Annotated in this window: 184 protein-coding genes, 2 pseudogenes and 1 riboswitch (1 of these 187 only partly in view); of the genes and pseudogenes, 83 read left to right on the top strand and 103 right to left on the bottom strand. The window is 70.7% G+C overall.

Annotation, left to right across the window (positions count from 1 at the left end):
* Window positions 1–341: 341 nt before the first annotated feature.
* Entirely contained in the window at window positions 342–992 is a 651-nt protein-coding gene (locus ACZ7L5_RS09920; protein ID WP_471515799.1) for a DNA-3-methyladenine glycosylase, read from the bottom strand.
* A gap of 141 nt (window positions 993–1,133) precedes the next feature.
* Here ACZ7L5_RS09920 and ACZ7L5_RS09915 point away from each other — a divergent pair, with 141 nt between their 5' ends.
* The 3 genes from ACZ7L5_RS09915 (at window position 1,134) to ACZ7L5_RS09905 (ending at window position 3,152) form a co-directional block, all read left to right on the top strand.
* Window positions 1,134–1,916, top strand: coding sequence for a sporulation protein (locus ACZ7L5_RS09915; RefSeq protein ID WP_471515797.1), 783 nt, complete (start codon window positions 1,134–1,136; stop codon window positions 1,914–1,916).
* A gap of 43 nt (window positions 1,917–1,959) precedes the next feature.
* Window positions 1,960–2,499, top strand: a complete 540-nt coding sequence (locus tag ACZ7L5_RS09910; protein WP_363034184.1) for a YbhB/YbcL family Raf kinase inhibitor-like protein — start codon at window positions 1,960–1,962, stop codon at window positions 2,497–2,499.
* Window positions 2,500–2,645: 146 nt separating this feature from the next.
* Window positions 2,646–3,152: an HNH endonuclease gene (locus ACZ7L5_RS09905; RefSeq protein WP_328882572.1), complete on the top strand. Its 507-nt coding sequence runs from the start codon at window positions 2,646–2,648 to the stop codon at window positions 3,150–3,152.
* 143 nt (window positions 3,153–3,295) lie between these two features.
* On the opposite strand, the gene ACZ7L5_RS09900 is transcribed toward ACZ7L5_RS09905, so the two are convergent.
* The 3 genes from ACZ7L5_RS09900 to ACZ7L5_RS09890 all read right to left on the bottom strand — a co-directional run bounded on the left by ACZ7L5_RS09900 (window position 3,296) and on the right by ACZ7L5_RS09890 (window position 5,696).
* On the bottom strand, window positions 3,296–4,240 hold the full coding sequence (locus ACZ7L5_RS09900; protein ID WP_328882571.1) for an SPFH domain-containing protein: 945 nt from the start codon (window positions 4,238–4,240) through the stop codon (window positions 3,296–3,298).
* A gap of 132 nt (window positions 4,241–4,372) precedes the next feature.
* The gene (locus ACZ7L5_RS09895; protein ID WP_362378670.1) at window positions 4,373–4,804 is read right to left on the bottom strand and encodes an NfeD family protein; all 432 of its coding nucleotides are present in this window, start codon (window positions 4,802–4,804) and stop codon (window positions 4,373–4,375) included.
* 94 nt (window positions 4,805–4,898) lie between these two features.
* Window positions 4,899–5,696, bottom strand: a complete 798-nt coding sequence (locus tag ACZ7L5_RS09890) for an ABC transporter ATP-binding protein (RefSeq protein ID WP_328428683.1) — start codon at window positions 5,694–5,696, stop codon at window positions 4,899–4,901.
* A gap of 146 nt (window positions 5,697–5,842) precedes the next feature.
* On the opposite strand from ACZ7L5_RS09890, the gene ACZ7L5_RS09885 reads away from it, so the two are divergent.
* On the top strand, window positions 5,843–6,631 hold the full coding sequence (locus ACZ7L5_RS09885; RefSeq protein ID WP_471515795.1) for a hypothetical protein: 789 nt from the start codon (window positions 5,843–5,845) through the stop codon (window positions 6,629–6,631).
* Between the two features lie 209 nt (window positions 6,632–6,840).
* On the opposite strand, the gene chpE is transcribed toward ACZ7L5_RS09885, so the two are convergent.
* The 3 genes from chpE to ACZ7L5_RS09870 all read right to left on the bottom strand — a co-directional run bounded on the left by chpE (window position 6,841) and on the right by ACZ7L5_RS09870 (window position 9,034).
* Window positions 6,841–7,086 carry a chaplin ChpE gene (chpE, locus tag ACZ7L5_RS09880; RefSeq protein ID WP_328428681.1) on the bottom strand — a complete coding sequence of 82 codons (246 nt, stop codon included), beginning with the start codon at window positions 7,084–7,086 and terminating at the stop codon, window positions 6,841–6,843.
* Window positions 7,087–7,254: 168 nt separating this feature from the next.
* Window positions 7,255–7,896: a response regulator transcription factor gene (locus ACZ7L5_RS09875; RefSeq protein WP_362378665.1), complete on the bottom strand. Its 642-nt coding sequence runs from the start codon at window positions 7,894–7,896 to the stop codon at window positions 7,255–7,257.
* Window positions 7,889–9,034, bottom strand: coding sequence for a GAF domain-containing sensor histidine kinase (locus ACZ7L5_RS09870; RefSeq protein WP_471515793.1), 1,146 nt, complete (start codon window positions 9,032–9,034; stop codon window positions 7,889–7,891). The genes ACZ7L5_RS09875 and ACZ7L5_RS09870 overlap by 8 nt, the downstream gene beginning before the upstream one ends.
* Before the next feature lie 239 nt (window positions 9,035–9,273).
* On the opposite strand from ACZ7L5_RS09870, the gene ACZ7L5_RS09865 reads away from it, so the two are divergent.
* The 3 genes from ACZ7L5_RS09865 to ACZ7L5_RS09855 all read left to right on the top strand — a co-directional run bounded on the left by ACZ7L5_RS09865 (window position 9,274) and on the right by ACZ7L5_RS09855 (window position 12,223).
* Complete coding sequence (locus ACZ7L5_RS09865) at window positions 9,274–9,972, top strand: SDR family NAD(P)-dependent oxidoreductase (protein ID WP_471515791.1); 699 nt, start codon at window positions 9,274–9,276, stop codon at window positions 9,970–9,972.
* Complete coding sequence (locus tag ACZ7L5_RS09860) at window positions 9,969–11,162, top strand: S-adenosylmethionine:tRNA ribosyltransferase-isomerase (RefSeq protein ID WP_471515789.1); 1,194 nt, start codon at window positions 9,969–9,971, stop codon at window positions 11,160–11,162. The genes ACZ7L5_RS09865 and ACZ7L5_RS09860 overlap by 4 nt, the downstream gene beginning before the upstream one ends.
* 299 nt (window positions 11,163–11,461) lie before the next feature.
* The gene (locus ACZ7L5_RS09855; protein ID WP_471515787.1) at window positions 11,462–12,223 is read left to right on the top strand and encodes a transglycosylase SLT domain-containing protein; all 762 of its coding nucleotides are present in this window, start codon (window positions 11,462–11,464) and stop codon (window positions 12,221–12,223) included.
* A gap of 87 nt (window positions 12,224–12,310) precedes the next feature.
* Here the strand turns inward: ACZ7L5_RS09855 and ACZ7L5_RS09850 are convergent, their stop codons facing one another.
* Window positions 12,311–14,854 (bottom strand): ABC transporter ATP-binding protein/permease, encoded by a 2,544-nt coding sequence (locus tag ACZ7L5_RS09850; protein WP_471515785.1) that lies wholly within the window; start codon window positions 14,852–14,854, stop codon window positions 12,311–12,313.
* 241 nt (window positions 14,855–15,095) lie between these two features.
* On the opposite strand from ACZ7L5_RS09850, the gene ACZ7L5_RS09845 reads away from it, so the two are divergent.
* Both ACZ7L5_RS09845 and serB read left to right on the top strand, forming a co-directional pair.
* Window positions 15,096–17,057, top strand: a complete 1,962-nt coding sequence (locus tag ACZ7L5_RS09845; RefSeq protein WP_471515783.1) for a streptophobe family protein — start codon at window positions 15,096–15,098, stop codon at window positions 17,055–17,057.
* Between the two features lie 273 nt (window positions 17,058–17,330).
* Entirely contained in the window at window positions 17,331–18,542 is a 1,212-nt protein-coding gene (gene serB / locus ACZ7L5_RS09840; RefSeq protein WP_362378657.1) for a phosphoserine phosphatase SerB, read from the top strand.
* Between the two features lie 81 nt (window positions 18,543–18,623).
* On the opposite strand, the gene ACZ7L5_RS09835 is transcribed toward serB, so the two are convergent.
* The 4 genes from ACZ7L5_RS09835 to ACZ7L5_RS09820 form a co-directional block, all read right to left on the bottom strand.
* Window positions 18,624–19,142, bottom strand: coding sequence for a SixA phosphatase family protein (locus ACZ7L5_RS09835; RefSeq protein WP_471515781.1), 519 nt, complete (start codon window positions 19,140–19,142; stop codon window positions 18,624–18,626).
* Between the two features lie 65 nt (window positions 19,143–19,207).
* Window positions 19,208–19,414 (bottom strand): hypothetical protein, encoded by a 207-nt coding sequence (locus ACZ7L5_RS09830; RefSeq protein WP_328882558.1) that lies wholly within the window; start codon window positions 19,412–19,414, stop codon window positions 19,208–19,210.
* A 195-nt stretch (window positions 19,415–19,609) separates the two neighbouring features.
* The gene (locus ACZ7L5_RS09825; RefSeq protein WP_467483885.1) at window positions 19,610–19,726 is read right to left on the bottom strand and encodes an SGM_5486 family transporter-associated protein; all 117 of its coding nucleotides are present in this window, start codon (window positions 19,724–19,726) and stop codon (window positions 19,610–19,612) included.
* A gap of 49 nt (window positions 19,727–19,775) precedes the next feature.
* Window positions 19,776–21,074: a CynX/NimT family MFS transporter gene (locus tag ACZ7L5_RS09820; protein WP_471515779.1), complete on the bottom strand. Its 1,299-nt coding sequence runs from the start codon at window positions 21,072–21,074 to the stop codon at window positions 19,776–19,778.
* 70 nt (window positions 21,075–21,144) lie between these two features.
* Between ACZ7L5_RS09820 and ACZ7L5_RS09815 the strand changes: the two genes are divergently transcribed.
* The gene (locus ACZ7L5_RS09815; RefSeq protein ID WP_328882555.1) at window positions 21,145–21,837 is read left to right on the top strand and encodes a FadR/GntR family transcriptional regulator; all 693 of its coding nucleotides are present in this window, start codon (window positions 21,145–21,147) and stop codon (window positions 21,835–21,837) included.
* Here the strand turns inward: ACZ7L5_RS09815 and ACZ7L5_RS09810 are convergent.
* The 3 genes from ACZ7L5_RS09810 to fabG form a co-directional block, all read right to left on the bottom strand.
* Entirely contained in the window at window positions 21,815–22,177 is a 363-nt protein-coding gene (locus tag ACZ7L5_RS09810; RefSeq protein ID WP_363034162.1) for a hypothetical protein, read from the bottom strand. The genes ACZ7L5_RS09815 and ACZ7L5_RS09810 overlap by 23 nt on opposite strands.
* 163 nt (window positions 22,178–22,340) lie before the next feature.
* The gene (gene fabI, locus ACZ7L5_RS09805) at window positions 22,341–23,117 is read right to left on the bottom strand and encodes an enoyl-ACP reductase FabI (protein ID WP_365062310.1); all 777 of its coding nucleotides are present in this window, start codon (window positions 23,115–23,117) and stop codon (window positions 22,341–22,343) included.
* Between the two features lie 5 nt (window positions 23,118–23,122).
* The gene (gene fabG, locus ACZ7L5_RS09800) at window positions 23,123–23,827 is read right to left on the bottom strand and encodes a 3-oxoacyl-[acyl-carrier-protein] reductase (RefSeq protein ID WP_471515777.1); all 705 of its coding nucleotides are present in this window, start codon (window positions 23,825–23,827) and stop codon (window positions 23,123–23,125) included.
* A gap of 240 nt (window positions 23,828–24,067) precedes the next feature.
* On the opposite strand from fabG, the gene ACZ7L5_RS09795 reads away from it, so the two are divergent.
* From ACZ7L5_RS09795 to tyrS, 3 genes are read left to right on the top strand one after another with little or no spacing between them, the layout of a single operon-like run.
* A complete protein-coding gene (locus ACZ7L5_RS09795; protein ID WP_471515775.1) occupies window positions 24,068–25,591 on the top strand; it encodes a TldD/PmbA family protein in 1,524 nt (507 codons plus the stop codon).
* Window positions 25,588–26,982 (top strand): metallopeptidase TldD-related protein, encoded by a 1,395-nt coding sequence (locus ACZ7L5_RS09790; protein ID WP_365062307.1) that lies wholly within the window; start codon window positions 25,588–25,590, stop codon window positions 26,980–26,982. Before ACZ7L5_RS09795 ends, ACZ7L5_RS09790 begins: the two co-directional genes overlap by 4 nt.
* Window positions 26,983–27,037: 55 nt before the next feature.
* A complete protein-coding gene (gene tyrS, locus ACZ7L5_RS09785; RefSeq protein ID WP_362378644.1) occupies window positions 27,038–28,306 on the top strand; it encodes a tyrosine--tRNA ligase in 1,269 nt (422 codons plus the stop codon).
* Window positions 28,307–28,386: 80 nt separating this feature from the next.
* On the opposite strand, the gene ACZ7L5_RS09780 is transcribed toward tyrS, so the two are convergent.
* Window positions 28,387–28,671 carry a GlsB/YeaQ/YmgE family stress response membrane protein gene (locus tag ACZ7L5_RS09780; RefSeq protein WP_471515773.1) on the bottom strand — a complete coding sequence of 95 codons (285 nt, stop codon included), beginning with the start codon at window positions 28,669–28,671 and terminating at the stop codon, window positions 28,387–28,389.
* Between the two features lie 247 nt (window positions 28,672–28,918).
* Between ACZ7L5_RS09780 and ACZ7L5_RS09775 the strand changes: the two genes are divergently transcribed.
* Window positions 28,919–29,317: a DUF3099 domain-containing protein gene (locus ACZ7L5_RS09775; RefSeq protein ID WP_471515771.1), complete on the top strand. Its 399-nt coding sequence runs from the start codon at window positions 28,919–28,921 to the stop codon at window positions 29,315–29,317.
* Window positions 29,318–29,530: 213 nt separating this feature from the next.
* On the top strand, window positions 29,531–29,758 hold the full coding sequence (locus ACZ7L5_RS09770) for a hypothetical protein (RefSeq protein WP_328428660.1): 228 nt from the start codon (window positions 29,531–29,533) through the stop codon (window positions 29,756–29,758).
* Here the strand turns inward: ACZ7L5_RS09770 and moaA are convergent.
* The 3 genes from moaA to ACZ7L5_RS09755 all read right to left on the bottom strand — a co-directional run bounded on the left by moaA (window position 29,741) and on the right by ACZ7L5_RS09755 (window position 32,862).
* The gene (gene moaA / locus ACZ7L5_RS09765; RefSeq protein ID WP_328884521.1) at window positions 29,741–30,730 is read right to left on the bottom strand and encodes a GTP 3',8-cyclase MoaA; all 990 of its coding nucleotides are present in this window, start codon (window positions 30,728–30,730) and stop codon (window positions 29,741–29,743) included. The two genes, ACZ7L5_RS09770 and moaA, sit on opposite strands and share 18 nt — an antisense overlap.
* A 159-nt stretch (window positions 30,731–30,889) precedes the next feature.
* Window positions 30,890–32,509 carry a solute symporter family protein gene (locus tag ACZ7L5_RS09760; protein ID WP_471515769.1) on the bottom strand — a complete coding sequence of 540 codons (1,620 nt, stop codon included), beginning with the start codon at window positions 32,507–32,509 and terminating at the stop codon, window positions 30,890–30,892.
* Window positions 32,506–32,862, bottom strand: coding sequence for a DUF485 domain-containing protein (locus ACZ7L5_RS09755; protein ID WP_328882545.1), 357 nt, complete (start codon window positions 32,860–32,862; stop codon window positions 32,506–32,508). Before ACZ7L5_RS09755 ends, ACZ7L5_RS09760 begins: the two co-directional genes overlap by 4 nt.
* A gap of 386 nt (window positions 32,863–33,248) precedes the next feature.
* Between ACZ7L5_RS09755 and ACZ7L5_RS09750 the strand changes: the two genes are divergently transcribed.
* The 3 genes from ACZ7L5_RS09750 to ACZ7L5_RS09740 all read left to right on the top strand — a co-directional run bounded on the left by ACZ7L5_RS09750 (window position 33,249) and on the right by ACZ7L5_RS09740 (window position 37,342).
* Window positions 33,249–34,775 carry a S8 family peptidase gene (locus tag ACZ7L5_RS09750; protein WP_467483896.1) on the top strand — a complete coding sequence of 509 codons (1,527 nt, stop codon included), beginning with the start codon at window positions 33,249–33,251 and terminating at the stop codon, window positions 34,773–34,775.
* A gap of 46 nt (window positions 34,776–34,821) precedes the next feature.
* The gene (locus ACZ7L5_RS09745) at window positions 34,822–36,234 is read left to right on the top strand and encodes a CoA transferase (RefSeq protein WP_471515767.1); all 1,413 of its coding nucleotides are present in this window, start codon (window positions 34,822–34,824) and stop codon (window positions 36,232–36,234) included.
* 127 nt (window positions 36,235–36,361) lie between these two features.
* Window positions 36,362–37,342 (top strand): CopD family protein, encoded by a 981-nt coding sequence (locus tag ACZ7L5_RS09740; RefSeq protein ID WP_471515765.1) that lies wholly within the window; start codon window positions 36,362–36,364, stop codon window positions 37,340–37,342.
* A gap of 4 nt (window positions 37,343–37,346) precedes the next feature.
* Here ACZ7L5_RS09740 and ACZ7L5_RS09735 read toward each other — a convergent pair whose 3' ends face one another.
* Window positions 37,347–38,057, bottom strand: a complete 711-nt coding sequence (locus ACZ7L5_RS09735; protein ID WP_471515763.1) for a VIT1/CCC1 transporter family protein — start codon at window positions 38,055–38,057, stop codon at window positions 37,347–37,349.
* A gap of 218 nt (window positions 38,058–38,275) precedes the next feature.
* On the opposite strand from ACZ7L5_RS09735, the gene ACZ7L5_RS09730 reads away from it, so the two are divergent.
* The 6 genes from ACZ7L5_RS09730 to ACZ7L5_RS09705 all read left to right on the top strand — a co-directional run bounded on the left by ACZ7L5_RS09730 (window position 38,276) and on the right by ACZ7L5_RS09705 (window position 43,453).
* Window positions 38,276–39,310: a DEDDh family exonuclease gene (locus tag ACZ7L5_RS09730; RefSeq protein WP_363034143.1), complete on the top strand. Its 1,035-nt coding sequence runs from the start codon at window positions 38,276–38,278 to the stop codon at window positions 39,308–39,310.
* Window positions 39,311–39,389: 79 nt separating this feature from the next.
* The gene (locus ACZ7L5_RS09725) at window positions 39,390–39,623 is read left to right on the top strand and encodes a hypothetical protein (RefSeq protein ID WP_037873332.1); all 234 of its coding nucleotides are present in this window, start codon (window positions 39,390–39,392) and stop codon (window positions 39,621–39,623) included.
* 49 nt (window positions 39,624–39,672) lie between these two features.
* Window positions 39,673–40,467: an SURF1 family cytochrome oxidase biogenesis protein gene (locus ACZ7L5_RS09720; protein ID WP_471515760.1), complete on the top strand. Its 795-nt coding sequence runs from the start codon at window positions 39,673–39,675 to the stop codon at window positions 40,465–40,467.
* Between the two features lie 91 nt (window positions 40,468–40,558).
* Window positions 40,559–40,870 carry a hypothetical protein gene (locus ACZ7L5_RS09715; RefSeq protein ID WP_471515758.1) on the top strand — a complete coding sequence of 104 codons (312 nt, stop codon included), beginning with the start codon at window positions 40,559–40,561 and terminating at the stop codon, window positions 40,868–40,870.
* 34 nt (window positions 40,871–40,904) lie between these two features.
* On the top strand, window positions 40,905–42,692 hold the full coding sequence (locus ACZ7L5_RS09710; protein ID WP_471515756.1) for a glycoside hydrolase family 15 protein: 1,788 nt from the start codon (window positions 40,905–40,907) through the stop codon (window positions 42,690–42,692).
* Between the two features lie 5 nt (window positions 42,693–42,697).
* Window positions 42,698–43,453, top strand: a complete 756-nt coding sequence (locus ACZ7L5_RS09705) for an SDR family oxidoreductase (protein WP_471515754.1) — start codon at window positions 42,698–42,700, stop codon at window positions 43,451–43,453.
* Here the strand turns inward: ACZ7L5_RS09705 and amaP are convergent.
* From amaP to ACZ7L5_RS09680, 5 genes are read right to left on the bottom strand one after another with little or no spacing between them, the layout of a single operon-like run.
* Window positions 43,450–44,037 (bottom strand): alkaline shock response membrane anchor protein AmaP, encoded by a 588-nt coding sequence (gene amaP / locus ACZ7L5_RS09700; RefSeq protein ID WP_471515752.1) that lies wholly within the window; start codon window positions 44,035–44,037, stop codon window positions 43,450–43,452. The two genes, ACZ7L5_RS09705 and amaP, sit on opposite strands and share 4 nt — an antisense overlap.
* On the bottom strand, window positions 44,034–44,714 hold the full coding sequence (locus tag ACZ7L5_RS09695) for a DUF6286 domain-containing protein (RefSeq protein ID WP_471515750.1): 681 nt from the start codon (window positions 44,712–44,714) through the stop codon (window positions 44,034–44,036). Before ACZ7L5_RS09695 ends, amaP begins: the two co-directional genes overlap by 4 nt.
* Window positions 44,711–45,094, bottom strand: a complete 384-nt coding sequence (locus ACZ7L5_RS09690) for an Asp23/Gls24 family envelope stress response protein (RefSeq protein ID WP_365062286.1) — start codon at window positions 45,092–45,094, stop codon at window positions 44,711–44,713. Before ACZ7L5_RS09690 ends, ACZ7L5_RS09695 begins: the two co-directional genes overlap by 4 nt.
* The gene (locus tag ACZ7L5_RS09685; protein ID WP_362378616.1) at window positions 45,091–45,276 is read right to left on the bottom strand and encodes a hypothetical protein; all 186 of its coding nucleotides are present in this window, start codon (window positions 45,274–45,276) and stop codon (window positions 45,091–45,093) included. Before ACZ7L5_RS09685 ends, ACZ7L5_RS09690 begins: the two co-directional genes overlap by 4 nt.
* Window positions 45,277–45,336: 60 nt before the next feature.
* The gene (locus ACZ7L5_RS09680; RefSeq protein ID WP_328882532.1) at window positions 45,337–45,816 is read right to left on the bottom strand and encodes an Asp23/Gls24 family envelope stress response protein; all 480 of its coding nucleotides are present in this window, start codon (window positions 45,814–45,816) and stop codon (window positions 45,337–45,339) included.
* 87 nt (window positions 45,817–45,903) lie between these two features.
* Between ACZ7L5_RS09680 and ACZ7L5_RS09675 the strand changes: the two genes are divergently transcribed.
* Window positions 45,904–46,626 (top strand): nucleopolyhedrovirus P10 family protein, encoded by a 723-nt coding sequence (locus ACZ7L5_RS09675; protein ID WP_471515748.1) that lies wholly within the window; start codon window positions 45,904–45,906, stop codon window positions 46,624–46,626.
* 28 nt (window positions 46,627–46,654) lie between these two features.
* On the opposite strand, the gene ACZ7L5_RS09670 is transcribed toward ACZ7L5_RS09675, so the two are convergent.
* The 4 genes from ACZ7L5_RS09670 to ACZ7L5_RS09655 all read right to left on the bottom strand — a co-directional run bounded on the left by ACZ7L5_RS09670 (window position 46,655) and on the right by ACZ7L5_RS09655 (window position 50,671).
* A complete protein-coding gene (locus ACZ7L5_RS09670) occupies window positions 46,655–47,458 on the bottom strand; it encodes an enoyl-CoA hydratase/isomerase family protein (protein ID WP_471515746.1) in 804 nt (267 codons plus the stop codon).
* Between the two features lie 132 nt (window positions 47,459–47,590).
* On the bottom strand, window positions 47,591–47,809 hold the full coding sequence (locus ACZ7L5_RS09665; protein ID WP_328428641.1) for a helix-turn-helix domain-containing protein: 219 nt from the start codon (window positions 47,807–47,809) through the stop codon (window positions 47,591–47,593).
* A gap of 335 nt (window positions 47,810–48,144) precedes the next feature.
* On the bottom strand, window positions 48,145–49,743 hold the full coding sequence (locus tag ACZ7L5_RS09660) for an ABC-F family ATP-binding cassette domain-containing protein (protein ID WP_328882529.1): 1,599 nt from the start codon (window positions 49,741–49,743) through the stop codon (window positions 48,145–48,147).
* A gap of 91 nt (window positions 49,744–49,834) precedes the next feature.
* Window positions 49,835–50,671 (bottom strand): hypothetical protein, encoded by an 837-nt coding sequence (locus ACZ7L5_RS09655; RefSeq protein ID WP_471515745.1) that lies wholly within the window; start codon window positions 50,669–50,671, stop codon window positions 49,835–49,837.
* 270 nt (window positions 50,672–50,941) lie between these two features.
* On the opposite strand from ACZ7L5_RS09655, the gene ACZ7L5_RS09650 reads away from it, so the two are divergent.
* Complete coding sequence (locus ACZ7L5_RS09650; protein ID WP_471515743.1) at window positions 50,942–51,355, top strand: VOC family protein; 414 nt, start codon at window positions 50,942–50,944, stop codon at window positions 51,353–51,355.
* Window positions 51,356–51,368: 13 nt separating this feature from the next.
* On the opposite strand, the gene ACZ7L5_RS09645 is transcribed toward ACZ7L5_RS09650, so the two are convergent.
* From ACZ7L5_RS09645 to ACZ7L5_RS09635, 3 genes are all read right to left on the bottom strand, one after another.
* Complete coding sequence (locus tag ACZ7L5_RS09645) at window positions 51,369–52,637, bottom strand: hypothetical protein (RefSeq protein WP_471515741.1); 1,269 nt, start codon at window positions 52,635–52,637, stop codon at window positions 51,369–51,371.
* A gap of 331 nt (window positions 52,638–52,968) precedes the next feature.
* Window positions 52,969–54,096 carry an alpha/beta hydrolase gene (locus ACZ7L5_RS09640; RefSeq protein WP_471515739.1) on the bottom strand — a complete coding sequence of 376 codons (1,128 nt, stop codon included), beginning with the start codon at window positions 54,094–54,096 and terminating at the stop codon, window positions 52,969–52,971.
* 251 nt (window positions 54,097–54,347) lie between these two features.
* Window positions 54,348–55,079, bottom strand: a complete 732-nt coding sequence (locus ACZ7L5_RS09635) for a class II aldolase/adducin family protein (protein WP_471515737.1) — start codon at window positions 55,077–55,079, stop codon at window positions 54,348–54,350.
* Between the two features lie 208 nt (window positions 55,080–55,287).
* On the opposite strand from ACZ7L5_RS09635, the gene ACZ7L5_RS09630 reads away from it, so the two are divergent.
* From ACZ7L5_RS09630 to cobC, 16 genes are all read left to right on the top strand, one after another.
* Window positions 55,288–56,037, top strand: coding sequence for a lysozyme (locus ACZ7L5_RS09630; protein ID WP_467483921.1), 750 nt, complete (start codon window positions 55,288–55,290; stop codon window positions 56,035–56,037).
* Between the two features lie 164 nt (window positions 56,038–56,201).
* The gene (locus ACZ7L5_RS09625; RefSeq protein ID WP_471515735.1) at window positions 56,202–57,434 is read left to right on the top strand and encodes an inorganic phosphate transporter; all 1,233 of its coding nucleotides are present in this window, start codon (window positions 56,202–56,204) and stop codon (window positions 57,432–57,434) included.
* Window positions 57,435–57,486: 52 nt separating this feature from the next.
* Window positions 57,487–57,708: a hypothetical protein gene (locus ACZ7L5_RS09620; RefSeq protein ID WP_328428633.1), complete on the top strand. Its 222-nt coding sequence runs from the start codon at window positions 57,487–57,489 to the stop codon at window positions 57,706–57,708.
* 115 nt (window positions 57,709–57,823) lie between these two features.
* Window positions 57,824–57,963, top strand: a riboswitch (cobalamin riboswitch).
* Window positions 57,964–58,065: 102 nt separating this feature from the next.
* A complete protein-coding gene (locus tag ACZ7L5_RS09615) occupies window positions 58,066–59,007 on the top strand; it encodes a cobalamin biosynthesis protein (protein WP_471515733.1) in 942 nt (313 codons plus the stop codon).
* Window positions 59,004–60,554, top strand: coding sequence for a cobyric acid synthase (locus tag ACZ7L5_RS09610; protein WP_471515731.1), 1,551 nt, complete (start codon window positions 59,004–59,006; stop codon window positions 60,552–60,554). Before ACZ7L5_RS09615 ends, ACZ7L5_RS09610 begins: the two co-directional genes overlap by 4 nt.
* Window positions 60,551–64,207, top strand: a complete 3,657-nt coding sequence (gene cobN / locus ACZ7L5_RS09605; protein ID WP_471515729.1) for a cobaltochelatase subunit CobN — start codon at window positions 60,551–60,553, stop codon at window positions 64,205–64,207. The genes ACZ7L5_RS09610 and cobN overlap by 4 nt, the downstream gene beginning before the upstream one ends.
* On the top strand, window positions 64,204–66,195 hold the full coding sequence (locus tag ACZ7L5_RS09600; protein ID WP_471515727.1) for a putative cobaltochelatase: 1,992 nt from the start codon (window positions 64,204–64,206) through the stop codon (window positions 66,193–66,195). Before cobN ends, ACZ7L5_RS09600 begins: the two co-directional genes overlap by 4 nt.
* Window positions 66,195–66,794 carry a cob(I)yrinic acid a,c-diamide adenosyltransferase gene (cobO, locus tag ACZ7L5_RS09595; protein WP_328882517.1) on the top strand — a complete coding sequence of 200 codons (600 nt, stop codon included), beginning with the start codon at window positions 66,195–66,197 and terminating at the stop codon, window positions 66,792–66,794. Before ACZ7L5_RS09600 ends, cobO begins: the two co-directional genes overlap by 1 nt.
* A gap of 7 nt (window positions 66,795–66,801) precedes the next feature.
* Window positions 66,802–68,298, top strand: coding sequence for a cobyrinate a,c-diamide synthase (locus tag ACZ7L5_RS09590; RefSeq protein WP_471515725.1), 1,497 nt, complete (start codon window positions 66,802–66,804; stop codon window positions 68,296–68,298).
* Window positions 68,283–69,029 carry a precorrin-2 C(20)-methyltransferase gene (cobI, locus tag ACZ7L5_RS09585; protein WP_471515724.1) on the top strand — a complete coding sequence of 249 codons (747 nt, stop codon included), beginning with the start codon at window positions 68,283–68,285 and terminating at the stop codon, window positions 69,027–69,029. The genes ACZ7L5_RS09590 and cobI overlap by 16 nt, the downstream gene beginning before the upstream one ends.
* Before the next feature lie 60 nt (window positions 69,030–69,089).
* Entirely contained in the window at window positions 69,090–69,908 is an 819-nt protein-coding gene (cobM, locus tag ACZ7L5_RS09580; protein ID WP_471515722.1) for a precorrin-4 C(11)-methyltransferase, read from the top strand.
* On the top strand, window positions 69,905–71,140 hold the full coding sequence (cbiE, locus tag ACZ7L5_RS09575; RefSeq protein WP_471515720.1) for a precorrin-6y C5,15-methyltransferase (decarboxylating) subunit CbiE: 1,236 nt from the start codon (window positions 69,905–69,907) through the stop codon (window positions 71,138–71,140). The genes cobM and cbiE overlap by 4 nt, the downstream gene beginning before the upstream one ends.
* Complete coding sequence (gene cobJ, locus ACZ7L5_RS09570; RefSeq protein ID WP_471515718.1) at window positions 71,137–72,840, top strand: precorrin-3B C(17)-methyltransferase; 1,704 nt, start codon at window positions 71,137–71,139, stop codon at window positions 72,838–72,840. The genes cbiE and cobJ overlap by 4 nt, the downstream gene beginning before the upstream one ends.
* The gene (locus tag ACZ7L5_RS09565) at window positions 72,837–73,487 is read left to right on the top strand and encodes a precorrin-8X methylmutase (RefSeq protein WP_471515716.1); all 651 of its coding nucleotides are present in this window, start codon (window positions 72,837–72,839) and stop codon (window positions 73,485–73,487) included. The genes cobJ and ACZ7L5_RS09565 overlap by 4 nt, the downstream gene beginning before the upstream one ends.
* Complete coding sequence (locus ACZ7L5_RS09560; RefSeq protein WP_471515714.1) at window positions 73,484–74,422, top strand: sirohydrochlorin chelatase; 939 nt, start codon at window positions 73,484–73,486, stop codon at window positions 74,420–74,422. Before ACZ7L5_RS09565 ends, ACZ7L5_RS09560 begins: the two co-directional genes overlap by 4 nt.
* Window positions 74,412–75,485 carry an Rv2231c family pyridoxal phosphate-dependent protein CobC gene (gene cobC, locus ACZ7L5_RS09555; protein WP_471515886.1) on the top strand — a complete coding sequence of 358 codons (1,074 nt, stop codon included), beginning with the start codon at window positions 74,412–74,414 and terminating at the stop codon, window positions 75,483–75,485. Before ACZ7L5_RS09560 ends, cobC begins: the two co-directional genes overlap by 11 nt.
* Before the next feature lie 36 nt (window positions 75,486–75,521).
* Here the strand turns inward: cobC and ACZ7L5_RS09550 are convergent, their stop codons facing one another.
* A complete protein-coding gene (locus tag ACZ7L5_RS09550; RefSeq protein ID WP_471515712.1) occupies window positions 75,522–76,439 on the bottom strand; it encodes an SCO1860 family LAETG-anchored protein in 918 nt (305 codons plus the stop codon).
* Window positions 76,440–76,716: 277 nt separating this feature from the next.
* On the opposite strand from ACZ7L5_RS09550, the gene ACZ7L5_RS09545 reads away from it, so the two are divergent.
* Window positions 76,717–77,118, top strand: coding sequence for a carboxymuconolactone decarboxylase family protein (locus ACZ7L5_RS09545; protein ID WP_384183739.1), 402 nt, complete (start codon window positions 76,717–76,719; stop codon window positions 77,116–77,118).
* Here ACZ7L5_RS09545 and ACZ7L5_RS09540 read toward each other — a convergent pair.
* From ACZ7L5_RS09540 to ACZ7L5_RS09525, 4 genes are read right to left on the bottom strand one after another with little or no spacing between them, the layout of a single operon-like run.
* Window positions 77,115–78,209 carry an amidohydrolase family protein gene (locus ACZ7L5_RS09540; protein ID WP_471515709.1) on the bottom strand — a complete coding sequence of 365 codons (1,095 nt, stop codon included), beginning with the start codon at window positions 78,207–78,209 and terminating at the stop codon, window positions 77,115–77,117. The two genes, ACZ7L5_RS09545 and ACZ7L5_RS09540, sit on opposite strands and share 4 nt — an antisense overlap.
* 21 nt (window positions 78,210–78,230) lie before the next feature.
* Entirely contained in the window at window positions 78,231–79,040 is an 810-nt protein-coding gene (locus ACZ7L5_RS09535) for an amino acid ABC transporter ATP-binding protein (RefSeq protein WP_365062255.1), read from the bottom strand.
* Window positions 79,037–79,879: an amino acid ABC transporter permease gene (locus ACZ7L5_RS09530; RefSeq protein WP_362378573.1), complete on the bottom strand. Its 843-nt coding sequence runs from the start codon at window positions 79,877–79,879 to the stop codon at window positions 79,037–79,039. The genes ACZ7L5_RS09535 and ACZ7L5_RS09530 overlap by 4 nt, the downstream gene beginning before the upstream one ends.
* Before the next feature lie 4 nt (window positions 79,880–79,883).
* Window positions 79,884–80,732 (bottom strand): transporter substrate-binding domain-containing protein, encoded by an 849-nt coding sequence (locus tag ACZ7L5_RS09525; RefSeq protein WP_471515706.1) that lies wholly within the window; start codon window positions 80,730–80,732, stop codon window positions 79,884–79,886.
* 193 nt (window positions 80,733–80,925) lie between these two features.
* Here ACZ7L5_RS09525 and ACZ7L5_RS09520 point away from each other — a divergent pair, with 193 nt between their 5' ends.
* From ACZ7L5_RS09520 to thpD, 6 genes are all read left to right on the top strand, one after another.
* On the top strand, window positions 80,926–82,026 hold the full coding sequence (locus tag ACZ7L5_RS09520; protein ID WP_471515884.1) for a pyridoxal-phosphate-dependent aminotransferase family protein: 1,101 nt from the start codon (window positions 80,926–80,928) through the stop codon (window positions 82,024–82,026).
* Window positions 82,027–82,149: 123 nt separating this feature from the next.
* Window positions 82,150–82,551: a DinB family protein gene (locus ACZ7L5_RS09515; RefSeq protein WP_471515704.1), complete on the top strand. Its 402-nt coding sequence runs from the start codon at window positions 82,150–82,152 to the stop codon at window positions 82,549–82,551.
* A 306-nt stretch (window positions 82,552–82,857) separates the two neighbouring features.
* Window positions 82,858–83,364: a diaminobutyrate acetyltransferase gene (ectA, locus tag ACZ7L5_RS09510; protein ID WP_363034078.1), complete on the top strand. Its 507-nt coding sequence runs from the start codon at window positions 82,858–82,860 to the stop codon at window positions 83,362–83,364.
* Between the two features lie 31 nt (window positions 83,365–83,395).
* Window positions 83,396–84,667 carry a diaminobutyrate--2-oxoglutarate transaminase gene (ectB, locus tag ACZ7L5_RS09505; RefSeq protein ID WP_328882500.1) on the top strand — a complete coding sequence of 424 codons (1,272 nt, stop codon included), beginning with the start codon at window positions 83,396–83,398 and terminating at the stop codon, window positions 84,665–84,667.
* A gap of 28 nt (window positions 84,668–84,695) precedes the next feature.
* A complete protein-coding gene (locus ACZ7L5_RS09500) occupies window positions 84,696–85,100 on the top strand; it encodes an ectoine synthase (protein ID WP_328882499.1) in 405 nt (134 codons plus the stop codon).
* A 7-nt stretch (window positions 85,101–85,107) separates the two neighbouring features.
* Entirely contained in the window at window positions 85,108–85,995 is an 888-nt protein-coding gene (gene thpD / locus ACZ7L5_RS09495) for an ectoine hydroxylase (protein ID WP_365062250.1), read from the top strand.
* Window positions 85,996–86,194: 199 nt separating this feature from the next.
* Here thpD and ACZ7L5_RS09490 read toward each other — a convergent pair whose 3' ends face one another.
* From ACZ7L5_RS09490 to ACZ7L5_RS09470, 5 genes are all read right to left on the bottom strand, one after another.
* A complete protein-coding gene (locus tag ACZ7L5_RS09490) occupies window positions 86,195–87,211 on the bottom strand; it encodes a maleylpyruvate isomerase family mycothiol-dependent enzyme (RefSeq protein WP_471515702.1) in 1,017 nt (338 codons plus the stop codon).
* A 348-nt stretch (window positions 87,212–87,559) separates the two neighbouring features.
* Complete coding sequence (locus ACZ7L5_RS09485; protein ID WP_471515700.1) at window positions 87,560–88,612, bottom strand: aminotransferase class V-fold PLP-dependent enzyme; 1,053 nt, start codon at window positions 88,610–88,612, stop codon at window positions 87,560–87,562.
* 99 nt (window positions 88,613–88,711) lie between these two features.
* The gene (locus tag ACZ7L5_RS09480) at window positions 88,712–89,428 is read right to left on the bottom strand and encodes a DsbA family oxidoreductase (protein WP_471515699.1); all 717 of its coding nucleotides are present in this window, start codon (window positions 89,426–89,428) and stop codon (window positions 88,712–88,714) included.
* A gap of 75 nt (window positions 89,429–89,503) precedes the next feature.
* Window positions 89,504–90,007, bottom strand: coding sequence for a GNAT family N-acetyltransferase (locus ACZ7L5_RS09475; protein ID WP_471515697.1), 504 nt, complete (start codon window positions 90,005–90,007; stop codon window positions 89,504–89,506).
* Window positions 90,004–91,017: a GlxA family transcriptional regulator gene (locus ACZ7L5_RS09470; RefSeq protein ID WP_471515695.1), complete on the bottom strand. Its 1,014-nt coding sequence runs from the start codon at window positions 91,015–91,017 to the stop codon at window positions 90,004–90,006. Before ACZ7L5_RS09470 ends, ACZ7L5_RS09475 begins: the two co-directional genes overlap by 4 nt.
* A gap of 71 nt (window positions 91,018–91,088) precedes the next feature.
* On the opposite strand from ACZ7L5_RS09470, the gene ACZ7L5_RS09465 reads away from it, so the two are divergent.
* Window positions 91,089–92,477 (top strand): MFS transporter, encoded by a 1,389-nt coding sequence (locus ACZ7L5_RS09465; RefSeq protein ID WP_471515693.1) that lies wholly within the window; start codon window positions 91,089–91,091, stop codon window positions 92,475–92,477.
* On the opposite strand, the gene ACZ7L5_RS09460 is transcribed toward ACZ7L5_RS09465, so the two are convergent.
* Window positions 92,437–93,045 (bottom strand): DUF1349 domain-containing protein, encoded by a 609-nt coding sequence (locus ACZ7L5_RS09460; protein WP_471515691.1) that lies wholly within the window; start codon window positions 93,043–93,045, stop codon window positions 92,437–92,439. The two genes, ACZ7L5_RS09465 and ACZ7L5_RS09460, sit on opposite strands and share 41 nt — an antisense overlap.
* A gap of 53 nt (window positions 93,046–93,098) precedes the next feature.
* Window positions 93,099–93,695: an LURP-one-related family protein gene (locus ACZ7L5_RS09455; RefSeq protein WP_365062241.1), complete on the bottom strand. Its 597-nt coding sequence runs from the start codon at window positions 93,693–93,695 to the stop codon at window positions 93,099–93,101.
* Between the two features lie 180 nt (window positions 93,696–93,875).
* On the opposite strand from ACZ7L5_RS09455, the gene ACZ7L5_RS09450 reads away from it, so the two are divergent.
* On the top strand, window positions 93,876–95,636 hold the full coding sequence (locus ACZ7L5_RS09450) for a sensor histidine kinase (RefSeq protein ID WP_471515688.1): 1,761 nt from the start codon (window positions 93,876–93,878) through the stop codon (window positions 95,634–95,636).
* Between the two features lie 93 nt (window positions 95,637–95,729).
* Window positions 95,730–96,392, top strand: a complete 663-nt coding sequence (locus tag ACZ7L5_RS09445; protein ID WP_471515686.1) for a response regulator transcription factor — start codon at window positions 95,730–95,732, stop codon at window positions 96,390–96,392.
* A gap of 116 nt (window positions 96,393–96,508) precedes the next feature.
* Here the strand turns inward: ACZ7L5_RS09445 and ACZ7L5_RS09440 are convergent, their stop codons facing one another.
* The gene (locus ACZ7L5_RS09440; RefSeq protein ID WP_471515684.1) at window positions 96,509–98,038 is read right to left on the bottom strand and encodes an aldehyde dehydrogenase (NADP(+)); all 1,530 of its coding nucleotides are present in this window, start codon (window positions 98,036–98,038) and stop codon (window positions 96,509–96,511) included.
* A 130-nt stretch (window positions 98,039–98,168) separates the two neighbouring features.
* Between ACZ7L5_RS09440 and ACZ7L5_RS09435 the strand changes: the two genes are divergently transcribed.
* From ACZ7L5_RS09435 to ACZ7L5_RS09410, 6 genes are all read left to right on the top strand, one after another.
* Window positions 98,169–98,942, top strand: a complete 774-nt coding sequence (locus tag ACZ7L5_RS09435) for an IclR family transcriptional regulator (RefSeq protein WP_328882487.1) — start codon at window positions 98,169–98,171, stop codon at window positions 98,940–98,942.
* A gap of 4 nt (window positions 98,943–98,946) precedes the next feature.
* Window positions 98,947–99,417 carry a GNAT family N-acetyltransferase gene (locus ACZ7L5_RS09430; RefSeq protein WP_471515681.1) on the top strand — a complete coding sequence of 157 codons (471 nt, stop codon included), beginning with the start codon at window positions 98,947–98,949 and terminating at the stop codon, window positions 99,415–99,417.
* 80 nt (window positions 99,418–99,497) lie between these two features.
* Entirely contained in the window at window positions 99,498–100,499 is a 1,002-nt protein-coding gene (locus ACZ7L5_RS09425) for a hypothetical protein (RefSeq protein WP_471515679.1), read from the top strand.
* Entirely contained in the window at window positions 100,496–101,785 is a 1,290-nt protein-coding gene (locus ACZ7L5_RS09420; RefSeq protein WP_471515677.1) for a sensor histidine kinase, read from the top strand. Before ACZ7L5_RS09425 ends, ACZ7L5_RS09420 begins: the two co-directional genes overlap by 4 nt.
* Window positions 101,782–102,444, top strand: a complete 663-nt coding sequence (locus ACZ7L5_RS09415; protein WP_471515675.1) for a response regulator transcription factor — start codon at window positions 101,782–101,784, stop codon at window positions 102,442–102,444. Before ACZ7L5_RS09420 ends, ACZ7L5_RS09415 begins: the two co-directional genes overlap by 4 nt.
* 55 nt (window positions 102,445–102,499) lie before the next feature.
* On the top strand, window positions 102,500–103,945 hold the full coding sequence (locus ACZ7L5_RS09410; protein WP_471515673.1) for a peptidoglycan D,D-transpeptidase FtsI family protein: 1,446 nt from the start codon (window positions 102,500–102,502) through the stop codon (window positions 103,943–103,945).
* 4 nt (window positions 103,946–103,949) lie between these two features.
* On the opposite strand, the gene ACZ7L5_RS09405 is transcribed toward ACZ7L5_RS09410, so the two are convergent.
* A complete protein-coding gene (locus tag ACZ7L5_RS09405) occupies window positions 103,950–105,401 on the bottom strand; it encodes an NCS2 family permease (protein ID WP_471515671.1) in 1,452 nt (483 codons plus the stop codon).
* A 258-nt stretch (window positions 105,402–105,659) separates the two neighbouring features.
* Here ACZ7L5_RS09405 and ACZ7L5_RS09400 point away from each other — a divergent pair, with 258 nt between their 5' ends.
* Together ACZ7L5_RS09400 and ACZ7L5_RS09395 are read left to right on the top strand one after the other, a co-directional pair.
* Window positions 105,660–106,229, top strand: a complete 570-nt coding sequence (locus ACZ7L5_RS09400; RefSeq protein WP_471515669.1) for a SigE family RNA polymerase sigma factor — start codon at window positions 105,660–105,662, stop codon at window positions 106,227–106,229.
* Window positions 106,226–107,089: a hypothetical protein gene (locus ACZ7L5_RS09395; protein WP_471515667.1), complete on the top strand. Its 864-nt coding sequence runs from the start codon at window positions 106,226–106,228 to the stop codon at window positions 107,087–107,089. Before ACZ7L5_RS09400 ends, ACZ7L5_RS09395 begins: the two co-directional genes overlap by 4 nt.
* Window positions 107,090–107,406: 317 nt before the next feature.
* Here ACZ7L5_RS09395 and ACZ7L5_RS09390 read toward each other — a convergent pair whose 3' ends face one another.
* The 15 genes and pseudogenes from ACZ7L5_RS09390 to ACZ7L5_RS09320 all read right to left on the bottom strand — a co-directional run bounded on the left by ACZ7L5_RS09390 (window position 107,407) and on the right by ACZ7L5_RS09320 (window position 124,828).
* Complete coding sequence (locus tag ACZ7L5_RS09390) at window positions 107,407–108,519, bottom strand: right-handed parallel beta-helix repeat-containing protein (RefSeq protein ID WP_471515665.1); 1,113 nt, start codon at window positions 108,517–108,519, stop codon at window positions 107,407–107,409.
* 89 nt (window positions 108,520–108,608) lie between these two features.
* Entirely contained in the window at window positions 108,609–109,769 is a 1,161-nt protein-coding gene (locus tag ACZ7L5_RS09385; RefSeq protein ID WP_471515663.1) for a pectinesterase family protein, read from the bottom strand.
* 110 nt (window positions 109,770–109,879) lie between these two features.
* A complete protein-coding gene (locus tag ACZ7L5_RS09380; protein WP_471515661.1) occupies window positions 109,880–111,190 on the bottom strand; it encodes a pectate lyase family protein in 1,311 nt (436 codons plus the stop codon).
* Between the two features lie 30 nt (window positions 111,191–111,220).
* Window positions 111,221–112,018, bottom strand: coding sequence for a rhamnogalacturonan acetylesterase (locus ACZ7L5_RS09375; RefSeq protein ID WP_471515659.1), 798 nt, complete (start codon window positions 112,016–112,018; stop codon window positions 111,221–111,223).
* Window positions 112,019–112,125: 107 nt separating this feature from the next.
* On the bottom strand, window positions 112,126–113,475 hold the full coding sequence (locus tag ACZ7L5_RS09370; RefSeq protein WP_471515657.1) for an ABC transporter substrate-binding protein: 1,350 nt from the start codon (window positions 113,473–113,475) through the stop codon (window positions 112,126–112,128).
* Between the two features lie 131 nt (window positions 113,476–113,606).
* A pseudogene (locus ACZ7L5_RS09365) lies at window positions 113,607–114,665 on the bottom strand (pectate lyase family protein); the annotation flags it as partial.
* 43 nt (window positions 114,666–114,708) lie between these two features.
* Window positions 114,709–116,217 carry a glycoside hydrolase family 43 protein gene (locus ACZ7L5_RS09360; protein WP_471515655.1) on the bottom strand — a complete coding sequence of 503 codons (1,509 nt, stop codon included), beginning with the start codon at window positions 116,215–116,217 and terminating at the stop codon, window positions 114,709–114,711.
* Complete coding sequence (locus ACZ7L5_RS09355; protein WP_471515653.1) at window positions 116,214–117,059, bottom strand: DUF6807 domain-containing protein; 846 nt, start codon at window positions 117,057–117,059, stop codon at window positions 116,214–116,216. Before ACZ7L5_RS09355 ends, ACZ7L5_RS09360 begins: the two co-directional genes overlap by 4 nt.
* Window positions 117,059–118,228 carry a Gfo/Idh/MocA family protein gene (locus ACZ7L5_RS09350; protein WP_471515651.1) on the bottom strand — a complete coding sequence of 390 codons (1,170 nt, stop codon included), beginning with the start codon at window positions 118,226–118,228 and terminating at the stop codon, window positions 117,059–117,061. Before ACZ7L5_RS09350 ends, ACZ7L5_RS09355 begins: the two co-directional genes overlap by 1 nt.
* Window positions 118,225–119,595, bottom strand: coding sequence for a pectate lyase family protein (locus ACZ7L5_RS09345; RefSeq protein WP_471515649.1), 1,371 nt, complete (start codon window positions 119,593–119,595; stop codon window positions 118,225–118,227). Before ACZ7L5_RS09345 ends, ACZ7L5_RS09350 begins: the two co-directional genes overlap by 4 nt.
* On the bottom strand, window positions 119,592–120,488 hold the full coding sequence (locus tag ACZ7L5_RS09340) for a carbohydrate ABC transporter permease (RefSeq protein WP_471515647.1): 897 nt from the start codon (window positions 120,486–120,488) through the stop codon (window positions 119,592–119,594). Before ACZ7L5_RS09340 ends, ACZ7L5_RS09345 begins: the two co-directional genes overlap by 4 nt.
* Window positions 120,485–121,420 (bottom strand): carbohydrate ABC transporter permease, encoded by a 936-nt coding sequence (locus tag ACZ7L5_RS09335; protein ID WP_362378514.1) that lies wholly within the window; start codon window positions 121,418–121,420, stop codon window positions 120,485–120,487. Before ACZ7L5_RS09335 ends, ACZ7L5_RS09340 begins: the two co-directional genes overlap by 4 nt.
* A 107-nt stretch (window positions 121,421–121,527) precedes the next feature.
* A complete protein-coding gene (araD, locus tag ACZ7L5_RS09330; RefSeq protein WP_471515644.1) occupies window positions 121,528–123,258 on the bottom strand; it encodes an L-arabinonate dehydratase in 1,731 nt (576 codons plus the stop codon).
* Complete coding sequence (locus ACZ7L5_RS09325; protein ID WP_471515642.1) at window positions 123,255–124,163, bottom strand: dihydrodipicolinate synthase family protein; 909 nt, start codon at window positions 124,161–124,163, stop codon at window positions 123,255–123,257. Before ACZ7L5_RS09325 ends, araD begins: the two co-directional genes overlap by 4 nt.
* Window positions 124,160–124,828 carry a GntR family transcriptional regulator gene (locus tag ACZ7L5_RS09320; protein WP_471515640.1) on the bottom strand — a complete coding sequence of 223 codons (669 nt, stop codon included), beginning with the start codon at window positions 124,826–124,828 and terminating at the stop codon, window positions 124,160–124,162. The genes ACZ7L5_RS09325 and ACZ7L5_RS09320 overlap by 4 nt, the downstream gene beginning before the upstream one ends.
* 199 nt (window positions 124,829–125,027) lie before the next feature.
* Between ACZ7L5_RS09320 and ACZ7L5_RS09315 the strand changes: the two genes are divergently transcribed.
* Window positions 125,028–125,684 (top strand): hypothetical protein, encoded by a 657-nt coding sequence (locus ACZ7L5_RS09315; RefSeq protein ID WP_471515638.1) that lies wholly within the window; start codon window positions 125,028–125,030, stop codon window positions 125,682–125,684.
* Window positions 125,685–125,699: 15 nt separating this feature from the next.
* Here ACZ7L5_RS09315 and ACZ7L5_RS09310 read toward each other — a convergent pair whose 3' ends face one another.
* Both ACZ7L5_RS09310 and ACZ7L5_RS09305 read right to left on the bottom strand, forming a co-directional pair.
* Entirely contained in the window at window positions 125,700–126,290 is a 591-nt protein-coding gene (locus ACZ7L5_RS09310; RefSeq protein ID WP_471515636.1) for a TIGR03086 family metal-binding protein, read from the bottom strand.
* A gap of 105 nt (window positions 126,291–126,395) precedes the next feature.
* Window positions 126,396–126,854 (bottom strand): DUF6010 family protein, encoded by a 459-nt coding sequence (locus ACZ7L5_RS09305; protein WP_471515634.1) that lies wholly within the window; start codon window positions 126,852–126,854, stop codon window positions 126,396–126,398.
* A 226-nt stretch (window positions 126,855–127,080) separates the two neighbouring features.
* On the opposite strand from ACZ7L5_RS09305, the gene ACZ7L5_RS09300 reads away from it, so the two are divergent.
* Together ACZ7L5_RS09300 and ACZ7L5_RS09295 are read left to right on the top strand one after the other, a co-directional pair.
* The gene (locus ACZ7L5_RS09300; RefSeq protein WP_471515632.1) at window positions 127,081–127,806 is read left to right on the top strand and encodes a DUF4328 domain-containing protein; all 726 of its coding nucleotides are present in this window, start codon (window positions 127,081–127,083) and stop codon (window positions 127,804–127,806) included.
* Between the two features lie 80 nt (window positions 127,807–127,886).
* A complete protein-coding gene (locus tag ACZ7L5_RS09295; RefSeq protein ID WP_471515630.1) occupies window positions 127,887–129,122 on the top strand; it encodes an MFS transporter in 1,236 nt (411 codons plus the stop codon).
* On the opposite strand, the gene ACZ7L5_RS09290 is transcribed toward ACZ7L5_RS09295, so the two are convergent.
* Together ACZ7L5_RS09290 and ACZ7L5_RS09285 are read right to left on the bottom strand one after the other, a co-directional pair.
* Window positions 129,059–130,222 carry a hypothetical protein gene (locus tag ACZ7L5_RS09290; protein WP_471515628.1) on the bottom strand — a complete coding sequence of 388 codons (1,164 nt, stop codon included), beginning with the start codon at window positions 130,220–130,222 and terminating at the stop codon, window positions 129,059–129,061. The two genes, ACZ7L5_RS09295 and ACZ7L5_RS09290, sit on opposite strands and share 64 nt — an antisense overlap.
* Complete coding sequence (locus tag ACZ7L5_RS09285) at window positions 130,219–131,172, bottom strand: 5-dehydro-4-deoxyglucarate dehydratase (RefSeq protein WP_471515626.1); 954 nt, start codon at window positions 131,170–131,172, stop codon at window positions 130,219–130,221. The genes ACZ7L5_RS09290 and ACZ7L5_RS09285 overlap by 4 nt, the downstream gene beginning before the upstream one ends.
* A gap of 210 nt (window positions 131,173–131,382) precedes the next feature.
* Here ACZ7L5_RS09285 and ACZ7L5_RS09280 point away from each other — a divergent pair, with 210 nt between their 5' ends.
* From ACZ7L5_RS09280 to ACZ7L5_RS09250, 7 genes are all read left to right on the top strand, one after another.
* Window positions 131,383–132,207 (top strand): NAD-dependent epimerase/dehydratase family protein, encoded by an 825-nt coding sequence (locus ACZ7L5_RS09280; RefSeq protein WP_471515624.1) that lies wholly within the window; start codon window positions 131,383–131,385, stop codon window positions 132,205–132,207.
* A 309-nt stretch (window positions 132,208–132,516) separates the two neighbouring features.
* Entirely contained in the window at window positions 132,517–133,287 is a 771-nt protein-coding gene (locus tag ACZ7L5_RS09275; RefSeq protein ID WP_471515622.1) for a DeoR/GlpR family DNA-binding transcription regulator, read from the top strand.
* 130 nt (window positions 133,288–133,417) lie between these two features.
* Window positions 133,418–134,788, top strand: a complete 1,371-nt coding sequence (locus ACZ7L5_RS09270) for an ABC transporter substrate-binding protein (protein WP_471515620.1) — start codon at window positions 133,418–133,420, stop codon at window positions 134,786–134,788.
* Window positions 134,785–135,723: a carbohydrate ABC transporter permease gene (locus tag ACZ7L5_RS09265; protein ID WP_471515618.1), complete on the top strand. Its 939-nt coding sequence runs from the start codon at window positions 134,785–134,787 to the stop codon at window positions 135,721–135,723. Before ACZ7L5_RS09270 ends, ACZ7L5_RS09265 begins: the two co-directional genes overlap by 4 nt.
* Complete coding sequence (locus ACZ7L5_RS09260) at window positions 135,720–136,568, top strand: carbohydrate ABC transporter permease (RefSeq protein ID WP_471515616.1); 849 nt, start codon at window positions 135,720–135,722, stop codon at window positions 136,566–136,568. Before ACZ7L5_RS09265 ends, ACZ7L5_RS09260 begins: the two co-directional genes overlap by 4 nt.
* Window positions 136,565–137,554, top strand: coding sequence for a zinc-dependent alcohol dehydrogenase family protein (locus ACZ7L5_RS09255; RefSeq protein ID WP_471515614.1), 990 nt, complete (start codon window positions 136,565–136,567; stop codon window positions 137,552–137,554). The genes ACZ7L5_RS09260 and ACZ7L5_RS09255 overlap by 4 nt, the downstream gene beginning before the upstream one ends.
* Before the next feature lie 200 nt (window positions 137,555–137,754).
* Window positions 137,755–138,984: a TerD family protein gene (locus ACZ7L5_RS09250; protein WP_471515612.1), complete on the top strand. Its 1,230-nt coding sequence runs from the start codon at window positions 137,755–137,757 to the stop codon at window positions 138,982–138,984.
* Between the two features lie 137 nt (window positions 138,985–139,121).
* Here ACZ7L5_RS09250 and ACZ7L5_RS09245 read toward each other — a convergent pair whose 3' ends face one another.
* The 6 genes from ACZ7L5_RS09245 to ACZ7L5_RS09220 form a co-directional block, all read right to left on the bottom strand.
* Complete coding sequence (locus tag ACZ7L5_RS09245; protein ID WP_471515610.1) at window positions 139,122–140,159, bottom strand: LacI family DNA-binding transcriptional regulator; 1,038 nt, start codon at window positions 140,157–140,159, stop codon at window positions 139,122–139,124.
* 89 nt (window positions 140,160–140,248) lie between these two features.
* Entirely contained in the window at window positions 140,249–141,265 is a 1,017-nt protein-coding gene (locus tag ACZ7L5_RS09240) for a 1-aminocyclopropane-1-carboxylate deaminase (protein ID WP_471515608.1), read from the bottom strand.
* 19 nt (window positions 141,266–141,284) lie between these two features.
* Window positions 141,285–141,932 (bottom strand): GntR family transcriptional regulator, encoded by a 648-nt coding sequence (locus ACZ7L5_RS09235; RefSeq protein ID WP_471515606.1) that lies wholly within the window; start codon window positions 141,930–141,932, stop codon window positions 141,285–141,287.
* A 115-nt stretch (window positions 141,933–142,047) separates the two neighbouring features.
* A complete protein-coding gene (locus ACZ7L5_RS09230; protein ID WP_471515604.1) occupies window positions 142,048–143,640 on the bottom strand; it encodes a TROVE domain-containing protein in 1,593 nt (530 codons plus the stop codon).
* Between the two features lie 339 nt (window positions 143,641–143,979).
* Window positions 143,980–145,428, bottom strand: a complete 1,449-nt coding sequence (locus ACZ7L5_RS09225; RefSeq protein ID WP_471515602.1) for an alkaline phosphatase PhoX — start codon at window positions 145,426–145,428, stop codon at window positions 143,980–143,982.
* A 232-nt stretch (window positions 145,429–145,660) separates the two neighbouring features.
* Window positions 145,661–147,094, bottom strand: a complete 1,434-nt coding sequence (locus tag ACZ7L5_RS09220) for a hypothetical protein (protein ID WP_471515600.1) — start codon at window positions 147,092–147,094, stop codon at window positions 145,661–145,663.
* 318 nt (window positions 147,095–147,412) lie between these two features.
* On the opposite strand from ACZ7L5_RS09220, the gene ACZ7L5_RS09215 reads away from it, so the two are divergent.
* A complete protein-coding gene (locus ACZ7L5_RS09215) occupies window positions 147,413–149,239 on the top strand; it encodes an endonuclease/exonuclease/phosphatase family protein (protein WP_471515599.1) in 1,827 nt (608 codons plus the stop codon).
* A gap of 13 nt (window positions 149,240–149,252) precedes the next feature.
* Here ACZ7L5_RS09215 and ACZ7L5_RS09210 read toward each other — a convergent pair whose 3' ends face one another.
* From ACZ7L5_RS09210 to ACZ7L5_RS09185, 6 genes and pseudogenes are all read right to left on the bottom strand, one after another.
* On the bottom strand, window positions 149,253–149,996 hold the full coding sequence (locus ACZ7L5_RS09210; protein WP_471515597.1) for an SRPBCC family protein: 744 nt from the start codon (window positions 149,994–149,996) through the stop codon (window positions 149,253–149,255).
* Window positions 149,997–150,012: 16 nt separating this feature from the next.
* The gene (locus tag ACZ7L5_RS09205) at window positions 150,013–150,621 is read right to left on the bottom strand and encodes an ArsR/SmtB family transcription factor (RefSeq protein ID WP_471515595.1); all 609 of its coding nucleotides are present in this window, start codon (window positions 150,619–150,621) and stop codon (window positions 150,013–150,015) included.
* 71 nt (window positions 150,622–150,692) lie between these two features.
* A complete protein-coding gene (locus ACZ7L5_RS09200) occupies window positions 150,693–151,394 on the bottom strand; it encodes an antibiotic biosynthesis monooxygenase (RefSeq protein WP_471515593.1) in 702 nt (233 codons plus the stop codon).
* A 201-nt stretch (window positions 151,395–151,595) separates the two neighbouring features.
* Window positions 151,596–152,201, bottom strand: coding sequence for a DUF3618 domain-containing protein (locus tag ACZ7L5_RS09195; protein WP_471515592.1), 606 nt, complete (start codon window positions 152,199–152,201; stop codon window positions 151,596–151,598).
* A complete protein-coding gene (locus ACZ7L5_RS09190) occupies window positions 152,198–152,617 on the bottom strand; it encodes a phage holin family protein (RefSeq protein ID WP_471515590.1) in 420 nt (139 codons plus the stop codon). The genes ACZ7L5_RS09195 and ACZ7L5_RS09190 overlap by 4 nt, the downstream gene beginning before the upstream one ends.
* A 53-nt stretch (window positions 152,618–152,670) precedes the next feature.
* Window positions 152,671–153,119 (bottom strand): annotated as a pseudogene (locus ACZ7L5_RS09185) (hypothetical protein); the annotation flags it as partial.
* A gap of 71 nt (window positions 153,120–153,190) precedes the next feature.
* Between ACZ7L5_RS09185 and dapA the strand changes: the two are divergent.
* Window positions 153,191–154,093, top strand: coding sequence for a 4-hydroxy-tetrahydrodipicolinate synthase (gene dapA / locus ACZ7L5_RS09180; RefSeq protein WP_467483132.1), 903 nt, complete (start codon window positions 153,191–153,193; stop codon window positions 154,091–154,093).
* Here dapA and ACZ7L5_RS09175 read toward each other — a convergent pair whose 3' ends face one another.
* The 8 genes from ACZ7L5_RS09175 to ACZ7L5_RS09140 form a co-directional block, all read right to left on the bottom strand.
* Window positions 154,094–155,332, bottom strand: coding sequence for a YncE family protein (locus ACZ7L5_RS09175; protein WP_471515588.1), 1,239 nt, complete (start codon window positions 155,330–155,332; stop codon window positions 154,094–154,096).
* Complete coding sequence (locus ACZ7L5_RS09170; protein WP_471515586.1) at window positions 155,329–155,886, bottom strand: SigE family RNA polymerase sigma factor; 558 nt, start codon at window positions 155,884–155,886, stop codon at window positions 155,329–155,331. The genes ACZ7L5_RS09175 and ACZ7L5_RS09170 overlap by 4 nt, the downstream gene beginning before the upstream one ends.
* A 178-nt stretch (window positions 155,887–156,064) precedes the next feature.
* Window positions 156,065–156,292 (bottom strand): hypothetical protein, encoded by a 228-nt coding sequence (locus ACZ7L5_RS09165; RefSeq protein WP_471515584.1) that lies wholly within the window; start codon window positions 156,290–156,292, stop codon window positions 156,065–156,067.
* 209 nt (window positions 156,293–156,501) lie between these two features.
* Window positions 156,502–157,491, bottom strand: coding sequence for a 2,3,4,5-tetrahydropyridine-2,6-dicarboxylate N-succinyltransferase (gene dapD, locus ACZ7L5_RS09160; protein ID WP_362378473.1), 990 nt, complete (start codon window positions 157,489–157,491; stop codon window positions 156,502–156,504).
* Window positions 157,492–157,643: 152 nt separating this feature from the next.
* Complete coding sequence (locus ACZ7L5_RS09155; protein WP_471515582.1) at window positions 157,644–158,192, bottom strand: TetR/AcrR family transcriptional regulator; 549 nt, start codon at window positions 158,190–158,192, stop codon at window positions 157,644–157,646.
* Window positions 158,192–158,512, bottom strand: coding sequence for a DMT family transporter (locus ACZ7L5_RS09150; RefSeq protein WP_328428545.1), 321 nt, complete (start codon window positions 158,510–158,512; stop codon window positions 158,192–158,194). The genes ACZ7L5_RS09155 and ACZ7L5_RS09150 overlap by 1 nt, the downstream gene beginning before the upstream one ends.
* A gap of 339 nt (window positions 158,513–158,851) precedes the next feature.
* Window positions 158,852–159,292 carry a GNAT family N-acetyltransferase gene (locus tag ACZ7L5_RS09145; protein WP_471515581.1) on the bottom strand — a complete coding sequence of 147 codons (441 nt, stop codon included), beginning with the start codon at window positions 159,290–159,292 and terminating at the stop codon, window positions 158,852–158,854.
* Between the two features lie 99 nt (window positions 159,293–159,391).
* Window positions 159,392–159,781 (bottom strand): winged helix-turn-helix transcriptional regulator, encoded by a 390-nt coding sequence (locus ACZ7L5_RS09140; RefSeq protein WP_471515580.1) that lies wholly within the window; start codon window positions 159,779–159,781, stop codon window positions 159,392–159,394.
* Between the two features lie 104 nt (window positions 159,782–159,885).
* Between ACZ7L5_RS09140 and ACZ7L5_RS09135 the strand changes: the two genes are divergently transcribed.
* Complete coding sequence (locus tag ACZ7L5_RS09135; RefSeq protein ID WP_471515578.1) at window positions 159,886–160,293, top strand: RidA family protein; 408 nt, start codon at window positions 159,886–159,888, stop codon at window positions 160,291–160,293.
* A 54-nt stretch (window positions 160,294–160,347) separates the two neighbouring features.
* Here ACZ7L5_RS09135 and ACZ7L5_RS09130 read toward each other — a convergent pair whose 3' ends face one another.
* Window positions 160,348–161,232, bottom strand: coding sequence for an endo alpha-1,4 polygalactosaminidase (locus tag ACZ7L5_RS09130; RefSeq protein WP_471515576.1), 885 nt, complete (start codon window positions 161,230–161,232; stop codon window positions 160,348–160,350).
* 330 nt (window positions 161,233–161,562) lie between these two features.
* Here ACZ7L5_RS09130 and ACZ7L5_RS09125 point away from each other — a divergent pair, with 330 nt between their 5' ends.
* Entirely contained in the window at window positions 161,563–162,384 is an 822-nt protein-coding gene (locus ACZ7L5_RS09125) for an AbfB domain-containing protein (protein WP_471515574.1), read from the top strand.
* 86 nt (window positions 162,385–162,470) lie between these two features.
* Here the strand turns inward: ACZ7L5_RS09125 and ACZ7L5_RS09120 are convergent, their stop codons facing one another.
* The 8 genes from ACZ7L5_RS09120 to ACZ7L5_RS09085 form a co-directional block, all read right to left on the bottom strand.
* Window positions 162,471–162,803 (bottom strand): metal-sulfur cluster assembly factor, encoded by a 333-nt coding sequence (locus ACZ7L5_RS09120; protein WP_328428541.1) that lies wholly within the window; start codon window positions 162,801–162,803, stop codon window positions 162,471–162,473.
* Complete coding sequence (gene sufU / locus ACZ7L5_RS09115) at window positions 162,800–163,267, bottom strand: Fe-S cluster assembly sulfur transfer protein SufU (protein ID WP_471515572.1); 468 nt, start codon at window positions 163,265–163,267, stop codon at window positions 162,800–162,802. Before sufU ends, ACZ7L5_RS09120 begins: the two co-directional genes overlap by 4 nt.
* Window positions 163,268–163,283: 16 nt before the next feature.
* Window positions 163,284–164,540 (bottom strand): cysteine desulfurase, encoded by a 1,257-nt coding sequence (locus ACZ7L5_RS09110; protein ID WP_328882425.1) that lies wholly within the window; start codon window positions 164,538–164,540, stop codon window positions 163,284–163,286.
* The gene (gene sufC, locus ACZ7L5_RS09105) at window positions 164,537–165,301 is read right to left on the bottom strand and encodes a Fe-S cluster assembly ATPase SufC (RefSeq protein WP_362378465.1); all 765 of its coding nucleotides are present in this window, start codon (window positions 165,299–165,301) and stop codon (window positions 164,537–164,539) included. Before sufC ends, ACZ7L5_RS09110 begins: the two co-directional genes overlap by 4 nt.
* Before the next feature lie 7 nt (window positions 165,302–165,308).
* Entirely contained in the window at window positions 165,309–165,626 is a 318-nt protein-coding gene (locus ACZ7L5_RS09100) for a non-heme iron oxygenase ferredoxin subunit (RefSeq protein ID WP_031057580.1), read from the bottom strand.
* Window positions 165,626–166,807, bottom strand: coding sequence for a Fe-S cluster assembly protein SufD (sufD, locus tag ACZ7L5_RS09095; protein WP_471515570.1), 1,182 nt, complete (start codon window positions 166,805–166,807; stop codon window positions 165,626–165,628). The genes ACZ7L5_RS09100 and sufD overlap by 1 nt, the downstream gene beginning before the upstream one ends.
* Before the next feature lie 62 nt (window positions 166,808–166,869).
* On the bottom strand, window positions 166,870–168,294 hold the full coding sequence (gene sufB / locus ACZ7L5_RS09090; protein ID WP_328882422.1) for a Fe-S cluster assembly protein SufB: 1,425 nt from the start codon (window positions 168,292–168,294) through the stop codon (window positions 166,870–166,872).
* A complete protein-coding gene (locus ACZ7L5_RS09085; protein WP_365066678.1) occupies window positions 168,291–169,043 on the bottom strand; it encodes a helix-turn-helix transcriptional regulator in 753 nt (250 codons plus the stop codon). Before ACZ7L5_RS09085 ends, sufB begins: the two co-directional genes overlap by 4 nt.
* 161 nt (window positions 169,044–169,204) lie before the next feature.
* On the opposite strand from ACZ7L5_RS09085, the gene ACZ7L5_RS09080 reads away from it, so the two are divergent.
* The 4 genes from ACZ7L5_RS09080 (at window position 169,205) to ACZ7L5_RS09065 (ending at window position 172,812) form a co-directional block, all read left to right on the top strand.
* Window positions 169,205–170,002, top strand: coding sequence for an AAC(3) family N-acetyltransferase (locus tag ACZ7L5_RS09080; protein ID WP_471515567.1), 798 nt, complete (start codon window positions 169,205–169,207; stop codon window positions 170,000–170,002).
* A gap of 45 nt (window positions 170,003–170,047) precedes the next feature.
* Complete coding sequence (locus ACZ7L5_RS09075; RefSeq protein WP_471515565.1) at window positions 170,048–170,971, top strand: ABC transporter ATP-binding protein; 924 nt, start codon at window positions 170,048–170,050, stop codon at window positions 170,969–170,971.
* A 56-nt stretch (window positions 170,972–171,027) separates the two neighbouring features.
* Window positions 171,028–171,744: an ABC transporter permease gene (locus ACZ7L5_RS09070; protein WP_471515882.1), complete on the top strand. Its 717-nt coding sequence runs from the start codon at window positions 171,028–171,030 to the stop codon at window positions 171,742–171,744.
* A 75-nt stretch (window positions 171,745–171,819) separates the two neighbouring features.
* Complete coding sequence (locus tag ACZ7L5_RS09065; RefSeq protein ID WP_471515880.1) at window positions 171,820–172,812, top strand: COX15/CtaA family protein; 993 nt, start codon at window positions 171,820–171,822, stop codon at window positions 172,810–172,812.
* 1 nt (window position 172,813) lies between these two features.
* On the opposite strand, the gene ACZ7L5_RS09060 is transcribed toward ACZ7L5_RS09065, so the two are convergent.
* The 4 genes from ACZ7L5_RS09060 to ACZ7L5_RS09045 form a co-directional block, all read right to left on the bottom strand.
* Entirely contained in the window at window positions 172,814–173,566 is a 753-nt protein-coding gene (locus ACZ7L5_RS09060; protein WP_471515563.1) for a nucleotidyltransferase domain-containing protein, read from the bottom strand.
* A gap of 18 nt (window positions 173,567–173,584) precedes the next feature.
* Window positions 173,585–174,691 (bottom strand): amidohydrolase family protein, encoded by a 1,107-nt coding sequence (locus ACZ7L5_RS09055; protein ID WP_328882417.1) that lies wholly within the window; start codon window positions 174,689–174,691, stop codon window positions 173,585–173,587.
* A 93-nt stretch (window positions 174,692–174,784) separates the two neighbouring features.
* Window positions 174,785–175,105 carry a hypothetical protein gene (locus tag ACZ7L5_RS09050; protein ID WP_363033949.1) on the bottom strand — a complete coding sequence of 107 codons (321 nt, stop codon included), beginning with the start codon at window positions 175,103–175,105 and terminating at the stop codon, window positions 174,785–174,787.
* Window positions 175,106–175,163: 58 nt separating this feature from the next.
* The gene (locus ACZ7L5_RS09045) at window positions 175,164–176,132 is read right to left on the bottom strand and encodes a heme o synthase (protein ID WP_406204616.1); all 969 of its coding nucleotides are present in this window, start codon (window positions 176,130–176,132) and stop codon (window positions 175,164–175,166) included.
* 362 nt (window positions 176,133–176,494) lie between these two features.
* Between ACZ7L5_RS09045 and tkt the strand changes: the two genes are divergently transcribed.
* From tkt to pgl, 5 genes are read left to right on the top strand one after another with little or no spacing between them, the layout of a single operon-like run.
* Complete coding sequence (tkt, locus tag ACZ7L5_RS09040; protein WP_471515561.1) at window positions 176,495–178,582, top strand: transketolase; 2,088 nt, start codon at window positions 176,495–176,497, stop codon at window positions 178,580–178,582.
* 34 nt (window positions 178,583–178,616) lie between these two features.
* A complete protein-coding gene (gene tal, locus ACZ7L5_RS09035; RefSeq protein WP_471515559.1) occupies window positions 178,617–179,735 on the top strand; it encodes a transaldolase in 1,119 nt (372 codons plus the stop codon).
* Entirely contained in the window at window positions 179,623–181,278 is a 1,656-nt protein-coding gene (zwf, locus tag ACZ7L5_RS09030) for a glucose-6-phosphate dehydrogenase (protein ID WP_391403921.1), read from the top strand. The genes tal and zwf overlap by 113 nt, the downstream gene beginning before the upstream one ends.
* Complete coding sequence (gene opcA / locus ACZ7L5_RS09025; RefSeq protein ID WP_467483110.1) at window positions 181,275–182,498, top strand: glucose-6-phosphate dehydrogenase assembly protein OpcA; 1,224 nt, start codon at window positions 181,275–181,277, stop codon at window positions 182,496–182,498. Before zwf ends, opcA begins: the two co-directional genes overlap by 4 nt.
* Window positions 182,495–183,277, top strand: coding sequence for a 6-phosphogluconolactonase (gene pgl, locus ACZ7L5_RS09020; RefSeq protein WP_328882411.1), 783 nt, complete (start codon window positions 182,495–182,497; stop codon window positions 183,275–183,277). The genes opcA and pgl overlap by 4 nt, the downstream gene beginning before the upstream one ends.
* 65 nt (window positions 183,278–183,342) lie before the next feature.
* Here pgl and ACZ7L5_RS09015 read toward each other — a convergent pair whose 3' ends face one another.
* From ACZ7L5_RS09015 to ACZ7L5_RS08995, 5 genes are all read right to left on the bottom strand, one after another.
* Window positions 183,343–184,182: a carbohydrate ABC transporter permease gene (locus tag ACZ7L5_RS09015; protein WP_363033937.1), complete on the bottom strand. Its 840-nt coding sequence runs from the start codon at window positions 184,180–184,182 to the stop codon at window positions 183,343–183,345.
* The gene (locus ACZ7L5_RS09010) at window positions 184,179–185,543 is read right to left on the bottom strand and encodes a carbohydrate ABC transporter permease (RefSeq protein ID WP_471515556.1); all 1,365 of its coding nucleotides are present in this window, start codon (window positions 185,541–185,543) and stop codon (window positions 184,179–184,181) included. Before ACZ7L5_RS09010 ends, ACZ7L5_RS09015 begins: the two co-directional genes overlap by 4 nt.
* Before the next feature lie 38 nt (window positions 185,544–185,581).
* Window positions 185,582–186,913: an ABC transporter substrate-binding protein gene (locus ACZ7L5_RS09005; protein ID WP_471515555.1), complete on the bottom strand. Its 1,332-nt coding sequence runs from the start codon at window positions 186,911–186,913 to the stop codon at window positions 185,582–185,584.
* A 40-nt stretch (window positions 186,914–186,953) separates the two neighbouring features.
* Complete coding sequence (locus ACZ7L5_RS09000) at window positions 186,954–188,597, bottom strand: glycoside hydrolase family 13 protein (RefSeq protein WP_471515553.1); 1,644 nt, start codon at window positions 188,595–188,597, stop codon at window positions 186,954–186,956.
* Between the two features lie 139 nt (window positions 188,598–188,736).
* Window positions 188,737–189,064 carry the final stretch of an ABC transporter substrate-binding protein gene (locus ACZ7L5_RS08995; RefSeq protein WP_471515551.1) on the bottom strand. Its footprint extends 941 nt past the window's final position, so only the last 328 of its 1,269 coding nucleotides appear in the window; the start codon falls outside the window, past its right edge; it ends in the stop codon at window positions 188,737–188,739.

Here is a 189,064-nt window from a genome sequence, read left to right as displayed (position 1 = left end):
ACGCTTCCTTTGTACTCACCCTCTCGGGCTTTCCTCCGGGCGCTTCCCTTCGGTCTTGCGTTTCCGACTCTATCAGACCTTTTCTCGATCCGATTCCCTGTCGGCGGGTTGTCTTGAGGCTTTGGGCTTTCGCCCGTCGGCCTTTCGACATTCACTACGTTAGCCGATTCCGCCGCCCGATTCATAATCGGGCTCTGCGCAATCGAATTCGGGCATGCGGGCACGCCGGAATCGACCCCGCTTAGGGGTTCTCCTAGGTAGTGGGTTGGCCGCTCCGGCTGCTGACTTCGCAGTACCCGGTTCAGCGGCTCGGGCTACGTTACGCGCCTCGTCAGGGCGCGTCAACTTCGGCGACGCCTCGGGACGTGGGCCCGATAAGGGCTCACCGTGGGGTCGTTGGCGATCCAGTAGCGCCAGGGGTGGACGTCCCCGTTTCCACCGTCGCCCGCCACGCCGGTGCGCGGGCCGTTGCGTACCTGGTCGGACGGGGTCGGGGTGCCGGCAAGGATCCTCAGCGGGGTCTCGCCGGAGGCGCAGGCGTCCGTGCCGTCCAGTGCTCGGTCCACGTCCAGGGCGGTTGCCAGGCGGGCCGGGCCTTTGGCCAGTTCCTTGTCGTTGCGGGCCGAGAGTCGACGTGTGCGGGCGAGCTCGGCGCCCTCGACGATCTCGCCGGCGCGCAGCAGGACCGCGCTCGCCTCTCCGTCGGGGCCGCACACCAGGTTCATGCAGTGCCACATGCCGTAGGTGAAGTAGACGTATACGTGGCCGGCCGGACCGAACATCACGTCATTGCGGGGCGTGCGGCCGCGATAGGCGTGGGAGCCGGGGTCGTTCGGGCCGTCGTAGGCCTCGACCTCTGTGAGGCGGAGGGTGATCGGACCGTCCGGGGTGCTGCGTACGAGGATGCGGCCCAGGAGGTCAGGGGCGACTTCAAGGACGGGCCGGTCGAAGAAGGCCCGGGGCAGGGGCGTACGGTCGGGGGTCGCGATCATGCCGTCCGAGGGTAGTGCAGACGGATGGTTGCGACGGGGTGGTCAGGGGGCCTGCGACTTGCCAGGGTGGGAGCGCGGAACCGGCCACGGCCGGATCGCGTTTGTAGGGATCAAGGGATCCACTCTGAAAAGAGGAGAGTCATGGCGTTCAAGAAGCTGCTCGCGAGCCTGGGGGCCGGCGGGGCTTCGGTCGAGACGGTGCTGACGGAGGTCAACGTCGTCCCGGGCGGTGTCGTCCAGGGTGAGGTGCGGATTCAGGGCGGGTCCGTGAACCAGAACATCGAGGGCCTGTCCGTGGGCCTTCAGGCGCGTGTCGAGGTCGAGGGCCAGGACTCGGAGTACAAGCAGGACATCGAGTTCACGAAGATGCAGCTCGGTGGTGCCTTCGAGCTGCAGGCCGGGGGCGTGCACGCGGTGCCCTTCGGGCTGGAGATCCCGTGGGAGACGCCGGTCACGACGATCGACGGTCAGACGCTGCGCGGCATGAACATCGGTGTGACGACGGAGCTGGCGATCGCGCGGGCCGTGGACTCCACCGACCTGGACCCGATCAACGTGCACCCGCTGCCCGCGCAGAAGGCGATCCTCGACGCCTTCATCCAGCTGGGCTTCCGCTTCAAGAACGCGGACATGGAGCGCGGCCACATCCGCGGTACGCGGCAGAAGCTGCCGTTCTACCAGGAGATCGAGTTCTTCCCGCCGCAGCAGTACCGCGGGATCAACCAGGTCGAGCTGAGCTTCGTCGCGGACGAGCACACGATGGACGTCGTCCTCGAAATGGACAAGAAGCCGGGGCTGTTCAGCGAGGGCAGCGACACCTTCCGGTCGTTCCAGGTGGGCCTGAACGACTTCCATGGGACCGACTGGGCGGCGTACCTCAACCAGTGGCTGTCCGAGGTCGGCAGCAAGCGCAACTGGTTCTAGGCTCGGAACTGCTGATTCCACCGGTTCATCAGGAGGTATCGAAGTGACCGAGCTCAAGCGGCGGCCGCTGCCCCACGACTTCCATCCGCCCGTGCCGTCCTTCACGGTCACGAGCGAGGACGTCGAGCAGGGCGGGACCCTCAAGGACGCTCAGGTCCACGCGGCGGGCAACACCTCGCCGCAGCTGCGCTGGGAAGGCTTCCCGGCCGAGACCAAGAGCTTCGCCGTGACCTGCTACGACCCCGACGCCCCTACGGGCAGCGGGTTCTGGCACTGGGTCGTCTTCGACATCCCGGCCTCGGTGACGGAGCTGCCGGCCGGTGCGGGCAGCGGCAAGTTCGAGGGGCTGCCGGAGGGTGCCGTACAGGCGCGGAACGACTATGGGTCGAAGGAGTTCGGCGGTGCCGCGCCGCCGCCCGGGGACGGGTCGCATCGCTATGTGTTCACGGTGTACGCCGTGGACCAGGAGAAGCTCGGTCCGGACTCGGACGCCAGTCCGGCCGTCGTCGGATTCAACCTGCGGTTCCACGCGATCGCGCGCGCCCATGTGATCGGTGAGTACGAGGTACCCGCCGAAGCCTGACGTTCACGGAACGTTTGCCCGCCCCTGGTCATGGAAGTGATCGGGGGCGGGCATTTTTTATTTCGTTGTCCATCTCGGCGTGCCCGGCCAGAGTTGATCCCAGCCCGCCACGGGGTGGGCGGCTGCATACGGGAGGTGGGCTGGTCATGCGGGACACGCTGGTACTGAACGCGAGCTTCGAGCCGCTGTCGACGGTGACGTTGAACCGAGCCGTCGTTCTGGTGCTTCAGGACAAGGCCGTCGTTGAGCAGGCCCACCCCGAACTGCGCATGCGCGGAGCCGCGGTCGACATACCCGCGCCCCGGGTGATCAGGCTCTGCAGGTACGTACGGGTGCCGTTCCGAAGACAAGCGCCGTGGTCGAGGCGGGGTGTTCTGGTGCGGGACCGGCACCGGTGCGCGTACTGCGGGCGGAGGGCCACGACCGTGGACCACGTGGTGCCGCGGTCGCACGGTGGGCAGGACTCGTGGCTGAATACGGTCGCCTCGTGCGCCGAGGACAATCATCGGAAGGCCGACCGGACGCCTGAGCAGGCGGGGATGCCGTTGCTTCGGGAGCCGTTCGAGCCGACGCCTGCCGATGCGATGCTGCTGACGCTGGGGGCCGACGAGTTCGCTGCGCTGCCGGACTGGTTGGCGATGGACGCGGCCTGACCACTCGCCGTAGACCCGTTGGTGGTTCGTAGGCTGCCGCTTCGTTGTTGTGGCTTGTCGCGCAGTTCCCCCGCGCCCCTGAAGCCTGTGGGGCCCGTCTTCCTTGGAAGGCGGGCCCCGTTGCCGTATTGGCCGTGTGCGTCTCAGTCGATCGACGGCTTCTCTCGGCGTTCCGTTCCTGTGCCGGAGCCGCCGTTGCCTGAACCTCCGCCCAGGCCGCCGAGGTTGCCCATCGCGCCCGACAGGCCCTTGAGGGCGTCGCCGATTTCGCTGGGGACGATCCAGAGCTTGTTGGCGTCGCCTTCGGCGATCTTGGGGAGCATCTGGAGGTACTGGTAGCTGAGGAGCTTCTGGTCGGGGTCGCCGGCGTGGATGGCCTCGAAGACCGTGCGGACGGCCTGGGCCTCGCCCTCGGCGCGCAGGGCGGCGGCCTTGGCCTCACCTTCGGCGCGCAGGATCTGGGACTGCTTCTCGCCCTCGGCGGTGAGGATCGCGGCCTGGCGCGTACCTTCCGCGGTGAGGATGGCGGCGCGCTTGTCACGGTCGGCGCGCATCTGCTTCTCCATCGAGTCCTGGATGGAGGTGGGTGGCTCAATTGCCTTGAGTTCGACGCGGTTTACGCGGATGCCCCACTTGCCCGTCGCCTCGTCGAGGACGCCGCGCAGGGCCGCGTTGATCTCCTCGCGGGAGGTCAGGGTGCGCTCCAGGTCCATGCCGCCGATGATGTTGCGGAGCGTGGTGACGGTGAGCTGCTCGATCGCCTGGATGTAGCTGGCGACCTCGTAGGTCGCGGCGCGGGCGTCGGTGACCTGGTAGTAGATGACGGTGTCGATGTTCACGACCAGGTTGTCCTGGGTGATCACCGGCTGGGGCGGGAACGGCACGACCTGTTCGCGCAGGTCGATGCGGTTGCGGATGGTGTCGATGAACGGGACCACGATGTTGAGGCCCGCGTTGAGTGTCCGCGTGTAGCGGCCGAAGCGCTCGACGATGGCCGCGCTGGCCTGCGGGATGACCTGGATCGTCTTGATCAGGGCGATGAAGACCAACACCACCAGAATGATCAAGACGATGATGACCGGTTCCATGGTCTTTCCCCGTACCCCTTCTCCGCCGCGGCTTCTTCCGCAGATCTTATGGTTGTTGAAGATCTTGCTGGTCGAGTCTGACAGACCGTCGCGGAACTCGCGGCGGGTTCGCGCCAGTTACGTCGTGCGAGGTCACATGACGATCGCCGTGGCCCCCTCGATGTCCACGACGTCCACTTCCTGGCCTACTTCGTAGGCGCGGTCGGTGTCGAGGGCGCGTGCCGACCAGACCTCCCCGGCGAGCTTGATCCGGCCGCCGGAGGCGTCGACGCGCTCCAGAACGACGGCCTGTCTGCCCTTCAAGGCCTCGATGCCGGTGGCGAGTTGGGGTCGCTGTGCGCGATGTCTGTTCGCGATGGGCCGTACGACGGCGATGAGTGCGGTCGAGACGACGACGAAGGACACGACCTGGACGACGGCGTCACCGCCGAAGATGCCGGCGACGACCGCGGCCGCCACGGCGCCCACCGCCAGCATGGCGAGTTCGGGCATCGCGGTGATCACGAGCCCGATGCCGAGCGCTGCCGCGCCGATCAACCACCATACCCACGCGTCGATTTCCACATGGTCATGGTAGGACCGCGGGCCCGGTCGCCGACAGGGCGCCGATCGTTTGAAAAGCCCTTCTTACCGGGGTTTTGCGGGGTGAAGGAGCGGGTCAGGAGAGCGGGAGGCCCTGTGCCGTCCAGCGCTCGCCAACCTGTTCGACGACGAGCGGGAGGCCGAAGCAGAGGGAGAGGTTGCGGGAGGTGAGTTCGAGCTCCAGCGGGCCCGCGGCGAGGACCTTGCCCTGACGGATCATCAGGACGTGGGTGAAGCCGGGGGCGATCTCCTCGACGTGGTGCGTGACCATGATCATGGAGGGGGCGATCGGATCGCGGGCGAGGCGGCCGAGGCGGCGTACGAGGTCCTCGCGGCCGCCGAGGTCGAGGCCGGCGGCGGGCTCGTCGAGGAGAAGCAGCTCGGGGTCGGTCATCAGGGCACGGGCGATGAGGGTGCGCTTGCGCTCGCCCTCGGAGAGGGTGCCGAACTTGCGGTCCACGTAGTCGCTCATGCCGAGACGGTCGAGGAAGGCGCGGGCACGCTGCTCGTCGATCTCGTCGTAGTCCTCGTGCCAGCCGGCGGTCATGCCGTACGCGGCGGTCAGCACGGTCTGCAGGACCGTCTGCTTCTTGGGCAGCTTGTCGATCATGGCGACGCCGGCCGTTCCGATGCGCGGACGCAGTTCGAAGACATCGGTGCCGGGCTTGCCGAGGGTCTCGTCGAGGATGGAGACGGTGCCCTTGCTGGGGAAGAGGTAGCTGGAGGCGAGGTTCAGGAGGGTGGTCTTGCCGGCGCCGTTCGGGCCGAGGATGACCCAGCGCTCGCCCTCCTTGACCGACCAGGAGACCTGGTCCACCAGAGCCCGGCCCTCGCGGACCACGGATACGTCCTGAAGCTCCAGAACATCGCTCATGAGCGCGTTGTCTCCCCTTGCAGTGTGACCGGTCTCGGCGTCTCGGCGTCTCGGTGGTCGCGTGCGCCTGTGGGCGCAGCCCTCAACGAAATCTACGCCACCGGTCGGGCGCTTCATTCCATCGGTCCGGTCCTTAGGGTGGGGGCATGCTCTCGGAACCGCGTTCAGGACGCCTTGCGGCTTGGGGAAATGCCCTTTTGGCCGGACTTGTCTCGCCGGATGATGCTGTGCTGGAGATCGTCGGGGACGATGCCGTGCACCGGGTGGAGGGGCTGCCGGGTGAGTCGGCGCCCGTCGGGCTCACGCTGGCGCTGGGCCGGCTGCGGGCGCTCGGGGTGAGCGGGCTGCGGGTCGCGCTGCCCGCGCCGGGGCACCCGCTGGGGCTGAGCGGTCCGCCGGATTTCAATGCGCGGGCGATGGATGCCGAGGAAGCGGTGATCTGTCACGGCGCCGCGATCGGTCTGGTGCCGGAGGTGTACGAGGCCGGGCCCGAGGGTGATGTGCATGTCGAGGTCGTCTGGCATGTGCTGCCGGTGCGGGAGGCGCCTCCTGCGGATGTGCCGTCTCTGGGCGAGGCCGAGCGGGAGCTGGCGGAGGCCCTGCGGGATGCGACCGAGGTGTTGTCCCGGCTGGACGTGGCCGGGTCGGGGCCGGTGGCCGAGGCGGCGATCGATGCGTACCGGGCTCGGGCCGAGCGGGGGCGGGAGGTTTTGGCGCCGGGGTATCCGCCGCGGGCGGTGCGGGTGCTGGAGCTGGCGCAGCGGGTGGGGTTGTTGATTTCGCTGGCCTGTACGAACGGGCACGGGGGTGCGGTGAGCTCCGCTGAGATGAGGGCTCGGGCTGAGGCGTTGCGTCCGGTGGAGCGGGTGGCTCGGCGGGCGCAGGTTGCTTCGTACAACGCCTATGTGGAGGAGCGGGAGCGAGGCGTGCGGTGAGCGTCCGCTGTTTGTGGCCGGCTTTGGTGTGACCGTCCCCTGGGGGCTCCGCCCTCAGGCCCGCGTTTCGGCCTGGACGGCCTCGTCCTCAAGCGCCGGACGGGCTGGAATGTGCCGGCCTGCGTTAAAGAGCCCCCTCGCCGACAAACAGACCGGCCTCCCGGGGTGGGGCCGGGAGGCCGGAGGTCACTGCTCGCTTCGGGTGGGCGTCACTTGTTGACGGCCAGGTTGCCGAAGGCGGGGTTCAGGATGCCGACGACGTTCACGCTGTTGCCCGCGACGTTGACCGGGATGTGAACCGGGGCCTGGACGAGGTTGCCCGAGGCGACGCCCGGGGAACCCACGGCCTTGCCGTCGGCGTGCGCGCCGTCGGTGGCGGAGGCCATACCGGCACCGGCGGCCAGCAGGCCACCCGCCACCATCGTCACGGCCGCTGCCTTCTTCAGGTTCTTCACTTTCGAGCCCTCCTTGCGATTGCCGCGGCAGTCGCCGCAGCACGCACTGGAAAACGGTGGAGATCCACGAAGGATGCGCCATCCGGGGGACATTCCCACGACGGTATGAATCTCAGTCCGGAGCGGAACCCTCCGTATTGCCGTCCGTCACGTCCTGCGGAGAGCGTTTCAGCCGGTCACGCCATGGCGTACGGCCCACAGGGCTGCCTGGGTGCGGTCCGCCAGGTCGAGCTTCATCAAGATGTTTGAGACGTGTGTCTTGACGGTCTTCTCGGAGAGGACCAGGGCCCGCGCGATCTCGCGGTTGGAGCGGCCGTCGGCGATCAGGCCGAGCACCTCGCGTTCGCGGTCCGTCAGCGAACCGGCTCTTCCCTGCCCTGAGTTGGCCTCCTCCTGGGACAGGAGGGCACCCGCGACCTCGGGTTGGAGCAGGATGTGTCCGGCGTGCACGGAGCGGATGGCGCCGGCGAGGGCGTCCGGATCCACGTCCTTGTAGACGTAGCCGGCGGCGCCCGCGCGCAGGGCGGGGATCACCGTGCGCTGTTCGGTGAAGCTGGTGACGATCAGTACGCGCACGGGGTTGCCGAGTTCGCGGAGCTTGCGCAGGGCGTCCACGCCGTCCATGCCCGGCATCTTGACGTCCATCAGCACGACGTCGGGCTTGAGTTCCTCGGCGCGGGCCACTCCCTCGGCGCCGTCGGCGGCCTCGCCCACGACCTCGATGTCGTCCTGCACTTCGAGGAACGTGCGCAGGCCCCGGCGGACGACCTGGTGGTCGTCGACGAGCAGCACCTTGATTGCGTCAGCCACCGGGGACCTCCATCTCGATCACGGTGCCCTTGCCGGGCGCCGATTCCACGGTCAGCGTGCCGCCGACCCCGCTCGCCCGGTCCCGCATGGAGACCAGGCCCAAGTGGCGCCCGGCGCGGCGTATCGCCTTCGGGTCGAAGCCGCCGCCGTCGTCCGTGATGCGCAGGACGGCTCCGCTGCCGCGCCGGTCCAGCGTCACGTCGACGTGCTCGCCGCCGGAGTGCCGCAGGGCGTTGTGCAGAGCCTCCTGGGTGACGCGCAGTACGGCCTCCTCCTGGGCGGCGGGCAGGGCCTTCACGCCGTGGCCGGCGAAGGTCACGCGCGCGGAGTGGGCGCGGTCGAGGACCTGGATCTGGGTGCGCAGGGTGGCGACGAGGCCGTCCTCGTCAAGAGCCGCGGGGCGCAACTCGACGACCGCGGCGCGCAGTTCGTCGGCGGCCTCGGCGGCGAGTGCGGCCACCTGGTGCAACTCGCCCTTGGCGCGGGACGGGTCACGGTCGATCAGCGCGGCCGCCGCTTGGGCCGTCAGGCGCAGGGAGAAGAGCTTCTGGCTGACCGCGTCGTGCAGTTCGTGCGCGAGGCGCGAGCGTTCCTCGGCGATCGTCAGCTCGCGGCTGCGCTCGTACAGACGGGCGTTGGTCAGGGCGATCGCGGCGTGCTGGGCGAGGATGCCGAGGAGGTCCTCGTCCTCCTCGGTGAATCCGCAACTGCCTTCCGGCTTCGGGCAGTTCTTGTTGGCCAGGAAGAGCGCGCCGATGACCTCGTCGCCGTCCCGGATCGGCAGGCCCAGGAAGTCGGACATGTCGGGGTGCGCCGACGGCCAGCCCTCGAAGCGGGGGTCCTTGCGGACGTCGGCGAGGCGCTCGATCTCCGCCTCCCGGAGCATTGCGGCGAGGATGCCGTGCTGGCGTGGGAGCGGGCCGATGGCCTTCCACTGTTCGTCGCTGACTCCGTCGACCACGAACTGGGCGAAGCCGCCGTGGTCGTCCGGGACACCGAGCGCCGCATACTGCGCGTCGAGCAGCTCGCGGGCCGAGGCGACGATCGTCTTGAGGACGTCCCGCACCTCGAGGTGCCTGCTCATGGCCAGCAGCGCGGAGCTCACCGCGGCTAGGCCGGACCTGGGGCCTTGACTCATGCCCTCACGGTACCGGCGGGGGGTGACAGTCGGATCGGACCTGTGGCGGCGGCCGGCTAGGGCGCCGGTCCTAGTCCTCTGGTCCCCCGATCAGCGGCGTAGGGCGAACGGCCCCCGGTGCGGCTTAGGACGAAGGGCCCCGCGGCTTTGCGGCCCGCGTCCGAGGCGGTGCGGGCGGCCCCGTTCCTACGTTGGGGGCACCGCCGATCGGAGCGGCCTGGTACGAGGGGACGGTTGTCATGTCGGTAGCAATCATCACGGGAGCCTCGAAGGGTCTGGGGCGTGCGCTCGCCGAGGCGCTGGCCTCGCGCGGCTGGGATCTGGTGCTCGACGCCAGGACGCCGGAGGTCCTCCAGGAGACCGCGGCCGGGCTCCGGTCGTACGGCACGCGCGTGAAGGCCCTACCCGGGGATGTCACGGACGCCGGGCACCGGGCCGAGCTGGTGGCCGCTGCCTGGCAGCTGGGCGGCGTCGATCTGCTGGTGAGCAACGCCAGCGCGCTGGGTGCCGAGCCGCTGGTACGGCTGGACGAGCTGCCGCTGGATGGACTGCGGCGGGCGCTGGAGGTGAACGTGGTCGCCGCGCTGGGCCTGGTCCAGGAGGCGCTGCCGCTGCTGCGGGCGTCCGGGACGGGCGCGGTGATCACGGTCAGCTCGGACGCTGCCGCCGAGGCGTACGAGACCTGGGGCGGGTACGGCGCGTCGAAGGCGGCGCTGGACCATCTCGCGGCGGTGCTCGGCGAGGAGGAGTCGGGGCTGCGGATCTGGGCGGTCGACCCCGGGGACATGGCCACGGACCTGTATGCGGCGGCCGTACCGGACGACGACGATCCACGGCCGATGCCGGCCGGCGTGGTGCCGGCCTTCCTGCGGCTGCTGGACGAGCGTCCGGCGAGCGGCCGCTACGGGGCGCCGGCTCTGCTGGAGGGACGGCGATGACGCGGGCGATGGGAGTCCCCCCGCGTGAGCCTGTTCGAGCGTGGGGGAGGGTGCCCGCGGAGCTGTCGGCCCGGGTGCCGGCCGAGCAGCGGGGGCCGGGGCTGGACCGGGATGCCGTACGGCTGCTGGTGTCGCGGGGCACCGAGGTGACGCATCACGCGTTCGGCGATCTGCCGCGGCTGTTGCGGGCCGGGGATCTGCTGGTCGTGAACACGTCGGAGACACTGGCCGCCGCCGTGGACGGGCGGATCGGGCACACGCGCGTGGTGGTGCACTTCTCCACGCGCGGGGACGACGGGCGGTGGGCGGTCGAGCTGCGGGATCCCGACTCGCGCGGTGCCACGCGCGCGCATGAATGGGGCAGCGCGCGAAGTGCTCGTTGGAAGGGCGGTGGCGGGCGGCGGGCGGGAGGGCCCGCGGGAACTGAGGTGGGGCTGCCGGGCGGGGTGCGGCTGGTGCTGGAGGAGCCGCTCGGGGCGGGGAGTGAGCGGCTGTGGTGGGCGCGGGTCGCCGGGTCCCGGGAGAGCTCCCGCGGGGCAGGGATCCTCGGACTCATGCGTGAGCACGGGCGGCCGATTCGTTACTCCTATACGGAGCGCGACCAGCCGCTCTCCGTGTACCAGACGGTGTTCGCGCTGCCGTCCGCCGACGGGACGGGCAGCGCGGAGATGCCGAGTGCGGCGCGGCCCTTCACGCTGCGGATGGTGACGGAGCTGGTCAGCCGGGGTGTGCAGTTCGCGCCGATCACCCTGCACACCGGGGTCGCCTCGACGGAGGCGCATGAGCCGCCGTACTCGGAGCGGTTCGCGGTGCCGGAGGCCTCGGCTCGGCTGATCAACGCGGCGAAGGCAGGGGACGGCAGGGTCGTCGCCGTGGGGACGACGGCTGTGCGGGCGGTGGAGTCGGCTGCGGGCGCCGACGGGGTCGTACGCGCGCGTGAGGGATGGACGGACCTCGTAGTCACGCCGGAGCGCGGGGTACGGGTGGTGGACGGGCTGCTGACCGGGCTGCACGAGCCGGAGGCCTCGCATCTGCTGATGCTGGAGGCGGTCGCCGGGCGGGCCGCGATCGACCGCAGCTACGAGGCGGCGCTGCAAGGGCTCTACCTGTGGCACGAGTTCGGCGACGTGCATCTCATCCTGCCGGAGGAGGGTCCTCACACAGAGCGTTGCGCCAGCAACTGCCGGTGAGACTGTTACCCGGCCGATGTGAGCCCGCACATAGGGCGCAGGTCACGTACGAAAGTCCGTAGTAGGTAGCGACGTCCCTTTTGAGCGGGACAGACGGTCCCGTCTGTCCCGTTTTGCCCTTCCTGGGTCCACTACCGAGGATCGTACGTCACACCTTTGCCACGCCATTTTGCGGCCGCTAAGAATTGCTCTCGTCGCTCAGCGCCGTGGGTTCAGCCCGCGGCGTTTGTGCAGGAAGCACCCGTGTCCCCTGACGGACAGCGAGCGACCTCCGCGCTATTCGAAGAGGTCCCACTGCCATGCTCAAGAACACCAAGAACCGTCTTGATCGCACGCTCACCAAGCGCCACAAGATCGCGATAGCCGGCGTCGGTACGCTCGGCGCCGCCGCTCTCGCCCTGTCCGCCGTCCCGGGCAACGCCCAGACGACCACGGCCGACGCCCCCACGGGCAAGGTGGCGTACAGCAACGAGCAGATCAAGGACGTCAAGCCGAGCGTCACCAACCAGCTCGCCGCTGCCGGCGTGAAGGCCGAGGAGATGTCGGCCAAGCACGAGGCCGCCGTGGCCGCCGCCAAGCACCGCGCCGCCGTGGCCCACGACAAGCACGTGGCCGCCAAGGCCGCCGCCGCGAAGAAGGCCGCCGCCGCGAAGAAGGCCGAGGCCTCGCGCAAGGCGAAGGAGGCCGCGAGCCGTGACGCCAAGCGCATCCAGGTCAAGCCGGTCGCTGCCAAGACCTACGCGAACAACCTCGACGGTTGGATCCGCGAGGCCCTCGACATCATGAAGAAGCACGACATCCCGGGCTCCTACAACGGCCTGCACAAGAACATCATGCGGGAGTCCTCGGGTAACCCGAACGCGATCAACAACTGGGACATCAACGCCCAGAACGGCGTCCCGTCGATCGGTCTGCTCCAGGTCATCAAGCCGACCTTCGACGCGTACCACGTCCCGGGCACGGCCAAGAGCCAGTACGACCCGGTCGCCAACCTCACCGCCGCCGCCAACTACGCGGCCGACCGGTACGGCTCGATCGACAACGTCAACAGCGCGTACTGAGCGAGGTAGGCGCGGGCCTCTGATCCGTACGCCGAAGGGCGGCACCCTCCTGATGGGGTGCCGCCCTTCGGGCGTGGTACGGGAAGGCTACTTACGCATGACCTCGGGCTCGTGGCGGCGCAGGAAGCGGGCCACGAAGATGCCGCAGATCACGCCGAGGACGATCAGGGCGAGCATGTCCATGGTCCAGGCGCCGACCGTGTGCTCCCACAGGGGGTCGTTGCTGTCGCCCTTGGCGGGCGGGCTGATCTGGTTGAAGTCGAGCGTGGCACCGGCGGCGGCGACCGCCCAGCGCGACGGCATCAGGTACGAGAGCTCGTTGACACCGATGGAGTTGGCCAGCGGGAACAGGCAGCCGGTGAAGACGACCTGGACGATCGCGAACATGACCAGCAGCGGCATGGTCTTCTCGGCGGTCTTCACCAGGGCCGAGATGATCAGGCCGAACATCATCGCGGTGAAGCCCAGTGCCATGATCGGAATACACAGCTCCAGCAGAATCTGGCTGCCGAGAATCAGGCCCTCGTCCGGGATGGTGCGGCTCGAGAAGCCGATGACACCGACCATCAAGCCCTGCAGCACGGTGATCAGGCCGAGCACGAACACCTTGGACATCAGGTACGCGGACCGCGACAGGCCGGTCGCGCGCTCCCGCTCGTAGATGACCCGTTCCTTGATCAGCTCACGGACGGAGTTGGCGGCGCCGGCGAAGCAGGCGCCCACCGCGAGGATCAGCAGGACGGTGAGGGCCGTGCCGTTGGCGACGGGCTTTCCGGTGTTCGGATTGATCTCCGTGTTGACCAGGAGGTCCTTGCCGGAGTCGATGAGCAGGCTCACCGAGCCGAGGACGAGCGGCAGGATGATCGACAGGGCCAGGAAGCCCTTGTCGGAGGCGATGACCGAGACATAGCGGCGCACCAGGGTCAGGAACTGCGACAGCCAGCCCTGCGGCTTCGGCGGCCTCATCGCCTGCATGGGGGGCATCTGTACGGACTGCGGAGCAATCGCGTCGATGTCCGCAGCGTACATCTGGTAGTGCTGCGAGCCCTTCCAGCGGCCCGCCCAGTCGTAGTCGCGGTAGTTCTCGAAGGCGGAGAAGACGTCGGCCCAGGTGTCGTAGCCGAAGAAGTTCAGCGCCTCTTCCGGCGGACCGAAGTAGGCGACCGCACCGCCCGGCGCCATCACCAGGAGCTTGTCGCACAGTGCCAGCTCGGCCACCGAGTGCGTGACGACGAGCACCGTACGGCCGTCGTCGGCGAGGCCGCGCAGCAGCTGCATGACGTCGCGGTCCATGCCCGGGTCGAGGCCCGACGTGGGCTCGTCCAGGAAGATCAGTGACGGCTTGGTGAGCAGTTCCAGGGCCACCGAGACGCGCTTGCGCTGGCCACCGGACAGAGAGGTGACCTTCTTGTCCTTGTGGATGTCGAGCTTCAGTTCGCGCAATACCTCGTCGATACGGGCGTTGCGCTCGGCCGCCGTGGTGTCGGCCGGGAAACGGAGCTTGGCCGCGTACTTGAGGGCCTTCTTGACGGTCAGCTCCTTGTGCAGGATGTCGTCCTGCGGGACCAGACCGATGCGCTGACGCAGCTCGGCGAACTGCTTGTAGAGGTTCCGGTTGTCGTAGAGGACGTCGCCCTGGTTGGCGGGCCGGTAGCCGGTCAGCGCCTTGAGCAGGGTCGACTTGCCCGAGCCGGACGGGCCGATGACCGCGATGAGCGACTTCTCCGGGACGCCGAAGGAGACGTCCTTGAGGATCTGCTTGCCGCCGTCGACCGTGACGGTCAGGTGGCGGGCGGAGAAGGAGACCTCACCGGTGTCGACGAACTCCTCGAGGCGGTCGCCGACGATCCGGAACGTCGAGTGACCGACACCGACGATGTCCGCCGGGCCCAGCAGCTGCGAGCCGCCCTTGGCGATCGGCTGGCCGTTGACGTACGTGCCGTTGTGGGAGCCGAGGTCGCGGATCTCCATGCGGCCGTCGGGCGTCGAGTGGAACTCGGCGTGGTGCCGGGAGACCTGGAGGTCGGAGACGACCAGCTCGTTCTCCAGGGCACGGCCGATGCGCATGACGCGGCCGATGGAGAACTGATGGAACGTGGTGGGGCTGCGGTCGCCGTAGACCGGCGGCGCCCCCGCGCCACCACCGGGGCCCTGCTGCTGCGGGATATGCGCCGCGGCCTGCTGCGGCTGCTGCCAGCCGGCCTGCGGGGACCCCTGCTGCTGGGGGACCTGCTGCGGCGCCTGCTGCTGCGGGACCGGCTGGGCCCAGCCGGGGTTCGCGCCCTGCGCCGCGTACGGCTGCTGCTGTGGCTGAGCCTGCGGCGAGGCGACGGAGGCCGCGGTGCCGGAGAGGTTCAGGCATGGTCCGTCGGTCGCGTTGCCCAGGAACACGGCCGAGCCGCCGCCGATCTCCAGGTGATGGATCCGCTGGCCCTGCACGAACGTGCCGTTGGTGCTGCCGTGGTCCTCGATGACCCAACTGCGGCCGCTCCAGCTGATCGTGGCGTGCCGCCAGGACACTCTGGCGTCGTCGAGCACGATGTCACCCTGCGGATCACGTCCGAGGGTATAGGGCCTGGACGGGTCGAGCGTCCAGGTCCTTCCATTCAATTCCAGTACGAGTTCCGGCACTCCAGCCCCACTGAGTAGTCCCCCGAGTTACCCCCAACACAGGGAGTCTAGGGATGTCGAACATCGTCGGGAACTATTTCAGGCTCCGCCCCCTGACCGAAAGTCGGGCCTTGTGAGGACCACGCCCCCGCGCTTCGAATGGTTCCGTTGACGGGGTTGAAATCAGTCCGGAGAGTGGTAATCCACGCGAGGGGGACATGCGCGGCGAACAGTCGCCGCACTGCGGATCGGGGGGTCTGCCATGAGCGCGTCCACGAACGTCGAGAGCGCGAGGCACGGCACACGGCTGCCGTGGGGAGACATCCTGTTGTCCGCGATCGCCTGCGTGAGCTGGGCATTGATCGGGATGGCGGGCACGGCGGCACTCGGACTGCATCTGCTGGAGGCCGACGCCGCGGGCTCCCTGGGGCCCATGACCGCGGCGGTGGTGGCCCTTGGGGCGGGTGGTTCTGTCACCCCGTCCGGCGATGTGTCCGCTTTCGGGCTGACGGGCGCGGAGGCGTCGACCGCCATCGAGATCGCGCCACTCGGGGTGAGCCTGGTCGGCGCGGTGCTGCTGTCGTGGTTCTTCCTGCGCTCCTTGCGCGGCGCGGGAGTTGTGATCGCACCGTCCGAACTCCTCGCGCGCGCGGGCGCGGTGGTCGCGCTGTTCGTGGCGACGCTGGGCGGGCTGGCCTGGGCCGGGCACGACGTCATCACCATCGACGGGAGCTCACTGGGGCTCGACGACCTGCCGGGCGGTGGCGGTGGCGGGGGCCGTCTCGGGATCCCCGGAGTGGGGGACATCGGGGACATCGGCGGGCTGCTGCCCGACCAGATCGGTGACCTCGTCGACGCGAAGGCGGCGGTCGGCTTCACGGTGGACACGGCGCCGACGCTGCTCGGCGGCATGGCCTGGTCCGCCGGCATCCTGCTGATCGCCCTGCTCGCCTCGCGCCGTACCCCGCTGCCGCGCGGCTGGGAGGCCGTGCACCGCGTCGTACGACCCGCCGTGTCCGCTCTCGTCACGGTGCTGCTGGTGGCGGTGGCGGCCGGGCTCGCGGCGGCGGCGTACGCGGCGATCGGCGACGACCACCCCAAGCGGATCGCGGGCGCGGCCCTGCTGGGCGCCCCGAACGGTGTGTGGCTCGGCATTCCGATCGGCCTGCTCGTGCCGTTCGACGGCCGGGCGACGGGGCCGTTGGTGGGCCTGCTCCCGGACCCTCTGGACGACCTTCTGAACAGCGGCGCCGACCAGTCCGTCACGCTGAGCGGGCTGGCGGAGCTGGACGGCCGGGTGTGGCTGCTGGGAGTCGCGGCGGCGGTGATGATGCTGCTCGCGGGGGTGCTGACGGCCGTGCGGACGCCGGTCGTGGCGGGGGCCCTGGAGAGTCCGGGTTCCGGGGACGTACGGGATCCGGGTGCCCTCCGCTTCGCCGGGCGGTGTGCGCTGCGGCTCGGTGTCGCCACGGCGTTGACGCTGCCGTTGCTCGCATGGCTGACGGAGCTGTCCGTGGACGCCTCGCTGTCGGTGCTGGGCTTCGATGCGTTCGGCGCCGGGGTGCGGTTGCAGGGGAACCTCGGTGTGGCGCTGCTGCTGGGGGCGGTTTGGGGGGCGGGGGCGGGCGCCATGGGGGCCCTCATGGCCCGTGCGACCGGGGCTGCGGGGCAGCGGGCGGCCCCGCTTGCTCGGGGGGCGGTGGTGGGTGCGGTGCCGGGCGGGACCGGAGTGGCCGCGCCGTGGAGTACGGCGAGCTCGGCGGCCGAGGGCTCCGGGGTTTCGTCGGATGCAAGCCCGTCCGGGCCGTACGCCCCCGGCACGCCGTACCGGCCGCCCAACCCGGGGACGAACCCGTATCTGCGGGTGCCGGACCGGCTGCGCGAACCGGAGGACGCCCGGCCGCCCGGCGCGGAGCCACCGCCCGGGGGCGCGCGGGCGGCCGACGACGCGCCGGGGCGTGATGCGCGGTGGGAGCGCGGTGGTGTGCGGCGCCCTGGTGACCCGCCGGTCGGCGAACCGCCAATGGGTGAGTCGCCGTCCGCCGGTGACGACGATGTGTACGGGGCGCCCACGGTCGTACGGCCGATTGCGCCGCCGCCGAGGTCGCCCCGGCCTCCGCGGCGGCGTGGGGACGGGTCGTCGTCCGGAGGGGCCGACGGGCCGCCACCTCCGCCACCGCCGCCTCCTGCCCTGCCACCGCGGAAGCCGAAGGGACGCCCGTGAGCCGCGCGCTGGGGCATGTCTCGGGCTGATCCGAGAGAGCTCGGGGACGGCTGCCTGTCGGTGACTGCGGGGCCGCTGCGGCCGGTCGCGCAGCTCTCCGCGCCCCTGAGTCGCGGACCCACCCACAGGTGCCGCCGTTGTGATGCACAGCCGGCGGCGCGTCCGTGGCCGTAACGTAAGGCTCGCGCCACCCGGTCGACACCCAGTGTTCCGTGTCCGCTAGACGGACCTCAGGGGCGGCAGGCACTGGGTGCCGGATACGGTGGAAGCACCATGAGCGCTTCGCAGACCTCTGACATCCCCACCCTTCTCGTCAAGATCTTCGGGAAGGACAGGCCGGGAATCACGGCCGGACTCTTCGACACGCTGGCCGCCTACTCCGTCGACGTGGTCGACATCGAGCAGGTCGTCACCCGTGGCCGGATCACGCTGTGCGCGCTCGTGACGCAGCCTCCGGCCGGGTTGGAGGGGGATCTGAGGGCGACGGTCCACAGCTGGGCCGATTCGATGAAGATGCAGGCGGAGATCATCTCCGGCCTGGGCGACAACCGGCCGCGTGGCCTCGGGCGCTCCTTGGTGACCGTGCTCGGGCACCCGCTGACCGCGGAGGCGGCGGCCTCGATCGCCTCCCGGATCACCAGGTCGGGCGGCAACATCGACCGTATCTTCCGGCTGGCCAAGTACCCCGTGACGGCGGTGGAGTTCGCGGTGTCCGGCGTGGAGACCGAGCCGCTGCGCACCGCCCTGGTGACCCACGCGGCGGCACTGGGTGTCGACATCGCGGTCGTCGCGGCGGGTCTGCACCGGCGCGCGCAGCGTCTCGTCGTCATGGACGTGGACTCGACCCTCATCCAGGACGAGGTGATCGAGCTCTTCGCGGCGCACGCCGGCTGCGAGGACAAGGTGGCCGAGGTGACGGCGGCCGCGATGCGCGGGGAGCTGGACTTCGAGCAGTCGCTGCACGCGCGCGTGGCCCTGCTGAAGGGGCTGGACGCCTCGGTGGTGGAGAAGGTGCGCACCGAGGTGCGGCTGACGCCGGGCGCGCGCACGCTGATCCGTACGCTGAAGCGGCTCGGCTATCAAGTGGGGGTCGTCTCGGGTGGGTTCACGCAGGTCACCGACGACTTGAAGGAACGGCTCGGGCTCGACTTCGCCCAGGCGAACACGCTGGAGATCGTCGACGGGCAGCTGACCGGCCGGGTCACCGGCGAGATCGTGGACCGGGCGGGCAAGGCGCGGCTGCTGCGCCGGTTCGCCGCCGAGGCCGGGGTGCCGCTGTCCCAGACGGTGGCGATCGGAGACGGTGCCAACGACCTGGACATGCTGAACGCGGCCGGCCTGGGCGTCGCCTTCAATGCCAAGCCGGTGGTGCGGGAGGCGGCGCACACCGCGGTGAACGTGCCCTTCCTGGACACGGTCCTGTATCTGCTGGGCGTCACCCGCGAAGAGGTCGAGGCCGCGGACATGCACGACGACGAGGTCTGACGACCGGCACCCCGCATCCGATGCCCTGGGTGCGCACGGGCCCGGCGCCACGACGGTGCCGGGCCCCTGTGCGTGGGTCCGTCACTCGGAGGGTGCCCAGTAGTCGAGCAGCGTGGCCACGCCGGGCTCCAGCGTCTTCCAGCTGCCGCTGAAGGACAGGACGGCGAAGGCGGCGGTCGGGAAGCCGCGGCGGCTCATCCGGTCGCGCGGATCGGCCTCGGCCGAACCGGAGAGGATCTCGGCGAGGCCCTGCACGCCCGGGTTGTGGCCGATCAGCAGGACGTTCTGCGCGTCGTCGGGTGTTTCGTTGAGCACAGCAATCAGTTCGCCGGGCGAAGCCTCGTACACCCGCTCTTCGTAGACGGTTTTCGGCCGGTGCGGGAACTCATGGACGGCGAGCTTCCAGGTCTCCCGGGTCCGGGTCGCGGTGGAGCACAGGGCCAGGTCGAAGGGGATGTCGGTGTCGGCCAGCCTGCGGCCGGCCTCTGCCGCGTCCATTCGGCCCCGGTCGGCGAGCGGCCGATCGTGGTCGTTCACCTGTGGCCAGTCGGCTTTCGCATGCCGGAAGAGGACAATCCTGCGGGATTCTGCGACGCTCATGAGATCCAGCTTCGCATGAAACAGGCCACGGGGCGCAGGGAGTTGACGGGCGGCTTCGGCGGTGCTCAGCGCGTGATCAGCTGCGCTATGCGCTCGAAGAGCTGGCTGATCGCGGGCTCGGCGGTCGCGGCGTGCGCGTCGGACGGGTCGAGGATCAGCATCAGCAGCGTGATGAAGGCGAGCGTCGGCAGGGCGAGGGCCCACCAGGGCAGCCGGATGTCGGCACGACCCGTGGACACCGGGTGGGGCGGGGTGTGCGTGCGGGCCGACATGTCGCCTCCGTGAGTCTTCGAGTGGTCCGTGACCGGCTCTCGCGGTCACACTTCGAAGTTACGGACTCCGCGACTCTCAACCCATCCGGTGATCCACCCAGTTGACCCTGACACTCACCCCCTAGGGGATGGGGGTGCTAGCCCCACCGTCGCCGGCCCACTGTGCATCGAGGGACCACCGTGACGGGGCGTGCGTCAGGGCGAGGCGATCGTCGCGATGACGGCGATGACGGCGAAGATGGCGAAGAACGTGCCGAAGACGAGCAGCAGCTTCTTCTGGCCGTTGCGGGGGTTCGGGTCGAGCACTGGCATAGGGCAAGTTTCGCACCCCCGGGCCGCGGCGGGTCCGCCGGGGTGACGCTCAGCGGGCCGCCTCGTCCTCGACCGTGCGGTTGCGTCCCGCCAGGATCCCGACCGCCATCTGCGGGATCATGAGGCCGGCCATGAGCGCGATCGGGAGCCCCCAGCCGCCGCTGTGCTGGTAGAGCACGCCGACCAGGAGCGGGCCGGGGATCGAGATCAGATAGCCGGTGCTCTGCGCGAAGCCCGACAGCTGGGCCACTCCCGCACTGCTCCTGGCCCGCATGCCGACCATGGTGAGGGCCAGCGGGAACGAGCAGTTGGAGACGCCGAGCAGCAGCGCCCAGACCCAGGCGCCGGCGACCGGCGCGAGGTACAGGCCGGCGTACCCGACGAGGCCGCAGGCGCCCAGCGCCAGCACGATCGGCCCCTGGTGGGGCAGCCTGGTGGCGAGGCGCGGGATGACGAAGGCGAGCGGCACGCCCATCACCATCGTGAGGGCGAGCAGCAGCCCCGCCGTGCCGGCGGGCACGCCGGCGTCCCGGAAGATCTGCGCCATCCAGCCCATCGTGATGTAGGCGCCGGTGGCCTGGAGCCCGAAGTAGACGGCGAGGGCCCAGGCGGTGCGGCTCCGGGTGATCCGCAGCTGGGGTGCGGCCACACGCGCGTGGTTCTCCGGCGCGGCGGACGTTGCTTTCCGGTCCCGTACGAAGGGAATCCACGGCAGGACGGCCACGGCCGGGAGAATCGCCCACACCGCGAGCCCGGTCTGCCAACTTCCGCCCAGCGCCTCGGTCATGGGCACCGTCACCGCCGCGGCGGAGGCGGTGCCGAGGGCGAGGGCCATCGAGTACAGGCCGGTCATGGAGCCGACTCGGTCCGGGAACCAGCGCTTGACGATGACCGGCATCAGGACGTTGCTGACGGCGATGCCCATGAGGGCGACGGCGCTGGCGGCCAGGAAGCCGCCCGTGCTGCCCACGTACGGGCGCAGGAGCAGTCCGGCGGTGATGGCGACCATGCCCGCGCACACCACCGCGCCGGGGCCGAAGCGGCGGGCGAGCCGGGGTGCCATGACGCCGAAGACGGCGAAGCAGAGCGGGGGCACGGAGGTGAGCAGTCCGGCCACGCTGCCGCTCATGCCGAGCCCGTCGCGGACCTCTTCGAGGAGGGCGCCGAGGCTGGTGATGGCGGGGCGCAGGTTCAGCGCGGTCAGCACGATGCCGAGCACGACGAGCCGCACCGTCCACGTGCCGGTCCACGCGCGCGTGGCGGGCTCCGTCGTGGTGGGTGCCTGCGGGGTGCGTATTCGCGTGGACGTCGCCGTCCGGTTTTCCTCACGTGCCATGCGGCCCATCATAGAATCATGGGATGATTGGTTGTCCACCCCTGGGCCGCCCGGCCCCGGCCCTACCGTGCGAAGGTGTGCCATGCCCCTGAGCAACCCCCGTCGTTCGGCGCTGTCCGAGCAGGTCATCGCCGCGCTGCGGAACCAGATCACCTCGGGCGAATGGCCGGTCGGCACCCGCATCCCGACCGAGCCCGAGCTGGTCGAACAGCTCGGTGTGGCCCGCAACACGGTCCGTGAGGCGGTCCGCGCGCTCGCGCACAACGGCCTGCTGGACATCCGCCAGGGCTCCGGCACCTACGTGGTGGCGACCAGCGAGCTGGCAGGCGTGATGCACCGCCGCTTCGCCGACGCCGACCCCCGGCACATCGCCGAGCTGCGCTCCACGCTGGAGTCGGGCGCCGCGCAACTGGCCGCCGAGCGGCGCACCGAGAAGGACCTCAAGCAGTTGGACGCGCTCCTGCTGCGCCGTGAGGAGGCCTGGGAGTCGGGCGACACGGAGGCGTTCGTGGCGGCCGACGCGACCTTCCACCTGGCCGTCGTCGCGGCGTCCCACAACGTCGCGATGATCGCGATGTACGCGGACCTGGGCGAGGTCCTGCGGGACTGGCTGCGCGACGACGTCGGCGCGGAGCTGACGCCGGAGTCGTACCTGGACCACGCGCGGCTGGTGGACGCGATCCGCGCGGGCGACGCGTCGGCGGCCGCGTCGGAGGCGGCGGGCTATCCGTTCCACTGCCGTCCGGGGCGCTTCAGCGCTCCTGCCGGTGGCTGACCCACGCCGAGCCGACCTCTTTCCAGCAGCGTCCGGTCAGCCGCACGGTCTGCGCGGGTTCGGCGTCCACCGGAGAGCCGTCGCTGTCGATGTCCCACCAGCGGTCGCACTCCACGTGCAGGCTCACGCGGTCGGTTTCCGGATAGGGGTTGTGGCAGTACGCGGTCACATGGGAGCCGGTGACGTTGATCCGGCACGCGGAGCCGAACGGCTCCCAGGGCTCCGCTTCCGCTCTCGCGGCGTGCACGCGTGCGTGCGCGTGGGCCATCGCCTCGTACGAAAGAGGCACTACGAGGGCGACGGCAACGGTCGTCGAGGCCAGGCGGCGGGACAAGCGCACAACGGGACCTCCTCGGCCGTACGGGGGAGGGGCTCGCGTGATGAACGCGTACTCCAGACTGCGCTGTCGCAGGCCTCCCCCGCCTCGCCGGATGAGCCGAACGGGTGACGCCCCGCTCCCCCGCGCGCGGCGGGAGAACGGGGCGTCGACGGCGTACGGGAGATCAGGCGCCGATGGCGTGCAGACCGCCGTCCACGTGGACGATCTCGCCGGTGGTCTTCGGGAACCAGTCGCTCAGCAGGGCGACGACGCCCTTGCCGGCCGGCTCCGGGTCCTCCAGCTTCCACTCCAGCGGGGAGCGGCTGTCCCAGACGGACGCCAGCTCTGCGAAGCCGGGGATGGACTTCGCGGCCATGGAGCCGATCGGACCGGCCGAGATCAGGTTGCAGCGGATGGCGTGCTTGCCGAGGTCACGCGCCATGTAGCGGTTCGTGGCCTCCAGGGCGGCCTTGGCCGGGCCCATCCAGTCGTACTGCGGCCAGGCGAACTGCGCGTCGAAGGTGAGGCCGACGACGGATCCGCCCTCGGTCATCAGCGGCAGCAGCGCCATGGTCAGCGACTTCAGGGAGAAGGCGGAGACGTGCATGGCCGTGGCCACGGACTCGAACGGCGTGTTCAGGAAGTTGCCGCCGAGCGCGTCCTGGGGCGCGAAGCCGATGGAGTGCACGACGCCGTCGAGCTTGTCGCCCAGGTGCTCACGCACCTGGCTCTCCAGACGGGCGAGGTGCTCGTCGTTGGAGACGTCGAGCTCCAGGACCTTGACCTTCTCCGGCTGGGGGAGCTTCTTGGCGATGCGCTCGGTGAGCGTCGGCCGCGGCCACGCGGTGAGGATGATCTCCGCGCCCTGCTCCTGGGCCAGCTTCGCGGTGTGGAAGGCGATGGAGGACTCCATCAGCACACCGGTGATGAGGATCTTCTTGCCCTCAAGGATTCCAGCCATGGTGATCAGTGACCCATTCCCAGTCCGCCGTCAACGGGAATGACGGCTCCAGTGATGTACGAGGCGTCGTCCGACGCGAGGAACCGCACCGCGGCGGCGATCTCGTCCGGCTGCGCGTACCGGCCGAGCGGGACCTGCGTCACGATGTTCGCACGCTGCTCCTCGGTGAGGACCTTGGTCATGTCGGTGTCGACGAAACCGGGCGCGACGACGTTGAAGGTGATGTTGCGCGAGCCCAGCTCACGGGCGAGGGAGCGCGCGAAGCCGACCAGGCCGGCCTTGGAGGCGGCGTAGTTGGCCTGACCGGGACCGCCGTACAGCCCGACGACCGACGAGATGAGCACCACGCGGCCCTTCTTGGCGCGCAGCATGCCGCGGTTGGCACGCCTGACCACGCGGAAGGTACCCGTGAGGTTGGTGTCGACGACCGAGGTGAAGTCCTCCTCGGACATCCGCATCAGGAGCTGGTCCTTGGTGATGCCGGCGTTGGCGATCAGAACCTCGACCGGGCCGTGCTCGGCCTCGATCTCCTTGTAGGCCTGCTCCACCTGCTCGGTGTCGGTGATGTCGCACTTGACGGCCAGGAAGCCGGCCGGCGGCTCTCCCGAGCGGTACGTGATCGCGACCTTGTCGCCGGCATCGGCGAAAGCGCGGGCGATGGCGAGGCCGATGCCCCGGTTGCCTCCGGTGACGAGAACCGAGCGGCTCAACGGATCACCCTTTCGATTGGGGTCTGAACACACCCGCCCGAACACTGGATGGCAGGCGGCTTCCCCGAAAACCTATCGGGCCGGTCGCGCCGGGCGACATTCGGGCACCGACAGTGGCTTACGGGTGTCACTGTCGGGTCCCTACAGAAACTTGCGCAGTCCAGCCGGAAACGTGTGGTCCGTGGCCCCGGCCGCGCGACATGATCGGTGCCGACAGGCCACGACAGCAGGGAGACCTCCGTGCCCCATACGATCGATGAAGCCTTCACGGCGCTTCCGCTACGCGCCCTGGCCGACGCCGCGCTGGCACGCGCGCGTGCGCTGGGCGCCGAGCACGCGGACTTCCGGTTCGAGCGGGTGCGCAGCGCGTCCTGGCGGCTGCGGGACGCCAAGCTCGCCGGGTCGTCGGACACCACCGACCTCGGGTACGCGGTGCGGGTCGTGCACGGCGGCACCTGGGGGTTCGCGTCCGGGGTGGATCTGACGCTGGACGCCGCCGCCAAGGTGGCCTCGCAGGCGGTGGCGATGGCGAAGCTGTCCGCCCAGGTGATCAAGGCCGCCGGGTCGGACGAGCGTGTGGAGCTCGCCGACGAGCCCGTGCACACCGACCGGACGTGGGTCTCGTCGTACGAGATCGATCCGTTCACGGTGCCCGACGAGGAGAAGTCGGGGCTGCTCGCGGACTGGAGCGCGCGGCTGCTGGCGGCGGACGGGGTCAATCACGTCGACGCCTCGCTGCTGACCGTCCACGAGAACAAGTTCTACGCGGACACCGCCGGGACCGTGACCACCCAGCAGCGGGTCCGGCTGCACCCGCAGCTGACGGCCGTGTCGGTGGACGAGTCGACCGGCGAGTTCGACTCCATGCGCACCATCGCGCCACCCGTGGGACGCGGCTGGGAGTACCTGACGGGCACCGGCTGGGACTGGGACGACGAGCTCGCGCGGATCCCCGAGCTGCTCGCCGAGAAGATGCGGGCGCCGAGCGTCGAGCCGGGGCCGTACGACCTCGTCGTCGACCCCTCCAACCTGTGGCTGACCATCCACGAGTCCATCGGCCACGCCACCGAACTGGACCGCGCCCTCGGCTACGAGGCCGCCTACGCCGGCACCTCCTTCGCCACCTTCGACCAGCTCGGCAAGCTCCGGTACGGCTCCGACCTGATGAACGTCACCGGTGACCGCACCGCCGAGCACGGCCTCGCGACCATCGGATACGACGACGAGGGCGTCGAGGGCCAGTCCTGGGACCTGGTGCGGAACGGCACGCTCGTCGGCTACCAGCTGGACCGGCGGATCGCGAAGCTGACCGGGTTCGAGCGGTCCAACGGGTGCGCGTTCGCCGACTCCCCCGGCCATGTGCCGGTGCAGCGCATGGCCAATGTGTCGCTGCAACCGGATCCGGCCGGGATGTCGACGGAGGATCTCATCGGCGGCGTCGACCGGGGCATCTACGTGGTCGGCGACCGGTCCTGGTCGATCGACATGCAGCGCTACAACTTCCAGTTCACCGGGCAGCGGTTCTTCAGGATCGAGAACGGGCGGATCACCGGCCAGCTGCGGGACGTGGCCTACCAGGCGACGACCACGGACTTCTGGGGCTCGATGGCCGCGGTGGGCGGCCCGCAGACGTACGTCCTGGGCGGCGCCTTCAACTGCGGCAAGGCACAGCCGGGTCAGGTCGCGGCGGTCTCGCACGGCTGCCCCTCGGCCCTCTTCAAGGGCGTCAACATTCTGAACACCACGCAGGAGGCCGGTCGATGAGCGCCCGTACCAACAAGCCGCACGAGATCGTCGAGCGGGCCCTGGAGCTGTCCCGGGCCGACGGGTGCGTCGTCATCGCCGACGAGCAGTCGACCGCCAACCTGCGCTGGGCCGGCAATGCGCTGACGACGAACGGCGTCACGCGCGGGCGGACGCTCACCGTCGTCGCGACCGTGGACGGCAAGGAGGGCACGGCCTCCGGTGTCGTGTCCCGGTCGGCCGTGACCGTGGACGAGCTGGAGCCGCTGGTGCGGGCCGCCGAGGCCGCCGCGCGCGGGGCCGGGCCCTCCGAGGACGCGCAGCCGCTGGTGAGCGACGTACCGGCGGCGCCGGACTTCACGGACGCCCCGGCCGAGACGTCGTCGACGGTGTTCGCCGACTTCGCCCCGGCGCTGGGTGAGGCGTTCGCACGCGCGCGTGCGGGCGGCCGGGAGCTATACGGCTTCGCCAACCACGAGTTGGTGTCGACGTACGTGGGCACGTCCACCGGGCTGCGGCTGCGGCACGATCAGCCCAACGGCACGCTGGAGGTGAACGCCAAGTCCCCGGACCGTACCCGCTCGGCGTGGGCGGGGCGCTCCACGCGGGACTTCAAGGACGTGGACCCCACCGCACTGGACGCCGAGCTGGCCGTACGCCTCGGCTGGGCCGAGCGGCGCCTGGAGCTGCCGGCGGGCCGGTACGAGACGCTGCTGCCGCCGACCGCCGTGGCCGACCTGCTGATCTACCAGATGTGGTCGGCTTCGGGGCGGGACGCGGTCGAGGGCCGGACGGTGTTCTCCAAGCCCGGCGGCAAGACGCGTGTCGGCGAGCAGCTGAGCGAGCTGCCGCTGACGCTGCGCAGCGACCCGAACGAGCCGGGCCTGGAGTCCGCGCCCTTCCTGATCGCGCACTCCTCCGGGGGCGACCAGTCGGTCTTCGACAACGGGCTGCCGCTCGCCGCCACCGAGTGGATGAGCGAGGGCAGGCTGAAGCACCTCACCACCAGCCGGCACAGCGCGGGGCTGACCGGTCTGCCGGTGGCGCCGGGCATCGAGAACCTGATCCTGGACGGCGGCGAGGACCGCTCGCTCGAGGAGATGGTCGCGAACACCGAGCGCGGGCTGCTGCTGACCTGCCTCTGGTACATCCGCGAGGTCGACCCGGCGACGCTGCTGCTCACCGGCCTGACCCGGGACGGGGTGTACCTCGTCGAGAACGGTGAGGTGACCGGCGAGGTGAACAACTTCCGGTTCAACGAGTCCCCGGTGGGTCTGCTGGGGCGGGTGACGGAGGCGGGGCGTACGGAGAAGACCCTGCCCCGGGAGTGGAGTGACTGGTTCACCAGGGCGGCGATGCCGGCACTGCGCGTCCCCGATTTCAACATGAGCTCTGTCAGTCAGGGCGTATAACCTCGTAGTCGGCTGTCACCCGACTGCCCGAGATCATCGAGGAGACACGAGAACCGTGACGGACATCGTCGACGAGCTGAAGTGGCGTGGCGTGATCGCCCTGTCCACTGACGAGGACGCATTGCGCAAGGCGCTCGCGGACGGTCCCGTCACGTTCTATTGCGGTTTCGACCCGACCGCGGCCAGCCTGCACGTCGGCCACCTGGTCCAGGTGCTCACCATGCGCCGCCTCCAGCAGGCAGGCCTGCGCCCGCTGGCGCTGGTCGGCGGCGCCACGGGCCAGATCGGCGACCCGCGCCCGACGGCCGAGCGCACGCTGAACGACCCGGAGACGGTCGCGAACTGGGTGAACCGCCTGCGCGGCCAGATCGAGCCGTTCCTGTCCTTCGAGGGCGACAACGCCGCGGTGATGGTCAACAACCTGGACTGGACGGCCGGGCTGTCCGCCATCGAGTTCCTGCGGGACATCGGCAAGCACTTCCGCGTCAACAAGATGCTGACCAAGGACTCGGTGGCCCGTCGGCTGCAGTCCGAGGAGGGCATCAGCTACACGGAGTTCAGCTACCAGCTGCTCCAGGGCATGGACTTCCTGGAGCTGTACCGGCGGCACGGCTGCACGCTCCAGCAGGGCGGCAGCGACCAGTGGGGCAACCTCACGGCCGGCCTGGACCTGATCCACAGGCTGGAGCCGCACGCGAATGTGCACGCTCTGGCGACGCCGCTGATGACCAAGGCGGACGGCACCAAGTTCGGCAAGACCGAGGGCGGCGCCATCTGGCTCGACCCGGAGATGACGACTCCGTACGCCTTCTACCAGTTCTGGCTGAACGCGGATGACCGGGACATCTCCACCTACATGCGCATCCTGTCCTTCAAGTCCCGTGCGGAGCTGGAGGAGCTGGAGAAGCAGACCGAGGAGCGTCCGCAGGCCCGTGCCGCGCAGCGTGCGCTGGCCGAGGAGCTGACGACGCTGGTACACGGCGCCGACCAGACGGCCGCCGTGATCGCCGCGTCCAAGGCCCTCTTCGGCCAGGGCGAGCTGGCGGAGCTGGACGACCGGACGCTGGCCGCGGCCCTCTCCGAGGTGCCGCACATCCAGGTCGAACAGCTCGGCCCGGTCGTCGACCTCTTCGCCGAGGTCGGCCTGGTGGCCAGCAAGTCCGCCGCGCGGCGCACCGTGAAGGAGGGCGGGGCCTACGTGAACAACGTCAAGGTCGCCGGCGAGGACGCGGTGCCCGCGAAGGAGGACCTGCTGCACGGGCGGTGGCTGGTGCTGCGGCGCGGGAAGAAGAACCTGGCGGCGGTCGAGGTCACCGGGGTCTGAGCGGACGTCCCCAAAGCGATGGGGCGGCCTCCTGGAAGGGAGGTCGCCCCATCGCCATGATCACGCCCGCATCGTCATGATCACGCTCGGTCCTGCTGCTTCCGCTTGCCCAGCGTCGCCATGTACAGCATGTCGCCCAGGTACACGATGATCACCGCGGCGACGATCTGGAAGACGTGCCGGCTCCAGTCGATGCCGCGGGTCGACTCGACGCCGAACGCCCGGGCGACGGAGTTGCCGACGATGGCCCCGAGGATGCCGAAGATCGTGGTCAGCCAGAGCGGGCTGTGCTGTTTGCCCGGGATCAGCAGCTTCGCGATCAGACCCAGCACGAATCCCACGATGATCGCCCACAACCAGCCCATGGCTGCCTCCTCGTACGGCTCGGGGTGAGCAGTACGCCCAGTCTTGGGTCCGGCCCTGGTACGCCGCATGCCGGGTACCGCCGTACGCGTTACGGCTGGCGGCGTTCCTCCAGGTGACAGGTGCCCCGGTCTCGTAGGCGGCGGAGGCGAGGCGTAACGTGGGAGATGTCCCGGCCCGGGGTCCCCGACCGGGGGCGGACGGGTACGGGCGCGGGGAGAGTCCGATGCGGGCGGATGGTGGAATGTGATGCGGAAGCTGCGCGCGAGCGGCCACACCGAGGTGTTCCGGATCACCGGGGCCCGGGCGGGTCTCCAGGACGATGTGCGCGCCCGGCAGCGCCGGTACATCATCTCGATGTCGGTCCGCACGGTGTCGGTGATCCTCGCGGCCTCACTGTGGAACGTCGAACGGCACGTCGCGATCGTGGCGTTGGTGCTCGGGGCGGTTCTGCCGTACATCGCGGTGGTGATCGCCAACGCGGGGCGGGAGAATGCGCCAGGTCTGCCGTCCACGTTCGTGGCCGCACCGATGCGGCCGATGATCACGCCGCCGCGGACGGATGACGGTTTCGCGGAATCGGTCCCGGAAGATGTGGTGGGCGACTCCGCGCCGGGCGCACAGAGCAAACCGCGCGACGGGGCGTGATCCCGCGGACCCCTTCCCTCCGGAAGCCGACTCCAAGCCAAGCTCAGGAAAAGCTCAGATCAATAGTGTTGTTCCGGTGCCGGGCGACGGGTTACCCGTGACATACTTCGTAGGCGCTCCGCATCCCCCGTCGGAGCGACAGACCGACGCCGGGCAGCTCCCCCCGTGGCTGCTCGGCGTCGCCTTTTGTGCGCGAATCTGTGGGACGAATCTGTGAGTGACGAGACGCCGATCTGCTCCGCCAAGGGGTGCCGTGCCGACGCCGTGTGGGTGCTGGCGTGGAACAACCCGAAGATCCACACGCCGGAGCGGCGCAAGACGTGGCTCGCCTGTGAGGAGCACCGCGAGCATCTGTCGCAGTTCCTCGGGGTGCGGGGGTTCTTGAAGGACGTGGTCCTGCTCGCGGAGTGGGAAGAGGTCCCCTCAGCCACCGATGGCTGACATCGGACGGTCCGGCTGCACGAACGACGGGTCGTCCAGGCCCGCTCCTGCCTTCTTGCCCCACATCGCCAGCCGCCAGATGCGCGCTATCTCCTCATCGGGGGCGTCGGAGCGCAGCGCTGCTCGCAGGTCCGTCTCCTCCGTGGCGAACAGGCATGTGCGGACCTGACCGTCGGCCGTCAGGCGGGTGCGGTCGCAGGCCGAGCAGAACGGGCGGGTGACGGAAGCGATGACGCCCACCACATGCGGGCCACCGTCGACGAGCCACCGCTCCGCCGGGGCCGAGCCGCGCTTCGCCTCGCCCTCGGGGGTCAGCTCGAAGCGGGTGCGCAGTGACGTCAGGATGTCCCCGGCGGTGATCATGCCGTCGCGCTTCCAGCCGTGCTGGGCGTCCAGGGGCATCTGCTCGATGAAGCGCAGTTCGTAGTCGTGCTCCACGGCCCAGGCCAGCAGGTCGGGGGCCTCGTCGCCGTTCAGGCCCGGCATCAGCACCGAGTTGACCTTGACCGGGGTCAGGCCCTCCTCGCGGGCGGCGTACAGGCCCTCGATGACGTCCTTGTGGCGGTCGCGGCGGGTCAGGGTCTTGAAGACGTCCGGGCGGAGCGTGTCCAGCGAGACGTTGACCCGGTCCAGGCCTGCGGTCTTCAGGGCGGCGGCGGTGCGCTTGAGGCCGATGCCGTTGGTGGTCAGCGACATCTGGGGGCGGGGCTCCAGGGCCGCGACGCGCTCGACTATGCCGACCAGTCCGGGGCGCAGCAGGGGCTCGCCGCCGGTGAAGCGGACTTCCTCGATGCCGAGGGAGGTGACGGCGATGTCGATCAGGCGGACGATCTCGTCGTCCGTGAGCAGGTCGGGCTTGGCCAGCCACTGCAGGCCCTCCTCGGGCATGCAGTAGGTGCACCGCAGGTTGCAGCGGTCCGTCAGCGAAACCCTCAGGTCGGTGGCCACTCGGCCGTAGGTGTCGATGAGCACGTGGGCCCCCTCCCTCGTCACGACCAGATTCAACTTCCTACACCTGCGAGCCTACGTGACCGCACCGACAGCGACACCGGCCCGATCCCACGACGTACGACGCGGTCGCGTCGTAGGGATCTACGACGCGACCGCTCCGAAGGTGCTCTCAGGGGGTTGCTAGTGGGCGCCGGTGCCGGTCAGGGACCGGACCTCCAGCTCCGCGTACTTGCCGGCGTCGGGCTCCTCCTTCGACAGGACCGTGCCGAGCCAGCCCATGAGGAAGCCGAACGGGATGGAGATGATGCCCGGGTTCTTCAGCGGGAACCAGGCGAAGTCGACGTCCGGGAACATCGCCTTCGGGTCGCCGGAGACGACCGGCGAGAACAGCACCAGGCCGACGGCGACGATCAGACCGCCGTAGATCGACCACAGCGCGCCCTGGGTGGTGAACTTCTTCCAGAACAGGCTGTAGAGGATCGTCGGCAGGTTTGCGGAGGCCGCGACCGCGAAGGCCAGGGCGACCAGGCCGGCGACGTTGAGATCGCGGGCGAGGGCGCCGAGGAGGATGGAGACGGCGCCGATGCCGATGGTCGCGAGGCGGGCCGCCCGGACCTCCTCCTTCTCGGTGGCCTGGCCCTTCCTGATGACGTTCGCGTAGATGTCGTGGGCGAACGACGAGGACGAGGCCAGCGTCAGGCCGGCGACGACCGCGAGGATCGTCGCGAAGGCCACCGCCGAGATGGTGGCGAGCAGGATCGCGCCCCACGCCGAGTCCACGCCGCCCAGATGCAGGGCGAGCAGCGGTGCCGCCGTGTTCCCTGCCGGGTTGGACGCGATGATCTCTTCCTGGGAGATCAGCGCCGCGGCGCCGAAGCCGAGGGCGATGGTCATCAGGTAGAAGCCGCCGATGATGCCGATCGCCCAGTTCACGGACTTCCGGGCGGCCTTGGCGTTGGGAACCGTGTAGAAGCGGATCAGGATGTGCGGCAGACCGGCGGTGCCGAGGACCAGGGCGATGCCGAGGGAGATGAAGTCCAGCTTCGAGGTGCCGGTGGCGCCGTACTGCAGGCCGGGCTCCAGGAAGGCGGCGCCCTTGCCGCTGTTCTCGGCTGCCTTGCCGAGCAGGTCGGAGATGTTGAAGTTGAACTTCAGCAGCACCAGGAACGTAATGAGGATCGTGCCGCCGATGAGCAGCACGGCCTTGACCATCTGGACCCAGGTGGTGCCCTTCATGCCGCCGATGGAGACGTACACGATCATCAGGACGCCGACGAGGCCGACGATGAGGATCTTGCCCGCGTCGGAGGTGATGCCGAGCAGCAGCGAGACCAGGACACCGGCGCCCGCCATCTGGGCCAGGAGGTAGAAGATCGACACGACGATCGTGGAGGTGCCGGCCGCCGTGCGCACCGGGCGCTGGCGCATGCGGTACGCGAGGACGTCACCCATCGTGTAGCGGCCGGAGTTCCTGAGCGGCTCGGCCACCAGGAGCAGGGCGACCAGCCAGGCGACCAGGAAGCCGATGGAGTACAGGAAGCCGTCGTAGCCGAAGAGGGCGATGGCGCCGGCGATGCCGAGGAAGGACGCGGCGGACATGTAGTCGCCGGAGACGGCGAGGCCGTTCTGGAAGGCGCTGAACGACCGTCCGCCGGCGTAGAAGTCGGCGGCGTCCTTGGTCTGGCGGCCGGCCCAGACGGTGATGAACAGGGTCGCCACCACGAAGCAGGCGAAGAGGGTGATGATCAGCGACCGGTGCTCGCTGGCCTCGTTCGCGGCAAGGGTCATAGCGGGGCTCATGCGCCGCCCTCCATACGGGTCTTGATGGCCTCGGCCTTGGGGTCGAGCTTGGCGCCGGCGTGGCGCGAGTACCACCAGGCAATGAGGAACGTGGTCACGAACTGGGCGATACCGAAGACGAACGCGACGTTGATGTTGCCGAACAGCTTGGTGCCCATGAAGTCGCCCGCGTAGTTGGAGAGCAGGACGTACAGCAGGTACCAGGCGATGAAGGCGACGGTCAGCGGAAAGGCGAAGGAGCGGTAGGAGCGGCGCAGTTCAACGAACTCCGCGCTCTCGTGCACCTCGACGAACTCCTCGGTGGAAGGGAGTTTGTGTTGCTCTTTCGAGGGGGGCGGTGCGTCGGTGGCCACGGAGTCTCCTCGCGTTGCGGGCGCTGTTGCGACGGTGGACGGGGACGGTTCGGGGATGGGGGACGGATCAGGGGTGGGGGACGGATCGGGTACGGGCATGACGGCTCTGTTCCTCGCAGTGACGCGGATCACTTGAACCGGCTGGCGATGTTAGGGCCCCGGCGCGTGATCCAACAGGGGGCTCGATCGTGCTCGCGCCTCCTGTCCAAGGTCACGGCGCCACGCAAGGACCGGTTCAACTCCCCGCACTTCTTTCCGAAGTCGATCGGTCGGATTGCTGGCCAGCGGGTTCGGGGATAGCTTCGCCTCTGCACCACTCGTCATGTACCTGCCTGAGCGCCAACCGGTGTCTCGGGCGGTCTCGTTCCGGATGATGTGGAGAACCCATGGCTCATCTGCGGTCCAGACGCCGACTCGGCCTCGCCGTCCCGCTCGCCCTGTCGCTGACGGCCTCGCTCGGCTTCCTGCCGACGGCGGCATCGGCAGCCGCACCTCCCGCGCAGCCCGTCGCGCAGGTCACGGACGCGCCCGCTCTGGCCTACGTCGTCAACACCCGCCAGGACCGCCGCACGATCGAGTCGGTGAAGAAGGCGATCGCCACGGCCGGCGGAACGGTCGTGATCGCGTACGAGAAGATCGGCGTGATCGTCGTCCACTCGGCGAACCCCGACTTCGCCAAGGCGATGCGCAAGGTCCGGGGCGTCCAGTCGGCAGGTGCCTCGCGCACGGCCCCCCTGACCGCCGCCGGGACCACGGACGAGGGCCCCGCCCAGCTCATGACGGAGCAGCAGGCGGCGCGGACGCAGAGCGCCGCGGCGGGCGCCGAGGAGCCCCTCGAGGCCGACCAGTGGAACCTGCGCGCCATCGGCGCCGACCGGGCGGCGAAGATCAACCCCGGCAGCCGCAGGGTGACCGTCGCCGTGATCGACAACGGCGTCGACGACACCCACCCCGACCTCGCGCCGAACTTCTCCGCGAGCCAGTCCGCGAACTGCGCGGGCGGCAAGGCGGACACCAGCCCCGGCGCGTGGCGGCCGTACACCACCACCGACGCGCACGGCACCCATGTGGCGGGCGAGATCGCCGCGCCCCGCAACGGCATCGGCATCGCCGGTGTCGCCCCCGGGGTCAAGGTCTCCGCCATCCAGGTGAGCGACCCGGTCAACGGCCTCTACTACCCCGAAAGCGTCGTCTGCGCCTTCGTGTTCGCTGCCGATCACGGCGTCGAGATCACCAACAACAGTTACTACGTCGACCCGTGGCTCTACAACTGCATGGACGATCCCGACCAGCGGGCCATCGTCGACGCGGTCAACAGGGCCCAGCAGTACGCCCAGAGGAAGGGCACGCTCAACCTGGCGTCGGCCGGCAACTCCAACCACGACCTCGCCTCCGACGCGATCGTCGACGACAGCAGCCCCGACGACTCGACCCCGGCCGAGCGCACCGTCGACCCGTCCGAGTGCTTCGACGTACCGACGCAGCTGCCGGGCATCGTCACGGTCAGCGCGACGGGCGTGCAGAACGTCAAGTCGTACTACTCCACCTACGGTTACGGCGTCATCGACATCGCGGCGCCGGGCGGCGACCGGCTCTACCAGATCCCGGACACCCCGTCGAAGAACGGCCGCATCCTGGCCACCCTCCCGGACGGCAAATACGGCTTCCTGCAGGGCACGTCGATGGCCTCCCCGCACGCCGCGGGCGTCGCCGCGCTGCTGAAGTCCCGGTACCCGCACGCGAACGGCGCCCAGTTGCACGCGCTCCTCAAGGCCCAGGCGGACAACCCGGGCTGCCCGGAGTCGTACGACCAGGACGGCGACGGCAAGCAGGACGCGGTGTGCGAGGGCGGCAAGCGGTTCAACGGCTTCTACGGGTTCGGCATCGTCAACGCGCTGGACGCCGTCGACTAGTCGAAACCGACTCCGTTGACTGAGTCAAATACTGCATAGTGCAGTCATGACTCCGATCAGCACTCCGATCAGTTCTGCCTGGTCCGCGGTGGGCGGCGATCCCGCTCTTCTTGCGCGGGTGTCGACCGTGGTGCGGGAAGGCGCGTTGCGTGCGCGCCTTCCCGTACAGGAACTGGCGCGCGCGTGCGTGGGAGCGTGCGCGCTGGCCGCCGCCGAGTTGGGGGCGCGGCGGGCCGGGCTCGCCGAGGTGCCCGGGGTGCGGCTGGACGACGGGGCGATCGCCACCGCGTTCGTGAGCGAACGGCATCTGCTGGTGGACGGGCGCGCGCCGGTCAACTTCGCCCCGCTGTCGCGGTTCTGGCGCACGTCGGACGGCTGGGTGCGCACGCATGCGAACTTTCCGCATCACCGGGCCCGGCTGCTGACCGCGCTGGGCGTGCCGGAGGAGGATCCGGACGCCGTCGGGGCGGTGCTCGCCGAGCGTTTTGCGCGCGAGGTGGAGGAAGCCGTGTACGCGGCCGGCGGGCTGGCCGTGGCGCTGCGCACGCCCGAGGAGTGGGCGGCGCACGAGCAGGCGGTCGCGGTGGCGCGGCGGCCACTGGTCGAGCACGAGCGGTCGGACACGGCACGCGCGCGTGCGCTCTCGCCGCTCGACGGCTCTGCGCTGCTGCCCGCCACCGGAGTGCGCGTACTGGACCTGACGCGGGTCATCGCAGGACCGGTCGCCACCCGCACGCTCGCGCTGCTCGGCGCCGACGTCCTGCGCGTGGACCCGCCCCGGCTGCCCGAACTGCCCGACCAGCACGCCGACACGGGCTTCGGAAAGCGCTCGGCGACGCTGGACCTGACGACGGACCGGCGCGCGTTCGAGGAACTGCTCGCGTCGGCGGACGTCGTCGTCACCGGCTACCGGCCGGGCGCCCTGGACCGGTTCGGACTGTCCGCGCGGGCGCTGGCCGAGCGGTGGCCCGGGCTGATCGTCGCGGAGGTGTCGGCCTGGGGCGCGTACGGGCCGTGGGGCGGGCGGCGCGGGTTCGACAGCCTCGTACAGGTCGCCACCGGTATCGCCGCGACCGAGGGAGGCATGGCCGACGGATCGGCCGGGCGGCCCGGTGCGCTGCCGGCGCAGGCCCTCGACCACGGGACGGGATACCTGCTGGCGGCTGCCGTGCTGCGGGCTCTGACCGAGCAGTTGGACCAGGGGTACGGCCGTTGCGTACGGCTGTCGTTGGCGCGTACGGCGAAGTGGCTGACGACCGGGATCCGGCCGGGCCCGGAGGAGGCCTCGGCATCGGAGGAGTCGGAGGCGTACGACGCTCCCGACGCCTGGCTCACCGAGCGGGACAGCACGCTCGGGCGGCTGCGGTACGCCCGGACGCCGGTGTCGTTCGCGGGCGGTCCCGTCGACTGGGCGCGGCCGCCGGGGGCTTGGGGCGCGGATTTGGCGCGGTGGCCCTGAGCGCCGGAGGGCACCGGCGCCGTACCCCCGTACGGAATGCCGCACCACCACTTGTTTTCTGGTGCTTGCCCGACTATGTGATTTTTGTGAAGATCTTGAGGTGACGTTGACAAGACCTTCCCCCGGCATGATCGACGGGAGCACTCCAAGACCCCGCCCCGGCGTCAGCCGGGCCGTGGCCGTTCTCGTCCTGGTCGCGCTGGCGGCGCTGATCCCCCTGCTCGGGCCGTCGGCCGCGCTGCACGGCACCGGGGAGGCCGCCGCGCCCGGCACCGGTGGGATCGGACTGCTCCGCACGGTGCTGTTCGCTGCGCTGTGCGTCCCGGTGGGCGAGCTGTTCGTGAACCGGCTGGCCCGGTCCGTGCCCGGCGCTCCGCCGACCATGCCCCGCAGTTGGGCGCCCTACGCGGCGGCGGCCGGTTTCGTCGCCGCACTCGCCCTCGCGTCGGTCGTGTCCACCGGCAACCTCGTGCCGAGCAGTCCGGCCGACCTCGACGTCGGCGGCCTCTACGCGACGCGCGACGGCAAGCTCGCGCTGCTGGAGGTCAACGCCTTCGCCCTCGCCGGGCTGTGCGCCCTCTCACGCCGGCCGGCCACCCAGCTCTGGCCACTGGCCGCGGTCGTGGTCGCCGAGGCGCTGCGCGCGCACCCCACCACCGAGCACGGCCCTTTGCTGGGCTCGGGGCTGACGCTGGTGCACCTGACGTGCGCGACGCTCTGGGTCGGCGGGCTGCTGTACGCCCTGCGGACCCTGCGCGCATGGAGCGTCAGGGAGGCGGGGGCCGCCCTGCTGGGCCTCTACGCGCGCGTGGCGGCCGTCCTGCTCGCCGCCATCACGGCCACGGGGGTGTGGAGTTCGCTGCGTCGGATGCCGCCGGACACGGTCCTGCAGCAGCTGACCGAGACGGCGTACGGGCGTGTCCTGCTGGCCAAGGTGATCCTGATGGTGGCCGTGGTCGCGCTCGCCCTGTGGGCGCGGATCCGGCTGCGCCACGCGGCCGACCCGCTGGCCGCCTGCTCGCCCGCGCGGGCGGAGGTCGTCGCCCTCGGGGCGGTGGTCACCGTGTCGGGGCTGCTGACGGCGCTGCCGGTGCCGATCCGCTGGTGAGGCACTACACCCCCGCCACATCCAGCAGCGTCCCGGCCAGGTAGGTGACCCCCATGGCCAGCGCCCCGCCCGCCATGTTGCGCAGTACCGCGCGGGGCGGGGCGGCGGCGCCCAGGCGTGCGCTGCTCCAGCCGGTCAGGGCGAGGGCGGCCAGGACGGAGGCGACGGTGACCGCGAGGCGCCAGTCCGCCGGCGGCAGCACCATCGCCAGCAGCGGCAGCAGCGCCCCGGCCGTGAACGCCACAAAGCTCGCCCACGCCGCGTGCCACGGGTTGGTCAGCCGGTCCGGGTCGATGCCGAGCTCCACGCGCGCGTGTGCCTTCAGCGCGTCCCGTTCCGTCAGCTGGACCGCCGCCTCCGCGGCCACCTCCCGGGACAGCCCGCGCCGTTCCAGCAGTTGCGCCAGTTCCGCCAGTTCCGCCTCCGGCTGTTCCCGCAACTCCCTCTTCTCCAGGGCCAGCGCCGCCTTCTCCGAGTCGCGCTGGGTGGAGACCGAGACGTATTCCCCCGCCGCCATCGACATCGACCCGGCGAGCAGCCCGGAGAGCCCGGCCGTGAGCAGGGCCGCCCGCTCGTCGGTGGCGCCGGCCACGCCGACGACGAGCCCCGCGGTCGAGACGATGCCGTCGTTCGCTCCGAGAACCGCCGCCCGCAACCAGTTCAGCCGCGTGCCCAGCGCGCCACCGTGGGCCTCGTCATGCGTGGGTTCGGTCATATGCGGAGGATCGCACCGTGGCGGACATCGGGAACGTACCGACGCTCCCGGACCGGCCCCTGGCGCGGCACGGGCAGCGGGCGCCGCTGCCCGGGGTCCGCAACACCGCGGGCACGCCGACCGGTTGACGCGCTGACGTTCGCGACGCTCGAACGGGCAGGCGGGGCAAGGCACCTGACGGGCAGGAGTGTCAGTCCCGGCCCGTATCCTCAGTGACCATGCTCGAAGACCCTGCGACCGCAGCGCCCTCCCCCACAGCATGGCCGACCGCGTACCCCCAGGGATACGCGGTCGTTGACGTGGAGACCACCGGCCTGGCCCGGGACGACCGGATAATCTCCGCGGCCGTGTACCGGCTGGACGCGCGCGGCGAGGTCGAGGACCACTGGTACACGCTGGTCAACCCGGAGCGCGACCCCGGCCCGGTCTGGATCCACGGTCTGACGAGCGAGGCGCTGGAGGGCGCTCCCCTCTTCACGGACATCGCCGAGGAGTTCTCGGCCCGGCTGGACGGCCGGGTCCTCGTCGCGCACAACGCCGTCTTCGACTGGCAGATGATCGCGCGGGAGTACGCGCGCGCGGAGCGCCGGGCACCGGTGCGGCAGCGGCTGTGCACCATCGCGCTGTCGAAGGAACTGGGCCTGCCGCTGCCCAACCACAAGCTGCAGTCGCTGGCCGCGCACTTCGGCGTAGTGCAGCAGCGCGCGCACCATGCGCTGGACGACGCGCGCGTACTGGCGGAGGCGTTCCGGCCGAGCCTGCGGGCCGCCGCGGCCGGCAGTGTGCGGCTGCCGCTGCAGGAGTGCCTGCCGCTGACCGAGTGGCGGGACACCGCGGCTGCGGCCCCCCGGATCGGCCGGCAGGCGGGCTCTCACGGCAGCGACGGTGGCAACGGCGGGTACACCGGCTACAGCAGTTATCAGCCGACCAGTTGGCGGCCGTCCCGCAAGAGGCCCGCCTGCCCCTATCCCAATCCAGGTCGCTACGAAGACGGCAAACGGCTCAAGCAGGGCATGCGGGTCGCCTTCTCCGGAGACACGTCCATCGAGCGCGACCTGCTGGAGGACCGTGCGATCGAGGCCGGGCTGCATGTGTCGACGAGCCTGTCCCGGCTGACCAGCCTCCTCGTCACGAACGACCCGGACGCGGGCACGTCCAAGATCGTCAAGGCCCGCCAGTACGGGACGCCGGTGATCGACGAGGCGGCGTTCGGCCAACTCCTGCGGGACGTGGAACCGGCGGCGGAGCGGTGACCGTGCGGACGGGTGATTGCCGCGCGACTCGCCCGGAGCCGTCTCGCCCGGGCGGCGGGGACGGCTCACCCTGTGGCGCATGGCGACATGTGAAGTGTGCGGAAACGACTACGGCATGACCTTCGAGGTGCACGCGCAAGGCGCGGTGCACGTCTTCGACTGCTTTTCCTGTGCGATCCACCGCATGGCACCCATCTGCGAGCACTGCCGTGTCCAGATCATCGGGCAGGGCGTCGAGGTCGACGGTCAATGGTTCTGCGGCGCCCACTGCGCCCGCGCGGAGGGAAAGGCGGGGATCGTCGACAAGGTGTGACCCGGTACCCGCCTGAACGCACCCCACGACCGAGTTGTACGGTCGTGGGGTGTACCGCTTCCTGTTGTCCCGGCAGTGGGTGATCCTCACGCTGGTCGCCCTGCTGCTCATCCCCACGATGATCAGGCTGGGCATCTGGCAGATGCACCGCTACGAGGAGCGCAGCGCCCGGAATCAGCTGGTCTCCGACGCCCTGGGCTCGAAGCCGCTGCCCGTGGAGAAGCTGACCTCGCCGGGGCACACGGTCACCACCAAGGAGCGGTACCGCACGGTGACCGCACAGGGCCACTTCGACACCGACCGGGAAGTCGTGGTCAGGCGGCGCGTCAACTCCGACGAAGAGGTCGGCTTCCACGTCCTCACCCCCTTCGTCCTGGCGGACGGCAAGGTGCTGCTGGTCAACCGCGGCTGGATCCCCGCGGACGGGCCCAGCCAGACGGCCTTCCCCAAGGTGCCTGCGCCGCCGAGCGGCCGTGTCACGGTGACCGGGCGGCTGATGCCCGACGAGACGACCGAGGCGAGCGGGATCAAGAACCTCAAGGGGCTTCCCGACCGGCAGGTCATGCTGATCAACAGCGGCCAGGAGGCCCGGCGTCTCGACGCGTCGGTGCTCGGGGGGTACGTCGTACAGACGGCTCCCGAGCCTGCGGGGGACACTCCGGAGCTGATCGGCAAGCCGGGCAACGAGAACGCTCCGCTGAACTACGCGTATGCCCTGCAGTGGTGGCTGTTCGCTGCGGGGGTGCCGGTCGGATGGGTGGTCCTGGCTCGTCGGGAGGCCCGTGAGCGGCGGGCCGCGGAGTCGGAGAAGTCGTCGTCGGAGACGGAGCCGGCGGTCGTGTAGTGCCCGGCGCGGCGGGGGGGCCTTCATATCGGTGAAGGTGATCGCGACGACCCGGGCGAGGGGGATGCCCGCCAGGCGGGCAGGCCCGGCGATGACGCATCGAGATGCGACTCCGCCGCACGGCACCGGTCCGGACCGTACGGAGCAGGAGCTGCACGAGCCGCTGTCCGCCCTCGCCGGCGGAGTGCAGGCAGCGCCCGACGCCTATCGCACCGCGTGCGGCGAGTGGCTGCGCCGGGAACGCAGGCGGCGGCTCGTCCTCGCCGTACTGATCGCGGTCGTGTTCGCCCGGGCCATCCTGATCAGGCTGTGGGCGCTCAACCGGGCCCCGGCCGATCCGGGCGTGATCTTCTCCGGCACCGGCTCCCCGGCAGCCGGATCACTCCCGCGGCCCCACCCCTGATTGGCCCATCGGCCCTTGGGGAACCCGCACTTGCGTGCCCCAGCGAATCGAGGACTACGCCCTCATCGGCGACGAGCAGACGGCCGCCCTGGTCGGCAGAGACGGTTCCGTCGACTGGCTGTGCCTGCCCCGCTTCGACTCGGGGGCCTGTTTCGCCAAGCTCCTCGGCGACAAGGACAACGGCCACTGGCGCATCGCCCCCAAGCACGCCAAGGGCCCCTGCACCCGGCGCGCCTACCGCCGGGACACCCTGGTGCTGGACACCGAGTGGGAGACCGACCAGGGCGCGATCCGCGTCACGGACCTGATGCCCCAACGCGACCGCGCGCCCGACGTCGTGCGCATCGTGGAGGGCCTCAGCGGCCGCGTCACCGTGCGCAGCACCCTGCGGCTGCGCTTCGACTACGGCTCGGTCGTCCCCTGGGTGCGCGAGTCCGACGGGCACCGGGTGGCCGTCGCCGGCCCGGACTCGGCGTGGCTGCGCAGCGAACCCGAGGTGCGCACCTGGGGCAGGAACTTCGGTACGCACTCGGAGTTCACGGTCGAGAAGGGCGAGAAGGTCGCGTTCGTCCTGACCTGGCACCCCTCGCACGAGCCGCGCCCACCGCTCGTCGACCCGTACGAGGCCTTGCGCACCAGCGTCCGGGACTGGCGGAAGTGGGTGGGGCACTGCCGTTATGACGGGCCGTACCGCGACGAGGTCGTGCGCTCCCTGATCACCCTCAAGGCCCTCACCTACCGGCCGACCGGCGGCATCGTAGCCGCCCCCACCACCTCGCTCCCCGAGGAGATCGGCGGCGTCCGCAACTGGGACTACCGCCACTGCTGGCTGCGCGACTCCACCCTCACCCTGAACGTCGGCCTGTCGGCGGGCTACCGGGAGGAGGCGGAGGCCTGGCGCGACTGGCTGCTGCGCGCGGTCGCCGGCGACCCGGCCGACCTGCAGATCATGTACGGCCTGGCGGGCGAGCGGCGGCTGCCCGAGTTCGAGGTGCCATGGCTGTCCGGGTTCGCCGGCTCCACCCCCGTACGCGTCGGCAACCAGGCCGTGAACCAGCTCCAGTTGGACGTGTACGGAGAGGTGATGGACACGCTGGCGCTGGCCCGGGAGGCGGGACTGCCGACCAAGCCGCACATCTGGGCGATTCAGGCCGCCCTCGTCGACTGGCTGCGCACGGCGTGGCGCCAGCCCGACGAGGGGCTGTGGGAGGTGCGCGGCGGCCGCCGGCACTTCGTGCACTCGAAGGTGATGGTGTGGGTGGCCGCGGACCGGGCGGTGCGCAGCCTGGAGAAGAACCCGAAGCTGGACGGCGACCTCGACGGCTGGCGCGAGTTGCGCGACGAGGTGCACCGCGAGGTGTGCGAGAAGGGCTACGACGCCGAGCGGAACACCTTCACGCAGTCCTACGGCTCCTCCGAACTCGACGCCGCGCTGCTGCTGATCCCGCGCGTGGGCTTCCTGCCGCCCGACGACCCGCGCGTCGTCGGCACCATCGACGCGATCCGCGCCGAGCTCAGCCATCAGGGCTTCCTGCGCCGCTACAGCACCGACGGGACCGCCGTCGACGGGCTGCCCGGCGGCGAGGGCACCTTCCTGGCCTGCTCCTTCTGGCTTGCGGAGGCGCTGCACATGACGGGTCGTACGCGGGAGGCACGCGAGCTGTTCGACCGGCTCGTCGGGCTCGCCAACGACGTGGGTCTGCTGGCCGAGGAGTACGACCCCGTGGCCGGCCACCAGCTCGGCAACTTCCCGCAGGCCTTCAGCCACATCGGCCTGGTGAACACCGCCCTCGCCCTGTTCGGGGGCGACGGGGCAGGATAGGAACCATGGATCTTGGACTGAAGGACCGGGTGTACGTCGTCACGGGGGCCACGCGCGGGCTGGGCAACGCGGCGGCGCGTGAGCTGGTGGCCGACGGAGCGAAGGTCGTCGTGACCGGCAGGGACAAGGAGCGGGTCGCCACCGCGGCGGCCGAGCTGGGGCCGAACGCCGTCGGGGTCGCCGTCGACAACGCCGAAGCGGATGCCGCGGCACGTCTGATCGCTGCCGCGCGGGATGCCTTCGGCGGGTTCGACGGCGTCCTCATCAGCGTGGGCGGGCCGCCGGCCGGGTTCGTCGCGGACAACACGGACGAGCAGTGGCAGGCCGCCTTCGAGTCGGTGTTCCTCGGGGCTGTGCGGCTGGCCAGGACGGCGGCGGAGGAACTTCGCGAGGGCGGCGTCATCGGGTTCGTGCTGTCCGCGTCGGTGCACGAGCCGCTGCCGGGGCTGACCATTTCGAACGGGCTGCGGCCGGGGCTCGCCGGTTTCGCCAAGTCGCTCGCGGACGAATTGGGGCCGCGGGGAATCCGGGTCGTGGGATTGCTGCCGTCACGGATCGACACGGACCGCGTACGCGAGCTGGACGGCCTGTCGGCCGACCCGGAGGCAACGCGGGCCGCCAACGAATCGCGGATTCCGTTGCGGCGGTACGGCACCCCGGACGAGTTCGGGCGTGCGGCGGCCTTTCTGCTGTCTCCGGCCGCGTCCTACCTGACGGGAATCATGCTGCCGGTGGACGGCGGAATGCGGCACGGGTTCTAACTCACCCTTTCCGCACCGTGCTTGACGCCCCGCAGGCGGACCTCCGTCGGCAGTGACGCGAGGCCGGCCGAATTACGGGCGTGGCCCAGCGCCTGCGTGGTGAGCTCGTTCAGGGCGGTCCCGGGATCCACGTGCGGTTCCAGCCGGAGGCGCACCCGGGTTTCGGGGGTGCGGCGGCTGCCCGTCAGGTGGACGCGGGCCCGCTGGACGCCCTCCAGACCTGTCGCCTCGCTCGCGAGGACGCTCTCCAGGGCCCGGCCCCGCAACAGTGCGCCCTCGCCGTCGCCGGTGTCGACCAGGACCTCGGCGAGGCGGTGCCGGCGCAGGACCGAGGTCAGCCACCACAGGGCGAGCAGCACCAGGACGGCCAGCACGGCGATCACTACAGGCCACCACCAGCCGTCGTCCCGCCAGCGCGTGCGTTCGGCGTCGCTGAGCAGGACGTCGTGCCGGCTGTCGTGGATCCACCAGGACGGGGGATCCAGCCCGAGCCCGACGGCGAGTACGGACCCGCCGATCACGAGCAGCACGAGCCCGACGAGCCCGATCAGTACCCGGTTGACCACCCTGAGCACGGCCCTCACCCCTTCCGTCCGGGCCGCCGCACATGCACCGACAGCGACAACGGGCGGGCCAGTCCGAGGCCCCTGATCGCGTCGGCGAGCGTGGCGTCCAGGTCGGCGCGTACGTCGTCCAGTTCACGGAAGTGCGACATGGCGCGGACGTCGGCCCGGGACCTGCGCACCCGTACCCGTACCGACTGGACCCCGGAGACCTCCATGGCCCGGTCGCGCAGGACCAGGGCGGCGAGGTCACGGTGGAGTCCGGCGCGGACGTCGGGGTGGGTGCGCCGCATCGGCAGTACGGACCGCAGTCCCGGCGTGACGGCCAGGACGAACAGCCACAGGCCGAGCACTGCGGCGACGCCCGCGCCGACGAGCACCCAGATGTCGTCGAGGGGGCGCTCGGCGAGTTGCTCAGCCAGTCCCCTGCGCCAGCGCATGGCGGGCCGGTCGGCGCGCACGGACACGATGTCGTAGAGGAACATGCCCGCGACGAACAGCAGCACAAGCGCCGTGATCGCGGCCGGGATCCGACGCGCCGACCAGAAGCGGCGTTCACCGCGGCCCTTCTCGTCGACCGGGGGCGGGGCGTCGTAGGCCGCCGCCGACGCCGACTGGTCGAGGGTGGCGGCTTGGGCCTCCTTCTCGATGACCGGCAGTCTCTGTGTGGTGCCCTCGGAACCCTGGGACTCGCTCATCGCGTCCTCCCCTGTGCCGCGCCCGGTCGGGGCGCCGGGTGCAGCCGCTCCACATGCACGGCGACCTCCGGCACCTCCATGCCCACCAACGCGCCTACCCGCTCGACGACGTGCCGACGCACGGTCGCGCACCGGGAGCCGATGTCCGTGGGGTAGTCGAGTTCCAGGTGGACGAGGACCCGCGCCGTCTCGTGGTGCACGACGACGTTGGCATGCGGCCGGGCGGCGTCCTTGGCGAGCTCCCCCACCGCCTCGCGCGCAGCCTGTGAGGCGACCTTCGCCACGACCCGGTCCGCGATCCGGGTCGCCCCGCGCTCGCCCGCAGGGACGGCGGTGAGGGGTGTGCCGAGTTCACCGGCCCCCGCACTCACGGTCGTCACCGCCGCCGTTCGTCACGACGCCGGAAGAAGTCACCGAGCTCGTACTCCCCCTCGGAGAACCGCCCGACGACGAAGCCGACGGCGCCCAGCGCCGCCACCAGCAGGAAGGCGCCGAATCCGCCGAAGTACCCGGCGAAGCCCAGTGCCATGCCGGCGATCATGCCGACCACGGCCATGCTCATGCTGCGCTCCTCAGCTCCTCAGCCGATGCCCGGCCACTGCGTTGTCGGGTCGCCGGCGCCTCACTGGATCCGACGCTCCTCTTCCTCTTCCTCTTCCTCCGGAAGCTTCACATCGCTCACCGCGATGTTGACCTCGACGACTTCGAGACCGGTCATCCGCTCGACGGCGTTGATCACGTTCTCGCGGACGTCACGCGCCACGTCGGCGATCGACACGCCGTACTCGACGACGATCTCCAGGTCGAGCGCGGCCTGCACCTCGCCAACCTCGACCTTCACCCCACGCGACACCGATTTCGTCGTGCCGCCGGGCACCCGGTCGCGCACGGCCCCGAAAGTCCGCGAGATACCGCTGCCCATGGCGTGCACACCGTCCACATCGCGTGCGGCCATCCCGGCGATCTTCTCCACGACGCCGTCGGCGATGGAGGTCCGGCCGCGGGCACCGGGTTCTCCCCCGCCACGCTTTGTCACCTGGCTCTTGCGTGTGCTGAGGGCGTCGCCCTCAGTCCGCCGGTCCTGCTCCGTGGTCTCAGTCATGGCCGTTCGTCCTTTTCGGTCGTCGTCCCTTGACCACCGTAAGCACGGTTACGCGATTGCGCCCCAGGGATGCGGCAGGCTGGAGGAATGACGAAGACGGACAGGTGGACGCAGGCGGTCCGGCAGCAGCTGGGGCTCGGCAGGCTGCTGCCCCTGGGCGGCGCACGCGACGGCGCGTGGATCTCCGAGAGGGCGGCCGAGGCGGTGCTGCGGAGCGCGGCCGAGGACATGCGCGGGGTACGGCTGGTCGCGCTCCGGATCGGGCTCACCGACCCGGAGGACACGCAGGAGGCCGCCGTACCGCCGCCGCCGAGCGCGCTGCCACCGGGCCCCCTGCGGGTGACGGTGGACTTCGCGGCGACGGCGGCCGAGGCGCTGCCCACGACGGCGGAACGGCTGCGCGACCTGCTGGCCGGCGCAGCCGCTGAACGGCTCGGCCTGACGGTGACCGAGGTGGATCTGCGCGTGACGGCCCTGCTCGACGAGGACACCGAACCCGCTCCCGTGCCCCAGCCCGAGCCGGCGCAGGCCGCGAAGCTCGGGGGCCCCGACGAGGAGCGCGTCGCCGCCGCGGCCCTGGCGGTCCCGGGGGTGATCCAACTGACGGGCGCCCTGGGCGGGTTGAACCGTGCAGTGCACATCGAGGAGCGGCAGGACGAGGCCGCCCTGCCGCGCCGGCACGTACGCGTGGAGATTGCCGTGCGCGCGGACCGCCGGACGGTGGAGGTGGCCCGGGAGGTCCGCGAGTGGGTGGGAGAGGCGCTGGCGGATCGCCCGACGGTGGCGGTGCTGATCACAGCCGTCAGTTGATCAGCACATGACTGATCAGCGCATGGGTCTATTCGCCGAGGCCGGCCAGATCCCGCAGCCGTCGCGCCTGCGCGGCCCGCTCGGCACCGCGCTGCTCGTCGTAGGTGCGGTCCACGGCACCACGAAGCAGCGCCTTGGTCTCGATCACGGCGTCCCGAGGCGCGGCGACGATCGCCGCCGCCAGATCGTGTACGGCGTCGTCGAGTTGGTCCGCGGGCACGGCGAGGTTGGCCAGCCCACTGCTGACGGCCTCCTCGGCCGACACGAAGCGGCCCGTCACGCAGATCTCCAGCGCACGGCCGTAGCCGACGAGCCCGACCAGCGGGTGCGTACCCGTCAGGTCCGGCACCAGCCCGAGGCTGGTCTCACGCATGGCGAACTGCACGTCGTCAGCGACGACGCGCACGTCACAGGCGAGCGCGAGCTGGAAGCCCGCCCCGATGGCATGCCCCTGTACGGCGGCGATGGACACGACGTCGTTACGCCGCCACCAGGTGAAGCCCTCCTGGAACTCGGCGATGGCAGCGTCGAGTTCACCGTCGCTGCTGCGCGCGAGGTCGATGAACGAGGGCTCGCCCTCGATCCCGTCCGGCGTGAACATCTGCCGGTCGAGCCCGGCGGAGAAGGACTTGCCCTCACCGCGCAGCACAACGACCCGTACGCTGCCCGGCACGGCCCGCCCGGCCTCGGCGAGCGTCCGCCACATGGCGGGGCTCTGCGCATTGCGCTTGGCCGGGTTCGACAGCGTCACCGTGGCGATCGCGCCGTCAACGGTGAGCCGTACGCCGTTCTTGTCGAGCAGGGGAGCGAGTTCCTGGTCGGGCGAAGCCATGGGGCGCCTCCGATGAGTGCGGTCATCATGGGATGCCCGGAAGGGCACCCCCTAAGTGACTGCACAGTAACCACCCGGCCGATCAGTCGACCGACCGGGTGGTCACCATCGAAGCCGATGGGCCGCCCGGTGTCAGCCGGTCGCCTTCTTGCCTCGCGTCGCGCCGCCACGCCCACGAAGCGTGACGCCCGACTCGCTGAGCATCCGGTGTACGAAGCCATACGAGCGGCCGGTTTCCTCGGCCAGTGCCCGAATGCTCGCACCGGAGTCGTACTTCTTCTTCAGGTCTGCCGCGAGCTTGTCGCGCGCGGCGCCGGTTACCCGGCTGCCCTTCTTCAGAGTCTCGGCCACCCGTGCCTCCTCATGGGAAGTGCGCTCTGGTCTCCTCATGATCACCCCTCCGGGGCTTCATGGCCACCCATTCGGCAAGGTCCGTGAGACATGGTTGTGACGACAGGAGCGCATCCCCACATACGGAATCTGCGATTCCGGAGAATGTTGTCCGTACGGCCGAACGGGTTCTTTTACGAACTCCCAGGTCAGCGTCGTGAAACGGCCGAGCCCTTGTCGATAAAGGACTCGGCCGCGAAATCGATGTAGTACACACCTCGGTACGAGGAGATCTCACACAGATGATGGATCACCGATGGGCCGAATGATCCATACGCCGTTGATCACGCATTCGATCAAGCGAGGGCGACGAGATCCGCGTAGTCGGCGCCCCACAGGTCCTCGACACCGTCCGGCAGCAGAATGATCCGCTCCGGCTGGAGCGCCTCGACGGCACCCTCGTCGTGGGTGACGAGCACGACCGCGCCCTTGTAGGTGCGCAGTGCGCCGAGGATCTCCTCGCGGCTGGCCGGGTCGAGGTTGTTGGTCGGCTCGTCGAGGAGCAGGACGTTCGCCGACGACACCACGAGGGTGGCGAGGGCGAGGCGGGTCTTCTCACCGCCGGAGAGGACACTGGCGGGCTTGTCGACGTCGTCGCCGGAGAACAGGAACGAGCCGAGCACCTTGCGGACCTCGACGAGGTCCATGTCGGGGGCGGCGGAGCGCATGTTCTCCAGGACGGTGCGGTCGGCGTCCAGGGTCTCGTGCTCCTGGGCGTAGTAGCCGACCTTGAGGCCGTGGCCGGGGATGACGGCGCCGGTGTCCGGCTGCTCGACGCCGGCGAGAAGCCTCAACAGGGTCGTCTTTCCGGCGCCGTTGAGGCCGAGGATGACGACCCTCGACCCCTTGTCGATGGCCAGGTCGACGTCGGTGAAGATCTCCAGGGAGCCGTACGACTTCGACAGGCCCTCCGCGGTCAGGGGGGTCTTGCCGCAGGGCGCGGGCTCGGGGAAGCGGAGCTTGGCGACCTTGTCCTGCATGCGCACCGCTTCGAGGCCGGCGAGGAGCTTGTCGGCCCGCTTGGCCATGTTCTGAGCGGCGACCGTCTTGGTCGCCTTGGCGCGCATCTTGTCGGCCTGCGAGTGCAGCGCGGCGGCCTTCTTCTCGGCGTTCTGGCGCTCGCGCTTGCGGCGCTTCTCGTCGGCCTCGCGCTGCTGCTGGTAGAGCTTCCAGCCCATGTTGTAGATGTCGATCTGGGCGCGGTTGGCGTCCAGGTAGAACACCTTGTTGACGACCGTGTCGACCAGGTCGACGTCGTGGGAGATCACGATGAAGCCGCCGCGATACGTCTTCAGGTAGTCGCGCAGCCAGACGATCGAGTCGGCGTCGAGGTGGTTCGTCGGCTCGTCGAGCAGCAGGGTGTCCGCGTCCGAGAACAGGATGCGGGACAGCTCGATACGGCGGCGCTGACCGCCGGAGAGGGTGTGCAGCGGCTGGCCGAGCACCCGGTCGGGCAGGTTCAGCGCGGCGGCGATGGTGGCGGCCTCGGCCTCGGCGGAGTACCCGCCCTTGGTGAGGAACTCCGTCTCCTGGCGCTCGTACTGCCGGAGGGCCTTCTCGCGGGTGGCGCCCTGGCCGTTGGCGATGCGCTGTTCGTTGTCGCGCATCTTGCGGATCAGTACGTCCAGGCCGCGTGCGGAGAGGATGCGGTCCCGGGCGAGGACGTCGAGGTCGCCGGTGCGGGGATCCTGCGGGAGGTAGCCGACCTCGCCGGAGCGCGTGATGGTGCCGCCGGCGGGGATGCCCTCGCCTGCGAGGCACTTGGTGAGGGTGGTCTTGCCGGCGCCGTTGCGGCCGACGAGACCGATGCGGTCGCCCTTGGCGACGCGGAAGGTCGCGGACTCGATGAGGACGCGCGCACCGGCGCGCAGCTCGATACCGGAGGCGGAGATCACGGACAGACTCCAGGGCGGGGTTGGTGGCGGGATGGGCGGCTGAGGACGTTCCCGCCGTCTAATGCGCGAGGAGAATGGCCATGAGGCCAGTCTAACGGGGCCGTGCAACCACTTTTTCTGGGTTCACGTGTTCGGGCCGCGGCTCGCCGCCCTCTTCGCCGACTTCGTTGCCGAGCGGTCGCCGGTGCGGGGTGATCCGCCCCAGGTCGTCCACGGCGATGACCTGCGCGGTCCAGGCCGCGTGGGTGCAGGGCTGGGCGAGGAGGAGCGACTTGCCGTGACGTACGGCACGTGCGGGCTCGAAGGCACAGCCTTCGCGGGCGGGCAGCACCCAGCGCAGGTCGCCGTCGGCGATGCGGTACGCGGCGACGCGGTGCGGCGTGACGACGGCGAGCATGCCGCGGCCGAGGTAACGCAGGACGCCGGTGCCGCCGTGGGCCGGCAACCACTCGCCGGCCGCGGGCAGGGTGCGGTGCCAGCGCACCGAGCGGCCGTCGGTGGCGGTGACCATGCCGTCGTCCCAGAGCGTGATCGCCTCCCCGCGCGCGTGGAGCGACGTGAGCGGCCGGCGGCCTTCGCGGGTGTAGCGCCACAGGGGGGCGCCGGTGACGGGGTGGTGGGCCTCGATGGCCGCTCCGCGCCTGCGCAGGGGCGTCGGCGGCGGCTGCGGCTGCTCTGGGGCGGTCGCGTGGCCCACGCGCGCGTGGGCGGCCGCGTGGACGGTGAGGTGGTCGCCGTAGGGGGCGGGGCGGGCGTGGTGGGCGATCGCGAGGAGCGGGGGCGCGAGGAGGAGCGCGAGAAGCGCCGGCAGCAGGCGGGAGCGGGTGGCTGCGGCGGACTTGGGGGCGGCGACGCAGCGAGCCGGGGGCGCTTCGCCGCCTTCACCGCTGTCACGGCATTCGGTCGCACCGACCGGCTGAGCACCCACCACGCCCCCTCGTCTCAAAGGCCCGGTCCGCTTCCCGCGGATCAGCGCAGAGCGTAGCCACGCGCGACGCCGGTGGCCGGTGCTAGCCGTCGGGACACGGCAAGGGCGCTCGGGCCCGTCCCCCGCTTGGCGGCTTCGGTTCACGGGCCGTTGTCGGTGGTCGCTGCAAGACTGGGCAGCGGGTCGGTTCTCCGGCGGTCGACAGCGCTGGACCACGGAGATGGATCACGGAGATGGATCACTGCGATGGATCACGAAGGAGTGATCGGTATGGCAGGCACGACCGGTGGGCGTCCGAGCATCTACCCCACGCTGCTGTACGCGGACGCGAAGGCGGCGATCAAGCAGCTCACGGAGGCCTTCGGGTTCACGGCGCCGGCCGTGTACGAGGGCGAGGACGGCTCGGTGGCGCACGCCGAGCTGGCGCAGGGCAACGGCGCTGTGATGCTCGGTTCCAAGGGCACCGGCAGCGCCTTCGACAAGGTGATGACGGGCGCGGGCACGACCGGGGTGTACGTCGTCGTGGACGACGTCGACGCACACCACCGGCGGGCCGTGGAACAGGGCGCGGAGATCCTGATGCCCCCGACGGACCAGGACTACGGCTCGCGGGACTACATGGCCCGGGACATCGAGGGCAATGTGTGGAGCTTCGGCACCTACGCCCCCGAGATCAAGGGCTGAGCACCTGGCCGGCTCAGCTCCCCCCGGTGTGCACCTGGAAGGCGGCGCGGCGTACGGCCTTGGCGAGGGCGGGGTCGGGGTGTGCGGCGGCCAGCGCGACCAGGACCTGCACGGTGCGGGGGTGGCCGACGGCGCGCACCTCGTCGAGGAGCGCGGGCACGGTCGGCTGCACCGAGGACTCCAGGTGCCGTACGAGCATGGGGGCCTCGCCGTGGTCGGCGACGGCGGCGGCGGTGTCGACCCACAGCCAGGTGGCCTCGTCCCGGGTGAGCACCTCGTGGGCGTCCTCGGGGTCGATGCCGTCGTGTTCGGCCAGCCACAGCAGGGCGTACGGGCGCAGGGTCGGCTGGTCGAGGACGGCACGCACGTCGGGTTCGGCGGGGGCGCCGACGACACGCAGCGCCTCGAAGGCGAGGCCGCGCAGGAGGGCGTCGTCGCCGCGGGCGGCGCCGAGCAGTTCGCTGACGGCGCTGCCCACGGGGCGGGCGGCGAGCCAGGCGCGGTATTCGTCGCGGGCGGCGTTCGGGCGGAGCTGGGCGCAGCCGCGGAGCATCGCTTCGGCGGACTGCTCGATGTTCCCGGCGGGGCTCTGCGCGGCGACGCAGATCTGCTCCAGCTTGACCCAGACCGCCCAGCTGCCGAGCGGGGTGAGGGTGGCCTGGCCGCCGCCGCAGGTGAGGGCGCCCACGGAGGCGAGGGCGTGCAGGGCCCAGTCGAGGAGCGGTGCGAGGGGCGTGTCCTCGGCGGCCTTGGCTTCGGCGGCCAGGGCTTCGGCGGCCGGCGCGGGCTGGGGGCCGTAGGGGATCTCGCACCTCTCGGTGCGCAGCTCGGTGACGCGCTGCTCCAGCAGGTCCAGGAGCTGCTCCACGGGGACGGGCCCGGCGGACAGCTGAAGGAAGGAGAGCACCTGGGGCAGCGCCGAGACGACGTCGGCCACGGCACCGTGCTCGTGCTGCTCGGGTTCCGGGTGGGCGAGCGACCAGGCGTCGAAGAGGGCGACCCAGCCGCGCAGCACGGCGCTGTCGTCGCGGTCCCAGGCGCGCAGGCGCCAGCCGGGCCGGGCGCTGTCGCCGTGCACCTCGACGAGTCCGGCCAGGCGGGCGGTGTCCCAGTCGGCGCGGACCTGATTCACGGTCAGGCCGAGGTCGCGGGCCGCGCGTTCGGCGGTCGCCTCGGAAAGGGTGCCTTTGCCGTCGGAGCCGGCGCTGTCGCGGCCGGGGCCCAGCGCGGTGTCGGCCCAGTGGGCGACGCGGGCCGCGGCGGCCAGACCGGAGCGAGCCATTCTGGCCAGCTCCGACTGGGCCGGTGTGCCCTCCGGGGGGCGCGGTGCGGGGCGGCGGGGGCGCCGCTGGTTCACAGCTCGTGGGGCGGCGGCCAGGGGTCGCGGGCGGACGAGTCGAAGCCTGGAGTCGCGCGGGATACGGGACGTCACGGGTGCAGTCTTCCGGTTGACGGTCCGAAAACCCAAACGGAATGTCACGAGGGGCGACGGGGATGGCCAACGCACGGGGTCCTGCGAGCGGCAAGGGGCCGAATACTGGCCAGTGGTACGGGGTTAAACGGAATCTGTGGGACCGGTGTGGGAGGAGCGGCCCGAGGGGCGTTGCCCGGTATCACATGAGCGGTGTCAGGAAGCGGCGCAGAGTCTCCTCGTAGAACTCGGGGTCGGCGTTCCACATGGCCGCGTGGGGTGCGCACTCGACGGTCTGGAGGGCCACCAGGTTGGGGCGGGCGTCGGCCAGCCGGCGGGAGAGGCTCCAGGGGGCCACCCGGTCGTCGGGCCCGTGGAAGATCAGGGTCGGCACGCTGAGGCCGTCGCGGGTGCCGTTGCCGCCTGCGCGGTCGGCGGTCAGGCCGGTGCGGCCCTGTGCGGCACGGACCGCGAGCGGCAGCAGCGCGCTGGGCGTGTGGCGGGCCGACGCGAGGGCGCGCAGGGTGGCCTCCCAGCTCAGGACCGGGGAGTCCAGGACGAGGCCCGAGACACGGTTGCGGAGCCCCGAGTGGGCGGCGGCGCGCAGGGCCATCGTGGCGCCGGTGGACCAGCCGAGCAGGACGAGTTGTTTGGCGCCGTACCGCACGGCGTAGCGCATGGCCGCGTCCAGGTCCCGCCACTCGGTCTCGCCGAGGTGGTTCAGGCCGTCCGGCGGGCGGGGCGCGCCGAGGTCGCCCCGGTAGGCGAGGGCGAGGACCGGGAAGTGGCGGCCGCTGAGGAACTTCATGACGTTCATGGCCTGTTCGCGGGTGGTGCCGAGGCCGTGCACCGCGATGACCCAGGTGTCCCGTGCGCCGGGGACGAACCAGGCGGGCAGGGCGCCGAGTTCGCCGGGGATGTCGACGTCGGCGTGTTCGAGGCCGAGGGCGGCGCTCGGGTTGCCGACGTACACGTTCGGGGTGAGCCAGACACTGTCGCCGGGCTGGAGGCTGCCGTGGGTGACGCGCTCCAGACGGCGTACGACGGTGTCGGCCGAGTGTTTCGCCGCGGTGAGGACGGGGCCGACGACCGCGTGCGAGCCGTCGCCGGAGAGCCCGTAGGTGCCGGGGCGCAGGGAGGCGAAGTCGCGGGTGAGCGCGATCTGGCCGGCGGCCGTGGCGTGCACGGTGAGGCGGGGTTCGGTGGGCAGGGGCCTGCCGGGGGGCGCCGTCAGGGCGACGCCACTGGCGAACCGCCCGGCGGCGACGCTTGCGGCGCCGGCGGCCAGGGCCACGGTGACGGCAGCGGCCGTCGCTTTGACAGTGCGCACCCATCCAGTGTCCGGGCGGACGGGGGTGGCGGCCAGTGGGACGTCACTGCCGTGGGCTATGCGGGGGTTTCGGTGCGTGTCACTGCCGTGTGCTTGCAGGGTGTGCGGCGTCGGCGTGGGCCTGCTGGGGGCTGCCGCCCCCAGACCCCCGCTGTCGGCCTGAACGGCCTCGTCCTCAAACGCCCGACGGGCTGGATGATGCGGACCGGCATCGAAGAACGGTCACAGGCACCCGAGCCCACACCCGCACGTCACCCCCGCTGCCCGTACCCCCGCAACCGCTCCGCCACCTCCGCCAGCTGCCCCTGCGACAGCAGCGTCGGGGACAGGCCCGGTACCGAGGACGCCGTGAGCCACAGGCGGGACATCCACTCCAGCTGGGCCGTGCGGTCGTAGGCCTGGTCCAGGGTCGTGCCGTAGGCCATCGTGCCGTGGTTCTGGAGGAGGCAGGCGGTGCGGGCGGTGAGGGCCTGGAGCATGTTCTCGGCCAACTCCTGGGTTCCGTACGTCGCATAGGGGGCAACTCGGACTGGGCCGCCGAGGGCGGCGGACATGTAGTGGATCAGCGGGAGCTCGGGCACCAGGGTCGAGACGGCCGTCGCATGGACCGCGTGGGTGTGGACGACGGCGCCGGCGTCCGTGGCGCGGTAGACGGCGAGATGCATGGGGAGCTCGCTGGTCGGCACCAGCGTGCCCAGCACCTGCCTGCCGTCCAGGTCGACCCCTGTCAGATCCTCCGGCGTCAGGCGGTCGTACGGCACTCCCGACGGTGTGACCAGCACGGTGTCGTCGACCCGCACCGAGACGTTCCCGGACGTGCCGACGACCAGTCCGTCGGCGACGGTCCGGCGGGCCGTCGCCACGAGGACCTCCCAGGCCTCCGCCTCCTCGGGGCGCGCACTGCGGCCCCACGACTCCCCCACTTCCTGTGCGCCCTTCCGCTCGTCCCGCGCACCCCGCTGGTCCCGCCGCTCCTCAGCCATGCGGCGATCCTGCCAGGCACGGCGGCGGCCCGGCATCAAGTCGCCGCCGGGCCGGGGCACTTTAAGGGGGGAAGACCGGCGTCCGGCAGAGTGCATACCGGGACATACCCCACCTCTCTCCAGCTTGGCCTGGGATCGATCAGGATTCAACGATCTTCCCGTAGCCTCTGGCTGATTTGTCGTGCACGCCGCCATTCCGGGGGGAAATATGGCCCGTGATCGCAAACCGTCCCGTCACCGCTCCCGCCTCCTCGCGATATCCGTCGCAGCGCTCACGCTCGGCGGAACCGCACTCGCCGAGACACCGGCCGCGGCCGCCGGCAAACCCAAGGGCCATGACGTCTCTTCCCACCAGAAGAACGTCAACTGGCAGAGCTCGAAGAGCAAGGGCGCCAAGTTCGTCTACGTCAAGGCGACCGAGTCCCACACCTACCGCAACCCCTACTTCGGCCAGCAGTACAACGGCTCCCGCAACGCCGGCCTGATCCGCGGCGCCTACCACTTCGCGCTGCCGAACAAGTCGTCGGGCAGGACGCAGGCCGCCTACTTCGTGCGCAACGGCGGCAGTTGGCGGTCCGACGGCTGGACTCTGCCGCCCGCCCTCGACATCGAGTACAACCCGTACAGCAAGCACAAGTGCTACGGGCTGAGCAAGGCGAAGATGGTCAGCTGGATCCAGTCCTTCAGCAACGAGGTGAAGCGGCTGACCGGGCGCCGTCCGGTGATCTACACGACCACGCACTGGTGGAACAACTGCACCGGCGGCAGCCGCGCCTTCGCCTCGAACCACGCGCTATGGATAGCGCGCTACGACTCCTCCAGCGCGGGGGCGCTGCCGGCCGGATGGCAGTTCTGGACCATCTGGCAGTACGACAACGGCAGCGGGAGCCTGCCCGGTGACCAAAATCTCTTCAACGGGTCCATGAGCCAGCTGAAAAAGCTTGCCCGAGGCTACTGACCTTGCGGCGCCTGGGCCGCGCGACGGCCGAGGGACAGGGGCCTCGCCCACCGGACGATTAACCCCCTCCTACGGACACCGTGCGGCTCACCCCAGTTCACCTTCCGTTCACTCAGGTTACCTACGTTCATCCAGCCAATGACCTCGAACGATTGCCTGGGTAAATGGAAAACTTCTCGCTGATCCTCGCGATTGTGGTGGTAACCGCACTCGCGTTCGATTTCACGAACGGTTTCCACGACACCGCCAACGCGATGGCCACCACCATCTCGACCGGTGCGCTCAAGCCCAAGGTCGCGGTGGCCATGTCCGCCGCGCTGAACCTTGTAGGCGCTTTCCTCTCCGTGGAGGTCGCCAACACGATCTCCAAGGGTCTCGTCGACGAGACCGGCATCCGTCCCGAGGTCATCTTCGCCGCGTTGGTCGGCGCGATCCTCTGGAATCTGCTGACCTGGCTGGTGGGCCTGCCCTCCAGCTCCTCGCACGCCCTGATGGGCGGTCTGATCGGCGCCACCATCGCCTCGGCCGGCGTCGGCGCGGTCCACGGCGACGCGCTCGTCACCAAGGTGCTGATCCCGGCGATCGCCGCCCCGCTGGTCGCGGGAATCGCGGCGCTGCTGGCCACACGCCTGACCTACTCGCTCGGCAAGAAGGCCGACGGCGAGTCCGCCAAGAAGGGCTACCGCGCCGGCCAGATCGCCTCCGCCGGCCTGGTCTCCCTGGCCCACGGCACCAACGACGCGCAGAAGACGATGGGCATCATCACCCTCGCCCTGGTCGCCGGCGGCACCCTCGCGCCCGACTCCGACCCGCCCATGTGGGTCATCCTCTCCGCGGGCCTGGCCATCGCGCTCGGCACCTACCTCGGCGGCTGGCGCATCATCCGCACCATGGGCAAGGGCCTGACCGACCTTCAGCCGCAGCAGGGCTTCGCCGCCCAGACCAGCGCGGCCACCGTCATCCTGGCCTCCTCCCACCTCGGCTTCTCCCTGTCCACCACGCACTCCGTCTCCGGCGCGGTGATGGGCGCGGGCCTCGGCCGCAAGGGCGGCGTGGTCCGCTGGTCGACGGCGACCCGCATGTTCGTCGCCTGGGGCCTCACCCTCCCGGCCGCCGCGCTGGTCGGCGCGATCGCGGAGTACGTGACGGGCTTCGGCGCCTGGGGCACGGGTGTCGTCGCGGTCTTCCTGGTCGCCTCCAGCGCCGCGATCTGGAAGATCTCCCGTCGCGAGGTCATCGACCACACCAACGTCAACGAGTCCGACGAGCCGGCCGGCGTGGTGACCACGGCCATGGCCGCCGTGACCCCGCCGCCCGTGGGCACGGCGACCGAGGAACTCACGGCCACCATCCCGGCCCAGTCCTCGGAGCCGAAGCCTTCGAAGGCCACGGTCTGATGCAGCCGGTCACTCCAGTCACTCCCCCTCACTCACTCGAGAAAGCAGCAGCATGAAGATCGACTGGGCGGCACTCGGCTCCGTCTTCGGCGTCAGCCTCGTGGTCACCGTGGCCCTGGTGGGCCTGTTCACCCTCGGCATCGCGGGCCTGTCCCGGCGCGAACGGGCCGTGGCGCAGGGCGACTCGGCCTCTCTCGCGGTCACCGGCGCGTACGCGTGCTTCGCGGCCTGCGCGGCGGCAGTGGCGTACGGCATCTATCTGATCGTGGCCTGACGCACGGCGCGCATCACCTGAAACACCGAGGTGCGGGACGGATCACCGTCTCGCACCTCACTGCTGTGTGGGCCTTCGCACACTCTCCCTTCGCAGGTCAACGGCAAGTTGACGGCCGTTCCAACCCCGTGGTGGACTGCCGGAGCCATGTGCGGCGGCAGGAGAGGAAGCCGGTGTGAATCCGGCGCGGTCCCGCCACTGTCACCGGGGTAGATAGCCCCGGGAGCCAGGAACTCTCACCGCCGATCTCGTCGAACCAGGGCGCGGACACCCTGAGTGAGGACATAACGCGATGCACGCCTGCCGATCGACATGCAGAACCGGACCCTCGTCTGACTCGACGATCGGCTGACCCCGATGCGTGCCGATCGCGTATTCGCGTACGGCGCCGCCGCCGGCCTTCTCGGTGATCTGTTGCTCGGCGATCCTCGCCGAGGGCATCCGGTCGCCGTGTTCGGAAGGACCGCCGCCGCCGTGGAACGGGTGTTGTGGCGCGACCACCGCGCATGGGGTGCGGTACACACCGCCGTGTGCGCCGGTGGCGCCCTGGCGCTCGGTGCCGCCGCAGCCCGTGCCGTACGTACGTCGCCAGCCGCCTCCGTCGCGCTGACCGGCGCCGCCACCTGGGCGGTCGTCGGGGGGACTTCGCTCGCCCGGGAGGCCCGGGTCATCGGGCAGGCGCTCGAAGCGGGGGACATCGCGGGCGCACGTGCCCGGCTGCCGCATCTGTGCGGGCGGGATCCACAGGCGCTGGACGCGGACGGGATCGCACGGGCGGTCGTGGAGTCCGTCGCCGAGAACACCTCCGACGCGGTCGTGGGTGCGCTGGTGTGGGGCGCCGTGGCCGGCGTTCCCGGGCTGGTCGGGTTCCGGGCCGTGAACACGCTCGATGCCATGGTCGGGCACAAGTCGCCCAAGTACCGCCGGTACGGCTGGGCTTCGGCGAGGCTCGACGACGTGGCGGGGTGGCCGGGGTCGCGGCTGACCGCCGTACTCGCCGCCGTCGCCGGGGCCGACCCCCGTGGAGCGGTACGGGCCTGGCGTACCGACGCCGCCAAGCATCCGAGCCCCAACGCCGGTCCCGTGGAGGCCTCGTTCGCGGGGGCGCTCGGGGTGCGGCTGGGCGGGACGCTGTCCTACGGCGGACGCGTCGAGCGTCGGCCCGTGCTGAACGGGGACGGGCGGGCCGTCGGCACGCGGGACATCGAACGGGCCGTACGGCTGTCGAAGCGCGTGGGCTGGCTGGCGCTCGGCGTCTGTGTCGCCGCGCGCCACATCGTGAAGGGACGTACCTCATGACGGGCGGTGGTCTCCTCGTCGCCGGCACCACGTCCGACGCGGGCAAGAGCGTCGTCACCGCCGGGATCTGCCGGTGGCTGGTGCGCCAGGGAGTGAAGGTCGCGCCGTTCAAGGCGCAGAACATGTCCCTCAACTCGTTCGTCACGCGCGAGGGCGCCGAAATCGGGCGGGCGCAGGCCATGCAGGCACAGGCGTGCCGGGTCGAGCCGACCGCGCTGATGAATCCCGTGCTGCTCAAGCCCGGTGGTGAGCAGAGCAGTCAGGTGGTGCTGCTGGGCAAGCCGGTGGGTGAGCTGAGCGCACGCGGTTTCTTCGGGGGGTCTGGGGGGCCGACCCCCGGGGAGAGGCTGCACGGCGGGCGGCAGCAGCAGCTGCTCGGGACCGTGCTCGACTGTCTCGCCGAGTTGCGGGGCACGTATGACGCGGTGATCTGTGAGGGGGCCGGCTCTCCGGCGGAGATCAATCTGCGGCGGACCGACATCGTCAACATGGGGATCGCCCGCAATGCCGGGCTGCCCGTGCTGGTGGTGGGTGACATCGACCGCGGTGGCGTGTTCGCCTCCTTCTTCGGGACGGTCGCCCTTCTCTCGCCCGAGGACCAGGCGCTCGTCGCCGGGTTCCTGGTGAACAAGTTCCGCGGGGACGTCAGCCTCCTGGAGCCGGGCATCGACATGCTGCACGGCCTCACCGGACGCCACACCTACGGCATCCTCCCCTTCCAGCACGGCCTCGGCATCGACGAGGAGGACGGGCTGCGGGTGTCCCTGCGCGGGACCGTGCGGGAGTCGAACGTCGCCCCGCCCGTCGGCGAGGACGTGCTGCGGGTCGCCGTCTGTGCCGTCCCGCTCATGTCCAACTTCACCGACGTCGACGCCCTGGCCGCCGAACCCGGTGTCGTCGTGCGGTTCGTGGACCGGCCGGAGGAGCTGGCGGACGCGGATCTCGTCATCGTTCCGGGGACCCGGGGAACGGTCCGCGCGCTGGAGTGGCTGCGGGAGCGGGGGCTCGCGCAGGCCCTGAAGCGCAGGGTCGCCGAAGGACGGCCCGTCCTCGGCATCTGCGGCGGCTTCCAGGTCCTCGGCGAGCACATCGAGGACGAGGTCGAGAGCCGGCAGGGTCATGTCGAGGGGCTCGGCGTCCTGCCCGTGCGGGTGCGGTTCGCCCGCGAGAAGACCCTCACCCGGCCGGTGGGAGAAGCCCTCGGCGAGCATGTCGCGGGGTACGAGATCCACCACGGGGTCGCCGAGATCCATGGCGGGGAAGCCTTCCTCGACGGCTGCCGGGTCGGCCAGACCTGGGGCACGCACTGGCACGGCTCGCTGGAGTCGGACGGTTTCCGGCGGGCCTTCCTGCGCGAGGTGGCCGCCGCCGCGGGCCGCCGCTTCGTGCCGGCCCCCGACACGTCGTTCGCCGCGCTGCGCGAGGAGCAGCTCGACCGGCTCGGCGACCTGATCGAACAGCACGCTGACACGGACGCGCTCTGGCGGCTCATCGAGTCGGGCGCGCCGCAAGGACTGCCTTTCATTCCACCGGGAGCGCCCGCATGAGCACTGTGTTGTTGTTGTCGACCGCCGACACGGACCTGCTGGCGGCCAGGGCCGCCTCCGGTGCCTCGTACCGGATCGGCAATCCGACCCGCGTGGACGTCGCCGAGGAGCTGCCCGCGCTCATCGAGGGCTCGGACATCGCCGTCGTACGGCTACTGGGCGGCAAGCGTGCCTGGGAGGACGGGCTCGCCGCGCTGAAGGCCGCGGGCATCCCGACCGTGCTGCTCGGCGGCGAGGCCGTCCCGGACGCGGAGCTGATGGCCGAGTCGTCCGTCCCGGCCGGTGTGGTGGCCGAGGCGCTGAGGTACCTCGTCGAGGGCGGGCCCGCCAACCTCACCGAACTCGCGCGGTTCCTCTCCGACACCGTGCTGCTGACGGGCGAGGGGTTCGTCGAGCCGCAGAAGATGCCGGAGTACGGCGTCCATGGCGAGCGGCCCTTCGTCGAGGGCCGTCCGACCGTCGGCGTGCTCTTCTACCGGGCGCATGAGCTGAGCGGCAACACCGCCTTCGTGGACACCCTGTGTGACGCCGTCGAGGCGCGGGGGGCCAACGCCCTGCCCGTGTACTGCGGTTCGCTGCGCGGCGCGGACCCGGAGCTGTACGAGATCCTCGGCAAGGCCGACGCCCTGGTCGCCACCGTCCTCGCGGCCGGCGGCACGCACGCCTCGCAGGCGTCGGCGGGCGGCGACGAGGAGGCGTGGGACATCGGCCGGCTCGCCGAGCTGAACGTGCCGGTGCTGCAAGGTCTTTGCCTCACCTCTTCGCGGGCCGCGTGGGACGAGTCCGACGCCGCCCTCTCCCCCATGGACGCGGCGATGCAGGTCGCGATCCCCGAGTTCGACGGCCGGCTCGTCACCGTGCCGTTCTCCTTCAAGGAGCAGGGCCCGGACGACGTGCCCGTGTACGTCGCCGACCCGGAGCGGGCCGGGCGGGTCGCCGGGATCGCCGTACGGCACGCCCAGTTGAAGCACAAGGCGAACGGCGACAAGAAGCTCGCGCTCGTCTTCACCGCCTACCCGACCAAGCACTCGCGTGTCGGCAACGCGGTGGGCCTGGACACGCCCGCCTCGGCGGTGCGGGTGCTGGACGCGCTCAGGGACGCCGGGTACGGCCTCACCGAGTACCCGGACAACGGCGACGAGCTGATCCACCGGCTCATCGAGGCGGGCGGGCACGACGTCGAGTGGCTCACCGAGGACCAGCTCGCGGCTGCGCCCGCTCGCGTGCCGCTCGCCGACTATCAGGCGTGGTTCGACAAGCTCGACCCGGAACTGAGGGACGGCATGCTTCAGGCGTGGGGCGAGCCGCCGGGGTCGCTGTACGTCGACGGGGACGACATCGTCCTCGCGTCGCTCCAGTTCGGGAACGTCGTCGTGATGATCCAGCCGCCGCGCGGCTTCGGCGAGAACCCGATCGCGATCTACCACGACCCGGACATGCCGCCGTCGCACCACTACATGGCGGCGTACAGGTGGCTGGACGAGAGCTTCGGCGCCGACGCGATCGTGCACATGGGCAAGCACGGCACGATGGAGTGGCTGCCGGGCAAGGGGCTGGGACTCAGCGGCGGGTGCGCGCCGGACGCCGTCCTGGGGGACCTGCCGCTGATCTACCCGTTCATCGTCAACGACCCGGGCGAGGGCACCCAGGCCAAGCGGCGCGGACACGCCACCGTCGTCGACCACCTGGTGCCGCCGATGGCACGGGCCGACACCTACGGCGACCTGGCCAAGCTGGAGCAGCTGCTCGACGAGTACGCGCTCGTCTCCGACCTGGACCCGACGAAGGCCCCGGCGGTGCGCGCGCAGATCTGGACGCTGGTCAAGGCGGCCGAACTCCATCACGACCTGCACGTCGACGACCAGCCGGACGACGACGATTTCGACGAGTTCGTCATGCACATCGACGGCTATCTGTGCGAGATCAAGGACGTACAGATCCGCGACGGACTGCACATCCTCGGCGGCGGGCCGGAGGCGGAGCCGCGCGTGAACCTCGTGCTCGCCGTGCTGCGCGCCTCGCAGGTGTGGGGCGGACAGGCCAATGCCCTGCCGGGCCTGAGGGCCTCGCTGGCCGCTCACTTCGGGCTCGACGAGAAGGAGCTGCTGGGCGAGCCGGGCGCACCGTTGAAGGTGCCCGTGGAGCTGTCGGATCTGGTCGACGGCCCATCCCGCACGGCCGCCGACGCGATCGACCTGCTGGAGCAGCTGTGCCGGCGGATCGCGGAGGGCATGGAGGAGCGCGGCTGGGCCGTTGCGGAGAGCCGTGCGCTGATCCGTGCCGTCCTCGGCACCGAACTGCCCGACGCCGTCGCCGTGCTGGAGTTCGCCTGCAACGAGGTCGTGCCGCGTCTCGCCCGTACGACGGACGAGATCGGGCACATCCTCAAGGCGCTGGACGGCGGTTACGTCCCGGCCGGTCCGTCGGGTTCGCCGACGCGCGGGCTGGTCAACGTCCTGCCGACCGGGCGGAACTTCTACTCCGTCGACCCCAAGGCCATTCCGTCCAGGCTGAGCTGGGAGGTCGGGCAGTCGCTCGCCGACTCGCTGGTCGCGCGGTACCTCCAGGACACCGGCGAGTACCCGAAGTCGGTCGGCCTGACCGTCTGGGGCACGTCCGCGATGCGCACCCAGGGCGACGACATCGCCGAGATCCTCGCGCTGCTGGGCTGCCGCCCTGTCTGGGACGACGCCTCGCGCCGGGTGACCGGCTTCGAGGTCATCGGCCTGGAGGAGCTCGGACGGCCGCGCATCGACGTCACGGTGCGCATCTCCGGCTTCTTCCGGGACGCCTTCCCGCACGTGGTGGGGCTGCTCGACGACGCGGTCCGCAAGGTCGCCGAGCTGGACGAGCCCGCCGACCGCAACTACGTGCGCGCACACGCCGACGAGGACACCGCCGAACACGGCGACCGGCGGCGCGCGACTGCCCGTATCTTCGGCTCGAAGCCGGGCGCCTACGGGGCCGGCCTGCTGCCGCTGATCGACGCCCGGAACTGGCGCTCCGACGCCGACCTCGCCGAGGTGTACGCCGTCTGGGGCGGCTACGCCTACGGGCGCGGGCTCGACGGGCGGGCGGCGCGCGGCGACATGGAGACCGCGTTCAAGCGGATCGCCGTGGCCGCGAAGAACGTCGACACCCGCGAGCACGACCTCGTCGACGCCGACGACTACTTCCAGTACCACGGCGGCATGGTCGCCATGGTGCGGCACCTGACGGGCGCGAACCCCGAGGCGTACGTGGGCGACAGTGCCGTGCCCGACCAGGTGAAGACGCGGACGCTGGGCGAGGAGACGCACCGCGTGTTCCGCGCCCGCGTCGTCAACCCGCGCTGGATGGCGGCCATGCGCCGGCACGGCTACAAGGGCGCCTTCGAGATGGCGGCGACCGTGGACTACCTCTTCGGGTACGACGCCACGGCGGGCGTGGTCGACGACTGGATGTACGAGAAGCTCAGCGCCGAGTACGTCTTCGACCCGGAGAACCGGGACTTCATGAAGAAGTCCAACCCGTGGGCGCTGCGCGGCGTCACCGAGCGTCTGCTGGAGGCCGCCGACCGCGGGCTGTGGGCCGAGCCGGACGCCGAGACGCTGGAGCGGCTGCGCGCCACCTACCTGGAGCTCGAAGGCGACTTGGAGGGCGACGACCAGTGACAACCCCCTTCCCCTTTACGGCCGTTGTCGGCCAGGACGACCTGCGGCTCGCGCTGCTGCTGAACGCCGTGTCCCCGGCGGTCGGCGGTGTGCTGGTGCGCGGCGAGAAGGGCACCGCCAAGTCGACGGCGGTACGGGCGCTCTCGGCGCTGATGCCGCAGGTGCCGGTGGTCGCCGGGTGCCGTTTCTCCTGCGACCCGGGCGCCCCCGACCCGGCGTGCCCCGACGGGCCGCACGAGGCAGGGGCGGGCACGCCGCGCCCCGCCCGCATGGTCGAACTCCCCGTCGGCGCCTCCGAGGACCGGCTGGTCGGCGCGCTGGACATCGAGCGTGCGCTGGCCGAGGGCGTGAAGGCCTTCGAGCCCGGGCTGCTCGCGGACGCCCACCGCGGCATCCTGTACGTCGACGAGGTCAACCTGCTCCACGACCACCTCGTCGACCTGCTCCTGGACGCGGCGGCGATGGGTGCGTCGTATGTCGAGCGCGAGGGCGTCTCCGTACGGCATGCCGCGCGTTTCCTGCTCGTCGGGACCATGAACCCCGAAGAGGGCGAGCTGCGGCCGCAGTTGCTCGACCGGTTCGGGCTGACCGTCGAGGTCGCCGCCTCGCGGGAGCCCGAGCAGCGGGTGGAGGTCGTGCGGCGGCGGCTCGCGTACGACGACGATCCGGGCGGGTTCGCCGCACGCTGGGCGGACGAGGAGGCCGCCGTGCGTCAACGCATCGTCGCCGCACGGGAGTTGCTGCCCTCGGTGCGGCTCGGCGACGGGGCGCTGCGGCAGATCGCGGCGACCTGCGCGGCCTTCGAGGTGGACGGCATGCGGGCGGACATCGTGATGGCCCGTACGGCCACCGCGCTGGCCGCGTGGGCCGGGCGGACCGATGTGCTCGCCGAGGACGTCCGGCAGGCGGCGCTGCTGGCGCTGCCGCACCGTCGGCGCCGTAACCCCTTCGACGCGCCGGGACTGGACGAGGACAAGCTCGACGAGACGCTGGAGGAGTTCTCCGGTGACGACGGGAGCGACGAGGATCCCGACCCCGACGGGCCCGGCGGAGGCGGCGGGCAGCCGCCGTCCGAGTCCGACGGACCGCAGGGCGGTGAATCCGGCGCGCGGCCCGAGGCCGGCGAGGACGGGGAGCCGCAGGCTTCCGGGGCCGGGGAGCAGACTCCCGCGCGGGCGTCCGAGCCCTTCCGGACGAAGGTGCTGAGCGTGCCGGGCATCGGTGAGGGTGCCGCCGGGCGGCGTTCGCGGGCGCGGACCGAGCATGGGCGCACGACGGGCGCGCGGCGGCCCCGCGGGGCGCTCACCAAGCTGCACCTGGCGGCCACCGTGCAGGCGGCGGCGCCGCATCAGCGGGCGCGGGGGCGGTCCGGGCGGGGGCTCGTCGTGCGGCGGGACGATCTGCGGCAGGCCGTCCGGGAAGGGCGCGAGGGCAATCTCGTGCTGTTCGTCGTGGACGCCTCCGGGTCGATGGCGGCCCGGCAGCGGATGAGTGCCGTGAAAGGTGCCGTTCTGTCGTTGCTGCTGGACGCGTATCAGCGGCGGGACAAGGTGGGGCTGGTGACGTTCCGGGGCACCGCGGGCGATGTCGCGCTGCCGCCCACGTCGTCGGTGGATGCCGCCGCGGTCCGGCTGGAGTCGTTGCCGACCGGTGGGCGTACGCCGCTTGCGGCCGGGCTGCTGAAGGCCCATGAGGTGCTGCGGGTGGAGCGGCTGCGGGATCCGGCCCGGCGGGCGCTGGTCGTGCTGGTGACCGACGGGCGGGCCACGGGCGGTCCCGAGCCGGTCGCGCTCGCGGGGCGGGCCGCTCGGTTGTTCGCGGCCGAGGGTGTCGCGTCCGTGGTCGTCGACTGCGAGTCCGGGCCGGTGCGGCTGGGGCTGGCGGGGCAGCTCGCGGGTGAGCTCGGCGGTACGGCGGTGACGTTGGACGAGCTGCGGGCGGAGTCCATCGCCGGGCTGGTGAAGGACGTGCAGAGGAGGGCCGCGTAATGCCTCAGGGGCAGCCGAGTGTCGTGCCGGACGACGGGCTGACGACCCGTCAGCGTCGTAACCGGCCTCTGGTGGTCGTGCATACGGGGATCGGCAAGGGCAAGTCGACCGCCGCCTTCGGGCTTGCTCTGCGGGCCTGGAACCAGGGGTGGCCCATCGGGGTGTTCCAGTTCGTCAAGTCGGCGAAGTGGAAGGTCGGCGAGGAGAACGCGCTGCGGGTGCTGGGGGCGTCCGGACAGGGCGGGTCCGTGGACTGGCACAAGATGGGCGAAGGGTGGTCCTGGGTCCAGCGCGACGCCCAGATGGACAACGAGGAGAAGGCCCGGGAGGGCTGGGAGCAGGTCAAGCGGGACCTGGCCGCCGAGACGTACAAGCTCTACGTGCTCGACGAGTTCGCCTACCCCATGCACTGGGGATGGGTGGACACCGATGAGGTCATCTCCGTGCTGCGTGACCGTCCGGGGACCCAGCATGTGGTCATCACCGGGCGGAACGCGCCCGAGAAGCTGGTCGACCTCGCCGATCTCGTGACCGACATGTCCAAGGTCAAGCACCCGATGGACGCGGGCCAGAAGGGCCAGCGAGGCATCGAGTGGTGATCGCGTGATGTCCTCCTCCATCCCTCGGCTGGTCATTGCCGCGCCTTCCTCCGGCAGCGGCAAGACGACCGTTGCCACGGGGCTGATGGCCGCGTTCGCCGCGCGGGGGCTTGCCGTGTCCCCGCACAAGGTCGGGCCGGACTACATCGATCCCGGGTATCACGCGCTCGCGACCGGGCGGGTGGGGCGGAATCTCGACGCGTATCTGTGCGGGCCGGAGCTGATCGGGCCGTTGTTCCTGCACGGGGCGCGCGGCTGCGACATCGCCGTCGTCGAGGGCGTGATGGGGCTGTACGACGGGGCCGCCGGGGAGGGCGAGCTGGCGTCCACGGCGCATGTGGCGAAGCTGCTGCGGGCGCCGGTCGTGCTCGTCGTGGACGCGGCGTCGCAGTCGCGGTCCGTGGCGGCGCTGGTACACGGGTTCGCTTCCTGGGATCCGCAGGTGCGCGTCGGGGGCGTGATTCTGAACAAGGTCGCTTCGGATCGGCATGAGGAGTTGCTGCGGGAGGCGTTGGACTCGGCCGGGGTGCCCGTGCTGGGGGTGCTGCGGCGGGTGGCTCAGGTGGATACGCCGTCGCGGCATCTGGGGCTGGTGCCGGTTGCCGAGCGGCGGGGGCAGGCCGTGGAGGCGGTTGCGGCGATGGCGGCGCAGGTCGCGGCGGGGTGCGATCTGGACGCGTTGCATGGGCTGGCTCGGGGTGCGGGGGTGGTGTCGGGTGCCGCTTGGGATGCGGCTGAGGTCCTCGACTCCTCGCCCCCGCCGCCCCTTCCCGTCCCGACCCTGGGGGCTGCGCCCCCAGACCCCCGCCTCGGCCCTGAAGGAGCCTCGTCCTCAAACGCCGTACGGGCTGAGATGCCCGGGCCGGTGTCGAAAGCTGCTGCCGCCTCCGGGGCTCCGGAAAAGCCGGTCGTCGCCGTTGCCGGAGGGTCCGCGTTCACCTTCTCCTACGCCGAGCACGCCGAGTTGCTCACCGCCGCCGGTGCCGAAGTCGTGCCCTTCGATCCGCTGCGGGACGAGCAACTGCCCGACGGCACGCGGGGCCTGGTCGTCGGCGGCGGGTTCCCCGAGGTGTACGCCGCCGAGTTGTCCGGCAATGAGCCGCTGCGCGAGGCCGTTGCCGCGCTCGCCGGAAGCGGGGCTCCGGTGGCCGCCGAGTGTGCGGGGTTGCTCTACCTCTGCCGGGAGCTGGACGGGCTGCCCATGTGCGGGGTGCTCGACGTGAGCGCGCGGATGAGCGAGCGGCTGACGCTGGGGTATCGGGACGCCGTCGCCGTGAGTGACAGTGTGCTGGCGCCGGCCGGTACGCGGATGCGGGCGCACGAGTTTCATCGGACCGTCGTCGAGCCCGGCTCGGGGACGGCTCCCGCGTGGGGGGTCAGGACCCCCGTACGGCGGGTCGAAGGTTTCGTACAGCAGGGCGTGCACGCGAGTTATCTGCACACGCACTGGGCAGCACAGCCCGGTGTCGCCCGTCGGTTCGTGGAGAGGTGCCGGACGTCATGAGCAGCAGCAGGTTGATCGGAGTCGGGGTCGGTCCCGGCGATCCGGAGCTGGTGACCGTCAAGGGCGTCAACGCTCTGCGCGAGGCCGACGTGGTCGTCGTACCCGTGATGGACACGGGTGAGCGCGGGCGGGCCGAGGCCACCGTGCTGCACTACGTGCCCGAGGAGAAGGTGGTGCGGGTCGTGTTCGCGCTCAACGAGCGGACCGACCGTGCTCGGCGCGAGACCGCCTGGGACGCGGCGGGTGAGCGGGTCGCCGAGCTGCTGGGGCAGCATGGCGCCGTCGCCTTCGCCACCATCGGCGACCCCAATGTGTACTCCACGTTCACCTACCTCGCGCAGACCATCGGCGAGGCGGTACCCGGCACCGTCATCCAGACGGTCCCCGGCATCACCGCCATGCAGGACCTCGCCGCGAGGTCGGGCGCGGTTCTCACCGAGGGGACCGAGCCGCTCACGCTCGTGCCCGTGACCGCGGGGGCGACGGTACTGCAGGAGGCTCTCAGCGGGCCCGGGACCGTCGTCGCCTACAAGTTCGGCCGGCAGGCGGGTGAGGTCGCCGAAGCCCTGCGGGAGACCGGGCGGATCGAGGACGCGGTGTGGGGGTCGGCACTGGGGCTGACGGAGGAGTCGATCCGGCCGGCCGCCGACCTCGACGGCTCCCCTCTCCCCTACCTCTCGACCCTCATCGCGCCCGCCCGGCGCGACGGCGGGCGGGGCGGCAAGCTCTGACGCCGGCCCCACGCCCGCACACCAACCCCGCCGACCCCTGTAGGAGAGGACCGAATTCCCATGGCCGATGCCCCCACCGGCAAGGTGACCTTCGTCGGTGCCGGCCCCGGCGCCGCCGATCTGCTGACGTTCCGTGCCGCCCGTGCCATCGCCGAGGCGGACGTCGTGATCTGGGCGGCCAGCCTGGTCCAGGCGGAGGTCCTCGACCACGCCCGCGAGGACGCCGAGATCCTCGACTCGGCGGCCATGTCCCTCGAGGACGTCGTCGCCGTGTACGAGCGGGCCCGCGCCGACGGCCTCAAGGTCGCCCGTATCCACTCCGGTGACCCCGCCCTTTGGGGCGGTACGCAGGAGCAGCTCGACCGGTGTGCCGTGATCGGCGTCGAGACCGAGGTCGTGCCCGGGGTCTCCGCCTTCTCCGCAGTCGCCGCGCTCGCCGGGCGCGAGCTGACCATTCCCGAGGTCGCGCAGTCCGTCGTCCTCACCCGGCTCGGCGGCGGCAAGACGCCGATGCCACCCGGGGAGGAGGTCAGGGAGTTCGCCAAGCACGGCACCACCATGGCGATCTTCCTGTCGGCCGCCCGCAGCGGGCAGCTCGTACGGGAGTTGCTGGAGGGCGGGTATCCGACGTCCACGCCGGTCGTCGTCGCCTACCAGGCGACCTGGCCCGAGGAGCTCGTCGTGAAGTGCACCATCGGGACCCTGGAGGAGACCGTCAAGGAGCACAAGCTCTGGAAGCACACCCTGTTCCTGGTCGGCCCCGCCCTCGACGCGCACGGCACGCGCTCGCACCTCTACCACCCCGGTCACTTCCACGGGTACCGCAAGGCGGACCCGGAGGCACGCAGGGCGCTGCGTGAGCGGGGAGCCAGTACGTGATCACCGTCGTCGGCACGGGGACGGGAGCGCCGGTCCCCGAGGACATCCTCGCCGGGGCCGGGCTGGTCGTCGGCGGGCGGCGGCATCTGGACGCCGTGCACCTGCCAGGCGACGTGGAGCGGGTCGTGCTCGGGGCGTTGGCGCCCGCCCTCGACACCATCGCGGAGTACGTCGAGAAGGAGCGACCCGTGGTGGTGCTCGCCTCGGGCGACCCGGGATTCCTCGGGATCGTGCGGGTGCTGGCCGAGCGGTTCGGGTCGGAGCGGCTGGATGTGCGTGCCGGGGTGTCCTCGGTGGCCGCCGCGTTCGCGCGGGCCGGGCTGCCGTGGGACGACGCGGTGGTGGTGAGCGCGCACGGTCGTGATCCGCGGACGGCGGTGAACGTGTGCCGGGCGCACCCCAAGGTGGCCGTGCTGACCGGGCCGGGTGCCGGGCCGGCCGAACTGGGCGCGGCACTGCGGCACACCGGGCGGGTCCTGGTCGTCGCCTGCGCGCTGGGCGATCCGGAGCTGGAGCGCGTGGAGCGGGTGACGCCCGCCGAGGCCGCCGCCCGCGACTGGGGTACGGCGGTGAGCGTCGTGCTGTGCCTGGACCCCGAGCGGGCTCTGGGCGCGGTGCGGACGGTGGCCGGTCCGGCGCCGGGGCCCGCCGGATGGGCGCTGGACGAGGCCGACTTCGCGCACCGCGACTCGATGATCACCAAGTTCGAGGTGCGGGCGCTGGCGCTTGCCCGGCTGGGGCCGCGGCTCGGCGATCTGGTGTGGGACATCGGCGCGGGCTCCGGCTCGGTGGCCGTGGAGTGCGCCCGGCTCGGCGCGGCGGCCGTAGCCGTCGAGAAGGCACGGGACGGGGTGGAGCGGATCCGCGCCAACGCCGCCGCGCACGCTGTCGATGTGCACGTGGTGCACGGGGCGGCGCCCACCGTCCTGTCCGACCTCGACGATCCGGACGCGGTGTTCATCGGGGGCGGAGGGCGCGAGCTGCCCGCCATCGTCACCGCGTGCGCGCGTCGGGCGCGGCGGACGGTCGTCGTCGCCATGGCCGCGCTCGACCGGGTGCCGGCCGCCCGCGAGGCGCTCACCGGCGCCGGGTTCTCCTGCGACGGAGTGCTGCTGCAGTCGTCGCGGCTCGCCCCGTTGCCGGGGGACGTGACCCGGCTCGCGGCGACCAATCCCGTTTTTCTGCTGTGGGGTGTCAGAAACCCCGTGTACCGAGAGGGAGTTGCCCAGTGATCGGCCTCATTTCCGCCACCGCGGCGGGGGCGGCTGCGCGGGACCGGCTGGTCACGGCGTGGCCGGAGCGGGTGCGCGTGTACGACGGTCCCGTCGGGGACGCCGTACGGCGGGCGTTCGCCGAGTGCGAGCAGCTCGTGTGTTTCCTGGCGACGGGCGCCGTCGTCCGGCTCGTCGCGCCCCTGCTGGGTGACAAGGCGACCGACCCGGGTGTGGTGTGCGTCGACGAGGGCGGGCGGTTCGCCGTGCCGCTGGTCGGCGGGCATGGCGGCGGGGCCAATGAACTCGCTCGGCAGGTCGGGGAGTTGCTGGGGGCGCAGCCCGTGGTGACGACGGCGACCGATGCCGTGGGGTTGCCCGGTCTGGACACGCTCGGGCTGCCGGTGGAGGGCGATGTCGCCGGGGTCTCGCGGGCGCTGCTCGACGGGGAGCCGGTGGCGCTGCGGGCCGAGGTGGCCTGGCCGCTGCCGCCGCTGCCGGTCGGCGCCGAGGGGGCGTACGTCGTCCGCGTGACGGACCGGCTCGTCGAGCGGGGTGCCGAGCGCGAGGTCGTGCTGCGCCCGCCGTCCCTCGTCGTGGGCGTCGGGGCCTCCAAGGGCGCCCCCGTCGACGAGGTGCTCGGGCTGATCGAGAGCACGCTCGGCGAGGCCGGCCTCTCCCCCAGGTCCCTCGCCGCCCTCGCCACCGTCGACGCCAAGGCGGGCGAACCCGGCATCGTGGAGGCCGCCGAGCGGCTCGGGGTGCCGGTCGTGACCTACTCCGCCGAGCAGCTCGCGGGCGTCGAGGTCCCCAACCCCTCCGACGCGCCCCTCGCAGCCGTCGGCACCCCCTCGGTCGCCGAGGCCGCCGCTCTCGTGCGCGGCGGTGAACTCCTCGTACCGAAGCGCAAGTCCGAGCGCGCCGACGGGCGGCCCGCGATGGCGACCTGTGCCGTCGTACGGCGTCCGGGGCGCGGGCGGCTCGCGGTCGTCGGGCTCGGGCCGGGCGCCCGGGACCTGCTGACGCCGCGCGCGAAGGCCGAACTCCGTCGCGCCTGCGTGCTCGTCGGGCTCGACCAGTACGTCGACCAGATCCGCGACCTGCTGCGGCCCGGCACCCGGGTCCTGGAGTCGGGGCTCGGCGCGGAGGAGGAGCGGGCGCGCACGGCCGTCGAGGAGGCCCGCAAGGGGCAGGCGGTCGCGCTGATCGGCAGCGGGGACGCGGGCGTGTACGCCATGGCCTCCCCCGCGCTCGCCGAGGCGTCCGACGACATCGACGTGATCGGCGTGCCGGGCGTGACCGCCGCCCTCGCCGCCGCGGCGATCCTGGGCGCCCCGCTCGGCCACGACCACGTGTCCATCAGCCTCTCCGACCTGCACACGCCGTGGGAGGTCATCGAGCGCCGGGTGCGGGCCGCGGCCGAGGCGGACATCGTGGTGACCTTCTACAACCCCCGTTCCCGCGGCCGGGACTGGCAGCTGCCCAAGGCCCTCGCGATCCTCGCCGAGCACCGGAAGCCGACGACGCCGGTCGGTGTCGTACGGAACGCGTCGCGGCCGGACGAGTCCAGTCGGGTCACGACACTGGGCGCCCTCGACCCGGCGACGGTCGACATGATGACGGTCGTGACCGTGGGCAACACGGCGACCCGGGACATCGCGGGGCGCATGGTGACGCCGCGCGGCTACCGCTGGCAGGCATCGCAGGAGGGAGCGGAGTGAACCGCGTCGTCCATCCGATCGAGGAGGAGTCCTACCGGCGGCTGCGCGCCCGGCTGGACACCTCGCACTTCGCGCCGCTGACGCGGGCCGTGGTGGAGCGGGTCATCCACTCCGCCGCCGACCTCGACTACGCGAGCGACCTCGTCCTGGACGAGGGCGAGTTGGCGAAGGCTCACGCGGCACTGCACGCCGGAGCGCCCGTGGTCGTGGACGTCGAGATGGTGGCTGCCGGGATCACCCGGCGGGAGACCGTCTGCCGGCTCAGGGACGCGGTGGCCGGTCCTGGGCTGACGCGTTCGGCGCACGCGATACGGCTCGCCTACGAACAGGTCGGCCCCGGCGCGCTCTGGGTGATCGGCAACGCGCCGACCGCGCTGGAGGAGCTGCTGACCCTGGACGCCGCCCCGGCGCTCGTCATCGGGCTGCCCGTCGGCTTCGTCGGCGCGGTCGAGTCCAAGGCCGCGTTGCGCGAGAGCGGGCTGCCCGCTGTGAGCAACGTGTCCGAGAAGGGCGGTTCGGCGGTCGCCTCCGCCGCGCTCAACGCCCTGCTGTACCACCCCCTTTCGCACGCAGTTCCACACGTCGATTCGCATTCCGATCCGCATTCCGATCCGCATTCTGATTCGCATTCCGAGGAGAAATCGTGACCACCCCGCCGCCCGCCCTGCTCATCGCCGGTCACGGCACCCGGGACGAGGCCGGAGCCGAGGCGTTCCGCGACTTCGTCCGGGAGCTGGGGCGCCGCCACCCCGAACTGCCCGTCGCGGGCGGCTTCATCGAGCTCTCCCCGCCGCCGCTGGGCGAGGCCGTCACCGAGCTGGTCGAGCGGGGCGTACAACGTTTCGCCGCCGTGCCTCTGATGCTGGTGTCCGCCGGACACGCCAAGGGCGACATCCCGGCCGCGCTGGCCCGCGAGAAGGAACGGCACCCCGGGATCTCGTACACCTACGGCCGCCCGCTGGGCCCGCACCCGTCCCTGCTGTCCGTCCTGGAACGGCGGCTGGACGAGGCGCTCGGCACCGAGGGGCGCACGCCCGGGGACCGGGCCGACGTGACCGTGCTGCTGGTCGGGCGCGGCTCGACCGACCCGGACGCCAACGCCGAGGTGCACAAGGCGGCCCGGCTGCTGTGGGAGGGGCGCGGATACGCGGGCGTGGAGACGGCGTTCGTGTCGCTGGCGGCGCCGGACGTGCCGAGCGGGCTCGACCGGTGCGTGCAGCTGGGGGCACGCAAGATCGTCGTCCTGCCCTACTTCCTCTTCACCGGCATCCTGCCGGACCGCGTGCGTCACCAGACGGAGGGCTGGGCTGCCGCGCACCCGGAGATCGAGGTGCGCTCGGCGGACGTCATCGGTCCGGAGCCGGAGCTGCTCGATCTGGTGATGGAGCGGTACGAGGAGGCCCTGAAGGGCGATCTGCGGATGAACTGCGACTCGTGCGTCTACCGCATCGCGCTGCCCGGCTTCGAGGACAAGGTCGGCATGCCGCAGCAGCCGCACTTCCACCCGGACGACGACGGCCATGACCACGGTCACGGCCACGGTCATCACCACCACCATGGCTCCCACTCGCATGCCCACTGAGGCACCCGGTCCGGCACACGACCTGCGGCACCACGGCGACGCCGAGGTCCGTGACGACGGCGCGGCGCTCGTCGACCTCGCCGTGAACGTCCGCGCGGACACGCCGCCCGGGTGGCTGCGCGAGCGCATCGCCGAGTCGCTGGGCTCCCTCGCGGCCTACCCCGACGGGCGGGCCGCGCGGGCGGCGGTGGCGGCGCGGCACGGGCTGCCGGCCGCGCGGGTGCTGCTGACAGCGGGGGCGGCGGAGGCGTTCGTGCTGCTGGCACGGGCGTTGAAGGTGGTCAGGCCGGTCGTCGTGCATCCCCAGTTCACGGAGCCGGAGGCGGCGCTGCGGGACGCGGGCCACAGCGTCGACCGGGTGCTGCTGCGCGAGGAGGACGGCTTCCGCCTCGACCCGGCTCTCGTTCCCGAGGACGCCGACCTGGTCGTCATCGGCAACCCGACGAACCCGACGTCGGTCCTCCATCCGGCCGCGTCCATCGCCGGACTCGCCCGTCCCGGGCGGACGTTGGTGGTGGACGAGGCCTTCATGGACGCGGTGCCGGGCGAGCGGGAGGCGCTGGCCGGGCGGACGGACGTGCCGGGTCTGGTGGTGCTGCGCAGCCTCACCAAGACGTGGGGGCTGGCCGGGCTGCGGATCGGCTACGTCCTGGCCGCCCCGGAGACCATCGCCGAACTGGAGCGCGCACAGCCCCTGTGGCCGGTCTCCACGCCCGCACTCGCCGCCGCCGAGGCGTGCGTGGCACCGCAGGCACTGGCGGAGGCCGCCCATGCGGCTCACCGCATCGCCTCCGACCGTGCCCATCTCGTCGCCGGGCTCGGCGAGTTCGCGTCGGTGGGACTCCGGGTCGTCGAACCCGCCGAGGGTTCCTTCGTCCTCGTACGGCTGCCGGGGGCCACCGCCGTTCGACAGCACCTGCGCGGACTCGGGTTCGCCGTGCGGCGCGGGGACACCTTCCCCGGGCTCGGCGAGGAGTGGCTGCGGCTGGCGGTGCGGGACCGGGCGACGGTCAGCCGGTTCCTGCGGGCGCTGGAGCGGGCGATGGCTCTCGCACACGGCTGAGCCGGGTCGGCACCCGCTCCAGCGTGCCGTACCCGGTCAGCTCCGGCCGCGCCGTGCCAGCGCCACCGCTCCCCCGCCCGCGACGAGGAGCGCGACCGCGCCGCCCGCGATGTACGGCGTCATGGAGTTGCCGCCGGTCTCGGCGAGTCCCTCGTCGGCGGCCTCGCCCTGGGGCTTCACGTCGCCGGCCGGCTCGGTGCCCGGGTCGGCGCTCGGGGCGGCCTCCTCCTCGGGCGCGGCCGGGGTCTCGCAGGTGGCCTCGGCCAGGGTCAAGGTGCCCTCGACCTCGGCGACGTTCAGCTTCAACGGGTTGACGGACACCTTGAGTGCAAGGGCGGTGGCGGCGGCCGTACGCGAGGTGTTCTCCGTCTTGGAGTAGTCCAGCCGCACGTCGCCGACGCCCGGCACCTCGACGTTCGTGGTCCCGCCGGCGGTCAGTGTCACCTTCTTGCCCAGCACGGTGACGTCGCCGAGCAGGTTGGACGAGGCGGTCGGCTCCTTGCCGGCCTCGCAGGTCGCCTTGGAGGTGACCTGGCCTACCTCGATGAGCGAGAGCAACGGCAGGCCGGGGACGTGGACCTTGGCGTGGGCGAGGTTGGTGTACCCCTCGGCCTTGCCGCCCTCGACCGTGGCCTTCGAGGAGGCGACCTCGGCGCTCAGCACGCTGAACGGCTTTCCGCCGTCCACACCGTTCAGCTCGGCCGTCAGCGTCGCCTTTTCGGCGCTCTGCGGCGCCTGTACCTCGTTGAGCGAGACCGCGAGCGGGACGTTCACGGTCTTGTTGAGCAGGGAGACGTCGAGCCCGGTACGCAGCACGACGGCGCTCGCGCGGCCCTCGTCGCCGGTCGCGTGCGCGGGGCCGGCGGCCAGGACCAGGGGCCCTGCGGTGAGGGCGGTGGCCGTCGCGACGGTGGCGAGACGGCGTGCGGGCAGGCGGAAGTTCTTGCCGTTCAAGGTGGGGACCCCCAGAGATGACGTGCTCGGGACCCGGCAAGAATTGCGTACCGAGAGTGAAGAGTCAGCAATCCGCCAGGACTTCACTCCAACGTGACTCTCCCGTGAATGCTTTCGATTCCCTGGGCACGGATGTTCCTCGAAGTCACCCCCGTACCCCCTTCTGTGCGAGCGCTCGCGTGAACACGTGGGCGCGGGTGCGGGAGCGGGCGTCGACACCGGACTACCCGTCGTTACGCTGCGTCAACCGGCTGCCCGGAACGAAGGGAACCACGAGATGGCCGACCACGACCAGGAGCGGGACTACTCGGCCGCACTCCGCACGGCCGAGCGGCTGCTGGGCATGCCGTTGGAGCGCTTTCTCGAACCCGGTGCGGGAGAGCCCGCCAACGCGGCGGACTTCAAGCGCCTCGCCACGGTCCACACCTTCGGCGACGCGTGGCCCCGGACCGAGGTCCTCGACATCCGCACCCGGGCCCTGGTGTCCGTGACGATCGCGGCGACCCTGGGCACCCTCGAACCGCTGCGCGGGCAGCTGCGCATCGCGCTCAACAACGGGGTCACGCCGGAGGAGATCGTCGAGGCGTTCATCCACATCGAGGCCTATGCCGGTGCCGCGCGCGCCTTCGACAGCTACCGGGTCGCCCGCGAGGTCTTCGCCGAGACGGCCACCGGCTAGCCGACCACGTGCCCGTTCAGCACCACCCGACGAGGCGCCGCCAGCACGCGTACGTCGGCCCGCGGGTCGGATTCGTAGACGACGACGTCCGCCGCCGCGCCCTCCTCCAGGCCCGGGCGGCCGAGCCAGGTGCGGGCCGACCAGGTCGTCGCCGCGAGGGCCTCGACGGCGGGGATGCCGGCGGTGACGAGTTCCGCGACCTCGGCGGCCACCAGGCCGTGCGGCAGGGTGCCGCCCGCGTCCGTGCCGACGAAGACGGGGATGCCGGCGTCGTAGGCGGAGCGGACCGTGTCGTAGCGGCGTTCGTGGAGCCGGCGCATATGGGCCGACCAGCGGGGGTACCTCGACTCGCCGCCGTCGGCCAGCTTCGGGAAGGTCGCGATGTTCACGAGGGTCGGGACGATCGCCACCCCGCGCTCGGCGAACAGGGGGATCAGGTCCTGTGTGAGGCCGGTGGCGTGCTCGATGCAGTCGATGCCCGCCTCGACCAGGTCGCGCAGCGAGGACTCGGCGAAGCAGTGCGCCGTCACGCGGGCGCCGAGCCGGTGGGCCTCCGCGATGCCCGCCTCGACCGCCTCGCGCGGCCAGGTGGGCGCGAGGTCCCCGAGGTCGCGGTCGATCCAGTCGCCCACCAGCTTGACCCAGCCGTCGCCGCGCCGGGCCTCCTGGGCGACGTAGGCGACCAGGTCCTCCGGCTCGATCTCGTGGGCGTAGCCGCGGATGTAGCGGCGGGTGCGGGCGATGTGCCGGCCGGCCCGGATGATCTTCGGCAGGTCCTCGCGGTCGTCGATCCAGCGGGTGTCGGAGGGCGAGCCGGCGTCGCGGATCAGCAGGGTGCCCGTCTCGCGGTCGGTCAGGGCCTGCTTCTCCGCGATGTCGTCGTCGACCGGGCCGTGTGCGCCGAGGCCCACGTGGCAGTGCGCGTCGACGAGGCCGGGCAGGGCCCAGCCCTCGACGGTCCGCACGTCACGCGCGCCCGCGGGACGGTCGTAGGAGATCCGGCCGTCGACGACCCACAGCTCGTCCCGGACGTCGTCGGGCCCGACGAGGACCCGGCCCTTCAGGTGCAGCACAACCCCGCGATCGCTCATGCACCGCACCTTAGTGACCGGCTAGTCCTTCCTGCCCACCTGGTCGGATGTCTCCTCCTCCACCTCGGCCATCGCCGGGTCGAGGAGGCGGGAGAGGAAGTGGCGGGTGCGTTCGTGCTGCGGGTTGCCGATGACCTGGTCGGGGGTGCCGTCCTCGACGATCACTCCGCCGTCCATGAAGACGACGCGGTCGGCGACCTCGCGGGCGAAGGTCATCTCGTGGGTGACGACCATCATCGTCATGCCCTCGTCGGCGAGCATGCGCATGACGGCGAGGACGTCCCCCACCAGCTCCGGGTCCAGCGCCGACGTCGGCTCGTCGAACAGCATCACCGCGGGGCCCATCGCGAGGGCGCGGGCGATCGCGACGCGCTGCTGCTGGCCGCCGGAGAGGGAGGACGGGTAGGCCGCGGCCTTCTCCGACAGACCGACCCGCTCCAGGTTCTCGGCGGCGACCTTCGCGGCCGCGGCCTTGTCCCGCTTGAGCACCCGGCGCTGCGGCAGCGTGAGGTTCTCGGTCACCGTGAGGTGCGGGAACAGGTTGAACTGCTGGAAGACCATGCCGATACGGCGGCGTACGGCGTCGATGTCGACGTCCTCGTCGGTCAGCTCGGCGCCGCCGACGAAGACCTGACCCTTGGAGGGCTCCTCCAGGAGGTTCACGCAGCGCAGGAGCGTCGACTTGCCCGAGCCGGACGGGCCGATGACGCACACGACCTCGCCCTGGTTGATCTGCAGGTCGATGCCGCGCAGCACCTCGTTGTCGCCGAAGGACTTGTGCAGGCCGCGGACTTCGATCTCCGGGCCGGTCCTGAGAAGGCTCTCGCTCATTTCACGGCCTCCTGGGCCTTCGCCTCCATGCGGCGTACGACGAAGCCGAGCGGGATCGTGACCAGCAGGTAGCACAGGCCCGCGACCAGGATCGGCGTGGAGTTGGCGGTCTGGCTGGCCAGGTCACGGCCGAACTTGGACAGTTCCCGCTCCTCCAGCGTCACGCCGAGGAACAGCACCAGCGAGGAGTCCTTGAAGAGCAGGACGAGCTCGTTGGTCAGCGGCGGGAGGATGATCCGGAAGGCCTGCGGGATGATGATCGAGATCATGGCGCGGGCGGGCGAGAAGCCGAGCGAGCGCGCCGCCTCCATCTGTCCCTTGGGCACCGCCTGGATGCCCGCGCGGATCGTCTCGGCCATGTACGCGGCCGCCACCAGGCCGAGCGCGAGCGCGACCTTGCCGTAGGTGCCGCCCGGGATCTCCGTGCCCGGGAAGGCCAGCGGCACGGCGACACCGATGAAGATGAAGATCAGCAGGGCGGGCAGCCCGCGGAAGATCTCGATGTAGATCCCGGCGAGCCAGCGGTACGGGCCCACGGAGGACAGCCGCATCAGCGCGATCACCATGCCGAGGACCAGTCCGACGACGAAGCCGGACAGGGTGTAGAGCACGGTGTTCTTCAGCGCGAGCGTGATGACGTCCGGGAACATCTGCTCGGCGATGTCGCCCTGCGCGAACTGGTTCTGCAGACGCCCCCAGTCGGCCGCGACCGCGAAGGCGATCACGGCCGCGACGAAGACGACGTACTGGATGCCGCGCGACAGGCTGCGCTTCTGGCGCCGGGTCAGGCCCTTCTTCCTGGGCTGCTTCGGCTGCAGTTGTACGTCTGTGTCGGCCATGGGGTCAGGCGGCGGGCGAGGCAGTGGCGGCGGACTCGTCGTACGGGCCGATCCACTGCTCGTACAGCTTCTTGTACGTGCCGTCGGCCTTGGCGTCCGCGATGGCCTTGTTGATGGCCTCGCGAAGCTTGGTGTTGCCCTTCTTCACCGTGAAGCCGTACTGCTCACCGGTGTTGATCTGCTCGGCGACCTCGAAGGCGGCGGCGTTGGCCTTGTCCTTCAGCCAGCCCTGGACGACCGGGTAGTCGATGACGACCGCTTCGACCTGGCCGGTGCGCAGGCCGTTGATGACGGCGTCGGAGGACTCGAAGGAGACCGGGTCCAGGCCCTTGCTCTTGGCGTAGTCCTCGCCGGTCGTCTGCGCCTGGGCGCCGACCTTCTTGCCCTTGAGGTCCGCGAAGGAGGAGATGCCGCTCTTCTTGTCGACGAGGACGGCCTGGGTGGCCTCGAAGTACGGGTCCGAGAAGTCGACGTTCTTCTTGCGCTCCTCGGTGATCGTCATGCCGGCGGCGGCGAGGTCGCAGCTGCCGGCGTTGAGGGAGCCGCCGGTCTTGAAGTTCTCGAAGGGCTGGTCGACGATCGTCTGCTTCACGCCGAGGTCGTCCGCGACCAGGTCGATGAGGGCGACGTCGAAGCCCTGCACCTTGCCGTCGATCTCCGACTGGAAGGGCGGGTACGGCAGGTGGGTGCAGGTGGTGAGCCGGCCCGCCTTGACGACCTCGACACCGCCGGCGGCCGTCTTCGTACCACTGCCGCCGCTGTCGTCGGAGGAGCAGCCGGCCACGAGCACCAGCCCGGCCGTCGCGGTGGTGGCGGCCAGAATGCGGGTCCGGCGCCCGAAGGTCGTCTTCACGGGGAGCCTCCTGTGAGGGAACTGTAGCTTCCGATTATAAGGAGAGGTTTGAGGTCCTCAAACACAACTGATGGTTAGGGGGCTGTTTGACCTAAGAAGTCGGTAGCGGGATGGGGTGTTTGGGCGCCCGGTTACGCTCGTCACATCCACCTGCGGAACCCGAGAGAGCCGAGAGAGCGACGTGAGCCCCGCCGTGAACCACCCCTTCCTGGACCTGGCCCCGCTGAGCGCCTCCCGCTTCGCCGCGATCGAGGACCGGGTGGCCCGGCTGCTCGGGACCGGGCAGGACGTCGTGATCATGCAGGGTGAGGCGCTGCTGCCGCTGGAGGGGGCGATCCGGGGGACCGCCGGGCCCGGTACGACGGCACTGAACGTGATCACCGGGCCGTACGGGCAGACCTTCGGGGACTGGCTGCGGGACTGCGGCGCGACGGTGATCGATCTGGCAGTGCCGTTCCGCACGGCGGTCACGGCCGATCAGATCCGGTCGGCCTTCGCCGAGCACCCCGAGATCGACTTCGTGTCCCTGGTGCACGCGGAGGCGGCCACCGGCAACACAAATCCCGTCGCCGAGATCGGTGAGGTCGTGCGGGCGCACGGGGCGCTGTTCTACCTGGACGCCGTGGCGTCGATCGGTGCGGAGCCGGTGCTGCCGGACGCCTGGGGCGTCGACCTGTGCGTGATCGGGGCGCAGAAGGCGATGGGCGGTCCCGCCGGGGTGTCGGCGGTGTCGGTGAGCGAGCGGGCGTGGGCCCGGATGGCGGCGAATCCGCGGGCGCCGCGGCGGTCGTATCTGTCGCTGCTGGACTGGAAGCAGCGGTGGATCGACGGGGGCCGGAAGGCATTGCTGCACGCGCCGGCGCAGCTGGAGATGCTGGCGCTGGAGGCGTGCGTGGAGCGGATCGAGGCGGACGGGCTGGATGCCGTGATGGCCCGGCACCGGGCCGCCGCGCTGTCCGCTCGGGCCGGGGCGGTGGCGCTGGGCGGGGGTATGGAGCCGTATGTGCACGACGTCGCGGATGCGGCGCCGGTCGCCACGACGCTTCGGGTGCCTGCGGCGGTGGTGGCGTCCGAGGTGGTGGGTCGGGCGTTGGCGATCGATGCCGCGTTGCCGCTGGCTGCGGGGGGTGGGGCGTTGGCCAAGGAGATGATTCGGGTGAATCACTACGGGGTGGACGCGACGGTCGGTGCGGTGCGGGGGTGTGTGGCGGCGCTGGGCGCTGCGCTGGCGGAGGCCGGGCTGAAGGTGGATGTCGAGGGGGCACTGCGTGCCGTCGAGGACGCCTGGCGGTAGCCGTCGACCGGGGCCCGTCCTTGCTCGCCCCCGTCGCCCCTTCCCGTCCCGAACCCGGGGGCTCCGCCCCCAGACCCCCGCATCGGCCTCAGCGGCCTCGTCCTCAAACGCCGGACGGGCTGAATGGCCTGGACCGGCGACGAGCGGCTCGTGCTCGTAAGCCGGCTCGACTTCCATCGGGCCGCGCTGGAGCTGAAGTGTGCGGGGCTGGAGGACTCGCAGCTGCGGCCTCCTGCCGCCGGGCCGTCGGAGCTGACGTTGCTCGGGCTGGTGCAGCATCTCGCGGAGTGTGCGCGGAACTGGTTCCAGCGGGTGGTCGGAGGGCTGGACGTGCCACCGGTGTACGGGTACGACCTCAAGGCCGGGCGGGGCCTGGAGCGTGCCGGGGTGATCCAGGGCGGGCCGATGGCCGGGGTGGAGGTCAGCGTGCGGTGGGTGTTGATTCACATGATCGAGGAGTACGCGCGGCACAACGGTCACGCCGACATTCTGCGAGAGTGCATCGACGGCGTTACCGGAGCTTGAATTCAACGTAATTCCAGGAATTTTTTCAGAGGCAGCTTCCCATCCTCTTCTGCCCGCTTTCTCTGGACCTAAACGCAAAGATTCCGCGAACGCCAACCGACGTAATTCGGGCAGGTCTCGTGGGAGTTACATGGCTGTGACGCGTTCCACATCGCGACCGATTTGGGATGGATTAACCTGGCAAACTCGGGCGTTTCGCACCCTCGCGGCCGCATCACTCACGCCCGCGTGATAACACATCCGCCGCCCATACGTAACCCCTAACGGCAATGCAATTTTGAATTTCCCTCGGTAAATTCAATTCGCATGACTGCCGCACAAGCAGACCTGCAAATCGACCGACCGGCGGTGGCCGACGGGGCCGCGCTGTGGCGGATTGCCCGTGACTCCAAGGCCCTCGACCTCAACTCGTCGTACAGCTATCTGCTGTGGTGCCGCGACTTCGCGGGCACGTCGGCCGTCGCCCGCAACGAGCGCGGGGAGCCGGTCGGCTTCGTCACCGGATACGTACGGCCGGAGCGCCCGCACACCCTGCTCGTCTGGCAGGTGGCCGTGGACGACGCCTACCGCGGACGCGGCATCGCCGCCGCGCTGCTCGACGGGCTCGTCGCACGGGTCGGTGGCGAGTACGGCGTCACGAACGTCGAGACCACCATCACACCCGGCAACACTGCCTCCGAACGTCTGTTCGGCGCCTTCGCCGAGCGGCACAGCGCCGCTCTGGAGCGGGAGGTGCTGTTCCCCACAAGCCTTTTCCCGGACGGACCGCACGACGCCGAAGTCCTGTACCGCATCGGTCCCCTCTCCCTCTGACTTCCCCCACGCAAACGAGGAGCGATTCGTCGTGACCATCACCCAGCCCGACCTCAGCGTCTTCGAGACCCTCGAGTCCGAGGTGCGCAGCTACTGCCGCGGCTGGCCCACCGTCTTCGACCGCGCGCGCGGCAGCCGCATGTACGACGAGGACGGCCACGAGTACCTGGACTTCTTCGCCGGCGCGGGCTCGCTGAACTACGGGCACAACAACCCGGTCCTGAAACGGGCCCTGATCGACTACCTGGAGCGTGACGGCGTCACGCACGGGCTCGACATGTCCACGAGCGCCAAGCGTGCCTTCCTGGAGTCCTTCCAGAACATCGTGCTGCGGCCGCGTGACCTGCCGTACAAGGTCATGTTCCCGGGCCCCACGGGCACCAACGCCGTGGAGTCGGCGCTCAAGCTGGCGCGGAAGGTGAAGGGTCGCGAGGCCATCGTGTCCTTCACCAACGCCTTCCACGGGATGTCCCTGGGCTCCCTCGCCGTGACCGGCAACGCCTTCAAGCGGGCCGGGGCGGGCGTCCCGCTCGTGCACGGCACGCCGATGCCGTTCGACAACTACTTCGACGGCACGGTCGAGGACTTCCTGTGGTTCGAGCGGCTCCTGGAGGACCAGGGCTCTGGGCTCAACAAGCCCGCCGCCGTGATCGTGGAGACCGTGCAGGGCGAGGGCGGCATCAATGTCGCCCGTGCGGAGTGGCTGCGCGCCCTGTCCGAGCTGTGCGAGCGGCAGGACATGCTGCTGATCGTCGACGACATCCAGATGGGCTGCGGCCGTACCGGTGCCTTCTTCTCCTTCGAGGAGGCGGGCATCACCCCGGACATCGTCACCGTGTCCAAGTCCATCAGCGGCTACGGACTGCCCATGTCGCTGTGCCTGTTCAAGCCCGAGCTGGACATCTGGGAGCCGGGCGAGCACAACGGCACCTTCCGCGGCAACAACCCCGCCTTCGTCACCGCCACCGCCGCGCTGGAGACGTACTGGACCGACGGGTCCGCGATGGAGAAGCAGACCCGCAAGCGCGGCGAGCAGATCGAGCAGGCGTTCATCTCCATCACCGAGGAGAACCTCGCCGACGTGCGGGAGTACCGCGGACGCGGGCTCGTGTGGGGCCTGGAGTTCCACGACAAGGAGCGCGCCGGACGAGTGGCGAAGCGCGCCTTCGAGCTGGGCCTGCTCATCGAGACGTCGGGCCCGGAGAGCGAGGTCGTGAAGCTGCTTCCGGCGCTCACGATCACCCCGGACGAGCTGGACGAGGGTCTGAGCATCCTCGCCCGCGCCGTGCGGGAAACCATCTGAAACACCACCTAGGAGGCATCGCAGCACCGTGATCGTCCGTTCGTTCAAGGAGATCGAAGGCACCGACCGCCACGTCAAATCGGCGTCCGGTACCTGGGAGAGCAAACGCATCGTCCTCGCCAAGGAGAGGGTCGGCTTCTCGCTGCACGAGACGATCCTGTACGCGGGTACGGAGACGTCGATGTGGTACGCGAACCACATCGAGGCCGTCGTCTGTGTCGAGGGCGAGGCCGAGCTGACCGACCACGAGACCGGGCGGACGCACGCGATCACGCCCGGGACCATGTACCTCCTGGACGGGCACGAGAGGCACACGCTGCGGGTCAAGAAGGACTTCCGCTGCATCTGCGTCTTCAACCCGCCCGTGACCGGCCGGGAGGACCACGACGAGAACGGCGTATACCCGTTGCTCACCGAGCCCGAGGAGGTGTGAGAAACCCATGACCACCGTCACCGATCTCTACCCCAGCCGCGGCGCCACCGAGGTGTCGACCCCGCGCCAGGACCCCGTTGTGTGGGGCTCCCCCGACACGCCGGGGCCGATCGGGGCCACCGAACTCCAGTCGTTCGAGCGCGACGGCTTCCTGGCCATCGACCAGCTCATCACGGACGACGAGGTGGCCGTCTACGCACAGGAGTTGGAGCGGCTGGTCACCGACCCGGCGATCCGTGCCGACGAGCGGTCGATCATCGAGCCGCAGTCCAAGGAGATCCGGTCCGTCTTCGAAGTGCACAAGATCAGTGAGGTGTTCGCCTCCCTCGTGCGCGACGAGCGGGTCGTCGGCCGGGCTCGGCAGATCCTCGGCTCGGACGTGTACGTCCACCAGTCGCGGATCAACGTCAAGCCGGGCTTCGGGGCCAGTGGGTTCTACTGGCACTCCGACTTCGAGACCTGGCATGCCGAGGACGGTCTGCCGAACATGCGGACGGTGTCCGTCTCGATCGCGCTGACCGAGAACTACGACACCAACGGCGGGCTCATGATCATGCCCGGCTCCCACCGGACCTACCTCGGGTGCGCGGGGGCCACGCCGAAGGACAACTACAAGAAGTCCCTCCAGATGCAGGACGCGGGCACGCCGTCCGACGAGGCGCTGACGAAGATGGCCTCCGAGTACGGCATCAAGCTCTTCACGGGCAAGGCCGGTTCGGCGACCTGGTTCGACTGCAACTGCATGCACGGCTCCGGCGACAACATCACGCCGTTCCCGCGCAGCAACGTGTTCATCGTCTTCAACAGCGTCGAGAACACGGCCGTCGACCCCTTCGCGGCCCCGATCCGCCGCCCGGAGTTCATCGGGGCGCGGGACTTCACCCCGGTGAAGTAGCCCTTCCCAACCACGCTGCCGACGCGGCCGCACCAGTACGTTCAGTACGGCGGCCGCGTCGCCCGTGGCACGCCTCGGCACTGCGAACCCGGCCGGGGGCACGGGGGTCGTCCCCCGCACAATGCAGCATCGGGGCGCGGGACTTCACCCCGGTGAAGTGACCTCACGCCCGTGAAACGACCCGCCCGTGAGGTGACCCTCACAGCCACGCCAGCGACGCGGCACGCTCCAGTACGTTCTGGGCGGCGGCCGCGTCGCCGGTGGTGCCTCTTGGGACCGTGGCCGGGGATCGTCGGCCGCCGACCAGGAGGCAGAAGTCGAGGGGGTCGAGAGTGAGTTCGGTCTGTACGGGCTCGTCCTCGGAACCCAGCACCCATTCCTCGCCCCCGGTGACCGAGAAGAGCACCGGGGGCGCGGTGGGTCCCAGGGACAGGCCGAGGATGCGGACGGCGAGGCGGATCAGCTGCCTCAGGTGCTGTTCGGGCGGCGGCGGGACCGTGAGGCCGAGCGCGCGGCCGATGTCGTCGGTGTGGATCCAGGTCTCGAAGGCGCGCACCAGGAAGTGCTCGGCGACGGGCAGCCGCAGCCCCATCAACGTCACCGCCCGGGCGGCGAGTTCGACGTCGTGGGCCTCGGATGCGCCGAGCAGGTCGTCCGCCTGCGCGGCCCAGTCGGCCACGGTCTCGTCCGGCGTACGGCCGTGCTCATGGGCGATGACCTCCGCCGTACGGCGGTTCCAGGCGTCCTCCCACTGCGGGCCTTCCTCGACCGGCGTGGGCGGCACTCGGGAGCCCGCGCCGAGCCGGGCGGCCAGGTGCTCGTCGGCGGCGAGGAGGTGGGCGACGGTGGCGTGCGCGTCCCAGTCGTGCACGACCGGCGTGGCCCAGCGGCCCGCGAGCTCGGGCAGCAGCGCCTTCAGCCCGGCGACGGTGGCGGCGTAGGGCGCGGCGTGTGCGGCGACGCCGGGGCCGGCGGCCGGGCGCGTGCTCAGGGCGAGGGACAGCGCGGGCGGCGCTCCGTCGGCCGGCCACCCGGCGGGAGCCCGCAGCGGTGGCCCTTCCAGCAGCCGTACCGTCTCCCGCAGCCGCGCCGCCTCCGCCGCGCAGCTCTCGCACTCGGCGAGGTGCGCCGGGACCGCCTTCTCCTCGGCCGGTTCGAGGGCGCCGAAGGCCCACGCGGCCAGCAGCTCACGTACCGCCTCGTGATCGTCGGTCACCGCGCGCCTTCTCTCCGTGCCCGTGCCCGGTTCGTCCCCTCTCGCCATCATGCGCCTCTTTGGAGCGCCGGGTCCGGTGGGCCGGCCAAGGCTCGGCCGAGGTACGCAGGGCGGTACGCAGCCTGTCGGCGACGGCCTGGAGCGCCGAGTCGTCGCCCGGCGTTCTCGCGGTGCCTGGCGAGGACCTCCCGTGCCAGGACCTCGGCGGCGGCCACGCCGCTGCGCGAGGCCGGCCGGGGTGCTCAAGAGCGCGGATGGTGCGGCTCGTGACGAGTGCCGGTGCACCGTGGCTAATCGCGCGGTCCCCGCGCCCCTTGAGCGGCTGCGCCGTCCCGAGGGGCCCGTGGTTCAGGAAGACAGGACGTCCAGCAACCGGTCGACATCCTCCGGGGTGTTGTAGAGGTGGAAGGCCGCGCGCAGGTTGCCCGCGCGGTCGGAGACCTGGATGCCGGCCGCGCTCAACTCGGTCTGGCGGTGGCCGAGTCCTGGCACCGACACGATCGCCGAGCCGGGGGCCGGCACCGGTGCGTGGCCGAGCGTGGCGAGTCCCGCGCGGAAGCGGTCGGCGAGGGCGAGGTCGTGGGCCTGGACGGCGCTCACGCCGAGTTCCTCGATCAGCTCCAGGGAGGTGCGCAGCCCGGCGAAGGTGAAGAGGCCGGGGCTGATGTCGAAGCGGCGTGCGGAGTGGGCGAGGTTCTCGACGGGGCCGTAGCAGCTGTCCCAGGGGACCTCGCCGGCGACCCAGCCGGCGAGCAGCGGGGTCAGCCCGCCGAAGTCCTCGGGGACGACGCAGAACGCGGCTCCGTGCGGGCCCATGAGCCACTTGAAGCCGACGGCGGCGAGGAAGTCGTACTCACCGGCCTCCATCGGCAGCCATCCGGCCGACTGAGAGGCGTCGACATAGGTGCGCGCCCCGTGTGCGCGGGCCGCCGCGCACACCGCGGGCAGGTCGGCGACGCGGCCGTCGGCGGACTGCGCGGAGCTGACGGCGACGAGCGCGGTGTCCGGGCGGACGGCCTCGGCGAGACGGTCCAGCGGGACGGCGCGCACCTTGAGGTCGCCGCGCATGTGGAAGGGGTTCACGAGGGAGGCGAAGTCGGCCTCCGCGGTGAGGACTTCGGCTCCGGCCGGTAGCGAGGCGGCGATCAGCCCGCCGTACTCGGCGACCGAGGCCCCGGTCGCGACCCGCTCGACGGGGACGCCTGCCAGCCGGGCGAAGGAGGCGCGGACGGCCTCCACGTCCTCGTACAGCGGGCCGAGCGGCGTGCCCTCGGCCCGCATCCGCACGGCCTGCTGCACGGCCGTCACGGTGCGGGCCGGCAGCAGGCCGTTGCTCGCGGTGTTGAGATAGACGTTCTTCGGGGCGAACTCGGCACGGACGAGGGTCTCGAAGGTCTCCATGGCTCCACTCTGAGCCCTCGGCACCTCTCGGTCCATTGCGATTCTTTACGTGGTTTCGCCAAGCGACGCTTATGGATCGGCCCTGACCTGCGCGTTCGGTCAGTGCTGCGGCACCGCGCAGCCATCCGGACCGCATGCGTCCGCGTCGCCCTGGTCGATCAGCGTCAACGGCGACCGCTCGCCCCAAGCCTGCGTGAGCGCCTGCTCGAAGACCTCGGCGGGCTGGGCGCCGGAGACGCCGAACTTGCGGTCGAGGACGAAGAACGGCACCCCGGTGGCGCCGAGCTGGGCGGCCTCGCGCTCGTCGGCGCGGACCTCGTCGGCGTAGGCGTCCGGGTCGGCGAGGACCTTGCGGGCGTCGTCGGCGTCGAGGCCGGCGGCGACAGCCAGCTCCACGAGCCGCTCCTCGCCCTCGGCGAAGACGGACCGCTCCTCGGCGAAGTTCGCCCGGTAGAAGATCTGGATCAGTGCGTCCTGTTTGCCCTGCTCCTTGGCGAGGTGCAGGAGCCGGTGCATGTCGAAGGTGTTGCCGTGGTCGCGGCCCTCGGTGCGATAGTCGAGCCCCTCCGCGACGGCCTGCGCGCCGAGATTCGCCTCGCCGGCCTGGGCCTGCGCCTCGCTCATGCCGTACTTCCTGGTGAGCATCGTGATCACGGGCTGGATGTCGCCCTTGGCACGCCCGGGGTCCAGCTCGAACGAGCGGTGCACCACCTCGACCTGCTCGCGGTGCGGGAAGGCCTGAAGCGCCTTCTCGAAGCGGGCCTTGCCCACGTAGCACCAAGGGCAGGCGATATCGCTCCAGATCTCGACGCGCATGTCTGTGGCTCTCTCCAGGTCGGACGGAAACGGAGACACCCTCCGCAGACTGGCTGAACGTTCAAGCAGCGGGGTTCATTCCCCGGTCACGCAGAACCGCAGGTTCAGGCGCCGGTCGCCCTCGGCGGGCGGGTCGTCGGGGTCGGGCAGCCAGCCCCGGCCGGCGTAGAAGGTCTGCGCACTCCGGTTGTCCACGTGCACGTCCAGCACGGCCGTGCGCATGCCGTCGGCCTGCCACTCCTCCACGCAGGCCGCGTGCAGGGCGGTGCCGACGCCACGGCCCCGGCGGTCGGGGTCGACATGGAACTGGAACAGCTTGACCGTGTCGGCGGGCGTGCCCTCGGGGGTGCGGAAGGACGCGACGGCGACGATCCGGCCCTGCTCGACCACGCACAGCACATGACCCTCGGGCCGCTCGATGGCGGCGGACCACGCGGCGGACGACTCGGTCCCCTCCTCCGGGATGCCGTCCGGGTGGTACGCCGCCCGGACGCGCGCGTGCAGGGCGGCGACGGCCTCCGCCTCGGCGGGCACGACGGTACGGATCACCCGGGCCGCGGTCACTCTGTCACCGATCATGCAACCGAGGACGTGACCCCGGCGGCTTCGGTTCCGGCCACGCCCGCGGTGGCGAGCCGGCTGAACTGCGCCCGGTAGCCGCTCGGCGTCAATCCGGTACGGCGGACCAGATGCCCCCGCAGCGAGTCGGCCGTGCCCAGCCCGCAGGCGCGGGCCACCTGGTCCATGGGCAGGGCGGTGGTCTCCAGCAGCTCCTTGGCGCGCTCGATGCGCTGATGGAGCAGCCACTGCAGCGGGCTCACTCCGCTCTCGGCGTGGAACCGGCGGGTGAGGGTGCGGACGCTGACGCCGGCGTGACGGGCCAGGTCGGTGAGGGTGAGCGGTTTGTCGAGGTTGCGCATGGCCCAGCCGCGGGTGTCGGCGCAGGCGTTGCCGCGCTCGGGCGGCAGCGGGGTCTGCGTGAACTGGGTCTGGCCGCCCGGCCGCACGGGCGCGACGAGGGCACGCCGGGCGACCTCGTTGGCGACGGCGGCGCCGTAGTCGGTGCGGATGATGTGCAGGCACAGGTCGATGCCGGCGGCGTAGCCGGACGAGGTGAGGTACGGCCCGTCCTGCACGTAGAGCACATCGCCCCGCAGGTCGACGTGCGGGTAGCGGCGGCGCAGCTCCTCGGCGTGTGCCCAGTACGTGGTGGCGCGGCGCCCCTGCAGCAGGCCCGCCTCGGCGAGTTGGAAGGCGCCGGTGCACAGGGACGCGATGCGTTTGCCGGCGTCGGCCGCGTCGCGGACGGCGGTGACGATCCGCGACTCCGGCTCGAAGGGTTCCCCGGTCCCGGCGACGAGCACGGTGTCCGCCTCGCGCACGGCGTCGAGTCCGTGCCGTACGTACAGGTCGAGCCCTCCGCTGGTGGGCACCGGTCCCGGCTCGGCCGCACAGACGACCACCTCGTAGCCCGGCCGCCCGGCCACCTCGACCTTGCCGAACAGCATCTCCGGGATGGCGAGGTTGAACATCGAGACCGGCGACGGTGCGACGACGGCGATGCGGTGCGGGGCACGCGACTGGTGCATGGCCAGAACCTCCGGGAGCATGGCATTTTGGCCACTACTCTACGACGGCGTGGATCCGCAGCATGGAGGGCATGTCCACGAACCAGACCCTCACGGGCGATGAACTCGCCCTGTCCCCCGGCGCGTCGGGGCCCAAGAGGCCCTCGTCCGCGCTCACCCTCACCGCCGGCCTCCTCGGCTTCGCGCTGGTCTGCCTCGACGCGTCCATCGTGAACGTGGCCCTGCCCGCGATCGGTTCCTCCCTCGGAGGCGGAATGTCCGGGCTCCAGTGGGTCGTGGACGCCTACACGCTGGCGTTCGCCGCGCTGATGCTGTCCACCGGCGCGTTCTCGGACCGGGTCGGGGCGAGCCGGGCGTACGCGATCGGCGCCGCCGTGTTCACGCTCGCCTCGGCGGCCTGCGGTCTGGCGCCGAACCTGCCGGCGCTGATCGGCGCGCGGGTGGTGCAGGGCATGGCGGCGGCCGTCGTGCTCCCGGCCTCGCTGGCGCTGGTGCGGCAGGCGTACGCCGATCCGGCGCGGCGCGCCCGTGCGGTGGCGGTGTGGGCGGCGGGCGGGTCGGCTGCGGTGGCGCTGGGCCCGGTGGCGGGCGGTGTGCTGACCACGGCCTGGGACTGGCGCGGGATCTTCTTCGTCAACCTTCCCGTCGGCGCGCTGATCCTCGTGCTGCTGGTGCGGGCCCCGCGCTCGCAGCGCCGTCCGGCACCGCTGGACCTGCCCGGCCAGGTGACGGCGGTGGTGGCGCTCACGGCGCTGACGTTCGCGGTGATCGAGGGCGGAACGGCCGGCTGGGCGGCGCTGGCGGTGGCCGTGCTGGCGGTGGTGGCGTTCCTCCGGGTCGAGGCACGTCACCCGCACCCGGTCGTCCCGCTGAGCCTGTTCCGCAACCGGACGGTCGCGGTGGCGGTCGCCGCGGGCGCGGCGGTCAGCGTGGCCTTCTACAGCATGGTGTTCGTCTTCTCGCTCTTCTTCCAGCAGGTACAGGGCCGTTCGGCGCTCCAGGCCGGGCTGATGTTCCTGCCGATGACGGGTCTGATCGCCGTGACGAACGTGCTGGCGGGCAAGCTCGCGGGACGCCACGGCGCCCGGCTGCCCATGCTGGTGGGGCAGGGCCTGGCCGTCGCGGGCCTGCTCGCGATGCTGTACGTCGACGCGGACACGCCTCCGACGCTGGTGGCCCTGCTCCTCGTCCCCATGGCGCTGGGCTGCGCGCTGACCGTGCCGCCGCTCACCGCGGCGATGATGGACGCCGTACCCGCCGAACGGGCGGGCCTGGCGGCCGGCGTGCTCAACGCGGCGCGGCAGATGGCCGGAGCGCTGGGCATCGCCGTCTTCGGGGCGCTGATCTCGGACGGGTTCGTGGCGGGGATGCGGCTGAGCCTGGGCATCAGCGCGGCCCTGCTCGCGGTGACGGGTCTGCTCAGCTTCCGTCTCGCAGGTCCTTCGGCCAGTCGGGCCTGAACTCCAGGTGGTCGTAGGTCACCACGCACCCCTCCCCCATCGGCGACTGCGTCATGAAGCCGACCAGGGCCGCGCCGGTCTCCTCCTCGTCGCCGAGGGTGAAGAGGCGGACGAAGGTCCACCGCTCGCCGTCGCGGGAGGCGTGGAAGGCGAAGGCACGGCCGGTCCGGCTCACCCGCAGCCACACCGAACTCCCCTCCACGGTGAAGGAGTTGGCGTCGTCGGAGTGGCCCCGGGTGACGACCGTGCAGACGGTGGGCACGTCCGGGGAGTACTCCAGGCACAGCTTGGCCCAGGCCCGCGCGCCGACGTGGACGTAGAGCACCCCGGCGTCGAAGGCGCCCGCGAATCCGACGGTGACGCGGGCGATCAGCTGGAAGTCGCCCTCGGGCGCCCCGAGCAGCCGGGGCGCGTCGGAGGCGGCGTCCAGGGCCTCCCCGGTGGGCGGCACGAAACGGTCCTGCCGGGCACCGGCCCAGCCGGAGAGCATGCCGTCCTCGTAGGACCAGTGGCCGTCGGGGCCGTAGGTGCGCAGCGGGAAAGGCAGTTCGGGGAGTTTCAGGTCCATGGCGGGATTCTTCCAGGCGGGGCGCGGCCGCGGGGGCCCCAGGGGGGTCCCGGTCAGCGCGACTGGAGTGCGTCCAGGGCCACGGCCTGGGCGATGGCGAGGCGCAGGTCGAGATCGGGCGAGGCCACGTCGACGAGATACCGGTCGCGCAGGCCTATCTTCTTGTCCACGCTCATCACCTGCTTGTCGCCCGAGGTGAAGTCGAAGTGGTACGGCCACACGAACGGCACCAGGTCGAGCGGCAGCAGCTCCCAGACCCGGCGCAGCACGGCCACGACCCGGTTGCGCTCCCGCCCGACGGCGGCGACCGAGCCCGGCTGGTCCAGTTCCCATGTCGAGCGCAGCAGGGAGGCGGCGAACTTCTTGCGGAACGTGCCGACGGGGTTGTCCGCCGCGTCCCGCACGTCGTAGACGGCGCCGACGTCGAGGACCTGACGGGCCTGGGCCGTGAACAGGACGCGGTTCTTGGACTCGTCGGTGTAGAAGGTCATCCGCTCCTTGAGCGTCATCCGCTTCTGCTCGGCGAAGGCCAGGACCCGGCCTTCGGAGCCGTCGGGCAGCGTCTCGGCCACCACATACCGGTTGATCATCAAGGTGGTCTTCTGCCGGATGGTGAAACGCTCGTTCGCCTGCCGTCGCGCACTGTCCACTGTTCCGCTCCCCGAGCCGGTGGTCCCTGCCGCCGGCTCCGTCGTCCGGCGGATCCAGCCTCACCGCGCGATGCGGCCCGGGGCAGTCTCCGTAAGTCGTCGTCCGCAGCGACCAAAGATGACGGCTGCGCCGGGGGCGGGGTGTTCACTTTCGTCGTTCGCGGGTGCGCCGAAGGGCGGATGCGGGCCCCGCCGGCGGCTGTCTATCGTCTGCGCGTGGACGTAGCAGTGATACCCCGTACCGACCGCCCGCTCCGCGCCCGGCTCGTCGCCGCCTCCCCGTGGCCCCGTAAGCGGATCATCGGGGAGGTCGTGCTCACCGTCGTGCTCTCCGTAACGGCGGGCCTCTTCGACGGCGATGCCGGATTCGGAGCGCGGGGCGTCGCCGTGGCCCTGGCCGTCGCCGTACTGTCGCTGGCCCGCCGCTCGCTGCCGGCGACGGTGCTGCTCGCCTCGTCGGCCATGGCCGGGGCCGTGGGCGGCGCGGCGCCGCTGCTGATGTACGCGAGCTGGTCGGCGGGCAGCCGCATCATGCGTCCCGGGCGGGCGGTGGCCGCGTACGCCGCGGGTTTCGTCCTCTACCTCGCTGTGGGCGCCCACAGCGCTGCCGGCGAGGAGTTCCAGCTGTCGCTGCTCATGACGGCCGCGCTGGCAGCGGGCACGTTTCTGGCGATGGTGATCGTGCCGGGGCTCGCCTCCCGCTATCGCGCCCAGCGTCACGCGCTGCTCGACGCCCTGCGGCGGCACAACACCCAGCTGGTGCGCGAGCAGGCGATGGTGGCGCGGCAGGCCCGCCTCCTCGAACGGCAGCGCATCGCCCAGGACATGCACGACAGCCTCGGCCACCAGCTCGCCCTCATCGCCGTGCACACCGGGGCGCTGGAGGTGGACCCGGAACTGGGCGAACGGCAGCGTGAAGGGGTGGGCATCCTCCGGGAGGCCTCCAGGGCGGCGATGCAGGAGCTGCGCGAGGCGGTCGGCATCCTGCGGGACGGCGTCGAGGCGCCGGCCGGGCAGCGGCCGGACCAGACCGACGCCGAGCCTCCGACGGCCCGCGTGGCGGCCGCCGTCGACGGTCTCGTCGAGGCGTCGCGGGCCGCGGGCGCGGCGATCGAGCTGCACCGGTCCGGCACCGTACGTCCCCTGGCGCCCGCCGCCGACCACGCGGCGTACCGCATCGCCCAGGAGGGCCTGACCAACGCGCACAAGCATGCACCGGGCGCCCCGATCACGGTGGCCCTGCGCTATGAACCGGACAGCCTGGTGGTCGAGGTGGCCAACGGGCCCGTGCCGGCCGGGGCGCCGGCGGCCCCGCCCGCGGTGAGCGGCGGCCAGGGCCTGGCGGGCCTGCGGGAGAGGGCACGGCTGGTCGGCGGCATGGTGCACACCGGCCCCGGCCCCGACGGCGGCTTCCGCCTCGCCGGTGTGCTGCCCTACGGCGGTGGCGAGACCGGGCCCCGCCCGGACGGCGCGACCTCCGTCGCCCCGGACGACGACTTTCGGGGGCAGTTCGGCGGGGGCGCGGCGGGCGACGGTGGAGCGGTCATCGACCGATCCGATCCGCAAGGGGAGTTCGCCGCCATCATGAGCAGCAAGAAGAAGGTCGCCCTCGGCTGTGCCGTCACCTCCGTCGTCCTCGTCGTGGGCGTTCTCGCCCTCGGGGCCTGGGGGTTGATGGCGCTGTTCGACGAGGTGGAGAGCGGCACCATATCCGCGAAGGTGTACAAGTCCGCGAAGGTCGGCGACGCCGAGAAGGACGTGAAGGCCAAGCTGCCGGAGGGCAGTTCCCTGCTCACCGAGGGCCAGGAGAAGAACGGCCCGCCGCTGCCCGAGGGTGCGGCGTGCCGTCACTATCTGGACATCGACGACGACATCGTCTACCGGTTCTGCTTCCGCGACGGGAAGCTGGTCGCCAAGGAGTCCTACAAGGACGAGATCTGAACGGCGGCAACCAGGTCGCACAGGTGACCGGATCGGGCATGATGGCGGGGCTCCGCCATCCACTCATCACACCGACACCGTGCAGGAGGCCGCGTGATCCGGGTCCTCGTCGCCGACGACGAGCCGCTCATCCGGGCCGGCATCAGGATGATCCTCACCTCTGCCGACGACATCGACGTCGTCGCCGAGGCGGCGGACGGCCGGGAGGCGGTGGAGACCGCCCGGAGCACCGCGGTCGACGTGGCCCTGCTGGACATCCAGATGCCGGTGATGGACGGACTGACCGCGCTGGCCGAGCTCGGCCGGGCCGCGCCGGGGGTACGCGCGCTGATCCTGACCACGTTCGGCGAGCGCGACAACGTCCTGCGGGCCCTCGGCCACGGCGGCGCGGGCTTCCTGCTGAAGGACTCCGCGCCGCAGGAGCTGATCCACGCGGTGCGCGCGGCGGCGGCCGGCAACGCCTATCTGTCCCCGGCCGCCACCAAGCACGTCGTGGACACCCTCGCCTCCCCCGCCGCCACAGCGCGCGGCGAGGAGGCCCGCCGGCGGTTGGCCGACCTGACCGCACGCGAACGCGAGGTCCTGGCCCTGCTGGGCGAGGGCCTGTCCAACGCGGACGCGGGGGCCCGCCTGCACATGAGCGAGGCCACCGTGAAGACGTACGTCAGCCGCATCCTGACCAAGCTCGACTGCGAGAACAGGGTGCAGGCGGCCCTCCTGGCCCGGGACGCGGGCCTGGAGGCGGACACGAACTGACCCCCGAACGCCGGCGGCGCCGCCACGCCTTCAGGGGCGCGGGGAACTGCGCGGCCAGCCACGACGGCGCCGCAGATCGACGACGGCCGAATCCCCCGGCGCTCCCAGCGAAGCGCTCAGCGCTCCAGCGTGCCGTTGAACCGCCGGGGCAGCCCCAGCGGGTTGTCGTCCCGCAGCTCCGCGGGAAGCAGCGCCTCGGGCGCGCCCTGATAGGCGACCGGCCGCAGCCACCGTTCGATCGCGGTGCCGCCCACCGAAGTCGACGTCGAGGTCGTCGCCGGGTACGGACCGCCGTGATGCTGGGCCGGCGCCACCGCGACACCCGTGGGCCACCCGTTGACCAGCACGCGACCGGCCAGCGGCGTCAGCTCCGCGAGGATCTCCGCGCCGCGTCCCTCGCCCGCCGCCTCCTCGGCCGACAGGTGAACCGTCGCCGTGAGGTTGCCCGGCAGCCGGGACAGCACGGCCCGGGCCTCGGCGTCGTCGTCGTAGCGGACGATGACCGTCACCGGCCCGAAGCACTCCTCCAGGAGCAGGTCGTGCGCCCCCTCGGCGGTCAGTTTCTCGGCCGCGACCGTCAGGAACCCGGCGCTGACCGTGTGCTCCCCGCCCGCCCCCGGCGTCACCGGCGACTCCACGTCGGGCAGTTCGGTGCGCTCGGCGACCCCGGAGATGAAGTTGTCCCGCATCCGGTGGTCCAGCAGGACGCCCGCCTCGGTGTCACTGACGGCGTCCGTGAGCGACTTCAGCAGACGGTCACCGGCCGCACCGCTCGGCGCGAGCACGAGCCCGGGCTTCACACAGAACTGGCCGACGCCCAGCGTCATCGAGCCGGCCAGCCCCGTGCCGATGGCCTCGGCCCGCTCGGCGGCGGCGGCCTCGGTGATCACGACGGGGTTCAGGGAGCCCAGCTCGCCGTGGAAGGGGATCGGGACGGGACGGGCCGCGGCGGCGTCGAAGAGGGCACGACCGCCCCGTACCGAACCGGTGAAGCCGACCGCGGCGACCAGCGGGTGCCTGATCAGCTCGATGCCGGCCTCGAAGCCGTGCACCAGGCCCAGTACACCCGCCGGGATGCCGTGCTCGGCGGCAGCCGTACGCAGCACCTTGGCGACCAGCTCGGACAGCGCCGGGTGGTCCGGGTGGGCCTTGACGACGACGGGGCAGCCCGCGGCCAGCGCGCTCGCGGTGTCGCCGCCGGCGACGGAGAAGGCGAAGGGGAAGTTGGAGGCCGAGTAGACGGCGACGACGCCGAGGGACACCTTGTAGCGGCGCAGGTCCGGGACGGGCGGGGTCGCGGTGTCGTCGGGGTGGTTGATGACGACGTCGAGGAAGGCGCCCTCGTCGACGATGTCCGCGAAGGCCCTCAGCTGGTAGCAGGTGCGGGCGAGTTCGCCGGTGAGGCGGACCGGGCCGAGCGCGGTCTCGGCGTCGGCGGCCTCGACGAGGTGGTCCTTGGCGGCCTGCAGCCGGTCGGCGGCGCCGCGCAGGAAGGCCGCGCGGACCGTGCGGTCGGCGAGGGAGCCGCGCGCCTCGTGCGCGGCGCGGACGGCGGCGTCCACCTCCTGGGCTGTGGCCTCCACCGCAACCTGTTCACGCTGCTTCCCGGTTCGGGGGTCGACACTCCAGACTGGTGCTGCTGCCACCGCGGGTCCCTCCACATGTAATGCCGCAGTACTGGGTCATCCACCAGGGTCGTTCGATATACTGAACGCTGTCTCTGATGATGAATATGCTTCGGAGACTATTTCCCGTCGAACGAAGGGGTCAAGGGCGATGTCGGCTGTCGAGACGGGGGGCGGAGCGCAGGTCAAGTCCGCGGTACGGACGGTTGAACTGCTCGAATACTTCGCCGGACGCCCCGGTATGCACTCCCTCGCCGCGGTCCAGGAGGCCGTCGGTTACCCCAAGTCGAGTCTGTACATGCTGCTGCGCACGCTCGTGGAGCTGGGCTGGGTGGAGACCGACGCGACGGGCACGCGGTACGGCATCGGCGTACGGGCGCTGCTGGTCGGCACCTCGTACATCGACGGCGACGAGGTGGTCGCGGCGGCGCGTCCGACGCTGGACCGTCTCTCGGACGACACGACGGAGACGATCCACCTGGCCCGGCTGGACGGCACGAACGTCGTCTACCTGGCCACCCGCCAGTCCCAGCACTACCTGCGCCCCTTCACCCGGGTCGGCCGCCGGCTCCCGGCCCACTCGACCTCCCTCGGCAAGGCGCTGCTGAGCACCTACACGGACGAACAGGTCCGCAAGATGCTCCCGGAGACGCTCCCCGCGCTGACCGAGAACACGATCACCGACCGCGAGAAGCTCATCGAGGAGCTGCATCAGGTCCGCGACCAGGGCTTCGCCGTCGACCGCGAGGAGAACACCCTCGGCCTGCGCTGTTTCGGCGTGGCGATCCCGTACCGCACGCCGGCCCGCGACGCGATCAGCTGCTCGGTGCCGGTGGCACGGCTGACGCCCGCGCACGAGCAGATGGTGAAGGACGCGCTGTTCGACGCGCGCGACCGGCTGACGCTGGCCACTCGTAGGCTCTGACTCCATGGATGTGGAACTCCGTGAGGTGCACGACAGCGATCTTCCAGTCTTCTACCGGCAGTTGAACGACCCGGAGGCCCTGCGGATGGCGGCCTTCACCCCCAAGGATCCGGACGACTGGGACGCCTTCGACGCGCGTTGGAGGCGGATCCGGTCCTCGGGCGACGTCCTGCGCACGATTCTGGCCGACGGTGACGTGGTGGGCAGCGCGGCCGTGTACGGGGACCCCGGCGAGCGGGAGGTCACCTACTGGGTCGACCGCGCGTACTGGGGCCGGGGTGTTGCCACGGCCGCCCTGCTGAGGCTGCTGGCCGAAGTTCCCGAACGCCCGCTGTACGCACGGGCGGCGGCCGACAACGAGGGCTCGCTGCGGGTGCTGTCCAAGTGCGGGTTCCGGGTGAGCGCGCACGCGAGGGGCTTCGCGAACGCGCGGGGCGAGGAGATCGACGAGGTAGTGCTGCACCTGGAGGGCTGAGGTCCTCTCCCCCGTCAGGCGGAGACGGATCGTCGCCGTGCAGGAGGCGCCGGCCGGTGCTCTCGCGGGAGCGTGGCGGTATGACGCAGACACTCGCTCCCGCCCCGGAGGCCGACGCCGCTGTCGGTCCCGGCAGGTCCCGTCGCGCCCTGCGGGCCGTCGCCATCGTCTCCTGCGTGCCCTATCTCTCGCTCAAGGTCGCCTGGATCGCCGGGAGTCACATCGGGATCCCGGCGGGCAGCGCGCTGCTGGAGCACCGGGCGAGCATGGCCGTCGCCAACAGCGTGACCGTCCTCATGGACACGGCCGTGATCGTGCTCGCGCTGGTGCTGACCCGGCCGCGGGGGCTGCGGGTGCCCGCGTGGCTCCTGGCCTTCCCCGCGTGGGTGGCCACCGGGCTGCTCGCACCCCTCATGGCCGGGTTCCCGATCCAGCTTCTCGTGGGCGCCCTCGGCGGCACCCTGGACACCACCGACGACGGCGGGGAGCCGTTCCTCCACACGTGGGTGTACGGCGTCGTCTACACGGGGTTCATCGTGCAGGGCCTCTCCCTCGGCGCCCTGTTCGTGCTGTACGCCCGCGACCGCTGGGGCGGACTGTGGGAGGGCCGGGTCTGGGAGCTGCCGGTCGGCGTCATCGGGTCGGCCCAGCGGGCGATCGCCGTGGCCGCCGCCGTCCTCTCGCTGCTGCCCCTGACCGCCCACGTGCTGTGGGCGTGCGGCAGCACCGCCGGGCTCAACGGGACTCGCGTCACCGACCGGACCAGCGACTTCTACGTCATGGAGGTCCTGTCCGCCGGCTTCCTCGTCATGGCCGTCACCGGTGGCTTCCTCCTCGCCTTCCGGCGCGGCCGGGCGCTGCCCGTCAAGCTGCCGCTCGCCCTCGCCTGGGTCGGCTCCGCGGCCTTGGTGTGCTGGGCGGGCTGGCTGGCGGTGGCCACGCTCACCGACATGGCCGACGGCCCGACGCCGCTGGAGAACTACGCCTACGCTGGCGAGATGATCGTCGGCATCCTTGTCGCCTGCCTCGGCGTCCACTTCCTCGCGGAGCGCTCCGCGAGGAGGAAACGTCGTACGGCGTGAGCCGGTTCCTCGGGTTGCTGTTCGGGCGGCGGGCGCGTCGGCGCTGGATCCATCTGATCCTCGGCGGCGCGCTCGCCATGCCGTACGTCTTCGTCGGCCAGCTCGTCGTCGGCCCCGCGACCAACTCCCGGTACGTCTTCAACGACCTCCCCCTGCAACTGCTCTCCTTCACCGTCGGGTTGCCCCTCGCCGCCCTCACCGCGGCCCTGTTCCCGCTGACCCGGCCCCTGGAGGCGGGGGCGGTGCGGTCGTTGTGCGGTGTCGACGCGGGCCTGCTCGCTCACGGGCCCGCCCGGTCGCGGGCGGCGAAGGGGCGGGCGGCTGCCTGGTTCACGCTGCATCTCGGGTTCGGCGGGATCATCTCGGGGATGTCGCTGGCGGTTCCGCCGTTCGCCGGCTTCCTCACCGCGCTGCCGCTGCTCGTGTGGCTGGGCGGCACGCGGCTCGTGGACCTGCCCGAGGCCCTCGACCGGACCTGGGTGCTCGCGCTCGCGCCGGTCGCGGGCGTGGCGACGCTCGTCGCACTCGCCGGCTGCGCGGCCGTCTGCGGCTCGCTTCTCGCCCGCTGGGCGCCCGCGTTGCTCGGCCCCACGCCGGAGGACCGGCTCGCGGCGGTCGAGGCACGCGCCGCCGACCTCGCCGTGCGCAACCGGCTCGCGCGCGAACTGCACGACTCCGTCGGCCACGCCCTGAGCGCCGTCACCCTGCAGGCGAGCGCGGCCATCCGAATCCTCGACACCGACCCGGAGTTCGCCCGCGAGGCCCTCGCCGCGATCGAGGACACGACCCGGCGTACGGTCGGCGAACTCGACGCCGTCCTGGGCGTGTTGAGGGACGGCGGCACTCCCGGTACGGCCCCGGCGCCCACCCTCGGCGCCGACCTGGACGGCCTGCTGCACCGCACGCGCGCGGGCGGGCTGCGTGTGACCGCCAGGGTCGACGCCGATGCCGGGGCACTGCCGCCCGTACTGTCCCGTGAGGCCTACCGCATCGTGCAGGAGGGGCTGAGCAACGCCCTGAAGCATGCCGGGGAGCGGGTGAGCGCGACCCTGCGGATCGTGATCACCGAAGGGGATCTGGAGATCAGCGTGGAGAACCCGCTGACCCACGCCCCCACCTGCCGCCCCGGCGGCGGCCACGGCCTGCGCGGCATCGCCGACCGGGCCAGGCTGCTGGGCGGGACGATGGAGGCGGGGCCGGCGGAAACGGTCGCGGCGCGGGGCATCTGGAGACTGCGCGTACGGCTGCCGATGACCTGCCCACCGACCCCGAGGGAACGCCCATGACGCCCCGCCCCACGATCCGCGTCGTCCTCGCCGACGACGAGCGCATGGTCCGCAGCGCCCTGCGCGCCATCCTCTCCGCCGAGCCGGACCTGGAGGTGGTCGGCGAGGCGGCGACCGGTGCCGAGGCCGTGAGCGTCGTACGGGACCGGAGACCCGACGTCGTGCTCATGGACGTACGCATGCCCGAGATCGACGGCATCCGGGCCACCGAGCAGATCCTCGCCACCCTCGACGAACCGCCCCGTATCGTCGTCGTCACCACCTTCGAGAACGACTCCTACGTGTACGACGCCCTGCGCGCGGGAGCCGCCGGGTTCCTGCTGAAGCGGGCGGACGCCGACGCCCTCGTGCAGGCCGTACGGCTGGTGTCGCACTCCGACACCCTGCTGTTCCCGTCGGCCGTACGCACCCTCGCGGCCGAGCACGCGCGCGCGTACCCCGCACCGCCGGCCTGGGTGGCAAGGCTCACAGGCCGCGAGAGCGAGGTGCTGCGGCTGATGGCGCAGGGCCTGACCAACGCGGAGATCGCACGGCGGATGGAGGTCGGCCCGGCCACCGTGAAGTCACATGTGGCGGCGGTGCTGGCGAAGACCGGCACGCGGGACCGCACGCAGGCCGTGATCGCCGCGTACGAGGCGGGCTTCATGAACGCTCGATGAGAAAGGGGGGCGCAAGGGAACGATTGCCCCCATCCTGATCGTCCTCTCGAGTGGGATGAACAAGACGATCAGGCGGGCGTCCGTCTTCACGCTGCTCCTGGTGTTCGCTCTGCTGGTCAGGGCGACCTGGGTGCAGTTCTACGACGGCCAGGCCCTTGCGGACGACAAGAACAACCGACGAAACACGATGGCGCTGTACAGCCAGCCGCTCGGCAACATCATCGTGGGCGGCGAGGCGGTCACCGGCTCGGCGCCGACGAAGAGCGGCGACCTCGCGTACAAGCGGACCTACACGGACGGCTCGCTGTACTCGGCCGTGACCGGCTACAGCTCGCAGGCGTTCGGAGCGACCCAGCTGGAGGGGATCTACCAGGACCTGCTCGACGGCAGCGACACCCGCGTGAAGAGCGTGATGGACACGATCACCGACAAGCGGGCCGACCCGGGCAATGTGATCACGACGATCGACCCGGATGTGCAGAAGGCGGCGTACGACGCGCTCGGCGACAAGAAGGGCGCCGCCGTCGCGATCGACCCCGCCACCGGGAAGATCCTCGCGGTCGTCTCCACTCCGTCGTACGACCCGTCGCGCATCACCACGGGCGACTCGGAGGCCTGGAAGCAGCTGACCAAGGACCCCGAGAAGCCGATGACGAACCGCGCGCTGCGGCAGCCGCTGCCGCCGGGCTCGACGTTCAAGCTGGTCGTGGCGGCCGCCGCGCTGGAGGACGGGCTCTATTCGTCGGTGGACGAGAAGACGGACAGCCCGGACCCGTACGACCTGCCGGACTCGAGCCGCGACCTGGGCAACGAGAACCCCAACGCGCCCTGCGAGAACGCCTCGATCAGGGTCGCGCTCCAGTACTCCTGCAACAACGTCTTCGGCAAGATGGCCGTGGACCTGGGCCAGGACAAGGTCCGCGAGACGGCCGAGAAGTTCGGCTTCAACGACGAGGAGCAGGACGTCCCGGTGCGGGCGTACCCCAGCGTGTACCCGTCCGACATGGACCGGCCGCAGACCGCGCTGTCCGGTATCGGCCAGTTCGACGTCACCGCGACCCCGCTGCAGATCGCCATGGTGTCGGCGGCCATCGCCAACGGCGGCAAGCTGGTCTCGCCGCACATGGTGTCGCAGATCACCGATGGCGGCGGCGATGTCCTGGAGAACTACGACGACAGCGCGGAGACCAAGGAGATCGTCAGCTCCGACACCGCCGAGCAGCTCCAGTCGGCGATGCAGACGGTCGTCGAGGAGGGCACGGGCACGAACGCGCGTATCCCGGGCGCGACGGTGGGCGGCAAGACGGGCACGGCCCAGCACGGCGAGAAGAACAGCAAGACGCCGTACGCCTGGTTCACGTCGTACGGGAAGGCCGAAGGCAAGGAGGTCGCCGTGGCGGTGATCGTGGAGCAGTCGAACGCGTCCCGCTCCGAGGTCAGCGGCAACGGGCTGGCCGCCCCCGTGGCCAAGAAGGTGATGGAGGCGGCGCTCAAGAGCTAGCCGGTCACTTGACGCCCAGAAGCTGCTCGATCGGGTTGATGGCGAAGTACACGAGGAACAGCACCGACGTTCCCCACAGCAGCCAGTGGATCTCCTTCGCCTTGCCCAGCACCGTCTTGATCACCACGTAGGCGAGGAAGCCCGCCCCGATGCCGTTGGTTATCGAGTAGGTGAAAGGCATGACGGCGATGGTCAGGAAGGCCGGGATCGCGATCTCGTACTTGTCCCAGTCGATGTGCTTGACCTGGGTCATCATCAGGAAGCCGACGGCGACGAGCGCGGGCGCGGCGGCCTGGAGCGGGACGATGGTGAGCAGCGGGGTCAGGAAGAGGGCCAGGGCGAACAGGCCTCCGGTGACGAGGTTGGAGAAGCCGGTGCGCGCGCCTTCGCCGACGCCGGCGGCCGACTCGATGTAGGAGGTCGCCGAGGACGAGGAGGCCGCGCCGCCCGCTGCCGCCGCGGCGCCGTCGATCAGCAGCACCCGGCCGAGGTTCGGCACCTTGCCCTGCTCGTCGAGGAGTCCGGCCTCGGCGCTGATGCCGACGACGGTGCCCATGGTGTCGAAGAAGTCGGACAGCACCAGCGTGAAGATCAGCAGGACGACGGTGACAATGGTGGTCTCGCCGAACGCGCCGAACAGGCTGAAGTCGCCGAGGCGTCCGAAGTCGGGAGTGTCGACCACCTTGTCGGGCCAGGCGGGTGTGGTCAGGCCCCAGGCCTTGATGTCGGCGACCGAGTTGATGACCATCGCGAGGAGCGTCATGGTCACGATGCTGATCAGGATGGCGCCCTTCACCTTCCGGGCGAGCAGGGCGATCGTCAGCAGAACTCCGAGGCAGAACACGAGGATCGGCCACCCGGTGAGTTGGCCGGTGCCGCCCAGCTGAACCGGCACGGTGGTGTTCGCGATGTCCGGGATACGGCTGACGAACCCGGCGTCGACGAAGCCGATGAAGGCGATGAACAGCCCGATGCCGACGCTGATCGCCTGCTTGAGCGGTTGCGGGATGGCGTGCATGACGGCCTCGCGCAGCCCGGTCACCACCAGTACGCAGATCAGCAGGCCTTCGAGGACGACCAGGCCCATCGCGTCGTCCCAGGACATCAGCGGAGCGATCTGGAAGGCGACGACGGCGTTCAGGCCCAGACCGGCGGCGAGGGCGAGCGGGAGGTTGCCGCCGACGCCCATGATGATCGTCATGACCGCGGCCACCAGGGCGGTGGCGGTGGTGAGTTGGACCGCATCCAACTGATGGCCGAACTTGTCCTTCGCGCTGCCCAGGATGATGGGATTCAGGACAAGGATGTAGGCCATCGTGAAGAACGTGGCGAAGCCGCCGCGTATCTCACGGGCGAAGGTGGAACCCCGTTCGGAGATCTTGAAGAACCGGTCGACGCTGTTCACGCCTGGCGGCGGGGCAGTTGACCGGTCGGCCACCTTCTGGGAATCGGACATGGCGGATGCTCCTTGCTGCCTGACTGATCGGTGTGCGGATGCTGGCTGGATTGTTCCCGCGTTGAACGCGCTTCAGGTTTTCTCCGTGTTACGGAATCAGGCCTGCTCACGTGCGACGCACCACACGTCGTTCGAGACCTCGTACGAACAGGACATTCGATCGCTGCTACGCTTCCCGACCTCGCAGCATGATCGCGGAAAGATCGCCGGACGATCACATGTCATACACATGCCACTCATAGGCAAGGAGGGCCGTCCGTGGGCACGGTCGTCGACGACGCCGCCTCCGTGGAGTTCCATGCCTTCTTCGAGCGTCACTATGCCGAACTCGCGCGCCTGGCCCACCTGCTGACAGGTGAGGCGGACGCCGCCGACGACCTGGCCGCCGACGCGTTGCTGGCGCTGTGGCACCGCTGGGACCGGGTCCGCGCGGCCGACCATCCGGTCGCGTACGCGCGCGGCGTCGTGGCCAATCTGGCCCGCACCAGAATCCGCAGCGCGGTCCGGGAGCGGCGGCGGGTCGCCCTGTTCTGGTCGCAGCGCGAGGAGAAGACGGAGAACCCGGACGTCGCGGGCGTCGTCGACGTCCAGGAGGCATTGCGTGGACTCCCGTTCCGCAAACGCGCCTGTGTGGTGCTGCGGCACGCGTTCGACCTGTCCGAGAAGGACACCGCGCTCGCCCTCGGGATATCGGTCGGTACGGTGAAGAGCCAGACCTCGAAGGGGATGGCCGAACTGCAACGGCTGCTCGGGACGCAGGGCGCTCCCCTCAAGGTGCACGCGGCGGCGATGATGCGCACCGAGGGCGCCGCGGGAAGGAACCGATGATGCGGCGGGACGTGCACGACGAACTGCGCGCCCGGCTGCACGAGGCGGCCGAGGCGCACGAGCCCGACCGCGAGCGGCTCCTGGCCCGCGTCCAGCGCGGCATGGCGGCCCCCTCCGGGCAGCCCCGCACCGACCACCGGGCGACCAACCCTCCGGTGTACGGCTGGTTCCGGGTCGTGAGCGCGACGGCCGCGGTCGCCGGAGTGCTCGCGGTCGGCGGGTACGCGGTGGCGTCCGCCGTGCAGGAGGACGCCCCGCAGCAGTCGGTGGCCACTTCGCCGACGCCGGCCCCGGAGGCGACGACCCGGGCCCCGGTCCCGCCCGCCCCGTCGGCCGACCCGACGCCGGCGCCGACGCCCAAGTCCCGCGGGACGGCCGAGGCGCCGACGCGACAGCCGACCGCCACGGCCGAGCCCCCCGCGGCCAAGGGCGAGCAGGACGGCCCCCTGTGGTCGGACGGCTCGGTGGACCCGCACAGCAACGACTTCTGGGCGCAGAGCAATCTGACCCTCAGGACGAGCGAGCAACTCACCGCGCTCACGGTCCGGTTGAGGATCAAGCAGACCGGCGGGGTCAGCACGGCCGGCGCGTGGCGCTCGCTGCCGGAGGAGGACTTCACGCTGACCGTCGGGGAGAAGGACGGCTTCCTCGTCTACACCTGGGCGCTCAAGGAGGGCCGTACGGTCCGCGAGGGCGCGTGGGTGTTCGCGGGGCAGTACGACCATGAGCGCGGCGGCCGGGACGCGCGCGACGACAGCTACGCGATGACGGCCACGGCGGGCGGCGAACAGCTGTCGGTGGCGGGCGGCTTCGCGGCGCACGACGCCAGCGACTCGGCGGCGACCGACGGAGATGCGTGAAGCACCATCCGGAAGCAACCTCCCGCGGTTTCTCGGCATCTGTCATCACGTACGCGATCTGACAGCGCATACGCGCGAGAGAGCCCCCTGGACCTGTCGGCATGAGCCCCCCTCGGCCGGCAGAGCGGAACGCCCCGCCGGTGACGACCGGCGGGGCGTTCGCGCGTGCGCCGAGCGCCGGCCCAATCCCCCACCCGCCTGCTGGCTCTCCTCCTCACGCTGATCTACGGCCCATCGGGCACGGCCGACTCAGGAGCACCACCCGTGAAGCCTGCGACCAATTACGACTAAAGGCATCGGGCCGGTCAGGCGCTAGCTCAGTCCATCGTCGCGCCGATGGTGGTGCTGCCCGTGGTCAGGAACGTGGTCGGGGGCAGCGCGCCGCCCGACTGGCGGGCGTCGTAGGCGCCGGAGGCGTCCGTCGAGCGGAAAGCGGGAGTGGCGATTCCGGAGTCCCAGTTGTTGCCGGACGAGACCACCGGGCCACCCTTGTTGACCGAGCCGCCGCCGTTGCTCACGGCGAGGTTCTTGCCGAGCCTGGCCGCGCCGGTGGCGAAGTAGTAGCCCCACTTGGCGTTGGCGTAGGCGGTGGTGCGGTTGATGACGACGGCGCCCTTGTTGCTGTTCTCGGTGAAGCCGTTGCCGGCGTTGCCCCAGGCGGCCGAGTTGTTGACGACGTGCGCGACGACCTCGCCGTCCCCGCCGAGCTTGTAGCCGTTGCCGTCGCCCGCGAACGCCGGGTCGGACCAGCGGTTGACGCCGTTGCCGAAGGCCCAGGTGTGCTCGACGGTGACCGCAGAGGAGAAGGACCAGAAGTCGAGACCGTCGTCGGAGTTGTTGTAGAGGCGGGCTCCGGTGATCAGGTTCCCGGTGCCGGAGCCGAACTTGACCGCGATGCCGTCGGCGTTCTCGCCGTGGTTGGCCGCGTCGTAGTGGCCGTAGGAGTCGATGTTGCGGACGGTGTTGTCGACCGTGCCGTCGCCGGTGAGGGTGAAGCCGGAGTCGCCGCCGTTGATGGTCTTGATGTTGTTCCAGCTGGTACCTGCGCAGGACTGGCAGACGACGGCGCTGTCCGGGGAGTTCTGGAAGGTGATGCCCGAGACGTTCCAGTAGTCCGCGGTCAGCTTGAGGATCCAGTCGCCGTCCGGGAGGTTCGACCCGTCGATCTTCACGGTCTCCGAGCCGTACGCGGTGAACGTGACCGGCGCGGACGAGGTGCCGTTGGCTGTGGACTGGAGGGTGGCCGTCGGGTAGTAGGTGCCGCCTCGGACCTGGATGACGGTGCCGGCGGTGGCGTTCTTGAGGGCGTTGGACAGGTCGGTGGAGTTGCTGACGACCACGGTGGCGGCCTGCGCCTGGGCGGGGAGGACGGCGAGTCCGGCGCCCAGGGTGAGGGCCGACAGGGTGGCGAGAGCGGTACGACGAGACATGGAGTGCGGTCCTTTCGTCGTGCGGTGCGGGGATGGGCAGGGGACGCTCACAGTTCGGAGGCGGGCCGGGCGGCAAAGCCCGGCGCGCCTCAGGCGTACGGCCTCCAGTCACCGAGATACGTCCGCCTGGTGTGCCCCGCGGCTTGCCCGGCGGTCAGTTGAGGTCGGTTCTCCGACACCGGAATCGCCGCGCCGGGACCGGAGTTGCGGTACTCGGCGAAGCGCTGGTCCTGCCACGGGAAGCCGTTCGACATGTTCGTGTAGGGCGCGACCGCGTCGATGCCGGGGCCGAGGTGGGTGTCCCGGACGACCAGGCTGGGGCGGGCGGTGGTGTCGGAGCTGGGCACCCAGGGACGGGCGAGCTTGTAGTAGGCGTCCGGGGCCTCGCTGGTGATGCGGCTCCGGGTGACCAGGTAGCCACGCGGGTTGGCGCCCGCTGTCGAGGGGGCGAAGACGAAGCCGTACGGGCCCGAGGAGAGGTCGGTCCGGGTCAGGGTCCGGAAGTGACAGTGCTCGTAGACGGCCGTGGCCCGCCCGAAGACGAAGTCGACGTCGCCCTCGACGTAGCAGTGCGAGAAGTACTGTCGGGCGAAGACGCCGAGGGCGATCGAGTCGGCGTACAGGGTGTCCTGGTGGCCGAGGAACCGGCAGTGGTGGAACGCGGACCGGTCGCCCTGCACCTTGATGGCGACGGCCTGGGTGCCGCTGATGCCGGGGTGGTCGGCGCGCAGCCAGTCGTTGGCGAAGGTGAGGTCATGGGCGGTGAAGCCGTCGGCCTGGACGAGGGTGGTGGCGGAGCCGGTGGTGCCGTAGGTGCCGCCGCCGGGCCTGGGGGTGCCGGCGGCGTTGTCGTACACGATGACGACGTCACGCGGGTCGCCACTGGCGCCCAGCCAGGTCATCCCCGTCCGGGTCACGTCCACGACGGCGGTCTCCCGGTACGTCCCCGGCGCGATGACCAGGGTCCAGCCGCTGCCTCCCCGAGTGCCGAGAGCCTGGGTGGTACCCCCGGCCGCGGTCACGGCGGCCTGCAGGGAGGTGAAGTCGCCCTGTCCAAAGGGGTGGACGTACAGGGTCTGCGGGGTCAGGCGGGCGGCCGGCGAACCGTAGCGGCCGAAGGGGCGGGGCGGCCTGGAGTCACCGGCGGCCCGGGCGGGGGCCGGCGCGAAGGCGAGCGCGGTTGCGGCGCCGGTACTCGCGAGCAGAAATCCCCTTCTGGACAAGGGGAGTTGGAGGTGGGGCGAGGGCATGCGAGTGCTCCTTGGGAGTGCGGCTCTTCAGGGGTGCGGGTGCGGTACTTCCTCGCGTGGGGGCCGTCGGGACGGGGTGGCGGGCCCCGGCCCGGGTCGGGGCGCGGGGGTCAGCGCAGCTTGCCGGCGCCCGCGCAGCGGTCGACGATGCCCGGCACCGCCCTGGGGTTGTCGACCTTCGTCCGTAGGGTTGGCGTCCATCCGGCCCCGGACTGGAGGGTCTCGCCGGGGATCTCGGCGTTGTGGACGGCGATGAGGTCCGTCAGCTTCCCGTTGACGTAGTTGTTCTCCGCTGTGAGCGGCGCCTCGTTCCACTTCTTCAGCGCCTTGCCGACGCTGACGCCGGGCGCCAGCGAAAGGGCGTTGTGCGTGGCATACAACTGCGAGGAGGCGCCGATGCCGAAGACGTACGCGTAGTTCTGGTCTCCGGTGACGACGAAGTGGTTGTTGTACGAGTCGACCTGCCCGAACCGCACCCGGGGCGCCCGCTCGACGATCCTCTCGAAGCGGTTGTGGTGCAGGGTGACCTTGAGCTTGTCCGTGTCGGTGGAACCCGCGCTGTCGCTGTTGCCGATCAGCATGGTCTTGTCGTGATCTGCGAACGAATTCCAGGACACGGTCACATGGTTGGCGCCGCGCACGATGTCGAGGAGCCCGTCGTGCTGCTGGTAGACCTTGCCGAAGTACGACGGCAGGGTGCTGTCCGGGTAGCGGCCGTCGGTGAGCGTGTTGTGGTCGATCCACACATGGGTGGAGCCGTACACCACCACGCCGTCGTACTCGGAGTTCCAGGCGCCGGTCTTGTTGTCGTCGGTCGGGTCCCACTGCGGGAAGCAGTCGACGGGGGCCTCGATGGTGAGGTTGCGGAGGATGACGTTGTCCACGCCCTTGATCTGGAGGCTGCCGCCGAGGATCCCGGAGCCCTTGCCGACCCCGACGATGGTGGTGTCGGCGGGGACGTTCGCCTTGATGGCCTGGTCCTGCCGGGCGGCGGACGCGGCGCGCAGCTCCTCCTGTTCCCCGCTTACGGGGTTGTCGTGTCCCCACACGGCGGGGTCGTAGTCGGCGAGGTACCGCTGGAGGTCGTACCCGTCCGCCGCGAAGGCGTCGCAGCCCTCCGACACGGCGTCGATCATGCCCTTGACCTTGATGACCTTCGGCGCGCTACCGCCGTCGGCGAGCGCCTGGCGGAACTCCGCCCAGGTGGTGACGGTGTGGACGTGCTCGGCATCGGCGGCCGACCCGCCGGTCGTCCCCGCCCCCGCGGAGCCCCAGCCGTCACCCGCGGCGAGGACCTGCCGGCCGAGGTCACGGGGTCCGGCTTGTGCCCCGGTGCCGGTGAGACCGAGGACGAGGGCCGTGCAGCCGATCAGAACGACTGCCCTTCTTGTGACATGCCCATGCCATATCTGTGCGTTCATTGTATGGCTCTCTCTTCTGCTGGGGTTGGGTCAAGCGACGGAGGCGTCCGGCCAGGTGATCCAGGACTCCGGGATCTCCTCGCCGAGCCGGCGCACGTCCTGCGGGCCGAGCACCCGCGTACGCAGTAGCTCCCGCACCACGAGACGCGCCACGACGATCGCGCCCGGGGGGTTGAAGTGCGTGTTGTCCTGCTCGGTGGCGGTCCAGTTGAAGTACGTCTTGGTCCCCTCGGCCCCGAGCCGCTGCCACAGCGCGAGGGACAGGGCCTGGATGTCGAGCAGCGCGACCCGCTCCTGCCGGGCCAGCGCGCGCATCGCCGCCGGATAGTCGCCGTGGGTCGGCAAAGCGTTGCCGTCGCCGTCGAACCTGCGGCGCTCGACAGGGGTGGCGAGAACCGGACGGGCACCACGGGCACGCGCACCGTCGGTGTAGCGGCGCAGGTAGTCCTGGTAGGTGGTCCAGGGCTCGGTGTACCGGGTGGGGTCGGTGGCCTTCTCGTCGTTGTGCGCGAACTGGACGAGCAGGAAGTCTCCGGGCCGGACGGCGGCGAGGACGACATCCAACCGCCCTTCGTCGACGAAGCTCTTGGAACTGCGCCCGTTCACCGCGTGGTTGGAAACGAGCAGGTTCCTGCGCAGGAAGAAGGGGAGCGCCATGCCCCACCCGGTCTCGGGGACGGCGTCGGCGTATTTCTGGGCGGCGGTGGAATCACCGGCGATGTGGAGGGTGCGATGGCGCTGCGCCGCTCGGGCGCCACCGGTGCCCGCGAGGGCGAGAGGAACAGCGGCAACGGCCGCGGAACCGACCTGTCTGCGCGTAAGAGACACAGGGGTGCCTTTCAGCAGGGGCGAGTTGTCCCACCCAGGGGCGCGGGGAACTGCGCGACCAGCCACACACAACCCGCAGCCGGCCGCGCACAGAAGCAACCGAGCTCTCAGCCGTTCCGTTCGTTCCACTCGGCCTGAGCGTCGTTCAGCTGACCAGCCACCGTGTCCAGGAACTCCTTGGCGCTCATGTCCCCGTTCAGCACCTTCTGGAAGTTGGGCTCGTTGTCGGCCTTCGAAATGGTGTTCCAGTCGGGCAGGTAGTACGGCAACTGCACAATCGTCGTCGACCCGTCCGTCAACGCCGCGGCAGCCAGTTTCGTCGGCTCGGCCTCGGAAATCCACGCGTCCTTCGCGGCGTCGTTGTTCGACGGCACCTGCCCGGCCGCCTTGTTGAACTTCGAGTTCTCGTCGTGCGACGTGGCGAACTCGATGAACTTCCAGGCGGCTTCCTTGTTCTTGGAGCTTTTGAACAGCCCCATCCCGTCAACAGGGTTGGACACCTGGACCCGCTTGCCTGTGGAGCCCACCGGCTGCGGAATCCCCCGGAACTTGTCCGTGCCGAGGGCTTTCACATGGTCCTGGTACGACCCGAGGTTGTGGTTCAGCATCCCGATCGTGCCGGAATCCCACTGGGCGACCATCTTGGTGAAGTCGTTGTTGAGGTCGGCGGCCGGCGTGACCTTCTTGAAGAGCGCGGCGTATTTCTCCAACGCGGCCACGTTCTTGGGGTCGTTGACGGTCGTCTTCGCACCGCTCGCGTCCCAGAAGGACGTGATCCCGGACTGCCCGTACATGGCGTCCAGCGCCTGCGCGATGGAGCCGGCGCCGCCACGGATGGTGTACCCGAACTCGTTCTTCCCGGCGTCGGTCAGCTTCTCCGCGGCCTCGAAGAACTTGTCCCAGGTCGCCGGCTCGTCCAGAGAGGCCTTCTTGAACAGGTCGGTGCGGTAGTACAGCACACCGTTGTTGGCGGAGGTCGGCACCGAGTACAGCTTGCCGTCACCGCCCCCCGCGGCCTTCAGCGAAGCGACCATGTCCTCATTGAGCTTCCCGTTCAGCGAGGACTTGGCTAGCCGGTCGTCCAGCGGGTCCAGCGCGCCCTGCGCGGCGAATCCGGCGAGCATCGCCGCGCCGACACCGCCGACGTCCGGCAGGCCGCCGCCCTGGAGTGCGGTGTCCACCTTGGACTGGTAGTCGGTGGACGGGATCCCGACGTACTCGACCTCGATGTCCGGGTTGGCCTTCTCGAAGTCGGCGATGATCTCCTTCCAGATGTCGGTGCGGACACCGCCGTTGTTGTCCCAGAAGACGATCTTTCCGGTGCCGCTGCCCTCGGCGCCCTTGTCACCGCCCGCACTGCTCCCGTCGTCACCGCAGGCGGTGGCGGTCAGGGCGAGGACGGAGCCCAGAGCGACGGCCACGGCGGCGCGCCTGCTTCTGCGAATGCTGATCTTCATTGGTCGGCTCTCTTCTTCTGGATCAGACGGAGATAGGGAGGTGTGGGGGTCTTCGAGGCGCGAGCGCGAACCGCCGCAGGACTCAGCGCCGGGGCGCGCGGCGCTCAGCCATCGGCACCCGTGAGGTGGTCGATCCCCTGCTGCGGCCCGGAGAACCGCGTCACCAGCGCCGGCACGGCGGCAGCCGGGTCCAGTCGGTAGTCGTAGAAGTCCCGCGGATCGAAGGCGGCACCCCACTCGTCGTGCCGGCCGGTCGTATTCCTGAGGATCGACCCGCGTTGCACCAGCTCCGCGGTGGTGTCGGCCTGGTAGGGGTGCTGGACGTCGCGGTAGTAGCTGTTCTCGATGACCATCTTGGTCCGGCCCCGCGACCAGTTGCCGTACGTCCACACCGGGTCGCCGGGATCCGTCTGCGCGGTCAGGTAGTTGTTGTACAGGTGCGCGTAGGCGGCGTTGTCCACGGACGGGTTGCGCTGCTTGGTGTCGGCGAACCAGTTGTGGTCGATCGTGATCTGCGTCTTGACTTCGGTCGTCCAACCGAGCCCGAACGTCTTGTTGTTGTTCTCGAACCGGTTGTAGGAGACGGTCACGTATTCGCTGTCCTTGCGCACGTCCAACTGGCCGTCGCAGATGTTCGAGAAGCGGTTGTGGTCGACCCACACGTGGTGGACGGTGTCCATCTGGATGCCGTCGAAGTCGGTGTCCTTGCAGTCCCAGTTGCCCTCGATCGCCGAGTCGCGGATCGCCAGATTGCGGATGATCACGTTGTGCGTGCCGGGTTCGAGATGGAACTCGCCCTGCACCAGCTCCCCGCTCGTGCCGACGCCGACGATGGTCTTGTCCGAGGCGACGGTGATGTTCGCGCCGAAGGGCCGCGCGGTGATGGCGCCCCGGACCCGGATGACGTACGGCTCCTGCGCCGCCGCGTACTTGGCCAGGGAGGTCTGGTCGGTGACGGTGACGACCTTGCCGCCCGCGCCACCGGTCGTGCCCCCGGCGAGGGAGGCGAAGCCGTGCGGTCGGTCGGTCCAGCGAGCGGCGGAGGCCGAAGTCGCCGTCGGACCAGCGGCCTTCGCCTCCCCGATCGTCCCGAGGCTCAGCGCGGCGACAAGGCTCAGCACGGCGGCCAGGACCATGCCGTACCCCGGCCTCGGTCTCTGCAAGCGCTTGCTATCAAGGTGCTGCGTCATTGCGGCTCCCAACAGTGCTCAACAGGCTTACTGGTCAGGTGCGTTACGAGGGGTCGATCCTGAAGTGCGAGAAGGTTGCCGCTCCGGCGTGTCCCGGCCCGTCGGGCGCGAGGCCGAAGAGCCCGAGCAGGGCGCCGACCCAGCGCCAGGGGGTGGCGGCGAACACCGGTCCCGAAGGACGGGGGCCATCGCCGACGTCGTAGGAGAACCGACAGCGCGCCCCGGCCACGATCTCGATCCGCAGCCGCACGCGCCCCCGAGGGGCGAGCCGCGCGTGTCCGGCGTCCCGTTCCCGCTCCGCCACGGCCTCGGCGAACCGGTGCACGACATGAACCGCCCCGTCCGCGCCGCGCTGGAGCCCGATCCAGCAGAACGCGTCCCCCAGCACCGCGAGCCCCGCCCGCGCCCCCGGCTCCGCACTGTCCAGCCGCAGCTCGACCTCGACCGCGCACGGCATCCCGGGCAGCCGCTGGGTGAGGATGTGCGGCAGTCTGCGCAGATCATGAGCGTCGGCCGAGCGGACGCAGGTGAGTCGCAGGCCGTCGCCGGAGTGCTGGGTGGCCCAGCCGTCCCGGGGGTTGGCGGTCCACGACCACTGGCGGCCGAAGCGTCCGCCGGGGAAGTCGTCGTCGGTGGCGGGCGCGGCGGGCGGCTGTGGTGGCAGGTCGGGCCTGCGGTGTACGGCTACGGGCGCGCCATCGCGGCCGAGCACCGGCCAGCCGTCGGCACCCCAGCGCATCGGCTGGAGGTGGACGACCCTGCCGTAGGCGCCCTGCTGCTGGAAGTGCAGGAACCAGTCCTCCCCCGACGGGGTGCGTACCCAGCCGCCCTGGTGCGGTCCGTTGACGTGGGTGTCCTGCTGTTCCAGGACGATCTTCTCCTCGTACGGCCCGAAGAACTCGCGTGACCGGAAGGCGCCCTGCCAGCCGGTCTCCACTCCACCGGCCGGGGCGAGGATCCAGTACCAGCCGTCGTGCTTGTAGAGCTTGGGGCCTTCGAGGGTGAACCAGCCGGGTATGCGGTCGCCGTCGACGATCAGCTTGCCGTCGTCGAGGAGTTCGGTGCCGTCGGGGTGCATCCGGTGGCCGGTGAGGCGGTTCTTGACACCGGAGCGGGACTTGGCCCAGGCGTGCACGAGGTAGGTCTCGCCGGTCTCGTCGTCCCAGAGGGGGCAGGGGTCGATCAGGCCCTTGCCCGCCTTCACCAGGTGCGGGCGGGTCCAGGGGCCGCGGATCTCGGGGGCGTTGACCTGGAAGATGCCCTGGTCGGGGTCGCCCCAGAAGATCCAGAAGCGGTCGTCGTGGTGGCGGAGGGACGGTGCCCAGACGCCGCAGTCGTGGCGCGGTGCGGTGAACTCCCCTGCCGGTTCCAGGCGTTCCAGGGCATGGCCGACCAGGGTCCAGTTGACGAGGTCGCGGGAGTGGAGGAGGGGCAGGCCCGGGGCGCGGCCGAAGCTGGAGGCGGTGAGGTAGAAGTCGTCGCCGACGCGGACGACGTCCGGGTCGGACCAGTCGGCGTTCAGGACGGGGTTCGTATAGGTCCCGGTCGTCACGGGCTCACCGCCTTGCGGACCAGCGATGCCGCTTCGAGCCGGCTGATGCGGCCGTCGGCGACCACGGTCACGATCCGGCGTACGGCGGTCTCGCCGGGTGGGATCGGGAGCCGTTCCCCGGCGGCGAGGGAGGAACCGACGCCGGGGTACTCCTGCGCGCGTACGAACCAGGGGTCCAGACGGGTCTGTTCGGTCGCCCCGGCGAAGACCAGGGTCCAGGTGGAGCCCGCCAGCGCCACCCAGGGGGCGCGGCTGCCGTGGATCTCCTGCTCGCCGTCGCGGTCGATGGTGAACACGTCCGGCGCCGAGGACTCCTTGCGGGCCCGCCAGAAGAAGCCGCCGTAGGCCGCGCCCGGACGCCCGTTGGTGGCGGGGCTGCCGACGGACAGCGGGCGGGGGGTGACGTTGGTCAGGGAGAACGTGAAGTCCAACGCCCAGGCGGATGCGGTGAGTTCGGTGGCCGCGACGGTACGGCGCTCGCGCAGGAGCTCGGCCCCTGCCGCCACCCAGCGCAGTTCCTCGACGAAGCCGTCGGGGTCGCGCAGCTGGAAGGCGGAGTGCCGCTGGGCGCCGTGGTTGTCCAGTTCGGTCGGGCCCCGGTCGCGGACGAAGGTGCGTCCGCCCCAGAAGTTGGCCCCCTCGACGTCGGGAACGGCGACGCCGACGCCGAGGTGGTGGGTGTGGTCGGCGGGACTCAGCTCGGTGACCGCCGTGCCGGTCAGGGTGGTGACGGGGTGCAGATACGGGCGCGGGGAGAGGCGGGCCGGCAGTTCGGGCCGGGTGACGTACCGGCCGACCGGGCGGCCCGCGACGCGCAGCACCGCGGTGTCATGGGGGGTCATCAGGTGCTCACCTCTTTCGTTCTCGCCGGGAGCGCCCAGGAAGCGCCCAGCTCGGAGTAGAGGGCGAGGGTGTCGGCGGCGGCCGCGACGAGACCGTCGATGCCGGGCACGACACGGCGCTGCTCGTCGGGGAGCAGCCGCCAGGCCTCGTCCGGCAGCGGGGCCGGGTCGGGGGCCAGTCGAATCGCTTCAACGACCTTCATGAAGGCGCCCGTCGCGTCGGGCGTGACCAGCAGGTCGGTGCCGTCGGTGACGTGGTCGGCGAGGTTCTCCAGCAGGTCCGTACGGCCGTACTCGTACTCCTCGGGGCCGTGGCCGGCACGCTGGAGCAGGACACGGTCCTGCTTGTACCAGAAGGTGATCCGGCCCTGGTCGCCGTGGACGACGACGTACGGCTCGTCGGGGTCCTCGGCGCACAGCGTTGCGCCGACGACGACCGGGCGGTGCTGTGCCGTGGTGACGCGGACGCAGGAGGTGTCGTCGGACTCGATGTCGTTGGCGCGCAGCAGCTCGGTCTCGATGGCGGTGACGTCCTCGGCGCGCACCGTCCCGCCCAGTGCGAGGGCGGTGGCGACGGCGTGCGCGAGAGGGTTGGTGAGCACGCCGTCGATGACGTCGACGCCGTTCAGGCGCCGCTTGCCCGCCCAGGGCGCCCGCCGGTAGTACGCCTCGGGGCGCGCCCAGGCACCGGCCCCGCCGATACCGGCGATCGCGCCGATCGCGCCCTCGGCCATCAGCGTCCGGATCGCCGGCACCGCGTGCGAGCCAAGCGACTGGAAGCCGATCTGGCAGGCGACGCCGGCCTCGGCCACCCCGTCGGCCATGCGCCGGAACTCGGCGTACGACGGGGCCGGCGGCTTCTCCAGCAGGATGTGCACGCCACGCCGGGCCGCCGTCAGGGCGAGGTCGGTGTGGGTCGGGATCGGCGTGCAGATCACCGCGATCCGGGCGCCGGTGGAGTCGAGGAGGGCGCCGAAGTCGGCGGACTGCGCGGGCGCGCCCGAGGCTGTGACGAGGCCCTCGGGGAGCTCCTCCTCGCTCAGCGGGGTCAGCTCGCAGATCCCCGCCAGCCGCACGATCCCCTTGTCCTGGAGCCGGCGGATGTTGTCCAGGTGCCAGCGGCCGTGGCCGCGCGCGCCCGCCAGCACGATGGGTACGGCAGTGCTCATGGGATCCTCCCTGCGCCCGCGCCGCGTGCCACCGCTCGGTCGGCCGTGGCGGCGCTGTCGATCTTTGTGTGCAGGGTAGGTGTCCAGCCGACGTCGGCCGTGAGGTCACGCTCGCTGCCGGAGTTGTAGGCGTTGTGGATGGAGAGCAGGTCCACCGGATAGCCTCCCTCAGACTCCGTCCGGGGGGACCCCCAGAGGGTGCCGGACTGGTGCAGGGCGGTGCCGTTCCAGCTCTTGTCCAGGTCGGCGACCTCGATGCGGCCGGGCGTGTGGAAGGTGTTGTTCTCGGCGTGGATCGCCGACTCGGTCGCCACTCCGACGGAGTAGCGGTAGTCGTGGGCGTCGGCCGGGACGACGTACCGGTTGTTGTAGAGGTGCACCTGCCCGAAGCGGACGCGCGGGGCACGCTGGACGACGGACTCGAACCCGTTGTGGTGGAGGGTGATCCGGAGCTTGCCGCGGTCTGCGGTGGCCGTGTCGCCGTTGCCGTTGCCGTTGCCGTTGCCGTTGCCGTTGCCGTTGCCGTTGCCGTTGCCGTTGCCGTTGCCGTTGCCGATGAGGATCGCCCTGTCGTGGTCGGTGAACCGGCTCCAGGAGACGGTGACCAGGTCGGAGGCGTTGGTGATGTCGAGCAGGCCGTCGTGGCGGAGGTAGTTGCGGCCGAAGTAGGTGGGTTCCAGCTCGTCCGGGTGGCCCTTGTCGCTGAGGGTCACATGGGTGGCGCCGCGCAGCCAGATGTTGTCGTACGCCGTCTTCCAGTCGCCGAGTCCGCCTGTGTTGGGCTGCCACACGGGGAAGCAGTCGTAGGCGTCGCGGAGTTCGAGGTTGCGGACGATGACGTTGTTCGCGCCTTGAAGCGGGAGGCTCGCGCCCTTGAGGACAGCCGAGGAACCGAACCCGACGATGGTGGTGTTGGAGCCGACGGCCAGCTCGATCCGCTCGGCCTGCTTCGCCGCCGAGGCCTGCCGGGCCTCCTCCTGCGGACCGCTCGGCTTGGCGGAGCCCCAGGTGCGGGGGTCGTAGGCGGTCAGGTACGTGCTGGTGCCGTAGCCGTCGGTGGCGTAGTCGGCGCAGTCCAGGTGGTCGCCGTCGTCGTCGGTGTTGGCGTCGATGGTGCCGGCCACCCTGATGATCTTCGGGGTGGAGCTGCCGCCGTCCAGGGCGCGGACGAGCTCACTTCGGTTGCGAACGGTGAAGACGTGGGCGTCGTCGGCGGTGGACCCCCCCGTGGTACCACCGTCGGCCGCGGCCCAGCCGTCGTTCGGGGCGAGGGTGTCGCGGCTGATGTCGCGGACGTCGTCGGCGTGGGCCGGGACGCGGAGCAGCCCCAACAGGGCGGTCAGAGCGATGACCTGACGGAGTCTCATCCCTTCACCGCCCCCGCGCTGAATCCCGTGATCAGCCACTTCTGGATGAAGGCGAACACGATCACGACGGGCACGGCCGCGATGATGCCGCCCGCGGCCAGCGCGCCCAGGTCGACGCTGTCCGCGCCCATCAGGGTGTTGAGGCCGACCGGGATGGTCTGCTTGTCCTGGTTGTTGAGGAACATCAGAGCGAACAGGAAGTGGTTCCAGGAGTGCACGAAGGCGAAGGAGCCGACGGCGATCAGACCGGGCCGCAGCAGCGGCAGGACGACGATCCTGAAGGCCGTCATCCGGTTGCAGCCGTCGACCCAGGCGGCCTCCTCCAGGGAGTACGGCACGTTCCTGATGAAGTTGCTGATCAGGATCATCGACAGCGGCAGCTGGAACACCGTCTCCGCGATGATGACGCTGCCCAGCGAGTTGATCATCTGCAGCTCGGCGAAGATCTCGAACAGTGGCACCAGGAGCAGCGCGCCGGGCACGAACTGGGAGCAGAGCAGGGCCAGCATGAAAGCCCGCTTGATCGTGAAGTTGAAGCGCGCGAGCGCGTAGCCGCCGGCCAGCGCCACCAGGGTCGTCATCAGGAGGGTGACGACGCCGACCAGCACGCTGTTCTGGAAGTAGGTGCCGAAGCTCCGCTCCGTCCAGACCTTCTCGAAGTGGTCGAACGTGATCGGCCAGGGCACGAGCGAGGTCGAGCCGGCCGGGCGCAGGGAGAAGAGCAGGATCCAGTAGAAGGGGACCAGGGTGAAGACCAGGTAGATCGACAGCGGGAGGTAGATCTGCCAGCGCGGGACCTCGTCGTAGGTGCGGTGCTTCTTGCGCGGACGGGGCGGTTCGGGGGCGGCCGGCACGGGCGCCGGCGCGACCTGGGTGGCTTCCTTGACGCTCACTTGTCCTCACCTCCGAACTTGCTCAGCCGCAGATAGACCATCGAGCAGAAGAGCAGGATCACGAACGCGACGGTCGTCAGGGCCGACGCGTAGCCGAAGTTGTGCGCGTCGACGCTGGTGTTGGCGATGTGGAGCGGCAGGGTCGTGGTCACTCCCGCGGGGCCGCCGCCGGTCAGCGTGTACAGCAGGTCGACGTTGTTGAACTCCCACACCGCGCGCAGCAGCGTGGACAGGACGATCGCGTCCTTGAGGTGGGGCAGCGTGATGTGCCAGAACTGCTTGATCCGGCCGGCCCCGTCGACCTCGGCCGCCTCGTACAGGTCCTTCGAGACGGACTGGAGGTCGGCGAGGATGAGGATCGCGAAGAACGGCACCCCGCGCCACAGGTCGGCGACGATCGCCGCCGGGAACACGGTGGAGGTGTCCGACAGCCAGCTGGTGCCGTAGGAGCCGATGCCGACGTCGGCGAGGTAACGGGTGATGCCCGTCTGGGAGTTGTAGAGCAGCACCCAGATCGCCGAGGTCAGTACGCCGGAGACTGCCCACGGGGAGAAGACGAGCGCGCGGCCGAGCGCACGGCCCGCGAAGGTCTGGTTGACGATCAGCGCGAGCGCCAGCCCGAACAGCAGCTGCAGCCCGACCTCGACGAACACCCACTTGGCGCTGAAGACCAGCGTGTCCCAGAACAGCGGGTCCGCGGTGAAGGCGTGGACGAAGTTGTCGAAGCCCGTGAAGCCGTTCCGCCATGGCTTGGTGGGGTTGTACTCCTGCAGGCTGTAGTAGAAGACGCTGATCACCGGGTAGGCGATGAAGCCCAGCATGAGCAGGGCCGCCGGGGCGATCAGCAGATACGGGAGCCTGCGCGGGGTGGCGGAGGCACGGCGCCGCCGGGGTGGCGCGGGCGGTTTCGCCACGGCTGCGGCTTGGGCCATGACAGTTCTCCGTTCTCGTACGTCTTGCGTGCGACGCGCCGGAAGCGCTTTCCGATCATCGTTCGGGATCTCGACCAAACAGGGCTGAGCTGCGGTCGAGGGGTGGTTCAACCGGCGTACGGGTCCTGCACCTTGCCGGGCCGCGCGAGGAACTCGAAGTCACAGCCGGTGTCAGCCTGGGTGATCTGCTCGTTGTAGAGCGCGCCATAGCCCCGCTCACAGCGCGCGGGCGGCGGTGTCCACCCGGCCCGGCGTCGCTGCAACTCCTCGTCGTCCACGTTGAGCTGGAGCGTGCGGGCCTCGACGTCCAGGGTGACGGTGTCCCCGGTCCGGACCAGGGCCAGCGGTCCGCCGACGTACGACTCGGGCGCGATGTGCAGCACGCACGTGCCGTAACTCGTGCCGCTCATCCGGGCGTCGGAGATCCGCACCATGTCACGTACGCCCTGCTTCAGCAGGTGGTCGGGGATCGGCAGCATGCCGTACTCGGGCATGCCCGGACCGCCCTTGGGCCCGGCGTTGCGGAGCACCAGCACACTGTCGGCGGTGATGTTCAGGGACGGGTCGTTGATGGTCCGCTGCATCGTCTTGTAGTCGTCGAAGACGACTGCGGTCCCGGTGTGCTTCAGCAGGTGCCGTTCGGCGGAGATGTGCTTGATGACGGCGCCGTCCGGGCAGAGGTTGCCGCGCAGCACGGCGACGCCGCCCTCGCCGGCGACCGGGTTCTCCCGGGTGCGGATGACGTCGTCGTCGTGGACGACGGCGTCCTGGAGCTGCTCCCGCAAGGTGCCGTTGACCGTCGGCCGCTCCAGGTGCAGCAGGTCGGTGATCCGGGAGAGGAAGGCGGGCAGGCCGCCGGCGAAGTGGAAGTCCTCCATCAGGTACGTCTGTCCGCCGGGCCGCACGTTCGCCAGCACCGGGACGGTACGGGCGATGCGGTCGAAGTCGTCGAGGGACAGCTTGATCCCGGCACGGCCCGCCATCGCGATCAGATGGATGACCGCGTTGGTGGAGCCGCCGAGCCCGAGCACCGTGGTGACGGCGTCCTCGAAGGCCTCGCGGGTGAGGATCCCGGACGGCCGGAGGCCGGTCCACGCGAGCTCCACCGCGCGGCGCCCGGAGGCGGCGGCCATGCGCTCGTGCCCGGAGTCGACGGCCGGGATCGAGGAGGCGCCGGGCAGGGTCATGCCGAGGGCTTCCGCCGCCGCGGTCATCGTGGACGCGGTCCCCATGGTCATGCAGTGGCCGGGCGACCGCGCCAAACCGCCCTGGAGTTCGCGCAGTTCGCAGTCCGTCAGGTTGCCCGCGCGGTGCTCGTCCCAGTACTTCCACATGTCCGTACCGGACCCGAGGGTCTCACCGCGCCAGTGCCCCGGCAGCATGGGCCCCGCGGGCACGAAGATCGACGGCACGTCGGCCGAGGCGGCGCCCATGAGCAGCGCCGGTGTCGACTTGTCGCAGCCGCCGAGCAGCACGGCCGCGTCGATCGGGTACGACCGCAGCAGCTCCTCCGTCTCCATCGCGAGGAGGTTGCGGTAGAGCATCGGGGTCGGCTTCTGGTACGTCTCCGAGAGCGTGGCCACAGGAAACTCGAGCGGGAAGCCCCCGGCCTGCCACACCCCCCGCTTGACCGCCTCGGCCCGCTCGCGCAGATGGACGTGGCAGGGGTTGATGTCGGACCAGGTGTTGAGGACGGCGATCACCGGACGGCCCCGGTACTCCTCCGCCTCGTACCCCAGCTGGCGCATGCGTGCGTTGTGCGACCAGGTGCGCAACTGGCCCTCGGTGCCGTACCACTGGTGGCTTCTGAGTTCCTCGGGGCGCTTCCTGCCGGTCATATCGACCACCCGGCGGCGATGGCGGCGACCTCGGCGCGCTCGTCCTCGGGCAGTGCCCTGCTGGGCGGGCGGACGTCGCGACGGCACAGGCCGAGGCCGGCGAGGGCCTCCTTGACGACGGTGACGTTGTCGGCGGAGCCGTTCGCGGCGCGCAGCTCCTCGAAGCGGCGGATCTGCTCCCAGACCTTCATCGCGCCCGGGTAGTCGCCGGCTCGCAGCGCTTCGATCATGTTCATGGAGACGGCGGGGGCGACGTTCACCAGCCCGGAGGTGAAGCCGGTGGCCCCCGCGGAGAAGTACGAGGGCGCGTACGGCTCGGCGAGCCCGGCGACCCACACGAACCGCTCCAGACCTGCGTCACGGGCGAACGCGGCGAACTTGGCGGCGTCCGGGACGGCGTACTTCACGCCGATGACATTCGGGCAGTCGTCGGCGAGTTCGGCGAGGCGCGCGCCGCTGAGCTGGGCGTTGCGGATGTACGGCACGACGCCGAGGCCGGGCACGGCGGCGGCGATGGCGCGGTGGTAGTCGACCCAGCCGCTCTGGGAGACGTACGGGTGGACCGGCTGGTGGACCATCACCATCCGGGCGCCGAGCTCACGGGCGTGCCGGGCGGAGGCGATGGCGGTGGGTACGTCGTGCCCGACGCCGACCAGGACGGCGGCGCGGTCGCCCGCCTCCTCGACGGTCAGCTCGGTGACGAGTCGGCGCTCTTCGGGGGTGAGGGCGTAGAACTCACCGGTGTTGCCGTTGGGGGTGAGGGTGATGACGCCCCCGTCCAGCAGACGGCGCAGCAGGGCCCGGTGGGCGTCCTGGTCGACGCGGCCGTCCTCGGCGAACGGGGTCACCGGGATCGCCACCACGTCGGCCAGGGCCGTCCGCTGGGGCTCGAACGTCGTTGTCATGCCGGACCGTCCTCTCCCTGGGCCTCGACTCCCGCGTCCGGGAAGGCCCGTTGCACGAACGACGCGATGTGGGCGTGCAGGGCGCGCGCGGCGCCGTCGGCGTCGCCTTCGAGCGCCAGCCGCAGGATGTCGCGGTGCTCGCCGGCCTCCCGTTCCCAGGAGGGGGAGGCGGCCCAGGCGACCGCGGAGACGAGGGCGGCCTGATCCCGCACCTCGTCGAGCATCCGGCCGAGCAGCGGGTTGCCGCACGGCAGGTACAGGGCGCGGTGGAACTCCCGGTTGGCGAGGGAGCGTTCGGCGGTGTCGCCGGCCGCGTCGGCGCGGGTCAGCGCGTCACGGGCGGCGGCGAGGGAGGCGCCGCGCCTGACGGCCCGCTTCAGCGCCTCGGGCTCCAGCAGCAGCCGTACGTCGTAGACCTCGCGCGCCATGTCCGCGTCCACCATGCGCACCGTGACGCCCTTGTACTGGCTCATCACGACCAGTCCGGTCCCGGCGAGCGTCTTGAGCGCCTCGCGCACCGGGGTCTTGGACACCCCGAACTGCGCGGCGAGCTCGGTCTCGACCAGGGCCTGACCAGGCGTCAACTGCCCGGTGAGGATGCGGCGTTTGATCTCCTCCAGCACGAACTGCGTGCGGGAGGGGATCGGCGTGGGCACAGAGGTCATGCGCGCCTCTCGGATCTTCGCGGGGCCCAGTGACCGGGTCTCGCGTATCGGATCTCACGTATCGCGTCTCATATATGACGTACGAAGTACGACGCGATGAAGGTAGGAGGGGGCGCATGATTCGTCAACGCTTCTGACAAAGGAAGTTGGGGTCGCGGGCCTACGCTGCTCCGACAACACCTCTGGGAGGACACCGCCGATGACGTTCGCACCGCTTCCCGGCCGGCCGCAGGACCGGACATCGGCGTTCCGTCTGCAACTGGCCGAGCTGGCCCGACAGGCCGGCGTCGACCTGCCCGACCGGGTGCCGCGCGACCGGGAGTGGCAGGGGGAGGCGCGGATGGCGTTCCGGCGGGCTCTGCGGACCGTGGAAACGTTGCCCGAGCTGCTCTTCGACCCGCTCTTGCGCACGGCCGTCCTTGACCCCGACCCCAGCCACAACCGGCTGTTCGTCGAGCCTGCCGTGACCGTGTTCGGTCGCCGACGGATGCAGACCGCGTTGATCGAGTATGTGCGGACGGGAACCGATCACGAGCGCGCCGGGGCGGCCCGCGCCTGGTACTGGGCGCAGGCGCCGCTGAGGTTCCGCGGCGGGCAGACGCGGGTGCCGACGCCGGAGAGCAAGGCGGAGTTCGACGCCGTGGCCGACCTCCGTGCCGCTTGGCACGAGGCCACGCTGCGCGAGTTCGTGCGCAACGACGACCTCGACGTGCGCCGCTGCATACTCCCCGGACTCCCCCTGAACCCGCGCCACTACCCCGCCGACCTGCACGACCTGGTCGCCGAGGCGGTGCACATCGCGCGCACCCACTCCGACGAATACCTGCGGCACCGAGTTGAGCACCAGCTTGGCTAGGGGAAACTCCCCGGGTCAGCGATCCCTCCTCCAGCCCGGGTCCCGTCCGCTCAGCCCGACCGCCCGGTCCAGCAGTGGTGCACCGGCGGGGACCGGCACCACGGGGCCGAAGATGCTGTCGCGACCAGGGTCGTCGACGGAGGCGAGGAGGAAGTCGTGCGACGCCTGCAACGCGGCGGGGTCGGGGACGTACTCCTGACCGGTCGCGCGGGCCAGGTCCCAGGCGTGGATCACCAGTTCGTCGGCGGCGACCGCGGCCGCCACGGCACCGGGCAGGTCGATGCCGCCGGCGCGGGTCATGCCGGTCCACGCCTCCGGGTCGCGCCACACCTCGCTCAGTTCGTCGAGGACCTTGGGAAGCTCCTCGCGCCAGCCGGGCCCGATGTCCGGTTCGACGGCTTCCGGGCTGGTGTCGGTCGTGGCGCCCAGGTCCTTGCGGCCGGCGTCACGGAAGGCGACGGACAGGCCGAGCAGGTGACCCAGCAGGTTGCGCACCGCCATCTCCGGGCAGGGCGTCGGCGCCGAGAGCTGCTCGTCGGTGACGGCTTCCGCGAGGCGGGCGACGACGCGGGTCTGCGGTCCGAGGTCGAGGGTCATGTCGGTCATGGGGCGGGCTCCTCACAGATCGGTTCCTGAGAGGTGGACCGGTGCCGCGCGCGAAACTCATCGGCGATCCGGGAAGGCGTCCTGCCCGCCGCCGAGAGGCCCGGCCTACGCCCCGACCCCGGACTCCCCCACCCGAGCCGTCTCCCCGGACACCCGGCCCTTGCGCCCCCTGGCTCCCCGTACCCACTCGACCAGCTCCCTCGGCGTCTTCCCGCCGGCGAAGCACCACAGGGCGATCACCGGGTCGCAGATCGCGCAGCCGAGGGACGAGGTGTGGAGGAAGGGGATGATCGGGTTGCCCTTGATGTGGTGGACGATGTCCCACGCGGTGTGCAGCAGCCAGCCGATGCCGATGAAGGTCCACGAGTCCAGGCCGCGATAGGCGACGTAGGTGACCACCGCGGTGAACGCGAACTCCCAGCCGCCCATGCCGCCGCCGCTCAGATAGGCGGCGCCCGCTCCGGCGACCAAGACCGCGTTGAAGCGCCGCCGGTGCGGTTCCCGGATGAGGGACATCAGGAGGGCGTAGAGGAGGCCGATGCCGATGGGCGCGACGTAGTGCATGGAACTGCCTTTGCGTATGGATGACTTGGACGGCTCATCACGCTATGTGCACACCCTCATCCGTCCCAGTGGCTGAATTGACAGCTTCCAACGGATTCCCGCCGCACCGAATTGTCATGGACGGGATGTGCATGATCGACGTATCGTGCGTCGGCCGCATGTCCGCGGCTCTCTTCTTTTCTCGCCGCGGACCTCTTCTTTCTTGCCCGTGGGGGGCCGCATCGCCATGTCCGAATCCACTGATCTGCGTCCGCGTCCACTGCTGCCCACAGGGGCTCCACCATCGTCCCGCGCTCTCCTGGCCGTGGCCGCCGGGGGGCTCGCTCTGGTCGCCCTCTGTGACGTGTTCAGCCTCTTGGCCGGATTCCGGCTCCGTGCGGTGATCGACGGAGACGGCGGCTTCGTCACGGCTCCGCAGCAGGAACTGGACGCCGCTGCCTCGCTGTACGACACGGCCGGAAGATTCCAGGTCATGGTGTACCTGCCCGCCGCGATCGTGTTCGTCGTCTGGTTCTTCCGTATGCGCCGCAACACCGGGCTCCTGACCCCGGACCGGTTCCGCAACGGACCCGGGTGGGCCATCGGGGCCTGGCTCATCCCGCTGGTGAACCTCTGGATGCCGTATCGCGTCGCCTTCGACATGTGGGGGGCCGCCACTCAGCTGCCGGCCGAGGGCGAGACCCACCGGACGCGGGTCTGGCCCCTGAACCTGTGGTGGGCGCTGTTCGTCTTCAGCGTCCTGTTCAACCGGTACGCCGGGCAGAAGTACCGGAACGCCGAGACGTTGACGGAGATCAAGGACGCGGTGGGGCAGTACATGGCAGCCGACGTGGTGCACATTGCCGCCGCCGCTGCCGCCATCCATTTCGCCGTCCGGCTGACCGCCATGCAGCGGCGCAAAGCCATTGAGGGCCTGTACCGGCCCTCGGTCGTCAAGGAGACGCCGGCCTAGCTTCTCCCCTCGCGCCCAGGCCACTTCTAAGGCACTTCCCCGATCCCCACGCGCCCGCCTCAGCCCCACAGTGGCCTGGCATGACGACCACCACCTGGGCCCTCCCCCGCGTCCTGCGCGACCGCGACGCCGCCCTCTACCTCACCGGAGCCGTCGTCTCCGGCTTCGGCACCTCGGCGCTGTGGCTGGTGTCCGGCGTGTGGGTCAAGGACCTCACCGGCTCGGACGGCCTGGCCGCACTGTGCATGCTCGCCATGTGGGCCCCGACCCTGGCCGGCCCGCTCCTGGGCACGCAAGCCGACCGCGTCCGCCGCAAGCTCCTGCTGATCGGCGCGAACCTCCTCCTGGCCGCCCTCCTGCTCACCCTCTTCACCGTCGACACCCCGGCCCGCCTCTGGCTCCTCTTCGCGGTCCTGTTCGTCTACGGGGCCGCAGGAGTCGTTCACGACGCCGCCGAGTCCGCCCTCGTCGCGAGCGCCGTGCCCGCGTCCCTGCTCGGCGACTTCAACGGGCTGCGCATGACGGCCTCCGAGGGCATGAAACTCCTCGCCCCGCTGGCCGGCGCGGGCGTGTACGCGGCGTACGGCGGTCCGAGCGTCGCCCTGCTCGACGCCGTGACGTTCGTGGCCGCGACCTGCCTCTACGCGTGCCTGCGCGTGCGCGAGAGCAGGCCCGAGCCGCCGCCCGGCGGCTGGCGGAGGCAGACCACCGAGGGCGCCCGCTTCCTCTGGGCGCACCCACGACTGCGCCCCCTCGTCCTGGCCGGCGGCGGCACCATGCTGTGCGCGGGGCTCAGCGGGGCGACGATCTACGCCGTCATCGACCGCCTCGGGCACGACCCCGCGTACGCCGGTGTGCTGTACGCCGTCCAGGGCGCCGGTTCGGTCACGATCGGGCTGCTCTCGGGCCCCCTCCTGCGCCGGCTCGGCGAACGCCGTTTCGCCGCGTACGGCATCGCCCTGACGGCCACCGCGGCCGGACTGCGGGCGATCCCGTCCGACCCGGTGGCCCTGGCCTGCAGCGCGGCGGCCGGCGTGGGGCTGCCCTGTGTGCTGATCGCCGCGCTCACCGCCGTGCAGCGCGAGACGCCGGACGCCCTGCTCGGCCGGACGGCCGCCACGGCCAACACCCTCGTCTTCACGCCGAACGTCATCGGGCTCGCGGCGGGCGCGGCGCTGGTCGAACTGCTCGACGTACAGCTGCTGCTGGCCGTCCTGGGCCCGGCGTGGCTGCTGACCGCCCTGCCGCTGGTTCAGAGAGCGGCGAGCGCCTCCCGCACCGCCGCCAAGTCGCCGTCGGACGCCAACCCCGCGTGATAGAGCCGGATCTCGGTGGCTCCCAGCTCTCGCGCGCGTGCCGTGTCCGACGCCAGCGTGCCCGGGCTGCCGCCCATCTGGGAGACGACACCGAAGTTGGCGGCGACGACCGCGCCGTCACGGCCCTGCTCGGCGAAGGGCGTCAGCAGACCGGGGCCGCCCGCGCACGGCACGACGACGCCGTCCGCGACGGAGAGGATGTGCTCGGGGTCGACGCCGGCGTTCGCGCCGACGTGATACCTCACCGGGTCGGCGTGCAGGAGCACCTGGAAATCGTCCGGAGCGGCCTGGCGGACTGCCCGGACGGCCGTCTCCTGAAGCGTGCGGGCGGTTTCGTCACGCCACGCGCGTGTGGCCGCCGCCGTCTGCGGGCCGAGCAGCTTCTCGACGCCGGCCCAGTCACCGTCGTCCGCCGCTCCCTGCCACAGCGGCTTCAGGGCGGCGCGTACGGCTGCCGCCAGTTCGCCGGCGTCCAGGCCCTGGGCGCCGTAGCCCTCCTGGCACGTCGGGCAGAAGCAGAGCGCCATCAGGTACATTCCGGCGTCCCCGAGCGGCACCCCGCCGGTCTTGTCGTGGGCGTGCAGGTGCTGCAAGCCGTACCAGCCGAGGGACTCCAGCTCGGTGCCGCGCGCCCCCGGGCGAACGGCGGCCTCGGCGGCGAGGTCGACGAGGTACGCGCGCGTGGCGGGCTGTGCGATGCACGGGGCCCAGGGGTAGCGGTCGCCGTACGCGTTGACGACCGAGGTGTCCGGATGGTCGGCGCCCAGGCGGGAGTTGTGCGCGAGGACCACCCAGGTGTGCACCTCCAGACCCGCGTCCGCCAACGCTTCGGCGGCCTCGCCGAAGGCGTCGCCGGGTGCCCAGTCCCCGGCCGGGTACGGGCGCAGTTCCCGGCCCGTCCACCGGTCGTCCGTCGGGTAGAGCACAGCCGCGTGCTCGGCGGTGACGATGCGGTGGCGCGGATGGCGGGGGGTGAGGGCGCGGGTGGAGTGGTAGGCGGAGGCGAGCGTCACCTGGTGAACGCCGAGGGCGGCGATCCTCGCGGGTGCCTCCGGATCTCCGTTGACGTCCCAGGGGTAGACGAATGTCGACGCCTTCACTTGGTGTCCTCCGGCTCCTGCTCCAGCAGCGCGTAGCCGCGCTCGATCACCTGGGCAAGCTGCTTGACATGGCCCTCGCTCGGCTCGTGCAGCGGCGGCCGGACCTCCCCCACGTCCAGCCCGCGCAGCCGTACACCCGCCTTGACCAGGGCGACGGCGTATCCGCGGCCCTGGGCGCGCAGTTCGACGAACGGGCGGTAGAAGCCGTCCAGGAGGCGGGTGACGGTGGCGGTGTCGCCGGCCTCCAGCCCCTGGTAGAAGGCGAGGGCGATCTCCGGGGCGAAGCAGAAGACGGCGGAGGAGTAGAGCGTGACGCCGATGGCGCGGTAGGCGAGCTGGGTCTGCTCGGCGGTCGGCAGGCCGTTGAAGTAGAGGAAGTCACCGGGGACCTCGGCGCGTACGGCGCTGACGATCCGCTGCATCAGGTCCAGGTCCCCGAGCCCGTCCTTGAGCCCGATGACGCCGTCCGTGCGGGCCAGTTCGACGACGGTGTCCGGGGTGAACACGGCGTTGTCGCGCTGGTAGACGATGACGGGGAGCACGGTCGCCGCGGCGATCTCCCTGTAGTGCCGCAGCAGCCCCTCCTGCCCGGCGAGGACGAGATACGGCGGCATGGCGAGCAGCCCGTCCGCCCCGGCTCCCTCGGCGAGCCGCGCGTACCGCACGGCGAGCGCGGTGCCGTATCCGGCGCCCGCGACGACCGGCACGCGTCCCGCCGCCGCCTCGACGGCCGCCCGCACGCACGCCTCGTACTCCTCGGGCGTGAGTGCGTGGAACTCCCCCGTGCCGCAGCACGCGAACACGGCGGCGGCACCGGCAGCCACGCCCTGACGGACATGGGTGCGGTACGCGTCGAGGTCGACCGAGCCGTCGGGGCCGTAGGCGGTGACGGGGAAGAACAACGGCCCGCCGGGGATGCTGAGGCGTGCGGCAAGGGGGGCTGGCGTCACGGGCTCTCCCTAGAACGAGGACGTAACGAGGACGTACCGAGGACGGCTGTGCGAGAACGAGACGGCGCATACGTAACTCTGATCAGAGTTTACATTTATGAACACACACTGCACCACCCTTGACGAGCAAGGTCGATGATCCTTAGCTTGTCCATGAATGTGAATACCGTGCGTGCATGCATACGGCCCTGAACTCAAGGAGAACCGAGGATGCCAGCCCCCCGCACCGTTCTGCTCACCGGCGCCGCCGGCGGACTCGGCACCCTGATGCGGGACCTGCTCCCGGCCTACGGCTACCAGCTGCGGCTCCTGGATCTGCGGCCCATCGAGAGCGAGCCGGACGCGATCGTCGCCGACCTCGCCGACCGGGAGGCGCTGCGCGAGGCCGTGCGGGGCGTAGACGCGATCATCCACCTCGCGGGCATCTCCCTGGAAGCTCCGTTCGAGAAGATTCTCCGGGCGAACATCGAGGGCACCTACCACCTCTACGAGGCCGCCCGCGAGGAAGGCGTCGGACGCATCGTCTTCGCCTCCTCCAACCACGCGGTGGGCTTCACGCCCCGCCCCGAGGGCACCGCGCCGCACGAGCCGAGCGCACTGATCCCCATCGACACGCCGCGCCGCCCGGACACCTTCTACGGCCTGTCCAAGTCCTTCGGCGAGGACCTCGCGCAGTTCTACTGGGACAAGCACGGCCTGGAGACGGTGTCCGTGCGCATCGGCTCCTGCTTCCCGGAGCCGACCAGCGTCCGGATGCTCTCGGTGTGGATGAGCCCCGCCGACGGCGCCCGTCTCCTCCACGCGGCTCTGACCGCCGAGGACGTCGAGCACACGGTCGTCCACGGTTCCTCGGCGAACACCCGCCTGTGGTGGGACCTGACCAGCGCCCGCTCCCTCGGCTACGAGCCGCAGGACGACTCCGAGCCGTACGCCGAGAAGCTGATCGCCGAACAGGGCGAGCTCGACCCGGAGAACATCGCGCACGCCTACCTGGGCGGCCACTTCGTCAGCGACCCGCCGATCTGGCCGTACTGACGTCCGGCCGTAGCGCGACCCGGCCGTACCGAGATCCGGCCTTACTGACCGAAACATTTCGCCGCAAGAGGGCGGGCGGGCACCGAACGGGCCCGCCCGCCGCCGTATTCGGGCACCAGGCACGCCCGATCTCACGCGTCCCACCACAACCATGCAGGTCCGAGACGGGCACACCACACGGTGAACGGGCACACACGGGCAGCATCGAACCTGCAACAGAGCTGGTCAGTGCCGAACACCCGCTGTAGAACTTCCCCCATGGGCCGCACCGGGCCCGAACGGGCAGCAAGGCGGAAGGCAAGGGTCGGCATGAGCACGAGGACGGCGGAGGAACGCCAGCGCGAGATCGTGCTGGCCGCACGGCGCGACGGCTCGGTCGACGTCACCGCGCTCGCCGCCGAGCTGGGCGTGGCCAAGGAGACCGTACGGCGGGACCTGCGCGTCCTGGAGGACCACGGCCTGCTCCGGCGTACCCACGGCGGCGCCTACCCCGTGGAGAGCGCCGGCTTCGAGACGACGCTGGCCTTCCGCGCCACCAGCCACGTCCCCGAGAAGCGCAGGATCGCGGCCGCCGCGGCCGACCTGCTCGGGGACGCCGAGACGGTCTTCGTCGACGAGGGCTTCACCCCGCAGCTCATCGCCGAGGCCCTGCCCACCGACCGGCCGCTGACCGTGGTCACCGCGTCCCTCCCGGTCGCGGGCGCGCTCGCCGAGACGGAGCACGTCTCCGTGCTGCTGCTCGGCGGCCGGGTGCGGTCCGGCACCCTGGCCACCGTCGACCACTGGACGACGAAGATGCTGGCCGGCTTCGTCATCGACCTGGCGTTCATCGGCGCCAACGGCATCTCCCGCGAGCACGGCCTGACCACCCCCGACCCGGCCGTCAGCGAGGTCAAGGCGCAGGCGATCCGGGCGTCGCGTCGCACGGTGTTCGCGGGCGTCCACACCAAGTTCGGGGCGGTCAGCTTCTGCCGGTTCGCGGACATCGGCGCACTGGAGACGATCGTCACGAGCACCCTGCTCCCCGCGGCCGAGGCCCACCGCTACTCCCTGCGGGGACCCCAGGTCATCCGCGTCTGACACTCCAACTCACTCCCCCTCGGGGCCCTTTCACGCCTCATGCCACCCCTTATCTCCCTATACATCCCCATACCTCCCCTCATTCACGTCCCCTCATTCACGTCCCCTCATTCACGTCCAGGAGCGATCCATGCGAACCCAGAGCCGACGGAGGCCACCGCGAGCCACGCTCGCCATGGCCGCCGCAGGGACGCTGCTCGCCCCGCTGCTCTCCGGCTGCTGGGTCGGAGCCGGCGGGGCGGGGTCGGGCGGCAACTCGATCAACGTCCTGATGGTCAACAACCCCCAGATGACCGAGTTGCAGAAGCTGGCCCCGGCTTTCACGAAAGAGACCGGCATCAAGGTCAACTTCACCGTCCTGCCCGAGAACGACGTCCGCGACAAGATCAGCCAGGACTTCGCCAACCAGGCGGGCCAGTACGACGTCGCCACCCTCTCCAACTACGAGATACCGATCTACGCCCGCAACGGCTGGCTGAAGGAGATGAACTCCTACGTCGCCAAGGACCCGGCGTACGACGAGCAGGACGTCCTCAAGCCGATGCGCCAGTCCCTGACCGGCGACGACGGCAAGCTCTACGGCCAGCCCTTCTACGGCGAGTCGTCCTTCCTGATGTACCGCAAGGACGTGCTCGCGAAGGAGGGCGTCACGATGCCCGCGCACCCCACCTGGCAGCAGGTGGCGGACATCGCGGCGAAGGTGGACGGCGCCGAACCGGGCATGAAGGGCATCTGTCTGCGCGGTCTGCCGGGCTGGGGCGAGGTGATGGCACCGCTCACCACGGTCGTGAACACGTTCGGCGGCACCTGGTTCGACAAGAACTGGCAGGCACAACTGGACTCCCCCGAGTGGGAGAAGGCGACGAAGTTCTATGTCGACCTGGTCCGCGAGCACGGTGAGTCGGGAGCGGCCCAGTCCGGCTTCGCCGAGTGCCTGAACAACATGACCCAGGGCAAGGTCGCCATGTGGTACGACGCCACCTCCGCAGCCGGTTCCCTGGAGGCGGCGAAGTCCCCGGTGAAGGGCAAGCTCGGCTACGCACCGGCGCCCGTCGAGAAGACGGAGTCGGCCGGCTGGCTCTACACCTGGGCCTGGGGCATCCAGCAGGCGTCCCGCAACCCCGACAAGGCCTGGAAGTTCGTGTCCTGGGCGTCCAGCAAGCGGTACGAGCAGCTGGTGGGCGACGAGATCGGCTGGTCCAACGTCCCGGCAGGCAAGCGCGCCTCCACCTACGCCAACCCGGCCTACCGCGAGGAGGCGGCTGCCTTCCAGGAGATGACGAAGGAGGCCATCGAGGGCGCCCGCCCGAACGCCCCCGGCGTGCAGCCGCGCCCCGCGCCCGGCATCCAGTTCGTCGGCATCCCCGAGTTCACCGATCTCGGCACCAAGGTCTCCCAGGAGATCAGCGCGGCCATCGCCGGACGCCAGTCCGTCGAGTCGGCCCTGAAGAAGTCCCAGCAGCTCGCCGAGAAGATCTCCGAGGAGTACGAGGGGCGATGACAGCGACGACCACGGCCCCCGTGGCCACGACACCCGTGCGTACCACCCGTCCGCCCTCCGCCCGGTTGCGCAACTGGGCGACCCGGGCCCCGCTCCTGCCGGCTCTGATCTTCATGGTCGTGGTGACCCAGCTGCCGTTCGTGGCCACGCTGGTGATCTCGTTCTTCGACTGGAACTCCCTCTACCCGGACGCCCGCCACTTCACCGGCATCGCCAACTACCAGGAAGTCCTGACCGACGCCGACCTGCGCCACTCGGTGTGGACGACCGTGCTGCTGACGGTCGCGGTGGTGCTGGCCAGCCTGGTCCTGGGGCTGGTCCTGGCGCTGCTCCTGGACCGGAAGTTCAAGGGCCGGGGCGTGGTCCGCACCCTGCTGATCGCCCCGTTCCTGGTGGTGCCCGTGGCCGCGGCTCTGCTCTGGAAGCATGTGCTCTACAACCCTGAATACGGCCTGTTCAACGGGCTGTTGCACTATGTGGGCGGCCCACAGCCGGACTGGATCTCCAACACCCCGCTCCTCGCGGTCGAGGCCTCCCTCGTCTGGCAGTGGACGCCGTTCATGATGCTGATCCTGCTGGCCGGCCTGCAGAGCCGCGACCACGAGCAGATCGAGGCGGCCCGCGTCGACGGCGCGAGCGACTGGCAGATCTTCCGCCACCTGACACTGCCCCACCTGCGCCGCTACCTCGAACTGGGCGCCCTGCTGGGCTCGATCTACATAGTCCAGAACTTCGACGCGGTGTTCACGATCACGTCGGGCGGCCTCGGCACGGCGAATCTCCCCTACACCGTCTACCAGAGCTTCTACCAGGCCCATGAGAACGGCCTCGCCTCGGCCGCGGGCGTCCTGGTGGTCATCGGCTCGATCATCATCGCGACCTTCGCGCTGCGCGTGGTGTCGTCCCTGTTCCGCGAGGAGGTGTCGCGCGCATGAGTGCAGTGGCCGTACGACTTCGCAACCGCCGCAAGGGAGTTGGCCTCGGTCTGGTGGCCTGGCTGCTCGGGATCCTGTTCTTCCTGCCGATCGGGTGGATGGCCCTGACGTCCTTCCACTCCGAGGCGGACGCGGCGACCAACCCGCCGTCCTTCGCCGCGTCGCTGACACTCGACGGCTACCGCGAGTTCTTCGGCGCGGGCGGCGGCGCGAGCCCCTGGCCGGCGCTGATCAACTCGACGGTGGCCTCGGTGGCGTCGACGCTGTTCGTCCTGGTCCTCGCCTTCCCGGCGGCGTACGCCCTGTCGATCCGCCCCGTGAAGAAGTGGACGGACGTCCTGTTCTTCTTCCTGTCCACCAAGATGCTGCCGGCAGTGGCAGGCCTCCTGCCCCTGTACCTGTTCGCGAAGAACACGGACATGCTCGACAACATCTGGCTGCTGGTCATCCTCTACACCTCGATGAACCTGCCGATCGCGGTGTGGATGATGCAGTCCTTCCTCGCCGAGATCCCGGTCGCCGTGATCGAGGCGGCGCGGGTGGACGGCGCGAAGCTGCCGACGATCCTCACACGCGTGGTGGCCCCGATCGCCCTGCCCGGGATCGCCGCAACGGCCCTGATCTGCTTCATCTTCAGCTGGAACGAGCTGCTGTTCGCCCGAGTGCTGACCGGCGTGGTCGCCGAGACCGCCCCCGTCTTCCTGACCGGCTTCATCACCAGCCAGGGCCTGTTCCTGGCGAAGGTGTGCGCCGCGTCGCTCGTCATCTCCCTGCCGGTGCTCGCCGCGGGGTTCGCCGCCCAGGACAAGCTGGTCCAGGGCCTGTCGTTGGGAGCCGTGAAATGAAGGCCGCCGTCATCGAGTCCGTCGGCAAGGCAGTGGTCGCCGAGGTCCCCGACCCGACGCCCGGCCCGCGCGAGGTCGTCGTCGAGGTGGCTGCCTGCGGCCTGTGCGGCACGGACCTGCACATCCTGCAGGGCGAGTTCGCACCGAAGCTGCCGATCGTCCCCGGGCACGAGTTCGCGGGCGAGGTGGTCGGGGTGGGCACCCAGGTCACGGAGCTGTCGGTGGGCGACCGGGTCGCGGTGGACCCCTCCCTCTACTGCTACGAATGCCGCTACTGCCGTACGGGCCACAACAACCTCTGCGAACGCTGGGCGGCGATCGGCGTGACGACGGCGGGCGGCGCGGCGCGCTATGCCGTGGCCCCGGTCGCGAACTGCGTACGGCTCCCCGACCACGTCCACACCCAGGACGCGGCCCTCGTGGAACCCCTCTCCTGCGCCGTCCGCGGCTACGACGTCCTGCAGTCCCGCCTCGGCGCCCACGTCCTGATCTACGGCTCGGGCACGATGGGCCTGATGATGCTGGAGCTGGCCAAGCGGACGGGGGCGGCCAGCGTGGACATGGTGGACATCAACCCGGCCCGCCTGGAAACGGCCCGCAGCCTCGGCGTCTCGGCCTCCGCGGCCAACCCGGACGAACTGGACCGGCCTCAGGGCTGGGACCTCGTCGTCGACGCCACGGGCAACGCGGCGGCGATCCAGGACGGCCTGGAGCGAGTCGCCAAGGCGGGGACGTTCCTGCAGTTCGGGGTCGCGGACTACGCGACGCGCGTCACGATCGACCCGTACCGCATCTACAACCAGGAGATCACCATCACGGGTTCGATGGCGGTCCTCCACAGCTTCGAGCGCGCGGCGGAACTGTTCGCCAATGGCGTCCTCGACCCCGAGATCTTCATCAGCGACCGCATCCCGCTGGAGCGGTACCCGGAGGCGCTGGAGCAGTTCGCGTCCGGGGTCGGCCGGAAGATCGTGGTGGTCCCGTAGGGTTCTCCGCCCCGGCGGGGTTTCCAGCCCGTCCGGCGTTTGACGGCGAGCCCGTTCACGACAGCGGGGGTCGAAGGGGCGGCAGCCCCTGGAGGACGGGAGGGACAGGGGCGGCGGGGGCGAAATCCGCGGCCCCCGCCGAATGGCCGTGGGTAAGGGAACGGTAAAGCGCCCCCGCTCGTTCACGGACCATGACAGCTATGACCCCCGGCTCGAACATCCCTCTCTCCGCCGCCCGCGTGACGGTGGACGTCGCCGCCCCGGTGCGGCTCGACGTATCGGGCCTGCTGCTCACCGCCGACGGCAAGGTGCGCTCCGACGACGACTTCATCTTCTACAACCAACCGTCCGGCCCAGGCGTGACGTACCGCTCGGGCGGCGGCACCAGCCCCGACGCGATCACGGTCGACACCGCGGCCGTACCCCCCGGCATCGAGAAGATCGTCGTCACCGCCAGCCCCGACGCCGCCGGCCAGTCCTTCCAGGGCATCGAACCGACGGCCACCATCCGCAACGCGGACGACAACAGCGTCCTGGCCACCTTCACGCCCCCGCAACTCGGCACCGAGACGGCCCTGGTGATCGTCGAGGTCTACCTGCGCAACGGCGCCTGGAAGGCCCGCGCCGTCGGCCAGGGCTACTCCAACGGCCTGGCCGGCATCGCCACCGACTTCGGTGTCACGGTCGAGGAACCGGCCCCGGCCCCGGCCGCACCCGTGACCCCGCCGCAACCCACCATGCAGCCCCCGGCCGCCCCGCCGGCCCCGCCCATGTCCACTCCCCCGGCCCCGCAGGCACCCCAGACCCCCGCCGCTCCCCCGGCCCCGCCCGCCCCGCCCGCCCCCGGCGCCGGAAAGATCAACCTGGACAAGGGCCGCGTAAGCCTCCAGAAGAACCAGACGGTCTCCCTCGTCAAGGGCGGCCGCCCCCTGCTCTCCCAGGTCAAGATGGGCCTCGGCTGGGAGCCGGCGTACCGCGGCAAGGACATCGACCTGGACGCCTCGGTCATCGCCTACGGCCCGCAGCGCAACCACATCGACAGCTGCTACTTCGGCAAGCTCCAGATCGTGCAGGGCGCGATCCGCCACTCCGGCGACAACCTCACCGGCGAGGGCGGCGGGGACGACGAGGTCATCACCGTGGACCTCGGGCGCCTGCCCCAGGAGGTCACCGGACTCGTCTTCACCGTCAACTCCTTCTCCGGCCAGAAGTTCACCGAGGTCGCCAAGGCCTACTGCCGGCTGATCGACGCCGCGTCCGGCGAGGAACTCGTCCGCTTCGACCTCACCAACGCCGAAGCGCAGACGGGCGTGATGATGGCGAAGCTGATCAAGCAGTTCTCCGGCGAGTGGGAGATGACGGCGATGGGCGACTTCGTGAAGTCCCGCACGGTGCGGGGGATGGTGAAGCCGGCGGCCCAGGCACTGTAGACAGCCCTACGACGTCCAGGGCGCCCCCGGGCGAAGAGAGAGGGGCGCCCGGCGCGACCGGAGCTGCGTGAGGCGCTTGCCGCAGGGAGCCGAGAGGTGACCGACGGTGCGTTGCGGCGTTCCCGGCCCACCGGCCGTCAGGCCGAGGCCCGCACCACCAGCTCCGGGACCACCCACGCCGCGGCGCCCCGCAGCGGTTCCTCTCCGGCGCGCAGCCGGGCGACCTGCTCGACGGCCAGCCTTCCCAGCCGCCGTTTGTCGATGTGCAGGGTGGTCAGGGCGGGCTCCACCAGCTCACCCAACGACAGTCCGTCGAAGCCCATGACGGCCAGGTCGTCCGGCACCCGCCGGCCGCGGCGCCGGGCGGCACGCATGGCGCCGACCGCGATCAGGTCGTTGAAGCCGAAGACGGCGGTGATGTCGGGCCGGGCGTCCAGCAACCGCTCCATGCCGGCCTCACCCCCGGCCACACTGTGCTCGGGACTCAGCGCTATCCAGCCGTCGTCGACCGGCAGGCCGTGCCGCCGCGCCAGCTCCAGGAAGGCCTGTCTGCGCGGAGCGGGGCCGTGCACACCGTCCAGCATGCCGATCCGGCGGTGACCCGCGGCCACCAGATGCGCCATGCCCTGTTCGAGACCGGTCGCGGCGTCGATCCCCACGGCCGCGAAACAGGTCTGCTGCGGCCCGCGTTCCAGCAGCACCAGCGGTACACCGCCGAGGTGCCGGGCGAGCACGTCCTCCGGGCTCTTGAAGTAGCCCACGATCGCGTCGGCCTGATGGGACAGCGCATCGAGGGCGTCGCGCTCCCGGGCCTCGTCGATGCGGGAGTCCCACATCACCACCTGCCAGCCGCGCTGCTCGGCCGCCTCCAGCACACCGGCGGCCACCTCGGGGAAGAAGGGGTTCATCAGATCCGGGATCACCAGCCCGGCCGTCACGGTGCCCTTCTGCACGAGGCCGCGGGCGAACCGGCTCGGCCGGTAGTCCAGCAGCCGCGCCGCCTCCAGCACCCGTTCCTTCGTCGCCGGGTCGATCTCGCCCTTGTCGTTCACCGCGCGGGAGACCGTCTGCCGTGACACTCCGGCCAGCTTCGCGACATCGTGGATCGTGGCCCGGCGGCGGTTGCCGTCGGGCCGTTCGACACTCGGCTCCCGCTGCTGATCGTCCGCCCGCACGCTGTGCACTTTATCCGGCCATGTGCACGGCACGGCAGGGCCCGGCACCGCAAGGCCGGCCCGGACCCCGCAGCGGCGCGTCCGGCCGCCTAGAACAGCGCGCTGTACGCGTTCAGCGCGGGCTGCCCGCCGAGATGGGCGTAGAGGGCCGTGGACTCCGCCGTGATCTCCCCGCGCGCGACCAGATCGATCATCCCGGCCATCGACTTGCCCTCGTAGACCGGGTCCGTGACCATCCCCTCGGTCCGCGCCGCCAGCCGCATCGCCTCCAGCGTCGTCTCGTCCGGTATCCCGTACGTGCCCGCGTGATAGCGGTCGTCGAGCTCGACGTCGGCCTCGGTCAACTCGCGCTTGACGCCGATGAGCCGGCCGGTGTTGCCGGCGATCCGGGCGATCTGTTCGCGGGTGGTGGCGGGCCTGGCCGAGGCGTCGATGCCGAGGACCCGCCGCGGACGGCCGCCCGCCTCCTCCAGGGCGGCGAATCCGGCGACCATGCCGGCCTGCGTGGAGCCGGTCACCGAGCACACGATCACGGTGTCGAAGAAGACGCCCAGCTCCCGTTCCTGCTCGGCCACTTCGTATGCCCAACCGGCGAAGCCGAGCCCGCCGAGCGGGTGGTCGGAGGCGCCGGCCGGGATGGCGTACGGCTTTCCGCCCGACTCCTCCACATCGCGCAGCGCCTGCTCCCAGCTCTCCTTGAAGCCGATCCCGAACCCGGCCCGCACAAGGCGCACGTCGGCCCCGGCGAGGCGGCTGACGAGGATGTTGCCGACCTTGTCGTACACGGAGTCGGGCCAGTCCACCCAACTCTCCTGGACCAGCACGCACTTGAGCCCGGCACGGGCGGCCACCGCGGCGACCTGGCGGGTGTGGTTGGACTGCACGCCGCCGATCGAGACGAGCGTGTCGCAGCCCTTCGCGAGCGCGTCGGCGACCAGGTACTCCAGCTTGCGGGTCTTGTTGCCGCCGTACGCGACACCGGAGTTGCAGTCCTCGCGCTTGGCCCAGAGGGAGGCTCCGCCGAGGCGTGCGGTCAGGCGCTCCAGGGGGTGCACGGGGGACGGGCCGAAGAGGAGGGGATAACGGTCGTACGAGGAAAGGGACATGTGGTCCTCCCGGTAAGGGTCAGTCGCTGTCGGCGAGTTCGGCGAGCCCTCGCCAGATCTCCGCCGTGACCCGGACCGCCTCGTCCACGTCACCGGCCGCGCACGTCTCGATCAACCGCTCGTGCAGCCCGGCCGACCGGCAGGCCCCGCCCTCGCCGAAGCGCCGGCGCTCCAGGCGGCGGATGAGCGGGGTGTAGCGGGCGACGGTGGCGGCGGCCGCGCGGTTGCCGCTCACCCGCACCAGCACGTCGTGCAGTTCGTCGTCGGCCCGCAGGGCGAGGTCCACCTCGCCGGCGGCGACGGCGGTCGCGAAGCGCTCGTTGGCGGCGCGCATGATCTCCACGTCCGCCGCGGCCAGCCGGGGTACGGCGACCCGAGTCACCAGCTCGTGCATGGCGCCGACCACGGCGGCCGCGTCGCGTACGTCGGCGGCGACGACCGACGTCACGCGCGTGTAGCTCTGCGGCTTGCTCTCCAGCAGCCCCTCGTCCACGAGACGCGAGAACGCCTCGCGCACCGGTGCCCGGGACAGCCCGAGCCGCTCGGCGAGATCGGCGTCCCGCACCACCGCGCCGGGTTCGATCTCCCCGGCCACGATGGCGTCCCGGAGCGCTTCGTAGGCCCGGTCCCTGAGCAGGGTGCGGGCTACGGGTCGTATCGCCTCCACGAACTGAAATGTTAGATGTCAGCGCTGGCGGCGACAAGGGGCGCCGAGGGACGCGGACAGGAGAGTGGCCCGCACTCCCCACGCGGTGCGGGCCACCACTCACGACTCAGGCAGCTCAGGCTGCTCGGGCAGCCCAGGGCCAGTCGGCGTCGCGAGCCCCCTCCAGCAGCGGCACCATCCGGAAGGCCGCGTCCGAGAGACCGCCGAAGGTGTGCCGGTTGCCCGTCCCCGACGGACCGTGGCCCACCCGGTACCCGGCGAGGTTCCAGGTGTAGACCGGCACGTCGGCCGGGACCTGCTCGGTCGGGTCGCCGTGGCCGCTGGGGGCGTACTGCTCGTCGGTGACGATCAGCACCCGGTCGTGCTTGCGGTAGTGCCTGCGCACTGCCTCGGTGGTGTTCGTGCCGCCGAGGTCCCCGAAGCGCTCCAGGACCTTCAGCACCGACTCGCCCTTGCGGAAGGCGATCTCGCCGCTGCCCGTGCCGAACTGGACGAGATCCGCGTCCGCCGCCCGCAGCGCGAGCGCCGTGCCGAAGATCGCGGCCGCGTCGGCCCGGTTGAGCTGCGAGCGGTCGGACAGCCGGGACCAGAACATCGAGCCCGAGCGGTCGACGAGCACCAGCGTCCGGTCGGGCAGCGCCGGCACCTGGGCCAGCGAGTGGCCGAGTGCCTGCTCCAGCGGGTACGCCCAGCGCAGCGACGGCGCGTGCTGGTACGCGGCGAGGTACCTGAAGGGGAACTGCCGCGACCGTACGACCTCCTCCGGATCGCTGATCCGGGCGGCGACCTGGGCCGCCACCTCGTCCGAGATGCCGGCCTCGTCGAAGTTCCGCAGGTTCCTGACGAGCGCCATGGCACCCATCGACGGAATCACGGCCTCCCAGGCCTCCTTGTCCATCGGCCCCTGCAGCCAGCCGGCCAGCGCCTCCCACGTCATGCCGGCCGCCGCGAGCCGCTCGGCCCCGCCGTCCGACGTGACCACCGCACGCCGCTGTTCGACGGGCAGTGCCATCAGCTCGCGGTGTGCGACCAGCGTCCGGTTGGACGCGGGCGGCACGGCGGTGTCCGGGTTGTACCGGCGGTCGAGGGCGTACTGGAACAGGTCGCCCTGCCCCGGCTTTTCCGGGTCGGGGGCCGCGTGCACCACGTTGAGGATGTCGCCGAAGCGGTACCCCTTGGACGCGGTGTCGTACTTCAGCAGCGACCTGCCGCTGTAGAGCCGGCGTACCGCGTCGGCGACACCGCGCTTGACCGGCTTCGGGACATTACGGCCGTACAGCGCGGTCCAGTACGCGAGCAGTTCGCCGGGCTCGTCCGGCCGCTGGAGCACGGAAGCGATGACCTGCCGGTTCGACGGACCGTCGGTGGCCCCGGCGTCCAGGCGGGCCTTCACGTACTCGGCGGCGCCCACGATCGCGGCCGTACGGAGGTTGCCCTCCCCGCGCAGCCAGCCGAGCAGGCCGGCGGTCCACTCGGGGTCGGTGACGGCGAGCTCGCCGACGAGGCGCGCGAACCGGTCGTCACGGTCGGCGCCGGACTCGTAGAAGGTCTGCTGCGAGACGAAGTTGTCGACCGCCAGCAGGAAGAGCTCGGAGCGCGCGTCGCGCTCACGTCCCAGGCCGCCCTCGTAGGTACGGAGCACTCGCCCCGTCGAGGTGACCCGCGAGGTCGGCCGCGCCGTGGCGGCACGCCTGTTGAATCGTGCCATGGTGAATTCCCCCCGAATTCGATTGCGTTTCGGAGGGAGACGCAGCAAAAGGTGGGTGCCCGAGATCAGGAGTCGGCGACGGACTAATCGGATGCTCTACCCAATTGAGCTACATCGACCGGAAGTCGATGACGGGACTCGAACCCGCAACCCTCTGATCCAATGAAGTAACCGTTGCCTGCGCACCGGGCACCCACCATGAGCTGCGCCTCCCGAGATCAAGTCGGCGGCGGCGTCGGATTCTCTGGAAAAGAAGTAGCCGCTGCCATCGCACCGGGAGGTGCGTGACGTTGTGATCTCACTGTAGGAGGCGCAACTCGGGCCGGGCGACCGAATTAATTACCGCCGCTGCCGCTTCCAGGGCCCCGTGATGGCGAGCATGATGCCCGGCGTCTGGATATTGGCGTACAGCGTCCGGCCGTCGCACGAGAAGGTGACCCCCGTGAACTCGCTGTACTCCGGCTCCTCCTCGGTGCCGATGTTCAGCTCATTGCGGGCGATCGGGTACGTGCGGCCGCTGTCGGTGGCGCCGAAGAGGTGCTGGACGCCCTCGCCGTCCTCGGCGATGACGAGGCCGCCGTACGGGGAGACGGTGATGTTGTCCGGGCCGTCGAAAGCGCCGTCCCTGGACGGGTCGGGGTTGACGCCGAGCAGGACCTTCAGGGTGAGGGTGCGGCGCTTGGGGTCGTAGAACCAGACCTGGCCGTCGTGCCGGCCGGGGCTCTCCTCGCGGGCGTACGAGGAGACGATGTAGGCGCCGCCGTCGCCCCACCACATGCCCTCCAGCTTGCGGGCCCGGGTGATCTCGCCGGCGGCGAACTGCTTGCGCACGGGCGTGGTCCTGGCGTCGCGGTCCGGGACGTCCACCCAGTCGACGCCGTACACGGTGCCGATCCTGATGGCCCGGGAGAGGTCGTCGACGAACTTGCCGCCGGAGTCGAAGCACTTGGGCGCCTGGAGGACACCGGCGTCATCGGCCAGCTTGCGGAACTTGCCGCTGCCGTACTCGAAGCCCTTCGGCGGGGTCCAGCGGAAGAACAGCCCGTTGGGCGTGGCCGCGTCCTCGGTGAGGTAGGCGTGGCCGCGCTTGGGGTCGATGACGACGGCCTCGTGGTCGTAGCGGCCGAAGAACTTCAGCGGCTTGGGGTTCTTGTTGGCGCGCCGGTCGACGGGGTCGACCTCGAAGACGTAGCCGTGGTCCTTGGTCATGCCGTTGGTGCCGGCCTTGTCGGAGTTCTCCTCGCAGGTGAGCCAGGTACCCCAAGGGGTGCTGCCGCCGGCGCAGTTGGTGGAGGTGCCCGCGATGCCGACCCATTCGGCGACCTGCCCGCCGGGGCGGACCTCGACGACGGTGCAGCCGCCGGCCGCGGCGGGGTCGTAAACGAGGCCGTCGGTGAGCGGGACGGGGTGGTCCCAGTCGGCGCGCGGGCCCTTCAGCTCGTGGTTGTTGACGAGGAGGGTGGTGCCGCGCGGCCCGTCGAAGGCGGCCGTGCCGTCGTGGTTCGAGGGGGTGAACTCGCCCGACTCCAGCTTCGTCCTACCGCTGTAGGTGATGATCCGGTACTTGAACCCGGCGGGCAGCGCGAGGAGGCCCTTCGGGTCCGGGACGAGGGGTCCGTACCCGACGCCGCCACAGTGGGCGTCCGCGGACTTCTCGCTCGCGGTCTCGGACTCCGTGGACGCGAGCGCGTTCGGCGCGGTGGCGAGAACGCCGGCACTGCCCGCCAGCGCGACACCGGCCCCGGTGATCGCGGAATTCCTGGCGAAGTCCCTGCGGGTGAGCGACATGCTGTCTCCTGTGACCGTGGGTGTGCCGTGGAGGGCGGCGAACTCCGGAACGCCGCAACGCTGCCGCTCATGTCTGAACAGGAGTTGAACTCCGGGCGGATTCAGTGGACCTGCTTCCATGAATCCACGCCGGTGACGGCAGCGCCCCGTAAGGGGCGCGGGGCTGTATCGATATGCGGCTCAGCCGCGTGGGCGCGACCAGCCCCCGCACACCCGCACCCGCGGAACGGGCTCAGCCCCCTTGTTGCGACCGCGCCTTGAAGGCAGCCTTACGCGCTTCCTTCGCGATCTTCTTGTCCGGATGCAACCGCCCCATCGCCTCCAGCACATCCGCCGTGGCCGGATGCTCGACCCGCCAGGCCGCCGCGAAGAACCCGCTGTGCTGCGCGGCCAGTCCCTCCACCAGGGCCCGCAGCTCGTCGGAGTTCCCCTCGGCCGCGAGCTGTGCGGCAAGCGTGTCGACGGTCAGCCAGAACACCAGGTCCTGGGAGGGCGGGGGCACGTCGGAGAACCCCGCCTCGGTCAGCCAGACCCGGGCCAGCCCACCCAGCTCCGGATCGTCGAGGACCTCCCGCAGGGCCGGCTCGGCCTCGGTGCCCACCAGGGACAGCGCCTGCTGGCAGCGCAGTCGCCGCAGCGGCGCCCCGGCGTCCAGGCCCCGTGCCGCCGCGAGCAACTCCCGCGCCGCGGCGAGGGGTTCGCGCCCGTTCAGCCACTGCACGGTCTCGGCGTGCGCGGCGGCCTGCGGGAAGGTGGCCGTGCCGTCGAGCAGTGCGTCGGCGCCCTTGTCCGCCAGGTCCCCGACCGCGGGCGACTCGAACCCGGCCTCCAGCAGCCGCGCCCGCAGCCCGTACAGTCCGAGCGGGGTCAGCCGCACCATGCCGTAGCGCGACACGTCGGTGTCGTCGACGGCGGCCGCGGCCTCCTCGGCACCCTCGACGTCCGCCATCAGTGCCTCGTCCACCGGCTGGTACTCCACCAGGCCGGCCGGCTCCAGCAGCCGGAACTGGTCGTCCAGGCGCATCATCGCGTCGGAGACCTGTTCCAGCACGTCGTTCGTGGGCTCGCCCATGTCGCTGGGCACGATCATCGACGCGGCGAGGGCCGGCAGCGGTACGGGCGCGTCGCCCGGCCCGTCCTCGCTGACCGTCAGCAGGTACAGGTTGCCGAGGACACCGTCGAGGAACTCCGCCTCGGCCTCGGGGTCCCAGTCCAGGGTGGAGAGGTCGATCTCGCCGCCCGCGCCCATGGCGTCGACCAGGTCGTCGAGGTCGGGCACGCTCGCGTCCGCGAGCACCGTCTCCAGTGCGCCGAGCCACACCGCGAGCACGTCCTGCGGCGAACCGCCGGTCAGCAGCGCCAGGTCCGCGCCCGCCGCCACGGTGCCCGTCTCCTCGTCGACGATCTCCACCAGCCCGGTGTCGACGGCGACGCGCCAGGCCTCACTGGCGTACGCGGCGGCGTCGTCCCCGCTCAGTGCGAGCACCTCGGCGGCGGCCGGCAGCTGCTCGTCGACGAGGCCGCCCCCGGCGTCGACCCGGGTGTCGGGGCCGGCCCAGCGGGCCAGCCGTGCGGCCCTGGCAAGCAACGGCGTGGACAGCGCGTCCCGCGCCAGCTCCGCTTCGGGATGCAGCCGCACCGGCGGCAGGGAGGAGCTGTCTGACATCGGCTGGTTCTCCTAGGGCGTTCCGCAGGGCCGTAGGCGTCACGGCCCAGCCGCTCTCCACTTCACGGCTCAACCGCTCAGCCTAGACGGGTTTCCACCCATGCCGCCCGGTTCATCTCCCCGTCGGGCGGTGTACATGGCCGAAACCTTGACAACTGGCCCGAGCAGGCAGGAGATTGACGCGCGTAGAAATCGAGCGGACATCTGTTCACTGTATTTTCTACGCGCGTCGCCGCCGCCCCACCGGTCGCGCCTGCACCCACCGTTCCACGCACCACCCTCGTCCCGGCGCCCACGTATGTCCCCGGAGGGATCCCGTTGCCGAGCAAGAAGTCCGCGCGCCTCGCCGCGCTCACCGTCGCCGCCGTCTGTTCCGCGGCGTCCACCGTTGTCCTCACGTCCCCCGCGCACGCCGACTCCGTGCGCATCCATGACATCCAGGGCAGCACCCGCATATCCCCGTACGCCGGCAAGCAGGTCACGGACGTGGCCGGAATCGTCACCGGCGTGCGCACCTACGGCTCGTCCAGAGGCTTCTGGATCCAGGATCCGGACGCCGACGCCGACGCGGCGACCAGTGAGGGCGTGTTCGTCTTCACGAGCTCCGTCCCGAAGGTCGCCGTCGGCGACTCGGTCCTGGTGGCGGGCACGGTCGCCGAGTACGTCCCCGGTGGCGCGACCTCCGGCAACCAGTCGCTGACCGAGATCACCAAGCCGACAGTCACCGTCGTCTCCAGCGGCAACGCCGTCCCGGCCGCGCAGGTCGTCGACGAGGACTCGGTGCCGGACCGGTACACGCCGGCCGGCGACGCGGCCGCGAAGGGCTCGATCGACGGCCTGACGCTGCGGCCGTCGAAGTACGCCCTCGACCACTACGAGTCCCTCGAGGGCATGAACGTCGAGGTCGCCGACGCCCGCGTGGTCACCGCGACCGACGACTTCCACGAGCTGTGGGTGACGGTGAAGCCGTGGGAGCACCGCAACCGCCGCGGCGGCACGGTCTACGGCTCCTACGACTCCCAGAACACCGGCCGGCTGCAGATCCAGTCCCTCGGCCCCGGTGCCGAGTTCCCGGTCGCGAACGTGGGTGACACCCTCACCGGCACCACGGCCGGCCCGCTGGACTACAACCAGTTCGGCGGCTACACCCTCGTCGCGAGCGAGCTCGGCACCCTCAAGAGCCGTGGCCTGGAGCGGGAGACGACCCAGAAGCAGCGGCGCGACGAACTAGCGGTCGCGACGTACAACGTCGAGAACCTCGACCCGTCCGACGCCACGTTCGCCGAGCACGCCTCCGCGATCGTGAACAACCTCCAGGCGCCCGACATCGTGTCCCTGGAGGAGATCCAGGACAACAACGGCGCGAAGAACGACGGCACGGTCGCCGCCGACCAGACGGTGGGCAAGCTGATCGACGCGATCGTCGCGGCGGGTGGCCCGGCCTACGACTGGCGCTCCATCGACCCGGTCGACAAGGCCGACGGCGGCGAGCCGGGCGGCAACATCCGCCAGGTGTTCCTGTTCAACCCGAAGCGGGTCTCCTTCACCGACCGCGCGGGCGGCGACGCCACGACCGCCGCCGGTGTGACCAAGGTGAAGGGCAAGGCGGCGCTGACGGTCTCCCCCGGCCGTATCGACCCGGCGAACGCGGCCTGGACGAACAGCCGCAAGCCGCTGGCCGGCGAGTTCGTGTTCCGTGGCCGCACGGTCTTCGTGATCGCCAACCACTTCGCCTCCAAGGGCGGCGACCAGTCCCTGCACGCGCAGTACCAGCCGCCGGCCCGCAGCTCGGAGACCCAGCGCCACCTCCAGGCGAGTGCGGTCAACACCTTCGTCAAGGACATCCTGGCCGTCCAGAAGAACGCGGACGTCGTCACGCTCGGCGACATCAACGACTTCGAGTTCTCCGGCACCACCAAGCTGCTGGAGGACGACGGCGCGCTGTGGTCGGCGATCAAGTCGCTGCCCAAGAGCGAGCGGTACTCGTACGTCTACCAGGGCAACGCCCAGACGCTGGACCAGATCCTGGTCAGCCCGTCGATCCGGCGTTCCTGCGACTTCGAGTACGACAGCGTGCACGTCAACTCGGAGTTCAACGACCAGATCAGCGACCACGACCCGCAGGTGCTGCGGTTCCGTCCGTAACTTCCGGTGCGGTTCAGGACTGGCTGAACACGCCGTTCAGCCAGTCCTGCCAGGCGGCCTCGACCGCCTTGGCGTCGGCGCCCGGGGCGAAGTCGTGCACGGAGATGCCGACCGGGTAGCCCCAGTGGTTGCGGCCGAAGAAGCGGATCATGGCGTGGTCCGTGCGCAGCCCGATGAAGTACGGGTTGCGGAAGTCCACCACGGCGTCGAGGAGTCGGCCCTCGGGGCCGCGTGCCTGGACCTGCGTCCCCTCGGCGGTGTCGTCCCCGAGGCCGAGCGCGCGGCCCACGGCGACGAAGGCGTCCGCCGTCTTGGACGTGTCGGGCCCGTCGAAGGTCGTGAAGGCGACGACCGGACGGCCGCCGAACTCCGTCAGGTACTGGCGCAGCGTGTGCAGATAGAAGTCGGTGTGCCGGCCGGCGGCGTCGTACTGGTTGTCCCAGTCGTCGACGAGGATGCCGCTGTGCACGTACCGCACCCAGGCCCGGCGGCCCCCCTCGCGCGGCTCGATGGTGTAGTCGAGCTGGTTGAGGCTCTGCTCCTTCACGCCCTCGACGTCCTCCGCCCGGTTGGTGTAGCGGTGCGGCGGGTCCCAGGCGGTGACCGTGGAGCCCATCGCCCCCTTGCCGCCGACACGCGGCTCGGGCGGCTCCGACGGCCACATCCAGCCTCCGGTGTTGCTGGTGATCGCGTCCCACACCTGTTCCGGTGTGGCGTCGACCTCGAACTCGCGGGCGATCTCGAATTCCTTGGACATGGTGGGCTCCTGCTGATTACTGGTCGAGTGCGGGGTTCGGCTGGTCCTTGACCGTGGGGTGTACGGCGACCACGATCCGGTGATCGCGGCCGCCCTCCGCGTCGGGCGCGTCGTACTTGTGGATCAGCGCGCTCACGCCCGCCGTCAACTCCTGGATGAAAGCGGCCCGTTCGGCCGCCGAGGCGAAGCGGACCTCGCCGTCCAGGGCGTATGTCGCCAGCCTCTTGCGGGCCTTCGCGGCACCGGTGATCAGCGAGCCGACGTCCCGGACGAGCCGGGCGCCGAGCGCGAGCAGCCAGCGGGCGGAGAGCTGGTCACGGAAGCGGTCCGGGTCCGGCTGCACCGCGGCGAGCGCGAGCGGTGAGATGACGTACGACGCGGCGGTCGCCTGCATCAGCCGCTCGGTGACGTTGCCCTTGCGGCGCTCGCCGGCCAGCTCCACCAGTCCGTGCCGCTCCAGCGCCTTGAGGTGGTAGTTCACCTTCTGCCTTTGCAGCCCGACCTTTCCGGCCAGCATGGCGGCCGACGCGGGGCCGGCCGCCAGCTCGGCGAGCAGCCGGGCCCTTGTGGGGTCCAGGGAGACGGCTGCGGCCTCGGGGTCCTCGATCACGGTGACGTCCAGCATGCGTCCACCGTCTCACCGAAAACTTTTTTTGTCCAGACGGTTCGAGTTTTCGGAGAGGCCGCGTCACGGCTTCACTCGGGAACGAGGCCGACGGCGTGGTCGTACCGACTGACCGTGCTGCTCTTCAGCCCAGGCCATGTCTGGACGCGTTGCCACAGCTCGGTCGCCGAGCCGATGCCGTTGCCCGGGGCTGAGAGGGCGTCGATGTGGGCGGCGGCGCTCTCCCACTCGGCGTAGTTCAGGACGCGGGTGCCGTCGGTGCTGAGGTGGAAGTGGGCGGAGATGCCGCCGGAGTGCGGGTCCGGCTCGCGCTCCAGGGCCTCGAAGACGGCGTCGACCCAGGCGCGCTGTCGGTCGGGGTCGGGCCCCTCGAACTCGATGTCGACGATCACGATGCAGCCGGGGACGCGGGTGTCGCCCTCGCGAGTGCCGCTGCGGTAGTGCCGGTACCGGCCGAGTCCCAGCCGCTCGATGCCCGGCACGGCCGTGTCGATCTCGTCGTTGCGCTCCTGGCGGTGGGTCTTCACGAAGGCCTCGTAGGCCTGGTCGCTGCGCCACTGCGAGTAGTGCAGGAGGGTGGCGGCGTCATGCCCGGTGTAGACGTGGTAGCCGAGCAGACCATCGGTGGGCCAAGGGCGGCGCTCCCAGGTGCCGGCGATCGCCTCGACCGTCTGCTGCTGCCGCAAGGGGGTGCCGACCCGCCAGGTACTGAAGAAAGGGGCGCCGATCTCGGGGCGGGCGAGGTCGGGGTGGGCGTCGGTGCGACGGGTCATGGATGCCTCCGGAGCCGGTGGTCAATGCGTGCACTGAACACCTTTCGACCTCAACCGCTCTTGAGGTCAAGTGAGCCCTTGGAAGGCGGGGTTCACGAGATCGTGCGCAGGGCGGTGCGGCGCGGCGTCCGAGAAAACACAGAGCGGCGCGGGACCGGTGACCGGTCCCGCGCCGCCTCGCCGTCTCCCTCGACCGGCGTCTCAGCGGTGCCCGTTGTGCCGACGCCGCAACACCTGTGCGGCGACCACAGCGCCCAGGGCCGCCCCGGCGATCAGCACCGGCCGCGGATGCCGCAGTCCGGCCTGGACGACGGTGCGGACGGGGCGCGGCACGCTGTGCTCGACCACATGGCCCGCGTGCGTCGCCCTGCCCTGGACGGTGTGTCCGGCCTGGGTCGCCCGGTCCTGCACCGTGTGCCCGGCGTGCGTCGCCTTGTCCTGCACGACGTGTCCCGCCTGGGTCGCCCGGTCCTGCACGACGTGCCCGGCGCGTGCGGCCCGCTCCTGCACCACGTGCCCGGCCTGGACCGCGCTGCTGCGCAGCTGCACGGTCATCGCGCCCGCCTTGTCCTTGAGGTCGGCGGCGCGCGCCAGGGCCCGGCCCTTCACATCCGCCTTCCCGGCCAACTCCGCCACGGTGTCGCCGAGTTCGCTGCGCGTCCGCTCGATCTGGCTGCGCAGTTCCTCGGGGCCCTTGGCCCCTGCGCTCGCCTTCGCCGCCGCGGACTTCCCAGCGGCAGCGGCTTTCGCGGCGCCCTTCTGCGCGGCCTTTCCGCCGCCCGTCGCCCCCGCCTTGCGGTCCGTCATCGGTGTGCCCTTTCCTTGATCTCCTCGACATCGGCCCTGACGCTGCTGAGGGCCTCCTCCGGCGTGGGGGGTGCGGCGCGCCGCAGCCGGGCGCGGCCGGTCGCGGCCAGCAGACCGGCGAGGGCGAACAGGACGCCCGTCACGATCAGCGCCGCGGCCCACACGGGCAGCGTCAGCGAGAGTGCGGCGGTGGCCGCGGCGGCCAGGAACAGCAGACCGGCGTACGCGACGGCGCCCGCCGCGCCGAGCAGCCCGCCGCCCGTGCCGGCACGTCGGCCCTTCTCGGCCAGCTCCTCCTTGGCGAGGGCGACTTCCTGTCGTACGAGCCGGGAGACCTGTTCGCCTGCCTGCCCTACGAGTTCGCTCACCGAGTGGTGCTCGTCGTGCACCCGCTCGGGGGTCGTGGACCCGGTCACGGTGTTCCGCCTCCTCTCGATTCGGAACACCCGGGTACCCGGTGCCGCCCCCGCTATCCCTTCCCTCCGCCTTCCGGTGCGCACCCGCCCAGCCGGGCCGGCCGCGCCCGGAGCCAGTCGAGGCAGGCCTGCAACAGCGCAGCCTCGGCAGCCAGTTCGGGCACACCGAGCCCATCGGCCACAGCGAGGGCGGCCACGGACGCGACGGACGCCCCCTTCCCGGCCACCACCCGCAGCCGCTCCCCGCCCGGCCGGGCGAACCCCGCGAGCGAGACGGACGTACGGCCGCGCGGGCAGCCCGCGCGGGACGGGGCGAGCGCCCGCCGGCCGGGGCGGCCGTTCGTACCCGCCGGCAGGCGTAGCGGGAGCCGCGCTCGAAGCGCAGGCAGCGGCCCAGCACGGTGACTTCGAGCAGTGCGGCCGCCCGGTGCTCGGCCGTGCACGCCACCGCCTCGGCAGCCGTACGGTCGCGCACACGGTGGAAGCCGCAGTCGCAACACCGAAGCAACGCTTACCAATATCCCGTAGAAGAATTAAGTGGAGCTACGACATGACAGTGCCGACACTAATACCATGACGACCGCCAACGCCTCGGCCCCTCCCTTCGGCCGGGCCCTCTGCGCCATGATCACGCCCTTCACCGAGGCGGGCTCCCTCGACCTCGACGGCGCCCAGCGGCTGGCCGACCGGCTGGTGGCCGAGGGGTGCGACGGGCTCGTGCTCTCCGGCACGACGGGCGAGTCGCCGACCACCTCGGACGCCGAGAAGTCGGAGCTGATCAGGGCCGTCCGGGAAGCGGTGGGCGACCGGGCGACGATCGTCGCGGGCGTGGGCACCTTCGACACCCGGCACACCGTCGAACTCGCCCTGATGGCCGAAAAGGCGGGCGCCGACGGCCTGTTGGTGGTCGCGCCGTACTACAGCAAGCCCCCGCAGGACGCCGTCGAGGCGCACTTCCGCGAGATCGCCGACGCCGCCGGACTGCCCCTCACGCTGTACGACATCCCTGGCCGCACCGGCACCCGGATCGAGCCGGAGACGCTGATCCGGCTCGCCGAGCACCCCCGGATCGTCGCGGTGAAGGACTGCTCCTTCGACTTCCTCGGCACCCAGAAGGTGCTCGCCCGCACGGAGTTGGCGTACTACGCGGGCTGCGACGAGCACAACCTCGCGCTGTACGCGGTGGGCGGCTCCGGCTACATCAGCACCGTCGCGAACGTCGTACCGGCCCAACTCCGTGCGGTCCTCGACACGTTCGAGGCGGGCGACACCCCCGTGTCCGCCCGCCTCCAGCAACGTGCCACGCCGCTCATCGAGTTGGTGATGGCGGCGGGCCTGCCCGGCGCGGTCACCGCGAAGGCTCTGCTCAATGCGCTCGGCCTGCCCGCGGGCCCGGTCCGCGCACCGCTGCGGCCCGCCGGCCGCGAGGCGGTCGACGGGCTGCTGGCGGCTTACGAGGAGCTCACCACGGGTTGATCAACGTGGGGCGAAAACAGGCTCCCACCCCTGTCGTTTCTCGTCCGGGTCCGGCTCACGAACACCGCTCAGTGGTACGACCTTGTCGCTGCCGATCGTGACCAGCACGAGCCGGGGCCGGTACGACTCGTCGAGACCGGTGACCCGTTCCCAGGCGATGAGCCGCTTGTCGTCGGCCCAGGCGAGCAGGTGGGCTCCGCGGACCTTGGTGACCTCCTCGCCCGTACGGGGGTCACGGATCGAGGAGTAGGACCTGCCCGGGGATCCGTCGACCTCCTTCGTCAGACCGAGGGCGGCGAGAGAGCCGTTCGGGGACAGCCGAGCCCCGACGTCCGAACGCAGGTGTTTCTCGTCGGCGGGAGCGGCGGCCTTCCTGCCCCGCAGGTCGTAGAACTGCTGCAGCCCGTCCCTCCCGCCGATGAACCGCGCGTACACCAGCCCACCGGACCGGCTGTACGCGAAGTCCTGGCGGGCGTTGATGTTGCGCTCGGGCGCGACCGCGCTCCAGGAGCCCTCGCCGGAGGCCACGTCGAGGTCGTAGAAACCGGTCCGGCTCGACTCGCCGTACCTGGACGTCCACTCCCACACCTCCTCGCCCTCGCCGTTGACCATCGGCTCCTTGATCCGCAGGTCGGGGTTCTCGCCGTACGTCGTCGCGACGAGCCTGCTCCCGTCCCGCGAGAACGCCAGCCCGCCGACCCCGCGCTCGACCGGGATCCACCGCTCGACCTCCCCCGTCGCCAGGTCGAGCAGGCCGATCCGGCTCACGGGCAGGTTCTGCTCCAGCACGGCGGCCGTCTTCAGGCCGGGGGCGACGGCGACGAAGGACCACCGGGTGTCCTTCACGTACTTCCCGGTCTGCGGGTCCAGCAGCCAGTAGGTGCGCACCATGGCACCCCGCTTGTCGGTCTCGGTGCGGAGTTCCGTCATGGAGTAGGCGGCCAGCACCGTGTCCCCCGCCCCGATCAGGTCGCGCGGCGGCGACTGGTCCGGGTGGGCGAGGACGCCGCCCTTCTCCAGTGCGCTCGCGGCAAGCACGTCGTCCTTGCCGGCGCCCAGCAGCGGCACCGCGACGCCGATGGCGACCACGGCCGCGGTGGCCGCGGCGACGGAAACGATCCGCCGGGTGCGGCGGCGCCTGCGCACGGCCAGGACCCGGTCGGCGAACCCCGGCCCGGCCGACGGCTGTTCGGTGGCCAGCTCCCGCAGGGAGTCACGCACGAGTTCCTCGACGTTCACGGACGCACCTCCACGGGTGAGAAGTCACGGGACGGCCGCGGTCCGGCGGCCGCCGGGTCCAGGGCCGCCAGCTCCGGCGCGAGCGAGCGCAGCCGGGCAAGCGAGCGGTGGGTCGTGGACCGTACGGTCCCCACGGAACAGCCGAGGATCCGGGCCACGTCGGCCTCCGGCAGGTCCTCGAAGTAGCGCAGCACCAGTACGATGCGCTGCCGCGCCGTCAGCCGCGCCAGCGCGCCCCGCATCAGCAGCCGCAGCTCGGCGGAGGATGCCGCATCCGGGCTCGCCCCGCTCTCGGGCGGCTCGGCGACGGTGAGTTCACGCCGGGGCCACTTCAGCCGCCAGCGGCTGATCTGCTGCCGGTACAGGATCTTCCGTACGTACGCCTCCGGCTCGTCGATGCGATGCCAGCGGCCGGCCGCCTTCATCAGGGCGTTCTGCAGCAGATCCTCCCCGGCGTGCCGGTCGCCGCCGGTCAGCAGGACCGCCGTCTTCAGCAGCGCGGACGACCGGTTCTCCACGAACTCCCGAAAGCTCTCCTGCGCTTCGGCATCCATCGTCACCTTCTCTTCCCCCGGACGGGCCGGACGCCCGCCTCTCCTATCCCCTGTGACGCGTGCCGTGTGCTGCCGCTATGCCGGCGGCGCAGAAAAGAAATCCCCCACACGGCAGGGCCCGCACCGCCACCCTGTGCGGTACGGGCCCCGGCCCTCGTTCGCTGCGCTCAGCGCGCGATCAGCCCCACTTGTACCCGTCCCCGAAGAGCAGGAAGTGCTCCAGCACATCCTCCATCGGATCGTCCACCTGCCCCACGTTGACCAGCCCGATGCGGGGCCCGTTGTGCGAGCCCGTGTTGGTCTCGTCGGCATACGCGGCCCCGGCAGGCAGCCAGCAGGCCGCCCCCGCAGCCAGCGTGCCCACCAGCAGGCGCACTGCGGCCCTGCCCCGCGCACTCGTCTTCACTCGACCCACCATCGGCCCTCATCTCGTCGGTTCGGCGTGTGATCGGAAACTGCGTCGACCTGTTCATCTGCCTGGACCGCGCTGAGGTCACGTGGAGTAACCCGTACGTGATCGCGCCGCGCCGGGCTGACACACGGCGAGCGCCCTCCCACGAGCCGTTTCCGGCTGTGGGAGGGCGCTCGACGACAGCAGTCCGAGGGCGGTCGCCGTCAGTTGTGGCTGTGCAGGATCTCGTTCAGCCCACCCCACACCGCGTTGTTCGGGCGGGCCTCGACCGTGCCGGTGACCGAATTGCGGCGGAAGAGGATGTTGGAGGCGCCGGAGAGTTCGCGGGCCTTGACGATCTGGCCGTCGGGCATCGTGATGCGGGTGCCGGCGGTGACGTACAGGCCGGCCTCGACGACGCACTCGTCGCCCAGCGCGATGCCGACGCCCGCCTCGGCGCCGATCAGGCAGCGCTCGCCGATGGTGATGATCACGTTGCCGCCGCCGGACAGGGTTCCCATCGTCGACGCGCCGCCGCCGATGTCCGAGCCGTCGCCGACCACGACGCCCGCGGAGATACGGCCCTCGACCATGGAGGTGCCGAGGGTGCCGGCGTTGAAGTTGACGAAGCCCTCGTGCATGACGGTGGTGCCCTCGGAGAGGTGCGCGCCCAGGCGGACCCGGTCGGCGTCGGCGATGCGCACGCCCTTGGGGGCGACGTAGTCCGTCATCCGCGGGAACTTGTCGATCGAGGTGACCTGGAGGTGCAGGCCCTCCGCGCGGGCGTTCAGGCGGACCTTCTCGACGTCGTCGACGGCGACCGGGCCGAGGGAGGTCCAGGCGACGTTGGCGAGGAAGCCGAACTGGCCCTCCAGGCTCAGGCCGTGCGGCTTGACCAGGCGGTGCGAGAGCAGGTGCAGACGCAGGTACACGTCGTGCGCGTCGATCGGCTTCTCGTCGAGCGAGGCGATGACCGTGCGGACCGCGACGACCTCGACGCCCCGGCGTGCATCCGGCCCGACCGCCTTCGCGGCGCCCTCGCCGATCAGCTCGACGGCCCGCTCGGCGGACAGCCGCTCGCTGCCGGAGGGACCGGGCTCGGCAACGAGCTCGGGCGCGGGGAACCAGGTGTCGAGAACAGTGCCGTCAGCGGCGATCGTGGCAAGGCCGGCTGCCACGGCGCCGGTGGTACGAGGAGCAGTCGTGTCGGTCATGAGGGCAACCTAACCGGCAGGGGGCCGCCCGGGCCAACCGGCGGGAGGGGCGTCTCAGGGTACGGGCCGTCCGGCCCGGCCGGCCCAGGGGAAGCGAAGCCCGCTCCCGTCAGGGAATCGCGCCGCAGCAAGGGCTCACCCATAACCAGGACTCACCCCTCCGGCCCGGGGATCACCCGCCGCAGCACCTCACACGCGTACCCCTCGTCGTACGGCACCTCGGTCAGGAGCACCTGCAGACAGATCCCGTCCATCAACGCCACCAGCGCCCGCGCGGTGACGGCGTCCGTGCGCCGGGAGAGTCGGTCGGCGAGGTCCTGCGCCCACTCTGCGGCAACCGGACGCAGGGCGGGGCGGCGCAGGGCGGCGAGGTAGAGCTCGTACTCCAGCTCCACACCCGTACGGTCCCCCGCGAGCCACTCGCCCATCCAGCCGGCGAGTTCGGCGGCCAGGTCGGTGTCCGGGTCCGTGAGGCCGCCGCGCGAGGCGATCACCTTGGCGAAGCCCTCGTTGGCCTGTCGCAGGGCGGCGACCAGCAGATCGTCGAGGGTCTTGAAGTGGTACGTCGTGGAGCCGAGCGGCACGTCCGCCGCCGCGGCGGCCGTGCGGTGGCTCAGCCCCGCGATGCCCTTCTCCCCGACGACCCGGATCGCCGCGTCGATGATCCGCTGACGCCGCTCGGGGTCGTAGCGCCGGGGCATCAGTGCGCGCCTCCCAGGTTCAGCACCACCACGCCGGCGATGATCAGCGCGATGCCCGCGGCCTTGGCGACCGTCATCCCCTCCCCCATGAACAGGATCCCGATGGTGGCGATGGCCGCGGTGCCGACGCCCGCCCAGATCGCGTAGGCCGTGCCCACGGAGACGGTCCTCAGGGTCTGGGCGAGCAGCGCGAAGGAGACGAGGTATCCGAGGGCGGTCAGCAGCGACGGCCAGAGCCTGCTGAAGCCGTCGCTGTACTTCATTGACGTAGTGGCGGCCACCTCGGCCGCTATGGCTCCGGCGAGCAGCAGGTATCCCATGTGTACGAGCGTACACAACGTCGGCCAAGGTTGCGTACGGTCGTACACAACTGCCCTCGCGCCCTTAGTACCCACATGCAAGTCACGCGCGCCGCGAGGAAGGCAGCCGGAGGTTGGTCACCCTTGATGCTGACGATCGTCGAGTAGGCAACGACCAGTCCGGCGGATCATGTGAGTCCTCGCCGCAAGCACAGCGGGGTCATCGCACCTGCAACGGCCTGCCTTGCAGACGCCGCGGTGGTTCCGGCGCCACACGCTGGAACAGTTCCCACAATCCGTCCGGCACCAGTTGTTCGGCTGTCGCCACGCTCGGAGCAACGAGCTTCAGGCCAGTCGCGTTCAGGAAAGCCGCAAATCTATCCAGGGGATGGTGTCACCCGGCAACAGGTAGCGCTCGGTCTCGATGAACCCGTGCTTCTGCGCAAAGCGCAGACCGCCATCGTTCGACGACAGGACAACGGTCTCGATCACCCTGGCACCCAGCTCCCGCGCCCGGTGGAGCCCACGCTCAAAGAGTGCTTCGCCGAACCCCCGTCCACGGTGAGCGGCAAGCACCCGGGCGATCACAGTCGCCGTCAGAGTGTCGTCCGTCGGCGGACGTACCGTGCTGCAGCCCACGACTACGTCATCGAGATACGCGATCTCCAGGTGATTGCGCTCGGAACGTTCCCGTACCTCTTCAAGAGACAGGACGTGGGTCGGGATGATCACATTGTGGACGTGCTGCCAGTCTCGGAGAGTGGCATCGCAGTCAGGCCGTTGAAACCGAAGATCAGACATCGCAGCAGGAGACCTGAGTGCTCCGCGGACGTCAACTCCTTGTACCAACCCACAAGTCACCGCTCGCGTTACGCGCCCGGAGCCAACTGAGACGACCCCTTACGGCTTCCGCGCCTCGAAGTTTTGGCGGGACGCCTCGATGTCCCCGAGGTACCGGTGGGTCCAGTCGCACATGCCGTCGATGGTCACCCGCAGGGCCTGGCCCGGCTCGGTGAGGGCGTACTCGACGCGCGGCGGCACCGTGGCGTGCACGGTGCGCTCGACCAGGCCGTTGCGCTCCAGCATGCGCAGGTTCTGGGTGAGCATCTTGTGGCTGATCCCGTCGACCTCGCCGCGCAACTCGCTGAAGCGCAGGATCCGCTCCCCCAGGGCCTCGATGATCAGCAGAGCCCATTTGTTAGCGATGTCCGAGAAGATCTCCCGGGCCAGGGAGTCCGCGCGCGTCACGTCCGCCTGGTCCAGTGAGCCACTGAACTGCTTGGTTCCCATGAGGTTCCCCAGTCACCGAAAAGTGCGTTCTTCCATGTCAGCGGCCACTCTCCTACGGTTCCTGAGTAACCACAAGTGAGCACGAGACGGAACGGACGGACGACATGGCCATCACTCTGGTGAACCCGAGCGGGCTGGTGGAGGTCGACGCCTACCACCAGGTGTCGATCGCGAGCGGCTCGAAGCTGGTCTTCGTCGCCGGGCAGGTCGCATGGGACGCGCAAGGCACTGCGGTCGGCACGGGCGACCTCGCCGCGCAGGTCGAGCAGTGCTACCTCAACGTCGGCACCGCCCTGGCCGCGGCCGGCGCCTCCTTCGACGACGTCGCGAAGCTGAACGTCCACGTCGTCGACTGGACCCCCGACAAGATGCCCCAGCTCATGGAGGGGATCACCCGGGCGGCCACCAAGCTGGGGGTCACCGCCACGCCGCCGGCCACACTGCTTGGCGTCGCGGCACTGGACGTGCCCGAGCATCTGGTCGAGATCGAGGCCACCGCGGTCCTCGACTGAGTCACTGAGCCCACGACCGGGCGGCGCCGTCCGGGGCGACTGGGCCGGCCCCGGTCAGCAGGTACGGCGGCGGTACGCTTCCGCCCCCGCCGGTACGACGTCCAGGTCGCGCAGAACCACCGACAGCTCGTCGCCCCACTCCGCACACGCGGCGGCAAGGCCGTCCTGCCGGTACTCGATGTCGAAGACGCGGTCGTCGTACGCGTCCGCGTAGGCGTCGCACTCGTCGTACTGTCCGCACTCCTCGGCCACCGCGAAGTCGAAGCCGATGTCGCGCCCCTGTCCGGCCAGTTCGGCGGCGTTCTTCTGGCCGATCGCCAGGCCGGCGGCGTGGGCCCGGGCGGTGATCAGCTCGCCGAAGGCCACGTTGTCGTCGGCGGTCAGCAGACCGTCGGACCGCTCGTGCGAGTCGAGGTTGTCGGCCTCGACGGCCTGGAATCCGGCGGCGGCACAGCCGTCGATCCACTCCCCCACGACGTCGGCGAGCCGTTCGCGCTTGGCGGGCGTCGAGATGTCCAGGACGGCCTCGTCCCAGTCCCGGTCGATGACCAGCGAGTCGTCGGCGTCGCGGAGGAGCAGGTCGGGATGGCGGGCCTCCCACCAGTCCTCGGTGTCCGGCTGGGCCTGGAAGGCGTTGACGTAGCAGATGTTGTAGACCCCCGGCGCCGGTTTCGCCGCGCGGTCGCGGGAGACCGCGCGTACGCCGGTGGGCGGCCGGTAGGCCCCGCCGATCTGGTAGTCGAAGCCGACCCCCGGCTCGGGCAGGACCACCTTCCCGGCACCGCCGCTGCCGGGGGCCGTCGGGGCGGTGGAGCGGCCCGGCTCGTCGGCGTCCTCACCGTCGGACGCCGTACAGCCACCCGCGGCCACGGCGAGCGCACCGCACAGAGCGGCGGCCGCAAGCGCGCGGCGGAGGGCACGGGGAGCGCGGTGGGCCATGGTCCGGGGGCTCCTGTCGGTGTGTGCTCTTGCAGTGCTGCCCGGCCATGATGCCCTGTCGCGGGCCCGGGCCCGGCATTCGGCTCCACGACTGCACCCAACAGGCCTTTCTCCAGCCATAATTGATGGAACATCAGCTATAAGAGTTCGATTGACGACGCGTCGAACCCCGCCCGCTCCCCCCTGGAACCGGCTCAGAAATCGATCTGGATACGGCTCGTTCCAAACAGGTGCTCGGGAGTCACTGGGTCCACTAGTGTTTTACCGTTCACATACCGGGCCTTCGCAGCCGCGGTCGTCGCCCCATGACACCGCTGGGGGGAACAGCGCATGCCAGAAAACAAGTCCCGGCCGTCTCAGGACCAACCTTGGGAGAACGGCTGGGCTCCGGACACCTCCCGGGCGCCCGGGACGCGCCGCCTGTGGCTGGCGGGCGGGATGGCGGTGGCGACGATCGTCGCGTGCGCCACGGCAATCGTCGTGATGGAGAGGGCACCTGACGGGCAGACACGCTTGGCACCGGCCGACGAGAACACGACGGTCCCCGGCCTGATCTCGTTCGCCACGCCCTCGGAGACTCCTCCGAAGGGCAAGAGCGGCCTGTCGACGGCCGAGGCCGCGACCAGGGCGCCGCGCCAACAGGACGCCGGTACACCCAAGCCCGCGCCGAAGCCGTCCAAGTCGTCGTCGGGCGAGGACGGTTCATCAGCCGCCCCGAAGCCTCCGGCCGCCATGACCTGGCGATCCTTCCGCTCGGTCAACTACCCCGACCGCCACTGGCACGTGAGCGGTGGCCACGTGGCCCTGGACCCGGTCCGCGGTTCCGAATCCCGCGAGGACTCCACGTTCAAGCAGGCGAAGGGCCTGGCCGACGGCTCCTGCTACTCCTTCGCCACGCATGACGGCGCCTACCTCCGGCACCGCAGCTTCGTCCTGCGCGCCGAACGTCACGACGGCTCCGCCCAGTTCGAGCAGGACGCCACCTTCTGCCCCCGCGACTCGTCCCACTCCGGCGCGACCATGCTGGAGTCGGTCAACTACCCGGGGTACTTCCTCCGCCACAAGAACTTCGTCGTCCGTCTCGAACGCTTCGAGTACAGCTCCCTGTACCTGGCGGACTCGTCGTTCCGGATGGTCGGCGGACCGGCCTGAGCCAACCCCGACCACGAGCACGGAAAAGCGGCGGCACCCGAAAGGTGCCGCCGCTTTGTCCGTGCTGGGGAGCCTCTGCCCCCGAATCAGACGTTGAACCCGAGCGCCCGAAGCTGCTCCCGACCATCGTCCGTGATCTTGTCCGGCCCCCACGGCGGCATCCAGACCCAGTTGATGCGCAGCTCGTTGACGAGACCGTCCGTGGCGGACTTGGCCTGGTCCTCGATGACATCCGTCAGCGGGCAGGCCGCCGAGGTCAGGGTCATGTCGAGCGTCGCGATGTTCGCGTCGTCGATGTGGATGCCGTAGATGAGGCCGAGATTGACGACGTCGATACCCAGCTCGGGGTCGACGACGTCGTACAGCGCCTCACGGACCTCTTCCTCCGAGGCCGGCTTCATCTCCACGGTGTCACTCATGCCGTCTTCCTTTCGGCGTCGGCGTCGCCCAGCGCCTGGGCCGTCGCGTCCTTCCACGCCATCCAGCTCAGGAGGGCGCACTTGACCCGGGCGGGGTACTTGGAGACTCCGGAGAACGCGACCGCGTCCTCCAGAATCTCCTCCATCGCGTCGTCGGGCTCGAGCTTCCCCTTGGACTGCATCAGCTCCAGGAAGGTCTCCTGGATCTTCTGCGCGTCGGAGAGGTCCTTGCCGACGAGGAGTTCGTTCAGTACGGACGCGCTCGCCTGGCTGATGGAACAGCCCTGGCCCTCGTACGAGACGTCCTCGATCTTCGTGCCGTCGTACTTCACGCGCAGGGTGATCTCATCGCCGCACGTCGGGTTGACGTGGTGCACCTCGGCGTCGCCATCCCGCAAGCCCCGCCCGTGCGGGTTCTTGTAGTGGTCCAGCATGACTTCCTGGTACATCGAATCCAGCTTCATGCGATCGCTCGTCCCGTCAGCCGAAGAAGTTCCGTACGTGCTCCAGGCCGTCCACCAGAGCGTCGATCTCGGCCGGCGTGGAGTACAGATAGAACGACGCTCGCGTGGTCGCAGGAATTCCGTAGCGGAGGCAGACCGGCCGCGCGCAGTGGTGGCCGACCCGGACCGCGATGCCCTGCTCGTCGAGGACCTGGCCCACGTCGTGCGGGTGGATGTCGCCGAGCGTGAAGGAGATCGCGGCGCCCCGGTCCTCGGCCGTGGTCGGGCCGATGATCCTGAGGTCGGGGACCTCCGCGAACCGCTTCACCGCGTACTCGGTGAGCGCGTGCTCGTGGGCGAGGATCTTGTCCATGCCGATCGAGTTGAGGTAGTCGATCGCCGCGCCGAGGCCGATCGCCTGGGAGATCGGGGGCGTGCCCGCCTCGAACTTGTGCGGGGCGGGAGCGTACGTCGACGAGTGCATCGACACGGTCTCGATCATCTCGCCGCCGCCGAGGAACGGGGGCAGGTCCTCCAGCAGCTCCTGGCGGCCCCACAGGACGCCGATGCCGGTCGGGCCGCACATCTTGTGGCCGGTGAAGGCCACGAAGTCGGCCTGGAGCGACTGCACGTCCAGCGGCATGTGAGGAGCGGCCTGCGAGGCGTCGATGCACACCAGCGCGCCGACCTCCTGCGCGCGGCGCACTATCGCCTCGACCGGGTTCAGCGTGCCCAGGATGTTCGACACCAGCACGAAGGAGACGATCTTCGTCTTCTCCGTGATGATCTCGTCGATGTTGGACAGGTCGAGACGGCCGTCGTCGGTCAGGCCGAACCACTTCAGCTTCGCGCCCGTGCGCTGCGCGAGCAGCTGCCACGGCACGATGTTGGAGTGGTGCTCCATCTCCGTGATGACGATCTCGGTCTCGTGGTCCACCCGGTAGGGCTCGTCGGCCCAGCCGAGCATGTTGGCCACGAGGTTCAGCGACTCGGAGGCGTTCTTCGTGAAGATCACCTCGTCGCGGCTGGGCGCGTTGATGAACTCCGCGACCTTGTCGCGCGCGCCCTCGTACAGCGCCGTGGCCTCCTCGGCGAGGACGTGCACGCCACGGTGGACGTTGGCGTTGTGCTGCTCGTAGTACTCGGAGAGCACGTCGAGCACCTGGCGCGGCGTCTGCGAGGTCGCCGCGTTGTCCAGGTACACGAGCTTCTTGTCGCCGTGGACGACGCGGTCCAGGATCGGGAAGTCCTTGCGGAGCGCCTCGGTGTCGAGGAGGCCCGGCAGCTGTGTCACGCGGATGCGCCACCCTTCACGTACTTGTCGTAGCCCTCGGCCTCGAGCTGGTCCGCGAGCTCCGCTCCGCCGGACTCGGCGATACGGCCGTTCGCGAACACGTGGACGTAGTCGGGCTTGATGTAGCGCAGGATGCGCGTGTAGTGCGTGATCAGCAGGGTGCCGACCTCGCCGGTCTCGCGGACCCGGTTCACGCCCTCGGAGACGACGCGCAGGGCGTCGACGTCCAGGCCGGAGTCGGTCTCGTCGAGGATCGCGATCTTCGGCTTGAGCAGCTCCAGCTGAAGGATCTCGTGGCGCTTCTTCTCACCGCCGGAGAAGCCCTCGTTGACGTTGCGCTCGGCGAAGGACGGGTCCATGGAGAGGCGCTCCATGGTCTCCTTGACCTCCTTCACCCAGGTGCGCAGCTTGGGGGCCTCGCCGCGGATGGCGGTGGCGGACGTACGGAGGAAGTTGGAGACCGAGACGCCGGGGACCTCGACCGGGTACTGCATCGCGAGGAACAGGCCGGCGCGGGCGCGCTCGTCGACGGACATCTCCAGGACGTCCTCGCCGTCGAGGGTGACGGTGCCGTCGGTGATCGTGTACTTCGGGTGACCCGCGAGGGAGTAGGCGAGGGTCGACTTGCCGGAGCCGTTGGGGCCCATGATGGCGTGCGTCTCGCCCTGCTTCACGGTGAGGTCGACGCCCTTGAGGATCTCCTTCGTGGCGTTGTCGGCCTCGACGGTGACGTGCAGGTCTCGGATTTCAAGCGTTGCCATGGGTGCCTCAGGACTCCTGGGTGAGGGAGACGAGTACGTCGTCCCCTTCGATCTTTACGGGATATACGGGGACGGGGCGCGTCGCGGGAAGGCCGGACGGCTTGCCGGTGCGGAGGTCGAAGCTGGAGCCGTGCAGCCAGCACTCGATCTGGCAGTCCTCCACCTCGCCCTCGGAGAGCGAGACGTTCGCGTGGGAGCAGATGTCGTGGATCGCGAACACCTCACCCTCGGTCTGCACGACCGAGACCGGCGTGCCGTCGAGTTCCACCCGCTTCGGGGTGTCCTCCTCCAGCTCGCTCAGCCCGCAGGCGCGTACGAAAGCCATCAGACCGTGGCCTCCAGCTCCTCGTCGATCTTCACGAGGAGGCGCTCTTCGATGTCGTCGACGCCGATCTGCTGGACGAGCTCGGCGAAGAAGCCCCGCACCACCAGGCGACGGGCCTCGTCGGCCGGGATGCCGCGGGCCATCAGGTAGAAGAGCTGCTCGTCGTCGAAGCGGCCGGTCGCCGAGGCGTGGCCGGCGCCGACGATCTCGCCGGTCTCGATCTCCAGGTTCGGCACGGAGTCGACCCGGGCGCCGTCGGTCAGAACCAGGTTGCGGTTCATCTCGTACGTGTCCGTGCCCTCGGCCCTGGCCTCGATCAGCACGTCGCCGATCCACACGGCGTGCGCGTCCTCGCCCTGGAGCGCGCCCTTGTAGGCGACGTTCGACTTGCAGTGCGGGGTGTTGTGGTCGACCAGGAGACGGTGCTCCTGGTGCTGGCCGGCGTCGGTGAAGTAGAGGCCGAAGAGCTCGGCCTCGCCGCCGGTGCCGGCGTAGGCGACGCGCGGGTGGAGGCGTACGAGGTCGCCGCCGAAGGTGACCACGAAGGACTTGAAGGTGGCGTCCCGGCCGATCAGCGCGTTGTGCTGGCCGACGTGCACCGCCTTGTCGTCCCAGTCCTGGACGGAGACGACGGTGAGCTTGGCGCCGTCGCCCAGGATGTAGTCGACGTTGGCGGCGAGCACCGCGTCACCGGTGTGGTCGATGACGACGACGGCCTCGGCGAAGGCTCCGAGCTCCACGACCTGGTGGCCGTAGGCGACCCCGCCCTCGCCGTGCACGGCGATGCGGATCGGCTCGGTGAGGACCGTCTCCTTGGGGACGGTGATCACGCCGGCCTTCTCGAACGCCGAGTAGGCCTGCGCGGCGACGCGGTCCACGGGCATGCCCGCCTTGCCGAGGCGCGCGTCGTCACGGCCGACGGTCTCGACGGTGACGCCCTCGGGGGCCTCGACGGTGACCTGCAGGCCGTCGCCGGTCGCCACGGCGGTGCCGTCGTGCAGCCCGCGCAGGCGCTCCAGCGGGGTGAACCGCCACTCCTCCTCGCGGCCGTGCGGAACCGGGAAGTCCGCCACGTCGAAGGACGGGGGCGCGCTCATGCGCGTGGCGACGGTCGACTCGGCGGCAACGGCCACCGCGCCGGCGGTGGTGGACCCCACCGGGATGTTCTGAGCCTCAGCCATGGCTGTCGGTCTGCTCTCTTCCTACGTCAGATTTCGCTAGCTGCTTTGCAGAGGACCCGGTCTTAACCGACCGCGCCTTCCATCTGCAGCTCGATCAGCCGGTTGAGCTCAAGGGCGTACTCCATGGGCAGCTCCTTGGCGATCGGCTCGACGAAGCCGCGCACGATCATCGCCATCGCCTCGAACTCGCTCAGACCGCGGCTCATCAGGTAGAAGAGCTGGTCCTCGGAGACCTTGGAGACGGTCGCCTCGTGGCCCATGGACACGTCGTCCTCACGGACGTCCACGTAGGGGTACGTGTCGGAGCGGGAGATGGTGTCGACGAGCAGCGCGTCGCACAGCACGTTGGACTTCGAGCCGTGGGCGCCCTCGCCGATCTCGACCAGACCGCGGTACGAGGTACGGCCGCCGCCACGCGCCACGGACTTCGACACGATGTTGGAGGAGGTGTTCGGCGCCATGTGGACCATCTTGGAGCCGGCGTCCTGGTGCTGCCCCTCGCCCGCGAAGGCGATGGACAGGGTCTCGCCCTTGGCGTGCTCGCCCATCAGGTAGACGGCCGGGTACTTCATCGTCACCTTGGAGCCGATGTTGCCGTCGATCCACTCCATGGTCGCGCCCTCGTAGGCGACGGCGCGCTTGGTGACCAGGTTGTAGACGTTGTTCGACCAGTTCTGGATGGTCGTGTAGCGGCAGCGGGCGCCCTTCTTCACGATGATCTCGACCACCGCGGAGTGCAGAGAGTCCGACTTGTAGATCGGCGCGGTGCAGCCCTCGACGTAGTGGACGTAGGCGTCCTCGTCGACGATGATCAGCGTCCGCTCGAACTGGCCCATGTTCTCCGTGTTGATACGGAAGTAGGCCTGGAGCGGGATCTCTACGTGCACGCCCTTCGGCACGTAGATGAAGGAGCCGCCCGACCACACGGCGGTGTTCAGCGACGCGAACTTGTTGTCACCGACCGGGATGACGGTGCCGAAGTACTCCTTGAAGAGCTCCGGGTGCTCCTTCAGGGCCGTGTCGGTGTCCAGGAAGATGACGCCCTGCTCCTCCAGGTCCTCGCGGATCTGGTGGTAGACGACCTCGGACTCGTACTGGGCCGCGACACCGGCGACGAGGCGCTGCTTCTCCGCCTCGGGGATGCCGAGCTTGTCGTACGTGTTCTTGATGTCCTCGGGCAGGTCCTCCCAGGACTCCGCCTGCTTCTCCGTGGAACGCACGAAGTACTTGATGTTGTCGAAGTCGATGCCCGAGAGGTCCGAGCCCCAGTTCGGCATGGGCTTCTTGTCGAACAGCCGCAGACCCTTGAGACGGAGCTTGGTCATCCAGTCCGGCTCGTTCTTCTTCGCGGAGATGTCACGGACGACGTCCTCGCTCAGACCACGCTTCGCAGAGGCGCCGGCTTCGTCGGAGTCGGCCCAGCCGTATTCGTACTTGCCCAGACCCTCGAGCTCAGGGTGGGCAGTCTCCTCGATGGGGAGAGTCATGCGGGGTTCCTCCCGGCCTTGCTTGCAGATGCGTTATCGGTGGTGTGGGAAATCTTTGGGATGAACGTCGTGCAGACGCCGTCGCCGTGCGCGATGGTCGCCAGTCGCTGGACATGCGTTCCGAGCAGCTCGGCGAAGATCTCCGTCTCCGCCTCGCACAGCTGGGGGAACTGCTCCGCGACATGGGCCACCGGGCAGTGGTGCTGGCAGAGCTGCTCGCCTTTTTGAGGGAGGGGTGCGCTGCGCGCCGTAGCAGCGTACCCGTCGACACTCAAGGCCTTGGCCAGGGCTTCGGTGCGCTCGTCCGGGCTGACGGCCTCGATCGCCTTGCGGTACGCGCTCGCCTGAGCGGCGATCCGGGCGCGGGCGAAGGCGGCGACCGCCTCGCTCCCGCCCTCGCGCTCGGCGATCCACTTGAGGGCGTCCGCGGCGAGCTTGTCGTACGACTGGTCGAAGGCGTCACGACCGCAGTCGGTGAGCGCGAAGACCTTGGCGGGGCGGCCACGCGTGCGCGTGCCGTACACCCGCTGTTCCCGGGCCTCCACGACATCGTCCGCGACCAGCGCGTCCAGATGCCTGCGTACGGCGGCCTGGGTGAGTCCCAGCCGGCCGGCCAGCTCTGCGACGGTCGACGGCCCGTGGTCCAGGATGGACCGCGCGACCCGGTTGCGCGTGGAGCGCTCCCCGGTCGCGAGCTCCTCCTGAGGAGTTCCCATGGGGGCCTCCCGAGCCTCGCCGACGTATTTCACAACGCCATTGTTGCGTAATTCCTCAAGGGCAGGCAAGCCGCGGCCGGACACCCCGCGGGTGCCCTGCGTCACTTAGGCATACCTAATCTGACCTGCGGAAACGATCATTGATCGATCAAATCGCTGGCGTAGCGAGGCTCCCTGCGGGACACTCCCGAAACATGTCGACACCCCCTCCGACCGGCCCTCTTGTCACTCGGGACACCCTCGCGACACAAATGCGCGAGCTGGGCGTCCAAACCGGTGAAACCCTCCTCGTGCACTCCTCGCTCAGCGCCCTCGGCTGGGTCTGCGGAGGGGCCGTCGCGGTCGTCCAGGGACTGCTCGACGCACTCGGCCCGGACGGCACCCTGGTCGTCCCCACCCAGACCGGGGACCTCTCGGACCCGGCGGTGTGGAGCAATCCGCCCGTGCCCGAAGCGTGGTGGGACACGATCCGGGCGACCATGCCCGCCTACGACCCCCTGGTCACGCCCGCGCTCGGGGTGGGCGTGATCCCGGAGACCGTACGGACCTGGCCGGGCGCCCTGCGCAGCGCGCATCCGCAGACGTCCTTCGCCGCCGTCGGCCCGCGCGCGGCGCAGATCACCGAGGGCCACGCCCTCGACTGCCGGCTCGGCGAGCGCAGCCCGCTGGCCCGGCTGGAGGCACTCCACGCGCGCGTGCTGCTGCTCGGCGCCGGTTACGCGACGTGCACCAGCTTCCATCTCGCCGAGTACCGGATACCTTCGCCGCTGGTGAAGGTCGGCCGGCCGGGGCCTGCCGGCTGGGAGGTGGTGACCGAGGTGTCGATCACCTCGGACCGGTTCGACGAACTGGGGCGCGACTTCGACCGGGACCGCCCCGTCGTCCGGGGGAAGGTGGGCGCGGCCGAGGCACGGCTGTTCCCCGTTGCCGACGCGGTGGCGTACGCGGGGCGGTGGCTGGAGATTCACCGGCCCCGCGCGGAGGAGATGTGAACCCGGCCGTTCGGGTCACCGGTCGCGTACCTAGACTCTGGAGCCATGCGAACTGAGCCCGTGGTCCAAGTCCAGGCCCTGGTGAAGCGGTACGGCACGAAGACCGCGGTGAACGGCCTCGACCTGGTGGCCCAGGCGGGCGTGACCGCCGTACTCGGGCCCAACGGCGCGGGCAAGACGACGACCGTCGAGACCTGCGAGGGGTACCGGAAGCCGGACTCCGGCACGGTGCGGGTCCTGGGCCTCGACCCGGTGCGACAGTCCGGCGCGCTGCGGCCCCGGATCGGCGTGATGCTCCAGTCCGGCGGTGTCTACTCGGGCGCGCGGGCGGACGAGATGCTGCGGCATGTCGCCAAGCTGCACGCCCACCCCCTGGACGTGGACGCCCTCATCGAACGGCTCGGTCTCGGCAGCTGCGGCCGGACCACGTACCGCCGCCTCTCCGGAGGTCAGCAGCAGCGGCTCGCGCTCGCCATGGCCGTCGTCGGCCGTCCGGAGCTGGTGTTCCTGGACGAGCCGACCGCCGGGCTCGACCCGCAGGCCCGCCGCGCCACCTGGGACCTGATCCGGGACCTGCGCGCCGACGGCGTCTCCATCATTCTCACGACCCACTACATGGACGAGGCCGAGCAGCTCGCCGACGACGTCGCGATCATCGACGCGGGCCGGGTCATCGCCCAGGGCTCCCCGGAGGAGCTGTGCCGCGGCGGCGCGGAGAACACGCTCCGCTTCATCGGCCGCCCGGGCCTGGACGTGGGCTCCCTCCTCAAGGCCCTGCCCGCCGACTGCACGGCCGCGGAGCTGACGCCGGGCTCGTACCGGGTCGTCGGCAAGGTCGACCCCCAGCTGCTCGCGACGGTGACGTCGTGGTGTGCGCAGCACGGGGTGATGCCGGAGAAGATCTCGGTGGAACGGCACACCCTCGAAGACGTATTTCTCGAGCTCACCGGCAAGGAGCTGCGTTCGTGACCACGGTCGGTACGGGTACGTACACCCCGAAGCCGGGCGCCGCCCCGCTCCCCCGCATGATCGCGGCGCAGGCGGCCCTGGAGACGAAGATGCTGCTGCGCAACGGCGAGCAGCTGCTGCTGACCGTCGTGATCCCCACGCTGCTGCTGGTCCTCTTCAGCTCGGTGGACATCGTCGACACAGGCTACGGCGCGGCCGTCGACTTCCTCGCCCCCGGCATCCTCGCGCTCGCCGTGATGTCCACGGCGTTCACGGGCCAGGCCATCGCCACGGGCTTCGAGCGCCGGTACGGCGTGCTGAAGCGGCTGGCCTCCTCGCCGCTGCCCCGCTGGGCCCTGATGACGGCGAAGACGGCGTCCGTGCTGGTCACCGAGGTCCTGCAGATCGCCCTGCTGACGGTGATCGCCTTTGCGCTGGGCTGGTCGCCGGAGGGAAACCCGGCAGCCGTCGTCCTGCTGCTGCTCCTCGGGACGGCCGCCTTCTCGGGGCTCGGACTGCTGATGGCCGGCACCCTCAAGGCCGAGGCCACGCTGGCCGCCGCCAACCTGGTCTTCCTGCTGCTGCTCGTCGGCGGCGGGGTGATCGTGCCGCTGGACAAGTTCCCGGCGGGCGCACAGGACGTGCTGGGGCTGCTGCCGATCTCGGCCCTGTCGGACGGGCTGCGGGACGTGCTGCAGCACGGGGCCGGGATGCCATGGGGTGACCTGGGGATTCTGGCCGTGTGGGCGGTCGTCGGGCTCGCGGCGGCGGGCAGGTTCTTCCGCTGGGAGTAGCCCGGTCCGCGGGGCGAGCGGGACCCTCGTGAAACCGTGCACAAGCGGCCGCCTACGATAGGGCGCGTGCCAAAGCTGACCCGCGCCGACGCCGTAGCGGCCGTGCGCAACCCCCTCGCCTTCATCGCCGCACGCTGGACCCCGACCCCGAGGACGGTCCAACGGGCGGCCCTCGCCGCGCTCGTGATGGCGGTGCTCATCGTGGTCACCGGCGGGGCGGTACGCCTCACCGGGTCCGGGCTCGGCTGCCCGACCTGGCCCAAGTGCACCGACGACTCGCTCACAGCCACCAGCGAGATGGGCCTGCACGGTGCCATCGAGTTCGGCAACCGCATGCTGACGTACGTACTGTGCGCCGCAGTCGGCTGGGCGATCATCGCCGCGCGCTCCGAGAAGCCGCACCGGCGTGGCCTGACCCGGCTGGGGTGGGCGCAGTTCTGGATCGTGATGAGCAACGCGGTGCTCGGCGGCATCGTCGTGCTGGTCGGCCTCAACCCGTACACGGTCGCGGCCCACTTCGTGGCGACGTCCGCCCTGATCGCGGTCGCCACGGTGATGTGGCAGCGCACCCGGGAGGGCGACTCGACGCCGCGTCCACTGGTCGGCAAGGCGGTGCGGCAGTTGGTGTGGGTCCTGGTCGGGGCCTCGGTGCTGCTGATCCTGGTCGGCACGGTGGTCACCGGCGCCGGCCCGCACGCGGGCGACTCCAGTGAGGTCGAGCGGATGCCGCTCGACTGGGAGAACGTCACCAAGCTGCACGCCGTGCTGGCATGGATCGTGGTCACGCTGACGTTCGCCCTGTGGTTCGTCCTCAAGGCGGTCGACGCCCCGAAGGGCCCCCTGAACCGCACCCGCGACCTCTTCCTGGTCCTCCTCGCTCAGGGCGTCATCGGCTACGTCCAGTACTTCACTGACCTCCCGGAGATCCTGGTCGGCCTGCACATGCTCGGCTCGGCCGTGACCTGGATCGCGGTCCTGCGGGTGGCGCTGGCCCTGCGAGAACGGCCGTACGACGAGATCGGCCTCCCGTCCCCGGCGGCCGAGCCGACGGTCGGCACGCGCGCGTAGGTCAGCTGTACGCCGTCACCAACTCGTCGATCGCGGGGCCGAGGTAGCTCCGAGTCAGGCCGGCCCTGCGCGTCGCCCACTCCCCGGTCGGCGTCGGGGGCGCAGGGCTGTCGTAGCGCCGGCTGCGGATGTCCTCGACGAGTTCGACGGGCGCCCCGAGGCCGGGCAGCAGGTCCAGGGCCTCGCGCTTGGAGATCAGTCGGCCGTCGCGCAGGGTGACGCTCGCACGGGCGTAGGTGATCATCCCGAGGCCGACCCACACGTCCTTGGTCCACAGCGAGGCGTTGTCGACCGCCGGTCGCCAGAAGTCCCGCTGGTCGCGCACGACGAACTCGCAAAGTTCCCGGTCCGGCACCGGCGGCAGCAGCCCGGCGGGTGCCTTGCCGTGCAGCACTCGGCCGAAGGCGGCCAGCTCGCGCCGGGTCACCGGGGTCACCGTGCGTTTGAACAACTGCTGGTGCGCCCAGGTGAGGTGGGGCCGCTCGACGTCGTCGGCCGTGTCCGGTGTCAGGTACGTGCAGTGCAGCAGCGGTGCGAGCGGCTCGGACCGCAGCCGGGCATGGACCTTCGCCACCTGCCAGATGGTGCGGGGCGTGAGCGGGCCGTCCACCACGGCGATCAGGTCCAGATCGCTGCGGCCCTCCTGGTAGTCGCCGCCGGCGAGTGAGCCGTGCGCCCAGACGGCGACGGGAGCGGCGGGAGCGAGAACCGCGAGCTCTGTGAGGAAGCGGTCGAGTAAGGCGTCAGTCGGCATCCGCCCAGTCTGTGCGGTTCACTCCAGTCCGTACACCCGCCTGGCGTTTCCCGCTGCCACCATCCCCGCCACCCGTTGCGCGTCCCCCAGCGACCACGCCCCCTCGGCGACCCAGCCGCCGAGCACCCTGGCGAGGGCCTCGCGGAACAGGCGGGCCCCGACCACATGCAGTTCGGGCAGGCCCTGGGCGCCGCTGGAGAAGAGGATCTTGCCGAAGGGGGCCAGTTCCAGGATCTCGGCGAGGATCGTGGCCGCCCGGGCGCCGGTGCGGATGAGGGCGGCGCCCGAGTCGGCGTAGACGTGCGGGAAGACGCCGGCCAGATGGGCGGCGTGGCGGTGGTACGGGTAGCCGTGCAGGAGAACCAGGTCCGTGCCGAGGCCGGCCGTCGCGCGGACGAAGTCCGTCAGCAGCACCGGGTCCGTGCGGTCGATGCGCAGCCCCGGCTCCCCGAGCCCCGCGTGCAATTGCAGTGGCAGCCCCGAGGCCACCGCGATCCACAGCAGGTGCCGCAGCAGCACCGGGTCGCTCAGCTCGCCGCCGACCCTGCGTGCCGCCAGCCAGCGCCCGGCGGCGCCCCGCACCTCCCCCGGCCCCGGCGGCTCGGGCGCGAGCGCGAGCCCGTGCCGGACGCCCGCCACGGACGTGAAGGCCACCGCGTTCGCTGCGGCGCCGTGCACCGACTCGGCGAGGTTGGCGAGAAAGGACTCGACCGTGCCGGAGGTGTCGGCGACCTGTTCGGCAAGGAGTTCGAGGCGCACGATCTCATGGGCCTCGGCGGATCCGGCGGACGCCATCTCCCCGGGGCCGGTGAGATCGCCGGGCAGACCGGTGTCGATCAGATACGTGGTGACGCCGCTGCCCCGCAGCAGGCGCCGGCCCGCCTCCAGGACGCCCAGTTCACGGCGCCGGGCGAGATAGCGGGCGGGTGGGCAGTGCGGTTCCAGACCGAGGAGGGGCGGGCACCAGCGTCGTACGGCGAAACCCGTCTGGGTGTCGAAGAGCGTGGTGCCGGGCGCCGGTGGGCCCTCGGTGCGGGCCAGCTGGGCCTCGAAGGTGCCGAGGCCCAGCTCCGTGCGCAGTACGCCGTGGCAGTACTGGTCCACGAGGGATGGCGTTTCGATCATCCGGACTCCCCGTGGGTGGACGCTGCGTTTGCTCTACAGGTCCTAACGGGTGAACCGGTGACTTGGTGTTGCGTGAGAAGAAAGGGGAGTCGTTCAGCCGCCGACTTGGATGCCGGCCATCCGCTTCCACTCGTACGCGCCGGTCTTCACCTTCGCCGCGAACTCGCCGTCGAAGGACTCGTGGCGCGTGACCCCGGCCTTCTCCACCGCCTTCTCGGCGATCTCGTACGACGGTGCCACCAGGTCTCCCCAGCCGCCGTCCTCGCCGACGAGCACGATGCGGGCGCCGCGCTCGCCGATGTACGCGACCTGGGCCTCGGCGCCGCCGTGGGACTTCGCGAAGGTGTTGATCTGCTTGGCCAGCTTGGCCACCCTGCGCTCGGCCTTCTGGTCAACCTGCTGCGTGTCTGCCATGGCCAGGATGCTACTCACGAGTAGATCAGCTGGCGAGGGCAGGGCACTGTGACGTGCGTCAGCGCAGGAAGGGGTCGACGGCCACCGCCACGAACAGCAGCGAGACGTAGGTGATCGACCAGTGGAAGAGCCGCATCTCCTTCAGCTTGCCGCCCGTCACCTCCGCCTTCGCGCGGTTCTGGAGCGCGTGCGCCTCCCACAGCCACCAGCCGCCCGCGACCAGCGCGACCGCGGTGTAGAACCAGCCGGTGTAGCCGAGCGGAGTCAACAGGAGGGACACCGCGACCATCACCCAGCTGTAGATGACGATCTGCTTCGCGACGACCTTGTTCGAGGCGATGACGGGGAGCATGGGCACGCCCACGCGCGCGTAGTCCTCCTTCACCTTCATGGACAGCGGCCAGTAGTGCGGCGGCGTCCAGAAGAAGATGACCAGGAAGAGGATGAGCGGCGCCCAGGTGAGGGAGTTCGTGACGGCCGTCCAGCCGATCAGCACCGGCATGCAGCCCGCGATGCCGCCCCACACGATGTTCTGCGACGTACGGCGCTTGAGGATCATCGTGTAGACGACGACATAGAAGAGGAGCGCGCCGAGGGAGAGCCAGGCCGACAGCCAGTTGACGGTGAGGCCGAAGAGCAGCGTGGAGACGACCGCCAGCGTGATGCCGAAGGCCAGACACTCGCGCGGGCTGACCATTCCGGTGACCAGCGGACGCTGCGAGGTGCGGTCCATGAGGGCGTCGATGTCACGGTCGATGTACATGTTCAGCGCGTTGGCGCCGCCGGCGGAGAGATACCCGCCGATGCAGGTGAGCAGGACCAGACCGAGGTCGGGCACGCCCTGCTCGGCCAGGAACATCACCGGAACGGTGGTGATGAGCAGCAGCTCGATGATCCGCGGCTTGGTAAGCGCCACGAACGCCTTGACCCGGGCCCCGATCGGCCGCCGGCTCGGGCTCTGGCTCGTCCCGATAATCCCCGCTGGACGGGATTCAACGGCCGTCACGCACACCCCTGACAGAGACATCCCAGCAAGCCTCCCCGTGTGAAGTCCCGGTAAAGGCTCGCGCGTACCACGCCACTGTAGACGTTGCCCAGACCCGGACATTCGCGGGGGTGGGGTCGTGTTGGAGGGGGTGGTCCGACGGGCGCGGGGAAGCTCGATTGAGCACCCGGATGAGCGCCTGCGTATTCACTTGCCGAACGCGGAACGAGCCGGTCGGGAGGCGCATCCCGGCGACGCCCGGCAGTCTGGAATGACTCGAAAAAACGCACGTACTTCCAGGGGTAGGCTCGACAACGGCCGGCCGACGCCGAGAACGCCGGCAGCCGGTGGGCGCATGCCCGAAACACCGGCATCCGACATGTGGAGAGGAGCCCTGACCCAGGGTGAGCACCAAGCCGACCACCACAGACCTCGAGTGGACCGAGCTGGACCAGCGGGCCGTCGACACCGCCCGCGTCCTGGCCGCCGATGCCGTACAGAAGGTCGGAAACGGCCATCCGGGTACGGCGATGAGCCTGGCACCTGCCGCCTACACCCTCTTCCAGAAGGTGATGCGGCACGACCCGGCGGACGCCGACTGGGTCGGGCGCGACCGCTTCGTGCTGTCAGCCGGTCACTCGTCCCTGACCCTCTACACCCAGCTGTACCTGGCCGGCTTCGGCCTGGAGCTGGACGACCTGAAGGCGTTCCGGACCTGGGGTTCGAAGACCCCCGGTCACCCCGAGTACGGCCACACCACGGGCGTCGAGACGACGACCGGCCCGCTGGGCCAGGGTGTCGCCAACGCCGTCGGCATGGCGATGGCCGCCCGCTACGAGCGTGGCCTGTTCGACCCGGAGGCCCCCGAGGGCACCTCCCCGTTCGACCACTTCGTCTACGCCATCGCCGGTGACGGCTGCCTCCAGGAGGGCATCTCCGCCGAGGCCTCCTCGATGGCCGGCCACCAGAAGCTCGGCAACCTGATCCTGCTGTGGGACGACAACCACATCTCGATCGAGGGCGACACCGAGACGGCCGTCTCCGAGGACACCGTCAAGCGGTACGAGGCGTACGGCTGGCACGTCCAGCGTGTCGCCCCGCAGCCGGACGGCGACCTCGACCCGCACGCCATCTACGACGCGATCGAGGAAGCGAAGAAGGTGACGGACAAGCCGTCCTTCATCGCGATGCGCTCGATCATCGCCTGGCCGGCCCCGAACGCACAGAACACCGAGGCCGCCCACGGCTCGGCTCTCGGCGACGACGAGGTCGCGGCCACCAAGCGCGTCCTCGGCTTCGACCCGGAGCAGAGCTTCGAGGTCTCCGACGAGGTCATCTCCCACACCCGGGGTGCGCTGGAGCGCGGCCAGGCGGCCCGTGCCGTGTGGGAGAAGTCCTTCCAGCAGTGGCGGGACAACAACCCCGAGCGCGCCGCCGAGTACGACCGCATCGCCAAGGGCGAGCTGCCCACCGGCTGGGAGGAGAAGCTCCCGGTCTTCGAGCCCGGCAAGGGCGTCGCGACGCGTGCCGCGTCCGGCAAGGTGCTCCAGGCGCTCGGTGCGGTCATCCCTGAGCTGTGGGGCGGCTCGGCCGACCTGGCCGGCTCCAACAACACGACGATCGACAAGACGTCGTCGTTCCTTCCGGCGGACAACCCGCTCCCGGAGGCGAACCCGTACGGCCGCACGATCCACTTCGGCATCCGCGAGCACTCCATGGCCGCGGAGATGAACGGCATCGCGCTGCACGGCAATACCCGTATCTACGGCGGCACGTTCCTCGTGTTCTCCGACTACATGCGCAACGCCGTACGTCTGTCGGCGCTGATGCACCTGCCGGTGACGTACGTGTGGACGCACGACTCGATCGGTCTCGGTGAGGACGGCCCGACGCACCAGCCGATCGAGCACCTCGCGTCCCTGCGCGCCATCCCCGGTCTCAATGTCGTGCGTCCGGCCGACGCCAACGAGACCGCGATCGCCTGGCGCGAGATCCTGGGGCGCTACACCAAGGAGTTCGGCAAGGGCGCCCCGCACGGTCTGGCGCTGACCCGTCAGGGCGTGCCGACGTACGAGGCCAACGACGACGCCGCGCGCGGTGGTTACGTGCTGTTCGAGGCCGACGGCGGCGAGCCGCAGGTCGTCCTCATCGCGACCGGCTCCGAGGTGCACGTCGCCGTCGAGGCGCGCGAGCAGCTGCAAGCGGACGGGGTGCCGACGCGAGTCGTGTCGATGCCGTCCGTGGAGTGGTTCGAGGAGCAGGACCAGGGGTACCGGGACAGCGTTCTTCCGCCGGCCGTCAGGGCTCGGGTCGCGGTGGAGGCCGGCATCGGTCTCACCTGGCACAAGTACGTCGGGGACGCGGGTCGCATCGTTTCCCTGGAGCACTTCGGTGCTTCTGCCGACGGCAAGGTCCTTTTCCGGGAGTTCGGCTTCACTGCCGAGAACGTGGCCGCCGCCGCGCGGGAATCCCTCGCCGCGGCCCAGCGCTGACGCTCATATACGAGACGTAGGAGTTTGATTTTCCATGACAGACGCACTCAAGCGCCTCTCCGAGGAAGGCGTCGCGATCTGGCTGGACGACCTGTCGCGCCAGCGCATCACGTCCGGCAACCTCGCCGAGCTGATCGACCAGCAGCACGTCGTGGGTGTCACGACCAACCCGACGATCTTCCAGAAGGCGATCAGCGGCGGCGACGGTTACGAGCAGCAGCTCACCGACCTCGCCGCCCGCAAGGTCACCGTCGAAGAAGCCGTACGCATGATCACCACGGCGGACGTCCGCGACGCCGCCGACATCATGCGCCCGGTCTTCGACGCCACCGACGGCCAGGACGGCCGGGTCTCCATCGAGGTCGACCCGCGCCTGGCCCACCACACCCGCGCGACCGTCGCCGAGGCCAAGCAGCTGGCCTGGCTGGTCGACCGGCCCAACACGCTCATCAAGATCCCGGCCACCAAGGCGGGCCTCCCGGCGATCACCGAGGTCATCGGCCTCGGCATCAGCGTCAACGTCACGCTGATCTTCTCCCTGGAGCGCTACCGCGAGGTCATGGACGCCTACCTCGCCGGTCTGGAGAAGGCCAAGGCCAAGGGCCTGGACCTGTCCAAGATCCGGTCGGTGGCGTCGTTCTTCGTGTCCCGCGTGGACACCGAGATCGACAAGCGGATCGACGCGCTCGGCACCGACGAGGCCAAGGCCGCGCGCGGCAAGGCCGGTGTGGCCAACGCGCGCCTCGCCTACGAGGCGTACGAGGAGGTCTTCTCCTCCGACCGCTGGAGCGCGCTGGAGAACGCGGGCGCCAACAAGCAGCGTCCGCTGTGGGCCTCCACCGGCGTGAAGGACAAGGCCTACAAGGCCACCCTGTACGTCGACGACCTGGTCGCGCCGAACACGGTCAACACCATGCCGGAGGCCACCCTGCAGGCGACCGAGGAGACCGGCTCGATCACCGGCAACACCATCGCAGGCACCTACCAGCAGGCCCGCGCCGACCTGGACGCGGTCGAGCGGCTCGGCATCTCGTACGACGATGTCGTCCAGCTGCTGGAGGACGAGGGCGTCGAGAAGTTCGAGGCGTCCTGGAACGACCTGCTCAAGTCGACCGAGGCAGAGCTCGAGCGCCTCGCCCCCTCGGAGGGCTGATCCCTTGCCACCCTTCACCGTCACTGAAGCGAACCCGCTTCGTGACGCCGCCGACCGACGGCTCCCGCGTATCGCGGGGCCGTCGGGCCTGGTGATCTTCGGCGTTACGGGCGATTTGTCACGTAAGAAGCTGATGCCGGCCGTTTACGACCTCGCCAACCGGGGTCTGCTGCCGCCGGGTTTCTCGCTGGTGGGCTTCGCCCGCCGCGAGTGGGCCAACGAGGACTTCGCGCAGGAGGTCCACGACGCCGTCAAGGAACACGCCCGCACCCCCTTCCGTGAAGAGGTCTGGCAGCAGCTCATCCAGGGCATGCGCTTCGTGCAGGGCACCTTCGACGACGACGCCGCCTTCGAGCGGCTGCGCGGCACCATCGAGGAGCTGGACAAGGCCCAGGGCACGGGCGGCAACTTCGCCTTCTACCTCTCGGTGCCGCCGCGCTCCTTCCCGGTGGTCATCCAGCAGCTGAAGAAGCACGGCCTCGCCGACCAGACGAGCAGCTCCTGGCGCCGCGCGGTCATCGAGAAGCCCTTCGGACACGACCTGAAGTCGGCCGAGGAGCTCAACAAGGTCGTCCACGAGGTCTTCGCCCCGGACCAGGTCTTCCGCATCGACCACTACCTGGGCAAGGAGACCGTCCAGAACATCCTGGCGCTGCGGTTCGCCAACACGATGTTCGAGCCGATCTGGAACCGGTCCTTCGTGGACCACGTGCAGATCACCATGGCCGAGGACATCGGCATCGGCGGTCGTGCCGGCTACTACGACGGCATCGGCGCCGCCCGTGACGTCATCCAGAACCACCTGCTCCAGCTCCTGGCGCTGACCGCGATGGAGGAGCCCGCCTCCTTCGACGCGGACGCGCTGGCGGCCGAGAAGACCAAGGTCCTGGGTGCCGTACGGCTGCCGAAGGACCTGGGCCGCGACACGGTCTTCGGGCAGTACGCGGCCGGCTGGCAGGGCGGCGAGAAGGCGGTCGGGTACCTCCAGGAGGAGGGCATCGACGCCAAGTCGAAGACCGACACGTACGCCGCGATCAAGGTGGGGATCGACAACCGCCGCTGGGCGGGCGTCCCCTTCTACCTGCGCACCGGCAAGCGTCTGGGCCGCCGCGTCACCGAGATCGCGGTCGTCTTCCAGCGCGCGCCGCACTCCCCCTTCGACACGACGGCCACCGAGGAGCTCGGCCAGAACGCGATCGTGATCCGCGTCCAGCCGGACGAGGGCGTCACGGTCCGCTTCGGCTCGAAGGTGCCGGGCACGTCGATGGAGATCCGCGACGTGTCGATGGACTTCGCTTACGGCGAGTCCTTCACGGAGTCGAGCCCGGAGGCGTACGAGCGTCTGATCCTGGACGTCCTCCTGGGCGACTCGAACCTCTTCCCGCGTACCGAGGAGGTCGAGCTGTCCTGGAAGATCCTCGACCCGATCGAGGAGTACTGGGACACGAACGGCAAGCCGGCCCAGTACCCCTCCGGTACCTGGGGCCCCGTCGAGGCTGACGAAATGCTCGAGCGAGACGGACGGAGCTGGCGGCGGCCATGAAGATAGACCTCACGGACACCACGGCCAGCAAGATCAACAAGGCGCTGGTGCAGGGCCGCCGGGCCATCGGCACGCCGGCCGTCGGCATGGTGCTCACGCTGGTCATCGTGACGGACGAGGAGAACGCCTACGACGCCTTGAGGGCCGCCAACGACGCCTCGCGCGAGCACCCCTCGCGCACGCTCGTGGTCATCAAGCGCGTCTCGCGCTCGCCCCGCGACCGTACGCAGTCCCGGCTGGACGCCGAGGTGCGGCTGGGCGCGGAAGCGGGCACCGGCGAGACGGTCGTCCTGCGTCTGTACGGCGAGGTGTCCGACCACGCCCAGTCGGTCGTCCTGCCGCTCCTCCTGCCGGACGCCCCGGTGGTGGTCTGGTGGCCGGTCAACGCGCCGCTCGACCCGGCGAAGGACCCGCTGGGCGCGCTGGCCCAGCGCCGGGTGACCGACACGTACGCCTCGGAGCAGCCGGTACGGGAGCTGTCGGCCCGCGCCGACGCCTACACACCCGGCGACACCGACCTGTCCTGGACCCGGATCACGCCGTGGCGCTCGATGCTGGCGGCGGCTCTGGACCAGGTGGTCTGCGAAGTGCAGGCCGTCGAGGTGGAGGGCGAGGAGTTCAACCCGAGCTGTGAGCTGCTGGCGATGTGGCTCGCGGACCGGCTGGACGTCCCCGTCAAGCGGTCGCTGTCGTCGGGCCCCGGCCTGACGGCGGTCCGTATGGACACCGACTGCGGCCCGATAGCGCTCGACCGGGCGGACGGCTCCCTGGCGACCCTCTCCATCCAGGGCCAGCCGGACCGTGCGGTGGCTCTGAAGCGGCGGGAGACGGCCGAGCTGATCGCGGAGGAGCTGCGGCGACTCGACCCGGACGACACGTACGCCTCGGCGCTGCGGTTCGGGGTGGAGCGGCTGAACGCCGGGCCGGCTCAGGCGGTCCGGGGCGTCGAGGCCGCGATCGCCAAGGCGGCGCAGGCCGTCGCTCTGGCCGAGGCCGCCGTGGCCAGGGCCGAGGAGTCGCCGGCCAAGCAGTCGCAGGCCGGAGAGTCGCAGACCGAGCAGGCCGAGCAGGCCGGGGAGTCGCGGGCCGGGGAGGGATCGCCGGCCAAAGGAGAACAGGCCGGACGAGCCGCTCTCCCGGCTCCCGTCGAAACCGCTGCGAAAGCACCCGCGAAAGAAGCGACGGCACCGGAACCGGTGAAGAAGGCGGCGGCGAAGTGAGTACTCCGCAGCTGGTCGTGCACCACGACAAGGAGCTGATGGCGCAGGCCGCGGCGGCCCGCCTGATCACGAAGATCGTGGACGCGCAGGCCTCCCGGGGCTCGGCGTCCGTGGTCCTCACGGGTGGCCGCAACGGCAACGGCCTGCTGGCCGCGCTCGCGGCGGCCCCCGCCCGGGACGCCGTCGACTGGGCTCGGCTGGACCTCTGGTGGGGCGACGAGCGCTTCCTGCCCGAGGGCGATCCGGAGCGCAACGTCACGCAGGCGCGTGCAGCCCTGCTGGACGCGGTGCCGCTGGATCCGAAGCGGGTGCACGCGATGCCCGCCTCGGACGGCCCGTTCGGCACGGACGTGGAGGCGGCCGCTGCCGCGTACGCGGAGGAACTGGCGAGGGCTGCGGGCCCGGAGAACCACGGCGCGGTTCCCACGTTCGACGTCCTGATGCTGGGCGTGGGGCCGGACACGCACGTGGCCTCCCTGTTCCCGGAACTCCCCGCGGTACGGGAGACGGACCGCACGGTCGTCGGCGTGCACGGCGCCCCCAAGCCCCCACCGACCCGCGTCACCCTCACGCTGCCCGCGATCCGGGCGGCACGTGAGGTGTGGCTGCTGGCGGCGGGCGAGGACAAGGCGCAGGCGGCGGCGATCGCGCTGTCGGGCGCGGGTGAGATCCAGGCACCGGCGGCGGGGGCGTACGGCCGTGCCAGGACGCTGTGGCTGCTGGACACGGCGGCGGCTTCGCAGCTGCCGCGGTCGCTGTATCCACCGGCGTCCGCGTGAACGCACTTCGGGCCCTCGCTTCCCGGTGAAGCGAGGGCCCGAAGTACATGCACGACTTGCCCGGGCTACTTCACCGACCCGGCCATCACGCCCTGTACGAAGTGCCGCTGGAATGCGAAGAACACCACGACCGGCACCACCAGCGACAAGAACGCCCCCGGCGCCAGCACGTCGATGTTGCTGCCGAACTGCCGGATCTGGGACTGCAGTTCAACCGTGAGCGGCTGCGACGCGCTGTCCGCGAAGAGCAGCGCCACCAGCATGTCGTTCCACACCCACAGGAACTGGAAGATGGCGAGCGAGGCGATCGCCGGCCGCCCCACCGGGAGTATCAGCCGCGTGAAGATCCGCCACTCGCTGCCCCCGTCCATCCGGGCGGCCTCCAGCATCTCCTTCGGCAGCTCGGCGAAGTAGTTCCGCAGCAGGAACACCGCGAACGGCAGCCCGTACGCCACGTGGAACAGGACGACACCGGGAATCGTGCCGAACAGCCCCAGCTGGCCGAAGAGTTTGGCGACCGGAAGGAGGCCGATCTGCACGGGCACCACGAGCAGCGCCACGACGACCAGGAAGATCGCCTCGCGTCCGGGGAAGTCCAGCCACGCGAAGGCGTACCCGGCGAGTGCCGCGAGGACGACCACCAGCAGGGTCGCCGGCACCGAGATCAGCACGGTGTTCCAGAAGGCCTGGGTGATCCCGGCGTTGCCCAGCAGTGCCGAGTAGTTGTCGAAGGACAGCTGGCCGGGACTGGTGAACACGGTCCACCAGCCGCCCTTCGCCGTGTCCTCGGCGGACCGCATCGACGACATGAACAGCCCCGCCAGCGGCGTCAGCCATACCAGCCCGATCACCACGAGAAACGCCTGGACCAGCCCGTTGCCCAGTCCGCGCCTGACCGCGTTCATCGCTGACTCCCTCGGAAACGGCGGACGTTGAAGACCATGGCGGGGATGACGAGCAGCAGGAGCAGCACGCCGAGCGCGCTGCCGAGGCCCTGGTTGTTGCCGCCGCCGAACGACACCAGCCACATCTGCGTCGCGAGTACGGTCGCGTCCTCCTGCACCGGGCCGGGCGCGATGATGTAGACGAGGTCGAAGACCTTCAGCACGTTGATGACGAGGGTGATGAACACGACCGTCAGCACCGGCGCCAGCAGCGGCACCGTGATCCGCCGGAAGATCTGCCACTCGTTCGCGCCGTCCATCCGCGCCGCCTCCAGCGCGTCCCGGGGCAGGGCCGCCAGACCCGCGCCGATCAGGACCATCGCGAACCCGGTCCAGATCCACAGGTATGCCCCGATGATCGCCGGCGTGACGAGCGTGGGCCCGAGCCAGGAGACGCCCTCGTAGGGCGCGGCGAAGTTCGAGGCCGGCAGCTTCACCGTGTACGAGCCGTCGTCCAGCCCCTCGAAGCGGAAGGAGCCGTCGGCCGCCGTGGTCGTCGAGGCGACCGCCGTCCCGTCACGCACCGCCTCGACCGTCATCTCCGGCAGCCCGCTCTCCCGCTGGTCGACCTTGCCCTGCTCCCCTCCCCCACCGGGCGTGAAGTCGAGGTACACGACACCGCTGAGCTCACCGGGGCCCGCCTTCCGCCCCGCGGCCGCGTTCGCGGGCCGCGTGTCCTCGGGAAGGTCCGCCGGCAGCACACCGACGAGGCCCAGTGTCACGGCGTCCCCGGGAGACGCGGTCGCGCTCGTGCCGTACGAGCCGTCCGCGCCCTTCGCCAGGCCCTGCCCGTCGCGTGCCCTGGCCGTCGGATACGTCGACGTGCCCTGGAAGGCGTCGTGCACGGAGACGACGGCGGCGTTCAGCACGCCCTTGTCCGGGTCCTCGTCGTAGGCGAGCCGGAAGATGATGCCGGCGGCGAGGAAGGACACGGCCATCGGCATGAACAGCAGCAGCTTGAAGGCGGTCGCCCAGCGGACCTTCTCCACCAGCACGGCCAGGATCAGACCGAGGCCCGTCAGCAGCGTCGGGGCCACGACGACCCAGATGGTCGTGTTGCGGATCGCGTTGAGTGTCGCCGGGTCCCGGAACATCTCGGAGTAGTTCTCGCCGCCCACGAACCGGGTGCCGGAGGCGTCGAAGAAGCTGCGGCCGATGGAGAACAGCACGGGGTAGACGACGAGTGCGCCCAGCAGGAGCAGGGCGGGGAAGACGAAGAGGAGGGCGATGATCCGCCCGCGCCGCCGTGAGCGTCGGGCGCGCGCCTTGCCGTCGCCCTGAGCGGGCGACGGGCTTGCCTCTTTCACGAGGGTGGCGGTCATGTCCGGTCAGCTTTCATACGTGTGGCGGTCATGGATGATCAGCCCTGGCCCTCGTACGCCTTGGCCGCCGCGGCCTCCAGCTTCGCCGCGGTGCCCTTCGGGTCCGACGGGTCGCGCAGGAAGTCCTGCAGGAGCTTCCACTCGCCGGCGCCCTTGGTGCCGCCGAAGGCCGCCGGGGCCTGGTCGGACATGTCGAAGCGGACCGAATCGCCCGCGGAGACGAGGGACTTGGCGGTCGCGCGGGTGACGTCGTCGCCGTACGAGGCGAGGTCGACGTTCTTGTTCGGGGACAGGAAGCCGCCCGCCTCCGCCCACACCGCAGCGGCCTCCGGGGTCGCGAGGTACTCCAGCAGTGCCATGCCGGCCTTCTGGTTCTTGCCGTCCTTCAGGACGACGGCCGCGTCACCGCCGCTGACCACCGGCGCCTTGCCTGCGCCGACCGCCGGGAACGGGAAGAAGTTCGCGTCCTCGCCGATCGACTTGCCGAACTGGTCCTTGGCGACGCCCGCGACGAAGTCGCCCTCGTAGACCATGCCCGCCTCGGGCTTCGGCCCGAACACCTTCTCCACCGAGCCCGGGAAGTCGGTGTTCAGGGCCCCCTTCTGACCGCCCGCGATCAGTTGCTTGTCCTTGAACAGCTTGCCGAGGGTGGTGAGCGCGTCGACCACGGACGCGTCGGTCCACTTCAGCTCGTGCGAGGCGAGGGCGTCGTACTTCTCGGGTCCGGCCTGGGAGAGGTAGACGTTCTCGAACCAGTCGGTGAGGGTCCAGCCGTCCTCGCCGGCGACCGAGAACGCGGCGAGGCCGGAGTCGGAGACGGTCTGCCCGGCCTTCAGCATGTCGTCGTAGCTCTTCGGCGGCTCGACGCCGGCCTGGGCGAGGGCGTCGGGGCTGTACCAGACGGTCGACTTGTGGGCGGCCTTGAAGTAGAGGCCGTAGAGGGTGTCCTCGACGCTGCCGTAGTTCTTCCACACGGGCGCGAAGTTGGCGTCCACGGACTTCTGCGCGGTCTTGGACAGCGGCTCCAGCCAGCCCTTCTTCGCGAACTGCTGGAGCACGCCGACCTGCGGGACCATCACGACGTCGAAGGCGTCGCCGCCCTCGATCTTGCCGCCGACGGTGGTGGAGACGTTGTCCCCGGTGGACACGAACTCGGTCTTGGCGCCGGTCTTCTCGGTGAACGCGTCCAGCACCTTCTGGAAGTTCTTCTGCTCGGTGCCGGTCCAGACCCCGGCCACGGTGATCGTCTGGCCGCTGAGTGCCTTGTCACCGCCGCCCGCGGCGACCGGTCCGCCACCACAGGCGGTCGCGCCGAGCGCGAGGACGAGAGCGGTGCATCCGGTGAGCAGGGTCGTACGTCGTCGCATCATCGTTGATGTCCCTTCGAAGGATGGGGAGTTGACGGAAAAATCAGGAGGCGCGGAACTCGGTCCCGTCGCTCATCCACCAGGCCGCGGTGGAGCCGGGCAGGACCCCGGCCGGGCAGGGGCCGCTCGACAGCAGCGGGGTGCCGGAGACCGGTGCCGGGGTGGGGGCGGTACCGAAGTTGACGGCGCAGACGAGGCCGTCGCCGCGGACGAAGGCCAGGACACCGGGCGGGCTGTCCAGCCAGCTCAGCGTGCCCTCGCCCAACTGGGGCAGCGCCTCGCGCAGTTGGAGGCCGTCGCGGTACAGGTGCCAGAAGGAGCGGGTATCGGCGAGGGCGCGGTCGGTGGCGTACTCGGCGAAGTACTCGGGCTGCGGCAGCCAGGGCTTGGCGCTCTCCGCGCCGGAGGTGAAGCCGAACGGGGACGCCTGTCCCGACCAGGGCAGCGGTACCCGGCAGCCGTCACGGATGCGGGCCCGGCTGCCGGTGCGGTGGAAGATCGGGTCGGTGAGCACGTCGTCGGGCAGGTCGACGACCTCGGGCAGGCCCAGCTCCTCGCCCTGGTAGATGTACGCGGCACCGGGCAGCGCCAGCATCAGCAGCGCGGCGGCGCGGGCGCGGGCGGCGCCGAGACCGCTGCCCTCGGTGGCGGGTTCGCCGTAGCGGGTGACGGTACGGACCTGGTCGTGGTTGTTGAGGACCCAGGTGACCGTCGAGCCCGTGCCGGCTATGTCCTGCATGGCCTCGGAGATGACCTTGCGGAACGCGCCGGCCTCCCAGGGGGCACTGAGCAGGTCGAAGAAGAAGGCCTGGTGGAGCTCGTCGGAGCGGACGTACTGGGCGTGCTCACGTGCGGTCGGCACGGACACCTCGCCGACGAGGAGGCGCTCCCGGCCGTCGCGGGCGGTGTACTCCTCGCATATGGAACGCCACTGGCGCCACACGTCGTGCACCTCGGGCTGGTTCCAGGCGAGTGGGTTGACCGAATCGCGGGTGCGGGCGTCGGCCTCAGGGTCGTCGGAGTCGGGCAGCTCCGGGTGCTTGTAGAGGCCGGCGGCGACATCGATACGGAAGCCGTCGACACCCCGGTCCAGCCAGAAACGCAGGACCCTGTCGAACTCGGCGCCGACCTCCGGGTTGCGCCAGTTCCAGTCGGGCTGCTCGGGCGTGAACATGTGCAGGTACCACTGGCCGGACTGCCCGTCCGCCTCGGTCACCCGGCTCCACGCCGGGCCGCCGAACATCGCGTGCCAGTTGTTGGGCGGCTCGGAGCCGTCGGCGCCACGGCCGTCGGCGAAGTGGAAGCGGGCACGGGCCGCGCTGCCGGGCTCGGCGGACAGGGCCTCCTCGAACCACAGGTGCTCGCTGGAGCAGTGGTTCGGAACGATGTCGAGCAGCACCTTGACTCCGAGCCGCCGGGCGGCCGCGACCAGCTGGTCGAACTCGGTGAGGTCGCCGAAGAGCGGGTCGACGTCGCAGTAGTCGGCCACGTCGTACCCGTGGTCGTGCTGCGGCGAGGGATAGAAGGGGCTCAGCCAGATCCCGTCGACCCCGAGCTTCTTCAGATACGGCAGCCCGGCCCGGACCCCGGCGAGATCGCCGACACCGTCGCCGGTGCTGTCCAGGAAGCTACGGACGTAGACCTGGTAGATCACCGCGTCACGCCACCAGTGGTACTTACTCAGCATGCATGCATGTTAAGTATCCGTTTCAGGAGGGTGTCAATGAACTGGACGCAAGCTACCGAGCAGTTGACCTAGCAAAATAGGGCATACCACGACAGGATGCGGAGGGATGAGATGCTGCCGTTACTTAACAGGTAACTACTCAGCGTGCGATGGCGTCGAGCTCGCGCGCCAGCCGCCGCACAGCGGCCTCGGGCGTCTCGCGCCCGGTCATCGCGTCGCGCACGACCGCCTGCACCACCAGGCTCACCTGGTCGTAGCGCGGGCTCTTGGGGCGCGGCGCGGCCGTCAGCACGCTCTCGCGCAGGGTCGGCAGATACGGGAACTCCCGCACCAGTCCGGGATCCTCGTACAGGTCGGCCCGCACCGGCGGCAGGGCGCCGCGCGTGAGGACCTGGCGCTGGACGCGCTCGCTGGTCAGGTACGCGATCAGGCGGGCGGCCGAGTCGGGATGCCGGGCGTGGGAGCTG

The sequence above is a fragment of the Streptomyces sp. NPDC107528 genome (genome assembly GCF_055639295.1).
Note: the sequence above shows the minus strand (reverse complement) of the source record. Positions and strands in the feature narration are given on the sequence as shown.

What these genes read in the sequence shown, in the direction of transcription:
- ACZ7L5_RS09815 (WP_328882555.1), top strand. Translation starts at nt 21,145, where the DNA reads ATGCCCCTGAGCAACCCCCGTCGTTCGGCGCTGTCCGAGCAGGTCATC.
- ACZ7L5_RS09725 (WP_037873332.1), top strand. Translation starts at nt 39,390, where the DNA reads ATGGCGACATGTGAAGTGTGCGGAAACGACTACGGCATGACCTTCGAG.
- ACZ7L5_RS09380 (WP_471515661.1), bottom strand. Translation starts at nt 111,190, where the DNA reads ATGAACGCACAGATATGGCATGGGCATGTCACAAGAAGGGCAGTCGTT.
- ACZ7L5_RS09545 (WP_384183739.1), top strand. Translation starts at nt 76,717, where the DNA reads ATGGCCGACCACGACCAGGAGCGGGACTACTCGGCCGCACTCCGCACG.
- ACZ7L5_RS09900 (WP_328882571.1), bottom strand. Translation starts at nt 4,240, where the DNA reads ATGGAACCGGTCATCATCGTCTTGATCATTCTGGTGGTGTTGGTCTTC.
- ACZ7L5_RS09475 (WP_471515697.1), bottom strand. Translation starts at nt 90,007, where the DNA reads ATGATCGGTGACAGAGTGACCGCGGCCCGGGTGATCCGTACCGTCGTG.
- cobC (WP_471515886.1), top strand. Translation starts at nt 74,412, where the DNA reads ATGCCCACTGAGGCACCCGGTCCGGCACACGACCTGCGGCACCACGGC.
- ACZ7L5_RS09590 (WP_471515725.1), top strand. Translation starts at nt 66,802, where the DNA reads ATGTCCTCCTCCATCCCTCGGCTGGTCATTGCCGCGCCTTCCTCCGGC.
- ACZ7L5_RS09395 (WP_471515667.1), top strand. Translation starts at nt 106,226, where the DNA reads ATGATGCGGCGGGACGTGCACGACGAACTGCGCGCCCGGCTGCACGAG.
- serB (WP_362378657.1), top strand. Translation starts at nt 17,331, where the DNA reads ATGAGCGCTTCGCAGACCTCTGACATCCCCACCCTTCTCGTCAAGATC.
- ACZ7L5_RS09200 (WP_471515593.1), bottom strand. Translation starts at nt 151,394, where the DNA reads ATGACCCGTCGCACCGACGCCCACCCCGACCTCGCCCGCCCCGAGATC.
- ACZ7L5_RS09305 (WP_471515634.1), bottom strand. Translation starts at nt 126,854, where the DNA reads ATGCACTACGTCGCGCCCATCGGCATCGGCCTCCTCTACGCCCTCCTG.
- dapA (WP_467483132.1), top strand. Translation starts at nt 153,191, where the DNA reads ATGACGACCGCCAACGCCTCGGCCCCTCCCTTCGGCCGGGCCCTCTGC.
- ACZ7L5_RS09125 (WP_471515574.1), top strand. Translation starts at nt 161,563, where the DNA reads ATGCCAGAAAACAAGTCCCGGCCGTCTCAGGACCAACCTTGGGAGAAC.
- ACZ7L5_RS09205 (WP_471515595.1), bottom strand. Translation starts at nt 150,621, where the DNA reads ATGCTGGACGTCACCGTGATCGAGGACCCCGAGGCCGCAGCCGTCTCC.
- ACZ7L5_RS09530 (WP_362378573.1), bottom strand. Translation starts at nt 79,879, where the DNA reads ATGGCCGACACAGACGTACAACTGCAGCCGAAGCAGCCCAGGAAGAAG.
- opcA (WP_467483110.1), top strand. Translation starts at nt 181,275, where the DNA reads ATGAAGATAGACCTCACGGACACCACGGCCAGCAAGATCAACAAGGCG.
- ACZ7L5_RS09825 (WP_467483885.1), bottom strand. Translation starts at nt 19,726, where the DNA reads ATGCCAGTGCTCGACCCGAACCCCCGCAACGGCCAGAAGAAGCTGCTG.
- ACZ7L5_RS09170 (WP_471515586.1), bottom strand. Translation starts at nt 155,886, where the DNA reads ATGGATGCCGAAGCGCAGGAGAGCTTTCGGGAGTTCGTGGAGAACCGG.
- ACZ7L5_RS09855 (WP_471515787.1), top strand. Translation starts at nt 11,462, where the DNA reads ATGCTCAAGAACACCAAGAACCGTCTTGATCGCACGCTCACCAAGCGC.
- ACZ7L5_RS09680 (WP_328882532.1), bottom strand. Translation starts at nt 45,816, where the DNA reads ATGACTGAGACCACGGAGCAGGACCGGCGGACTGAGGGCGACGCCCTC.
- ACZ7L5_RS09010 (WP_471515556.1), bottom strand. Translation starts at nt 185,543, where the DNA reads ATGACCGCCACCCTCGTGAAAGAGGCAAGCCCGTCGCCCGCTCAGGGC.
- ACZ7L5_RS09425 (WP_471515679.1), top strand. Translation starts at nt 99,498, where the DNA reads ATGACGCAGACACTCGCTCCCGCCCCGGAGGCCGACGCCGCTGTCGGT.
- ACZ7L5_RS09270 (WP_471515620.1), top strand. Translation starts at nt 133,418, where the DNA reads ATGCGAACCCAGAGCCGACGGAGGCCACCGCGAGCCACGCTCGCCATG.
- ACZ7L5_RS09890 (WP_328428683.1), bottom strand. Translation starts at nt 5,696, where the DNA reads ATGAGCGATGTTCTGGAGCTTCAGGACGTATCCGTGGTCCGCGAGGGC.
- ACZ7L5_RS09295 (WP_471515630.1), top strand. Translation starts at nt 127,887, where the DNA reads ATGACGACCACCACCTGGGCCCTCCCCCGCGTCCTGCGCGACCGCGAC.
- ACZ7L5_RS09350 (WP_471515651.1), bottom strand. Translation starts at nt 118,228, where the DNA reads ATGAGCACTGCCGTACCCATCGTGCTGGCGGGCGCGCGCGGCCACGGC.
- ACZ7L5_RS09775 (WP_471515771.1), top strand. Translation starts at nt 28,919, where the DNA reads ATGCGGAAGCTGCGCGCGAGCGGCCACACCGAGGTGTTCCGGATCACC.
- ACZ7L5_RS09415 (WP_471515675.1), top strand. Translation starts at nt 101,782, where the DNA reads ATGACGCCCCGCCCCACGATCCGCGTCGTCCTCGCCGACGACGAGCGC.
- ACZ7L5_RS09430 (WP_471515681.1), top strand. Translation starts at nt 98,947, where the DNA reads ATGGATGTGGAACTCCGTGAGGTGCACGACAGCGATCTTCCAGTCTTC.
- ACZ7L5_RS09320 (WP_471515640.1), bottom strand. Translation starts at nt 124,828, where the DNA reads ATGACCTCTGTGCCCACGCCGATCCCCTCCCGCACGCAGTTCGTGCTG.
- ACZ7L5_RS09260 (WP_471515616.1), top strand. Translation starts at nt 135,720, where the DNA reads ATGAGTGCAGTGGCCGTACGACTTCGCAACCGCCGCAAGGGAGTTGGC.
- ACZ7L5_RS09355 (WP_471515653.1), bottom strand. Translation starts at nt 117,059, where the DNA reads ATGACCCCCCATGACACCGCGGTGCTGCGCGTCGCGGGCCGCCCGGTC.
- ACZ7L5_RS09535 (WP_365062255.1), bottom strand. Translation starts at nt 79,040, where the DNA reads ATGAGCGAGAGCCTTCTCAGGACCGGCCCGGAGATCGAAGTCCGCGGC.
- ACZ7L5_RS09070 (WP_471515882.1), top strand. Translation starts at nt 171,028, where the DNA reads ATGATCGCGGCGCAGGCGGCCCTGGAGACGAAGATGCTGCTGCGCAAC.
- ACZ7L5_RS09410 (WP_471515673.1), top strand. Translation starts at nt 102,500, where the DNA reads ATGAACAAGACGATCAGGCGGGCGTCCGTCTTCACGCTGCTCCTGGTG.
- ACZ7L5_RS09300 (WP_471515632.1), top strand. Translation starts at nt 127,081, where the DNA reads ATGTCCGAATCCACTGATCTGCGTCCGCGTCCACTGCTGCCCACAGGG.
- ACZ7L5_RS09140 (WP_471515580.1), bottom strand. Translation starts at nt 159,781, where the DNA reads ATGGGAACCAAGCAGTTCAGTGGCTCACTGGACCAGGCGGACGTGACG.
- ACZ7L5_RS09120 (WP_328428541.1), bottom strand. Translation starts at nt 162,803, where the DNA reads ATGAGTGACACCGTGGAGATGAAGCCGGCCTCGGAGGAAGAGGTCCGT.
- ACZ7L5_RS09845 (WP_471515783.1), top strand. Translation starts at nt 15,096, where the DNA reads ATGAGCGCGTCCACGAACGTCGAGAGCGCGAGGCACGGCACACGGCTG.
- ACZ7L5_RS09885 (WP_471515795.1), top strand. Translation starts at nt 5,843, where the DNA reads ATGCTCTCGGAACCGCGTTCAGGACGCCTTGCGGCTTGGGGAAATGCC.
- ACZ7L5_RS09015 (WP_363033937.1), bottom strand. Translation starts at nt 184,182, where the DNA reads ATGAACGCGGTCAGGCGCGGACTGGGCAACGGGCTGGTCCAGGCGTTT.
- zwf (WP_391403921.1), top strand. Translation starts at nt 179,623, where the DNA reads ATGTCGTCCAGCTGCTGGAGGACGAGGGCGTCGAGAAGTTCGAGGCGT.
- ACZ7L5_RS09050 (WP_363033949.1), bottom strand. Translation starts at nt 175,105, where the DNA reads ATGGCAGACACGCAGCAGGTTGACCAGAAGGCCGAGCGCAGGGTGGCC.
- araD (WP_471515644.1), bottom strand. Translation starts at nt 123,258, where the DNA reads ATGACCGGCAGGAAGCGCCCCGAGGAACTCAGAAGCCACCAGTGGTAC.
- ACZ7L5_RS09315 (WP_471515638.1), top strand. Translation starts at nt 125,028, where the DNA reads ATGACGTTCGCACCGCTTCCCGGCCGGCCGCAGGACCGGACATCGGCG.
- ACZ7L5_RS09625 (WP_471515735.1), top strand. Translation starts at nt 56,202, where the DNA reads ATGGAAAACTTCTCGCTGATCCTCGCGATTGTGGTGGTAACCGCACTC.
- ACZ7L5_RS09005 (WP_471515555.1), bottom strand. Translation starts at nt 186,913, where the DNA reads ATGATGCGACGACGTACGACCCTGCTCACCGGATGCACCGCTCTCGTC.
- ACZ7L5_RS09470 (WP_471515695.1), bottom strand. Translation starts at nt 91,017, where the DNA reads ATGCACCAGTCGCGTGCCCCGCACCGCATCGCCGTCGTCGCACCGTCG.
- ACZ7L5_RS09220 (WP_471515600.1), bottom strand. Translation starts at nt 147,094, where the DNA reads ATGTCAGACAGCTCCTCCCTGCCGCCGGTGCGGCTGCATCCCGAAGCG.
- sufB (WP_328882422.1), bottom strand. Translation starts at nt 168,294, where the DNA reads ATGACTCTCCCCATCGAGGAGACTGCCCACCCTGAGCTCGAGGGTCTG.
- ACZ7L5_RS09820 (WP_471515779.1), bottom strand. Translation starts at nt 21,074, where the DNA reads ATGATGGGCCGCATGGCACGTGAGGAAAACCGGACGGCGACGTCCACG.
- ACZ7L5_RS09225 (WP_471515602.1), bottom strand. Translation starts at nt 145,428, where the DNA reads ATGTCGCTCACCCGCAGGGACTTCGCCAGGAATTCCGCGATCACCGGG.
- ACZ7L5_RS09860 (WP_471515789.1), top strand. Translation starts at nt 9,969, where the DNA reads ATGACGCGGGCGATGGGAGTCCCCCCGCGTGAGCCTGTTCGAGCGTGG.
- cobN (WP_471515729.1), top strand. Translation starts at nt 60,551, where the DNA reads ATGAGCACTGTGTTGTTGTTGTCGACCGCCGACACGGACCTGCTGGCG.
- ACZ7L5_RS09055 (WP_328882417.1), bottom strand. Translation starts at nt 174,691, where the DNA reads ATGATCGAAACGCCATCCCTCGTGGACCAGTACTGCCACGGCGTACTG.
- ACZ7L5_RS09615 (WP_471515733.1), top strand. Translation starts at nt 58,066, where the DNA reads ATGCGTGCCGATCGCGTATTCGCGTACGGCGCCGCCGCCGGCCTTCTC.
- ACZ7L5_RS09000 (WP_471515553.1), bottom strand. Translation starts at nt 188,597, where the DNA reads ATGCTGAGTAAGTACCACTGGTGGCGTGACGCGGTGATCTACCAGGTC.
- ACZ7L5_RS09760 (WP_471515769.1), bottom strand. Translation starts at nt 32,509, where the DNA reads ATGAGCCCCGCTATGACCCTTGCCGCGAACGAGGCCAGCGAGCACCGG.
- ACZ7L5_RS09675 (WP_471515748.1), top strand. Translation starts at nt 45,904, where the DNA reads ATGACGAAGACGGACAGGTGGACGCAGGCGGTCCGGCAGCAGCTGGGG.
- ACZ7L5_RS09705 (WP_471515754.1), top strand. Translation starts at nt 42,698, where the DNA reads ATGGATCTTGGACTGAAGGACCGGGTGTACGTCGTCACGGGGGCCACG.
- ACZ7L5_RS09385 (WP_471515663.1), bottom strand. Translation starts at nt 109,769, where the DNA reads ATGCCCTCGCCCCACCTCCAACTCCCCTTGTCCAGAAGGGGATTTCTG.
- ACZ7L5_RS09865 (WP_471515791.1), top strand. Translation starts at nt 9,274, where the DNA reads ATGTCGGTAGCAATCATCACGGGAGCCTCGAAGGGTCTGGGGCGTGCG.
- ACZ7L5_RS09670 (WP_471515746.1), bottom strand. Translation starts at nt 47,458, where the DNA reads ATGGCTTCGCCCGACCAGGAACTCGCTCCCCTGCTCGACAAGAACGGC.
- ACZ7L5_RS09830 (WP_328882558.1), bottom strand. Translation starts at nt 19,414, where the DNA reads ATGTCGGCCCGCACGCACACCCCGCCCCACCCGGTGTCCACGGGTCGT.
- ACZ7L5_RS09685 (WP_362378616.1), bottom strand. Translation starts at nt 45,276, where the DNA reads ATGAGCATGGCCGTGGTCGGCATGATCGCCGGCATGGCACTGGGCTTC.
- tal (WP_471515559.1), top strand. Translation starts at nt 178,617, where the DNA reads ATGACAGACGCACTCAAGCGCCTCTCCGAGGAAGGCGTCGCGATCTGG.
- ACZ7L5_RS09740 (WP_471515765.1), top strand. Translation starts at nt 36,362, where the DNA reads ATGATCGACGGGAGCACTCCAAGACCCCGCCCCGGCGTCAGCCGGGCC.
- ACZ7L5_RS09075 (WP_471515565.1), top strand. Translation starts at nt 170,048, where the DNA reads ATGCGAACTGAGCCCGTGGTCCAAGTCCAGGCCCTGGTGAAGCGGTAC.
- ACZ7L5_RS09750 (WP_467483896.1), top strand. Translation starts at nt 33,249, where the DNA reads ATGGCTCATCTGCGGTCCAGACGCCGACTCGGCCTCGCCGTCCCGCTC.
- sufD (WP_471515570.1), bottom strand. Translation starts at nt 166,807, where the DNA reads ATGGCTGAGGCTCAGAACATCCCGGTGGGGTCCACCACCGCCGGCGCG.
- ACZ7L5_RS09450 (WP_471515688.1), top strand. Translation starts at nt 93,876, where the DNA reads ATGCGGGCCCCGCCGGCGGCTGTCTATCGTCTGCGCGTGGACGTAGCA.
- ACZ7L5_RS09905 (WP_328882572.1), top strand. Translation starts at nt 2,646, where the DNA reads ATGCGGGACACGCTGGTACTGAACGCGAGCTTCGAGCCGCTGTCGACG.
- ACZ7L5_RS09145 (WP_471515581.1), bottom strand. Translation starts at nt 159,292, where the DNA reads ATGTCTGATCTTCGGTTTCAACGGCCTGACTGCGATGCCACTCTCCGA.
- ACZ7L5_RS09870 (WP_471515793.1), bottom strand. Translation starts at nt 9,034, where the DNA reads ATGAGTCAAGGCCCCAGGTCCGGCCTAGCCGCGGTGAGCTCCGCGCTG.
- ACZ7L5_RS09080 (WP_471515567.1), top strand. Translation starts at nt 169,205, where the DNA reads ATGTCGACACCCCCTCCGACCGGCCCTCTTGTCACTCGGGACACCCTC.
- ACZ7L5_RS09100 (WP_031057580.1), bottom strand. Translation starts at nt 165,626, where the DNA reads ATGGCTTTCGTACGCGCCTGCGGGCTGAGCGAGCTGGAGGAGGACACC.
- ACZ7L5_RS09540 (WP_471515709.1), bottom strand. Translation starts at nt 78,209, where the DNA reads ATGAGCGATCGCGGGGTTGTGCTGCACCTGAAGGGCCGGGTCCTCGTC.
- ACZ7L5_RS09630 (WP_467483921.1), top strand. Translation starts at nt 55,288, where the DNA reads ATGGCCCGTGATCGCAAACCGTCCCGTCACCGCTCCCGCCTCCTCGCG.
- ACZ7L5_RS09255 (WP_471515614.1), top strand. Translation starts at nt 136,565, where the DNA reads ATGAAGGCCGCCGTCATCGAGTCCGTCGGCAAGGCAGTGGTCGCCGAG.
- ACZ7L5_RS09280 (WP_471515624.1), top strand. Translation starts at nt 131,383, where the DNA reads ATGCCAGCCCCCCGCACCGTTCTGCTCACCGGCGCCGCCGGCGGACTC.
- ACZ7L5_RS09335 (WP_362378514.1), bottom strand. Translation starts at nt 121,420, where the DNA reads ATGGCCCAAGCCGCAGCCGTGGCGAAACCGCCCGCGCCACCCCGGCGG.
- ACZ7L5_RS09325 (WP_471515642.1), bottom strand. Translation starts at nt 124,163, where the DNA reads ATGACAACGACGTTCGAGCCCCAGCGGACGGCCCTGGCCGACGTGGTG.
- ACZ7L5_RS09250 (WP_471515612.1), top strand. Translation starts at nt 137,755, where the DNA reads ATGACCCCCGGCTCGAACATCCCTCTCTCCGCCGCCCGCGTGACGGTG.
- ACZ7L5_RS09610 (WP_471515731.1), top strand. Translation starts at nt 59,004, where the DNA reads ATGACGGGCGGTGGTCTCCTCGTCGCCGGCACCACGTCCGACGCGGGC.
- cobO (WP_328882517.1), top strand. Translation starts at nt 66,195, where the DNA reads ATGCCTCAGGGGCAGCCGAGTGTCGTGCCGGACGACGGGCTGACGACC.
- ACZ7L5_RS09275 (WP_471515622.1), top strand. Translation starts at nt 132,517, where the DNA reads ATGAGCACGAGGACGGCGGAGGAACGCCAGCGCGAGATCGTGCTGGCC.
- ACZ7L5_RS09790 (WP_365062307.1), top strand. Translation starts at nt 25,588, where the DNA reads ATGAGCGCCCGTACCAACAAGCCGCACGAGATCGTCGAGCGGGCCCTG.
- cobM (WP_471515722.1), top strand. Translation starts at nt 69,090, where the DNA reads ATGGCCGATGCCCCCACCGGCAAGGTGACCTTCGTCGGTGCCGGCCCC.
- ACZ7L5_RS09150 (WP_328428545.1), bottom strand. Translation starts at nt 158,512, where the DNA reads ATGGGATACCTGCTGCTCGCCGGAGCCATAGCGGCCGAGGTGGCCGCC.
- ACZ7L5_RS09210 (WP_471515597.1), bottom strand. Translation starts at nt 149,996, where the DNA reads ATGTCCAAGGAATTCGAGATCGCCCGCGAGTTCGAGGTCGACGCCACA.
- ACZ7L5_RS09835 (WP_471515781.1), bottom strand. Translation starts at nt 19,142, where the DNA reads ATGAGCGTCGCAGAATCCCGCAGGATTGTCCTCTTCCGGCATGCGAAA.
- sufC (WP_362378465.1), bottom strand. Translation starts at nt 165,301, where the DNA reads ATGGCAACGCTTGAAATCCGAGACCTGCACGTCACCGTCGAGGCCGAC.
- ACZ7L5_RS09515 (WP_471515704.1), top strand. Translation starts at nt 82,150, where the DNA reads ATGGCCTGGACCGGCGACGAGCGGCTCGTGCTCGTAAGCCGGCTCGAC.
- ACZ7L5_RS09915 (WP_471515797.1), top strand. Translation starts at nt 1,134, where the DNA reads ATGGCGTTCAAGAAGCTGCTCGCGAGCCTGGGGGCCGGCGGGGCTTCG.
- ACZ7L5_RS09390 (WP_471515665.1), bottom strand. Translation starts at nt 108,519, where the DNA reads ATGTCTCGTCGTACCGCTCTCGCCACCCTGTCGGCCCTCACCCTGGGC.
- ACZ7L5_RS09745 (WP_471515767.1), top strand. Translation starts at nt 34,822, where the DNA reads ATGACTCCGATCAGCACTCCGATCAGTTCTGCCTGGTCCGCGGTGGGC.
- ACZ7L5_RS09715 (WP_471515758.1), top strand. Translation starts at nt 40,559, where the DNA reads ATGACGCATCGAGATGCGACTCCGCCGCACGGCACCGGTCCGGACCGT.
- fabI (WP_365062310.1), bottom strand. Translation starts at nt 23,117, where the DNA reads ATGGCTGGAATCCTTGAGGGCAAGAAGATCCTCATCACCGGTGTGCTG.
- ACZ7L5_RS09645 (WP_471515741.1), bottom strand. Translation starts at nt 52,637, where the DNA reads ATGGCTCGCTCCGGTCTGGCCGCCGCGGCCCGCGTCGCCCACTGGGCC.
- ACZ7L5_RS09460 (WP_471515691.1), bottom strand. Translation starts at nt 93,045, where the DNA reads ATGGACCTGAAACTCCCCGAACTGCCTTTCCCGCTGCGCACCTACGGC.
- ACZ7L5_RS09780 (WP_471515773.1), bottom strand. Translation starts at nt 28,671, where the DNA reads ATGGGCTGGTTGTGGGCGATCATCGTGGGATTCGTGCTGGGTCTGATC.
- ACZ7L5_RS09620 (WP_328428633.1), top strand. Translation starts at nt 57,487, where the DNA reads ATGAAGATCGACTGGGCGGCACTCGGCTCCGTCTTCGGCGTCAGCCTC.
- ACZ7L5_RS09310 (WP_471515636.1), bottom strand. Translation starts at nt 126,290, where the DNA reads ATGACCGACATGACCCTCGACCTCGGACCGCAGACCCGCGTCGTCGCC.
- ACZ7L5_RS09920 (WP_471515799.1), bottom strand. Translation starts at nt 992, where the DNA reads ATGATCGCGACCCCCGACCGTACGCCCCTGCCCCGGGCCTTCTTCGAC.
- ACZ7L5_RS09650 (WP_471515743.1), top strand. Translation starts at nt 50,942, where the DNA reads ATGGCAGGCACGACCGGTGGGCGTCCGAGCATCTACCCCACGCTGCTG.
- ACZ7L5_RS09465 (WP_471515693.1), top strand. Translation starts at nt 91,089, where the DNA reads ATGTCCACGAACCAGACCCTCACGGGCGATGAACTCGCCCTGTCCCCC.
- ACZ7L5_RS09735 (WP_471515763.1), bottom strand. Translation starts at nt 38,057, where the DNA reads ATGACCGAACCCACGCATGACGAGGCCCACGGTGGCGCGCTGGGCACG.
- ACZ7L5_RS09240 (WP_471515608.1), bottom strand. Translation starts at nt 141,265, where the DNA reads ATGTCCCTTTCCTCGTACGACCGTTATCCCCTCCTCTTCGGCCCGTCC.
- ACZ7L5_RS09345 (WP_471515649.1), bottom strand. Translation starts at nt 119,595, where the DNA reads ATGAGACTCCGTCAGGTCATCGCTCTGACCGCCCTGTTGGGGCTGCTC.
- ectA (WP_363034078.1), top strand. Translation starts at nt 82,858, where the DNA reads ATGACTGCCGCACAAGCAGACCTGCAAATCGACCGACCGGCGGTGGCC.
- ACZ7L5_RS09435 (WP_328882487.1), top strand. Translation starts at nt 98,169, where the DNA reads ATGTCGGCTGTCGAGACGGGGGGCGGAGCGCAGGTCAAGTCCGCGGTA.
- ACZ7L5_RS09230 (WP_471515604.1), bottom strand. Translation starts at nt 143,640, where the DNA reads ATGGCACGATTCAACAGGCGTGCCGCCACGGCGCGGCCGACCTCGCGG.
- ACZ7L5_RS09730 (WP_363034143.1), top strand. Translation starts at nt 38,276, where the DNA reads ATGCTCGAAGACCCTGCGACCGCAGCGCCCTCCCCCACAGCATGGCCG.
- ACZ7L5_RS09155 (WP_471515582.1), bottom strand. Translation starts at nt 158,192, where the DNA reads ATGCCCCGGCGCTACGACCCCGAGCGGCGTCAGCGGATCATCGACGCG.
- ACZ7L5_RS09195 (WP_471515592.1), bottom strand. Translation starts at nt 152,201, where the DNA reads ATGACGGACCGCAAGGCGGGGGCGACGGGCGGCGGAAAGGCCGCGCAG.
- ACZ7L5_RS09130 (WP_471515576.1), bottom strand. Translation starts at nt 161,232, where the DNA reads ATGGCCCACCGCGCTCCCCGTGCCCTCCGCCGCGCGCTTGCGGCCGCC.
- ACZ7L5_RS09480 (WP_471515699.1), bottom strand. Translation starts at nt 89,428, where the DNA reads ATGCGCGTCGAGATCTGGAGCGATATCGCCTGCCCTTGGTGCTACGTG.
- dapD (WP_362378473.1), bottom strand. Translation starts at nt 157,491, where the DNA reads ATGACCGACACGACTGCTCCTCGTACCACCGGCGCCGTGGCAGCCGGC.
- ACZ7L5_RS09485 (WP_471515700.1), bottom strand. Translation starts at nt 88,612, where the DNA reads ATGGAGACCTTCGAGACCCTCGTCCGTGCCGAGTTCGCCCCGAAGAAC.
- ACZ7L5_RS09370 (WP_471515657.1), bottom strand. Translation starts at nt 113,475, where the DNA reads ATGAAGATCAGCATTCGCAGAAGCAGGCGCGCCGCCGTGGCCGTCGCT.
- ACZ7L5_RS09405 (WP_471515671.1), bottom strand. Translation starts at nt 105,401, where the DNA reads ATGTCCGATTCCCAGAAGGTGGCCGACCGGTCAACTGCCCCGCCGCCA.
- ACZ7L5_RS09045 (WP_406204616.1), bottom strand. Translation starts at nt 176,132, where the DNA reads ATGTCTCTGTCAGGGGTGTGCGTGACGGCCGTTGAATCCCGTCCAGCG.
- ACZ7L5_RS09135 (WP_471515578.1), top strand. Translation starts at nt 159,886, where the DNA reads ATGGCCATCACTCTGGTGAACCCGAGCGGGCTGGTGGAGGTCGACGCC.
- thpD (WP_365062250.1), top strand. Translation starts at nt 85,108, where the DNA reads ATGACCACCGTCACCGATCTCTACCCCAGCCGCGGCGCCACCGAGGTG.
- ACZ7L5_RS09060 (WP_471515563.1), bottom strand. Translation starts at nt 173,566, where the DNA reads ATGCCGACTGACGCCTTACTCGACCGCTTCCTCACAGAGCTCGCGGTT.
- ACZ7L5_RS09695 (WP_471515750.1), bottom strand. Translation starts at nt 44,714, where the DNA reads ATGAGCGAGTCCCAGGGTTCCGAGGGCACCACACAGAGACTGCCGGTC.
- sufU (WP_471515572.1), bottom strand. Translation starts at nt 163,267, where the DNA reads ATGAAGCTGGATTCGATGTACCAGGAAGTCATGCTGGACCACTACAAG.
- ACZ7L5_RS09265 (WP_471515618.1), top strand. Translation starts at nt 134,785, where the DNA reads ATGACAGCGACGACCACGGCCCCCGTGGCCACGACACCCGTGCGTACC.
- ACZ7L5_RS09635 (WP_471515737.1), bottom strand. Translation starts at nt 55,079, where the DNA reads ATGGCTGAGGAGCGGCGGGACCAGCGGGGTGCGCGGGACGAGCGGAAG.